This is a genomic window from Vibrio sp. 10N.222.55.C6, from assembly GCF_041473395.1.
Taxonomy (GTDB): Bacteria; Pseudomonadota; Gammaproteobacteria; order Enterobacterales; family Vibrionaceae; genus Vibrio; species Vibrio crassostreae_C.
In genome coordinates, this window is the sequence record NZ_JBFRSD010000001.1 from 1 (window position 1) to 175,071 (window position 175,071).

144 protein-coding genes, 4 pseudogenes and 1 riboswitch are annotated in these 175,071 nt (G+C 44.0%); of the genes and pseudogenes, 62 read left to right on the forward strand and 86 right to left on the reverse strand.

The features are described from left to right. From AB4486_RS00005 to AB4486_RS00045, 9 genes and pseudogenes are all read right to left on the reverse strand, one after another. Positions 1-114, reverse strand: a pseudogene (locus tag AB4486_RS00005) (IS5/IS1182 family transposase); the annotation flags it as partial. Between the two features lie 207 nt (positions 115-321). Continuing rightward, complete coding sequence (locus AB4486_RS00010) at positions 322-2,895, reverse strand: Ig-like domain-containing protein (protein WP_102332841.1); 2,574 nt, start codon at positions 2,893-2,895, stop codon at positions 322-324. Positions 2,896-3,097: 202 nt separating this feature from the next. Next, a complete protein-coding gene (locus AB4486_RS00015; RefSeq protein ID WP_065583727.1) occupies positions 3,098-3,817 on the reverse strand; it encodes a hypothetical protein in 720 nt (239 codons plus the stop codon). Between the two features lie 394 nt (positions 3,818-4,211). Then, complete coding sequence (locus tag AB4486_RS00020; protein ID WP_102332842.1) at positions 4,212-5,009, reverse strand: outer membrane beta-barrel protein; 798 nt, start codon at positions 5,007-5,009, stop codon at positions 4,212-4,214. Between the two features lies 1 nt (position 5,010). Then, a complete protein-coding gene (locus AB4486_RS00025) occupies positions 5,011-6,042 on the reverse strand; it encodes a hypothetical protein (RefSeq protein ID WP_065583729.1) in 1,032 nt (343 codons plus the stop codon). Beyond that, positions 6,042-6,764, reverse strand: a complete 723-nt coding sequence (locus tag AB4486_RS00030; protein WP_102321099.1) for a hypothetical protein — start codon at positions 6,762-6,764, stop codon at positions 6,042-6,044. The genes AB4486_RS00025 and AB4486_RS00030 overlap by 1 nt, the downstream gene beginning before the upstream one ends. 10 nt (positions 6,765-6,774) lie before the next feature. After that, positions 6,775-9,231 carry a TcfC E-set like domain-containing protein gene (locus AB4486_RS00035; RefSeq protein WP_372116079.1) on the reverse strand — a complete coding sequence of 819 codons (2,457 nt, stop codon included), beginning with the start codon at positions 9,229-9,231 and terminating at the stop codon, positions 6,775-6,777. A 293-nt stretch (positions 9,232-9,524) separates the two neighbouring features. Beyond that, the gene (locus tag AB4486_RS00040) at positions 9,525-10,040 is read right to left on the reverse strand and encodes a hypothetical protein (RefSeq protein ID WP_065583732.1); all 516 of its coding nucleotides are present in this window, start codon (positions 10,038-10,040) and stop codon (positions 9,525-9,527) included. Positions 10,041-10,110: 70 nt separating this feature from the next. Next, entirely contained in the window at positions 10,111-10,623 is a 513-nt protein-coding gene (locus AB4486_RS00045; RefSeq protein ID WP_372116082.1) for a hypothetical protein, read from the reverse strand. A gap of 326 nt (positions 10,624-10,949) precedes the next feature. Here AB4486_RS00045 and AB4486_RS00050 point away from each other — a divergent pair, with 326 nt between their 5' ends. The 6 genes from AB4486_RS00050 (at position 10,950) to AB4486_RS00075 (ending at position 18,427) form a co-directional block, all read left to right on the forward strand. Further along, positions 10,950-11,078, forward strand: a complete 129-nt coding sequence (locus tag AB4486_RS00050; RefSeq protein WP_372116085.1) for a hypothetical protein — start codon at positions 10,950-10,952, stop codon at positions 11,076-11,078. A 393-nt stretch (positions 11,079-11,471) separates the two neighbouring features. Then, positions 11,472-13,607, forward strand: a complete 2,136-nt coding sequence (locus tag AB4486_RS00055; RefSeq protein WP_372116086.1) for an LruC domain-containing protein — start codon at positions 11,472-11,474, stop codon at positions 13,605-13,607. Positions 13,608-13,618: 11 nt separating this feature from the next. Further along, on the forward strand, positions 13,619-14,254 hold the full coding sequence (locus AB4486_RS00060) for a hypothetical protein (RefSeq protein ID WP_017064433.1): 636 nt from the start codon (positions 13,619-13,621) through the stop codon (positions 14,252-14,254). Between the two features lie 206 nt (positions 14,255-14,460). Next, a complete protein-coding gene (locus AB4486_RS00065; RefSeq protein ID WP_017061706.1) occupies positions 14,461-14,775 on the forward strand; it encodes a hypothetical protein in 315 nt (104 codons plus the stop codon). Between the two features lie 123 nt (positions 14,776-14,898). Further along, the gene (locus tag AB4486_RS00070) at positions 14,899-15,747 is read left to right on the forward strand and encodes a sulfurtransferase (protein WP_017061707.1); all 849 of its coding nucleotides are present in this window, start codon (positions 14,899-14,901) and stop codon (positions 15,745-15,747) included. 385 nt (positions 15,748-16,132) lie between these two features. Next, entirely contained in the window at positions 16,133-18,427 is a 2,295-nt protein-coding gene (locus AB4486_RS00075) for a bifunctional diguanylate cyclase/phosphodiesterase (RefSeq protein ID WP_136978767.1), read from the forward strand. Between the two features lie 91 nt (positions 18,428-18,518). Here the strand turns inward: AB4486_RS00075 and AB4486_RS00080 are convergent, their stop codons facing one another. After that, positions 18,519-19,889, reverse strand: coding sequence for a glycoside hydrolase family 18 protein (locus AB4486_RS00080; RefSeq protein ID WP_229647318.1), 1,371 nt, complete (start codon positions 19,887-19,889; stop codon positions 18,519-18,521). 172 nt (positions 19,890-20,061) lie between these two features. Next, positions 20,062-21,066: a sugar-binding transcriptional regulator gene (locus AB4486_RS00085; RefSeq protein ID WP_017065721.1), complete on the reverse strand. Its 1,005-nt coding sequence runs from the start codon at positions 21,064-21,066 to the stop codon at positions 20,062-20,064. Between the two features lie 459 nt (positions 21,067-21,525). Between AB4486_RS00085 and tal the strand changes: the two genes are divergently transcribed. Both tal and tkt read left to right on the forward strand, forming a co-directional pair. Continuing rightward, positions 21,526-22,476: a transaldolase gene (gene tal / locus AB4486_RS00090; RefSeq protein WP_009845571.1), complete on the forward strand. Its 951-nt coding sequence runs from the start codon at positions 21,526-21,528 to the stop codon at positions 22,474-22,476. Positions 22,477-22,563: 87 nt separating this feature from the next. Beyond that, the gene (tkt, locus tag AB4486_RS00095) at positions 22,564-24,555 is read left to right on the forward strand and encodes a transketolase (protein WP_009845572.1); all 1,992 of its coding nucleotides are present in this window, start codon (positions 22,564-22,566) and stop codon (positions 24,553-24,555) included. A 108-nt stretch (positions 24,556-24,663) separates the two neighbouring features. Here the strand turns inward: tkt and AB4486_RS00100 are convergent, their stop codons facing one another. Both AB4486_RS00100 and AB4486_RS00105 read right to left on the reverse strand, forming a co-directional pair. Further along, positions 24,664-26,226 (reverse strand): PAS domain-containing methyl-accepting chemotaxis protein, encoded by a 1,563-nt coding sequence (locus AB4486_RS00100; RefSeq protein ID WP_017071362.1) that lies wholly within the window; start codon positions 26,224-26,226, stop codon positions 24,664-24,666. 165 nt (positions 26,227-26,391) lie between these two features. Further along, positions 26,392-26,796, reverse strand: a pseudogene (locus AB4486_RS00105) (Lrp/AsnC family transcriptional regulator); the annotation flags it as partial. 409 nt (positions 26,797-27,205) lie between these two features. On the opposite strand from AB4486_RS00105, the gene AB4486_RS00110 reads away from it, so the two are divergent. Beyond that, positions 27,206-27,532 (forward strand): hypothetical protein, encoded by a 327-nt coding sequence (locus AB4486_RS00110; RefSeq protein WP_372116089.1) that lies wholly within the window; start codon positions 27,206-27,208, stop codon positions 27,530-27,532. 47 nt (positions 27,533-27,579) lie between these two features. After that, the gene (locus tag AB4486_RS00115; protein WP_372116090.1) at positions 27,580-30,336 is read left to right on the forward strand and encodes an immune inhibitor A domain-containing protein; all 2,757 of its coding nucleotides are present in this window, start codon (positions 27,580-27,582) and stop codon (positions 30,334-30,336) included. A gap of 213 nt (positions 30,337-30,549) precedes the next feature. Here the strand turns inward: AB4486_RS00115 and AB4486_RS00120 are convergent, their stop codons facing one another. After that, positions 30,550-31,725, reverse strand: a complete 1,176-nt coding sequence (locus AB4486_RS00120; protein WP_372116093.1) for an MFS transporter — start codon at positions 31,723-31,725, stop codon at positions 30,550-30,552. A gap of 243 nt (positions 31,726-31,968) precedes the next feature. On the opposite strand from AB4486_RS00120, the gene AB4486_RS00125 reads away from it, so the two are divergent. Further along, positions 31,969-32,859 carry a LysR family transcriptional regulator gene (locus AB4486_RS00125; RefSeq protein WP_017061891.1) on the forward strand — a complete coding sequence of 297 codons (891 nt, stop codon included), beginning with the start codon at positions 31,969-31,971 and terminating at the stop codon, positions 32,857-32,859. A 94-nt stretch (positions 32,860-32,953) separates the two neighbouring features. On the opposite strand, the gene AB4486_RS00130 is transcribed toward AB4486_RS00125, so the two are convergent. The 6 genes from AB4486_RS00130 to AB4486_RS00155 form a co-directional block, all read right to left on the reverse strand. Beyond that, entirely contained in the window at positions 32,954-37,921 is a 4,968-nt protein-coding gene (locus AB4486_RS00130) for an ATP-binding protein (RefSeq protein ID WP_372116095.1), read from the reverse strand. Next, positions 37,914-38,939 (reverse strand): HD-GYP domain-containing protein, encoded by a 1,026-nt coding sequence (locus AB4486_RS00135; protein WP_372116097.1) that lies wholly within the window; start codon positions 38,937-38,939, stop codon positions 37,914-37,916. The genes AB4486_RS00130 and AB4486_RS00135 overlap by 8 nt, the downstream gene beginning before the upstream one ends. A gap of 309 nt (positions 38,940-39,248) precedes the next feature. Continuing rightward, positions 39,249-40,013, reverse strand: a complete 765-nt coding sequence (locus AB4486_RS00140) for an ABC transporter ATP-binding protein (protein ID WP_108093149.1) — start codon at positions 40,011-40,013, stop codon at positions 39,249-39,251. Between the two features lie 12 nt (positions 40,014-40,025). Then, entirely contained in the window at positions 40,026-40,976 is a 951-nt protein-coding gene (locus tag AB4486_RS00145) for an iron chelate uptake ABC transporter family permease subunit (protein WP_017077496.1), read from the reverse strand. Further along, complete coding sequence (locus AB4486_RS00150; protein WP_017081474.1) at positions 40,969-41,922, reverse strand: ABC transporter permease; 954 nt, start codon at positions 41,920-41,922, stop codon at positions 40,969-40,971. Before AB4486_RS00150 ends, AB4486_RS00145 begins: the two co-directional genes overlap by 8 nt. A gap of 99 nt (positions 41,923-42,021) precedes the next feature. Continuing rightward, positions 42,022-42,954: a siderophore ABC transporter substrate-binding protein gene (locus AB4486_RS00155; protein ID WP_372116099.1), complete on the reverse strand. Its 933-nt coding sequence runs from the start codon at positions 42,952-42,954 to the stop codon at positions 42,022-42,024. A gap of 928 nt (positions 42,955-43,882) precedes the next feature. Between AB4486_RS00155 and AB4486_RS00160 the strand changes: the two genes are divergently transcribed. Further along, complete coding sequence (locus AB4486_RS00160; RefSeq protein ID WP_004731601.1) at positions 43,883-44,092, forward strand: hypothetical protein; 210 nt, start codon at positions 43,883-43,885, stop codon at positions 44,090-44,092. A gap of 229 nt (positions 44,093-44,321) precedes the next feature. Here the strand turns inward: AB4486_RS00160 and AB4486_RS00165 are convergent, their stop codons facing one another. The 6 genes and pseudogenes from AB4486_RS00165 to AB4486_RS00190 form a co-directional block, all read right to left on the reverse strand. After that, complete coding sequence (locus AB4486_RS00165; RefSeq protein ID WP_372116102.1) at positions 44,322-44,915, reverse strand: hypothetical protein; 594 nt, start codon at positions 44,913-44,915, stop codon at positions 44,322-44,324. Positions 44,916-45,168: 253 nt separating this feature from the next. Continuing rightward, the gene (locus AB4486_RS00170) at positions 45,169-45,825 is read right to left on the reverse strand and encodes a potassium channel family protein (protein ID WP_372116103.1); all 657 of its coding nucleotides are present in this window, start codon (positions 45,823-45,825) and stop codon (positions 45,169-45,171) included. Then, positions 45,826-46,926 (reverse strand): AI-2E family transporter, encoded by a 1,101-nt coding sequence (locus AB4486_RS00175; RefSeq protein ID WP_017061901.1) that lies wholly within the window; start codon positions 46,924-46,926, stop codon positions 45,826-45,828. A 22-nt stretch (positions 46,927-46,948) separates the two neighbouring features. Further along, a pseudogene (locus AB4486_RS00180) lies at positions 46,949-47,515 on the reverse strand (hypothetical protein); the annotation flags it as partial. Further along, positions 47,510-48,190: pseudogene (locus AB4486_RS00185) on the reverse strand (PAS domain S-box protein); the annotation flags it as partial. The pseudogenes AB4486_RS00180 and AB4486_RS00185, both read right to left, overlap by 6 nt. A 274-nt stretch (positions 48,191-48,464) precedes the next feature. Next, the gene (locus tag AB4486_RS00190; RefSeq protein ID WP_102428989.1) at positions 48,465-48,893 is read right to left on the reverse strand and encodes a PACE efflux transporter; all 429 of its coding nucleotides are present in this window, start codon (positions 48,891-48,893) and stop codon (positions 48,465-48,467) included. A 138-nt stretch (positions 48,894-49,031) separates the two neighbouring features. Between AB4486_RS00190 and AB4486_RS00195 the strand changes: the two genes are divergently transcribed. Both AB4486_RS00195 and AB4486_RS00200 read left to right on the forward strand, forming a co-directional pair. Continuing rightward, positions 49,032-49,934, forward strand: coding sequence for a LysR family transcriptional regulator (locus tag AB4486_RS00195; protein WP_102393602.1), 903 nt, complete (start codon positions 49,032-49,034; stop codon positions 49,932-49,934). Positions 49,935-50,355: 421 nt separating this feature from the next. Further along, positions 50,356-50,700: a thiamine-phosphate diphosphorylase gene (locus AB4486_RS00200; RefSeq protein ID WP_102429004.1), complete on the forward strand. Its 345-nt coding sequence runs from the start codon at positions 50,356-50,358 to the stop codon at positions 50,698-50,700. 128 nt (positions 50,701-50,828) lie between these two features. Here AB4486_RS00200 and thiE read toward each other — a convergent pair whose 3' ends face one another. Further along, a complete protein-coding gene (gene thiE, locus AB4486_RS00205; protein ID WP_372116106.1) occupies positions 50,829-51,446 on the reverse strand; it encodes a thiamine phosphate synthase in 618 nt (205 codons plus the stop codon). A gap of 261 nt (positions 51,447-51,707) precedes the next feature. On the opposite strand from thiE, the gene AB4486_RS00210 reads away from it, so the two are divergent. Then, complete coding sequence (locus AB4486_RS00210) at positions 51,708-53,651, forward strand: methyl-accepting chemotaxis protein (protein WP_102428987.1); 1,944 nt, start codon at positions 51,708-51,710, stop codon at positions 53,649-53,651. Positions 53,652-53,780: 129 nt separating this feature from the next. Here AB4486_RS00210 and thiM read toward each other — a convergent pair whose 3' ends face one another. The 10 genes from thiM to AB4486_RS00260 form a co-directional block, all read right to left on the reverse strand. Then, positions 53,781-54,566, reverse strand: a complete 786-nt coding sequence (gene thiM, locus AB4486_RS00215) for a hydroxyethylthiazole kinase (RefSeq protein ID WP_372116108.1) — start codon at positions 54,564-54,566, stop codon at positions 53,781-53,783. A 28-nt stretch (positions 54,567-54,594) separates the two neighbouring features. Next, positions 54,595-55,275, reverse strand: coding sequence for a thiaminase II (gene tenA, locus AB4486_RS00220; protein WP_102483227.1), 681 nt, complete (start codon positions 55,273-55,275; stop codon positions 54,595-54,597). An 8-nt stretch (positions 55,276-55,283) separates the two neighbouring features. Further along, on the reverse strand, positions 55,284-56,240 hold the full coding sequence (locus AB4486_RS00225) for an ABC transporter substrate-binding protein (RefSeq protein WP_372116111.1): 957 nt from the start codon (positions 56,238-56,240) through the stop codon (positions 55,284-55,286). A 120-nt stretch (positions 56,241-56,360) separates the two neighbouring features. After that, on the reverse strand, positions 56,361-57,176 hold the full coding sequence (locus AB4486_RS00230; protein ID WP_372116113.1) for an ABC transporter permease: 816 nt from the start codon (positions 57,174-57,176) through the stop codon (positions 56,361-56,363). Then, entirely contained in the window at positions 57,169-57,927 is a 759-nt protein-coding gene (locus tag AB4486_RS00235) for an ABC transporter ATP-binding protein (protein WP_102428984.1), read from the reverse strand. The genes AB4486_RS00230 and AB4486_RS00235 overlap by 8 nt, the downstream gene beginning before the upstream one ends. After that, positions 57,917-58,801: a bifunctional hydroxymethylpyrimidine kinase/phosphomethylpyrimidine kinase gene (gene thiD, locus AB4486_RS00240; protein WP_017064402.1), complete on the reverse strand. Its 885-nt coding sequence runs from the start codon at positions 58,799-58,801 to the stop codon at positions 57,917-57,919. The genes AB4486_RS00235 and thiD overlap by 11 nt, the downstream gene beginning before the upstream one ends. Positions 58,802-58,899: 98 nt before the next feature. Then, a riboswitch (TPP riboswitch) is annotated at positions 58,900-59,011 on the reverse strand. A 98-nt stretch (positions 59,012-59,109) separates the two neighbouring features. Then, positions 59,110-60,027 (reverse strand): DMT family transporter, encoded by a 918-nt coding sequence (locus AB4486_RS00245; protein WP_017064401.1) that lies wholly within the window; start codon positions 60,025-60,027, stop codon positions 59,110-59,112. A gap of 77 nt (positions 60,028-60,104) precedes the next feature. Further along, positions 60,105-60,845, reverse strand: a complete 741-nt coding sequence (locus AB4486_RS00250) for an AraC family transcriptional regulator (protein ID WP_017061918.1) — start codon at positions 60,843-60,845, stop codon at positions 60,105-60,107. A gap of 245 nt (positions 60,846-61,090) precedes the next feature. After that, on the reverse strand, positions 61,091-61,342 hold the full coding sequence (locus AB4486_RS00255) for a DUF2999 family protein (RefSeq protein ID WP_372116116.1): 252 nt from the start codon (positions 61,340-61,342) through the stop codon (positions 61,091-61,093). A gap of 107 nt (positions 61,343-61,449) precedes the next feature. Next, positions 61,450-62,547 carry an ElyC/SanA/YdcF family protein gene (locus AB4486_RS00260; protein WP_371724983.1) on the reverse strand — a complete coding sequence of 366 codons (1,098 nt, stop codon included), beginning with the start codon at positions 62,545-62,547 and terminating at the stop codon, positions 61,450-61,452. A gap of 497 nt (positions 62,548-63,044) precedes the next feature. Here AB4486_RS00260 and AB4486_RS00265 point away from each other — a divergent pair, with 497 nt between their 5' ends. Then, the gene (locus AB4486_RS00265; RefSeq protein WP_372116119.1) at positions 63,045-63,719 is read left to right on the forward strand and encodes a glutathione S-transferase family protein; all 675 of its coding nucleotides are present in this window, start codon (positions 63,045-63,047) and stop codon (positions 63,717-63,719) included. 103 nt (positions 63,720-63,822) lie between these two features. Here the strand turns inward: AB4486_RS00265 and AB4486_RS00270 are convergent, their stop codons facing one another. From AB4486_RS00270 to AB4486_RS00290, 5 genes are all read right to left on the reverse strand, one after another. Continuing rightward, positions 63,823-64,866, reverse strand: a complete 1,044-nt coding sequence (locus tag AB4486_RS00270; protein ID WP_065584791.1) for a GMP reductase — start codon at positions 64,864-64,866, stop codon at positions 63,823-63,825. Positions 64,867-65,643: 777 nt separating this feature from the next. Next, positions 65,644-66,084 (reverse strand): PAS domain-containing protein, encoded by a 441-nt coding sequence (locus AB4486_RS00275; RefSeq protein WP_017062430.1) that lies wholly within the window; start codon positions 66,082-66,084, stop codon positions 65,644-65,646. A 1-nt stretch (position 66,085) separates the two neighbouring features. Beyond that, entirely contained in the window at positions 66,086-67,090 is a 1,005-nt protein-coding gene (locus tag AB4486_RS00280) for a response regulator (RefSeq protein WP_029236531.1), read from the reverse strand. 319 nt (positions 67,091-67,409) lie between these two features. Beyond that, positions 67,410-67,655 carry a hypothetical protein gene (locus tag AB4486_RS00285; RefSeq protein ID WP_010430578.1) on the reverse strand — a complete coding sequence of 82 codons (246 nt, stop codon included), beginning with the start codon at positions 67,653-67,655 and terminating at the stop codon, positions 67,410-67,412. Positions 67,656-67,855: 200 nt separating this feature from the next. Continuing rightward, positions 67,856-69,208 carry an MATE family efflux transporter gene (locus AB4486_RS00290; RefSeq protein ID WP_171733294.1) on the reverse strand — a complete coding sequence of 451 codons (1,353 nt, stop codon included), beginning with the start codon at positions 69,206-69,208 and terminating at the stop codon, positions 67,856-67,858. 100 nt (positions 69,209-69,308) lie between these two features. Between AB4486_RS00290 and AB4486_RS00295 the strand changes: the two genes are divergently transcribed. After that, on the forward strand, positions 69,309-70,283 hold the full coding sequence (locus tag AB4486_RS00295) for a LysR family transcriptional regulator (protein WP_017068435.1): 975 nt from the start codon (positions 69,309-69,311) through the stop codon (positions 70,281-70,283). Between the two features lie 42 nt (positions 70,284-70,325). Next, complete coding sequence (locus AB4486_RS00300) at positions 70,326-71,225, forward strand: DMT family transporter (RefSeq protein ID WP_102333930.1); 900 nt, start codon at positions 70,326-70,328, stop codon at positions 71,223-71,225. A 158-nt stretch (positions 71,226-71,383) separates the two neighbouring features. Here AB4486_RS00300 and AB4486_RS00305 read toward each other — a convergent pair whose 3' ends face one another. Then, positions 71,384-71,803: a VOC family protein gene (locus tag AB4486_RS00305; protein WP_017072063.1), complete on the reverse strand. Its 420-nt coding sequence runs from the start codon at positions 71,801-71,803 to the stop codon at positions 71,384-71,386. Positions 71,804-72,201: 398 nt separating this feature from the next. Between AB4486_RS00305 and AB4486_RS00310 the strand changes: the two genes are divergently transcribed. Then, on the forward strand, positions 72,202-72,822 hold the full coding sequence (locus AB4486_RS00310; protein ID WP_017062436.1) for a heme-binding beta-barrel domain-containing protein: 621 nt from the start codon (positions 72,202-72,204) through the stop codon (positions 72,820-72,822). A gap of 71 nt (positions 72,823-72,893) precedes the next feature. Here AB4486_RS00310 and AB4486_RS00315 read toward each other — a convergent pair whose 3' ends face one another. Next, positions 72,894-73,874, reverse strand: coding sequence for a bile acid:sodium symporter family protein (locus AB4486_RS00315; protein WP_032545880.1), 981 nt, complete (start codon positions 73,872-73,874; stop codon positions 72,894-72,896). Positions 73,875-74,219: 345 nt separating this feature from the next. On the opposite strand from AB4486_RS00315, the gene AB4486_RS00320 reads away from it, so the two are divergent. Next, positions 74,220-74,486 carry a DUF3081 domain-containing protein gene (locus AB4486_RS00320; RefSeq protein WP_017068432.1) on the forward strand — a complete coding sequence of 89 codons (267 nt, stop codon included), beginning with the start codon at positions 74,220-74,222 and terminating at the stop codon, positions 74,484-74,486. 41 nt (positions 74,487-74,527) lie between these two features. Next, a complete protein-coding gene (locus AB4486_RS00325) occupies positions 74,528-75,139 on the forward strand; it encodes a CIA30 family protein (protein ID WP_372116123.1) in 612 nt (203 codons plus the stop codon). Between the two features lie 112 nt (positions 75,140-75,251). Here the strand turns inward: AB4486_RS00325 and AB4486_RS00330 are convergent, their stop codons facing one another. Next, positions 75,252-76,277: a zinc-binding alcohol dehydrogenase family protein gene (locus AB4486_RS00330; RefSeq protein WP_371722172.1), complete on the reverse strand. Its 1,026-nt coding sequence runs from the start codon at positions 76,275-76,277 to the stop codon at positions 75,252-75,254. Positions 76,278-76,476: 199 nt separating this feature from the next. Here AB4486_RS00330 and AB4486_RS00335 point away from each other — a divergent pair, with 199 nt between their 5' ends. Beyond that, positions 76,477-77,409, forward strand: coding sequence for a LysR family transcriptional regulator (locus AB4486_RS00335; protein WP_059017350.1), 933 nt, complete (start codon positions 76,477-76,479; stop codon positions 77,407-77,409). 147 nt (positions 77,410-77,556) lie between these two features. Here AB4486_RS00335 and AB4486_RS00340 read toward each other — a convergent pair whose 3' ends face one another. Continuing rightward, on the reverse strand, positions 77,557-77,943 hold the full coding sequence (locus tag AB4486_RS00340; protein WP_102333936.1) for a hypothetical protein: 387 nt from the start codon (positions 77,941-77,943) through the stop codon (positions 77,557-77,559). A 431-nt stretch (positions 77,944-78,374) separates the two neighbouring features. On the opposite strand from AB4486_RS00340, the gene AB4486_RS00345 reads away from it, so the two are divergent. After that, positions 78,375-79,358, forward strand: a complete 984-nt coding sequence (locus AB4486_RS00345; protein WP_102333937.1) for a hypothetical protein — start codon at positions 78,375-78,377, stop codon at positions 79,356-79,358. Positions 79,359-79,471: 113 nt separating this feature from the next. Here AB4486_RS00345 and AB4486_RS00350 read toward each other — a convergent pair whose 3' ends face one another. Further along, positions 79,472-80,665, reverse strand: a complete 1,194-nt coding sequence (locus AB4486_RS00350) for a benzoate/H(+) symporter BenE family transporter (protein WP_102333938.1) — start codon at positions 80,663-80,665, stop codon at positions 79,472-79,474. Between the two features lie 99 nt (positions 80,666-80,764). Here AB4486_RS00350 and AB4486_RS00355 point away from each other — a divergent pair, with 99 nt between their 5' ends. Then, on the forward strand, positions 80,765-81,331 hold the full coding sequence (locus AB4486_RS00355; RefSeq protein ID WP_017070515.1) for a helix-turn-helix domain-containing protein: 567 nt from the start codon (positions 80,765-80,767) through the stop codon (positions 81,329-81,331). A 96-nt stretch (positions 81,332-81,427) separates the two neighbouring features. Here the strand turns inward: AB4486_RS00355 and AB4486_RS00360 are convergent, their stop codons facing one another. After that, complete coding sequence (locus AB4486_RS00360; protein WP_372116126.1) at positions 81,428-82,477, reverse strand: cysteine synthase A; 1,050 nt, start codon at positions 82,475-82,477, stop codon at positions 81,428-81,430. A gap of 217 nt (positions 82,478-82,694) precedes the next feature. Between AB4486_RS00360 and AB4486_RS00365 the strand changes: the two genes are divergently transcribed. Next, positions 82,695-82,862 (forward strand): hypothetical protein, encoded by a 168-nt coding sequence (locus tag AB4486_RS00365; RefSeq protein ID WP_017062447.1) that lies wholly within the window; start codon positions 82,695-82,697, stop codon positions 82,860-82,862. A gap of 181 nt (positions 82,863-83,043) precedes the next feature. Here the strand turns inward: AB4486_RS00365 and AB4486_RS00370 are convergent, their stop codons facing one another. Next, a complete protein-coding gene (locus tag AB4486_RS00370) occupies positions 83,044-84,237 on the reverse strand; it encodes an acetate/propionate family kinase (RefSeq protein WP_017064366.1) in 1,194 nt (397 codons plus the stop codon). A gap of 743 nt (positions 84,238-84,980) precedes the next feature. Beyond that, positions 84,981-87,050: a DEAD/DEAH box helicase gene (locus AB4486_RS00375; protein ID WP_080582207.1), complete on the reverse strand. Its 2,070-nt coding sequence runs from the start codon at positions 87,048-87,050 to the stop codon at positions 84,981-84,983. A gap of 309 nt (positions 87,051-87,359) precedes the next feature. Here AB4486_RS00375 and rnb point away from each other — a divergent pair, with 309 nt between their 5' ends. Together rnb and AB4486_RS00385 are read left to right on the forward strand one after the other, a co-directional pair. Next, on the forward strand, positions 87,360-89,366 hold the full coding sequence (gene rnb, locus AB4486_RS00380; RefSeq protein ID WP_372116127.1) for an exoribonuclease II: 2,007 nt from the start codon (positions 87,360-87,362) through the stop codon (positions 89,364-89,366). A 173-nt stretch (positions 89,367-89,539) separates the two neighbouring features. Then, positions 89,540-90,370: a helix-turn-helix domain-containing protein gene (locus tag AB4486_RS00385; RefSeq protein ID WP_372116129.1), complete on the forward strand. Its 831-nt coding sequence runs from the start codon at positions 89,540-89,542 to the stop codon at positions 90,368-90,370. 184 nt (positions 90,371-90,554) lie between these two features. Here AB4486_RS00385 and AB4486_RS00390 read toward each other — a convergent pair whose 3' ends face one another. Then, positions 90,555-90,917, reverse strand: a complete 363-nt coding sequence (locus AB4486_RS00390; RefSeq protein ID WP_017059495.1) for a DUF3024 domain-containing protein — start codon at positions 90,915-90,917, stop codon at positions 90,555-90,557. Positions 90,918-91,170: 253 nt separating this feature from the next. On the opposite strand from AB4486_RS00390, the gene AB4486_RS00395 reads away from it, so the two are divergent. Continuing rightward, positions 91,171-91,986, forward strand: a complete 816-nt coding sequence (locus AB4486_RS00395) for a phosphate ABC transporter substrate-binding protein (RefSeq protein WP_017068410.1) — start codon at positions 91,171-91,173, stop codon at positions 91,984-91,986. A gap of 91 nt (positions 91,987-92,077) precedes the next feature. On the opposite strand, the gene AB4486_RS00400 is transcribed toward AB4486_RS00395, so the two are convergent. From AB4486_RS00400 to AB4486_RS00410, 3 genes are all read right to left on the reverse strand, one after another. Further along, positions 92,078-92,764, reverse strand: coding sequence for a MaoC family dehydratase (locus AB4486_RS00400; protein WP_017059493.1), 687 nt, complete (start codon positions 92,762-92,764; stop codon positions 92,078-92,080). A 334-nt stretch (positions 92,765-93,098) separates the two neighbouring features. Then, the gene (locus tag AB4486_RS00405; protein WP_017064360.1) at positions 93,099-96,251 is read right to left on the reverse strand and encodes an efflux RND transporter permease subunit; all 3,153 of its coding nucleotides are present in this window, start codon (positions 96,249-96,251) and stop codon (positions 93,099-93,101) included. Between the two features lie 11 nt (positions 96,252-96,262). After that, positions 96,263-97,399, reverse strand: a complete 1,137-nt coding sequence (locus AB4486_RS00410) for an efflux RND transporter periplasmic adaptor subunit (protein WP_065584750.1) — start codon at positions 97,397-97,399, stop codon at positions 96,263-96,265. 259 nt (positions 97,400-97,658) lie between these two features. Here AB4486_RS00410 and AB4486_RS00415 point away from each other — a divergent pair, with 259 nt between their 5' ends. After that, positions 97,659-98,102 carry a dCMP deaminase family protein gene (locus AB4486_RS00415; RefSeq protein ID WP_017059490.1) on the forward strand — a complete coding sequence of 148 codons (444 nt, stop codon included), beginning with the start codon at positions 97,659-97,661 and terminating at the stop codon, positions 98,100-98,102. 86 nt (positions 98,103-98,188) lie between these two features. On the opposite strand, the gene AB4486_RS00420 is transcribed toward AB4486_RS00415, so the two are convergent. The 3 genes from AB4486_RS00420 to pepT all read right to left on the reverse strand — a co-directional run bounded on the left by AB4486_RS00420 (position 98,189) and on the right by pepT (position 100,928). After that, on the reverse strand, positions 98,189-99,031 hold the full coding sequence (locus AB4486_RS00420) for a mechanosensitive ion channel family protein (RefSeq protein ID WP_372116132.1): 843 nt from the start codon (positions 99,029-99,031) through the stop codon (positions 98,189-98,191). Between the two features lie 119 nt (positions 99,032-99,150). Further along, positions 99,151-99,618: a DM13 domain-containing protein gene (locus AB4486_RS00425; RefSeq protein ID WP_372052339.1), complete on the reverse strand. Its 468-nt coding sequence runs from the start codon at positions 99,616-99,618 to the stop codon at positions 99,151-99,153. Positions 99,619-99,695: 77 nt separating this feature from the next. Then, positions 99,696-100,928, reverse strand: coding sequence for a peptidase T (gene pepT, locus AB4486_RS00430; RefSeq protein ID WP_372058160.1), 1,233 nt, complete (start codon positions 100,926-100,928; stop codon positions 99,696-99,698). A gap of 348 nt (positions 100,929-101,276) precedes the next feature. On the opposite strand from pepT, the gene AB4486_RS00435 reads away from it, so the two are divergent. From AB4486_RS00435 to AB4486_RS00445, 3 genes are all read left to right on the forward strand, one after another. Then, positions 101,277-101,423 (forward strand): hypothetical protein, encoded by a 147-nt coding sequence (locus AB4486_RS00435; RefSeq protein WP_017059486.1) that lies wholly within the window; start codon positions 101,277-101,279, stop codon positions 101,421-101,423. Positions 101,424-101,795: 372 nt separating this feature from the next. Further along, entirely contained in the window at positions 101,796-102,848 is a 1,053-nt protein-coding gene (locus AB4486_RS00440) for an aldo/keto reductase (protein WP_032545660.1), read from the forward strand. A 175-nt stretch (positions 102,849-103,023) separates the two neighbouring features. Beyond that, the gene (locus tag AB4486_RS00445; RefSeq protein WP_372116135.1) at positions 103,024-103,758 is read left to right on the forward strand and encodes an RNA methyltransferase; all 735 of its coding nucleotides are present in this window, start codon (positions 103,024-103,026) and stop codon (positions 103,756-103,758) included. A gap of 96 nt (positions 103,759-103,854) precedes the next feature. On the opposite strand, the gene fdxA is transcribed toward AB4486_RS00445, so the two are convergent. Beyond that, positions 103,855-104,178, reverse strand: coding sequence for a ferredoxin FdxA (gene fdxA / locus AB4486_RS00450; protein WP_017631334.1), 324 nt, complete (start codon positions 104,176-104,178; stop codon positions 103,855-103,857). 253 nt (positions 104,179-104,431) lie between these two features. Here fdxA and AB4486_RS00455 point away from each other — a divergent pair, with 253 nt between their 5' ends. From AB4486_RS00455 to AB4486_RS00470, 4 genes are all read left to right on the forward strand, one after another. Then, positions 104,432-106,063, forward strand: a complete 1,632-nt coding sequence (locus AB4486_RS00455; protein ID WP_048606003.1) for an NAD(P)/FAD-dependent oxidoreductase — start codon at positions 104,432-104,434, stop codon at positions 106,061-106,063. A 196-nt stretch (positions 106,064-106,259) separates the two neighbouring features. Continuing rightward, positions 106,260-107,456 carry a DEAD/DEAH box helicase gene (locus AB4486_RS00460; protein ID WP_017064352.1) on the forward strand — a complete coding sequence of 399 codons (1,197 nt, stop codon included), beginning with the start codon at positions 106,260-106,262 and terminating at the stop codon, positions 107,454-107,456. A gap of 133 nt (positions 107,457-107,589) precedes the next feature. After that, positions 107,590-107,991: a PPC domain-containing DNA-binding protein gene (locus AB4486_RS00465; protein WP_372116139.1), complete on the forward strand. Its 402-nt coding sequence runs from the start codon at positions 107,590-107,592 to the stop codon at positions 107,989-107,991. A gap of 70 nt (positions 107,992-108,061) precedes the next feature. Then, the gene (locus tag AB4486_RS00470; protein WP_372116140.1) at positions 108,062-108,685 is read left to right on the forward strand and encodes a PolC-type DNA polymerase III; all 624 of its coding nucleotides are present in this window, start codon (positions 108,062-108,064) and stop codon (positions 108,683-108,685) included. Positions 108,686-108,750: 65 nt separating this feature from the next. On the opposite strand, the gene AB4486_RS00475 is transcribed toward AB4486_RS00470, so the two are convergent. Continuing rightward, positions 108,751-109,587 (reverse strand): DUF6279 family lipoprotein, encoded by an 837-nt coding sequence (locus AB4486_RS00475; RefSeq protein ID WP_372116142.1) that lies wholly within the window; start codon positions 109,585-109,587, stop codon positions 108,751-108,753. Between the two features lie 303 nt (positions 109,588-109,890). Between AB4486_RS00475 and AB4486_RS00480 the strand changes: the two genes are divergently transcribed. Then, on the forward strand, positions 109,891-110,064 hold the full coding sequence (locus AB4486_RS00480; RefSeq protein ID WP_017064349.1) for a hypothetical protein: 174 nt from the start codon (positions 109,891-109,893) through the stop codon (positions 110,062-110,064). A gap of 124 nt (positions 110,065-110,188) precedes the next feature. On the opposite strand, the gene dbpA is transcribed toward AB4486_RS00480, so the two are convergent. The 10 genes from dbpA to AB4486_RS00530 all read right to left on the reverse strand — a co-directional run bounded on the left by dbpA (position 110,189) and on the right by AB4486_RS00530 (position 131,374). Beyond that, positions 110,189-111,568 (reverse strand): ATP-dependent RNA helicase DbpA, encoded by a 1,380-nt coding sequence (dbpA, locus tag AB4486_RS00485; protein ID WP_017064348.1) that lies wholly within the window; start codon positions 111,566-111,568, stop codon positions 110,189-110,191. Positions 111,569-111,716: 148 nt separating this feature from the next. Continuing rightward, a complete protein-coding gene (locus AB4486_RS00490) occupies positions 111,717-112,625 on the reverse strand; it encodes an aldo/keto reductase family oxidoreductase (RefSeq protein WP_372116145.1) in 909 nt (302 codons plus the stop codon). Positions 112,626-112,842: 217 nt separating this feature from the next. Then, positions 112,843-113,430, reverse strand: coding sequence for a hypothetical protein (locus AB4486_RS00495; RefSeq protein ID WP_372116147.1), 588 nt, complete (start codon positions 113,428-113,430; stop codon positions 112,843-112,845). 210 nt (positions 113,431-113,640) lie between these two features. Further along, the gene (locus AB4486_RS00500; protein WP_372116148.1) at positions 113,641-114,585 is read right to left on the reverse strand and encodes a PstS family phosphate ABC transporter substrate-binding protein; all 945 of its coding nucleotides are present in this window, start codon (positions 114,583-114,585) and stop codon (positions 113,641-113,643) included. Continuing rightward, on the reverse strand, positions 114,585-115,223 hold the full coding sequence (locus AB4486_RS00505) for an OmpA family protein (RefSeq protein WP_372116149.1): 639 nt from the start codon (positions 115,221-115,223) through the stop codon (positions 114,585-114,587). Before AB4486_RS00505 ends, AB4486_RS00500 begins: the two co-directional genes overlap by 1 nt. Further along, positions 115,223-116,536, reverse strand: a complete 1,314-nt coding sequence (locus tag AB4486_RS00510; protein ID WP_017059472.1) for a TolC family outer membrane protein — start codon at positions 116,534-116,536, stop codon at positions 115,223-115,225. Before AB4486_RS00510 ends, AB4486_RS00505 begins: the two co-directional genes overlap by 1 nt. A gap of 34 nt (positions 116,537-116,570) precedes the next feature. Next, complete coding sequence (locus tag AB4486_RS00515) at positions 116,571-117,896, reverse strand: HlyD family type I secretion periplasmic adaptor subunit (protein ID WP_372116151.1); 1,326 nt, start codon at positions 117,894-117,896, stop codon at positions 116,571-116,573. Continuing rightward, the gene (locus AB4486_RS00520) at positions 117,889-120,048 is read right to left on the reverse strand and encodes a type I secretion system permease/ATPase (RefSeq protein WP_372116154.1); all 2,160 of its coding nucleotides are present in this window, start codon (positions 120,046-120,048) and stop codon (positions 117,889-117,891) included. Before AB4486_RS00520 ends, AB4486_RS00515 begins: the two co-directional genes overlap by 8 nt. A 33-nt stretch (positions 120,049-120,081) precedes the next feature. Beyond that, positions 120,082-124,752 carry a type I secretion C-terminal target domain-containing protein gene (locus tag AB4486_RS00525; protein WP_372116156.1) on the reverse strand — a complete coding sequence of 1,557 codons (4,671 nt, stop codon included), beginning with the start codon at positions 124,750-124,752 and terminating at the stop codon, positions 120,082-120,084. Further along, positions 124,742-131,374, reverse strand: a complete 6,633-nt coding sequence (locus tag AB4486_RS00530; protein ID WP_372116159.1) for an Ig-like domain-containing protein — start codon at positions 131,372-131,374, stop codon at positions 124,742-124,744. The genes AB4486_RS00525 and AB4486_RS00530 overlap by 11 nt, the downstream gene beginning before the upstream one ends. 279 nt (positions 131,375-131,653) lie before the next feature. Between AB4486_RS00530 and AB4486_RS00535 the strand changes: the two genes are divergently transcribed. The 3 genes from AB4486_RS00535 (at position 131,654) to AB4486_RS00545 (ending at position 135,161) form a co-directional block, all read left to right on the forward strand. Further along, entirely contained in the window at positions 131,654-133,501 is a 1,848-nt protein-coding gene (locus tag AB4486_RS00535; RefSeq protein ID WP_372058165.1) for a M3 family metallopeptidase, read from the forward strand. A gap of 401 nt (positions 133,502-133,902) precedes the next feature. Further along, positions 133,903-134,466 carry a hypothetical protein gene (locus AB4486_RS00540; RefSeq protein WP_372116161.1) on the forward strand — a complete coding sequence of 188 codons (564 nt, stop codon included), beginning with the start codon at positions 133,903-133,905 and terminating at the stop codon, positions 134,464-134,466. A gap of 83 nt (positions 134,467-134,549) precedes the next feature. Then, on the forward strand, positions 134,550-135,161 hold the full coding sequence (locus AB4486_RS00545) for a hypothetical protein (RefSeq protein WP_372116164.1): 612 nt from the start codon (positions 134,550-134,552) through the stop codon (positions 135,159-135,161). Between the two features lie 164 nt (positions 135,162-135,325). Here AB4486_RS00545 and AB4486_RS00550 read toward each other — a convergent pair whose 3' ends face one another. Both AB4486_RS00550 and AB4486_RS00555 read right to left on the reverse strand, forming a co-directional pair. Further along, positions 135,326-136,159 carry a regulatory protein RecX gene (locus AB4486_RS00550; protein WP_102393314.1) on the reverse strand — a complete coding sequence of 278 codons (834 nt, stop codon included), beginning with the start codon at positions 136,157-136,159 and terminating at the stop codon, positions 135,326-135,328. Between the two features lie 220 nt (positions 136,160-136,379). Further along, positions 136,380-137,984: a mechanosensitive ion channel family protein gene (locus tag AB4486_RS00555; protein ID WP_102393315.1), complete on the reverse strand. Its 1,605-nt coding sequence runs from the start codon at positions 137,982-137,984 to the stop codon at positions 136,380-136,382. Between the two features lie 251 nt (positions 137,985-138,235). Here AB4486_RS00555 and AB4486_RS00560 point away from each other — a divergent pair, with 251 nt between their 5' ends. From AB4486_RS00560 to AB4486_RS00575, 4 genes are all read left to right on the forward strand, one after another. Continuing rightward, positions 138,236-138,484: a hypothetical protein gene (locus AB4486_RS00560; RefSeq protein WP_017062732.1), complete on the forward strand. Its 249-nt coding sequence runs from the start codon at positions 138,236-138,238 to the stop codon at positions 138,482-138,484. Between the two features lie 921 nt (positions 138,485-139,405). After that, positions 139,406-141,469 carry a protein-disulfide reductase DsbD gene (locus AB4486_RS00565; RefSeq protein ID WP_136974700.1) on the forward strand — a complete coding sequence of 688 codons (2,064 nt, stop codon included), beginning with the start codon at positions 139,406-139,408 and terminating at the stop codon, positions 141,467-141,469. Positions 141,470-141,472: 3 nt separating this feature from the next. Continuing rightward, a complete protein-coding gene (locus AB4486_RS00570; protein ID WP_229647366.1) occupies positions 141,473-142,042 on the forward strand; it encodes a protein disulfide oxidoreductase in 570 nt (189 codons plus the stop codon). Positions 142,043-142,169: 127 nt separating this feature from the next. Next, on the forward strand, positions 142,170-142,889 hold the full coding sequence (locus tag AB4486_RS00575) for a DsbA family protein (protein ID WP_372099828.1): 720 nt from the start codon (positions 142,170-142,172) through the stop codon (positions 142,887-142,889). 314 nt (positions 142,890-143,203) lie between these two features. On the opposite strand, the gene AB4486_RS00580 is transcribed toward AB4486_RS00575, so the two are convergent. Further along, positions 143,204-144,217 (reverse strand): succinylglutamate desuccinylase/aspartoacylase family protein, encoded by a 1,014-nt coding sequence (locus AB4486_RS00580; RefSeq protein ID WP_372116168.1) that lies wholly within the window; start codon positions 144,215-144,217, stop codon positions 143,204-143,206. A gap of 376 nt (positions 144,218-144,593) precedes the next feature. Between AB4486_RS00580 and AB4486_RS00585 the strand changes: the two genes are divergently transcribed. The 3 genes from AB4486_RS00585 to AB4486_RS00595 all read left to right on the forward strand — a co-directional run bounded on the left by AB4486_RS00585 (position 144,594) and on the right by AB4486_RS00595 (position 147,299). Then, on the forward strand, positions 144,594-145,568 hold the full coding sequence (locus AB4486_RS00585; protein ID WP_017064330.1) for a porin: 975 nt from the start codon (positions 144,594-144,596) through the stop codon (positions 145,566-145,568). Between the two features lie 154 nt (positions 145,569-145,722). Further along, entirely contained in the window at positions 145,723-146,613 is an 891-nt protein-coding gene (locus AB4486_RS00590; protein WP_017062738.1) for a DMT family transporter, read from the forward strand. A gap of 68 nt (positions 146,614-146,681) precedes the next feature. Beyond that, positions 146,682-147,299, forward strand: coding sequence for a glutaredoxin domain-containing protein (locus AB4486_RS00595; protein WP_017064328.1), 618 nt, complete (start codon positions 146,682-146,684; stop codon positions 147,297-147,299). A gap of 153 nt (positions 147,300-147,452) precedes the next feature. Here the strand turns inward: AB4486_RS00595 and AB4486_RS00600 are convergent, their stop codons facing one another. The 3 genes from AB4486_RS00600 to AB4486_RS00610 all read right to left on the reverse strand — a co-directional run bounded on the left by AB4486_RS00600 (position 147,453) and on the right by AB4486_RS00610 (position 149,529). Then, entirely contained in the window at positions 147,453-147,587 is a 135-nt protein-coding gene (locus AB4486_RS00600; RefSeq protein WP_010431176.1) for a hypothetical protein, read from the reverse strand. A gap of 285 nt (positions 147,588-147,872) precedes the next feature. Next, a complete protein-coding gene (locus AB4486_RS00605) occupies positions 147,873-148,223 on the reverse strand; it encodes a hypothetical protein (protein WP_017057980.1) in 351 nt (116 codons plus the stop codon). A gap of 100 nt (positions 148,224-148,323) precedes the next feature. Further along, positions 148,324-149,529, reverse strand: a complete 1,206-nt coding sequence (locus tag AB4486_RS00610; protein ID WP_102427990.1) for a multidrug effflux MFS transporter — start codon at positions 149,527-149,529, stop codon at positions 148,324-148,326. A gap of 108 nt (positions 149,530-149,637) precedes the next feature. On the opposite strand from AB4486_RS00610, the gene AB4486_RS00615 reads away from it, so the two are divergent. After that, positions 149,638-150,534, forward strand: coding sequence for a LysR family transcriptional regulator (locus tag AB4486_RS00615; protein ID WP_017068382.1), 897 nt, complete (start codon positions 149,638-149,640; stop codon positions 150,532-150,534). 142 nt (positions 150,535-150,676) lie between these two features. Continuing rightward, on the forward strand, positions 150,677-152,521 hold the full coding sequence (locus tag AB4486_RS00620) for a putative bifunctional diguanylate cyclase/phosphodiesterase (protein ID WP_372116170.1): 1,845 nt from the start codon (positions 150,677-150,679) through the stop codon (positions 152,519-152,521). A 106-nt stretch (positions 152,522-152,627) separates the two neighbouring features. Here the strand turns inward: AB4486_RS00620 and AB4486_RS00625 are convergent, their stop codons facing one another. From AB4486_RS00625 to AB4486_RS00635, 3 genes are all read right to left on the reverse strand, one after another. After that, positions 152,628-153,938 (reverse strand): peptidoglycan DD-metalloendopeptidase family protein, encoded by a 1,311-nt coding sequence (locus AB4486_RS00625; RefSeq protein ID WP_372116172.1) that lies wholly within the window; start codon positions 153,936-153,938, stop codon positions 152,628-152,630. 276 nt (positions 153,939-154,214) lie between these two features. Next, a complete protein-coding gene (locus AB4486_RS00630; RefSeq protein WP_009845720.1) occupies positions 154,215-154,514 on the reverse strand; it encodes an isoamylase early set domain-containing protein in 300 nt (99 codons plus the stop codon). A 124-nt stretch (positions 154,515-154,638) separates the two neighbouring features. Next, positions 154,639-155,292 (reverse strand): hypothetical protein, encoded by a 654-nt coding sequence (locus AB4486_RS00635; protein ID WP_017064322.1) that lies wholly within the window; start codon positions 155,290-155,292, stop codon positions 154,639-154,641. A gap of 32 nt (positions 155,293-155,324) precedes the next feature. Here AB4486_RS00635 and AB4486_RS00640 point away from each other — a divergent pair, with 32 nt between their 5' ends. The 4 genes from AB4486_RS00640 to AB4486_RS00655 all read left to right on the forward strand — a co-directional run bounded on the left by AB4486_RS00640 (position 155,325) and on the right by AB4486_RS00655 (position 160,562). Further along, positions 155,325-155,807, forward strand: a complete 483-nt coding sequence (locus tag AB4486_RS00640) for a GFA family protein (protein WP_170791798.1) — start codon at positions 155,325-155,327, stop codon at positions 155,805-155,807. 175 nt (positions 155,808-155,982) lie between these two features. Then, positions 155,983-156,657 carry a YoaK family protein gene (locus tag AB4486_RS00645; protein WP_372098513.1) on the forward strand — a complete coding sequence of 225 codons (675 nt, stop codon included), beginning with the start codon at positions 155,983-155,985 and terminating at the stop codon, positions 156,655-156,657. Between the two features lie 227 nt (positions 156,658-156,884). After that, the gene (locus tag AB4486_RS00650; protein ID WP_017067418.1) at positions 156,885-158,255 is read left to right on the forward strand and encodes a YjiH family protein; all 1,371 of its coding nucleotides are present in this window, start codon (positions 156,885-156,887) and stop codon (positions 158,253-158,255) included. Between the two features lie 435 nt (positions 158,256-158,690). Continuing rightward, positions 158,691-160,562, forward strand: coding sequence for a methyl-accepting chemotaxis protein (locus tag AB4486_RS00655; RefSeq protein WP_372116174.1), 1,872 nt, complete (start codon positions 158,691-158,693; stop codon positions 160,560-160,562). 128 nt (positions 160,563-160,690) lie between these two features. Here AB4486_RS00655 and AB4486_RS00660 read toward each other — a convergent pair whose 3' ends face one another. Both AB4486_RS00660 and ppiC read right to left on the reverse strand, forming a co-directional pair. Then, positions 160,691-162,097, reverse strand: a complete 1,407-nt coding sequence (locus tag AB4486_RS00660) for an alpha-amylase family glycosyl hydrolase (protein WP_372098512.1) — start codon at positions 162,095-162,097, stop codon at positions 160,691-160,693. A 283-nt stretch (positions 162,098-162,380) separates the two neighbouring features. Continuing rightward, on the reverse strand, positions 162,381-162,662 hold the full coding sequence (gene ppiC / locus AB4486_RS00665; protein WP_258185064.1) for a peptidylprolyl isomerase PpiC: 282 nt from the start codon (positions 162,660-162,662) through the stop codon (positions 162,381-162,383). 280 nt (positions 162,663-162,942) lie between these two features. Between ppiC and AB4486_RS00670 the strand changes: the two genes are divergently transcribed. Continuing rightward, positions 162,943-163,857 carry a chemotaxis protein gene (locus tag AB4486_RS00670; RefSeq protein WP_017062751.1) on the forward strand — a complete coding sequence of 305 codons (915 nt, stop codon included), beginning with the start codon at positions 162,943-162,945 and terminating at the stop codon, positions 163,855-163,857. A gap of 94 nt (positions 163,858-163,951) precedes the next feature. On the opposite strand, the gene AB4486_RS00675 is transcribed toward AB4486_RS00670, so the two are convergent. From AB4486_RS00675 to hutW, 4 genes are all read right to left on the reverse strand, one after another. Continuing rightward, complete coding sequence (locus AB4486_RS00675) at positions 163,952-164,512, reverse strand: ATP:cob(I)alamin adenosyltransferase (RefSeq protein ID WP_017062752.1); 561 nt, start codon at positions 164,510-164,512, stop codon at positions 163,952-163,954. Positions 164,513-164,625: 113 nt separating this feature from the next. After that, entirely contained in the window at positions 164,626-165,156 is a 531-nt protein-coding gene (hutZ, locus tag AB4486_RS00680; protein ID WP_004731858.1) for a heme utilization protein HutZ, read from the reverse strand. 155 nt (positions 165,157-165,311) lie between these two features. After that, on the reverse strand, positions 165,312-165,833 hold the full coding sequence (gene hutX, locus AB4486_RS00685) for a heme utilization cystosolic carrier protein HutX (protein WP_136974678.1): 522 nt from the start codon (positions 165,831-165,833) through the stop codon (positions 165,312-165,314). Positions 165,834-165,881: 48 nt separating this feature from the next. Continuing rightward, positions 165,882-167,291, reverse strand: a complete 1,410-nt coding sequence (gene hutW, locus AB4486_RS00690; RefSeq protein ID WP_372116177.1) for a heme anaerobic degradation radical SAM methyltransferase ChuW/HutW — start codon at positions 167,289-167,291, stop codon at positions 165,882-165,884. Between the two features lie 160 nt (positions 167,292-167,451). Between hutW and AB4486_RS00695 the strand changes: the two genes are divergently transcribed. The 6 genes from AB4486_RS00695 to AB4486_RS00720 all read left to right on the forward strand — a co-directional run bounded on the left by AB4486_RS00695 (position 167,452) and on the right by AB4486_RS00720 (position 172,333). Then, positions 167,452-168,243, forward strand: coding sequence for an energy transducer TonB (locus AB4486_RS00695; protein ID WP_017062754.1), 792 nt, complete (start codon positions 167,452-167,454; stop codon positions 168,241-168,243). Positions 168,244-168,245: 2 nt separating this feature from the next. Then, positions 168,246-168,947, forward strand: coding sequence for a MotA/TolQ/ExbB proton channel family protein (locus AB4486_RS00700; RefSeq protein ID WP_017064315.1), 702 nt, complete (start codon positions 168,246-168,248; stop codon positions 168,945-168,947). Next, complete coding sequence (locus AB4486_RS00705; RefSeq protein WP_017064314.1) at positions 168,944-169,357, forward strand: biopolymer transporter ExbD; 414 nt, start codon at positions 168,944-168,946, stop codon at positions 169,355-169,357. Before AB4486_RS00700 ends, AB4486_RS00705 begins: the two co-directional genes overlap by 4 nt. Positions 169,358-169,522: 165 nt before the next feature. Then, positions 169,523-170,410, forward strand: coding sequence for a hemin ABC transporter substrate-binding protein (locus AB4486_RS00710; RefSeq protein ID WP_017064313.1), 888 nt, complete (start codon positions 169,523-169,525; stop codon positions 170,408-170,410). 103 nt (positions 170,411-170,513) lie between these two features. After that, a complete protein-coding gene (locus AB4486_RS00715) occupies positions 170,514-171,551 on the forward strand; it encodes an iron ABC transporter permease (protein ID WP_017064312.1) in 1,038 nt (345 codons plus the stop codon). After that, positions 171,551-172,333: a heme ABC transporter ATP-binding protein gene (locus tag AB4486_RS00720; protein ID WP_017062759.1), complete on the forward strand. Its 783-nt coding sequence runs from the start codon at positions 171,551-171,553 to the stop codon at positions 172,331-172,333. Before AB4486_RS00715 ends, AB4486_RS00720 begins: the two co-directional genes overlap by 1 nt. Positions 172,334-172,717: 384 nt before the next feature. Here the strand turns inward: AB4486_RS00720 and AB4486_RS00725 are convergent, their stop codons facing one another. After that, on the reverse strand, positions 172,718-173,179 hold the full coding sequence (locus tag AB4486_RS00725; protein ID WP_004731875.1) for a TetR/AcrR family transcriptional regulator: 462 nt from the start codon (positions 173,177-173,179) through the stop codon (positions 172,718-172,720). 530 nt (positions 173,180-173,709) lie between these two features. Between AB4486_RS00725 and AB4486_RS00730 the strand changes: the two genes are divergently transcribed. After that, positions 173,710-174,009: a YfcZ/YiiS family protein gene (locus AB4486_RS00730; protein WP_017062761.1), complete on the forward strand. Its 300-nt coding sequence runs from the start codon at positions 173,710-173,712 to the stop codon at positions 174,007-174,009. Between the two features lie 36 nt (positions 174,010-174,045). On the opposite strand, the gene AB4486_RS00735 is transcribed toward AB4486_RS00730, so the two are convergent. Next, the gene (locus tag AB4486_RS00735; RefSeq protein WP_017067955.1) at positions 174,046-174,342 is read right to left on the reverse strand and encodes a YnjH family protein; all 297 of its coding nucleotides are present in this window, start codon (positions 174,340-174,342) and stop codon (positions 174,046-174,048) included. Between the two features lie 103 nt (positions 174,343-174,445). On the opposite strand from AB4486_RS00735, the gene AB4486_RS00740 reads away from it, so the two are divergent. Beyond that, positions 174,446-175,045, forward strand: coding sequence for a hypothetical protein (locus AB4486_RS00740; RefSeq protein WP_017062763.1), 600 nt, complete (start codon positions 174,446-174,448; stop codon positions 175,043-175,045). The last annotated feature ends 26 nt before the right edge of the window (positions 175,046-175,071 follow it).

A 175,071-nucleotide genomic window follows, 5' to 3' on the forward strand; every position in this document is an offset into this window, starting at 1 on the left:
TTGCTTCCACTGTTGAATCGCTTCCTCATCAATCCAGAATGTCAGTGAACCACGATTGATTAGGGCTTGGTTATATTGTTTCCAGTTAGTTGTTCTGTAGCGAGGCTTTGGCATTGCTCTAAGTATGTGAGTGAACTTAGATGATCTGATCGTAGCTTTAAGCATTAGTTCCCTGATTTAGGAAACAAAGCCTTGTTGCTGACTAAGCTTGAGTTTTGTTTCAATATCCATATTAATCCTTACTGAGTTTAGAAAATAAACCGCTACCCTCTATAAAAAGAAAAAACGGCCCTGCGGGCCGCAAACTCTGAACGTTGAACCCTAAGAACCTGATACGCACGAGACGTAGAACAGATTGGATGGGCCGCTGCTGCTGACGGTGCCAGAGCGGAGGTTCACGCGGTAGTAGACGGAACCACTAGCCGTCGACGACCAGTAGAAGCTGCCGGTCGCCCAACCCTTCGCGGTGTACATGTGACCAAAGTTATTAGAAAGACTCATCAACTCATCCATATTTGCTAAAGCCCAATCATCTCTCCCGTTAAGCTCAAGTGTATTATAATGTTCACAAAGGCTATGTGCTTCAGTAAAACTAAACATTGCAAACGATCCTGAAGGACCATCATCAGGGCTAATTTCAACATGACTACCGTTGTAATTACTATAGCCAACAGCGTTTAAAAAGCTCTCACTTGGAGTACCGGTAAACAACTTTCCATCGCTTTCCGCAATTTTAACACAGGCACCCGCGGCGTTTTGTTGATCATCATCCCCAACTTGGCCACCACACAATAAGGCATGAAAGGTAACTTGGCTAATCGCATTAGTCTGTGTATTGGTTGTTGTGGTGTAAGATGACGCCACATCAAAGGTCATGGTCGTTGTTGGGGTTTGATAGTTTGTATCCCACTTTACCCGCACTTTTTGCTCACCTGATTCATCGGTTTGAGTCGTTTCCGCTTCAAGGATAGGAGTAACCATTTCTGCGGTGTCTGGGTGCTGTTCTGTACTTACCACTGAAATGACTGAGTAACCTTCTACTGGGTTGCTATTTTGATCGGTCAAGGTCGCAGTAACCTGGCCACCTTCCACTGACGTATAAGGTACCGTGTCAATCGTTGCTTCTGATGACACTGCAGCCGTCTTTTCATCACCAATAAACTTAACTTCATAGTCTTGAGTAATGCCACCCACATCAAGGGTTAATGTGACGGTTTCCGCTTTTAAACTGGTTAAGCGAAACTCGGCAATACCATAGCTGTCTGTGGTAACGTTATCGCTGTCCAATGTCACATTTGGGCTAGAGACAGAAGCCGTCACAAGGGTATCTGGTCTTACTTCTTGACCGAGTTTTAACTCAACAAATACAGAACCAACATCAACTCCATCCGCGACAACTTCCGTGCTTGAGGTAGGCAATACAGTAATTAAACCTTGCTTAACACATGTCACATAATAAGCCGATGTTGGATCGACATCGCCTGTAAGGGTGCTGCCATCTTTAAGATCCACCCACTTAACCAGATCTGCTCCGTCATCATAAGCGAGGTATTGCGCTTTAACAGGCCAGTTATGTAACGCCTGAACATCGGTATCAGTGGCCATCAGCTTAAGTTGATCAAACGTCGGCACTGAACCACCGATGGTGTCGCAGTATGCTACGGCCGACGGATAACGAAAACCAGCCATATCAATCGCTGGGCTGTAGCCATCATCGTTCAGTTTTATATCATAAGGCGAGCCTTGCCCGGCTGCATCAAGTGCGGTGGGTGGTCCAATATAGAGATCCAACAAATGAGAAATGTCGTCCCATTTTGATGACTGATTAGGATCGGTCACTTCAACACGAATCAAACCCATGTCATACACTCCATTATGATCACTAACCGCAAAACTAATATAGTGGTAACCTGGTTGTGACGCTTGAAAGACGATCGTTTTATTCTGAGTGTCCAGTGGATCTTTAGGTACCGCTTTTGCGTTAAACGATTCAACATACACCAATTGATAATCATCACTATCGTCCGAGGAAACAAAGCCGCTGATGTCGATTTCTTCATCGGTCAATACGTAGACAACAACTGGATATACAATATTATCGTCAATCGTAAAACCTTGGTTAGCTTCGTAGCCCACCGCAACATCTAAAACCCCCATCAGCACAAGGCCATTAACCGAGTCTTCTAACGTATAAAGAACACGGTCAATGCCGGTAAAACCTGACGGCGGGGTATAATCCATAGTCTGGTCATCTGTACTATTTATTTGAACTGAGCTCGAGCGACCGTACGGTAGTGTAAGCTCCGTTAATACAAACTCGTCACCTAACGTAAAGCCGACTTTCTCCAATTCGTCCTTCAGTAAAACACTCACATCTTCATTAATCAGTGTTGTTGCACTTACTGGAACCAGTTCGGTTGAGCTAGGATTACTACTTACCGCAATGCGCGTAACCGCAGAACTCGAACCTTCTGAGCTACTACTATCACTCATTGGCGCTTCAGCCATACGGCTCATTGGCGACAATGTTTTAGGAGTCACATGATATCGATAGTCACACACCTTGGTATCAAAGGCCTGAATTACAAACCCTGTTTCCGTCATACTTTCTACTTGGCAGCTATCATCATTAGACAAGACCTCGACTTCACTCAGCGCAAAGCCACCACCCGTTGATGAAAATACCTTTGACGACAGGTCAACCTCGAACGATTCAGCATAGCCAGTCGAGTAGGTAGCATTTTGAGCGGAAAGCGTCGCGCTTTGAGTATTAGGGGAAACACTTGCTGAGCTTCCTTCACTGCCCTCTCCACCACACCCAAAAAGGGTAAGCGTAGTAGCGACGACAAAACCCAGGGGAATGCTTCCTCCTGGCTTATTGCTTAAAAGGTTCATATTACTTCTCTTTACTTTTTATTGATTTCAAAATTGATTTTATGATTTGTATTTAATGTTGTATTGGGCATTTACACTTTGCTGATAACAGTGATGCCATGTAGGCTAAAATTAGCACTGAACATGGGTAATGAATGCTGATCGTCCTTGATTAGCATTAATCATTGAAGGCCTATAATTATGTCTATTTTCAGCGTTCCTATTACTGAATAGGCAGTTGCATCTCTTTAGAGTATTTTTTATCGTAAGATGTTACGGTTACATTAAGTTGTTCACTTTGCGTATATTCCGCAAGAGAAAACGTTTTATCCCGACCAGATACAACAGTGAACTTTTGTTTGCATTGCGTATTTTTTTCTGTTGTACATGAGTTAACATAAACATCAATTAGCGTATTACTATTATTATCGATGCGTAAATTCTCGCCCTGATTGTAAATCTTATAATCAAAACTTGGCTTTGTCGTAGGCAGAATATAAACCGGTGAAAAACCATAGTTTATCTCGACACCGTGAATTTTCTCTCCCTCTTCTTTATAACGACTAGGAGTAAATGGCAGCATAAACATCAAATCTTTGCTGTTATCGCAAGACGTGTTGTGACATAAGCTACGAACACCCACGTCTTTCTCTTCACCAGGTCTTAAAACTAATCTTGGGTGCGTAAGAGATATTTTCCAATCATCTAGATTGTTTCTTGTATAACTATTACGAACGATTTTGTCGCCATCAATAAACTGAATTTCTTGTACTTTTCCATTAACAAAAATCGGGTGAGACTCATCATTAATAAGTGTCACGACACCATTGCCCTTTTTATCCGCGACGACAATCATCTTGTCGACATTAAAAGCATTGGCAGCAGTAGAAGTCATTGCTGAACAAATTGCGAATACTGTTAATAGATTATATTTAATTTTCATATTTCTCTCTACTAAAAATAATAAATTTTAGGATACTACTCGTCTATTTTGCTCAGCGCGTATATAACACCAAGCGCGAAAAGAATGAGTACATACATGTTTAAAATATTTGGTCCGATCATTACTCCGCTCTCTTATATTTGACCTTCATGCATATAATTGAGGTATTAGTTTTCATATTTACGAGCCCAAACGATAAAGGTGAGTAGCTCGATTGGTGAACAGTATCGCGCGTTCAGGTTTGAAGGTATTGGGCACTCTTGAATTTCAAAAACGCAAGATGCGAGATAGCTAAACAAGTGTAGATATCATTTACATTGGCGAGATACTCTCTGCTACAAACAAAGAAACACTGCCAAAAAATTGGCAGTGTTTCTGTTTCAAGGAAGGCAATTTAATCTAAACAGCTAACTTTCGGGTAAAGTATTTTCTCTTCAGGGTAAATCAAATTCAAATCACGATTATTAAGATTTGGATTTGCTTCGACTAATTCATCAAGTGAGCTATCAAATGCTCTTGCAATTCGGAGCAAATAGTCGCCAGGAACCACTCGGTATTCAACTAAACGCTGCTGACACGATGGCGCCTTCTTAATTGGGACAATAGACGCCAATTGGGTTTTCGGCCTTGATACTTGGGTCGACTCTTCAACAAGCTGGTCAACATTGGGCCTTGGGTTAATATCTGAAAGGCCTTCTGCGGCTTCATTGCTTGAAAAACGATAAACCAACAGTGCATTAAATGCGTATAGATCGTCTTGTTGACGAGCTAAATCAAAGACGCCTTGGTAACCAAGGTCGGCGCTCCAATTTTTACTCAATTGGTATTTAAGACCAAGCGATGCCGTAAAATTGGTGTCGTCACTAGAAAACGCGCCCCCGACTCCTGCATACAAGGAGGCAAATTCACTGACGGGTAGCAATAAGTCGGTTTCAACCATTACCGCACGTAAACTATCTATTTCCGAATCAGAAAAAGCAGAATAATCAGCATAGCCAAGTTCAAATAGTACGTTTTCACTAATGTTATATCCAACCGCCGCCTTATAACCAAGTGCTTCAGTCTGTCCCATGTTGTCATCAAATGCAGAAAACGTCATGCCACCACTCATCTGGATAGGCAGCTCCTCTGCTGATACACTTATGGATAAGAACACAGCGATAATCGATGACATTAAGTTCATTTTTTTCATCTTAAATACCAGGCTCCAACATGATCGTTACTTCATCAAAATAATCTCCGGAAACAGCAGAACTGCCCTCAATATCGTAATCAAAGTCTAAAGTAAAGTTAATACTTGTTTGCACTCCAGCTCCTTCTGAAATAGCCGTTGTTTGATACATTAATTGTCCTTCATCAACTAAGTTACCAGAGCTGCACTGATCGCAATGAATGCTGTAAGGAATAACCACACCAGGGTTACTTGAATTAACCAATTCGTATGACTGTAAGGGCATTGTTAAAACAATTCCGTCATTAAAATAGCCGTTCGCTGTAATATCAAATGACGTTGTCGATGTTATTCTTTTGCCAATTGTGTCGTAGACTGGCGTCATGACACCATCTCCACTTACAAAAACACTGTCGAGTTGAACAGGCTGATAATCAAATGAAAACAACATCACTTCATTGATGTTGCGATAAGTCATAATGCCGTCATTTTCATAGTAGTAACGAATATTTACCGGCACTGAAGCTGAATATTGCCCCTCTGGTAGCCCACTTAATGCCGACACTATTTCACTTTCGTTAATATCGAAAATAGGTCTCAGGAAAATAAATGGGCTCGATTTTTGTTTATTAATTAATCGAACAGACGAAACACAGTTTGGACCTTCAACAGTCACAATCGGTAGTGACACTTCATCAAATGAGCACCCACCACCTACCGTATTCGCTGACTGGGCAAATTCAATTCCAGTAGTATTGTATTGAACGCCCGATATATCGATCGATATTGACGGTGAAGTATTCCCATTTCCCCCAATTAAAGTCATCTCTGTTGGAGGTGTACCCGAAAATGTCGCGGCCGCCCAAGCTTCTGAAGCCTGCAACATAGGAGGAGTTTCCCACGTACTTGGCAGCATTTTGCCATTGTAACGTGTCACATTGTCCCAACGAACACCACCAGCCTTCACTTCCGCGCGAACTTCAAACGCAGCTTGAGCCATGCTTGTCGTCATTAATGCAATAAACGCTACAATATATAGGATAGGTCTAGGCATTATATTTTACCTCTCGTCACCATTTCTTTCTTTGAATAGCTTCTGTCGTGAGATGTCACGGTAATGGTCAACTCGTTATTTCGCATAGTTTCGGTTAAAGGGAACGTCTTATTCCTTCCCGATACAACCGTAAATTTTTGTTTGCATTGGGCTTTGTTTTCAGCAACACATGCATCTACAAAAAAATTGAGCATGGTATTACTTTTATTTTCGACTCTAAGGCTATCACCGTTGTTGGTTAATTCGTAAGAATAATTCGGTTGTGTTGTAGGAATAATATAAACAGGTGCGAATCCGTAATTAATTTCCACACCACTCACTACTTCACCAGGTCTGTATTTACTTGGAGAAAAAGACAGCATAAACATCAAATCTTTTGAATTATCGCATGCAGCGTTGTGGCATAAACTACGTATGCCAATGTCTTTCTCTTCACCAGGGTTCAAAACTACCTTCTGGTGCGTTAATGACACCTTCCAATCGTTTAAGTTGTCTCTTGTATATTGTTTTTTTTCTACCTGTTCTCCATCAATAATATTTATTTCATCCACCTTTGCTTGGATAAAAATTGGGTGAGACTCGTCGTTGGTTAACGTAACGATACCGTTCCCTTTATCATCAGAGACAATAACCATTTTATCTACCGTAAAAGCTTGTACACTTATAGATAACAATATAGCGGTGAGTGATACTAAATTTAGTAGAACTTTATTGGATTTCATTTCCCACTCCTTAATTAACTTGTGCGACTGGGTATGTAATGGCGTTGGTGCGATAAAGTCGTTTTGCCAACAGTTTTAACTGATCGATATCTCTTTTATGAAGCGCTATTGTTTCCGCCATGTTTATAGATTCATGCGCTATATAAATTGCCTTAAACGAACCCACTTCTTTCTGAATAATTCGATAACCGTGTAATTCGAGCTTTTTAAGCGCTTTATTCAGTTCAATCGAGCTTTCGTATGCACCTAAATACATCGCTTGTAGTCGTCCACCTGCATCAATCAAATCTATCTGCTTTTCTTGAGCTATTGGCAAACAATAGTTTTGACCAAAGTTCATCTGATTTGTTGAAGTAAATTCATAAGGCAGTAAGCATTGGCTTTCTTTCGCTGACAATTCAAAGTTCATGCCTTCCAATACGGTTACTCTATAAACACCGTCGGCCATTTCATTGACTTCAATACAACCTTCTCCATGACACTTCACTTCTGTAATCGGCTGTTCTGATATGTCATTAAAGGCGCTAACAAACGAAACGACGCGACTAACTCTTGGCTCAATAGAAGCAACCGTACCTGGGTGTGTAAACACGGTTACGTTACTATCACCAGAGTTGTAAAGATCAACGCTCTCTGAATCAAATTTCGCACGATATTGACTATAGTCTTCCAAAGGCACAACGGTTTCATCGTTATATACGATGAACTTACTGTTGTTTCGCCCTTCTTTTTTAAGAGAGAAGTAACCTTTTTCATCAAACGTCTGCTCTGTATTCTGCGACTGATGAATATCGACAAGCGTATAAGACGTTGCCGCTTTATCGGTAATATAAACGCCGTCTGTCGTCACGATTTGAGTGCTAGACAAGCCAGCATTGATACCACTCGTGCCATTGGTGGACGTATGGGCGGAGGCATTCATTCGAGCGTATTTAGTCGTGCCACTGGTCGCCAATAACGCATCTTGATACATATCATCCTGTTGTCGATCGTAGGTGTTACTCACCTCAAGCGACGTATTAAAGGAGTCTGAGTCAATTAACTGATTTCGTCTTACTGTTGTTTTAAATTGATTAATGTCATCACTATCACTCGTCAGGCCCACGATAGTTTCTACTGTGTCTGACAACGGGACACTCCATAACAAATTAACTGATATGTCGTCCGTCGCCTCAGAGTAATCGACGTTAATATTAACTCGAGAATCTAAAACTGTGGGCGTGCTGTAACCAACGGAAATAAACTGCTGTTCCTGTTCATCCGAGTTACCTAAATTGTCTAACTGCTTGTCGTTATTAAGCGAGTAAACCGCATACATAGATTGTCCACCGCGGAAGCTGTACGAAGAATTCAACGATAGACGTGAATAATCGGCATATCCGTACATATAAGAAGCAACTGGATCACCAAGTTCATTATCGAGAGACTCATAAGATAGACTTAAATAAGGGATACCGATATTAGCATTAAAGTGAGATGCGTCTTCGAATTGGCTGTACACAGCTTCAGTACTCAAATCCCAATCAATCAGATTGTATGCACCACCAACGGTGTACATAGTGCCACTGTCCGTGACCAAGCCGCCCAAGCCTACTTGCAACGAACGGGTGAGTTGGTAGTTAGCTAATGCCTTGCCATAAACATCGTCTTCAATATTTTTAATGCCATGTTCCGTGTAGTCGTAATGGCTTCCTGAAAACATACCCGCAGTGGCAACGAAATCCACTTCCCCCTGAGTCAGAGAGTCACCTTTGGTGTTATATACTTGATAAGTCTGGGTATTAACAACTTGCCCACCACTTGTCACCTCAAGTACAGCTTCATAGCGACCAGATGGTAACTTGCTGTAAGGAATTGAGTTCTGCCCTTCTGGTACGTTATCTTGAAAAATCAATCGACCATCACGAAGAACTTGTACACCGCCACTTGTTGGCGCATAAAAGCTCAATACTTTGTCGTTATTATGTCCGCCTACGAGCAACTTTTTAGAGGTACCTACCGTGAGCGAGTTTTGAGCAACTCGAGCGGTGTTATTCAGGAAGTCAGTTGAGTTAACCTCTGGCTCAAATTCAAAATGACCCGCTTTTATTGAGTAAGAATCGATATCTAAATGATATGCCGCTTCATACAATTCAGAACCGTTATCACTGTTGTTGGCATTGAAATCAGTTTTGAGGTATCCGTAAGGTAGCCCCAGTGTCGTTTCATTATTTAAAGAAACGATTGAGTCTTGATCTTGATATTCACTCACGTACAGATCAAATGAATTGATTAACCCATTGTGTTGACTCAGAGACGAGTGGTATACCAGTTCTTTATCGAGATTCGAGTATGACAACACCTGTGGAGATACAAAAAGATAGACTTCTTGATCGTTATAGTTATGAACGATCTCAAACGTTTCTGGGTACAACTCACACTCATCGAGCTTACCTAAACACTCAGACTGATCTTGTATGCCAACCATTAATTGATCTATGATCTTCTGCTGGTACTCAGCCGACACTGTATTATCATTTAAATAGTCAGATACCTGTGCGATCGCTTTTTTATTATTCGAGTCTAATTTTAACGTGTTAAACGACGTTAAAAATGGGATCGGTGAAGTAAGGGAACCATCTAAGTTACGTATACGGACTGTTGACTCTTTCAATTCAAACAGTTCTTCAAAACCTTCAAGAACATTTTGACTATAACTTGAATACGAATACACAGGCAATAACACTAAAATTGCCATTGTTATGAGTTTGAACCTGAACATTATATATCTACCTCTATATTGAACTCTATCTCACCATTACACCTCTCCGCTTGGCCCGCTGTGATGATATCTTTAAATGACTGAAAACTTAATATAATGTCATGCTCACTATACTTATTGTCGCCATCATTTAAATTGAAATTTGAAAAAGAGACGGATTCACCCTCTGACAAACTTATCCCGTCAATCGTTAATGTAACGAAATCATCCTGAACATTGCTCACTCCAGAGTAGTCCGTACAAATTGACGTATTTTTTGTTAACGTTGAAATATAAGGAATATCCGAAGACTCAAAAGGTATATCTGTTTCAATTCTTAATGTGGTATTAACATCATCAAATTTTGTTTTGTCTTGATTTGACGTCAACTCCAGAACTGCCGGAATAAATTCAACAGAATTAATTGAATTTGTATAAAGTTTGCCTACATCGAGGCTCGTAGTAATGTAAAGCACTTTGAAATCGGCGTTGGCATTCATACTCATGAAAGCCAATAGTATTAAAACTTTTTTCATATTGACTACCATCGTAGAGAAATAAGGCTCGTAATTACTACGAGCCTTTGAATCGGGAATTTTCTACAAATTAAACAAGGTCAGCCATAACCGTTACTGATGCTTGAACAGTAGTTCCACCTACTTCAGATTCAGGTAATACAGCAGTCTGCTTAACTTTAGTTGAAATAGTTTCTTCACCAGAAACAACATCACCAACGGCTACTGGTGCACCATTTACATTAATCTCAACAGCTTGAGATGGGTTTGCCACACCGTCAAAAGCTACTGATGCATCAACTAGAGTCCAGTTAGCTGAAGCTAATGCACCAACAACAGGAGTAACAGCATCACCATCATTTAAGTGAGACTCAAGTACGATAGTATCTGATTCAAACACACCGTCTGTGCTTGGAGTGATAGTACCGTTAAGCGCTGTTGTATCACCTCCTAGGCCAGTGATGATAAGTGCATCTGATGCGTTAGTTACTGGAACAGTGCCACTCCATATAACAGTAGCATTTGAAGATGCGTTAGCACCTGCACTTACTGCCATACCCATAAGAAGAACTGATGCTAGTGCGCTTTTTTTGAAGTTAAACATTTTACTTTCCTTTAAAGATTAAATATTTCATAAATTAGTAATCCCGCTCCTGCGTTTAAATTTGTTAACGCTCATCGGTGACAGGACGAAATAAATTATGCGGAACACTGGAAAAGAAATATTGGGCATTTGAAAATTCCATTTGCCGAAAATGCCGATTCGATAAAACCATCAACAGTAAAGCTAGTAATACCTACCTTCGTTTTATCTACATCTATAATAAAAACCTGCCCGATAAGCTATAGTTTAAATTCTAATAAAAGAAGATTGAATTACATAAGCAATCGAACAATACTTACCATAATAGAGATTATCGAGGACAAAGAATGCCACTCACGTTTGCACACTTCTTAGAACAAGCCAGAAAGGAGCGAGGTTTAACACAGCAGGAGATGCTTGAGTTACTGCTTGAGGCCGACCCGACATGGCTTTGCCCTGGGGTATTCCCTTTATGAATCAAACTCAGATTGTGAATTGATTAACAAAGGAAAGAGTTTACCGTTTGGAGGAGTAAAGGTTTATGGCAAGCATTTTCGATATGTCAGAATAAAAGCTAACGCTGAAAGCATTTTAGCATCCAAAGTGGTCTCAGATATTGTTCCATTCACGAGTGAATACATACAGAGCCTATTAGACAATCACTCGTAATTACCGCCTAAGCTCTTGTATCCTTAGCTCTAATCAAATAGAAATATAAAGGCCTTTGGCTATTTGGATGGCACACTTTCATATTGACACTCAAATTGGAAACTGAACTCGATAAATAATAAAAACCCATTAAATCAAACACTTAAAACTGGCACGTAACTTGATTGAATATCTAGACCTTCCATCACAAGGATGTAGATATGAGAATTACAACGTTAAGTTTGCTATTAAGTGCCCCTCTAGTCGCCAACGCAGCGCCATTCGATACCTGCCCTAGTCAAGCATACCTCTTTCAGTCGAAACCCGTTGAAGTTTGGGGGGTAAACCTTGTAACAGGTTCAACCACTCTGTTGGAAGACGATACGGGTATGAATGCCAATATCAATGGTGTCGGTTTCGACTTTCAAGACAGATATATTTATGGCTATGACACCACCAACAAACGTTTAGTGCGTCTTGGTCAAGACTTCCAAGCAGAAGTTATCAATACCAGTGGCTTACCAACCGATCACACTTTCTATGTCGGCGACGTCTATGACCATGTTTACTACTTGTATCGTACAGGTAAGGGACTATTTACTGTTGACCTCTCTCCTTTAGACTCTGATCCGAATGCGACCGTCACGGTCAACAAAATCGCAGGCAGCCCTGCAACTGTAAAACTGACTGATTTTGCTTTCCATCCAAGTGATGGCTCTTTATATGGTATCGACAATAACTCGGGTGGCTTGTACAGCTTCAACCCAACTACAGGTGCAGAAACCTATATTGGTGATACCGGAGAAACAGGGACGTTTGGCGCAGGTTATTTTGATGTAAACGGCTACTATTACGTATCTCGAAATCAAGACGGTAAGATCTACCGTATCAACCTATCCCCAGATAACGCTGCAAACATCGCTGCAGGTGTCGTTCCTGCTGTAGAGTTCGTATCGAATGGCCCAGCTTCTGGTCAAAACGATGGTGCTCGTTGTGCTAATGCACCTGTTGTTGATGAAGACTCAAACATCGACTTCGGTGATGCTCCAGACAGCTACCTAACGTTACTGGCGAGCAATGGCCCTCGACATGAACTCGATGGCATCACATGGTTAGGTACAACTCCTCCAGATGCGGATCTAGATGGTTATGTCACACCTCAATCAGATGAAACTGTCGGGGTGGATGATGAATGGGCCAACGGTGGTATCGGTTTTGTTACCGCACTTGAAGCCGGACTTGATTCAAAAGTTGTGATTGAAGCTTCAACAACCGGTTACCTTTCAGCTTGGATAGACTGGAACCAAGATGGCAGCTTCGATGGCGCCAACGAGCAAGTGTTTACAGATTACGCGCTCGATGCTGGTGAGAACGATCTGTTCCTTAATGTTGATATCAACGCACTGACCGGTACTACCTGGGCTCGATTTAGATTCAGCCAACAAACCAACCTGAGCTACTTTGGCGGTTCTACCTCTGGTGAGGTGGTCGATATTCAAGTCGATGTTCTTAACGATGGTGCCACTGCTCGTTACTTCCCAAGTGCTTCTGGTTACGCAACGCTCGCGTACGAAGATAACTGGCCTTATAAAGCTGACTACGACATGAACGATGCTGTTCTTATGTATCGTATTACTGAAATCCTTAAAGATGGAAAAGTCGTTAAATCAACTATCGACGGCCGCCTAGCTGCTGTCGGGGCATCGTACAGAAATGGTTTTGCTGTTCGACTTCCTAACCTCGACCCGAGCTTGGTGAGTAGTGGTAGCTCTTACATGAAACACAACGGCGTATTCACTGACCTTGACCTAGAAGATGGACGTAGCGAAGCAATCTTTGTTATCGCCAATGACCTGACAGAAAAAATCAGCACTGGCTGTACCTTCTACCGCACCAGTAATGGATGTAAAGAAGATGAGCAGTTCTCGTTCCAAATTGGTATTACTTTAGCCGGTGACGGTGTGAGTACTGGCAGCTGGACCGATATGCCTTACGACCCGTTCATCTTCGCAACGCCTGGGTATTATCATGGTGAAAACCTACCTCTACATCCAGGACGCAGCTGGGAGGTTCACTTGCCAGACCAAGCTCCAACCGAAGCATTTGATACCACTAACCTCTTTGAAGCTGGTTTAGGCGTCGATGACAGTAATCCATCAACAGGTAAATACTTCAAAACAGTAGAAAACCACCCTTGGGCACTAATAGTGACTTCGGATGACGAATGGGAGTGGCCTTTAGAGTACGTCGATATTGTTACCGCTTACCCAGGGTTTAAAGAATACGCAGAATCCGGCGGTGAAACGAACCAAACATGGTACCAATCACCTGCAGACAACCAACGTTACGAACCATAAGGAGAGACGTTATGACTATTCACACTAAACAATATCGAGACAATCATTGCGTTGATTCAAGTCGCAATCTCTTTGAGGAAAAACGTATGTCTGTACAAAGCACTTGGAACATCAAGAAGTCACTAGCCGTTATTTTAGCTGCAGCGCCATTAGTATTAGCCGGCTGTGGAGGCGGCGGCGGTGGGGGCGGAAGTACATCTACGGCATCACCATCTACACCCTCGACACCTGCAACTCCGTCGAATCCGGTAACAGCAACGACTCCGGTAACAGCAACGCCTTCGCCGTCTCCCGCGACAAGTGCGGTAGCAGCGCAGAGCTATACGATGAGTGATTTGGTGGTACCTGATGGATTTGACTACAACTCTGTTGAACAGTTTGATCTCAACATTGACATCAGCAGCATTTCGACAGACCGTTCTTTTGTGACCGTTTATAGCCGCTTTAGTACAAGAGATGACTCAACCTTGAAGCCGGATTACTCCAGCAAGGTCATTGCGGGCCCACTAGATAACGGTGTGTTCGCCTCCAACTTTGCAGCACCAGTAAACCATGACGCACTCTTGATAGAGATTTGGTTTTACGATGGTCAACCTCCATTACAACAAGTGGTTTCTAGCGGCGACTCTCAGATTGTCTGGCAGTAAATTGTTTAACAGCAGGTAACTTGTCGTTAGCGAGATCTCTGACGAAACAGAGTCAAAATGGATTGTTTGTAAGTAGGAAGTGAGCAGAAATGCTCACTTTTTTATTTTCGTCGAAGAGCAGTTAATTCAGCTTTCTTAGCGAGTAGCATTCACTTTACCACCAACCTCACTTATATTTTCAACATAACCTTCAAAGACTTACTCTCATGAAACAGTTAAAAATAGGTCTATTTATCTTAATGTGTGGCGTAGGCGTGTTAGTTGCCCTTGCCTATTTCCCGCTAACATCAGAGACGGGGCAACGTATTCAAGCCAAAGTAATTTCGAACACGCTTACTCAATCCTTAGATGGGCACAGGCGTTATCTGACGGTTCAGACAAAAGATAATGACGTATTTCGGCTCTCTATTGCTCCTACCACAGACTGCCCTATTGATTCTGTGGTCGCGCTTGATACATTAAACAATCAAATAACCGGACAAAGCAGTTATCAGTTCATCCACTGTCGAGCTGCACAGTAGCCATCGATGCAACAACGGTATTCGTAAAGCAACTGTATTCGCAAAAGCAACAGTAATCGCTCTACCACTGTATTCGCTAAAACAGTAAGAATCGCTAAAACAACAAGAATGGATATAACAATAATGAATCAGCCACTCATCTCACCACAACAACTTCAACAACGTTTGCTAGCAGAAGACAATATCATCATCCTCGACGCCAGCATCGAGTTTCAAATTCCAAGCGAGTCAGAAAAGATCAAAGGACAAATGATTCCTGGTGCTATTCGTTTTGACTACGACAAAGACTTTTGTAACAAGCACACTCTGCTTCCTCACATGTTTCCGAGCGAAAAACACTTCAACACTCGCACAAAAGAAATTGGCATCAATCAAGACAGTACGATTGTGGTTTACGATAACTCCGGAACCTTCGCTTCTCCTCGTGCGTGGTGGATGTTTATGGCAATGGGACACAACGACGTATTCATCTTAGATGGCGGTTTGCCAGCTTGGATCGAAGCCGGTTACGCGACCGAGACTGACTATCGCACCGAAGTAAAAGCGGGCAATTTTGAAGGCCATATTCAAGACAACTACTTTGTCAGTGCTCAGCAGATTGAAGGTTACTCAACTGACAAGAGCGCAAACATTGTAGATGCTCGTTCTCAAGCTCGTTTCGATTCAGAAGTTCCTGAACCACGTGAAGGCTTGCGTAGTGGCCATATACCGAATTCTATTTGCCTACCATTTGCCCAAGTACTCAAAAACGGCAAGTTAAAGTCCCAAGAAGAGCTTATTGATATCTTTTCAACGCTAGAATTAACGCCTTCTCAACCTATGTTCTTTAGCTGTGGCTCTGGCGTAACAGCTTGCATCATATTATTAGCCGCTAAACTCGCTGGCTATAACGGTGAAATGGGTGTTTACGATGGTTCATGGACGGAATGGGGTGCTAACGACAAACTCCCTATCGCCGTGACTAAAAAGTAATTCAACTTCGCTTAATGCAACTATTAGAATATACTGCGCATGCATAAAGAGCTTACTGATAATGATGGCTCCACGTCTCATGAAGTAAGCCTCTATGTCGCAGTTAACGCTATGTTCATTTGAGACCAAGACTCGATTCACGCCGTTTGATTTGTAACCCACATCAACTTGCTAACCATAATTCGTGATTAATCATAAACTAATCGTTATCGACGTTATGAATACTAATTTTTCACTCAAGAATCTCTGCTCGTAGTCGTTACACTATTTAACCATTAATACTTTCATCATTGATGTTTGTATTTTTCGTTGCATGAATCGCGCTGACAACCCAATAGTTTGTCACTTGCAGTCTGTTAAAAGTAGTAACCAACAAAGGCATCTCATGGCTCTATTTAAGCAAAATATCTGGTCGCTGTACGCGTTTGTCGTACTACTGACCCTGATACTTTTCGCCGCGTTGGGAATAACAAACTGGAAAGCAAACAGAGACGACTTCATAGAGCAGCAACACATTCAGGTTGAGCTTTTTTCTAGCTCCGTCAACTCGCTGCTGACCAGTCAAGAAGCCTTGTTAGAAGTGGTTGGCCATCAACTGGCTCAACAGTCTGATTTCACACGTACTGCATCTATCCAGATTAGGCCAATATTAGACAAGCTACTTGAGACCCACCCTGCGATAGCAGCGTTTGGCTTGTTGAACACCGACGGTGATTACCTCTCGATTAGCTCAAATCTCGAACTTGCGAATCAAAGGAACTTGCTGCAATACGCGCCAACCAGAGGCTCCTTCCTAGACGCCCTATCAAGCAGTAGCATGGTGCTTGGCCGTACCTATTTTCAAGATTCGTTGAATAGCTTAGTCATCCCGCTGAGAAAATCCATTTCAATCGATGGCAAGAAAACCGATGCAGTAATGACCGCAGGGCTACGATTAGACGCAACGATCGTATTTGAAAATAATGCTCACGCCGGAAGTTTCAATACACTAAGCCTGATCAGAAAAGACAGCTATCGCCAGTTTTATTCAAGTGATATTGAATCTGAGAGTGCCTATTCCTCTCCAGTCGGCAAAGATGTCATACAGCGTATTGCAAGTATCTTTACCGACCACTTCGGAATTAGCGTACAAGAAGCGATGAATGGGCAAGAAACCTATTCTTTTGTCGTCGACGATGAAGAGTACCACTCTTTGATGAGCGCGAAATACATCCCAAACTACAAATTATGGGTGGTAGGACGTACGGATCTAACTCACGTCGATAGTATATTCATACAAGAGTTCAGCATTCTTTTCGTTGCCTTTATTTTTCTTCAGTTTGGTTTCTACTTTTTGGTTAAGTCGATTGCCAAGAATGAACAACGGACTCGTAGCCAACTCATTTATCAGGCGAACCATGACCCTTTAACCTCTCTGCCAAACCGTTTGTACATGCGTAGAAACATTGGTAAATGGATTGACGATGAGTCAGAGCCGTTTTCGCTGTTGTTTATCGATATCGATAACTTTAAATGCGTCAATGACACCCACGGGCATGACTTTGGAGATAAGGTTCTCAAACAGATCGCTTTGCGTTTGATGAGGTTCCGATCTCGCCTCAGCCTATTGGTACGTGAATCCAGTGATGAGTTTTTGTTCTTGACGCCCTTGTCGAATGAAGCTGAAATTAAACGACTCGCCAAGCGCATTATTGAAGTGCTTTCTCAACCTTATGAAGTTGAAAGCGCTCAGTTTTTGTTAGGTTGCAGCATCGGCGTAGCGCGTTTCCCAGAACACGGAAAAGATCTGGATAGCCTGTTACGTTCTGCCGATATTTCAATGTACAAAGCGAAACAGCAGCAAAACTCGTACAGTATTTTCACAACGGAAATGCAAGATGCTCATCTCTACAAAATGAAAGTAGAACAAAGGCTACGCATCGCTATCGAGAAACAAACGCTGTTCATGGTTTTCCAACCGCTGGTTCGTGCAAATGAAAGTATTCATGGTGTAGAAGCACTCGTGCGCTGGATTGATGAGGAATTGGGTTTTGTTCCGCCAGATGTCTTTATACCGATAGCAGAGAACACGGGTTTAATGCAAAAACTGGGGACTTTTATTATTGAGTCCAGCATTATGCAGATCGCCCACTTGCACCGAACAACAGAACAAAAGATCGGGCTGTCGATCAACATATCAGTGCGTCAGTTTTCTCATCAATCCTTCTCTGAGCACTTGTTCGCGACACTAGAAAAGTATCAACTCTCTCCTAGCTGTTTAACGCTAGAAATTACCGAGAGCTTGTTCATTGAAGATGTGACTTTGGTGAAACCGACTTTTGAAGCCCTCAAAGAGAAGAATATAAAGATCTCTTTAGATGATTTCGGGACAGGTTATTCATCACTAAGTATGTTGAAAGCACTGCCTATCGATGAACTTAAAATCGATAAGAGCTTTATTGAGAACATTGCTGTCGATCAGCAGTCACTCACCATGGTGCAAAACATCATCGCAATCGGTAAGAACTTCGGCATGGTGGTATTAGCAGAAGGCGTAGAATCAAACGAACACTTCGCAATTCTAAAGGCATGTGGATGTGACTTAATGCAAGGCTATTACTTCTCTCGCCCTATTCCTTATTATGAGCTGGCTACTCACCTAAACAAGAAAGTGACCGAGCACGCGGAATGTTCTGTTTAAGAACGCGAGTTAAATAGACGAGCTAAATAAGGTAGGCAGATAAACACCTACCTTATTTTCTAGATATTTTCTGTTCGGTTATTTATTCATTTCACTTTTTATTCATTTCACTATGCATAACATCGATCAACTGTCCGGAAGGATCTCCTGATAATTCCCAAGTAAAAATGCCGCCTAGGTCTGATTTCTTCGCCCATTCTGCCTTTGCTTTAATAGAACGCTGATCTTCAAAAGATATGAATACTTTTTTATCTGGGTTCCACAAATAAGGTGCTTGAGCTTGCTCATCATACTTATACTCATAACCTTGTTTACTGCTGTAGTTATTCATAAGATCCCAAAACATGAAGTAACCGTTTTCACCGGTACCAAACTGCGCCCCTTGTTCAGAAACTAGGTCACCTTTAGGCAGCTCTCCAGCAAAGTCTTTTGTCCCTTGCCAACCTCGACCATAAAAAGCCGCCCCGATCACGAGCTTCTCGCTAGGAATACCTTGCTCTATCATCTGATTAATGAAGACATCAGCTCCCATTCCCCACCAACTACGCTCGGTGGCATGTAAGTTTGTTGTGTGACCTGTTTGAGTTCCCCAGCCTCCGAGGAAGTCATACGTCATCGCAAACATGTTCGTCAGATATGGGCTAGCTGCGTTCCAGTCAATTTGAGCTGCCTTAGCACCAACACCGACAGCCGTTGAAAGCTCGTAATCTCTTTGAGTCGTCTTTGATAGAGCGTCCAAATCACTTCTGATTGTTTTTACTAAAAGAGTAAAAGCTTCACGCTCTAGCGCTTTTTGCTCATCCGTTAGTTTCGTCTCTGGGTTCCAAGGCGAAGTGGTTAAGCCGCCGCCTCCTGGGTATTCCCAATCAAGATCAATACCATCAAAGAAGTCGTATTTTTGGATCAATTCAACAGCAGTTTTTGAAAAGTGCGCAATGGCTTGAGGATCTTTCGCCATCGCATGGAAAGGTTCAGACATTGTCCACCCTCCAAATGAGGGCAAAATTTTGATATTTTGATTGTCGGCCTTCAGTTGAGCTAACTGGGCAAAGTGACCTTTATAGGCGACATCAACACCCACGTCTCCGAAATCGACTTCTAACGCAGCTTCTTTATCCACAATAATCGCGGTATATGGTTGTTTGTCTGCACATTGCTGCTGAATTTGTTTTTGGACGGGCTCACCAGCACCGCTATGAGGACCACACATGCTCAAGAAGGCGTAAATAATATGTGAGAGCTTGTCTGCAGGTATGTCGTCAACGGTATAAGGGTTGTCTTTATTCAGATATTGCCAATCCGCAAAATACCCTGCGACGACTTTATCATCGGCATGTACTGTAGGTGTGAGCATACAAACCGTGGCTATTGAGCTAAGCCCAAAGATAGAAATAGATTTAAAGATAGAACTTGATTGGTCACTGTTGCTAGAAATAGCGTGTGTGATAAATGACAGTTTCATAATTATCTCCTTTAGTGTGGCTTAACATTAAAGAGTGATAATTCTTTCAACCGCTGAACAAATTCACTATTCGAGTCATGTCTAATAGTTATCCCCCTTATTGCACTGGTTTCATTAGGGGGAATTTCCATGATTACTCAAATAGTGAATTCAACGAAGCATAAATATCTTACTATTCACTGCCGTTTGGTTTATTCACGCTAAGTTGTTCGTCCAAGTTAAGTACCGTCAAAGCATTACTTACGCTGGTCGCTATCACATCGACCACACCGGTCCTTAGTGCGCCTAATAGAGCTAATGGCTTACTGTTCTCGGCTGCAATGGCAATGACTTCTGCAATTGGGCGGAATTCTTCCAAGGCCAAACCAATCACACGGTCACTCATTACTGTGTTTGCTGTTTTACCGTGAACATCGAAAAAGTCATAACCCGCAAAGTCACCGACGACTCCTTGCAATAAACGAGATTGAACGACCTCACCTGCGGTAAACCAACCTAAGTCGACCATATAGCTGTTTTCACTCATATCACCGATACCGACTAATGCAACATCGGCTTTTCGAGCGAGATCGAGTGTCTGCTTAACGGTGCTGTTTTCCATAAATGCGGTTTTTTGCGCTTTATTCTCGGCATAAGCCGGCGCGTATAAGGTTTCAGAAGATCCACCGTACTTTTTGGCTAGCTGCCTGCATATATGGTCGGCATTAAACATACCGCCTCTTGGGTGAATACCGCCGATACCACACACGAATTTGCAGTCTCGTGGCGTAATTACGCCAGTGTGGTGAGCAACAGACGATACGTTTCGCCCTTGTCCTACTGTCACCACCATACCGTTTTTCAGTGTACTGGTAAGATAATTAGACACTAAACCAGCAACCTGTAATCGCTGCTTCTCTTCATTTGGTTGGTCTAGTGCCACAAGAGCACGCTTTACACCAAATCGTTCGATCAAACGTTGCTCGATCTTCGCACTAAAGACGGGGTGATATTTCACGGTGATCTCAACAATGCCCTCATCTCGGGCTTGCTTGAGCATTCGACCAACCTTTGCACGGGAGATAGAGTACTTTTTAGATATCTCTTCTTGCGTGGCACCATCTTGATAATAAGCAACCGCTACTTCAGTGAGGAGATCAGTGTTTTCTTCGGAAACATCTTGGATATTCTTACTCATATACCACTCAACCAATATTTAACAATTATTTTACCTGCTTGAAGAACAAATGTTCGATGCTTAAGCAAGTGATACACAAGTTTACACCCTGAACATATGTAACAGCAAGGTACATTTGCTCATAGTCATAACCATGGTTTTGTTGTTGATTAATTCACCTCACTTTGCTCGTTAAACGTTTGCTTGCATAGCCCATGATTACTAGAGCGAAATATATTTGACTGAAGTCACCATACAGTACTATTTACCGTTGACTTTGGGGCTAGATCGGATAAATATGGCTACATCATTTACTCATCGAGCGATCAAATGTTCTGTGCAAATGTTCGTTCGGAGAAAAATTTAAATTAATGTAAGTTTGGCTCACTGGTACAACCATTGAGAACTTCATTAGTTAGCTTGCAAATGCCCACACCTCTCCCATTAATGAGGTGTTATGCGATACATAGGATGATCAAAATGAGCAATAAATTAGAGCAACTTCGTAAACTAACAACTGTTGTAGCTGACACTGGCGATATCGAAGCTATCAGCAAGTACACTCCTGAAGATGCAACAACTAACCCATCTCTAATTCTTAAAGCTGCTCAAATTGCTGAGTACGCTCCTCTAATCGATGCTTCTATCGAATACGCAAAAGCGCAAAGCGGTGATAAAGCACAGCAAGTTCAAGATACTTGCGACATGCTTAACGTGAACATCGGTAAAGAAATCCTAAAAGTTGTACCTGGCCGTATCTCTACTGAAGTCGATGCTCGTCTTTCTTACGACATGGAAGGCAGCGTTGCTAAAGCTCGTCAACTTATCAAAATGTACAACGACGCTGGTATCACTAATGACCGCATCCTTATCAAACTGGCTTCTACTTGGGAAGGCATCCGTGCTGCTGAAATCCTAGAGAAAGAAGGCATCAACTGTAACCTAACGCTTCTATTCTCTTTCGCTCAAGCTCGTGCTTGTGCTGAAGCTGGCGTATTCCTAATCTCTCCTTTCGTTGGTCGCATCATGGACTGGTACAAAGCGAAAGAAGGTCGTGATTTCGAAGCTTCAGAAGATCCAGGCGTAATCTCTGTTTCAGATATCTACAACTACTACAAAGACCACGGCTACAAAACTGTTGTTATGGGCGCAAGCTTCCGCAACATCGGCGAGATCCTTGAACTTGCTGGTTGTGACCGTCTAACTATCGCTCCTCAACTTCTAGCAGACCTAGAAGCAGCAGAAGGCGAAGTAGTAGAGAAGCTTATCGACTCTAACGGTACTAAAGAGCGTCCAGCAGCGATGACTCACGCTGAGTTCCTATGGGACCACAACCAAGATGCAATGGCTGTTGAGAAACTGGCTGAAGGCATCCGCAACTTCGCCGTTGACCAAGGCAAACTAGAAGACATGATCGCAGCTAAGCTGTAATCACTCTTACCAAATTCAAATAGGGGAACGTTCAGTTCCCCTACTTTTATCAATTTTGTTTTTCTTAATTTTTATTCGGAAGTTCTTATGAATCGCAAACATCTAGCTAACGCTATTCGTGCTCTAAGCATGGACGGCGTACAACAAGCAAACTCTGGTCACCCAGGCGCACCTATGGGTATGGCAGACATCGCTGAAGTACTTTGGCGCTCTCACCTAAACCATAACCCAGCAAACCCAGAGTGGGCTGACCGCGACCGTTTTATCCTGTCTAACGGCCACGGCTCAATGCTGATTTACTCTCTGCTTCACCTAGCAGGTTACGAGCTTTCAATTGAAGATCTTAAAAACTTCCGTCAACTGCATTCTAAGACTCCAGGTCACCCAGAGTACGGCTACGCACCAGGCATCGAAACAACGACTGGTCCTCTAGGTCAAGGCATCACTAACGCTGTTGGTATGGCTATGGCAGAGAAAGCGCTAGCTGCTCAGTTCAACAAAGAAGGCCACGACATCGTAGACCACTACACTTATGCATTCATGGGTGATGGCTGTCTGATGGAAGGTATTTCTCACGAAGCATGTTCTCTAGCAGGTACGCTTGGTCTTGGTAAGCTGGTTGCTTTCTGGGATGACAACGGTATCTCTATCGATGGCGAAGTTGAAGGTTGGTTCTCTGACGATACACCTAAGCGTTTCGAAGCTTACGGCTGGCACGTAATCCCAGCGGTAGATGGTCACGATTCTGACGCTATCAACGCAGCGATTGAAGCGGCTAAAGCAGACCCTCGCCCTACTCTAATCTGCACTAAAACAGTGATTGGCTTTGGTTCTCCAAACAAAGCAGGTACGCACGACTGTCACGGTGCTCCACTAGGCGCTGAAGAAATTGCAGCAACACGTAAAGAATTAGGTTGGGAGCACGGTCCTTTTGAAATTCCGTCGGAAGTTTACTCAGAGTGGGATGCGAAAGAAGCAGGCGCAGCTAAGGAAGCAGCGTGGAACGAGAAACTTGCAGCTTATGAAGCAGCATACCCTGAGCTGGCAGCTGAATTCAAACGCCGCGTAAACGGTGACCTACCAGCTGAGTGGGAAGAGAAAGCATCGGCAATCATCGCTGATCTTCAAGCTAACCCAGCAAACATCGCATCACGTAAAGCATCTCAAAATGCTCTAGAAGCGTTCGGTGCTATGCTACCAGAATTCATGGGCGGCTCTGCTGACCTTGCGCCTTCTAACCTAACTATGTGGTCTGGTTCTAAGTCTCTTGAAGCGAACGACTTCTCTGGTAACTACATCCATTACGGTGTACGTGAATTCGGTATGACGGCTATCATGAACGGTATCGCTCTACACGGTGGTTTCGTACCATACGGCGCAACGTTCCTAATGTTCATGGAATACGCGCGTAACGCTATGCGTATGGCTGCTCTGATGAAAACTCAGAACATCCAAGTTTACACGCATGACTCTATCGGTCTTGGCGAAGATGGTCCAACTCACCAACCAGTTGAGCAAATCGCTTCTCTACGTCTAACTCCAAACATGAGCACATGGCGCCCATGTGACCAAGTTGAGTCTGCTGTTGCTTGGAAACTAGCAATCGAGCGTAAAGATGGTCCTTCTGCACTTATCTTCTCTCGTCAAAACCTTGCACAACAAGATCGTGACGCTGAGCAAGTAGCAAACATCGCTAAGGGTGGTTACATCCTGAAAGATTGTGAAGGCAAGCCAGAGCTTATCCTTATCGCAACGGGTTCTGAAGTTGAGCTAGCGGTTAACGCTGCTGCTGAGCTAACGGCTGAAGGTAAGAAAGTACGCGTAGTTTCTATGCCTGCTACTGATGCGTTCGACAAACAAGACGCGCAGTACCGTGAGTCTGTACTTCCATCTGACGTAACGGCACGTATCGCTGTAGAAGCTGGCATCGCTGACTTCTGGTACAAGTACGTTGGTTTCGGTGGCAAGATCATCGGTATGACAACGTTCGGCGAGTCTGCACCTGCAGGTGAGCTATTCAAGATGTTCGGTTTCACTACTGAAAACGTAGTAAACACAGCGAAAGAGCTTCTAGCTTAATCTTGAATACATTGTCTCGCCCTTCAATGGGTTGATGCATACAGAAAGCCCCGCATGAAAATACGGGGCTTTTTTTGTCTTTTCTCTCATTCGGATTAAATCTAACGGCTATTTTTCTTCGAAACGCTTTGCCAGTTGGTAGAACTCATTGACTCGTTCTTTTAGCTCTGTGGAGTGGTCTTTCACAGAATGCGTTGCCACTAAGTTTTGTTCTGCGGTCGAGGCGATAGACTGCATATGCAGATTGACTTCACTCGACAGCTCACGTTGCTTATGAGCAGAACTTTCAACAGACTGCATGAGTTCATTCATGGATTGCATTAGGTTTTCGACTTCCGACAAGCGCTCTGCACTCACCTTCGCAACATCACCACATGCGTCCGTTTGCTTACGGTTCGCCAGAATATCTTTTTGCCACCCTTCAATCGTCGTTAGCATGGTATCGATGCTCTCTTTGATCTGAACCGTAGCCTTTGAGGTTCGACCCGACAATGCACGGACTTCGTCGGCAACAACGGCAAAGCCTCGTCCTTGCTCGCCCGCTCTCGCCGCTTCAATCGCAGCGTTCAGGGCCAACAAGTTGGTTTGTTCGGCGATTCCACCAATCTCTTCCATTATCTTGCTTACGCTCTGCGCTTGATCGCTCAGTTGGTAAGTCGTTTGAGTCGCCTTTTCAGCCTGAGAAGCTAGGCTCTCTAAGTTTTGATGAGTTTGATTAATGCTTTCTTTAGCGCCAGCACAGGTTTGCAAAGTCACATCAACAATCTGGTGCGCTTCTTCTGTGCGAGAAGAGACCTCATTGGCGGTGACTTCAACCTCTTCAGTCGCCTCTCGTACTTGAAGAATGTCTTTTGTTTGTTGATCTAAGGCTTCTGATACTTCAAATGACGTCGCATTTAGGTTGTCAGCCAAATCTTGTAACGGCTTGGCTGAGTCTGTCATGCGACCTAATACGGTGTGGATTCTTGCAGACAATAGTTTTAAGTGAAAATCGGCAATAGAGAACTGACTATTACCTGAATAAACAAGACGACTAACACTATCGAATTTAGATTGCAGCTTTTTCAACTGCAGTGGAGTATCAATCAGCTCTTGTCGGAAAAGCAGTGCTAATGCTGAAACAGGAAGTAGGCTCAACAACCATTGTGATACTTGCCCTACTTCAATGAGATTTGAAATTAACGGCGCAGCCAAAGAGCCTAGCAACACGGCGTAACGAACACTGTCACTGATCTTTAATGACCATTGGCGACCCGACTTTTCAGCCTTCAAGAGGCCTTGGTAAGCCTTATCTGCAACTTGTATCCATTCATTCTTTGGCTTAACACGAACAGATTGGTAGCCACTCACCTTACCATTGTCGTAAATTGGAGTTACATAAGCATCGACCCAGTAAAACCCACCAGATTTGGTTTTGTTTTTTACGATGCCACGCCAAGCTTTACCTTGCTTTAGGTTAACCCACATATCAGCAAAAGCGGCTTTCGGCATATCGTTATGCCTTACGATATTGTGGTGTTGCCCTAGCAATTCTTGTTGGCTGTATTCCGCTATGCGACAAAAAGCATCATTACTGTACGTAATCACGCCTTTTAAATCAGTGGTAGAGACAAGTTGTTCGTTTTCGCTGAGAAGCGTTTCACGAGATTGAGTAGATGAGCTGACAGTCATTATATTAACTTAGGTTAATTATTATTTTAGGCGAGCAATATATACAATTATTAAAGTTATGACAAAATGTGAACATCACATTTTGTGTAAATGCCTGCTATTTATACAAATATTAGCTAAGTACCTCACAAAGCTAATAACTTCACTATCTTCTCATGCCAACAGTCACGACTCATCTAAGTTTACGGCAGTGGTAAATTTCACGGTTCTCATTGAGACAGAGGTATGGAATTTACGAATATTCAGATCTTTGCGTAGTACTCGCTCCACAAAGTCTTCGTAGGCTTGAATGTCTTTGACCGTCACAATCAGCATGAAATCAAAGCTGCCTGATATCTGATAGCACTGCGTGACCTCTTCTGCCTTTGAAATAGAATGGCGAAAGATTTGGTAAATATCCCCTCGATCACGCTCCATTTCCACGGACACAACCAAAGTCATCTTACTGCCGGTCAGTTCTGGATTAATGATGGACACACCACCGACAATCACGCCCTCTTCTCTCAGCCGTTTCACTCGCTTTAAGCAAGCAGGCGGTGACAACCCGACCAGCTCTGCTATTGTTAAATTTCACGTCATTTAAACACTGAAAGTTACTCTCAATACCCTAATTATTGATATTTTGAGTAAAAATAATTTGAGCATGGGTATTTACTAATGACTCAGTTATTACATGCGTATTTTAAAACACCGATAATAAAAAATCATCTTATTAGTTAGAACCCAACGCCTTGTATAAAGCGCCCTCCAGAATAATAACCATGACCTAATCAATGTTATTAAACATCCAAACTATCAACTATTCATTCAACAAAACCCATTAAATAACTGACAATAGAATAAATAACACTCCTTATTTTATATTAACTCTAAATGTTGAAACCGGAACGAATAATTAATTGTAATAATTATCCATTTGATTGGTAAATTTTATAAATATATTTTGTTACATAATCAGAACTGATGGCTTGATATAATAATGTCACACAAAACAATGGCTTTAATGGTTCTAATTTTTTCCTCACTGTCACAGGCTTCCACTATTGAGAACGACGAACTATTACTGAAGTCATTGATTAAACGAGGTGTTATCTGTTCAGGCTTAACCTATGAGGTAAATCAAGAAGCTTTGCGTATCTATCTCAACGCTAAAAAAGTGAAGAGCACCCCGTTTGATTCAAAAAATAGAAAAGAGACAACCAATACAAAAGAGATAGAAGGTAAAAAACATACAACAAACACACGTCAGTTAAATAAGACACCACAAGAGTGTATTAGGCCAAACTCGGACAACAGATCCGAATAAGGCAAGTTGATACTGATATCGACATGGAAATATAAAAAGGAAATATAATGAAAATGATGAGAAGAACATTGTTGGCTTCAGCAATGCTTACTCTATTTAGCGTCAGTGGTTATGCAAAAACACCTATTGATTTAGGCGTAGTTAATGAAGACAAACTCATTGAAATGCTAGTTAGACAAGGCTTAGTCGACCAAGATGCAACCGATGTGGCAAAGCAGGATGCGCTTGACCGTTACTTGAAAAATAAAATCAATTCCGGTTTCAAAGGCGATGCTCAATTCGGAAAAAAAGCACTTGAGCAACGCGCAAAAATACTCAAAGCCATAGAAAAAGGGTCTGGCGTTAAAAAAGCGAGTGTCTTTGCTTTAGAAGTCGGCACCAAGCGCACCGATAAAGTACTCGCTCTATTGGTCGATTTCCCTGATTTGAACTGGGATGACAACAAGTTGACCGAAGAGCACACGCAGATGCTCTACGAGAGCTACAACCCTGAACATTATCAAGAGTTGTTGTTTTCAAATTCTGGCTACACAGGGCCAAATGGCGAAAACCTAATCTCGATGCGCCAATATTACCAAAGCGAATCAGGCGACAGTTACAGCGTTTCAGGTCAAGCGGCAGGTTGGTATCGCGCCTCTAAGCCTGCGTCATTCTATGGTGGCAACTCCCCTACCACCGACAACGACCTAAACGCCCAAGAACTGGTTCGTGAAGCGCTGAATCAACTGGCTCAAGATCCGAGTATCAACCTTGCCGATTACGACATCGAAGATCGTTACGATTACGACGGTGACGGAAATTTCCGCGAACCCGATGGTGTGATTGACCACCTGATGGTGTTTCATGCATCGGTAGGCGAAGAAGCCGGTGGTGGCGTGTTAGGCCCTGATGCGATTTGGTCTCACCGATTCAACCTTGGTCGCACTCATGTACTGGAAGGTACTTCTAGCTCGCTTCCAGATCGATTTGGTGGCCAATACGCGGCGTTCGATTACACCATTCAACCGATTGATGCGGCTGCAGGTGTTTGTGCCCACGAATATGGCCATGATTTAGGCTTACCAGACGAGTATGACACGCAATACACAGGCAGAGGCGAACCGGTTTCTTACTGGTCAATCATGTCTTCGGGCAGTTGGGCTGGTCAAATTGGTGGTACACAACCAACGGCATTCAGCTCTTGGGCAAAACACTTCCTACAGAAATCGATTGGCGGACGTTGGGTTAACGATGATCAGCTCTCGATTGATGACCTAGAAGACAATCCACAAGTGTATACGCTGTTCCAAACAACGGATAACAGTCGTCCTAACATGATCAAAGTGGATCTTCCTGAAAAGCAGATTGAAAGTCTGAAACCCTTTGAGGGCGAGTATTCATTCCACTCTCAAAAAGGCGATGATCTGAAAAACAGTATGACTCGCAAGTTGATGATCCCAGCGGGTGATTCTGCACTGCTGTCTTTCAAAACTTGGTATGAGATTGAAAAAGACTACGACTTTGCGCGCGTGCTAATCAACGGACAAGCCATTGCAGGAAACATTACCTCAATGGACGATCCATACAACACGGGCCTCGTTCCTGCTATTGGCGGCGAATCTGGCGGATGGGTCGACGCTGAGTTCGACGTTTCACAATGGGCAGGCCAAGAAGTGGAACTGTCTTTTGAATACATCACCGATGGCGGCTTAGCAATGGAAGGCTTCTATTTAGATAACCTTGCTGTTGTTGTCGATGGTGAAGTGACCTCAATAGACGATGGTGAAAGCAACTCCACCTTCTCCCTTAATGGTTACAAGCTGAGTAATGGATTCCATCAAGCGCAGCACTACTATCTATTGCAATGGCGCAGCCACATGGATGTTGATGAAGGCCTAGCGAACATCAAACGCATGGGACAACTGATGTCATTCGACCCTGGCTTGATCATTTGGTACGTCGACGAATCACTCACCGACAACTGGGTAGGTAAACACCCTGGTGAAGGTTGGTTAGGCGTGGTCGATGCAGACCAAAATGCCATGCTGTGGGCAAACTCTGGTGAAGCGGCTCAAACACGCTACCAAGTTCGAGACGCAGCGTTTTCACTCAAAGATCATACTCCAATGCGTCTTGTAAACAGCGACAACGATGTACTCGAAGATACCAGTTTGGTTGGCAATGCTAGCTTCTCGGATGACCAAGATTACACATCGCCTCAAGCACCAGATTCAGGACGCATCCTGACGGAGTTTGGTTTAGCGGTCGATATTGTGAATCAGAGTGATAACAACGAATACGGTGTGGTTCGCTTATCTAAAGTAAGCCAACACAACATCGTTCCTACTGCGAACTTCGAGCTTAATGTGACTGGTCTGACTGTTTCTGCAAACAACTTCAGCTCAGACCAAGACGGTGAGATCGCCCGTTACCTATGGGACTTTGGCAACGGCACAACAAGTAACGAAGTGGCACCAACTTGGTCTTACGAGCAAGCGGGCGAATACACGGTGAACTTGACTGTTGTCGACGACAAAGGCGCTACCGCTTCATTTAGCTCCGTAGTGAGTGTTGAATCTCCAAACGCCCTTCCAGAAGCGAGCGCGAAGTACATTCACTTGGGCCGCTGGGTAACCATGTGGTCTACAAGTTCAGACAGCGATGGTCGTATTGTTGATACCGAGTGGACACTTCCAAACGGAAAGGTGAAACGAGGTCGCACATTCACGTCAATCTTCCCTTCATACGGAAAGCACGAGGTGACACTGAAGATAATCGATGACCAAGGTGGGATTACCACTAAGACAATTTTGGTCGACCTGTAAATCATCGCTGGCTCTGTCATGCGTATTTACAACACAAGCTTAAGTACTGTTGTCACAGGATATAAGCCACGACAGCAGTTTTAAGAAAACGTTATTATTTAAGCCGTAAGCAAAGGCCCTACCGATTTGGTAGGGCTTTTTATTGGTCGCAGTTCGAGATACTAGGGTTTTAATCACAGTAACAAATTTACTGAACCACCATTCGATGAGCCATTACACAGGCTGCTTTTGAATACGCGATTTACGAGCACTGAATGCGAACAGCAAGATAACAGCTAACACGAATGGTAATACGTAGATATTGAGGTTCTGCCACCCTGCTGTCGATTCTAGCCAGCCAGAGAGCATGGCGGTAATCGTCACACAGCCAAAGACAATAAATTCATTAAACGCTTGTGCCTTAGCTTTATTCTGCGATTGGTAGGACTGACTAAACAAACCTGTTGCCGCGATAAACATAAAGTTCCAACCGACACCAAGCACAACTAGAGCCGCTCTGAAGTGCCAGATAGATTCGCCATGAATGTTAATCGCGATACAGACGACGAACAGAACCCCGCCTGCCAAGATCATCATTCTTGAGCCAAACTTCTCGATAAGTGAACCAGTAAAGAATGCAGGAACAAACATCCCCAATACGTGCCACTCAATGACGCCCGCTGCTTTGGTAAAGTCAAAGCCACAACCAATCATTGCCAATGGCGTTGCTGTCATCAGGATATTCATCACCGCATAAGCGACCATGGCAGCAAACACTGCGCCAATAAAGTTAGGCGCTTTTACTATCACACTGAGAGGATCGGATTTAGGTGCCTGACTATTAAAAGAGACTTTTGGAAACTGAATTGTTTGTAAGATGAGTAACGCAAGAATGTTCAATCCAATCAAAGAAGCAAAAGCACCAATATACAAGCCATCTGCTGACCATTGTTGAGACATAATCGCCAAGTTTGGCCCCAATACTGCTGCTAAAACGCCACCAGCCATCGATATAGAGATCGCTCGATGACGGGCATTTTCATCACACACCTCGATTGCAGCAAAGCGATAAAGCGTGCCAAAACCTATGCCTATCCCAAGTAAGAACGTGGCGAAACAAAACAGATAGAAATTTTGCTGAGACAGTGCGTAAGTGGCAAGGCTAGCCCCTGTAATGCCAACCACATTACCAATGCTAAATCCTCGCTTTCTCCCTAACTTACCTGAAATTAGAGACGCAGGAATAGTGGCTGCCATTAAACCCAAAAACTGCAGTGCAACCGGCAAGGTAATCATGCTGACACTGGGCGCAATCTGCTTGCCGATCAAGCCAATCACAGAGATCAGTAATATGTTACCCGTCATCAACAAGGCCTGACACAGTGAGAGCAGCCAAACATTTCTATTCATCTTCGTTCCTAAATATGAGCACAGTTGGTCAATAGACCAAATAATCAACAAAGTCGCAACACTTTGTTACTCATAGCAACTCTACAAAGCGACCAATAGACCAATAGACCAATAGACCAATATAAAGTGCTACCACCACATGACTTTGATTAGCGTTACTTAAGACGCTAGAGTTGAAATTATCATTACTTAAGATAATAATAATTTTCTGTTATTTATAGGCTTTAGTATTTGAAGGTGAGTATGATTAATCCACTTTGGCTCAATACGTTTAAGACTCTGGTTGAAGTTGGCCATTTCACCCAAACGGCAGAAAAGTTGTATATGACACAACCTGGAGTCAGCCAACACATCAAGAAGCTTGAACAAGCTTGTAATTGTGACCTGCTATCTCGAGAAAACAAGAGCTTCGAACTGACCGAACAGGGTCGGATTATGTATCGCTATGCGATCAAACTAGAGAAAGACCAAGAAGATCTTTTTGAGTCTCTGAGTTTTGATAACCCTTATGCTGGGCAATGTCACTTGTCTTGCTCTGGCTCACTCTCTTTGCGTCTGTATCCCAAGCTTCTTGAACTTCAACAGCAACACCAAGAGCTCAGCATTAACTTAGAAGCCGCTCCAAACAAAAAGATATTGAATGACCTAAGCGAAGGCACTACCGATATCGGCATTGTTAGGCATTCCCCGAACGACAGCTACTACCAAAGCCAAGTCATCGGCAAAGAAGCACTGTGTCTTATTGTTCACCACAGCCTTGCTGATTTAGAGATAACGCCGCAAGTATTGAATGACATTGGCCTGATTGCCCACCCAGATTCTGCACACTATCTGTCTTTGTATTTCGACCTTTGCGGAGATAAAGACTTAGCGAACATCAACGTTAATGAGATACCAAGATCTGGCTACATCAATCAGCTTCACCAGATCTTGCTACCCGTATCAAAAGGATTAGGTTTTACCGTGTTACCGGCTGGCGCGGTTGAACACTTCCCAGATAGAGACAAGCTACACGTTGTGCCGCCAAAGGTAGAAGTAGAGGAAACGCTGTATCTGGTTCAAAAACGAAACCGAAAACTGCCGCACCGATACGATACGGTTGTTGAGCTAATCAAACAGAACGTGAGTCGTTAGTTCGGTATAGATAGATTTAAAGCCTTTAGCTAGCTCGGTATTTCGCTATAAGAGCTAAAGGCTTTAATGTTGAAGTGATATTTATAAAAGACAACTACTCAGAAGCGCCAAGCCCCTCTTTTGCTCGTTCAAAGTCATAATTATCTAACGCACTTCGAACATCTTTGAGAACAACAGAATGTGGATACTGTGCCAGTAACTCAGTCACATATTGAGTTGCATCGTTATCATACGCATCCAGCAGTGATAGCAACTGAGCATGCTGTTCTGACGTGATGCTCGGTGAGTCAGAGGTATCAGCAAGACTCACATCGGCTACTTCAGAACTTGTCGTATTAGATCCTTTGGCACCAGGCACATCAAAGCTGATCTCAACTGCTTTAATCAGTTCAATTAACCCAAGCTCACCTTGTTTAAGATCCTCTTCATCACACGCCTTGTTATGAGCTTTGCTTTCTAAATCACTGAGTAACTCTGCCAATCGCAACCCACCAATCGAAGCTGCCATGCTTTTTAAGGTATGTAGATTACGCTCTAACGTCTCCCATTCGCCTTGTACTAAGCTATCAAAAGCATCCGACATCATGTCTGGTGATCCTTTGCAGAACCTATCAAGCATTTTGGCTTGCAGTTTCACATCATGATAAGTCAGTTGCTCAAACCTCGACTGAGAGAAAACAGGCGGTTTTATGTGAGTATCAGAGTGTAATTCCGCACTCTCATCAGAATCACCTGTCTGTATCGCATCTGAATGCGTTCTACCTTCAACTAATACCTCAGGAACAATGTATCGAGTAATCAGAGACATCGCTTTATCAATAACAATAGGCTTATCCAAGAAGTCCGTGATGCCCGACGCCCTCGCTCGTTGTTTCGCATCATCAAAAACACTGGCTGACATTGCAATAATCGGTACATCTATATCGAATTCACGAATCAAACGGGTAGCTTCAAAGCCGTCCATAATCGGCATTTGAAGATCCATGAAGATTATTTCGTAGTCGTTGTTTTTAGCTAACTCCAGCGCTTCCTTTCCGTTTTCAGCAAGATCGGCATTTAATTTAGAGCGACTGAAAAATGCTAAGGCGAGATCTTGGTTCAGCTCATTGTCTTCAACCAATAGCACTCTTTGCCCTTTGAACTCTATCTGATAATCCAGTTGCAACTCTTGAGCTTTGAAGTCGGCTAACGCATCCGAGCTTGAGCGTGGCAATGTCAGTACAAAGGAGAACTCACTGCCTTGCCCGTAAACACTCTCTACCGTAATTTGACTGCCCATCGCATGAACTAATTTCTGGCTAATGTTGAGCCCAAGCCCTGTACCGCCAAACCGACGTGTCGTTGTGGTATCCGCTTGGCTAAAGGCTTCAAACAGCTTGTGACGGTTCTCATCCGAAATGCCTATCCCGGTATCCATCACACTCACTCTCATGGTTAGGCTGCTGTCGTTCGAGTCAACATGCTCCACCGTTAACGCTACGCTGCCTTTTTCCGTAAACTTAATCGCGTTACCCACAAGGTTGAGTATGACTTGGAACAACCTCAATGGATCGCCTTGCAATGGCGTGTCTAACTCAGAGTCTATGACCATCGACAAATTGAGCTGCTTCTCAGCCGCTTTCGACTCCATCAGCTCAATCACATCTTTAAAGGTCGTTACGGGATCAAACGGGACGTTATCAATAACAAGTTGTCCAGCTTCTATCTTTGAGAAATCAAGGATGTCATTGATGATACCGAGTAACGAATGGCCAGAACGGTGCACTTTCTCAATATAATTTCGAGCGACAGGATTAGATATTTCGCCAATCGCCAGATAAGACAAGCCAATAATGGCATTCATTGGGGTTCTTATCTCATGGCTCATATTAGCTAAAAATTCCGATTTAGCTTGGCTCGCCAAATCGGCTCTCTGTTTTTCTTCTTCCAATTGTTCGTTAAGGCGCTTCATTTCTGAAATATCGAATGCCCAAAATAGTGTGGCGACTTCCCCATCAATCTCAAAAAGATAGTAACTGACCAAAGCAACAAATCGGGTTCCATCAGACTTTCTGAGTACCAACTCCCTATTTTCAACTTTACCGTTAAGGTCGAGCTCTTTATGCACGCCATCACGAACGCTCAGCGAGTCATGGATAGCAGCGACGTCGATAGAAGACAACGCCTGATTATCCACGCCAAACAAACGTTTCGCCGTATCATTCGCGTAACGAACCTCTTCTTCAAATACCACGCTGGCTGCAATTGGAGAGCTATTTAGCATGTTGTAGAGTTGGTTCTGCGCCTTTTCCAGAGCTTCGGTCGCTTCCTTAGCAATACTGATCTGCTTCGCTAATTTACGATTCCAGAAAATAATAAGAAGAAGGATCACCAGAGAAAAAACCGAAATGGTGTAAACCAATTGATAATCAACTCTTTCTATCGCTTTGGGTGCAGCCCATTTTGCAGAGATCTTCTGGTGTTCTTCAGCTGAGATACTGCCTATCGCTTTGTTCACAATAGACAACAGCAAAGGTTCAGATTTGATGACATGCAGAGTTGGCGACAGGAAGAAGTCTAACCGACCGATGATGCCAATTCCTCGATAGCCAAATGAGTCGATTAAGTAATTTAAGACGTCAACGGTATCAATCATCGCATCAAACTCACCCGATTCGACGAGCTCTAATCCATCATTAGTCGATGACACCATCGACCAATTGATCTCAGGGTAACTATCCACAATAGCTTCTGTGTTGGCTCCCCCTTCTAAAATACCTATTTTCCAACCTGCAGCTTCTTCTAAGACAAGGCTGTTCACATCTCGTCTTGAGGCAATAGCCAAACGACTAGAAAATAACGGCTTACCCGCCTTCACGCCCTCGCCAAGCGAACGATTCTCCACAGCGGCCGACACAAGGTGCACTTTTCTATGGTCAACGAGTCGTCGAGTCTCCTGCCAACTGCCGACATCAACATGTTCCAAGCGTAAACCTGTTTTCTGCTCGATCAGCTTTAGGTAATCATCGATCATGCCGATGTATTCCCCTTTGCTCGATACGGCTTCATAAGGCAAAGAGTTAGGATCAATACCGATTTTCAATACTGGATGAGATTTTATCCACTGACGTTCATTTTGACTAAGATTAAGAAGTTCACCGGCTAAACTGTTCGATTGATAAACATCTGAAATATAACGTTTTGCACCATCTCCGAATGAATCAAACTGCTCAATGGCAGGGAAATAAACATAACTTCCTTCCACGGAATCCACATCGAAATAGAACGTCATAAACCCAGCATTGGTGCTGCCCGTCTGCGTTTTATAGCCAACGCCTTTCGTTACGGATGACAATTTAGAGGTGTTTTTCTTGTCCAATGATGGCGTTGATACATCTCCTAGGAACCAAGATTCAAGCGGTCGCTTATTATTATCAGCCAGTGCCGAAATAACCATGAAAGTATTATCTGCATCAAATATGTCAAAAATCTTAGGCAATTCGTCAAAGCGATCATTAACAATAAAGTACGCTGAGATTTGAGCAATAATATCGGCCTTCTTCAGAACCGGAGTCAGGTCGTTCTTAATTTGTCTTCTAAGAATTGGCTCAAACTCCCCGTCTTCCCTTTTCAGGTTTGCCAATGCGGCATTGAAGCGGTCTCTTAGCTCAGCCCCCCTGAAATCCACGTAGATGGGATAACTGACTTTATAATCTTCATGGATCTGAATCTCGCGCATTTCAATAAACCGGGTATTGGTGACAAACCAGGTTAATACGCGCCTTTCTACCATCAGGAGATCAACATTTTGAGCTCTCAGTTGGGAAAACGCCGACTCTAAGCTGTCGAGATCATCTATCCGATCAATGCTCAATTGGCTTTCCAACACTTCTACGGAGTTTTTAATCGGCGATGTTTCATCGAACAACAATGCACCTAAGGACAAATTTTTTGCCGACTTCAAATCCAGCTTACGCCTCTTTAATGACACTGGCACAAAATCAACATCCATCACCTTGTCACTGACAAAGTGCAATGAAGAGTCATCAAGTTGAACGCCAGAAACAAATGATATTGAGTTGTTGTTATCGATAGCTTGACGAGCTGCAGTACGAGGCAAAGTGACAACGTCACCCAATCGATACCCCATATCGTTCAATGCCCTTTGCATAATGTCATGCTCTAAGCCAACAGAAGTACTGTCTGGATACATGTAAGGCGGGTTGCCGAATCCAAATACACCTTTAATGGGAGAGCGATAAGGCGAGTCATCTAACCATTTAGATAAAATGCGGTTCTTTTTACTGATATCAAACGTTGCAATCTGTTGATTCAATAAGTTAAGCAGCTCATTGTCGTTTGAACGAATAACCATGGCTGCTTTGATGTTCTTCCAGCGATCAAGTACATGGTTGACCGCTAAATTCTCGACTCCGCTTTTATGAGCAAGATCCATGGTGGTTACAGGTTCAGCCAGTAAGCCATCAACCGACCCATCTTCTAATGCACGAATAGCATCAATGGCCGTATCGAATTCAACTCTCTCAATCGAACTAAGCTGCACGCCAGATCGCTTTAGGTCGATGCTTTCTCGAACCATGGCAATTCGCCTTTTGGCCTCTTGCTCTATTTTATTATTGAGATGATCTTCGGTAGGAAGAATGACGGCAATTTGGTACGAGATATAAGGATCAGTTTGAAGGAAACGTCCTCCTTCGCTGGGATCAAACTGTTGAAACGGAAACACATCGCCTTTCCCGTCTAACAAAGCTTGCTTTGCTTCAGCATGAGAATCTACGCTGATGAAGTTGGTTTTTACGTTGAAACGCTCTTCAAGATCGTAAGCCCAATCTCGAATAATCCCGTCGACTTTTCCGTCATCACCAATAAATGAGTAAGGATAATGACTGGATAGTGTAACAAACGTGATTTCACGATCAGGATCTTGCCATAGGTTTGGTTGTTGATCCGGAGCAGCCTCAGCGTTAACGCTAGCGGCACGAACAACGAATACAACAAACAAAATTATGGCGATGACATAACGCTTACCCCACTTACCCCACATCTGCCAGAGGTCACTCATCTTTGAACTTCTCTTTAATCTCTAGAATCTCTGGCAATTTAATGAAAAACAGATCAACGATAGTCGGGTCAAAATGCTTACCTTTCTGCCCAGTGATTAAAGCCAAAGCATCTTCGACACTCCAAGCTTTTTTATAAGGGCGTTCTGCCGTTAGAGCATCAAACACATCAGCAACAGCCGCAATTCTTCCAACCAATGGGATACCTTCACCAGCTATCTGGTTTGGATAACCACTGCCATCCCATTTTTCGTGATGATATTGCGCCACCTGAATAGCCATACGCATCAGTTTGGAATCACTCTGCCTACCAAGTATATCAACACCATATTCGACATGCTTTTGCATAATTGTCCACTCGTCGGCGTCCAATTTACCCGGCTTGAGTAATACGCTATCAGGAATACCGATCTTGCCAATATCATGCATTGGTGCTGCATCACGCAACGTCTCGGCATCTTCGTCAGTCATTCCCAAGGCTTTAGCTAGCACTTCACAGTAGTGACTCATACGCTTAACGTGCATGCCTGTTTCATTGTCTTTAAATTCAGCAGCTCTACCCAGTATGTTCAGTGTTTCTAGCTTACCGAGATTGATCTCTTGAGTTTTCTCTTTTACCTGACTAAACAACGCGCGTTGTTGGTCATAAAGTGCGATATGCGTTTTCACACGCTGGAGTGCAATTGCAGGGGTTATCGGCTTGGTTAGGTAATCGACAGCCCCCAAGGAGAGCCCTTTTACTTCGGCTTCTGGACCAATTGTGGCGGTCACGAAAATGATAGGAATGTGAGCCGTATTCGGCTGAGCTTTAAGTTGGCGGCACACCTCGTAACCATCGATGTCAGGCATCATGATATCAAGGAGGATAAGGTCTGGCTGCGGCACCATCTTCGCAATTTTGATACCAATTGTGCCGTTAATCGCTACTTTCACTTGATAAGTATCTTTGAGTATTGCCGTTAACACATCCAAGTTACTTGGGGTGTCATCCACGACTAACACTATGGGTTTCCGACTCATTGATACCTCTTATACAAATCAAACAGTTATAACCCTAGTGTAGAACGGTTTTTAGAGGTTAAGCAGAAAAAAAGCAATTGATTTTCAAAAATGAAGAGTAGATCTGTGAGTGACTTCAAACTGGCGTTATTAGAAGTACGACCAGTCAATATTACGTCAGTTAAGTTATTATTATACAAGGGGAATCACCTTTGCATTGCAACATTTCACTAACAACACAGATACTATCCGAAAACAAAAAGAGCTCCTCATATGGGAGCTCTTTTCGTTCAACGGCTAGAAAGCAAAACAACCGAGTTATTCAGTAATCTAACGACCAGAATAATACATACAGATTCGAACACCATCGAACTCACGAATCTCAAATGGGATCTCGTAGATTGACTCCATTACTGATTTTTCAACCACTTCCGAAACCTTACCCGACTTAACCACTTTACCTTTCTTCATCGCCACAATGTTATCTGAGTAACAAGAAGCAAAGTTGATGTCGTGAATCACGATCACCACCGCTTTATTAAACTCATGCGCTAGGCGACGCAGCGTCTGCATGATTTCAACCGAGTGTTTAATATCTAGGTTATTCAGAGGCTCATCTAAGAACACGTAATCTGTATCTTGCGCCACAACCATCGCGATAAACGCCATTTGACGCTGACCGCCACTCAACTCATCAAGATATTTGTTTTGAATGTCGGTAATGCCAAGGTGCTCCAATGCTGTGTCGACGATCTGATGATCTTCGTCTTTCAAGCGACCTTGAGAATGTGGGAAACGACCAAAACAGACCAACTCACGAATCGTAAATCGCATATTGATGTTGTTTGACTGTCTTAAGACGGCAAGGTGCTTGGCTAGCTCTTTGGTATCCCACTCAGCCAGTAACTTATCGCCAATGACTACTTCACCGGCGTCACTGTCTGTTAAGCGACTCGCCATAGAAAGCAGCGTACTTTTACCCGCACCATTTGGGCCAATGATAGAAGTCACTTCGCCTTTCGGGAACATAGCACTGGCATCATCAACCACGAGTGACTTGCCATACTTCTTACTTAAACCTGTTAATTTAATCACAACTTACTACCTTTACTGAATTCTGGTGCGTAACAACAAGAACATAAAATACAAACCGCCGACCAAGTTAATGATCACACTCACAGTGGTTTCAAACGCCATCACTTTTTCGATAAACCATTGGCCAGAAACCAATAAAACGATCGCTAACAAGCTGCTTGCGATGATAAGCACACGATGCTGATAAGATCGGAATATCTGGCGAGCTAAGCTCACGGTGATTAAACCAAAGAACAGCACTGGGCCAACCAAAGCCGTCGATACCGCGACCATCACTGACACAATCACCAAAGTAATCTGAGTCAGTCGTTTTGTGTTCACACCCAAGCTTGTTGCGTTATCAACACCAAGCCAAAGTACATCAAGCTTAGGCGCTAACAACCACAGGCCAAGCAAGCTCAAACCTAATGGAATAAGGCTAAGGTAAACCAGTTCGCCTTTCACGTTATTGAAGCTTGCGAACATCACATTCTGCAGCACCGCGAATTCATTGGGATCAATCAACATCGCAAGGAAGTTCGCTAAACTCGAGAATACGCTGCCACACACGATGCCTATTAAAAGCAGTGTGAAAACGTTATTTCGCTTGCTCTTAAAGTAGAAATGGAACAGAGCAAACGAGAACAAGATCATCACAGTTACAGACATCGAAAAGTTTGCGATTGAATCAATCACCCAGAAGCTAGCACTGCCAAACACAAACAGAAGTACCGTTTGAACCAGCATATACAAACTATCAAAGCCCAAGATGGATGGGGTTAGAATTCGATTATTAGTAATAGTTTGGAACACCAATGACGATGCAGAAATCGCCACCGCCGCCAACACAATTGACAGTAGTTTAGGTAGTCGCAGAGACAAGAAGAACTCATAGTTATCCCACGTAAGTCCCTGCCCCACAAATACAGCCGCCATACACAAAGACGCGATGGCCAGAATCGCAATTTTTACTGAATCACGCATTCGACTTGTCTCTCATGATTAGGTAGATAAAAATCAAGCCACCAAAGATGCTGATTACCATCGAGATTGGAATCTCATAAGGGAAGATGACGATTCGAGCTAACAAGTCACAAACCAATACCAAGATCACGCCCCAATAGGCTGTCCAAGGCAGAATCTTCTTCATGTTATCGCCCATCATCAACGACACGATATTCGGCACGATAAGGCCAAGAAATGGGATAACACCGACGATCATCACTACAGAAGAGGCACAGATAGCGACCAATGCAACACCAATGAAGACGATCTTCTGGTAATTCAAGCCGATGTTTTTCGCAAAGCTCTCGCCAATACTCGCCGCACTGAACTGACTCGCGAAGTAGTAAGCCAACACACAAGCAGGCACTGCGAGGTAAAGAATTTCATAGCTGCCTTGCAACACACTCGCAAAGTTCGCCATTGTCCATGCCGACAAGGTTTGTACTAAGTCGTACTTATAAGCAATAAAGGTTGTTAGAGACGAAACAACGTTGCCATACATAATGCCAATCAAAGGCACCAACACCGCATTCTTGAACTTCAGGTGTTGTAGAAAACGGACCAATAGCATGGTGCCAAACACTGCAAACGCGAAGATAAAGCCTAAGTAGCTCCATTGCGCTGCATTGCCCAGAACCAGAATACCGACTATGTACCCAAGCATGGCGCAGTCAATGGTGCCCATCGTCGAAGGCGCGGCAAACTTGTTCTGCACGATCTGTTGCATGATCAAGCCAGCGACACTCAAGCCCGCACCGGCAAGTACAATCGCGAACAGTCGAGGGATTCGACTAACAACATAAATAGAGTTGGCGTGTTGGTTGCCATTGAAGAAGTCGCTAAAACTGATCTCAGCGACTCCAATCATCAATGAAATAACGCATAACACAACAAGAAATACAGCAGCTGCAATGGGTTTCAACATAGAAATAATACTAAAGGTAGGGCTCTTTGAGTCCGTATGAAAAGTGAAAAAGGGCTTATAAGAACGCTCTTATAAGCCCCAAAATATGATGATTGATGACTATTGAATCGTTCGTTCAATATCACCCAACATTCTGTGAATCGCTGTCACGCCACCACCAGCCAAATACCAAGCACTTGAATCAAGGTAAACGATGTTGCCTTGCTGCGCTGCAGGTGTCGCCGCAACTAATGGGTTATCAAACAGCTGTTGTGCGCGACCTTCTGATTTACCGATCGCTTTTTCGCGGTCAAGAACGTAAAGCACTTCAGGTTTTGCGTCAGCAATGTATTCGAACGAGATTAGGTTGCCGTGAGTCCCTTTAATTGGAGCCACTGTCGCACTCTTTGACTCCTCGAAACCAAAATCATCAAAAATGATCGAGAAGCGACTGCCCTTATTGAACATCGCAATGTTGTTGCCGTTGTTCATCAGCATCATTGCTGAAGTTTCGTCAGACGCGACTTTGTCGTTTACCGCAGTGATAGACCCTTGAGTCTCTTTGATGATCGCTTCTACTTCAGCTTGCTTACCAAAGATGTCACCTAGCGCGCGCCAGTTTTGCTGAGCATCAGCCCAGTATTTATCACCTTCAATAGAGAACATGACCGTTGGAGCGATTTGTGCCAGCTTGTCGTAAACCTTAAGCATGCGGTTTTCCGCGATAATGATGTCAGGCTTCAACATGTAGATAGCTTCAAAATCAGGTTCACTCAATGATCCTGTATTTGCTGTCGTTTCTTTGTACGAAGCTAGGTAATCGGGCAGCAAGCTATGAGGCGCACCAACTGGCTGTACACCAATTTGATCAAGCACATCCAAGCTACCAAAGCCAAGTACCACAACGCGCTGTGGTACTTCAGTAAACTGCACCGTGCCCTTTACGTGTTCAATGGTCACGGTTTTCGCTTGAGCGGTCATCAGTAATGATGATGCAAGAACGATGGCAAGCCCGCTTAACAACTGGCGAACTGAATTGATTGTTTTCTTCATGTTTCTTCCTTTGCCATTGATACTAACCACCACTCATGACAATGAAAGTCACATTACTCATAGACGAGCATGGGGCGTACACAACTGCTAAATAACGATAATTTAAAGTCTGTCATTGGATTGACAACAAACTTGTAACGCAAGTGAGAACTATTATCAATTATATTTGCACTAAATTGGCGATACAACAACTTTATTATTCAGAAATGTAAAAGTGAGTATTCATATTTTGCGTAGTCAGGAGAGGTATTAGGAATCAGAAATATCAAAAAGACGCGAAGAGGAAAATACTCATCAACCTGAAGAAAAAAAACAGATGGGGAAAGCACCCAAAAACCCTGTAATTACAACGCTGAACCCCAAAATCATGGATTGTAATTTACAATGTAAAGATCATATACAACAGAGACTTAATCATCACCAAATTAGCTGATCAATTAAACCCACTAATGACAACGAATACGAACAGCTGAAAAGCCAAGACTCAGTCAGATATCATGGTCAAATCCCTGACCTTCGCTCATTTAACCTTCAGTAACCGATGGTAAATCACCCAAAAATATTTTTGAATTTAATTGAAATAGGGTTGTAATTTTGAAAACTAGGCGTATAGTTCGCCACCTGGCTCTAATCTATAGAGCTGTTAATGCTAAAGTAAGTCCAAGTTCCACATAGACAGTTCTCGATTCCCTCGTTACACCATCTCTGCGTCAGCTTTCACCCAGATAGTCATTCAATAGCTTTTAAATTCGATCCTACTACCGATCTATCGTCATTTGCTCTTTTGTCAGCGAAGTCAGAATAGATCGAGCACTTAAATACAAATGTAATAAACACAAGGCACAGTTATGTCACGCAGAACAACACGACAAACCCATTGGTACCAACTATCACGCGAAAAAACAGTCAATAAACTAAAAGGTAATAAATGCTCAAGATTAAAATAGATTTACACAAAGAAGAGATTTCATGGGTCACCGAGATTCGACAGCTCAATAGCGATATACTCCACCGCCACATATTGCCCAAGCTACAACATCACAGCTATCTCATCGACTTTGAATTTAATGAACGAGAAAGCATCGGAACTATCGTTTCAGGCAACGGAAACACCCTAGGACATTTCACACTCCTATAGCATTTCCCAAAGGCTACAAAAGAAACACCATCTAGTCCCAAAGATGTAAAAGATGTCACCCTCAATTCGCTCTAGCAGAACAAAATAGAGTAGAAGTAAAACAGATCTGAAACCTAGCCTTTTTGCATTTCACACGCGGCTAACGCTAGCTAGGTTATCGTACTTCTATTGAAACCAACTTATATCAAACTCTGAATCACCATTGAGTCATTATCAGTGCATTCATGGACTAATAAGTTAACGGCATCGACCTTAACTTCTGATCAAGAGTATATAAGTGTTCTGCAGCTTGCATGTGTTGAGGGTAATCACTGAACTTCTCACGATTCTCCTCATTCATCTTACATGTCTCATCCACCAGCATTAACTTCCAATACAGCTTCGTTGTATGCAACATCGCCAGTAACGGTTTGAACACCTCTTGCTCATAAGCTTGAATCAACTCTTCAATCAACTCGTCACGTTCGTCTTCGCTTGCGATTGAACCCTCGGTTGCCGACAACACTTTTTGATACTTCAGGTTTTGTTGCAGCTTATCCATAACCGTTTGGTTTTCTTCCGCTAACTCAACAAGCTTCGACTTAATGATATTTACCCAATTCGCTTGGCTCAGTACTGTGTCATCAACGCTGGTAAAGTCTTCTCGTATTTGTCGTTCAACGTCTTTTTGAGCTTTCTTTAAAACCGCACGCACCTTTTGGAAAGGCAACTGATACTCCTTACTTAGCTCGATAATCAGTTTATGAAAACCACCGTTTGGAAGGTGTAAGTTTTCCTTAAACGTCGCCATTGCAGCTTCTTGCTGTTCGGTAAGGTGAGTCATTCTGTTTCCTATTCTTTATCACTTATGGTGCTGAGCCCGCGATCATACCACTATATAACCTCGTTTTTTCGGTAACTTGATAGGTTATATCTAGGTGCGTACTTAAATTCTCTCAATACGTTATCTTTTGGTTACTTATTAATCCATATGGCGTTAAATGGTAAAACTGATCATCGATTAAAATCCATACTACACCTGTTCCAACAAAACAGACTTCTAACTTATACAGGTACTTAAATGAAAAAGATTGCACTTAAGATTGAGACTGTGCAAGTCGAATGCTCACCAAACTCGCCACCATGATAGCTAAGTAAAAACTGCCGATAATGGATTCCATAAACACGAAGAATTGAGCAATAGGTAGAGCTGGTGATATGTCGCCGTAACCAACTGTGGTCAAGGTGATGAAGCTAAAGTACATCGCATTGAACAAGTTCGTTAACCAGACTTGCTCTTCTAACCCGTTAAAGGCATTCAGAAAGATCTCTAAAATTAACAAGTAGATGGTCGACCAAGCAAACCCTAACAACAAGTAGATACAGATTGAGCCGATGATGTGATTGGGTGTCACCGTTTTGGCTTTCATCACCTGCTTCAACGCCGAGTAAATGTGTGAAAACAAGAACACAGCCAACGCCGATAGCGTCACTATCGACAGGTTATAGCCTTCCAAAAATGAAAACACGCCAGACACGAGCGCCGTAATCAATAACAGCCCGTACCAAGAGCGATACAAGGCTCGCTCTTTATGAATACCGGCAATTGAACTCGCCAACGTAATAATGATAAGAAATAGGATTGTTTTCTGGCCTTGCGGATAAAACTGCTGCATCACCGCGCAACCAAAAAACAACACCAACAGCGCATAGAATAAGAAGTAGAAGTTGTCGTCTTTAGAGACTGGCTTCATCTATTTTCCCTCGACCTCTGCAGGTTTTTTCTCAGTTTCTTGTTGATTTTTCTCTTCAAGTCCAAGCCACGCCATCATCAGCTCATAACTTAAACTCAGTATCACAGCACCGACAAACAGACCGACGATGCCTGACATCGCCATTCCGCCCAGCGCACCCAATAGAATTACCAACATTGGAATGTGAGAGCCACGGCTCAGCAGTACTGGCTTCAAGATAGCGTCACTGCCGCTCACTAAAATACACCACACTAAGAACAAGCTCGCCGCCAGTGTCGATTCAACGCTGAACATGTAGATGATCGCAGGTAATAGAGCAAGAATCGGTGGCAGTTGGATTATCGCAATGAGCAGCACAGCTAGCGCCCAAAACGCAGCCGCAGGAACGCCTGCAATCACCAAACCGATTGCCGACATCATGGATTGAATCACAGCCACACCAATCACACCTTGCACAACGCTTCGCACGGTCGATTTAGAAAGCTCTACCAATTCTTCACCTTTACCGCCCGTTAAACGCGCCACTAAGTGAGTCACACCAGTTTTGCATTTATCCGCATTGCTCATGAATGCACCAGCAATGATGGTAGAGATAATGAACTGAATGAAGCCACCACCTAACGAGCCAAGAACAGAAGCGGCTTTCGTCGCGAACTGTTTAACTTCGTCTGCATACTTTATGAAAGTGCCTTCAATATTGTTCGAGGCGGCAACCAAGGTTGAATAAACCTTTTCCCCTATTAATGGAATATCTTGTAAGGACTCTTTCGGTTTAGGCAATGACAATGTGCCATCTTGAAGGCCTGTCATCAGGTCAGTCGCGCTGGTGTAGATACCAGAAGAAAGCGCCGCCAAAGGAATAAATAGAAGAATCACACCAATAAAGCTCAGCAATGCACTGGCTTTACCTTTCGACATCCCGGTTTTATTTGAAATGGCGACCGCCACTGGATACAACGCAGTCGCAATGATCGCACCCCATATCACCAAAAGAATGAATGGGCGCAAAATCGAAAAACACCAATACACGAGCATGGCAATCGCTGCGATCTTGATGGCAGCGTCTATCGCCTGTTTTGAAAAATCATCGGTTAACTTCATGAGACGTCCTTGTTAGACAAAATTAAGGCTGATTTTGTAGGAACTTCCAATTCCGTGTTTCTAGGAATAGAGAAGCCAAAATCATATATATGCCAATTAACACTAATTGGAATATGCGTATAAGGGTGTTGCTATCGATATCACCGGAGCTCATCAATGTGCTACCAACAAGTACGAGCAACGTACTAAATGCAGTGGCGAAAATAGGTGCTTTTTCGGGAACCGTGTAGATCTTGGTAGCCATAAGAATGGCAATAAGTCCTATAAACAAAGAATAGAAGACAATGTTGGGTACTATAGAAAGAATTGAAAAAGCAGCAATCGCCAGCAATCCCCCGATACCGTTACTTATCACCAGAAAAGCGCTCAACTTTATCGACTTCTCTGACGTAATCATCAACGATAACAACGCAATGAACATCATTGTCAGCAAAGCTTCAGATATTTGAAAAATAAAGAAAAAACACACCACTGGATAGGAGATAATCATCGCTCTAAAGGCCGCATACCAACGCTGTTTCTTTTCGAGTGGCGCAGCAGCGAAGCCAGAGAACGCCGATTTAGGCTCAGGGAAAAACACATGCACTAACGCCAAACAGGAATGTGTGTAACCATAACGCTCTGCCAGGTTAGAATAATGTTTTAAGTCGTTATCAAAGCGGCGTCGATTCCAGCACCCTGTCAGTGAATCCGTTTCCACCAGCATTCTTAATCGACGCTCCAATATCTTGCGTCGGCTAATATCCGTAAAGGTCACCACGTACTTGTTATTGTGCGGCAGAATTTCAGTTAGCTTTTCCACCACAACGTTTACGGTAAACTGCTCACCAAGTCGACTGACGCCACTCAACTCACCTTTCCATCTCTGGTTTTCCTTCAGTGAGCGAGTAATGGTCGTGATTAGGCTGCTGTTATTCATAAAACAGAGATCAGAAATCGGACGAGATTCGACTTGGTCAAAGGCATAACCTGAAACCCGAGAGAATTGTTGATTCACTTGTATGACCCTCAATTGACTATCGAGGACAATAAAACCTGCGACACCATCAATGATCGCTTCCGACAAGTTATTCTTGCTTTGAGCCATTTCATGTCGATAAAGGCGTGCGGTAATAAGAGTGCTAAGTAAAAACAACGCACACACCGAAAAAAACATGGCTGGCGTAGAAGCAATACTCAGCAACCACAAGCTAAATGCCATATTGAGGACAAGTGCAGACACCACGTATAGCGGCATTTTTCGGTCATAACTTAACTTGTTCATAGTTTGCTCTGGTGATGGGCGAATGACTATGATGGCTAAGTTTTAATTAAGATATTTACCATTTTACGACACATACAAATTCAAATTACATATCGAACAATAAGTGCATAGGGTTACACTAACTATTAAGCGGAAGAGATTGAAAAGATTCGAGACCGCCACTTTGAATGCCAACCAGTGCCGGGTTACCTAGGCCTACTAACCGAATATCTCCGTCAAAATAACGAATAAACAAACGGTTAGTGGCCAAGCTCGTGTTTACTGACTTGGTAGATTACTGAACGGCTAGCTCCCCTCTGCGTACCCAGAATGCTCGAACATGGTCATAAATCAGATTAAACACAAACGCGTAAATGGTAATAAAAATGGTCACGCCGATGTCCATCAAAAATGCCTGCCATAACCCCACGTTAAGTAAGTATGCCATCACAGGGATTGTCGCCACCAGCAAGCCTGCCTCAAATAGCACAACATGAAAAACACGTAACTTGAGTGAACGCTTAGATTTTTCACCCGTGAAGTAGCGATCAAAAATGCGGTTGAAACAGTAGTTCCAAATCATCGCGATGGTCGCAACAACTATCATGGTTCCTGATAAGGCATTCACATCATGATCAGTAAATATCGCTAAGCCTATAATTGATAGTGTTACGGCCAGTACTTCAAATAACACAGAGTGGAACACTCTTTCTAACGTACTCATACATTCCTCTAAATAATCTATTACGTGTTGGATTGGTCGAGATTATGTCACCTGAAATAATAAGAGAAAGTTAACAGCCATCACGAATAGTGATAGCCTAGGAGTTATTACCCCCTTTGGTATTGAGCGAGAGATAACATGTACAGTTTTGAGCAACTAAAAGTCTTCGTCACGGTGTGTGAAAGTGGCTCTTTCTCTGCCGCCGCTCGCAAACTGAAACGAGCTCAGTCTGGGGTAAGCCAATCGATAGCCAACCTCGAAATTGCCATTGACCAAGAGCTGTTTAACCGAGAGAAAAACATCCCCGTTTTAACCAGCAAAGGTAAAGCGTTATTGCCTGTGGCTAAGTCCATTCTTGACCAGCAAAAGTACTTCGATCAAAAAGTAGAATCGCTGACCCAAGAAGATGAGCACGAACTGATCATTGCGGTTGATGAAAGCATCATAGATAAGAACTTCATTAAGATAATCAGCTCACTCGCCGATCAATTTCCAATCACACACTTCGATATCATTACCACCTCAACCTTTGATGTTGAAGACCTAGTAAGACGAGGAAATGCACAGATTGGCATCATCTACGCGGATGGCGAACTGAAGGTCGATATGGATTTCTTTTTGCTGGGCCAAGCGCGTTTCCTAACTGTTAGCTCTGCCACTCACGAACTGAGTCGCATGTCCGTTGTACAAGACTCAGACCTAAAGCGCTATCGCCAATGTGTGCATCGCAGCTCAAAGCAGCGCGAACTGTGGTTCACCTATGGTATTAGCTCGATGCGTTGGTATGCGAACAACCACAAGAACATTGTTGATCTCGTTGAACAAAACGTGGGTTGGGCAAATGTGCCCGAGATGATGGTGATGGAAGGCATTCAAAAAGGCGATATTGTGGCGTTGCCTGTTTCGCACGAGCATGGTGGTTGGATTACTCCAGTGGGATGTTTGGTGTCTCGCAGCCACATCAACGGCCCAGTTCTCACCAGCCTTATTGAGCAGCTTAAGGGGCACTCACTGCAGTACAATCAATGGCAAGCCAACTAGCCTCCCCTGTTTACAAAACATCTCCATTTTCAAAACATCGTCAATTGAGATTCAATATCGGCATGGAACACACCACCGCTACCTCATTTCTGCTTATCTTGCCGATAAATATCTTTGTCGTGTGGATAAAACACCCTAGTTGATGTCCCAAAGTGACATAACTACACTGCGATCCCAACGGGTTTGTCTTTTCAAACGAATATAGACAGGCCCAAATCGCTCTTTAACACCACTGACCCAACTTCAAATCTCCCAGATAAGCGCTCAGCCTTGCCGTTGCTTATATCGGTTTCAAATAGATCACTTTTTGAATATTAATTCGCACCCAGTTTATGAGCGCTCTTTGAGTGCTTTTTTATATCTAAATGAACCTTTTGGAAAATTTGTCGTGAACGTTTTAAGAAATATTTGCCCTGAGAAAGTGGGTAAAGAGCGTAACAAACGAGAGTATGATTTACGCGTACTTAATTGTGTCAGTGAAAGCGAATATGAATCGCGTATGGCAGTTTGGAATAGCTTAACTTTGGTTGCTACTCCGTCTGCTTCGGAAACAAAGGGCTTCATCGATGAGTCTTTCAACAAGCTTCAACAAGACCTAAAAGAAGCTAGCCGTGAGTTATCGATTAACTACACGGACTTCATCGCAATGGCGCATGAAGAGATCAACTACATTAAGGTGTTTGTGGCTGATAAAACAGCACAATACGGTTGGTACGCTGCGATCGTTCTTATGGTCATCGGCACGGTTGCGCTTTGCATTCAATAGACCAAACGATGTGTTAGATAGAGCAGCTTAGATACCCTATCGATAAGCACATCTAGCACGACTCCGTGCTTGTGCTTTCACTAGAAAACAGATGACCAACCTCATTTGTTTTCTAGTTCTACTCCCCTTCACTCTCCCATCAGAGATAGCAGTTCCTGCGTCGCTTGTTTTGGGCTTTCAGCGTGACATATCGCTGAGACCAAGGCTAATCCATGAATACCTGTGTTAACCAACTGCGGAATGTTCGACTCGTTGATTCCACCGATACCCACAATCGGCAACTTCGTTGTTTCCAAAGCCATTTGAATGCCTTCATAACCCCAATGTTTCTTTAGATTCGTCTTGGTCGGTGTGGCAAAAATCGCACTGAGACCAATGTAATCGATCGGCAAACTATCTGCTTGTTTTAGCTGCTGTTCAGTTTCAATTGATAACCCAAGAATCTTATCCGGACCAATCAACTGACGTGCTAACTCCGCAGGCATATCCGATTGCCCCAGATGCAAACCATCGGCATCAACGGCTAATGCCACATCGACTCGATCATTAATGATCAGCGGCACACCTGAGCCAGCCAGAATCGACTTAACCGCTTGTGCTCGTTCAATGAAGGCTCTTACGTCCCCATGTTTTTCTCTTACTTGAACCATAGTGACGCCACCAGCAACCGCTTGTTCAACCACGAATTTAAGCGTTTCTAGATCTTGTTGGTCGTCAGTCACCAGATAAAGTTTATAAGGGTTCATCGCGTACCTTTGAAGTCGATTTCTAAAATTGGTTTTCTACCATTTTACCGACAAATCACATCCTATGCATGGAAGTTAGCACTTAATTCCTTAAGTTAGGCGGTTGAATTCAAATACGCAACTCGTTGAAAGCATGTCGAAAAACCCGATTTTTCTAACAAAAGCGTTACTTATTACACAAACTATTCGCTTTAGCATGCCCAGAATGCTGTTTTATGAAATACTCCCCTATGAAGGAATCAGGTAAATATAGGGATAGTTATGCGCCACCTTTCTATAGCGCTCAAGATCAAGCTGGGTTATGCCATCTGCTTGCTCTTTTTCGTCATTTCAGGCCTTGTGAGTTACAAAGGTATTCAAACCTTGTCGAACGGCTTTAGCCAGTACAGTGAACTCAGCCACAAGGCGACATTGTCAGGCAACATTCAAGTGCACTTTCTTCAGATGCGTTTAGCTTCTGAACGTTACTTAGAGTCATTGGATGATCAATACGAAGCGAATTATCAATCGAGCAAACTTGCGATTGATGAACTGCTGAACAACTTAATCCAAACCACCACCAATACTGATAGCTTGTCGAGCCTGCAATTAGTGCAAGACAGCGTTGCAGCTTTTGATGCGGCTTATGGATCAATGAAACAGAGCCAACTGCTCATTGACCAACTGGTCAACGTTGAGATGGTCACACGAGAAACTAACGCACTAAAAGCCGCGCAGAGCTTGTTGTATGAGTCTTACAACAACAACGATCCAAACGCGAGCTTATATGCGGGCATGTTGATGGAGAACTTCCTCGCCGCCAAGATCACTGTACTGAGTTACTCGAACAACAACGACCTCAAAACCTACGAAGCCGGTAAAGACATCTTTGAATATGCTCTGCCAGGTATCGAGGGCGATATTGAGTCTCTTAAATCATCTCCTTATCAAAGTGAATTGATTGAAGATTTCTCTAACCAACGGGAAGCGTACGCGAAGGGCTTTGAGCAAGTTCATCAACAGATGATTGAGAACACGCAAAGAACCGCTACCCTCGCCTCTATTGGTGACAGCTTAGCGATTTCGGTAGCTGATGCTCAGAGCATTCTAGAACAACAGAAACAAGCATTAACACCAGAACTGCAAGCCAGCGAAAAGCGCTCGATTCAAATCATCATATTGCTGACGGGTGTGGCTTTAGTTATTGGCATGACGAGCGCCGTGTTGGTGACTCGCTCTATTACTAAAGGCATCGCACAAGTTAAACAGATCACCAACGAGCTTTCTCAGGGCAACCTGAATGTGGAAGTGAACATTGAGAGCAAAAATGAGATTGGCGAACTGCTGACTAATATGGAGATCACCATTGAATCTCTGCGCGATATTGTTGGCCAAGTGAACCGTTCTAGCGTGCGTATTGGTGAGATGTCGGAGTCACTCAATCAAGTGACCAATAACAGCTCGACCAACGCAACACAATTGAATAGCGAGATGATAAATATCTCTTCTGCCGTTGATCAATTGGCTTCCAGCACATCAGAAATTGCTGCAAGTGCTAACCACGCGTCTCAAGTTGCTAACCAAGCAACCGAGAATGTGGCGATGGGACTCAAAGAAGTAGACAAAACACTGCATGAAATTGGCAGCGCCGATGAAAGCATGCAGGTCAGCAGCCAGAAAGTGACTGACCTACACAAAGAGTCGATGAACATTGGTGCCATTCTTGAAGTAATCAAAGGCGTTTCTGAGCAGACCAACCTGTTGGCATTGAATGCGGCTATTGAAGCTGCGCGCGCAGGTGAACAAGGTCGCGGATTTGCAGTAGTAGCCGATGAAGTAAGAACGCTCGCTAAACGTACCCAAGACTCTGCTAGCCAGATTGATGAGCTCATCACCTCACTACAACGTGGCGCTAAAGATGCGTTAGAGTCTATCAAAGAGAGCCACAGCACGGTTTCAGACGCTTCAACGCAGGCGCAGCAAGCTTCTCAGAATTTACATGTGATTAATCAACACATCCAAGACCTGAACCAAGCCAACAGCCAAATCGCAGTGTCAGTTGATGAGCAGGATCGTCTCACTAAATCACTCGGTGAGAACGCGCAAGGTGCAAACACCATCGCGCAAAGTAACCAAGAATCAGTCAGCAGCATTTCAGGTGCAGCCAGCGACTTAACTGAGGTTGCTCACCACCTAGAGAGCCAAGTGAATCGATTTAGAACCTAGCCAGCTAGTCCATACACAGCTGGCACAGTTCCAAAGCAATAATAAAAAGCCCCCAGCACATAAGTGTCGGGGGCTTTTCTTTATCTAAAGAGATTTAAGTTAGGCTTGTGGCTTAGAGTTCGGTTAACCCTACTGAATCTTCAATCGTTGAATCAGAGTCTCTTCATCTAACTGGTACAACTCATCAAGCAAGTTAATTTGCAAGCTACCTGGGCCGCGAGAGTTTTCAGCCGCGATTTCACCAACCACGCCTAATACCGCTGCTGCAGCTAAACCACTATCATCACCAACAGCCGCGAAAGCACCCGTCAATGCAGTTAAAGTACACCCCATACCCGTCACATACGGCATCATTTGGTGTCCATTGTTTAACGTCACCACGCTGTCTTTGGTGACAACGTAATCTGTCTCACCAGATATCACCACATTTGCACCGTATTCAGCCACTAAGCACTGTGCAGCACCTAACGCAGCATCACTGCTATCAAGCGCATCAACGCCTTTGCTCTGTGCTTGCTCACCCGCTAGCGCGATAATCTCAGACGCATTACCACGAATGATTAGCTTATCGGCTAAACGTGCAATTTCACGAGAAGTCTCAGTACGCAGCGTACTTGCACCGCAACCCACAGGGTCAAGAACCACAACCTTATTGTTCGCGTTAGCTTGTTCGACCGCGAAGCGCATTCTTGGCGTCCAAACACTGTCTAATGTGCCAATGTTAATCACAAGCGCGCCAGAGAATGACATCATCTCAGCCAGTTCTTGTTGTGAGTGCGCCATGATAGGCGAAGCGCCAATCGCCAATAACGCGTTGGCCGTGTTGTTCATCACTACATAGTTAGTGATGTTCACAACCAGTGGTTTTTGCTCTCGTACTGCGCGCAGCGATTGGATGATTTGTTCAGTTAGCATGGATAAATCCTTATTCGTGAAAGTCGCTTTAAGCCGCGGTTGAGTCATTAAGTGCATTCAGACCTTGCTGCCAAAAAGCCACTTCCATACGCGTTGCCGTTTTGAAGATATGAACGATGTTCTGACCGCGCTCGCTGTTGATATCAATTTCAGCAAGCAGCTGGTTGAAGTATTCCGCGCCCGTTGCCACGCCAGATTGGAACTCTTCTCCGCCGTATAGTTGCAGCCAGCTTGCGTATGGATTACCTTCCAAAACAGTGTCACTGCTTTCTAACAGCGCTTTACCAATCACAGCATAACCAATTGAACACGGAGCCAGTGCCGCATAAAGATCAACAAGATCACCCGTCATACCCGCGTCTAAAACGTAGCGCGTATAAGCCACTGTGCCGAAATCTTCAGGTTCGTTTTCTAAATCAGATTCCGTTAAACCCCACTGACCACAGTAAGTCACGTGGTGAGAGATTTCAGAATCCAATAGAGCATGAACACTTGGCAGAGCACGGCGCATATCAGCTAGTGTTTTTGCCTTATAAATCGCCAATGCATAAGCACGGGCATACTGTTTCAAGAACAGAAAATCTTGTTTCAAGTAATGCAGAAAACACGGCTGAGCAAGAGTGCCGTTTGCCAGCATTTTAACAAAATCATGCTCGGTGTAGTCTTGCCAATCTTGCTGACAGGCTTGGATTAAGTCTTGGTATTTCATGAGATTCCTTAGTCAAAAGTCGGTACGTAATCAGCGGCTTTTGGTAGTGATTTAATAATGCCTTTGTCGAACATGAACTGCGCGTAATCATCGTAACGCTTCATATCTACTGCAGAAGGGCGAAGTGCAAAACGAGTCAATGTGTCGTTCCATGCTCGTTGGTTTAGCTCGTTGTTTAACGTATCTGGCGAGTACGCCACAAACTCACTCCAAGAGTCTTGCGGGTGGTTCACAATGTAAGTCGTTGCTTGCTCGAGTGCTTTGTTGAATGCTTTGATTGCTTCGTCGTCGTGTTTCTTTGCGTTCGCCACAAAGATCAACTCGTCGTAAGCTGGCACACCGTGCTCTTCTGGGAAGAATGCTTTGGCTTTAAAGCCTTCAAGGGCTAGTTGGTTCGTTTCGAAGTTACGTAAGCCACCCCAAATTGCATCTACCTTGCCCGATGCCAGTGAAGACGAAAGAGCCCAACCAACATTGATGGTTTGCACATCTGTAAACGCAACGTTTTCCTGAGCCAGCATGGTACCGATCGTCGCTTCTTCATTACCCGCAATCGCGATACCGATCTTCTTGCCTTTCAGATCCGCTAACGAATCGTTCTGGCCGTTATCCAGCACCATTAGTGTGTTCAGCGGTGTTGCAATAAGGGTTGATGCACGAACGAGAGGTAAGCCTGCCGCCACATCCATGGTTAAACTTGGTTGGTAAGTGACTGCGAGATCGACCTTACCTGCTGCAACGAGTTTTGCAGGTGTGCTTGGGTCAGCGGGTTCTTGGATTTCAATCTCTAGGCCCTGATCTGCAAAGTAACCGCGCTCTTGAGCAATCACAATTGGACCATGGTTCGGGTTTACAAACCAATCCAACATCAATGTCAGTTTCTTTTGTTCAGAGTCCGCTAGAGCATGACCTGAAACCAATGAAGCAAGCAGTGCCACTGCACCTATCAATTTTGTATTTTTCACGGTTAACCTTTCCTTTTGAATATTATTATTGTGTTTATAGAGCTAATTTTTAACGAAGTTTTGTTTAGATAAATAGCGTTGAGCGAAGCCTTATTAAACAAAGTGTTATTGAGCAAGCCATTACTGGTTCTCCCAAGGGATAGCTTTTTTGAGTAATTTATCTGTAACGAAGTAGAGCGAGATAGACAGCACCGCCAAGATGAACAAGGCAGCAAACATCTCATCTATGATCATTCGCGCGTTGGCCTGTAGCATTAGGTAACCCAGCCCCTCACTCGAACCAACCCACTCCCCGACGACCGCGCCAATTGGGGCAATAACCACCGCCACACGAATGCCAGACGCCAGTGTTGGCAGCGCAGCAGGCAGTTGGATATAACGCAGCAATTGCCATTTCGATGCGCCCATCGTTTTGGCAAGATCGAGATAGCCTGTCGGTGTATTACGTAAGCCGTCATAACAACAAGTCGTCACAGGGAAGAAGATAATGATCGCCGCCATCACCACTTTTGAGGCGATGCCATAACCAAGCCACAGCATCAGTACTGGCGCGATCGCAAATACAGGAATCGCTTGGCTAGCAATCAAGATAGGCAACAGCCAACGTTTCAACGGATCAAACATCAACATCTGCAAGGCGAAAAACAGCCCCATAGACAAACCTAGCAATAGCCCAAGTAAGATCTCTTGTGCGGTCACCCAAGTGTGTTTGAGTAACACATCGTAGCGTTCAATCAGCTTGAGAAAGACTTCTGCGGGAGCCGGAAGAATGAAGCTCGGCATTTCGAAAACAACGACCACAAGTTGCCATAGGCCAAGAATCACAACACTGCTGATAAGCAAACGCATAACGGGATTCATCTGACTTGAACGTTCAGTGCTAGACTGCACGTTCGTTGACTGAGTGACAGCTTCACTTCGCGTTAGATCATTCATAATCACGCTCCAACTGATCTAAGATCGCTTGTTGCAACTCAGCACATTCACCATCTAACACTCTTGGTGTGGCAGTGAGAGGCACAGATAAAGACTGAGCATTCGCAGGTGTGCCTTGCAACACATACAAATTGTCCGCCAAACGCACCGCTTCTTGTGGATCATGGGTGATCAACACAACGGTTTTATCTCTCAACAGCTCACATGCTAAGCTCTGTAGTTTGTGTCTCGTTACCGCATCCAGCGCAGAGAACGGCTCATCCATCAGCACCACTGGCTTGTCTTGCATTAAAGTTCGAGCCAAAGCGACACGTTGACGCATACCACCAGACAACTGATCCGGCATCGCATTCGCATAATCAGCCAAACCAACCGCAGCGAGCAACTCGAGTGCTTGATTGGTTTGCAGTGCTTTGTCAGAAGCTGAATTTTGAAAACGATGACTCAGACATACATTGTCGATAACCGACAGCCACGGCAGTAACAAATCCTGCTGCGCCATGTAAGCGATGCGATCCGTTAAAGGCAATTCATCAGAGGTTGTCAATGTTCCCTGCCACTCCACCTTGTCGTCCAACAAGCCTGCCAGATAACGCAATACCGTGGTTTTCCCGCAGCCACTTCGACCTAACAATACCGTCCACTTACCTGCGTTTAAGCTAAGCGACAATCCCGATAAGGTTGCGTGCTCACTGTCGTTATAACGTAAAGAGGCATTGCTGAGCTGAACACCCACCGTATTAACGGACATTCCCGTGCCCAGCGAAGAAGTGATTTACGGGCCCATGACCTTGGCCGACTTGCAACTCATCAGCATGAGCAATCGCGCGCGAAATGTATTGTTTGCCTAGCTCAACAGCCTCTGACAGCGTGTTGCCTTGCGCTAAGAAAGAAGCAATAGCAGATGAAAGCGTACAACCCGTACCGTGGGTGTTTTTGGTAGGAAAACGCTTCGCACTAATCAAAGCAGACGTGGTTGGCAGAATCAGTAAGTCGTTACTGTTCTCATCCTTCTCTAAATGACCGCCTTTGAGAAGAACGGCTTTAGCACCTAGTGCACGCAGGTCTTCAATCATATCCTGCATTTCGGCTTCGCTTTCAGGCACAGCTTTGCCCGTTAGTGCTGCGCCTTCCGGCAAGTTAGGCGTAATGATGTCTGCGAGCGGAATCAGTTCTTGTTTTAGCGTGGTGATCGCCGAGTTTTCTAAAAGAAGGTCGCCACTTGTCGCCACCATGACAGGGTCAATCACTAGGTGTTTAGGTTGGTATTGTTTGATTTTGTCCGCGACGACTTTGATGATTTGCGAATCCGCCAACATGCCGACTTTTACCGCCACGATATTCAAATCGGTAAACACTGCATCTAACTGACTAGCGACATGCTCTAGTGGGATTGGAAATATAGCGGACACGCCTTGGGTGTTCTGAGATGTAATCGCGGTAATTACCGAACAAGCGAAGCTACCCGTTGCAGACATGGCTTTAATATCAGCTTGAATGCCCGCGCCACCACCACTGTCAGAACCCGCAATGGTCAAAACAATCGGAGTATTGATCGAAGAAGATTGGTTTTCTGGTGTTTGAGTGCTGTTAGGTGATACTTGAGAATTGGAATGCTGTGTCATGGTCGCTCCTACTGTCTAAAAGACGTAAGAGAACCGAACTTTGGCCGCAAAGAGAGTGTGGAGGTGAAAGCAATGAGAGATCATTGTTGAACCACGTAGGCAAAGTAATCATAGTTCCCTACGCCAGTGTTAACTGAATCAGGTTCAACGGGTCTCGAATAACGATCTCAGCAAACACCAACTAAGGTATATGCCCCCCGACTATTGATAACGATAGTAACAGCACTCTCGCAACTGAGATACTCATTTTATTCAATTATAAGAATCACGCATGAATTTAATTCAATTAATCCCGTTTTAACAAATACTTATAATGGCTTTTTAGTTGGCTGAGATTGGATGAATAAACACATCACTATCAAGAACATACCTAGCCATCCAACCAATGGAATAAGCTCACCCACAATACACACGGCCAACACGGCGGCAACGACTGGCTCAAGTAAGGTAATCAAGTTGGCGCTACTCGCTGTGACATGGCGTAGCCCAAAACTGAAAGCGATATAGCCTAAACATTGAGGAAGTAACACCAAGTAACTCACCACCAATATATTGGTATTCGATGCGAACAAGTTATCCCCCGTAAACCAAAGCGTTGGCAGTAGCAACATCGCTCCTAGCCCAAATATGCTGCCCATCGCTGCTTGCGACTTAATGCCTTCGTCTATCAGAGCTTTTGTCGCCCATGAATAAATGGCGTAACACAACCCAGCAATCACCCCTAATCCAATGCCCAAAAGCTTCAGATCGTCACCAGAATCATTCGCTGATGATGATTCTGAAAATACCAGTAGCCCAATACCAACCACGCCAATGGCAAAGCTCGTTAACCAACGTTTGTTGATATTATTCTTTTTGCTAATAAGACACTCTAAAAGTGCAGAAAAGAAAGGAGCAGTAGCTATCGACACCACTGTGCCCATTGCGACACCCGATAACTTCATCGAAGAGTAAAAAGCCAGAGGATAGATCGCCAAAGCCAGCGCACTCGCCGCTAACAACTTTTTGTTGAGCAAAAGCTTATCAAGTGAAGATAAGATCTTTCGATACGCCAAGACTGCTTGCATTAAGCCGCCGACGCCCATTGAAAAAGCACCAATCGCTAATGGGCTGAGATCAGGCGCAAAGCTTGCGGCGGTGCCTGTCGTGCCCCATAAAACAGAAGCAAACACGATGGCTAAAGTGCCCGTTTGGAATTCGTTAACGCGATTGATGGCAAGATTCATTTCTATTACCTAGTCTATTTTCATTTCTGAAATAGATAATAGTGAACATATACTAAGTTGAGTTTGCCAAAAGGACGCTATTCTTGTTTTGGAAGACTCTCTTTCATCGAGCCCAAAAACGCCCTTGGAGACATGCCAAAGTGCTGAGAGAAGCGTCGACTGAATGCAGACAAGTCACTATAACCCACATTTTCTGCGACCAATTGAACGGGTAAATCGGTATGGCTAAGCAAGGCTTGAGCTTTCTCCATACGATAGCGAGTGATGTACTTAAGCGCACTGATTCCAATGCACTCTTTAAAGCGCTTCTTAAATTGAGTGGGGCTCAAGCAAGCCGTTTCTGCAAGCTGAGAAATAGAGAGAGGCTGGGCGTAATTATCCGCAATGAGCCTTTGGACCGCTCGAATACGAGGGTCGATGCTCTTGCTGACTTTTTGTTGCTCTAATAACAGTGAAAACACATCCAAGATGGATGATTCAATGCCACTGTCCACTTGGTATTCCAACTGCTTTTCAACAAACAGCAAGAAGCTCATTAAGGGTGGCGTGATAGTAAACACCGAGAGCTCATGCTCTAACAAGTGCTGCGGTAACTCTGCCATATCTGCGACAATAAACCGCGCTGCTTCATCCGCCTTAAACGCATGCGCTGTGGTTACCGGAATCACCACGCATTCGCCCACGGCCACCTTGCCGACATATCCCACCATTTCAATACTAATACTCCCTTGAATAGGCAGCACGAGTTGATGGTAGCCATCATGGGCATGAGTATTAAATTGCTTGGTGTAAGATCGAATGCTTAGGCTAGATTTCATGAGCAACGCCGGAATTCAGTTTATTGAAACATGAGTGTTAAAAAGAAATTACATGATTTAAGCGAGGGAGTCACATCGGACTAGTATTTTTGTCGTATCTCTTTCTAGCCTTTCTAAGTCGGATCAAAAAAGCCGTTTAAGTATTGATACTCAAACGGCTTTTTACTCAAGTCTAATTCGCAATCTCAAGAACAGTTAACCGAATCGGCTATCACTTCCTAACAAAATCGTTCATTCAGACTCTATTATTTTTGAAGTTGCTCTTTAGCGGCTTCAACCTTAGAAAAATCTAGGCCAAGCTCTTCAACTGCTTCTTTGATTAGCGCAGGGTTTTGCATTACCTGGCCCACCAGCATTTGAAGTTTATCTTGTGGTAAGCCAAGTTGGCTGATCGTCGCCATTGCTGCAAGAGGGTTCTCGGTCAACGTCTTGAATAGCTCGCTGATCTGCTCGTCGCTAATATTGTTCTCTTTCAACATTGCTAAAATCGGGTTCATTTTTTTGCCTTTGAAACACTAAATTAAGTAGGAGCACAGCATACCATCTAGCTGTGCTCGATTGTACTAGCAACTTATACTTTGCCTACTGTGAAGTAACCCTAAGCCTAGCGAGACTCTAATGGGTAAGAGCGGTAGCTCCACATACCATAGGTTCTAAGCGCATCTCGGTAGATACCTAGTAGCTCACCATCACTCGCCTTCTTAAGATCTGCGAGTGGCTTGTCTGGGTAAGAAACCGTATCAAAAGTAATGCCCTGAGGGCCGGTTTGCCAGCTAGCGATTTCAAACAGAGTTTGACCACGACGAACATGGCTTGCCGAGCTAATAATGGTCGCGTGCTTAATATCATGGCGAGCAAGTGCGTAGCTACTGAATAAGGCATTGCCTACCGTGCTGGTCGCGTAATTCTCTTCGATGATGCGATCTTTGCTTACCCCTTTCTCGATAAGCCAATCCGCCATTAACTTACCTTCAGTCTTATGATTCTTTGGCACTCCGCCCGTCAACACGATCATCGCATCAGGGTTAGCTTTCGACATTGCTAATGTGGTTTCAAGACGTTCAATCAAGATTTCATGCATAGAGCCATCAGGGTTAAGCGCGTAGCCCAAAGTGACGATGGCACCGTGATCGCTCAACAGTCCCTTATCTGCAGACTCTTTAAGAGGTGTTTCTAACACGCGGTCAACCGTTGCAAAAATACGTTTGATGTCTTCAGCCTTGCCTTTATTCAGGCTTTCCAGTTTATCCATGTGCTTGTTGGATTCACTTTCATTGCCTTCAAATCTTTGCCAAACCGCAAGATACGCATGCAAGTCGACATCGTCTGGCGCAACCGTCAGTGCTTGTTCAAACAACTCAATAGCGCGTTCTGCGTTCTTGTTGTAGATCTGAGCGTTCGCCGCCGAAATCAACAAGTCAGTACGGTAAGGTTCTAGCTGGTACGCTTCTAACAATCGGTTAGTCACAATTTCCATGTTGCTTGGCATTTTAGCCGTGAAGCCCGCGTGAGAAATTCTTGCCGGAGACTTAAACGCCTGCAACGCATCAAGAAGTAGTTGATCGACAACTTGTCGCTTAGTCACCAACTGCGCGTAATCCGCAGAAGCCTGTACAGCACCATCGTTAGCAGCAAAAGAGTAAGGTGTTGCGCCAAAAGCGAGCATGCCACCAAGAGCGAGGGCGATAATGTTCTTTTTCATGAAAAGATCCTGTGTCGTTAAGTGTTCACATCAGATTTGCTCACCAATGTAAGTCCCTAAGATTAAAAAACCGTGAAGCACACCTTAATCTCTAACGTTTATATTCATTTGTTGCATAAGGTGTGGCAGCAGATCACGATTTTGAACTTACCAATAAGCCTGTGCATCCAGATAATTCTGGTTTGAACCAGTGCTCAACGTTTTTGTTGGAATATCTGACTGCGGATTTCATACGCCCTATCCCGCCAAAAACCACCCATCACAAATCCGAACTCCGCATAAAGCAACGAATCAAAAAAACCACTTTAAGCTCATTTTTTCAACAACTTAAAATCCAACACACTGAATCGCGCGATTTTACCCCTCGCTCAAATAACGAGGTCTTCAACACATAGAGTTGGAATGCGAGTCAGAAGATCTTCAAATAATTCAAAATCAACCATTGAACGATCGTTCAAGTGGTGCTTTAATAAATGACCAATACAAGGAGTTACCCCATGCTTAAGTTCTATTTTCACCAAACACCAAACCCAATGAAGATCGCTCTGTTTTTGGAAGAGACAGGCCTAGATTTTGAACTCGTTCCTGTTGATACCTTAAAGGGCGAGCAACACACACCGGAATATCGTTTGATTAACCCGAACGGGAAAACACCTGCGATTGAAGACGAAGGACAACGCGTATTCGATTCTAACGCCATCCTTCTGTACCTATCAGAGAAGACTGGCGAGCTTGGGGGACAACCAGAAGACAGAGCTGAACTACTCTCTTGGATGATGTTTATCGCGAGCGGTCTTGGTCCTTATTCAGGTCAATCGGTACACTTTCGCCATGCAGCGCCAGCAGGCCTAGATTACGCTGTGAACCGATACCTACGTGAAGCACAACGTCACTACGAAGTGTTAGAGAAGCATATGGAAGGTCGTGAGTTTATCGTCGGAAATGAGTACACGATTGTCGATGTCGCTGCATGGGGCTGGATTGATAAAGCACCTGTCGTGCTTGGTGAAGAAGGCTTAGAACCTTACCCGAACTTGAAGCGCTGGTTTAACGCAATCAACACTCGCCCTGCTGCACTGCGTGCTCGCGAAATCGGCAAAGGCATTGAATTTAAAACTGAACGTGATGAAGAAGCGAAACGAGCACTGTTTCCTTCGAATTATGCGAAGTAGAAAAATTGAGAGTTAATGCTCTACTGAGTGATAGCTAAAACTCAAACATAAAGAGCCGCTAAAAAGCGGCTCTTGATCTTCAAACTATTCGAACTCGTTCAGATTACTCTTTACCGAATACGTTGTTCTCTTGCTCTTGTACACGGATAAAAGTCGTACGCTTAGTTAGCTCTTTAAGCTTTGCTGCGCCTACGTATGTACAAGTTGAACGTACACCACCAAGGATGTCAGAAATCGTGTTGTGAACAGAACCACGGTATGGAAGTAAAACAGTTTTACCTTCTGCAGCACGGTACTTAGCAACACCACCTGAGTGCTTGTCCATAGCCGACTGTGAAGACATTCCATAGAACTTCATGAATTGCTTACCGTCTTGCTCTACAACTTCGCCGCCTGACTCAGAGTGACCTGCTAGCATGCCGCCTAGCATTACGAAGTCAGCACCGCCGCCGAACGCTTTAGATACGTCACCCGCACATGAACAGCCACCGTCACCGATGATCATGCCGCCAAGGCCGTGTGCTGCGTCGCCACACTCGATGATTGCAGAAAGTTGAGGGTAACCTACGCCTGTTTTAACACGTGTAGTACAAACAGAACCAGGGCCGATACCAACCTTAACGATGTCTGCGCCAGCTAGGATTAGCTCTTCAACCATGTCACCCGTTACAACGTTACCAGCAGAGATAACTTTAGTCGGGAATTCAGCACGTACTTTTTGTACATACTCAACTAGGTGCTCTGAGTAGCCGTTAGCGATATCAATACAGATAAATACGAATTCGTCGCTAAGCGCCATAATTTGCTTAGTTTTCTCAAACTCAGCTTCAGAAGTACCTGTTGAAACAAATACGTTGTTCAGCGTTTTCTTGTCTGCTGTTTTTGCGAACTCAGCCCACTGCTCTACTGTGTAGTGCTTGTGTACTGCAGTCATAACACCGTGCTCTGCTAGAGCAGCTGCCATTTCAAAGCTTGCTACCGAATCCATGTTCGCTGCAATTACTGGAGTACCAGACCATTGACGACCGCTATGCTTGAATGTAAAATCGCGGGTTAATTCAACTTGAGAACGGCTTTTAAGGGTAGAACGCTTCGGACGGAAGAGTACATCTTTGAAACCTAACTTAAGTTCTTGTTCGATACGCATGATAATTTGTCCTGTAATCATATTACGTGTCGTGCGTTTTCGGTAAGCGTTGGCAGACGCTTTACTGAGTTTCGGACACAAAAAAACCGGAGCGTTGGCAGACGCTCCGGTTTTCAGCATTATAGGCTGTGATTTACTAACAGCAAGTCTGATATTTCATTTTTTTTTGTGCTATCCTCTCAAAGATTCCATATCTGGTAAAAGCTTCCCGCCCGTCATTTCCTACTAAATTCATAGTAATTAATAACTTAACAACATATTCACGCAAACGCTGTCGGTTTATTGCGCAAACGTTTCCCTTGCAAATTCGGCGAAAAAATCTTCGATAAGGCAAATTTGTGAAAAAAGTGCCCTTTAATCACATAAAAATCACACTTTTCTTGAATCAAAAAATGCGTTTTTTCTTAAATAATTTCATTTTTTTCTGACTTTTTCGCTTCGAGTGCCGATCTCAGCCCTCTTTCATTAGCCCTGAAATTTATAAAGTACAAAGGCAAGATCGATTAGCACGTTCGAAACTTGGATGAGCGGGGTAAAGTCCACAAAATATGGCAGGTTAGATGCGCTTATTTATGAGAACCCAGCGGATACAAGCCGCTGTTGATAGAGCCTAACAACAACTCGACTAAAGTTAACGAACACGGAACGCCTTTCTTTAGTTCGAACTCATTACTACAGGATCAGATACAAAAATGGCCAAGGGGATTAACCTTGGCCATTTTTATTTGGTTTTCAGAGTACTCTTATAAGGCGATTCAATTTTCACCTTAAGGTACGTCAAGCCTTTTTCTGAGACATCAGAGCTTCAGCAGTCGCATCTTGAATCGACAAGAACAAGGATGTCACTTGCCCAGTTGGAGAACGCATCGGGTTAAGCGTGACGTTCTGATACATAAAGTCGGCTTGCTGAGTTACTGGCCTCACGTTGCGGCACTTAAACAGATAAGGCCTTTGTTGCCACGTTATGAAGCTACGGCAGCCTAGGTCATAAACCGGTTTTGTTTTAAGCCTAAACCACTCTTCAGGAATTTCAGGGAATAACTCAAAGATCGACTTACCGATCGCATCATGCGATTGCTTACCGCTATGGTGCGTCATGAAGCCATTCCAAACTTGTACCTGAAAGTCACGGTTAATGACCACCAGCCCCATATCGACGTTTTGAACCATGTCTACCATCCAGTGGAACTGTTCAAATTCAGCAGGAAGATTCAACATATTAAAACTCCTCCATTAGGTAGGCCAATTTGTTATCTAGAAGAGGCAGAGACTCATCAACAAACATAAATAGAAGGTCACAACGGATGGACGTGCCGTCGATGTTGTAGCTGACTTCGAACGTCATGGTCTTTTTAAATGAGCCGCTGGTATTTTCAATCACCGAATCAATCGAGATGTGTTGACCTAGCAGCACAGGAGAGCTCTGAAAGAAACGAACTTCTGATTGCTCCCCTAACCCATTCAAGAAAGAGCCGACTAAGATGTTCGATACATCCATCAACAACTCTAATTCTTCTAGCTGCTCGCTTTCTGTTGGCACCTTCATGAGCTTCTTAAGATCGCTCACACTGGAATCACTCAACAAAACTAGCGCTTCACCTGCAATGCCTTCTCCACTAAAGCCTTGGCAAACACCCGACACTTGGTCGTTATCCGCTAGGTCACGAAGTGCCATGTGCAATTCACTCACTTCGAAGATGTTAACGTTCGGCAGCGGTAGGTGAACAAACACATTAAAGTGACGAGCCAGTGCATCAGCGGCACGGCCTATCGCTACGTTCGCGACTTCCATATAGATATCGCGTCTGCGAAGTATTGGCAGTTCTAAAGCGGTTGGGGTAATGATTTGAGGTTGTTTTGGCGGCTCGACATGCTCACGTAAAATGGCTTTTAGCGCTTCTTTATCGATCGGCTTTTGCAAAAATGCTTTGGCGCCAAGATCCAGCACCTTCTGTTGTGCTTTTGGTTGTATGTCACCAGAAACAACGACAACTGGCGTGGTATCGCCTAAACGTTGCATCTCTTCCAATGTGCCATAGCCGTCTAATTCCGGCATGGTTAGGTCGAGGAACATCAATTTGAATTGGTTTTTAGCGAGCTCTTCAAGTGCATTAAGCCCATGAACAGCAAAAGTTATATCTGCATTTAGAGAACTAGGCAGTGACCGAGCCATCTGCTTCCTTGCTAACGCAGAATCATCACATATAAGAACTGGGAACGACATAAATGCACCACTGACAAATTAAAGCTAATTCGACCGAGTGTAACAGAACATTATGGTATCAGGTACGGGGTGAATGGATTTATGTGCAGATTATTAGTAAGAATGATGAAACAGGTGGGTAAGCTATTATTTCGCATTATTCTTCATGAAAAACAATATGCTACAAAGGTAATAGCCAATCCTTGCTGTTGAGTAATAGCACTATTATATTTGACAGCAGCCTTAACAAGCGGGTTTATTAAGGCTCGACTGACTCATTCATTGAACGGCTTTATGTAGCCATGATAGAGAGCTATCCAACAAAGCTAATGCAAGAGAACTAGAACTGATATGAAGGCCATAAAATCAGTAATGCGAAACGTATGATCACAGCAAATACCAATAACGCGATCCCCAGGCGATACCATTTGTATTCGGCGATGTTCATTGGGATACGCTTGTAGAACATCGTAATCACGCCTTTCCAATCGCTACTGCGTCTTCCGTACTGCATCATGCTCGTCAAAACAAACAGTGCGCCAAGCACTAACATTCCTTTTTCAGCCCAGAACAATCCAACTTCCATTTGTGTATTCCTTGATAAAACGGTGAGCAACTCAAATCATTCTAGTCACCTTTTAGCTCGGTTTCTGTAAGACCAAGGTCTAAATTACGAAGTACGCAATTCAGGGCTTATAGGTCATTGTTGGTAATTGATAGTTCTCGGTCAGCAATACAACGTTTATCGTTCAAGGTTCCATGGTAAAGGCGAGCATCACAAGCAAATCACGTATAAGCATGATTCGACAAATCTGGAGATTGGTTGTTCTTTTGAATGACACGCATCAATTGGATAAGCAGCAGAATACCTGTCACGCCTAAGCCAACACCGATTCCGCCCCAAATCCCTGCCAATTCGAACTTAGGCATCAAATACCAAGCCGCAGGCAAACCAAATACCCAGTAACCGATGGCAGTCATCACGGTTGGCATAGAGACAATCTTCATGCCTCTTAGCAGGTTAATCGCCAGTAGCTGCCAAGCATCAACAATAAAGCACAAAGCAACGACCCAAATCACAGAAGCCAGTAGTGAAGTCATAGCACCCGTGCCATCGTCTAACTTGAAGATAGAAGCGATCATCTCAGGCCATATAATGAACACGGCCGACAACGCCACACTCAACACCGACACCAATATGAAGCTTTGAATCGAGGTTCTTTTTATTCCTTCGTAGTTACCCGCGCCAAAATCACGGCCTACTAAAATTGCGGCAGCTTGCGAGAAACCGAAGTTGAAGTTCCACGTAAAGCTTAAGCATTGCAGCAAGATTTGGTGCAGCGCTAGAGAAGCAATACTGATCGTCCCTGCCATCAAAGTGCCGCCGTAAATAAGGCCATGCTCAAGTAATGCTGCCAAGCCGATAGGTAAACCCATCATTAAAAGCGGGCTCATCAACTTGATTGAATACTCTTCTGTGTTTAACCAAGGGGCGAACTGCTTAAACTCGTCACGCTTAAATACCCAAACCGTATATCCAACCATCACGATAAATGCCGCGATAGCCGTACCTAGCCCTAAACCTGTTAAACCCATGTCTAATTGGAAGGTTAAGAAGTAGCTGACTGGCACATTCAGAATTACGGTGATAATAGACATCACCAGAATAGAACGCACATTGCCAAACGCGCTAGTTAAGCCGCGAAGCACCAATAAGATAAGCGAAGGCAACATCACCCACTTCAAAGCATGGACATATTCCATAGCTAAAGTGATCACTTCTGGCGGCTGTTTGGCTGCTTCTAATACCAACGGAGCAAACCAGAAGCTGGCCATTAAGGTCACACTGAGCACGAATGCCAACATGGTTGCGCCTTTCACAGCCAATCTGATTTGAGTATTACCAAACTCAGGGCGAGCTACGCGCTGACCATAAGCAATCGCAATCAAGTTCGCGACACAACCCACGGTGCTGCTCGCAATAATGAAGATGAAAAAGTAGATTGAGGCACCTAAGCCACCAGCCGCAAGGGCTGACACACTGATACGCGACATCATCCAAACATCAGTAAGGACTAAAGCCATAGAGATCAGCTGTGAAATGATCAAAGGGAATGCAAGAGTGAGTATTTTTTTCATGAGCGCCTCAGTTAATTTCGCCCAAAATACGATCGATGAGGCTGGCGTTCAATTGATAAATTTGCGACTCTAACATTCCATAAACTCATGCGAACGAATTATGACCCCATATCCTAGCTTGCCATCATCACATAATGGCTTAAAAGCCTTTGAAGCTGCCGCAAGGCTGATGAGCTTTACTCTGGCTGCCGAAGAGCTGCATGTGACACAAAGTGCGATCAGCCGACAGATCAAACAGCTTGAAGATGAGTTAAACGCATCACTGGTTATTCGGAAGCATCGAGCCATAGAATTAACGGTACAAGGTCATGATTTGTATGTCGCTTTGCGAGAAAGCTACGGTAATATCGAAGCTGTTATCGCCTCTTGGAGTGAGCCCAAGCAGAAGCGTATCGTGATCAAAGCGACTCTGAGTTTCGCGACGCGAGTATTGATCTCCAAAGTTCGGGAATTAAACGAGCGTTATCAAGATCATGAGATAGTCATTGTTCCTGTGATTGAGGAAGACGAATCGATTAATAGTAGTGAGTATGATCTACTGATCTTCCACACGCGTTTCAAAAAACGCTATGACAAGGCACCTGACATTACCTTCTTGCGTGAAGAGTTCATGGCGCCGGTTTGCTCTACTAGTTTAACCACCAAAGACACCGACCTTGATTCAATCTTAACCTTGCCAAGGCTGCATCCAACCTTAGATCATCACGACTGGAAAGTGTGGCTGGCCGATGTTGAATTCCCACCAAAGAAACCTGTCAGAAATACCAGCTTCTTGTCTTTAGATATGGCGCTCAGTGCCTGTCTATCCGGTGAAGGGGTTACGGTCACGGATCTGTTGTTAGTTCAACAAGATCTCCAACGAGGCTTCTTGTACTGCCCTAGAAATGCAAAAATCCAACACAGTGCTTGGACTTACTTCATGCACCAGCGTAGTCACACGCCTATCATCAACGACCTTATTGAATGGCTTAGAGAAGAGACAACAAAAGAGATCGAGTTGCTGAAAGTACTCGCACAGCAATATCAATGGTTTGGTGTAATAGAACAGGACAAAGACTTTGGTCGGCTCTTCTAAACTAAGTTATGATTCCTGTTCCCTCAACCGATTGATATTTTTATGTCTTCTTTCTCTTTTTCACAAATCCCTGTTGGGGTTCGATTCATGATCCTCTCCGCTTTTGGATTCGCACTGATGTCAGCTTGTGTGAAATACATCAGCAATTATGGCATTCCTGTATTCGAAATTGTTGCAGCAAGGGCTTTGGTGTCTTTGATCATCAGTTATATCGACGTTAAGCGAAAAGGCATTTCGATCTGGGGAAATAACAAACCTTTGTTGTTTGTTCGAGGCGCAGTTGGTACAGCAGCCTTGATGTGTGTTTACTACGCTGTGACCACTTTGCCATTAGCCGAAGCGACCATTCTACAATACGTTCATCCTGTATTTACCGCCCTACTTGGCGTGTTATTTCTGAAAGAACGCGTCCAAAAATCGACCATGATCTGCATTGCGTTCTGCCTAGCTGGGCTATTAGTGATGGTACAACCAAGTATGAACAGTGGCGCGAGCAGCGAGTTACCGCTATTTAGCATTATGGTGGCGTTATGTGGCGCATTTGGTAGCTCAATTGCTTATGTGATTGTGAGAAAACTTAGCCAAACGGAAGATAGCTCAGTCATCATCTTCTACTTCCCATTGGTTGCGCTACCAATCTCAACAGCTCTTATCTGGAACGACTTTGTATGGCCTAGCCTATTCCTAACCATGATGCTTGTGCTCGTCGGGATTTTCACACAAATAGGACAATACGGTTTAACCAAAGCGATGCAGACTCAAGCGGCGGGTAAAGCTTCGGCTTACTCATACGTCCAGATTGTCTTCTCGGCACTGTTAGGCGTGTGGATCTTTAATGAAATTCCATCGGTTTGGACTTATCTAGGCGGTGGCCTGATTGTGACTGGCGCGCTGATTAATGTGTTTGGCAAACAACTGTTGGTGCCTTTTAAGGCTAAATAAACAACCCAACAACTGAGCTAAACATCAGCTAAATAATCAGCTATTGCATAGACATAAAAAGGGCATTGCGGATTATTCCACAATGCCCTTTTCTATAAATGCTCTCTAGCGCGCTTTCATTCAGCTAACCAACTTTAACAAAGCGGCGTATTACGTAACTAACTCGTGGCATTTCGTAACTTAGGATCATCACTCAAATACTCAACAAACTCGATCTCAAAGCCTGCAGGATCCACAAAGTAGACATTTTTTCGATAAGGTTCTTCGGCACCGGGTTTGGCAATTGGAAAGCCCGCATCAACAAGGCGTTGAGTGACACTTTCGATATTATTGGTCACATAAGCGAAGTGTGCGAGACCAACAGAATGCCCAGCCAAATCTCTATTTTCACCTTCACCGTGATCACTTATTGCTATGTATTGGTACTCGTCGCCAAAATGCAGCCAGTTACGTGGCTTACCTGACCACTCCCCTTTTCCCTCATCACGGACATACCAATGAGGGAACGCCGCTTTATAGAAAGCCAGCATTTCTGGGATATCTTTTACCACTAAATTCACATGTTCAAGTTGGATCATTCTTCTCTCCTTAAAGTATTCTCGTAAGCAACGTTGCATATCCTAATACCTCAAGTTAAGTTGAGGTAAAGCACTAATTTGCATTTATTTCGAGAACGTCTTTAGAGCCCAAATTGTCGTATTTGATGCGATATAAGCTTTAAGTTTAGACGACCTAATCCAATGTGACTCAACTCAACCACAAGAGTTAGCAAACCCATGGTGTATCACTGAGATAAGACGACCCAACAACTGCTTCTTGCTCAATATATACACACATTAATATCCCCTTACTGACTGATACATCAAGTTACAATTCGATTTCATATTAGCCAACAACACTGATCTGGGTTAATAAACTAGTTTCACAATAACCTTATTTTTATTGGGGTCAGATAATTAATAAAAAGGAAGTTAAAGTGAAAAAATTATTAGCACTTGGTATCGCAGCGGTAATCTCGGCTCCAGCAGTAGCCGACCACAACACAATCAATGGTATGGATTTTGGTCCACTCGCAAAGTTAGTCGGCACATGGAAATCAGTCGAAACTGGCGGCGTTGATATTTCTCCAGGCCAAGAAGGCACAGAAGTGGGTGCAGGTGGTCCCGCGGTTACACCATTCTATGAAGTAATGACGTTTGAGGTTGCGGCAGATGCAACCAATGCCAGCGATCAATATCTGGTTGCTCTGTACTACAAACAAGAAGTATTCAGAAAGGCCGACGACTCTAAGTTCCACGATCAACGTGGCTACTTCATCTACGACCAAAAAAATCAGGTCGTCTACAACTCTTACTGCGTACCACGCACCACATGTGTCACCGCAGAAGGCCCTGCTGGCGATACAATGACGTTAGTTGCGTCTAAGCGTGGCATCGCTGAGTCCGAATACATGACGGACAACGCAACCACCACGGGCTTCACGATGAACATTAGCATTTCAGACGATACGCTGACGTACTCTCAAACAACAGGCTTAGAGATCTACGACAACGCATTTGCTCATACAGATTCAAGCACTCTAATTAAAGTGAAGTAGATTCAAATACAAACGCCTTTCACAGCGAAGTGAAAGGCGTTTTTCTGTTGTACTTGTAACAACAAACAAGTTTAACTAGATTGTGTATCAACCTTGGCGTAACGGTTGGCTAGCACTGCACAGTAAAAGATCTGAATCGGGTGATAAAGCATGATTGGCAGTAATATCATCCCTAGATTAGGGTTGTGAGCAAAGATCACCTTAGCCATAGGAATACCTGCCGCTAAGGTCTTCTTAGTACCACAGAATACTGCCGCGACTTCATCTTGATGATTGAATCCAACCTTTCGGGCACTCCATTGAATGCCGTGTACCATCACCATCAATACCACTAAACAAATCACCGCTGACAGCAACAACAGCATTGGTGAAAAGTCGCTCCAAATACCGTGTTCAATAGAGTCACAGAAAGCACTGTAGACAATCAGAAGTATCACGTATTTATCTAACTTATTGACCACTGACTTGTGTTTCTGAGTCCATTCAAACAGTAACGGGCGCATCAACTGGCCGACAATCATTGGCAATAGCAGCATTTTAGATATAGAGATCACCGATTCCATCAGGTTTAGCTCTGCACCTTCCAATCCCATAAAGAGCTGGATCAGTAGAGGCGTAATGAACACGCCTAAAATACTAGAAAGTGATGCATTGAATATCGCACCCGGTAGGTTTCCTTTTCCAATCACCGTCATCGCGACCGAAGACGAAATCGTACTCGGTAATACGAAGAGGTAACAGAAACCAAAGGCCAGAGCTGCTGGCATATAAGCGACAAAGCCTTGCCCGAATATCACCCAAAGCAGTGGGTAAACTAAGAATGTCGCGCTTTGTACAAAAACATGCAGCTTCCAATTCGAAAGCCCCTCAAGAATGGCTTTGGGAGACAAACCCAAACCGTGTAAGAAAAACACCAAAGCGATGCCGAGAACAGTCACCGTATCGAGATGAAGTACCCCACCCGATTTGCCCCAATCCGGCGTAAAAACAGCAACGACCATAGCCACCACCATCCCTACAAGAAACCATTCCTTTTTCAGTTTTTCTATCATGTTGACACGCACTTTCTGTAGATTCCATTTCAGCCAATAACAAGGCTCCGATGCTATTTATCCTATCGACTCTAATTTTAATTAACCACCATAAACGCAAATTAAGCTCGTCTTTATCTTGAGGGTTAACGTTGTTATTCGAGTTTGTTACGCACGCTTCGCTCTGGATTGAACAGATGTATGGAATGATGATGAAATATTAGAAAACAGCGGTTTATCGAGAAGGTAAGACCCTTTCAGTGATCGGGGCACAGAGGTAAGCCGTAAGGATATGAAAGAAAGACGTAGGCAATCTAAACACCAAAGATCAGCCTATTCTCAAAGATGACGCAGCGGGAGTAACACATGGACAACAGAATCACCATTATTGAATTTCTCAGAGTATTTGAGTTTATTCGCTCTTCCGGTGAGCAACGGGACAACAAATATCTAGTTGGCGAAATGACGGCTTGGCATGATTACGACGGTTACACCTGTTGGCTAAGCTATAAAGACGTCACGGTGACGCTGATGTTTCACGGTTCGCTAAAAATTGAGTACGACAACGCTTCAAATTACTCTGAATTTATTGAGCATTGTATGGGTATGCTTGCCACTGAACCTTCTCCATAAAACGCGAACAGACTAACGGCTAACGGCTAACGGAGACAATCATGAACGAAACGGCTTCATTGCTTAAGCGAAGACACCCTTTTTGGCTAGTACTCAGCCTCTCCTTTTTATGGTCTCAAGTATCTGTAGCAGGCATAGGTATGATTGATTTTATACAACCGAACGAACACAAGAATTGGACAGCGACCAACGACGATGTAATGGGTGGCATCTCAACGGGCGGGCTCATTTATCTTGATGATATGAGCCGATTTAGGGGCGAGCTATCGTTAGAAAACAATGGTGGTTTCAGTTCTGTAAAGCGCTCCATTGAATCACCAGCCCATGAAATAGATAGCGCAGAGCTAGTTTTCGTTGGTGATGGTCGCACCTACCAACTGAGGCTCACAACATCGAAAGATGGTAATCGAGTTCAATACAAACACGATTTCGTTACGATAAAGGGAGTGCGGCTTAACAAGGTGTTCCACTTCAATGATTTTCAAGCGGTGTTCAGAGGTCGGCTACTGAGCGATGCGCCGGAACTTAAGGCACGAGACATCAAACAAATAGTTTTTTTGATTGCGGACAAACAGCCCTCGCCTTTTGAGCTAGACCTAATACAGCTTCACTTCAGAACATCGAAACCTATCACATCACCAGAAGCTGACTAAACTGAAAACAAACAAAAGCCCTGAAACCTTTTGACTAGCAATCAGATATCAGGGGCTTCTTCTATTTAAACCGTCAACAATTCAAAACAACGGCGGATTAAAACATCAGCAATTAGTATTTGATAGCTGTTTTACCAATCGAGGCACTGCTTTCAATACGTTGGTGTGCATCTTTAAGTGTTTCCACACTAAAGCCATTTAGGGTCGAGGTTAGCGTCGATTTAATACGGCCCGCATCAATCAGATTCGCGGCTTGGAATAGGATGTCTTGCTGCTTCTGGATATCTTCGGTGTTAAACAGTGAACGTGTAAACATCAGCTCCCAAACAAAGCCTGCTGATTTGCCTTGCAGCGCTGACAAGTCAATGCCACCATCAAATTCAACAATCGAACTGATCATGCCTTGCGGTGCGATCAATTCAACCATCGCATCCCAGTGCCCTTTTGTGTCTGCAACATTGAAAATGTAGTCGACATGTTGAATGCCTTGCTCTCGCACAGACTCGACAAGGTTACGGTGGTTCACCACATAATCCGCCCCCATATCCCTTACCCACTGTTCAGTTTCGGGTCTTGAAGCTGTTGCGATAACATTTAGGTTGGTCAGTTGCTTAGCCAGTTGAATCGTAATTGAACCAACACCGCCTGCTCCACCAATGATCAGGATAGACTTTTTCTCTTCAGGACGAACACGCAAGCGGTCAAACAATGCTTCCCAAGCCGTAAGCGTTGCTAGTGGCATAACGGCTGCAGCTTCATCAGAAAGGCTCTTCGGCGCTTTAGCGGTAATACGGTAGTCCACAGCTTGGTATTCGGCATTAGCGCCCATACGAGTTACGTCACCTGCATAGTACACACGGTCACCGACTTCGAAGCCTTCAACGTCAGCACCTTTGCCAACAACTTCACCGACTGCGTCATAGCCCAACACTTTTGGTTGTTCGAGTGTTTTGTCTTTGGCACTACGAATACGAATTTTTGCGTCAGCAGGGTTAATAGAAGTCGCGCTCACTTTTACCAGCAAGTCATTATTTTTTAGTTCGGGAAGACTCGTTTCAAACTCAAATAAACTGTCTTGTTCTGTAATCGCAAGTGATTGAGTAAATCCGATTGCTTTCATTGTTAATGGTAATGACATGATACTTCTCCTTAAATTCGATAATTGAATCTTAGAGAATTCTCGCTTTAGATAAACAGCCTAATATTTGAATTATTATCAAATGATTTTTGATAATAAGATGTATATGCGCAGGAAAAATACTAAGATTAGCAATTTGAAAATGCCTAATTTATGGGTAACCGAACAACCGATTCAAGGTTCAGAACAGGGAAACGAAATGCTTCTTGAAGACTTACAGGTCATTTTGAAAGTGGCGGAGTTTCGCAGTATCACCGCTGCAGCCACCAACCTCGATATGCGTACTGCCACAGCAAGTGCAGCGGTAAAACGTGTTGAAGCGGCACTCGGTGCGGAGTTATTTGTAAGAACCACGCGCCACCTAAGGCTCTCTTCAGCTGGCGAGCGTTATTTACCGGAATGCGAACAAGCCTTAAAGATGTTGGAGCAAGCGAAGCTCAACATGCGCGAAGAGCTCGGGATTCTTGATGGTGAAATTCGAATTGCGCTTTCATCGGATCTAGGACGCAACCTAATCACACCTTGGTTAGATGAGTTCTTGCTTGAATACCCAAAGGCGACGCTTCGTACTAGCATCAGCGATAGCAATATCGACTTCTACCGAGATTCCGTCGATATGGCGCTGCGTTACGGCTCTCCGACCGATGCGAACATGTATGGTTTCAAGATATGCGATGTGCCGAGGATATTGTGTGCGGCTCCTGAATACTTGGCTGAAATGGGCACACCAAAACACCCGAGTGACTTAGCTCAGCACAATGGTTTGCTTTACCAACTCCATGACATGTTGCAAGACGAGTGGGTGTTTAACGATGGTACTCAAGATCATAAAGTGAAACTAAAAGGAAATCGCGCTTCGAACGACGCAGACCTTGTAAGACGTTGGTGTATCGCGGGTAAAGGAGTGGCAATAAAATCTTGTTTAGACATGTCACCTCATCTGCTTTCAGGCGAAGTGGTTAAAGTTATGCCTGAGTTTAAGCCGACCCCTACCGAGCTGTGGTTAGTGTGTCCAAGTCGTCAATCCATCACCCCGACTGTGCGTCTACTGAGAGATTTATTCAGAGAGAAGACCGCTGAGATCCTTTCGCAACTGAGCAAACAAGGCATCATAGAAAGCACAACATCTTAAGATTGAATGCCGCTTAAAGATAAGAAACAGAGAGACAAAAAAGGCGTTAGCGAACTCAATTCGCTAACGCCTTTCATCATTAGAACATCATAGCTTCATGATGAACCTTAATAAGAGTACTTAGTTTAATACTCTTAATACAAGAGCTTAGTTTGACTCGTCTTCAACATCGCAGTCTGCACAGCACTGAAGAGCAATCTCATGTTCGAAGGTGATGGTGTCTTTACCTTCTTCTACTAGCTCTGCGATTTCGTCTACCACTTCTTTTTCATCATCCGCTTCGATTCCGCTTGCTAGCTCTTCTTCTGAATAACCGAAGAAGTTCAGTAGTAAATACTCACGCGCTTCATCTTTCGTACAAACCACGTCCGCTGAAAGATCAGGAGTGACCTCGCCTTGGGCAAGTGTTGCTGTCACTTGTGCGATAGCATCGTCTTTCATCGCAGGCGTTAACCAACCAAGATCAGTACTTACTGTCGTTTTTTTACAGTCGAAGCAAGGCAGTTGGTGAAAGTAGTATTGAAAGGTAGTCATAGGTAAATTCTTCTTTAAATGTTGTATAGCGAGATTATGCGCGTTTTGTAGCAAAATACTATCTCAATCACAACCTGAAACCGCTTCGTTCTAAGTATTTTTTCAAGCTCCGCGCAAGCTGATGTGATCATCCTATAAAAGCGCTGTTTTGCGCATGCTTACTCAGCTTTACGCTTGTTTACATTTGTACGGGTAATATATGCCTCATCAAATAATAAGCGTGGTACCTCACAATTGCTTTGGCTCTTGCTTAGTTTCGTCGTTCCAGCTATCAGCTATGAGTTCACGGCTTACTTAACTACTTAGCTACTTAGCTACTTAGCTACTTAGCTCGGATTTGTTTGAAATAGCTTTGTTTTCAATTAACTTACTTGCACTTGGCTTATTTTGAACCACGCTTATTTAAATCACCCATTTAGGATACCCAATCAATGATCATCAAAAAATATCAAGCCCTTGCCCTTTCATCGGTTGCTTTGCTCGCTACAGGCTGCTCACCATCATCAGATACGCCTTCGGTCAGCAACATCAGTGATTACCAAGGCTCAGCGAGTATTACTCAAGGTGTGGCGACCACTGTTGAATCGAATCTCTTTGAGTGTGCAAACGGACGTAGCCGAGTGGCGGGCGTCGGGGAAATTATGGACTCAGAAGGAAAGGTTTGGACGGTTCCAGCCAAGAACAACTTTGCGACAGGGCCGAAAGCCTTTGATCTTTATGAAGAGTGCTCAAACACCACGCCAAGCAGCCTAGCCGAAGTCGATCAAAGCTCTGTACCGGTAGCTGTTGTGGATCAAGACGGTGAGGAAATAACAGGTTATATTTTTGCCGATAACTATTTCGAACTTTATATCAACGGCAAGTTAATCGCGGTAGACACCGTTCCTTTCACACCGTTTAACTCAAACATCGTCAAATTTAAGGTGAAGAAGCCTTACACGATTGCGGTGAAAGTGATTGATTGGGAAGAAAACCTAGGTCTTGGCAGCGAAGATAACCGCGGAAAGGCATACCACGCTGGTGATGGTGGCTTTATCGCGAGCTTTAGTGACGGAACCGTGACAGGTCCAGACTGGCAAGCACAAACCTTTTATACCTCACCGATTTATGACCTGACTTGTTTGAGTGAAGTGGACGGGAAGCGTCTTTCTGAAAGCTGCACCACGGAAGGAACTGACCACGGTCAAGATGCCTACGCCGCTCATTGGGAAACACCAACCAACTGGATGAACCAAGAGTTCGATTCAACATCTTGGCCTCTAGCATCGGTATATTCAGAAGACGATATTGGCGTGAACAATAAAAAAGCGTACATGAACTTTATCGAAAAATTCAGTGGTGCTGGCGCAAGCTTTATCTGGTCGACAAATGTCGTTCTCGATAATGAAGTGCTACTGAGATACGAAGTTAAGTAGCTTTATTCCTTTGTAAGCAAGCCCAGTCACGAGTATGACTGGGCTTACTACTCAAACAACTTGCTGATGTTTCTAATTCACAGCGAACCTGATCCTAATCTTGGGTCGCTTGATTACGACGAAGTTTGCGAAGTCTTGTTTGCTCCACGCGACTTAGCTTTGTAATTATGTAACCAGCAACAAAACAACCCGATGCACAAACCCCAAAATGCGCTACCGATTCCCAGTAAATTGGTGCCAGAAGCGGTGAATAAGAAAGTAAGCAGTGCGGGTTCTCTGTAGTGACTGTCTGCCATTGATACCGCAAGGCAATTCATCAAGGTGGGCATCACCGCTAAGCCAGCAACCGCAATGACAATCTCGGAGGGTACGGCGCTAAACAGCGACACAAATGACATCCCCATCACACCAGCTAACAAGTAAAACCCGCCCATACAGATCCCAGCCATATAACGTGTCTTGGGGTTACTATCCGCATTCGGGCCCATACAAATAGCGCCCGTAATCGCTGCAAGGTTATACGCAAAGCCACCAAACGGTGCGAAGATCAAACCTGTTACCCCGGTGGTGGTAATGATCTTCGATGAATCAACTTGGTATCCATTCGCTTTTAGAACCGCAAATCCCGGTAAGTTCTGTGAAGCCATCGTCACTATAAACAATGGGATACCAACACTAAACAACGAAAAGAACTCAAAATCGGGCGAAATGAACACTGGGGTCGTTAATCCCATAGTCACCTGACTAACATCGAGTTTGCCAAAACCCACACACATGACCAATGCGATGATGAAAATGCTTGGGATCAGTAAATTTCCTAACCGCGCTTTCGCCAGAATAAATACAGCGAGCATGACCGCTACGACTTGTGCCTCTTCCATTAGCGACGTGAACAAACCCAAACCGAATTGCAATAGAATCCCCGCGAGCATCGCTGAGGCAATCGATGTTGGGATCTGTTTTAGGACTTTCTCAAATATCCCCACCAATCCAACCAACGTGATCAACATCGAACTGAACAAAAACACGGCTACTGCCTGATTCATTGTCAGCCCTTCAAGAGATGTGATTAACAACGCCGCTCCAGGCGTCGACCACGCTGTAACCACAGGCTTCTTGTAATGAAACGAGAGCAGTATTGTGGTTACGCCCATGCCAACCCCCAACGCCCAAAACCATGACGCCACTTGTTCTTCGGTTGCTCCAGCACTCATTGCCGCTTGGAAAATAATCGCCGCGGCGCTCGCATAACCAATGAAAACAGCGATAAAGCCGGTACTGACGTGAGAAAATTTTAGCTTAGTCATGTTAATTTATTCCTGTGTGCGTTATAACGTCCATAGACTGAACTTAGCACCCGTGCGCTATAACGCACAACTAATTTTTGAAAAACTTGTAGAGAAAATATGCAAACAGAAATTAAAGTCGGCGTTAACTTGAAACGCCTTCGCCAAGAAAAAGGCTGGAGCTTAGACAAAACAGCGAAAGCAACAGGCGTGAGTAAAGCAATGTTAGGACAAATTGAACGTGGAGAATCCAGCCCGACAGTCGCTAAGCTCTGGCAGATAGCTTCTGGATTTGAGGTGTCACTTTCGAGCTTTATCGCGGCTAGCCCAAACAGTGAACTGACGAGTTTATTCAGAGATGCAAACGAACTAAGACATGAGGAATACAACATTGGCTTTTTCGTCAGTTTGTTGTTTCCTTTTGAGGAAGCACTAGGATTTGAAATATTCGAACTCACCCTAGCACCCGATTACCAGCATGAATCCGCCCCACATAACGCAGGCGTCACTGAGCACATCTTATGCATTTCAGGAGAGATGGCCGTGATGTTTGATGATGAGTGGCATACGTTACGCGCAGGACAAGCCGTTCGCTTCAATGCCAACCAGACCCATGCCTACAAAAATATCGGTGAAGGAAACGCCGTATTTCATAATGTGATTCACTACCCTAATAACAAGCAATAGTGCCGGATTTGGTGCTAACGGATGTTTAGCTCTAACCGGATGTTCAGCGCTAACGAAAGAGCTGGCAGACCACTGGCTGTTACTAACTTAAAGCGACTATACGTTGACGACCATGCTGCCATCTTCGGCTTGATAACGAGCCCATAGTTGAGAGAGGTTTTCTTTATTAAGCTGTATCTCTTTTTCTTTCAGAAACGTTTCGTTGTGCAGCTTCGAATACGAGCGCTCAGCAAGGTCACAGCTAAATGTAACGATGGTTTTCCCTTTCCCCATTCTAGCCGCAGCGTATAGCGCACCTGCTACGTTCAACGACGAACTGCTTCCTAGAAGAATACCGTCATGTTCCGCAACAAGGCGGGATATCGTCACCAAATCCTGATCGGGAAGCGTGATGGCACGATTGATTTTTGCCTGCCTGAAATTTTCAACCGTTCGCATGATCCCTATGCCTTCCGTGAACGAACTTCCCGTTGATTGATAGTGTCCATTACGTAGAAACGAATAAATGCCGGACCCATTTGGGTCAACTAAACAAGTTTCGAGATTGGGTTGCTGCTCAGATAGATAGTGTGAGTTTCCGGCAATGGTTCCACCCGTCCCCACCACTGAAACTAGAGCATCAATATTCCCCTGTGTTTGCTGCCAGATCTCAGGTCCAGTATTTAAATAGTGCGCTCGATAATTACTGAGATTTTCAAACTGATCTGCCCACCAATAACTCTCATTTTCGACACCAATCCGCTTAGCCGTGTGGTAAAAATGTTCAGGGTTTGCAAAAGGACAAGGGTCGACCAATAACAGTTCAGCATTATAAAGCGAGATCATGCGCTCTTTCTCTTGTGCCTGCCCTTTTGGCATCACCACCAACATTTTGTAACCAAGGGATTTAGCGACCAGAGCAAGTCCTATTCCCGTATTACCAGCAGTACCTTCAACGATTGTCATTCCCGGCTTAAGCTTACCGGCTTCTATTGCATCCATAACCAACTGAAGTGCCGCTCTATCTTTAATCGAACCACCCGGGTTCTGGTGTTCGCACTTAATAAGAATCTCACAACCTGATATCTCTGAAAGACTGTTGATTCTAACAAGATCGGTATCGCCAATCAGTTCACTGAGATTGTTTGCAATATGGGCAGATGACATCGCGACTCCATTTATTTGTTGAGGATAAGTTTGTTCATCGATTGGGTTGTCGATGATCATAAGCGTAGCTCTGGGGTCTGCTTAGTCAAGAAGTGCCGGAATTGAAAAGACTCTCATTTTCCAAATAGCAATTATAATTTGGGGTGACCGATTAGATTGAGGGCAAAAAAATGTTTCTAAAAGAGAAAAAACCGGTGACCTCGTTGATGTAACTGAAATGACCAAATTAACCAACTTATTTCAAGACAGTATCGAAGGTCGGTTTCAAGCAGGCGAAGAACAGCAAGACCCTGAGATGTTTAAAAAGTCCGAACTGATGTTTATGTCAGGGGAAGAGTTACCTCGATGCTGGACAGATCCAAACTACCGCTCAGGGACTAAATAACCTTAGCGCTTCCAGATCACCCGATGAGTCGCAATTTAAGCTCTGTTCTAAAACTGTTTCACGATCGCCTTGTAGGCTATCCCCCTGTTAAAACATTCAGACGCATCTTTACTAGACACAAAAAGCGAGCCACTTGGGCTCGCTTTTGATTGTCTTTTTCTTGCTTAGACTTCAGTTCAGATTACAGAAGTTCTACCGACTGTTGAGCAATCACGAATTCTTCGTTGGTTGGGATAACCATTGCTACTGCGTCTAACATTTCAGACTTAGCGATGATCCCTTCAGCACCAAAGCGAGCAGATTCGTTACCTGCTACATCTTCAACGAAACCTAGAATCTTAAGGTTGTTTAAGATCTCACGACGAATTGGTAGAGAGTTCTCACCGATACCACCAGTGAAGATGATACCGTCTAAAGAATCTAGCGTTGCTAGGTAAGAAGCAACGTATTTCGCTACGCGGTAAGTAAACACCTCAAACGCAAGCTTAGCGCCTTCGTGGCCCTCTTCCATTGCTTCTAAGATGCCACGAGCATCGCTCGTAAGACCAGACACGCCAAGGAAGCCAGACTCCTTGTTTAGAGAGTTAAATACTTGCTCTTGTGACCAGCCTTTCTTAAGTAGGTATTCGATGATGCCTGGGTCTAGGTCACCACAACGTGTGCCCATCATTAGGCCTGAAAGTGGTGTGAAGCCCATAGAAGTATCAACACTGTTACCATCTTTAATAGCACATACAGATGCGCCGTTACCTAGGTGAACAGAGATGAAGCTCGATTTTTCGATTGGCTTGTTAACCATCTTCGCAGCTTCACGGCTAACGAAGTAGTGGCTAGTGCCGTGGAAACCGTAGCGACGTACGCCGAAGTCTGTGTATAGCTCTTTTGCGATTGCACCAGTGAATGCACGTTGAGGCATTGTTTGGTGGAAAGCAGTATCAAATACAGCGAACTGAGGTAGAGAAGGGAAAGCTTCAATTGCAGCACGGATACCGATAGCACCTGCTGGGTTATGAAGTGGAGCTAGGTCAGATAGGCTTTCAATTTCGTTCGTTACTTCTTCAGTAATGCGAACCGTTTGAGTGAACTTCTCACCGCCGTGAACGATACGGTGACCGATAGCCACGATATCAGCCGTGAAGCCTAGGTCTTCCATCAGGCCAACCAATTTGCCAATGGCAATTTTGTGGTGGTTATCTTCACCTTGAATGGCAATTTCAGTTTTCTCGCCTTGGAATTTCCAGCTCATACGAGCATCTTCAAGACCAAAACACTCCCCTAGGCCACTTAATACTGCTTCACCAGAAACAGAATCGATTACAGCAAATTTTAGGGATGAACTACCCGAGTTAATAACCAGAACAAACGAATTAGACATTGGATATGGATCCTGTTTCAGTACGAATTGGATGAAGTGTTTACTTCAATTTTAGTTAAGTCCATTATTCAATAATTTTTGAATCTTTCAACTTTTGTTTTGAAAAAATCACTAAATGAACACAATTAAGTTGATCTTGGTCATTAAATTATTTATTTCGAGAGCGGAATTAAAAAATAGTTGAATAAGAAAATTAATGAACAGGTGACGCAAACGAGTGCTCACGTTATTTTTAACTTGATTCAGTTAATTAAAGCGACTCGAACAAATGCAGGTGATCCGCTTGAAAAACAACCACCCTTTCCTTTCGTCTGCTTATCATTACCGATAACTTTTTGCTCGATTTCTCAATTGCTCAGTGTTTGCATCAAAAAGCTCACTGAAGTTGAGAATAGTGATCTGATCTTATTTTGATTGCCTTCGAGCACAACTCTACGAATAGATGCACTGTAACGACGCTTAGATAGCCTTCACTCTTTGTTTCAGCATCTTGTAGCACGTTCTTTTGGTATAGACTTAGAACGCGATACAGCTAAGTTTTGCCACTAACATTCGTTCTAGGCGCGATGCTTAGTTTCATGGACGAAGCATAGTTACAGGAACGAAGCTTGATTAAAGTAAGTTAGCTACGAATATCGAGCCAACCAAAGCTTAAGTTCAAATAGCAGGCACAAAAAAGCCGAGCATTACGCTCGGCTTTTAAATTCAGTGTCTAGACCTAAAGCGTCTAAGCGACAGGTTGATTAACCTTCGTTGCGCTCTGGACGACGACCACGGTTACCACCGCCATTGCCGTTACCATGGCCACGTTCGCCACGGAAGTTACCACGGTGATCGCCACCACGGTTACGGTCGAAACGACGTTCGCCATCACGTCCGCCAGCAGAGTTACCATCGCGAGCACCATCACGGTTGCCACGGTATCCACCACGACCGCCTTCACGGTTACCACCTTCGCGGTTGCCGCCTTCACGGTTACCACGGTAGCCGCCACCATCACGACCGCCACGGTTGCCACCACGGTTGCCATCACGACCGCCGCCGCCACGACGAGGCTCACGGAAGTCATTGAAATCAACAACTACAGCGCCAGCTTCTTTTTGACGAATGCGAAGTTTGCTTAGCTTACCAGCAGTTTCAGAGTTCATTGCTTTTGGCAGTTGAACGTAAGTAGAACCTTGGTCTAGCTTGATAGCACCGATAGAACCTTTAGTTAGGCCAAGTTCGTTTGCTAGTGCGCCAACGATGTCTTTAACCTGAACGCCTTGCTCACGGCCAACTTGTAGTTGGTAAGTATCCCAATCTTGAGTATTGAAGTTGCGACCACCACCGTCACGGCCGTTGTCACGATCTTCACGACGCTCTTTGCGACGGTTCTTATCACGCTCAATAGCAGCGATCATTGGGTCTTCGCCAACGTAGAATAGTGGGCTCTTACCTTGCTGACGCTTAAGAAGCATTGCAGCTAGAGTAGCAGCATCAACTTCTAGAGACTCTTGAAGAGTAGAGATAAGACCTGCAAAGTTTTCTAGTGCTTTGCTTTCTTTCTCAGTTTCAAGTTCAGCGCCAAGCTTAGCAACACGTGCAGCAGCAACTTGGTCACGTAGAGGAAGTTGAATTTCTTCCATTTGAGACTTAGTTACGCGCTCGATTGTGCGAAGCATGCGAATTTGGTTAGTGCGAACTAGTAGGATCGCTTTACCTTTACGTCCAGCACGGCCAGTACGACCAATACGGTGGATGTAAGATTCAACATCGAATGGGATGTCGTAGTTGAATACGTGAGTGATACGTGGAACATCAAGACCACGAGCTACAACGTCAGTTGCAACTAGGATGTCGATAACACCTTGTTTGATGTGATCAACAGTACGCTCACGTAGAGACTGAGGAATATCACCGTGCAGTGCAGCAGCTTTGAAGCCACGTGCAGATAGCCAATCAGCTAGACGCTCAGTGTCTTGACGAGTACGTACGAATACGATTGACGCGTCAGTTTCTTCAGTTTCTAGAAGACGAGACATTGCTTCGTCTTTTTCTACGCCTTTAACAACCCAGAAGTTCTGCGCTACTTTATCAACTGTGTGGTTAGTACCAGCAACGTCAACTTTAGCCGGGTTACGTAGGTAACGGTCAACAATAGTCTTAACCATTGGAGGCATAGTTGCAGAGAAAAGTACACGTTGTGCAGATTCTGGAGCTTGCTCTAGGATCCAAGTAACGTCATCTACGAAGCCCATTTTCAGCATTTCATCTGCTTCATCAAGAACAAATGTGTGTGCTTCATCTAGGTGTAGACGGTCACGAGTTAGTAAGTCTTTAACACGACCTGGAGTACCAACAACAATGTGAGCACCGCGGCTTAGAGCTCGCATTTGGTCAACAATTGAAGCACCACCGTAGATTTCAATAACTTTAAGACCTTTGATATCACGGCCAAGGTTTTTGATTTCCGCAGCAACTTGAATCGCTAGCTCACGAGTAGGAGCCATGATGATTGCTTGTGGTTTGTGTTGGTTCAGGTTGATTTTGTTAAGTAAAGGCAGAGAGAATGCTGCTGTTTTACCAGTACCAGTCTGTGCTTTACCTAGTGCGTCACGGCCTTCAAGAAGAAGAGGAATAGCTGCTGCTTGGATTGGAGTCGGAGAAACGAAACCCATGCTATCAAGAGCTGAAAGAATGTTATCGTTTAGGGCTAATTCATTAAATTGAATTACAGATTCGGACATTGGGATCCCACTATATATAAGTAAACAAAAGGTCCCGGGAGCTCTATCAATTCCAATACTGATCCAATCAGATACTGATTCCATTCAGAGTTACGAAGCAGTAATAAAACACTTCAAGCCATTAGGGACGTCTAAGGGAGGCGGATTATTCCCTAAATGCATAAAAAAATCCAGAAAAAATTGAAATACATCACATATTTTTCGCTTTTACATCAATACTGGTTATCATATCGTCAAAACTTGATGAATATCTCGTCACAGCACCCATCTCCTAGCAAATTGACCTAGTTAAATAAGAGGGCAATTAATTAACGCTCACTTCGCCTTTAAGTAGTAATCAAGCCTCGCAATGATTATAGTGTGCTCAATTGTCCTCGATAGATAAAAGTCAAAATGTTTCAAGATAATCCTCTACTCGCTCAGCTCAAGCAGCAAATCCAAGAAACCCTCCCTAAAAAGGAAGGTACCATCAAAGCCACTGAAAAAGGTTTTGGTTTTCTCGAAGTTGATAGCAAAACAAGCTTCTTTATCCCGCCTCCGTACATGAAGAAATGTGTGCACGGTGACAAGGTGATTGCCATCATTCGCACAGAGAAAGAGCGCGAAGTAGCAGAGCCTGAGGAATTGGTTGAACAAGGTCTTACTCGCTTTATTGCACGAGTTAAGCTTTTCAAAGGCCGATTGAACGTTGTTCCTGATCACCCGCAGCTCAAAAAACTGCAACTTAAAGCGAAAGCAATGAAGGGTCTAAACCCTGAAACGCTTAAAGAAGGTGACTGGGTTGTTGCTCATATCGTTCAACACCCATTAAAAGGTGACAATGGTTTCTTGGCTCAGATCTCTGAGAAAATCACAGACGCTGACGACAAGATTGCACCTTGGTGGGTAACGCTGGCACAAAACGATCTACCAAACAGCGAGCCTGAAGGCATCGACAACTGGCTAATCAACGATGACGCCGATCTTGAACGTGTAGACATGACGCACGTCCCTTTTGTGACTATCGATGGCGAAAGCACAAAAGATATGGATGACGCGCTTTACGCGAAGAAGAAAGAGAACGGTGATTTTGAACTGACTATCGCAATTGCTGATCCAACGGCTTACATCTCTCCAGATGATGCGATGGATAAAGTGGCACGCGAGCGCGGTTTCACTATCTACCTTCCTGGTCGCAACATCCCAATGTTGCCTCGTGATCTTGCTGACAACCTATGTTCACTGATCGAGAACGAAGTTCGTCCTGCACTTTGCTGCACAGTAACGGTATCTAAAGGTGGCGTTATCGGTGATGACATTAACTTCTTCGCTGCAAACATCAAATCTCATGCTCGTCTTGCTTACGACAACGTATCAGACTGGCTAGAAACAGGTGCATCAGAGAAATGGCAACCATCAGAAGAGATTGCTGCAATTGTTTCTGATCTTCACCAATTTGCTCAAGCACGTTCAGCATGGCGCTCAGCAAACGCTGTTGTGTTCCCAGATCGCCCTGACTACCGCTTTGAACTGAGCGAAGATAACGATGTTGTCGCTATCCACGCTGACATGCGTCGTAGCGCAAACAAGCTGGTTGAAGAATCAATGATCAGCGCGAACATCTGTGCGGGCCGAGTACTAAAAGAGAGCTTCAACCAAGGTGTGTTTAACTGCCATTCTGGTTTCAAGGCTGAGAAAATCTCCGACGTTCTTGAACTGGTAAACCCGCAAGCGGAAACGCCGTTCACTGAAGAGCAAATCATTTCTCTAGAAGGTTTTGCTACTCTACGTCGTTGGTTAGGTTCTTTAGATAACAGCTACTACGACAACCGTATTCGTAAATTCCAAGCGTATAGCGAGATCAGCAATGAGCCTGCACCGCACTACGCGATGGGATTAGATATTTACGCAACTTGGACTTCTCCAATTCGTAAATATGGCGACATGATTAACCACCGTATGCTTAAAGCACACATCTTAGGTAAAGCGCCAATTCAAACACCAGATGAAACTATCGGTGATGAACTTGCCCTGCACCGCCGTCACCACGGCATGGCTGAGCGTAATGTTGGCGATTGGTTGTATGCTCGCACTCTAGCCAATGCTCCAGCAGAAGAAACTCGTTTCCAAGCTGAGATTTTCGATATTAACCGTGCAGGTATGCGTGTACGTATACTTGAAAATGGTGCTGCTGCATTTATCCCTGGATCTCTCATTCTTAATAATAAAGAAAGAATAGAGTGCAACGGTGATATGGGTACTGTATCTATCGATAAAGAAATGGTATACAAACTGGGAGACGTTTTAGAAGTAGTTCTCTCTGAAGTTAATCAGGAAAACCGTAACTTAGTAGCAAAACCTACTCAAGTATTTGCGGACTTGCCTAGCGAGCCTGAAACGACAAACGAAACCGAAGCTTAAAGGCTTTAACAGCTACAGCTTTCAAGGTCAAAGCTATCAAGGTCAAAAGCTTCAAAGGTTCACTTCTAAAGGCGCTAATTATTAGCGCCTTTTTTGTAAATGTCTCATGCTTAAACAATACTTAAAAAAAACAATCAATAAGCAATCAATTTACAACGTCAAAGAAGCTCACTATGTCATCAATCACAGTTACTCAGTTCAGAAACTTCATTCCCAGGAGACGAGAACGTTATCCTGCCTCTAAAAACGGTATCTTTATAGTGTCGAAAGGCAGCATTTCTTTTGTGTTGCCCAATGGTACTCAAGCCTCGTTGCAAGCGGGAGATTTCACCCTTTACAATTCTGGTCAGATTAAAGACATCAAGGTTAACACTGAAAATGGCGAATTCAGCGCAACCTGCTTAGATTTTGATTTGGCTATCTTTCAAAAGTTCATTAATCAGTTCAGCGATTTAGAGTCCGCTCGAATCCCAGACAAGTACATTAAGTTCAATCAAACGGATACTGAGCTCTGTCAGTTGAAAGATCTCATCATGTCACTGGCCAACTCTTCTTCTCAGAATGACTACGCACTCACTCAATTAGGCTTAAGTTTGCTGTCTTTGATGGTGGAACAGTACCCAGCTCTATTGGCTATTATTGCTCGAGCTTCAAGGTTAACCGTGACCCAAAGAGTCATTCATTACATCGAGCAAAACATTGAAAACAATATCTCTTTGGATACGCTCGCCAGTTACATGGGAATGTCACCGGCTACGCTTAAACGTCGCTTATCGGCTGAAGATCTGTCGTTCTCAAACTTATTAAAGATAAAACGTATTGCTCATGCAGCCACTCAGCTAAGAACATCGGATAAGTCGATCACTCAAATCGCGTATGAGTCAGGCTTTAAAAGTGCCGCTCACTTCAGCACGGCCTTTAAAACGTATCACGGAAAAACACCAAAAGACTTCCGATCGCTAGTGGCACAAGCACAACTGCAGAGCGTAAAGCCGCAAGTTTAAAGAAACAAAGCGATAGATTGATGTGGACGTCTTAGTTGGGAACTGGTGTAAACCAAGTGGCTTCAATATTAAGCCACTTGGGTGTGGGATGAGATGATTTGGCTTTGGGATTCAGTGGTTGAGTTTTGATACTCATTGATTCAGCTTTGCGAGCAGGCCACCAGCAAACGTGAAAACAGAGTGACTATGACCAGAAGTACGATTTAGGGTCTTTTTCTATTTCCGCCAAAATAGCATCAAGATCCTTCGATTTAGGAAGGTACGGATACGGCCCCCAATTCACAGAGTCGGTTTCGACATCCCCTTCAAGCGGCACCATCACTAACCAACAAGACAGCGACTCATCAAAAGTCACGCAGACGATCTCGTTTGTATAATCACTGTGAGATGAGTCGAGTAGATAATGCGCCTGAGAAAACAGCACACCACCCTCACACTCTTCATATAGGGATTTGCCTAGCTCGACAGGTAAACTTCGATTTCGAGATGTACAGAGCCTCTCGGCCCCAATTAAAAGACGATTCAGCTCGATATGAATGACGGACATAACACCCCTTGTAACTTCATAGAAACTTCTAAGTAGTGAATTCCTCTACTTAGCTTAGGACTCAACAAACATTTTAGCGAACAAGCGTAATCAAAATACCGGCCCTGCTCCCAGAAACGAATCTTGCTTTCGGAAACCCAGAAAGCTACGACTCATCAAGCGAACAGCTATACATCGAGAGTATGGAATTTCACAAAAGTGTCATATAACCGACCTATCATATGCGACAAATGTTATTAACTAGGAGTTGTTTATGTTACGAGTCGCGCTTGCCTCTCTTTTATCCTTAGCCCTGTCTTCTCATGCTGCTTTAGCACAAGAAACCACTATTTCGGGCTCCACTTCAGTATCACGAGTGATGGATGTATTAGCTGAGGAGTACAACAAGACTCACCCTGATAACTATATTGCGGTTCAGGGCATTGGTTCTACAGCAGGTATTACCATGGTTAATAAAGGTGTCTCTGACATCGGTATGAGCTCGCGTTATTTAACCGACCGCGAACAAGACGAGAAGTTGAAGGTATTTCCAATTGCCTTTGACGGCCTAGCTGTAGTAACTAACCGCTCAAACGCTGTAAGCAACGTTACACGTGAGCAGCTGTTCGATATCTACAAAGGCAAAATCACGAACTGGAAAGCTGTGGGTGGCGCAGATCAGCCTATCGCAGTTGTCACTCGCGAAGCGTCTTCTGGCTCACGCTATAGCTTCGAAAGCTTGCTTGGTTTAACGAAGATCATTAATGACCGTCTAGTGTCTGACATCAACCCAAATAACTTGGTTGTAAACAGCAACAGCATGGTTAAAACGATTGTTAACCATAACCCACACGCGATTGGTTTTATCTCTGTTGGTTCAATCGACCGTTCGATTAAAGCAATTACATTTGAAGGCGTAGAGCCAACATCTAAGAACATTGCTAACCACAGCTATGAATTGGCTCGCCCATTCTTGTTGCTGCACAAGACAGACTCAGTTTCTGACGAGAGCAAAGACTTCATCAAGTTCGTGAAGTCAAAGCAAGGGCAAGAACTTATCGAAGAGTACGGCTACACTCGCATTAAATAAGTGGGATAGTTTTATCTAATGTAAACAAAAAGAGAGAGCACTATGCTCTCTCTTTTTTTGAATCTTTATAAATCGCTTCTTTACAAACCACTTAGAAGTGAAGTTGAATCACTGAAACGATCACAGCGCCAGGACGACGAATACCTTCGATTTCGACGCGAATTTCGCGTTCAATCTCTAGGCCTTTCTTAATTGGCGTTACTTTTGTTAGCGTACTTTTAGCACGAACATTACTGCCCGATTTAACAGGGTATGGGAAACGTACTTGGTTAAGACCAATGTTTACGACCATCTTCGCTGTTGGGAATTGAGACTTGTCAGGGTCAACACTGTCAGTCAATCGAGGAAGCAGAGATAAAGTTAAAAAACCATGTGCGATGGTTGTTTTGAACGGAGAGTCTGTTTCCGCTTTTTCAGGCTCAGTGTGAATCCACTGCATATCTTCAGTAACAAGGCCGAACTGGTTAATACGGTCTTGACTTACATTGATCCAGTCGCCAGTATGGATGACTTCACCGATCTGTTGATTAAGCTCATCAAACACAAGTTGTGCTTCTGGCTTAAGTACGATCGGCTGTTCCACCGGCATCTCTGGTGCATCTTCATTGACAGCAGGTTTGTGGTGATCACGAACCCACGCAAAGAAATGGCTATTTTGCGTACGATTAAGAAAGTCGCCCCAGTAATCTCTAAGAGCTGGAGACATCCATTGCATAAACTCTGAGTGTTGCGAAGACATGCTATCGCCTCGGTGTTTAAATAAATCAATGACTTTCATAAGAACCTCAATGCACAAAAAATTTCAATATAACTTCGTAATTTTGAAACACTTCACACTATTGTGCAAATGTTTTCGAGCATACAACCGTTAGCTGAACCTTGTTAAAATCATATTAAACATATACTTACCAATAAAACATCATTTTATTACAAAACCCAAATTAGAGTGTTAGCTCTACCACATGACAAACATTTGTTTATATAAAAGGCGTTTTTATTCATAAGTGGAATAAAAAAAGGCTTAGCGCAATGCTAAACCTTAGTTTTTACAAGGAATTAGTTTTCCGAGGGTTGGTCTTGTAAGAGACGAATCTTACAAGACACTCAATCCCCTATTCGTCATCAAGCGGAACCAGCTTGGTATTACCACCGTGTGCTTTCTCACGCTTACGTTGCACGAATGCGTAGAAGCCAGGGATTAGGAACGTACCCGCCAGTAACACACATAACAGGCCGCCGATCAGTGAAATACCCAAAGAGTTCTGACTCACGTGACCTGCGCCCGCAGCAAAGATAAGCGGGAAGATACCTAAGATGAACGACCAAGACGTCATGTTCACAGCACGGAAACGTAAAGTACCGCCCTTCACCGCCGCATCTTCAATCGGTGCGTCTTTCTCTTCACGCTCTACCTTTGCGAATTCCACAATCAAGATTGCGTTCTTCGCGGCCAAGGCTATCAAGAGAACCAAACCTATTTGTGCATAAAGGTTCAGCGGAGTGCCCGTTAGATTCAATGCCAAGAAGGAGCCTAAGGTTGCGACAGGTACCACGAGGATAATCGCAATCGGAATTGTCCAACTCTCGTATTGAGCCACCATAAACAGGTAGATGAAGATCAGAGCCAGTGCGAAAGCAAAGATCGCTTGGTTACCTGCTAGTACTTCTTGGTAAGCCATGCCTGTCCATTCGTACTGATACCCCTGAGGCAATACTTCTGCAGCTACGCGTTCCATTGCCGCAATCGCATCACCACTTGAGTAACCTTCTGCAGGTTGACCTTGAATCACGGCACTGCGGTACATGTTGTAACGCCATGCTACATCTGGTTCAAAGATCTGGTCGTAAGTCACCAATGTGCTTAACGGGATCATCTCGCCATTAGACGAACGAACGTGGAATCGTTGTAGGTCGTCCATGCTGCTACGGTGTTCACTGTCAGCTTGCATGGTTACGCGGAAGTTCTTACCAAACATGGTGAAGTCGTTCACGTACAACGAACCAAGGTTACCTTGTAGTGTTTGGAAAATTTCCGACAACGGAATACCTAATTGCTGCGCTTTCTCACGGTCAATATCGACATAGTAGTGAGGTACGTTCGCACGGAAAGTACTGAATGTGTGTGAAATCTCAGGCTGTTTGCTCGCCTCAGCTATCACGTCATTCATCACCATCGCTAGATCAGTTCGGCTACGACCTAATGTATCTTCAAGAACGAATTCAAAACCAGACGCTGCACCCATACCCGGTACTGCAGGAGGCCCCATCGCAAACACGACAGCTTGAGGAAGTTCAGTCGCAGCACGACCATTAATACGCTGTGAGATAGCCTGAGCAGAGTGTTGACCATCCAGTGCATTACGCATGTCCCAATCGTGAAGCTTGATGAACATTGACGCACCATTCGACGCAGAAGCGCCCGTCATAAATGCGTAGCCGTTAACCAGTGTTACGCCATCAACACCCGGCTCTTGTTCAACCATTTCAAGCAGCTGCTTAGTCACTTCTTCGGTTCGAGACAAGGATGCCGCGTCAGGAAGCTGAACGTTAACCAGCAAAATGCCTTTATCTTCTTGAGGTACAAACGCCGTAGACGTTGTCTTCGCAAAATAAGTCACAGCCGCCAAAGCCACAAAGAAGAAAGTGAACAGCAGAACGCCTTTCTTAACTAAGAAGCCAGCCACTTGACCGTATTTGTTAGTAACAGACTCTAGACCACGGTTAAATGCTTGGTACCAACGCGCCGTGTTACCACCACCCTGCTTAAGAACCAGTGAACACAATGCAGGTGATAGCGTTAATGCGTTAATTGAAGAGATAACAACCGCGATACAGATAGTCAGAGCGAACTGACGGTACATGATGCCAGTAATACCAGGAAGCATTGCAACAGGGATGAATACCGCAAGTAGAACCAAGGTCGACGTAATGATCGGCCCCGTTACTTCTTTCATCGCAATAAGCGTGGCTTTACGCGGTGAAATGGTTGGGTCTTTAGCCATTGTGGTATCAACGTTCTCGATAACCAAGATCGCATCATCTACTACGATACCAATCGCTAGTATCAAACCAAACAGGGTTACCGTGTTGATGGTGAAACCCGTCATCTGCATGATGGCAAACGTACCAATCAAAGATACCGGAATCGCAACTACAGGAATCAAGGTTGCACGCGCACTACCCAAGAACAGGTACGTTACCGCAATAACCAGCAAGATGGCTTCGATTAAGGTCTTTACTACCCCTTTGATCGACTCAGCAACAAACAGTGTAGTGTCGTAACTTGCTTCATACGCCACGCCTTCTGGGAAGTTCTTGCTTAAGTTTTCCAGCATCGCCATCACAGCTTTGCCACTTTCCAGCGCGTTAGCGTCTGATTGAAGTGACAGCGTTACGATCGACGCATCTTGACCACGGTATTTACCATTACCGTCGTAGAACTTTTTACCAAGCTCAACACGTGCAATGTCTTTTAAGTAAACCGTTGAACCGTCTTGAGTTGCACGAAGAACAACATTTTCAAACTCATCAGCTGTTTCTAATCGGCCTTTTGTTACCAAGTTGAACTGCACTTCTTGTGCGTTGTTATAAGGTGCAGCACCAATACGGCCTGCAGCAACTTGAACGTTCTGCTCTGCCAACGCGCGATTCACGTCTGAAGTGGTGATATTGAGGTTAGCCATTTTCTCAGGATCTAACCAAACACGCATCGCGTATTCACCACCACCCAACACGTTAACTTCACTGATGCCCTTCACACGAGCCAGTTGGTCTTTAATGTTTAGGTTAACGTAGTTGATCAAGAATTGATCGTCGTACTCACCGTTTGGCGAATAGAAGTTCAATACCATCAAAAGGTCTGGTGAACGCTTTTTAACGGTGACACCCACCATTCGAACTTCTTGCGGAAGCTTCGATTCGATTTGAGCAACTCGGTTCTGAACGTTGACCTGAGCCATATCTGGGTCAGTACCAACATCAAAGGTCACATTAAGGTTGTATGAACCATCGTTAGCGCTTTTAGAAGACATGTAGATCATATCTTCAACGCCGTTAACCGACGTTTCTATGGGGTCGGCTATCGCCTGTTCCACCACTTCAGCACTTGCGCCCGTGTAGAATGCCGACACACTGACCGACGGTGGACTAATTTTTGGATATTCAGCCACTGGCAAGATAGCGAGAGAAATCGCACCCGCCAGCGTTAAGATTATGGATATAACAAGGGCGAACTTAGGCCTTTGAATAAAGAAACGACTTAACATAAATAGTCCCCTTACTCAGCTTGTTCAGCAGAAGCTTGAATACGAACAGACATACCATTACGTACACGCTGTAGGCCTTGAGTGATGACTGCGTCGTTTTTCTCTAATCCAGAATGAACAATCACACCACCTTCAACCTGACGACCCATTTCGATGTTTCTGCGCTCAGCAACGGGTTCGGCTTCTCCTTCAACTAATACCATCACGAAGTCGCCTTCGAGGTCGGTTTGCACTGCACGACGAGGAATAGTCACAACATCAATAGGTTGTTTTTCACGTAGATCAACGCGAACGTGTTGGCCTGGAAGTAGTTGCTGATTCGGGTTATCAGCAATCGCACGCATCGCGATCGTACCAGTATTAAGGTTGATACGGTTGCCCAAGAAGTCAAGCTGACCTAGATGTTCGAACGCTTCACCGTTCTCAAGCATGATCTGAACTTCAACACCTGCAGAGTCGCTGCTGCCATCGCCTTCGATGCGGTCCATACCCAGCTCAATACGCTCACGCTCACTGATGCTGAACGATGCATGGATTGGGTCTAGGCTAACCAAAGTTGTCAGAACACCTGAAGACGGTGAAACTAGGTCACCTTTACTTACTTTAGTGTCACTGATTCTTCCAGAGAAAGGCGCGATAATTTTGGTGTGAGAAAGTTGGACATTCGCGGCGTTTAACTGAGCTTGGCTTGCTTCTAACTGTGCTTGAGAACCTAATAGGTTTGCCGTTAATGCATCAAATTCAGATTGAGAAATACTGCCCTTAGGAAGTAGGTTCTTACCACGATTGAAATCAAGTTCGGCTTTTTTAAGGTTGGCATTCGCTTGAGCAACAGCCGCTTTCGCGCTTGCTACTTCTGCTTCAAATGATGAAGGCTCAATTGAGTAAAGCAATTGCCCCTTCTCGACCATTTGGCCTTCTTTGAAATGGCGGCTTTGCAGGTAGCCAGAAACTTGTGCAGTAATTGCCGTGTCTTCAACGGCTTCAATACGACCGATGTACGACTTACTTTGTTGGTGAGAAACGACGCTAACATCCTGTACAGCTACGAGAGGTAAAGGCGCTTGCTTGGCATTCTGAGCATCTTGCCCACATCCAGCAAGAATAAGAGAGCTTGCAAGAGCAGTAAGGATCAACTTTTTACGCATGGTTATACCGTCACTTATTAGTATTTGAACAGCATAAAATTTACGTAACACCTCTGTTACCATTGTCCGAGGAATATCAATTATAACTGGCCAAAGTGTATCAATATGTTAATTGAAACCAAGTGCTTATAAAGTGATTACAAACACGCTACAATTCCTAAGTAAATCAATCTCTCAGCTTTTGTTCTCTATGGATATTGTCTAACATAATGTATTGTCAGACAGATAAGCATTCACATTTAATTGTTAAGGAATTCTCATGATTTCAAAATGGGCTAAACGTTTCTATCAAATGGCGGAATTGGTCGGTTCTTGGAGTAAAGATCCTTCAACTCAAGTCGGCGCCGTAATCACTAAGCACAACCGCATTGTTTCTGTTGGTTTTAATGGCTACCCACATGGCGTGTCTGATAGTGCGGATACTGATGACAGAGAGATGAAGTACCTCAAGACACTTCACGCTGAAGAAAATGCGATCTTATTCGCCAAGCGTGATTTGGACAGCTGTGAAATCTGGGTGACTCACTTCCCTTGCCCAAACTGCGCAGCGAAAATCATCCAAACCGGTATTTCTGCGGTTCACTGCCCAGAGCAAAGTGAAGACTTTCTTTCTCGCTGGGGAGACAAAATCAAAGTGAGCCAAGATATGTTTGAACAAGCAGGCGTAAAAGTCGATTGGTTGCCACTGGCTGACCTAGATTAAACGAACAGATAGTTAGAACAAAAAAGCCGAGAGTCGATATTATCGCTCTCGGCTTTCTTTTGTTTGGGGCTCAGCGGACTGCAGGATTAAGCACTGACAGGAAATGCTTCAGCGTATGCTTCCATGAAATCTTTACGAATCTCTTGCTCTAGATGAACCGCCTTCTCGGTTGGACAGAAAATCATAAAATGGACTTCTTGCTCACCTGTCGAACTGCTTGTGATATGGATGTGAGGCTCAGAACCCGGAAGGTCAACACCAGCGTGCTTTTCGATCACACCGTTGTAACGGCGAGCAACATCGATAAACTCTTCGCAATGCTCTTCAATTTTCACAATAAGACCCGGCACCATAGGGTATAGGTTTACAAAGTCTTTCACCGTCACAAAAAAGTTATGATAAACATAGCGCTTCATAAAGTTGAGGTTCTTTACCGGATAGGTGAAGAACATACTATTAGGCAGCGTGGCTGTCTTACCAGTGAAGTGATATTGCCCATGATACAAATCGATTTCTTGAATCACAGTCGCCATCAAATTGTGCTCAATCACCTCACCGCTTATTTTGCCCACTTCGATCCAGTCGCCGATTCTAAATGAGCGAGAACTCGCACGCTGAATAGAACCGGTGAAACACAAAATGATCTCTTTTGAAGCCACTACTATCGCAACAGCAATGGCCGTGACAGATAGCGCAAACTCGCTGATTTCGGATTTCCACAACACAAATAACGTTACAACAATAATCGCGAATGTGCCGTTTTTGGTTCGTGACATCCAGTTACGTTGGTCTTCACTAAGCAAAGCAACATCACCTCTTATTTGAGATAAGGTGATTCGGCGAATGATTAAAATAATAGTGATAATCAACGCACTAAAAATAAACTTATGAGCGAGTAGAAAATCAATTACTTGCCACACTTTTTCCATTACTTATTCCTTAGCATTACAACGACGAGCTTTACAACGATTAGCGGAGACTTCGCTATGAAAAAGCGCTCAACTCCTGAGCGCTCGTTTACAATCTGGTATTAGCCTAGCTAAGGCTATCATTTTATCTTGGCAGAAGTAATAAATTGACCAAAAGTTTCACACCAAATCACAACCGTATTAAATCGATTAAGATCAGTACCTTCGGGAAGCTCAACCATAAAACGGTCGAATGTTTTCACATCTCCGACTCTCAGTAACTCGCTCTTGCTGTCATTGAAAGCTTGCTCGGTTTCAATGAACTTAGGTGAGAGGTAGACCTTGTAATCAGGCCCCGGCGCCAATTCACCTTCAAAAGCGATCGCACTTTCAGACACAGAAACGATACCTTCTCCCCAGTGCAAGAAGTCACTGTCTTGTCGATCTTTAGTGAACTCACCCGTGTAGATAGCCTGCTCACTGATCGCTTCAACAGAACTTGAGGAAGGAGAATCAGGCTCAATCAAGATAGGTAATGCGTAAACACCCAGCCCAAAACCAAAAGCACCCACGGCTAAGTGGGTGCAAAGTAAAACTAACTTTTTCATTGCGTACTCCCTTATGCTTAAAGAGAGTATTATTGAATACTCTCAAAAAAAACAAAGAGATATCGTGCTAAAGGCCGCTATTTTTGGTAGTGAACGGCTGTGCGTTGTGACAGTTCAACAATCACTTTAACCGCCTGTTCCATGCCTTGAATGGTAATGAACTCATGAATACCGTGGAAGTTGTAGCCACCAGTAAAGATATTCGGACATGGTAGCCCCATGAAAGATAAACGAGCACCATCTGTACCACCTCGGATTGGTTTAACCATTGGCTCGACATTGCACTCAATCATCGCCTGCTTGGCCAATTCAATAATATGTTGATGCGGTTCAACCATCTCTTTCATGTTGAAGTAGCTATCGGTTAGCACCAGCTCAACACGGCCTTTCTCAAGGCGCTCATTCAGCTCATCGACTTTCTGCTGCATGAATGCTTTACGCGCTTCTACACCCTCACGTTCAAAATCACGGATGATGTATCCCAGTTCAGAGCGAGCCACACCCATTTCCGCCGATTTCAGGTGGTAGAAGCCTTCATAACCTTCTGTGCACTCTGGTGTTTCTTGCGCAGGCATCATCAATTGGAATTGCGCTGCAATGTTCATCGAGTTCACCATTTTATCTTTTGCGGTGCCCGGGTGAACGTTCACGCCATGACAGATAACATCGGCGCTCGTGGCATTGAAGTTCTCAAATTCCAACTCCCCTACTGGGCCACCATCGATGGTGTACGCCCACTCGGCGCCAAATTTTTCAACGTCAAACAGGTTCGCACCGCGACCAATCTCTTCATCCGGCGTGAAACCAATGCAGATGTCGCCGTGTTTGATGTCTGGATTCGCTTTCAGGTAAGCAATTGCACTGATGATTTCAGCGATGCCCGCTTTGTTGTCGGCACCAAGCAGAGTTGTGCCGTCAGTCGTAATCAGGTCGTGACCATGTAAAGAATCAAGATCTGGATACTGGCTTGGGTTCAAACTCTCGCCACTTTCCCCTAATTCAATCGTTCCACCTCGGTAATCTTTAATCACTTGTGGTTTCACGTTGGCGCCTGATGCGTCAGGAGCGGTATCCATGTGCGCCACAAAGCCAATCGCAGGCACATCGTAATCGACATTCGACGGCAGTTTCGCCATCAAGTATCCATTGTCATCTAAAGACACATCAACTAAGTCTAATGCCACCAATTCTAACTTTAAGGCTTCAGCAAAGGTAATTTGACCCGGTGAACTTGGGCATTGCTGATTAGAAGGATCGGATTTGGTATCAAAAGTAACGTAATTCAGAAAACGTTCTACAAGCTTTTCCATAATTCATCTCACCATGGATTAAGTAATTGATTTACTGACTTAATTATTATGTCGATAAGTGATACATCGTTAAATAAATACGAGCACAGAGTCAGTAGCGAGGGTTTTCATCTTACGCCCCTGACCATGTATGTAATTGCTCTAAATCATTATTGTGCGAAATTAGATGCGCTTCCTATACTTGAAAACAGAGGGTTTCGTCAGTTCAACATTGCATACGGATGATAAGAGATCGCTTTGTACGCATTCTACGCCCTCCGCTCTCAGCCTAACAAAAGTACAAAGTGGATGATGATCACAATTTATCCTTGATGCAGAATCTGTCATACGTTACACGGAGACACAGTTATGACGATTAATAAATATTTCATTTTCTCTCCTCAAGCCTCTGAGGAAACGCTTCGACCAGTATTAACTGAGAAAGAAGTTCAAAGGCAGGAAGCTCTAAGACAGGCGCAAATCCAGGGTGGATTAGACACAAACGCGACCTCGTAACTCAATGAATACCTAGCACTATTAAGACCCCTATAAAAAAGCTCTACGCTCTATCCGGTAGAGCTTTTTTTATTTTTGATCTGTTCTCCTCTCCCCCACTCCCAAACAAGCTGAACATTAAACCTTCGCTCATTGCTTGTTGTTCTTCACTTCTCGATCACCAATTGGCTCATAGTTTCTCGCGAATGTATTTTCACGCATTGCACACACTAGCTTGCAGCGCTGAGAAATGACTCACTAAACTCCCCGATGCCATACCTTGTCGTGTCATTTTGTGCTAATAATTCATATTCGTTTTCATTCCTCACTCGCCCTCTTTTCAAAACTATAATGCGAGTACCAGAGAACCTAACCACAGGAACCCCGAATTCAATGGAATATTCAAAGCTAGGAAGTAGTCAAATTCCCGTTTCCCGTATCTGTCTTGGCAGCATGACTTGGGGGCTACAAAATACGCAGCAGCAAGCCGACCAACAGATCGAATACGCATTAAGCCAAGGTATTAACTTTATCGATACTGCAGAGATGTACGCGGTTCCACCTTCTCCAGATACCTACGGAAAAACAGAAGCGATCATTGGTAACTGGTTATCGCGTAACCCACAGCGTCGACAAGAGTTGATCATTGCGAGCAAAATTGCCGGGCCAGGGCTTCCTTGGGTTCGAGATGGCGGCCCGATAACGGGTGAAGCGGTGATCGCAGCCGTTGACGCATCATTAAAACGCCTACAAACAGACTATATCGACCTTTACCAACTTCATTGGCCAAATCGTACAACGCCTCACTTTGGTAAGCATTTCCCGAATCACATTCGATTCAGTGATATTGACCGAAAGCAGCATGAAGCTGAGATGTTGGAAATCCTACAAGCACTGGCAAGCTGCATTAAGGCGGGGAAAATTCGCCATGTCGGGCTTTCAGATGATTCTACTTGGGGCATTAACACATACCTCAAGCTGAGCGAGAAACACGATTTGCCACGTATGGTTTCGATTCAGAATGAATTTAGCTTGCTGCACGCAAAAGACTGGCCATATCTGATTGAGAACTGTGTGCATGAAGATGTCGCTTACCTGCCATGGTCACCTTTAGCTGCAGGCATGTTGAGTGGAAAGTACATCGATGGCGCAAGACCGGAAGGCAGCCGTTGGACTTACATGCAACGTAAAGGCATTTTTCGTGATACTGAATCTGCAAATGAAGCGGTTAAAGGCTATGTTGAAGTGGCGAATGCTCACGGGTTCACTCCAAGCCAACTGGCATTGGCTTGGTGTAATCAAGTTGATGGGGTGACGTCCACTATCATTGGTGCAACGACCATGGAGCAGCTAAAAGAGAACGTAGCCGCTTTCAGTAAACCGTTATCAGAAGAGATCCTGACTGATATCAACACAGTCTTTAAGCGCTACCCTGCTCCGTATTAGGCTGTCAGTTCAGCTTAACTTAAGTAAGTAAATCCCATAAGAGCGCGCTATTTAGTGCGCTTTTCTTTTTTAAGTGGATCGCTTTTGCTTTTTATATGGATCGCATTGAGCTATCACGCTTTTGGTTCGCTAACCTTTGCTCTATAATGCGCGGGCTTATATCTAGGATAAAAACATGATTTCAAAAAACCAATTAAAACTCCTTCGTGCTTTGGGCCAAAAGAAACAACGTAAAGCCCACGGCCTGTTTCTAGTTCAAGGTGAAAAGAACGTTCTTGAGCTGTTCAATAGTGACTTAGTCGTGAAGAACGTCTTTGCTACCGCTGATTTCTTATCTGAAAATCATGCTTCACTGATTGAGTTTGGTTGTGTTGAAGCCTCGCTGGATGATCTAACCAAAGCGAGCACTTTGGTCAGTAACAACGCAGCGATTGCGGTTGTTGAGATCCCAACGTTTGAACTACCAGAAGCAACAGGACTGATGATTGCGCTTGATGGCGTTTCAGACCCTGGCAACCTAGGTACGATTATTCGCGTAGCAGACTGGTATGGCATCAAGCATATCGTTGCGAGCAGTGATTGCGCAGACCCATACAACCCTAAAACTATCAGCGCGACTATGGGCAGCTTTGGCCGCGTACACGTAAGCCAAACAGACTTACCAGCTTACTTAGAGCAAGCGAATCTACCGGTTTACGGTGCATTTTTGGAAGGCGAAAGTGTTCATAAGACTGACTTCACTGCAAATGGCATTTTGCTGATGGGCAGCGAGTCTCACGGTATTCGTGAACACGCCGCTAAATACGTGACAGATAAGATTACGATTCCAGCATTCGGCGGCGCAGAGTCTTTGAACGTGGCAATGGCGACAGGCATTATTCTCGACAACATGCGTCGTCAGCATAGCTAGACCTCTAAGCTAACTAGCCAATCGACAGTGTTCAGATATTAAAAAAGGCGTATTGATTAAATCAGTACGCCTTTTTATTTGAGTTCTTTTCAACAATTACTTTTCTAGCATTGCCAACTTATCAGACACACCATTCCACTTTTCAGCGTCATCCATTGGTGCTTTTACTTCCGTTTGCACAGGCCAGATTTCGGCAAGCTCTGCGTTCACTTCGATAAAGATTTTTTGATCTTCTGGTAGCTCATCTTCTTGGAAGATCGCTTGAGCATCACATTCAGGTACACATAAACCACAATCAATACATTCGATTGGGTTGATTACCATGAAATTTGGGCCTTCATGGAACGCATCTGCGGGGCACACTGCCACACAGTCTGTGTATTTACATTGAATACAATTATCGCCTACGACAAATGCCATGATGCTCTGCTCTATAAGTTAGTCAAAATTGAAGAATGGGGATAATACTCATCCCAAAGCAAAATTCAACATCATACGGCTCTAATATCGTGTCTATTTGCTCCATGTTTCCAAATTAGTATGACAGATAAATCAATTTCTCGTAAAATGCGCGCCATTGTGAGCTTATCGCTTCTTTGAACATCAGCGTTTCCATCAAACTCTGTATTAAGAAACGATCTAGCTAAGACACCTATAAAAACGAGACATCGAAATGATACGTTTAACCGAAATTAAACTCCCACTAGACCATGAAGAGTCTGCTATTCAAGACGCTATTGAAGCGAAACTTGGTATTAACTCTGATCAGGTACTCTCTTTTAATATCTTTAAACGTGGCTACGATGCTCGTAAGAAATCAAAGATCTTACTTATCTACACGCTTGACGTTCTCGTTGAAAACGAAGCTGAGTTGTTAGAACAATTCATTAGCGACCCGCACGTAAAAGTGACTCCTGATATGGAGTACAAGTTTGTTGCTAAAGCGGTTGAGAACCAAACTGAGCGCCCTGTGGTTATCGGTTTTGGCCCATGTGGTCTATTCGCTGGCCTAGTGCTTGCTCAAATGGGTTTCAACCCAATCATCGTTGAGCGTGGTAAAGAAGTTCGTGAGCGTACGAAAGATACCTTTGGTTTCTGGCGTAAGCGTACGCTGAACACAGAATCAAACGTACAGTTTGGTGAAGGCGGCGCAGGTACTTTCTCTGACGGTAAGCTGTACAGCCAAGTTAAAGATCCAAAGCACTACGGCCGTAAAGTAATTGAAGAGTTCGTTGCTGCGGGTGCACCAGAAGAAATTCTATACGTAAGTAAGCCGCACATCGGTACCTTTAAACTGGTTACCATGATCGAAAAGATGCGCGCTTCTATCATTGAACTTGGTGGCGAAATCCGTTTCAGCACTCGTGTTGACGACGTTCATATGGAAGATGGTCAAATCACTGGCCTAACGCTTTCTAACGGTGAAGAGATCAAATCTCGTCACGTGGTATTGGCTGTTGGCCACAGTGCTCGTGACACGTTTGAAATGCTGTACGATCGTGGCGTTTACATGGAAGCGAAGCCTTTCTCTGTTGGTTTCCGTATCGAACACAAGCAATCAATGATTGATGAAGCTCGCTTCGGTAAGAACGCAGGCAACCCAATCCTAGGTGCTGCGGACTACAAACTCGTTCACCACTGTAAGAATGGCCGCACTGTATACAGCTTCTGTATGTGCCCAGGTGGTACTGTGGTTGCTGCAACGTCTGAAGAAGGCCGCGTAGTAACGAACGGCATGAGCCAATACTCTCGTGCAGAACGTAACGCAAACAGCGCGATCGTTGTAGGTATCGACCCAGAGCGTGATTACCCAGGTGACGCACTGGCTGGTATCCGTTTACAACGTGAACTAGAAAGCGGCGCTTATGTTCTTGGTGGTGAAAACTACGATGCACCAGCTCAAAAAATCGGTGACTTCTTGAAAGGTCGCGATCCAAGTGCAATCGGTGAAGTACAACCGTCATTCACGCCGGGTATCCACCTGACTGATATTTCAAAAGCGCTGCCTGATTTTGCTATCGAAGCGATTCGTGAAGCAATCCCAGCGTTCGAGAAGAAGATCAAAGGTTTCTCTACGCCAGACGGCCTACTTACCGGTGTTGAGACACGTACGTCTTCTCCTGTATGCATCAAACGTGGCAAAGACTTCCAAAGCATCAACCTTAAGGGCTTCTTCCCGGCTGGTGAAGGTGCAGGATACGCAGGCGGTATCCTGTCTGCTGGTATCGACGGCATTAAGGCCGCAGAAGCGCTAGCACTATCAATGGTAGAGCAGAACCAAGCTGAGAAGATTGAGATCGCTTAAGCGCTTTCGATAAAGCAAAGCTAGATCGCGATCAACCAAAACTAAAAATCCAGTGCCTTGTCGACACTGGATTTTTTTATGTGCATGTGACTAGCGGTGAGCAAGCAACATGGTAGAATGCCGCCATTAATCTTATCCTTGTATAAGATTGTTAAACCTTTCCATCGCTATTTAGCCAAATCATACCGAGAAACTTATGCCATTTTCCAAGCTTGGATTAAGCTCACCTATTGTTAAAGCCGTTGCAAAACAAGGCTATGAAAAGCCAACCTCTATTCAAGAAAAAGCAATTCCGATTGTTCTTTCTGGTAAGAACCTTATTGCTGCAGCACAAACAGGTACAGGTAAAACTGCGAGCTTTGTTCTCCCTATCTTAGAAATGCTAAGCAAAGGTGAAACGCAGCGTAAAAAACGTATCCGCGCAGTTATCCTGACACCAACGCGTGAGCTGGCAGTTCAGGTTGAACAGAACATCACTAAGTACGCGAAGTTCCTAAACCTAACATCACTAGCGATGTACGGTGGCGTGTCTTACCAACACCAGAAAGATCGTCTTATTGAAGGCGTGGATATTCTTGTGGCAACACCAGGTCGTTTGATCGACATGTACGGACAACGTGCCGTTCACTTTGATGAAGTGGAAGTACTGGTTCTAGATGAAGCTGACCGCATGCTAGACATGGGTTTCATTGAAGACATCAACAAGATCATCGCGCGTCTACCACAAGACATCCAAAACCTGCTGTTCTCGGCAACGCTTTCAACGCCAGTGCGTGCACTAGCGAAAAGTGCAATCAGTGAAGCGGAAGAGATTTCGATTGCCAAGACTGATGCGTCTAAAGCGAACATTGAGCAATGGTTGGTAACGGTAGATAAAGACCGTAAGTCAGCACTATTGAGCCACATGATTACCGAAGGTAACTGGGACCAAGCGCTTATCTTTATCGAAACCAAGCACGGCGCGGCTAAGTTGGTTGCTCAACTTGAGAAACGTGGTATTCAAGCGGAAGCTTTCCACAGTGGACGTAGCCAAGCGATTCGTGAAAAAATCTTGGCTGACTTTAAGAAAGGTCGCCTAAAATACTTAGTCGCGACGGGTGTTGCTGCTCGTGGTATCGATATCGACAACCTAAGCCGCGTAGTGAACTACGACATGCCATTCCCAGCAGATGATTATGTTCACCGTATTGGTCGTACAGGCCGTGCTGATGCATCTGGCGAAGCGATCTCTTTCCTATCAAAAGATAACTTCAAAAACCTGTGCATTATTGAAAAGCGTCTTGGTCACTTGATTGAACGTCGCGTTGTTGAAGGTTTCGAACCACGCAAAGAAGTACCCATTTCAGTATTGAACTTCGTTCCTAAGAAGAAAAGAGAACAGCAACAAGACTAAGTAATTTCAGCGACAGAAAATGCAAAGTTGCATTAACCAAAAGAAAAGTCGCGTTAGCCAAAATGAAAATAAAACGAAGCCCTATGTGGCTTCGTTTTGTTCTTTGAAATACATATAACGTTGAGGCAATAAGATGATCACTCCTATCGCAACGAGATTAACCCGCGGCCAAGACCTAAAGCTAGAGATCCAAAGGTTAGTGACCACACACAACATCTCGGCAGGCTCTATCGCTTCTTGTGTCGGTTGTGTCTCTCAACTCAATATTCGTTTAGCTAATGCGAACAACACCAAGCTAATCACAGCTCCGTTCGAAATTGTGTCTCTTATGGCGACGCTAACCCCAAACCACCAGCATATTCATATCTCCGTTGCTGATGAGAATGGCAACGTGATTGGTGGGCATTTGCTTGAAGGGACGATTATCGCAACCACCACTGAACTTATCGTTCACCGCTACGATACTTTGACCTTCAGCAGAGAGCACGACGATTCGACGGGTTACACTGAACTTACTATCGGCACTAGCAAATAACTGATTGACCCATAGCAACACCAAACGCCCCATATAAAGCGATACTACCAAACAGCAATTAGGAAACACGATGGCTTCAAACTCCGCAGATTCCGTTATCGTTCTCGATTTCGAAACCACAGGCTTATCACCAAACATGGGTGACCGAGCGATTGAGATCGGTGCGGTTAAACTCGTTAGCGGCAAAGTCGTCGACACCTTCCAGCAGCTCATGAACCCGGGATTTCGTGTGAGTGGATTCATTGAAGGTTATACCGGAATCAGTAACCGTATGTTAAGCACAGCGGCCAGTTGTAGTGAAGTGATGGATGAGTTTGCAGACTTCATTCAAGACAGCCAACTTGTCGCTCACAATGCCTCATTTGATAAGCGCTTTCTTGATGCGGAATTAGATAATATTGGTCGCGATTACAATGGACAGTTCGCTTGCTCAATGTTGATAGCTCGTCGTCTAATCCAAGACGCACCAACTCATAAGCTAGGCGACCTTGTGCGTTTCAAAAATATCGACAACGACGGTACTTTCCACAGAGCGTTAGCCGATTCAGAAATGACAGCACGGTTGTGGTTATTGATGATTGATGAATTGCAAAGTGATCACGGCATTCAACAGCCAAGCTTTCAACTGATGCAGAAAATATCTAGGACAGCCAAAGGTTCGATTCCAAAACTACTGATGAGCAACAGAGGTTAGGTTCCGAAATTCAGTTTGATGAAAGGCTAGCTCGATAATGACCGCTAGCCTTTAAAAAGAACGCTCTACTCTTGCAATGACTCCAACGTTCCTTTGAGGCTTTCTAACTCATTCATAAAATACGCCCACTGCTTGTTACTGCTGGTCGCGGCCATATCTACTAAAAACTTGGCTGATGTTTCCATATTTTGGTTAAGCTGCGGCTCAAGTTCAGCAGGATAATAAGCTTCATTGTTTAAAAGCAACTTCATAATAATTGGCTGAGCAATATGTAGGTCGCTCTTCTTTGCCATCAGCGTCGTTAGCTCTTCATAGATGTTGTTTTGATATTGTCGCCAACTGCTATTGGTATTTACCCACTCTTTAGACCAAGCCAAAATAATCTGTTTTTGTTCTTTCGATACTGAACCTAACCACCGTTCTGCACGCTCTTCTATTCTGCTTCGGTATCGCTCTCTCGAATCGGCATCGTTCAACGACAACCTTTCTTCATAATAGTCTTGCTGCTTTTCACGAAAGTTCTTTAAAAACTCCCTGTCTTGCTTAGGGCTAAGCTGCATACTCAAGGCGTAAATATCTGGAGCGAACTTATTGACGATTGTGCGAATATGCTCTTTCGTTTGTTCACTTTGGCCCACAATAAAAGCGGGATTCATATCCGACCGATCTACGTTTTGAATCGCTTCTAATTGCGAGATGTACAGAGGTAGCTGAGTTTCTTTATGCCATTTTTGTAATATATCTAATCGCTCTTCAAGCTCTGATTCTTGGCTATTTGAGAGGGAAACAAAATCTTCTATATAGCTAACGACAAACCAACCTATATTGTTATAGGCGAACTTGGTCCCGCACCCAGTAAATAGAAAACAGATCACTAGAACTAACCACCGGCACTTTCTCATTCTACCCTCTCACGACATTCAACAAAGCCACAAACCGATTAACTCATCCCTTTAAGGTTAGCCCAGTTTTTATAACGCTAATTCTAGCTCTTATAAAAGTAGTCTTAATAAACAGTGGTCGTAAAAACTTTGAGATAAATTGAGATCCAAACTTGCTAATCTAGCTATTTAGGCAAATGATTAAACTAAAAATAATTAATGGCAGTGATGTAACTTGATTTTATTACTCATTTGACGTGATACGAGCCCTATAAATGAGTTGGGTTGACGCATTTAAAATGATTGATATTTGGGAGGGAAGCTATGGCCGCTATTCCTGATCATCCAAGCGATTTAGAATATGAGCTTTGTTATTTTGATGATGGTTCAATAACCACAATCACGATATTGGTTCACAATCGACAGGAAGCGATGACTTGGTATCTTAGCGAAGGAAAACATATCAACGATCTTTATTCGATAAGACCCGATGAATAATGCTTTGGTATAGAGGACTAGGTCGATAAACCTAAGAGAAGAAACTTGAGTGGCATTTTGTGGAACACCCTTTACTGCAATGTCGTTAATTAGACATATCGCAGCAAAGGGATTCAGTCTCGAATTACTTCAGGATTCGGGCGCGGAATTGACGGCCCTTCATTTTACCTGATTCGATTTTGTTCAGTGCTTTCTTAGCCACAGATCTTTCTACCGCTACGTAAGCACGCATTGCGAACAGATTGATCTTACCTACTGACTTACCATCAATGCCGCCTTGGCCCGTCAATGCGCCAAGAATATCGCCAGCACGAAGCTTAGCTTTCTTACCGCCATCAATCTGGATGGTAACCATGTTTGAGTAGTACGGTTTGGCAATTGGTTTTGCTGGCAGTTCAGATGGCTCGATTGGCATGTCCATGTACTCATCGATTTGAGCAACACGGTACATCTCTTTTTCGCTAAAGAAGCTGATCGCTACGCCTTTGCTTCCTGCACGGCCAGTACGACCAATGCGGTGAACGTGAACTTCAGGGTCGCGAGACAATTCAAAGTTGAACACAGCATCTAGGTTATCAACATCAAGACCACGAGCCGCAACGTCTGTCGCCACTAGAATCGAGATGGTTTTGTTTGAGAACTGAACCAAAGCTTGGTCACGTTCACGCTGTTCCATGTCACCATGAAGTTCGATAACACTGAAACCGCGATGGCTTAGCTCATCGTTTACGTTCTGCACTTCTTTCTTAGTGTTACAGAACACAACCGCAGATTCCGGTTGGTGATGAAGTAACAGCAACTCTAGAGCGTCATCACGAGCTTCAGAACCTTCTAACTTGTAGAAGTGTTGTTGGATGCTTGAGTGATCGTGTGTTGATTCAACCTTCACCATTTCTGGGTTACGCATGATGCGGTCTGCAACAGATTTGATCTGTTTAGGGAAAGTCGCACTGAATAGTAGAGTTTGGCGTTCTTTTGGCGCTGCTTCAATCACAGCATCCAAAGCGTCTTGGAAACCCATCTCTAGCATGCGGTCAGCTTCATCTAACACAAGTGTGTTCAGCTCAGACAGATCAATACGGCCTTTCTCTAGGTGATCCAAAATACGACCAGGTGTGCCTACAAGAATGTGTGCGCCATGCTCTAGTGAACCAATCTGTGGGCCCATTGGCATACCGCCACATAGTGTCAGCACTTTAATGTTGTGGATACCACGAGCAAGAGTACGAATCTCTTTTGCTACTTGGTCTGCAAGCTCACGAGTCGGACATAACACTAAAGACTGAACACGGAAACGCTTAACGCGTAGGTTCTGCAGCACGCCTAAACCGAAAGCAGCTGTTTTACCTGAACCCGTTTTACCCTGACCGATAACGTCCTTGCCATTTAGGATAGTAGGAAGACTTAACGCTTGGATCGGCGTCATTTCAGTATAACCAAGAGAATCTAACGTATTTAGAAGCTCTGGTTTAAGGGCGATTGAAGAGAATTTTGAAGTGCTCAATGGAAATATCCAACTGGTGAAAAACAGAGTGCATTATGAGTGTTTTTGAAAATTATTCCACCTTAATCACAGTTTTGGAGAAACATGTTAGGCGAACACAAAAAAGCCAGCTTACTTAGCTGGCTTTGACTTCTATACGAATTGCTTTCTATGGCACACCGTGACCTTTAGATGCCACCCATACGCGATACCACTGTTCGCGCGTCAGCTCGATTTTCAGTGCATCAACGGCCGTCTTCACACGCTCAATCTTACCAGAACCAATAATTGCAATTGGACTAGATGGTAAACGACGAACCCAAGCGTAAATCACTTGATCAATGCTGTCTGCACCGACTTCTTGACGAATCGCCTCTAGCTCATCACGAACGCGAACCGCTTGCGCTGAATCACCACTGAAGATGCTACCACCACCGAGACAAGACCACGCCATCGGGTGAATGCGGTTCATCTGCAGTTGATCTAGCGTGCCATCATGAGCCACTTCGAAGTTCAATGGGTTGATTTCAACTTGGTTGGTCACTAACGGCTTACCGAGTCGAGATTGAAGCAGTTCGAACTGACGCGGTGAAAAGTTAGAAACACCGAAGTGCTTAACTTTACCTACTTTGTGTAGCTCTGCGAACGCTTCTGCTACTTCATCGGCATCCATTAACACGTCAGGGCGGTGAATCAACAATACATCGATATCGTTAACACCTAAGTGCACTAATGAGTTATTTACTGATTGGTAAATATGCTGCGCGCTGGTGTCATAGTGATTGATCTTACGATCTGGAGTGTGGTCACCACATAGGTTGATATCGCACTTGGTGACGATTTGAATATCATCACGAAGGCTTGGTTCAAGCGCTAACGCCTCACCAAACAACTTTTCACATTGGTAGTTACCGTAAATATCCGCGTGATCAACAGTTGTGATGCCAAGATCAATATGTTGCTTCAGGAAAGTCAGGCGTTGTTGCGGGGTCATGCCCCACTCTGCTGTACGCCAGTATCCTTGCACCAGCTCAGAAAGTTCTGGGCCTTGTGGCGCTATCGTTACTCTTGCAACCATGGGTTGTCTCCTTTATCAATACTGAACGTATCCTAAGCTCGTTTTACCGAAGGCTCAACGTATAACAAATGGCAAAGCTAAACGCTTATTAAAAATGTGAGAGCAGCAGAAAAACGAACACTTAAATGAATTATAACTTGCTGTCTGCCCGCGAGCCGTTCTCCTGAAAGGCTTGTTTAGCCTAATAAATAACGAAACTATCTATAAATTTGAGCAATTAAAAACGATTAAGTTCAACCGTTAAGTTGTCACCATCACTCTGTAACTGAATCCAAGGAGAAGTAGAGCTAGAAGAAGATAAGCTAGGCACATTCCACACACTCAGTTGCTCTGCTGAACCGTGAGGCGAGTTGATGAATTCGACCAGCTGTTTATCCACCTTATCGAAACCAACACCTTCATTTCGAGCTTGTTCGAGTTGAGCTGTAACATCGAATTCATCTTCACCAATACGAATTGAACTGAGAGCAAAGCCATCTTGGCGAAGGTATGCCTGAAGCTTTGTGTAACTTAGGTCCGAATATGGCAGGTTTAAGCGAACTGTTTCAACGCTTGAGTCGCCCAGTTCCAGTTCAACATACACATCCAGATCGTAATATTGGGTTAAGTCACTGCATAACAGCGTATCTTCGATCTCACCACAATCCATCAACTCGATGTCGTTAATATAGTTTTGAGAATTCGGCTGACTTGGGCTGCTGTTAAATACTGTTCTTAGCCACCAGCTTTCGGTTGCTTGCGCTGAAAATGAAATAGCAACGAGGGACAACATTAGAGGCAAGATTAGAACTTGAAAGATTTTCATCGACTGGGCTTATTTAGCGCTATATGAAGTGTCCATTATACGTGACCAATCGACAAACAACCGCTCGAGTCGCAAATTTTAGGCGAAAAAAAACGGGCATACATGCCCGCTAGATAATTTCATCACCGAATAACGTAATCCGTCACGTTGAGAACCATTACGAAAGAGAGAATATCACTCTCCCACAACAGTTACAACATAACATACCCATTACTTGTAGCCACCTTCAATAGCAGGCTCTTCAAGCGACAATCTGACTTTGTTACGTTGAATAGCTTCTGGCGGCAAGCTGATGAAGCCGTATTGGTTCAAAACGACTTGATGATCTTGTGACAAGGTAAGCCCAACAAAAAACTCCTCTTGTTCCGTAAAGCCTTTGCGATGCGCTGGAATATTCAAGTACATGTAATAAACCGTTGCTAACGGGTAACGACCAGAGAGGATCGTTTCTTTGTTTAGGTCGTAGTTCACACCTAGGTTATCAACCACGCTCAACCATTTCACATCAGAGATCTGATCTGAGTAAACGGTGTAACCAATGGCGGCATCTTCGTCTTCAATCTTATTAATCAGATCAGGTAAATCCGCTAAGAACTGAGTATGGGCATATTCTCCTTCTGTTCCACATTCGACCCAACTTGAAAAGGTAGTATGGCCTTTCAGGTTGTGATCAATGGCAAAGGGCAACATATGAGTATCTAGGCTTTCACCGTTACGAATATCACTACTTGCTGACCATTTTGGATGTTTAGGATCGTTAGAACAACCAAACACATCAATTAATTCAGCGACGGTGATTGATGTCGCAGGGTTATTTTCATTGGCTAGAATCGCAATCACGTCAGCGGTAAACATCAGCTCTGTTGGCCTATAACCGTAACGCATATCAAACCTTGCCATCTCTTTGTCAGTCCACTTTTTGGAAGTGATACCAACACGCGAGCGCTGCATGATCATCTGTTCTGGGACGCTGTCACTCAACAAGATTTCTAAGTCGATCTCTTGCCTCTTAAGCAGATCTTCTACAAGCCCCTGCATATTCGGCTCAATCGCGACCAAACCAATGTCACTGGCATCATTCGCGAACGTCGATGCAGAGAACAACATAGGTACAGCAGCAAGCAGTAAGCCCGATTTATTCGATAGACGTTTCATTACTGGCCTCCTACTGGATCAATCGACGTTTTAGACTCAACATCGCTATTACTATCGAGCTGCATTTCTGAAGTGAAGATGTTCCAAGATGGATTCACTTCCATGCTTTCTGTCTTAATCACCGCAATCGTTCTGCGCTTACGCTTGTGAAGGTGCTGAGTTAAGCTGGTTATCTGAGTAAACTCTTGTTCGAAGATACGCTCACCATTGATGCCTCTATCAATCAATGCATCTCGAATCACGCCAGTTCTTTTCTTGGCCAATGCTTTGTTATAAACGTTTGTACCTTCAGCACTGGTATCTCCGACCAAGGTAACCGAAGCATCAGGCTGCTCTCCTAGTAAACGCACCAACTCATTTAATACAGCGGTATGATCAGGTTTAAGGTCATACTTATCAAAATCAAATGCCACACTTAATACTTCAACATCTTCGACAATTTTCCAATTGGCACAGCCTTTAATGTCGACCGTCACCCCTTCAGGTGTATCAGCACACAGATCGCGTTGGTTAATCACACCGTCACGGTCATCATCCGCGAGATCATCAATTTGGTGGCGTGTCATTGTCGTATCAGGCGTTTCTGCACATCCCATTAGCAAGATAGAGCTAAGTAGCGCTAGTTTAAAATATCTCATTACTTATTCTCCCCTTGCCACTCTTCTGGATGTTCAATCCTCAACGCATACGTCAACATACCCATCGCATTTAACACTCGATAAGCCGCTAACGTTTGATCATATTCAGTGCTGATGAAGTTTCTTCGAGCCAAAAACACTTCTACTTTTGCATCCAGTACATCAAGAAGGCTTCGTCTGCCAACATTGAATTGCTGGATATAGCCAAGCTCTGCAATTTTCGCTGCATCAACATTCTGTTGAAGTAAGGATTTTTGCTGCTCAAGCATTTTGTAAGCGTTCCAAGCCAGTTGTGTACCTTCTCGAACCTCACGCTCTGTTCGTAATCGGATCGCCCTTGCCTCTTCCACTCGCCAAGCTGACGATTCAACCCTGGAGTCGGTAGAGAAGCCATTAAACAGGTCATAATCCATCGTCAACATGATACGTGCATCTTCATCGACACCGCCTGGCGGGTTAGATACGTTGTCATTCTTATTGGCATGAAGCTCAAGTTTTAGTTCTGGGTAGTAATCCCCTTTCTCGCGGCGCATCTCTTTACGAGCCGCGTCGATATCAAGCAAAGAGGCTTTGATTTCAGGGTGATTCTCGACAGCTTGTTCAAGTGCGACCTGTGCTGAGCTTGGTAATAGAGCGTAATCAAACCGGGGGTAAACCAAGTTCACCGCAGGTTTGCCAACCAAGCGTAGATACTGAGTTTGCAAATCAAACAGGTTGTTCTGAGCGGCGATAAGTGAAGACTGCGCGGTCGCGACACGGGCGGAGATTTGAGCCAGATCCGAGTTGCTACTCAAGCCTTTGCTCTTTTTATCTTGGATATCTTGATAGATCTCTTGGTGCTCTTTTACATTACGCTTAGACAATTCAAGTAGCGTCTCTGCTTTTAGGATATCGAGGTAATTTCTCACCACATCTAACGATACGTTTTCAGCTCGCGAAATCAGAGTTAGACGCTCAGCTTCTGCTTCGAACGTCAGTCGATCGACATTCGATGTGGTTTTAAAACCATCAAATAGTAACTGGGATACTTTAACGCCAATTTCCGTTCTCGTTAGGCCTCGATCATCGGTATCAAGTTTGCTACCACTGTTGTAGCGCGTTTCTTCATAACCTGCTGCCGCGTACAAGTTCACTTGCGGCATATACAAACCACTCGCCGCGTCTCCGTCTCTGACCACCGATTGGTATCGGGAGTATTGCGCCAATATCTCTGGGCTATAGTCGATGGCAAAGGCCACGGACTCTTCTAATGACGCAGCTTGAGACAGCCCACTCATTAGCAAGCAAGAAGAGAGTAAGAATTTTGAATGCATTACACTTCCTTTTATATTTATGCTTTAACCCACTTCATCGTTCACGAAGTGAGTTTTCCTTAGCTCGTAAAATAGGTTTTAACCAATAACTCAATACTGTTTTCTCTCCGGTCAATATATCAACCGCGACTTGCATCCCTGGGATAATGCTAAAAGCAGAGTTTTGTTGCTGGTCTTCGTTTAACTGAATATGGGCGCGATAATAGGCGTTTCCGTCTTCCGTTTGTAAGGCGTCGGCACTGACATAAATCACTTCGCCTTTAAGTCCGCCATAAATGACAAAATCATAGGCCGTGAATTTGACTGTTGCCCCCAGTCCCGTGTGAACAAACGCGATATCTTGCGGAGAGATTCTCGCTTCAACAATCAGGTCACTGTTTGATGGGATGATCTCAATGATCGGTTCGCCGGGACGAACAACTCCGCCAATGGTACGCACAAAGACCTCTTTTACTGTGCCATCAACAGGCGCTAAGATTTGTGTTCGTTTCAGTTGGTCGGCGATCGCCTGTTGGCTTTCATTCAATTGCGCTATTTTGCTGGCAACTTCGTTCAGTTGGCCTTGTACTTTGGCACGAAAATCTAACGCGATGCTGCGGTGGTCGGCTATCGACTCTGAGTAAGCCGCTATCTGTTTCTGAGCCGCCACTTTCGAGCTGGCAATATCACCTTTCAGCTTGACCACATCACGGTTCAGTTTAAGCAGCTCTACTTCTGCAACCGCACCGCTGGCAACCACATCTTTCAACATGTTGCGTTCTCGAATCACGATATCTAGGCTGCTCTCTAAAGTTTGAATATTATTGAGCGTATCGACACGTGCTTGGTCTTGTTGCTCGATACGAAGTGCCGCCTCTTCCAGTTCAGACTTCAACTGTCCTAAACGTTCTCGGTAGTTCGCCTTGGCATTCATTAACGCAGGGTGGCTTGATACATCAACCGCAATATCTTGAGGCACCAAGACCACTCGCTCATACCACTCTTTCGCATCGTTATTTAAAACGACCGTCGACAGCTCAGCCTTTAATCTTAATTGCTGAGCAAGCAAGGTATCCGCTTGTTGAGCCGACTCTAAAAACGCCGCCTTAAAACGTGTGTCTTCTAACTTAGCTAGAGGTTGCCCCTTCACTACAGATTGGCCTTGTCGCACCATGATCTCTTGAACCAGTCCACCTTCTAAGCTCTGAATGGTTTGCACCGAAAGACTTGGAACGACTTTACCTTCACCGATCACGACTTCTTCTAATGTTGCCCACGTAGCCCAACCGATAATTGATACAATGAGTAGAGCACTCAACCAAATCAGCTTTCGAGAGCGGAATGCTAAGTGGTTGTTGGTCCATTGAATATCATTACTCATGACGACCTCCCTTCACCACAGATACCGTCTTAAACCGGCTCGTACCTTTAGGTACACTTTTCTTCTGTAAAGAGAGAATTTCTTTAGGTTCACCTTCTGCCACGATTTGACCTTTATCCAATACAATCACTCGATCACACATCATCAAGAATGAAGACTTATGGGAGCTGATTAGCATTGAGGTTTCTCTCGGCATACTTTGCAGCGCATTGAAGAATTGAATCTCAGCTTGACTATCTAATGCACTGGTTGGCTCATCCATAATCAACAACTTTGGACAACGATACAGAGCTCTCGCGATGGCAACGGCTTGGCGCTGACCACCAGAAAGTAACCGACCACCCTCACCGACAGGTGTTTCAAGGCCATTGCTTAAGCGCCCCATGTAACCATTCAAACCCGACTGTTGAAGCGCTTGTCTTAGCTTTTCTTCATCAACGTTGATCGCACCCAAAGTAACGTTGTCGTAAACACTGCCAAAGATCAAATTAGTGGTTTGCCCTACCCAACCCATTCCGCTACGTAAGACACTGGTTGGCCATAACTGCCCATCAATCTCTTGATAGAAGGCTTGCCCTGTTGTAGGCAAATACTGTCGAGCAACAATCGATAAAAGCGTAGTTTTTCCTGCACCAGCGGCACCAACAAGGCCAACTCGCTCACCCGGCTTAATATCAAGAGAAATCTCTTTCAACGCAGGGCTTTGAGTATCAGGATAGGTAAACGTGACCTCATCTAATCTGACTCCACCAGCAAAATCACCCTTGTCGATCACTTGGTGCTTAGATTCTTCTTGCGGTAAGTCCATGATCTGGTTGAGACCTTCAACGGCAGAGCGTGTTTGTTGGAATCTCAGCATTAAAAGAGAAAGTTGGTTTACTGAGCTCGCAGCACGTCCACTCAACATCACCACCGCTATCAAGCCACCCATACTCAATAAGCCTTCAGAGATCTGATACACGCCGAATATGATCAGAGTGATGGTGACGATCTGCTGACTCGACTGAATAGAATGAGTCACAATATTAGAGTAGTGACGAGATTGAGTCTGCCATTGAGAGAGTGATGAAATCGTCTGCTCCCAACGTTTCTGAGTGATTCCCTCAGCATTATTTTGCTTGATATCCGGAAGGGTTGTTAAGCAATCAAACAGCTGTGCTTGTCTTTGTGTCGAGAGACGTGCGGTTTCATCGAATGTTTTCTCAACTTTGCCTTTCATCGCAATGCTCAGCACGATCAAGACCAACATGATCGCGACAGGGATGAACATCATCGCGCCACCAAGCCAGCCGATAAGCAGTAGGAATAACAAAGTGAATGGCAGATCGACTAAAGTGACTAACGAGATAGAAGTGAAGAAATCTTTCACGCTATCGAAGTCTTGAAGCTGTCTGGCAAATGCGCCTACCGACTGAGGTCGATTTTCCAGCTTCATACCAAGGACTTTAGAGAACAGTTGAGAAGACAACTTGTTATCAATATAGCGCCCAGCCATGTCAGTCACAGAGCTTCGTGAGCTTCTCAACACCCAATCAAAAATAACGACAATACCAACGCCTGCCGCCAACACCCAAAGCGTGTTAAACGCTTGGTTTGGTACAACACGGTCGTACACATTCATGGTAAAAAGAGGAACTACTAGCGCGAGCAAGTTGATCAAGAATGAAGCGATAAACAGGTCTCGATACCAAGGTTTCACTTCCTTGACGACACGCCATAACCAACGGGTGTTGGACTTATTCTCGCTACGTTCATGGGATTGAACACGCGCATCATCAAGCGCTTGAGCACCCACTTGCCAAACAAATGCATCCACTTTAATGACTAAGTCTTTAAGGAGAATTTGTTGGCTTAAGTTGGATTCACAATCCAATACTTGAAAGTCGCCACCGGAGCCTTGAGTGACGACAAAGGGACTCCCTGTCGCGGAATTAACAGCAACAACGGGGAACTGACATTGAGTCAGTAATTCTTTTTTAACGTGGCTCAGCGTTAACCCCGATTTCTCAATGGCTCTTGGGAAAAGGGGTTCATTGAGCCTTCCTTCATTTAAAGGTAGGCCAGACACTATTTTGGAAGGATGGCTGCGAACATTAAAATGCTCACATAACCATTCAACACAACCTAGCCAGCTGTCTTTTTGTTCTACCAATCTAAACTTCCTTTTATAGACTGTACATCCAACTTACAGCGTTAAATTATTGTCTTCTATCATTTTTTGTAAAATTTGTGCTTCTAATGCACTGCTACTGTCACCTTGATACAGATCGTCGTACGTGACATCGGCTATTAAGATGTTTTGTTGAACGTCTTCGTCGCCATTAGGTTTAATAGAAATGGTCACGCCTTCACCAGATTCTTCTAAATCTAGATATTGTGTTGCCCCTAGCCCTGTATTAAGCCCTAGGCTTCCCAAAATACCCGAGAGGTCAATTGCATCAGTATCTGGAGACGCATCAAAATCTTGAATCACATCGTAGCTTGGTGCTTCTGCACTCCCTAAGCCTGAAGAGGCGAACACAAAATTATCTGAGCCCGTCCCGCCAATCAGCAGGTCGTTATCATCTGTCGCGGTAATCGTAGAATCCCCTTCAACAACAAATTCAACCGATACCGTTTGAGGTAATCCTACCGCTTGGTTGTTGCCTATTTCAGCAGAAGGTTCGATGGTAATTTCAAATGGGTCAACGCCATCATAGCCACCCGTAATCGCTAGATTCGGTACATCTGCCAAGTCCACCACATATTGACCATCGACCATAGAGCCATGTGAGAACGTCAAACCTGCGGGAATATCATAAATTGTAATGAAGCCCACTTCTGAATCAGCAGGGTTTACAAGAGAAAGGTCTAAACCAAGAGGAATCGTGCCACTTGCTTCTGCCACGATCGAAGAGTATTCAACGCTCAATAACGGTGCATCAGGCTCTGGTGTGATAATAAGCGTCATGTCTTGTGAGCTCGGGTCACCCGTGTCGACCACTAACTCACCGAGTACCGTATTTTGATCAACCGTTCGGCCGGTAATCGTAATATCGAGGTTACCAAACGCATCGCCCGCAAAGAATTCAAGCTCATCAACAGAACTTGCTTTAACGAGAATCGTCGCCTGTATGATGCCACCAACACTGGTGAAAGAACTGGTTTCTGATCCAATTCGAATTCGGTCTAACCCAACTAACCCTGATGGGTCCGAAGTTCCATTCACTGTTACCGTAATTGCTAAAAACTCATCACTGTTAGTTTCAAAGCTATTGGCATCAAGAGGAATCACGATGCCATCATCTTCACTTCCAGTGAGCTGTTCAGGTAAATCGAAGAACTCAACTTTATCACCAATAGGATTCACACCGACGGTAAATTCAGATTCGGTATAGCGGATTTCTGTGGTGCCGATTTCTTGAGTAATGGCTTCTAGAGACAGATTAATATCGCCACTAAAGTCTCGCGGCGGTAGAATTACAAGGTTGGCAAGCTGGCTTGGATCGAGCTGCCACTCGTAAGTAGGGTTACCATCAAAGGTACCGCCATCGACGCCATTGTTTGGAACCAACTCATAGTTGTCTCCGATTTTGATAGCGACAACTGCGCCTTCAGGAACTCCCTTTAACGAAAGCGACATGTTTTCAGAACCATCTTGGTCAATCAGCTCTGCGCTAAGTGATGACAACGAAATGTAATTATCTTCATCTCCGATAATATCCTCTGTTATCAAGTTCGCCGCATCAGCGACTGGCTCAACAGTAATAGTCACGACCGTCGTTTTATCTTGCGTATCCGTTTCTGTCACGCAATCCGCTTCATCGGTAATATTTGCTGTCACAGTGAGGGTAATTTCACCACTGTAATGCTCAGGTGGCGTAACTAACACATCACTCAAACGGCTAGGATCGGTTACGGTCCAAGTACCATCGCCGTTATCAACCAACAAGCCAGTATCAGCAGGACTCTCCGATAGCGTACCGCCATTTGATACCGTAATCGTCAGAGAGTTAACGGTTTCTTTACCAGTAGCGCTATTACCTTCACCCGTAATTAACTGACCATCTTCAACGCTATCGCCAAGAACGAGTTCGAGATTAAGGTCTGTCGCGATATCTTCTTGGATTGTTGTCGAATCTGTAGCCACGGTAATGTCATCCACGACTGGTAACACCTGAATGCTAATCGTCTGTTGTGTTGTTACGGTGTCGCCGTTACACGGTGAGGTTTCAATCGTCTCTATCGTGAAATCAATACATCCAGCGAAATCCTCATCCAATCCAGTTAACGTTAGCTTCGAGAGACCATCGGCAGTAATCGAGTAACCAACAACTTCGCCAGACGCGTCATATTCAGCAATAACGCCATCTCCAGAAATCTCAACGCCCTCAGGAAGCGAATCAGCAGGGATGTAGAAAGAAATCGAGTTATCTGGATCACTGGCGACATTAGTATTGAGCAAGCCAGTAAGGTCGATATCTTCCCCTTCTGGTGTCTTAATCTCACCATCCGGTTGAATCGGGCTTGGTGGACCTACAGGGTCACAAGTACCGCCACCGCCGTCATGGCCAGTGATCTGAATTTGGAATGAAGTATCTATATACTTTGAATCTTCTCCATCGATAACACGAGCACGCACCACAATATCTAAAACAGGTGTATCGCTTGGGCTAGAGATCGTCATACCGCTCAAGATCTCTTGCGCCAACTCTTGAATAGAGTCACTCGTCAGGCCATTGGCAGAGATAATCCAGTTTCCTGAAACATCTTGAGCGGCTCCGTTGGGGTGATCGACAATCAGCGAATAGCCATCAGGCACATCGATCAAGATATAATCTAAGTACTCTGAGCCATCCATATCTGCGTCAACAAAAGTAACCGCATCCGACACGTTGACTGGAGAACCGTCATCACTGAGGTATAGCTGACCAGAGCTTTCTAAACGAGTATCTGACTCAACCCTCGCATCAACAGTGACACTGATTGAACCAGAGATATCTTTTACATCAGTCGCGCCTGTTGGCGATGTATCGGTAACTTCATAGGTAATTGGGATCGAAAATGTACCGCTCAAATCTTCAGTAGCGGTGACGGATAGTCTTCCGCTACTTAAAAGCTCGGACAGTGTTGGCGTCGTAGAGTCTAATAAACTTTCTAAATCTAACCCTGAAAGCGGCACATCAATAACACTACCATCAAAATAAAGAGTCAGATCAGCAGGAAGACTGTCAATCACATACCCCGTTAAAGACTCACTCCCATCCACATCTTGATTCACTGATGGCTCTAGATTCAATCCAATTTGACTGTCTTCAATACCTTGAGTGCTGACTGTTTGACCATCTTCTTGATCAACAACGGGCGCTAACTCTACTTTCAACGTCATCGGGAACTCACCCGAATCACCATCAGGCTCTGTTGAAATAGCAATAACAGTTAGCTCTAACTCGCCACTGAAATCAGTAACAGGCTTGAGGTATAGGTCATTCAGTTGAGCATTAGAGACTTGGAATACTGGCCCTGTTACATCATCAACATACGCGATCGTTAGTGACACTGGCTCACCCAATGAATCCACTAGCAAGGTGCCATCAGGAATATTGGTCAGGAGTATATTGATCTCTTCTGAAACGTCGTCATCAGAAGTTTGAACCACAAAATCAAGTCGAATCAAACCATCTTCATTGAGAACAGATTGATTGCTGATGACTTTAGTATCACTGTCATATTCCCAGTGAGCATTACCACCATCGACAACGATCGGCTCATCGACGACACCCTTCAGGAAAATATTGATGGTTTGGGTGTCGCTAAGTGCGGTGATATTAACAGGGTCAAGTGAATCAACCGTCGATTCTGTGGCTACCGCAGTTACCTTGATAAACAGATCTTCAGTAAACGAACTGATGTCTTCTTTTGGTAGCAGATAAGCCACACCATTCTCGATGGCCTCCGCAGATACTAAATAAGTGTTAGGGCCAATTAGGTCAAACAATCCGCCTTGAATAGACCAACCATCTTGCACTTCGATTTGGTAGCTTAGAGATTCAGAACCGTCGGTATCAGTTAGCGATCCATCAATCACGTTATTGAGGAAGATGGTTTCATCTTCTAGGCCTTTGTAGTCCTTAACAGATACATGTGGAGTATCAGCATCCGGCGAAATCTCGACAACGACGGTATTAACAATATCGGCCGTTTTATCATCGGGGTCAGCGAAGGTGTTTCCCGCTTCGGTTGCAATCGCAGTGATATCAAACTCGAATCGACCCGCAAGGTTTTCATCGGCTCTAATTTCCATCTTATCGATTTGAGCTTGGGTATACTCTTTGCCCTCTTTAACCGCGTTACCGTTCAAGGTGATATTAAGCCCATCTGGAATGCCACTAATGGTGTAAGACAATTCTTCAGATGTGTCTTGGTCAACCAACTGAGCGGTGATATCCAATTTAATTGGGTCTGCGTCATCTTCTACGGATTGGTAGGTAAATACAGAATCTGACCAATCCGGCGCATCTGCCACGGGTAAAACAGAAACAGCAACGTCAGCGGTCAACTCTTTTGGAACCGTATCAGTACTAATGATCGCGTTGATCGCTAGAATAACCGTTGAGGTCGTATTCGATTCATGAAGTGCTGGTCGATAAGTCAACTGGCCATTCGGGCCGGTAAACTGACTGTCAATCGCTGTTAACTGATTGCCTGAAAGCGTCACCTTGCCATCAACCACTTGAAGCAATACGCCATCTAAATACAGGCTACCGCCTTGCAAAGAATCTTCTGAGAATTCAATAGCAGCAACAGTTTCGCTTTGGTCCACGTCTCCAGTAGAAACACTCACAACAATAATGGCGTCGTTATCTTCAATCTTCATAACGAATAAAGCCTTCGTTATCATCCAGTATGAGCTCCGCGTTACTTACCACTTCATCGCCGTCGGCATCTCGCACCAAATAATCAATATCATCGACGATCTTAGGATCGGCAGGATTGGTCGTTACATTGGGATTCGTGGTTAGTTGATAGCTACCATCAGGTGAAAGGGTAAATTGGCCGTATACGCTACCACTGTCAAAATCGTTGATTAGATCAATGGTTATTGGAGTATCAGCATCCACAAAGGTGTAGGTAGTACCGCGATAATCGAAACTTACAATAGTTGCTCCATCGGCACCTGCGAACTCTTCGGTTAGGAACTGTCCATTGAGGTCATCACCCTCAACCATTTCAATAGAACCGCTTCGTGAAGTTGGAATGGCATCCGTGACATTAACTATATAAATGGCAGGATCAGAACTGTCTCCATCCGCATCGTTGACTGTCAGTTCGAAATTGAGGGCTAGATTATTCTCTCCATCAGCATTTGCATGATCAAGAGGTGCATATAGGTTGAACTCTGTTGTGCCATCGTTGTTAAAACGAATTCGGAAGATATCGTTACCCGACGAATCTTGAGCGTAATACCAACCATCGGCATTCACTTCTTGCAAGGATATCGCTCGCCCACCACTGCTATAACCAAGCGCATCAAAAGCAGCGGTATTAATTGACACTGATGCTATATCATCTGAGCCTTGGATAATTGATATCGATGGACTCGGCTCTTCAGTACCAGGTTGTTCATTGTCACCAATGAGGCCGTCTTCATCGACAGATATACTACCTACAATTGAGAATGCAGGGTCCTTACCGTCGTATATTTTGATGTCGGATTCTTGAGTTGAACGCGAACCATCAGAATCAATAACAACCACTGTGGTCGGTATATTTAATTCAGTATCTTTTAGCCCTGTACCGTGGTCAATGGAGCGATATAGATCAATCTCAACAGCAACCGTTCCGGAGGCATTGGCTTCGAGGAAATAATCAGAAGGTAGGCGAATCTGAAGAATGACATCGCCATTACTCAATATCGCATCAAAACTACCATTGCCGTTATCTCTCCAGGATAAAGCCTCACCATTGTGCGTAACCGCTTCACCATCACCATCTAAAACAGCCTGACCGTTTGTCACATCAATACCAAGATAGACGATCGGGTCATGAGAAGCTGTTATATCTAAGTTCACCACTGCACTTTGTTTTACGCCGTCAGGAGTGGTATTTGCGATAGGGTTTTCGGACAATTCAACCGTGCCACTCCCAATAGAAGGCTCACCACCATCGGTAATAGTGACATCAAGATCTAGTTTGGTTTTATCATTATCGGAATCACGAGCAGTGACAGTAAAAGGAAGCGAATCCGTACCATTGGTTTGATCTAAGCCTTTATAAAGAGTGAATACATAATCCACGCTATTGTCTACATCACCAGAAACGGGGGCAGTGAAACTCACTGTAAATGCCACATCTCCACCCACTACTGGCCCTGCATAGCCAGTCAAAACGGTGCCGTCATCAGAGACAGTGTAATAAATCTGTTCACCGCCGCTGAAGAGCTGAGGTTGATCTGCTAAATCAAAGTACACACTGTCTAGGTAGTCACTACCAATCCCAACACTGAAGGAGCCCGTGCTGCTCACTTCACCGACAGGAGTATTACTTAAATCCGATTCGGTGACAGCCGCATTCGAATCAAGAACTAAGCTCGGATCGTCACCGTCTTCGATTACCCATGAAATCTGGCCGCTTTCTAAAGCAGTACCATCGGTATCAGTACCAACAATATTTAATGGAATAGTCAGTAAGTCGCTAGTGAGTACATGATCTAACGGACGCTCAATAACCAATACAATATCGGCAAGTACATTATTCCCGTCGACGGTTGTCGTCATTGAAAACGAGAACACATCATCATCACCTTGCTTAGCTGTAATAGTACGACCATCTGCGCTTAACGTATAAGTAAGTGCCGTGGAGTCACCACCTGAAGTAATACCTAACGCTTCTAGTTGCGCTACGGTCTCTGCGCTGAATGTTATAGAGTCGGGGTCAGGGTTATCCGAACCGCCTAATACAGTAAATTGAGCATTGATAGTTTGTGCGCCAGATGTAACGTCAACTTCTACCACTGTTTTAGAGCTATCTGTTATCTGCCCTGCTGCGCCGTCCGTAATATCAATGGTCGCCGTCGCAGAACCAAAATCACCACTAGAGTCAGCGGCAACGTAATTGAAGGTAACGGTATGTTCTTGGTTATGATCTAGATTTCGATTTGCTTCAAAGGTCCACTGTCCATTGGCAAATACGGTCAATACCCCATCCCCGGTATTAAACACCGCAGGAGTTGCACCTGAAATGTCTTTACTGATTCCCCCTACTTCGACGCTACTAATCGTCAGTGCGGTATCAAGGTCAATGTCATTACTGAGAACGTTGCCTGACGATGTTTCACCTTCAACCATCGAGTATGACTCGCCGAACAACAAAGGCTCGGAATCTAAAATCGTAATTGGTAGTTCACCTAAAACTAGCTCAGTAGTTCCATCATCATCTATTTGAAGTCCTTCGATAACAATCGAAGTTTGAAGTAACTCTTCACCAGCCTGTTGGTCAACCGCTTGGTAAAAGGAGATCTCAACGGTATCTCCAACAATCTTAGCTTCGAAAACCAGTGTTCCATCGGTTCGTGTTGCTTTGAGCACTTGGCCGTCAGACTCTAATGCAATAGCGATAGATTGACCTTGAGACGTCACTCCCTCGGCAGAGACTTGGTTTGCACTAAAAGCGAACTCGTCAGCAAACTGAATATTGATGTCAGCGACTTGGGTTTGATCTCCGAAAATCCCGACCGTGCTTTCAGAAAATGAGACTGAACCTGGCAGTATAATACTTGGCATGTCATCGCTGACTTCATTACCAATCGAGTTAACAACTCTCGCATCTATAATCCATTCAGTAGATGGATCTAAGCTAGAGACATCAATATTCTCGACTAGCCAGCCACCTGACGCATCCACGACTCCAACAAAAGTCAGTATTTGAGTACCGTCATTGATCTCGATGTAAACAGGTAAGCCTTCGGAGACATCGGTTGTCCCCTGCATGATGGTTAAGTCACCACTACGGAAATCCAAGATGCTGAAACCAGACAAGGTATCAATATCAATAACAGGCGGTACGGTATTAATTTGCGCTGTGTTGTCAGTCCCCTTAGCTTCATTACCCGCAATATCAACGGTAACCGCCTCTACGGTAATGCTACCATCAGCAAATGCAGACAGGTCAACATCATCGATGCTCCAAGCACCCGCAATAACTGCTGTTTGTAACGTTATAGATTGATTATTGCTATCCGTAACTGTGACGGTAATAGGCTGTCCATTTTCTACATTTTGAACCACACCCTGAAGACGAACAGATTTCACTTCTTCAGTATTGAGTATGTTATCGGCATCATCAAATTCTGCGGTGATGCTAGCCAGCGTATCCTTAACGATCGTATCGCTAGAAGTGACCGTATTTCCCGCAACATCCGTAACACTTGCTTCAACGGTCAAAATACCTTCTGCAAAATCCGAATAGTCTTGGCCTGTCAGTGTCCAGTTTCCGCCAGCTACTGTGGTCGTATAAACTTGGGAGACATTAAGGCTATCGGTGATAGTAATAGTGATCGTTTGACCATCTTCAACGTCTGCGACCGTTCCAACCAAGGCACCATTAGTAATTTCGGCTAAGTTGTAGTATTCATCATCTGATGCAGAGAAATCGACATCGATACTGATAAGCGTATCTTTGACTATGGTGTCACTTGAGGTTGCAGTATTGCCCGCAACGTCCGTAACTGTGGCTTCAACCGTCAAAGTGCCTTCCGCGAAATCAGAATAGTCCTGATCTGTTAGAGTCCAATTCCCCCCCGAAACCGTGGTTGAATATTCTACTGACGTACCAGCACTATCTGTGATGGTAATTGAAATCGTTTGACCATCTTCAACATTGGTCACCGTACCAACTAATGCGCCATTACTGACCTCGGCGGAGTTATAATACTCGTCACCAAAACCATCGAAATTGACACTGATGTCCGCCAACGTATCTTTGACAACTGTGTCACTGGAGGTCGCTGTATTGCCCGCAATGTCTGTAACCGTGGCTTCTACCGTTAAAGTGCCTTCAGCGAAGGCTGAATAATCTTGACTTGTGAGAGTCCATTCGCCACCAGTGACTGTCGCGGTATAATTTTCTGACTTGCCATCAACATCGGTGATGGTGATAGTAACTTCTTGACCATCTTCAACATTGGTAACCGTGCCGACCAATGCGCCATTACTGACCTCGGCAGAGTTGTAATACTCATCACCAAAACCATCAAAATCCACACTGATGTCCGCCAACGTATCTTTGACGATAGTATCGCTAGAAGTAGCAGTATTGCCTGCAACGTCCTTAACTGTAGCCTCTACAGTCAAGATACCTTCTGCAAAACCCGAATAGTCTTGGCCGACTAATGTCCATTCACCACCAGAAACTATCGCGGTATAATTTTCTGATTTACCATCAACATCAGTGATAGTGATTGAAGCTTCTTGGCCATCTTCAACATTGGTCACCGTGCCAACTAATGCGCCATTACTGACCTCGGCAGAGTTGTAATACTCATCACCAAAACCATCAAAATCCACACTGATGTCCGCCAACGTATCTTTGACGATGGTATCGCTAGAAGTGGCGGTATTGCCTGCAACGTCCGTAACGCTTGCTTCTACCGTTAGCGTACCTTCCGCAAAGGCTGAATAATCTTGACCAGTGAGAGTCCAAGTACCACCAGACACAACCGTGGAATAATCAACCGAGGTGCCAGCACTATCCGTAATAGTAATGAAAATGGTTTGCCCATCTTCAACATTTAGTACCGTTCCAACCAATGCGCCATTGCTCACTTCTGCTGAGTTGTAATACTCATCATCCGATGCAGAGAAATCGACGCCAATACTAACTAGTGTATCTTTGACGATGGTATCGCTAGATGTTGCTGTATTGCCCGCAACGTCCGTAACGCTTGCTTCAACCGTTAGCTCACCTTCAGCAAAACCTGAATAGTCTTGGCCAGTCAGAGTCCAAGTACCTCCAGACACAACCGTGGAATAATCAACCGATTTGCCACTAACATCGGTGATCGTAATGGATATAGTTTGACCATCTTCCACATTTGCCACAGTACCAACCAAGGCTCCATTAGAGACTTCAGCTTGGTTATAAAACTCATCATCAGAGGCAGAAAAATCAACACCAATGTTCACTAACGTGTCTTTGATAATTGTATCGGTAGAAGAAATAGTATTGCCTGCAACATCAGTCGTGCTAGCAACAACCGTCAACTCACCTTCGGCAAAGCCAGAATAATCTTGGTCTTTCAGGCTCCAAAAATTACCAGAAACAACTGTGGTATAGTCAACAGATAAACCATTGCTATCTGTAATCTTAATATCAATAGCTTGGCCGTCTTCGACATTGAAGATCGCTCCAATCAGAGCACCTTTGCCAACTTCATTTTCGTTATAATAGTTATCACCAAATCCATCAAATCGAACGAGAATCCGGTCAATCGTATCTTTTTCTATGGTATCCGTTGCTGTGGTAGGGTTTCCGGCAATATCTATGGTGCTTGCAACAACAGTGAGTTCACCTTCGGCGAAATTGGAATAATCTTGGTTTTCGAGCGTCCAGCTATTTCCTGAGACTACCGTTGAGTAACTCACAGATAAGCCGTTACTGTCTGTAATCGTTATTGAAATAGTCTGTCCATCTTCAACATTGACTACAGTACCAACTAATGCGCCATTCTCTACTTCAAACTTGTTATAAAACTCATCACCAAAGCCATCGAAGTCAACCTCAATGTTGGCTAATGTGTCTTTGATTGTGGAATCGTTAGCTGTAATGCTATTGCCAAAATCATCAGCAATGACAGCGTCGACTTGGAGATCACCCTCTTCCAATGAAGAAAGGTCGACCCCATTGACGACATACGTTTCATCGCTTGTGATGGCTGTGGTGGTTACTGTGTTTCCGTTAACATCAGTGATGGTCAGAACAACGGTACGCCCGTCTCGAACATCCACTGCCGTGCCCGTAATCGTGACACTTGGTACTTCAAACTGATTTTCGTAACCGTCTCCACCATCCAAAATATCAACGGTTAATAGTGCACTAGGTAACAGAATATCAAGGTTACCCTCATTCGAGGTTGTATCTTCGTCGGCATATTCTGCAGGACGCGTATCAAAACCCGCCTCAGCGAGCGTTTCATCTAAGGTGGAACGAACATAAACAATAAATGAGGCGCTGGAACTAGGTTGGTCATTTACTGAGTTAGGCTGTTGAGGTGCGCTTTCAATGTTGTTGACGAGTTCGGTGACCACCTTTTCCAACTGTTGTTCAACTGCGGCGATTTGTGGTGCAGTTAAGGGCTGAGCCTCTTGTAAGTTCTGAGGTTCAATGCTGACGACTTGCACGCCTTCAACTTTTGGCTGCGTAGCAGGTAATTGAAGCCAAGTACCATCAGGGAATACTTGCCAAACAACACCACCAACTTCGATATATAAAATAGGATCCATCCTAAACCTCTTCCTTACAAAAACGCTGACCTTGAGTACATCAATTTACTCAATAAAAGGCTGGATAAATCAGCGAACTATTTCTAATTAATACTAGCAAACAACAAATCATTAACAGTTAATTAATTATAAATCATTAACAGTTAATTAATTATCACTAATACGCTGTAAAGTAAACCGATAGGCTGTGACTTGCATTCAGTTATATCTATCATCACAAAATACATTCAATGAATGTGTCATAATGTTGAAATTACTGGTTAATTTTCAAGGAATGTCATGACTGCAACGAACTATCTCAACCAATTGAATCAAAAGTATCTTGCGACTCATAAAGCGAAAGAAGACTTCTTTTGGGATACATATATGGGGATCAGTGACGACCACGATGGTTCGACACTCGCGCAGACTCAGTGGACGGAATTTCTTAGCTCTGCCGAACAGATTACTGCTATCGAAACGCAACTCGCTGTTATCGATGAAATTCAAGATCCCCTCGAAAAAGAGAGTACACTGACAGGCTTGAATGGTTGGTTAGCGACCTTTAGATCTCACGCTATTGAGTCTGAACAGTCACAGAAGCTTAAAGCCGAACTCATAAAGTTTGAGGCTGAACTGTTTGAGAAAAAACAGAATCACGTGATGACTTACGTAAATGAAACAGGCGATGAAACAGAAGGGTCACTGCCCGTTTTAGGTTCAGCCGTTAGAAGTAATGGTAATGAACAAGTTAGGCTTTCTGCACATCAAGCACTATTAGATTTAGAGCAATGGCTGCTGGCTAACGGCTTTATTGAACTGATCAAAAAACGTAACCAATTTGCTCAATCACTGGGTTTTAAAACCTTCTTTGATTACTCGGTGGTAAAAACCGAACAGATGACGACAGAACAACTGTTTACGATTCTGGATGACTTCGAAGCACGCACGCGTGATAGCCATCAGCAAAGCCTAGCCAATTTGGCTGAGCAGAAAGGCGAGAATGCACTTCAAGCCCATAACTTTACCTACTCTTTTGCAGGTGACGTTATGAATGATCTTGATCCTTATGTTCCATTCTCAAAGTCACTTCGACGCTGGATCGAATCATTTGGTCGCCTAAACATCGAATACTCTCAAGCGACATTAAAATTGGATCTGCTTGATCGCAAAGGTAAGTACCCTAATGGCTTCTGCCATGGCCCTATCCCTTCTTTCTACGATCAAGACACTTGGGTTGCGGCTCAAGTTAACTTCACGAGCAACGCCAAGCCCGACCAAATCGGCAGCGGTTATGATGGTATCAACACGCTATTTCACGAGGGCGGCCACGCAGCGCATTTCGCCAACGTTAAGATGAACGCGCCTTGTTTCTCTCAAGAATTTGCACCAACCTCGATGGCTTATGCCGAAACTCAATCCATGTTCTGCGACAGCTTGTTGAATGACGCCGATTGGCTCAAACAATACGCGCTTAATGCAGATGGCCAAGCAGTACCTGACGAGTTAATCAAAGCAATCATCGATAACAAACAACCCTTCAGAGCCTATCAAGAACGCAGCATTTTAGTGGTTCCGTATTTCGAGCGAGCACTTTACGAATTGGCGGATGAAGATCTGACACCTGAAAAGATCACCGCTCTTGCTCGTAGCAGTGAGAAAACGATTCTTGGATTAGCTTGTAGCCCTCGCCCATTAATGGCGATCCCGCATCTATTGTCGGATGAAGCCTCTTGCGCATATCAAGGTTACCTGCTGGCTCATATGGCGGTGTATCAAACTCGTGCGTATTTCACCGATAAGTTTGGCTACCTAACGGATAACCCAGAGATCGGCCCTTTGTTAGCTAAGCACTATTGGCACCAAGGCAATAGCGTGAATCATAATGGGACAATCGAAAGCCTGACTGGGGAAGGTTTTAATGCAAAATACCTCGCTGACGAGTGCAACTTATTGCCAGAAGAAGCTTGGGCGATTGAGGAGCAAAAAATCAAACAGCTGTCGACAAGAGAACGTGCACCAGTCGCGGATTTGAATGCGAAGATATCGATCGTTGATGGTGCAACTGAATTAGCGAATAATGCAAAGTCGAATGACCAAATGTGTGATGATTTTGAGCACTTTATTATTGAGCAATACGGTCGATAGATTGAGTTTTAATGCTAATGAAAAAGGCAAAAATGAGTAGTGACATAACTCATTTTTGCCACTTTGTTGGATAGACCTTTTAATCATTCACCCCCTGTTCATGGGATTTTGCCCTACTAAAAGTTATCCATTCTTCTAATGCTGTTCGTCGTGAATTCCCATGTTGTATCACGGGGGTAAATTCGACCTATCTATCAGCACTTACAGACCCCTATTTTAGTTGCAAGCTTGCGCGCTAGTTTTTTCTTGAGCTATAAAATAATCTTATATTTTCGTTTTAGTCATCTCATTTATAACGATAAGCCATTGTTAGTAGTGTGGAATTCTGAGTAAAATCGCATTAACAAAAAACTAGATAGAAACCTTCTTTTTAGTACCTGTTATGAAACTTCGAGGGTGGCATGGATTTTAAAGAGGAATTTTCAACAATATTGGTAGCTGTCATGGGGAGTACTGCATTAATTGGCTTTCTTGCTAAGTTATTTGCAAACTCTCTGGCTTCTGCCGCCATCAAAAGATTTGAGTTGATAAATGCTAAGGCGCTTGAGAAGCAAAAATTAGAACACGAAAAGCAACTCGAAGATATTAAGTCACAACTAACCAAGCTCCAAAAAGAGCACGAAGTTGTATTTGCTAATCTTTATGTGAAGCGTGAGAAAGCTGTTATAACGTTGTACAAACAGATGAATGAACTTGCGCTTTTAGCTGATAATAAGCTCCGGGATTCAAGCATAGAAATTGATGACAAATGTAGGGCGCTGATTGAGCACTTTGAATTGAGTCGCCTTTATTTTCCTAGGGATATAGCTAGTGAAATTAACAACGTAATCAATACTGTTTACCACCTGACTAGCTACGAGAATCAAACTCAATATGAACAGCTGGTTTTTCAGTTGAAAATCCAAGTTTTTGACCAAATGGAATCAACATTTAGAAAGCTTCTAAAAATCGAAGATTACAGATAGACCTTTCCATACAAACGATTAATACATAACTTTAAATAATCACGGCACTTGTGCCCTGCCTGATTAGATCACAAGGAGGTATAATGAAATTTAAATATCCGAATAATTGGGGATACTTTGATGGTTATGTTCAAGTCCATCAACAAGCTCCGAATGGATTTAAAAATGACATTTCGTTGATTAACCGATTTGCCGCAAGATATCGTGTCGCGGCATCTTTTAACGGCTTAAACCTAGACAATTTTTCCGAATCAACAGAAGCTGGTTACTCTGGATTGTGTCGAGTTTTTTTAGCTTGGTCTGCATACGAAGTTTTTTTGAAAATAATTGAGCTAAAAGCGTCTAAAACTGAAAGTTTACTGAGTCGTTATGATTCGGGGTCTGTAGCTCGTCAAATTCGGGCAATGGATACAGGAGACAAGTTCTATAATTTTATTTACGAAAGAGTGAATAAAGCCCATCAAACTGAATTAGCTAAGTATTTCCAAGTAGACGAATGTAATCCTCAGTATTTAGCTTCGGCAGTTAGACATATTTTTGCTCATGGTACTCTTAGCGCTAACGCGAACGAGGTTTCTCCAAAAACTGTCGAACTAATTTGCGATCTTCTCGCCGATTTCCTTTTAAAAGTAATGGATCATGAGTTTTCAAACATAATAGAGAAACATAAGGCGTTTGAAGGAATTGGATATTAACAATGTGATCTGTTCCAGTCAGACTGGACACTGAACTTAAGTGAATTTTCCATACTTGAAGTTATTCGTGTTTTGCTAATTTAAGTAAAAGCTCTAAGTAACTTCTGTCCAATAGTTACTTAGGACAAACCAACATACTACAATAGGAAATTTTTCCGGCTTAGTTATTCGTTATCTTCACTCAATGCAAATTTGATCTCGTCAGAAGAGAACCCCTTTCGACTTAGCATCGCGTAAGCCTTAGAGCGTTCTTTATGATCGTTTAGGTCATAAGACTTCTTCTGCAACTGTTCTAAACAAGAAGAATAGAAATCTAGCTGCTCTTCATTAATCAATCGGTCGATGAGCGATGACAGCTCACTGGTGTCGATTTGTCGTTGTCTCAGTTCTTGCTGTATGGCAGTCAGTCCCTTGCCTTTACGAGCATACTTGAGCACCTCTTTTTCCAAATCGGCTTTCTCGGCCTTAATTTGAATATTACTTTTCAGTTGATGCGCTTGTGGGTGCTGGTCAATCGCTACCTTAACTTGTTGATAGCTAAAACCACGCTTTTGCAGTGTCGCAACCAGCTTTTCACGGCTCATGGTAAAGCTTGAGTAGTAGTGGTTGATTCGGTCTATCAAGATGGTTTGTTCATCAATAGACTTTTCGAAGGACACTTTATGGATTGCATCAGAAATCACTGAATCGGTCAGGCCCTTCTTCTTCAATTTTTCGACAATATATCGAGAACCGAATTCACCAGAAAAAGCTTGTTCCACGAATTGTTCTGCAAACACTTGGTCAGACTTGATATACCCGAAGCCTTTCAGTGTCCCTAGAGTTTCATCGATCCATTCTTGATTGTCGGTTTTCACTTTGAGCTTCGCAACCAACTCGCTTTCCGTCATATCTCTCTGGGTTAGGTGCCACATTGCAGAGTTCATGACGCTTTCAATTCGTGTTGCTTTTCTTACCGTTGTATTTCTACTATTCGTTTTTTGCTGTGAATCATCCATTCGCTTTCAACTGTCCAAACTAAGCCTACCCCATCATAACGTAATTCTAAGGCGGTTGAGTGACATAAAAGAATGAAGCTCAATATAAACGGAAGCCAATAAAAATGGACGCTTATTCAGCGTCCATTTGATATCACATTAAGAATGATGGCTCTAAGCCATGCTTAGCTTTTTTCGTAATAGCTCTTTTCGAAATCGCTTCGCGCACTAGCTCATTCGCTTAACTCTCTTCGTGATTGTAAATATGTACATCTCGTTGAGGGAATGGAATCGTGATGCCTTCTTCATCGAAGCGTTTCTTCACGGTTTCCGTTACATCCCAGTACACATCCCAATAGTCATCAGTCTTAACCCAAGGTCGAACTACGAAATCAACAGAAGACGTATTCAAGGTATGAAGCTTGATCATATGCTCTGGTTTTTTCAACACTAGAGGGTGTGCAAGAATGATGTCGTTCAATACCGCTTTCGCTTTATCGATATCATCTGAATAACCAATACCGAAAACCATATCAACACGTCTTACACGTTCTGCCGTGATGTTGTTGATCACGTCACCCCAAATCTTGTTGTTTGGGATCACCAAGCGTTGGTTATCAATGGTTTGAACAGTCGTCGATACTAAGCTCATGTCTTTTACCGTGCCTTGCACGCCTGCCACTTTAACCATGTCACCGACGTCATAAGGACGGTAGATCAAGATCATCAAACCCGATGCAAAGTTAGATAGTGTGTCTTGCAATGCGAAACCAATGATGACACCGGCTACACCGAAACCAGTAAGAAGAGGTGCTAGCTCTATCCCTATTTGAGACAGTGCGATAAGCAAACCAATAAACACGACCGCTTTAGATGCGATGGATACAAAGAAGTCCTGCATCAATACACTGAAGTCCATTTTAGAGTGCGAAACACTCTTACGAACGGTTTTGCGAGCCACGTTAGCAATAAGGCGAGTTACATACAAAATACCGAGAAACAGAGCAAGTTTAACGATAAAAGAAGGGGTATTTTCAAAAGCCCATGAACTGAACGAACGAAGCCAACCATCCAACAGCTCCAGTGCAACATCAACATCCAACACATCGGCGTTAATGTCACCTGTCGTCGCTAGCAAAACACGTTTGTACGAAGTCACATCCACGCCAAACGGTTCCATTAGCGTGATGGTTTCTTCTAAGCTCGCGACCATAACGCTAGTTCGCTCACTGAAGCGTTCAAGCTCAGTTTTAATCGTCGCTTTCTCTTCTTCACTTACATAAGATAACCGGCGTTCTAAATCTTGACGTTGTGTATCCGTGTATAGAATTGCATTAGTAAGATATTGAGAACGAGAAACAAGTGCCGTTTTGAGCTCACCTTCAGGAACCGCAACATCAACATCACGCTCTTTCGACCAATCTAATGTCTTAGCAAGCTGCTGATAATAGACATCCATCATTCCGATTCGTTTTTGAATGCGTAATTCAAGGCGTTTTTTAGCATCACCTTCAGCGGAACGGTTTTCTTTGCTCATTGAAACGATTTTAACTTCATTCAATGACAGCAATTTTTGCAGTAGTTCGACCTGCTGAGCAAGAGTGACATCCAGCCCCTCTTTTTTATCTGACGATAGCTGTGAAAAAATCTCTTCGCGTAGGCCCTGATTCTTACGCCTTAAGATATCTTCAAGAAAGGGCTTCTCAGCATCATGCGCCGTTTCTAATGTTGCTAGATCGAGCATTAACTGATCTTGTACTTCTGCGATTTTCTCAACGCTCTGCGCATAACTTCCAAATGCGACAAACGCCAACATTAACAATAGACAACGCCAAACCTTCATCATATTAATTCCTATCACTGTCTAAATTGACCCTATAAATAGTAGTAAAAAGAATATGGATAACAAGCATTTAAACGTATGTTATGTTAAAAATTCGCAAATTATCAGCCTGCTTCTAATATTTGAGAGTTCCAATCCCCTCTTATGACCTGTAGAGTACGCATCCAACAAAGAACAACAGCCAATATCTTCATTCGAGCACAGCACTAAAGCGCCCTAAATACGATGTTGGCTCACAGCAAGAGAGCATAAAAATGAACAACGAACTTGATATTATTGAGTCTCTAGAAGAACTAGAGCAATTCCTAATTTCAGTGGAAGCTGGCGGTTTAGGCCTTGAAGGCGTTGAAGGTGTAGGCATGGCAACCAATAATTCAGATGGTCGTCACTTCGTTGCTGTATTCAATAGCAGCCATAAAGTTCTGCTTGCTCGCTGGATCACCAAAGAGGTGTTTGATAACGGTAAAGACTTGGTACGTAACGGCCCTCGCCGCACTCACTAAGTCTTTCCAATAGCACAAATGATTAAAGCCCAACACGTTCACTGACGATCTGTTGGGCTTTTTTGTATCGCCTGTCCCGTCCTGATAGTTAATAAACCACTCAATACAGAATAATTAGCGATAACTTTCAGTTGTTGTGAACTTTAGCTAGAACTCAAGGTCGTATTCGCGTGAATTGGTGTTTATGCGTCGTTTATCGTGTACCTGCCGTTTTCCGCGTTTATACATAGTTTCACTTTAACCATTTTATGACTTGTGGCGCGAAGAGAACTTATCTAAGCTAGCCACAATTCAATGAGCTGGCTTTAACTAATATCAAATTTGATTACTGACTAATTTGCTGAACACATCACTACTTTTCTTATCCACAAAGAACCGCCGACAAAAGCATTCGCTTTGGGCGCTCTTCCTTACCGGACTGGTTATCGTAACTTGTCTGGCGAGCACTCTGGCCGTCAAGAAAGTATCGTTATCTGCATCCGCTAATGGCCAATCAGTCCTAGTTGGCACACAAACTCATACAGAAACCAGTAATCCCCAAACCAACATCGCTTCTTCAGAAAAAATGGCTGCTCTATACGCCAGCGTTTTCGGCTTAGAAGCCTCAAAAATGTTAACGTCCCCCAATTCAAATTCATGCAGCCTAAGTTCGAAAATGCTGACCTTTGCCGCCCCAAAAACCGGCTGGCTGATCCCATTCGTACTTATTATTGCTGTTGCGTTTAACTTACCTCCTCACATCTCGAGATTATCTAGAGACAATCATCGCTCTACTCGACCGACAAAACACCGATTGCATCTAAAGCACTGTATATTTAGAGAGTAAATAACCGGGCTACTACACCCTTTTATTTATTTTTTGGAGATACATTTGTGTACAACACACTACTAACTAAGTTTGTCGATTCATTGGCATTCTCTATGCGTACATGCGCGAAAACCTTAGTCACTGCCCTTTTGGTTATGACGTCATTTACCGCCTTGGCACAGACAACGGGCTGGCTTAGTGTGCCTGAGCATCCGCCTGTTAAAATGCGAATGATGTCGACGGGTGAACAGTCGGATGACGGCTCTAAGATCCAAACCGTGCTCGATGTCGTGCTCGACGGCGACTGGAAAACCTATTGGCGCAGCCCAGGCGAAGGTGGCATTCCGCCAAGCTGGGACTGGTCTGGTTCAACAAACATTGAGTCAGTAGAGTGGCACTGGCCGATACCTAAATACTACGAGCAGCTTGACGTCATGACGTTAGGCTACAAAAAACATGTCAGCTTTCCTGTCACTTTATCCCTGAAAGACAACACGAAGCCTGCGATATTCAGGGCATCGTTTACCTTTCCGTCGTGTACCAATATCTGTGTGTTAACCGATTACGATATCGAACTGCCGATTGACCCACAAACTTTAGCGCTCGATGAAGAAGCGATGTTCTTGTTCAACCAAGGCATGAGCCAATCTCCACGAGAAGCTAATCGCACTTCAGTCAATGGTCTATTTTGGGACAAGAGCAAGCAGCAACTGGTTACTCAGCTGACAAGTAAAAATGGCTGGGATAAGCCGATGGTGTTGATTGACGGGCAAGAAGTGATTGATGACTTCTTCTCTCAACCAAGCGTCCACATCACAGACAATACAATGACGGCCGTATTTGATGTGAGCAACTGGATAGGTGAAGTCGACTTAACGGACCGTAACGTGAGTGTCACCGTTTCAGACACTAATTTCGCCGAAGAGATGACGGCCAAAGTTGGCTCAGAACCGATCGCTTACCAAACAAGCAACAACGGCTTTTTGGCGATGATAGGCTTCGCTTTAATTGGTGGTTTGATCCTCAACATCATGCCATGTGTGTTGCCAGTCTTAGGAATGAAATTAAACAGCATCATTCAAAACCAAGGTGCATCTAATCGTCATATTCGACTCTCATTCTTAGCTTCTGCTTCAGGTGTCATTACATCATTTGCGCTGTTAGCCCTAGGTATGACCGCTCTAAAAATGGGTGGTAATGCAATTGGCTGGGGAATCCAGTTCCAAAATGTTTGGTTCATCGGGTTCATGCTGATCATCACTTTGCTGTTTTCGATTAACCTGCTTGGGTTATTCGAATTCAGACTACCATCAGGTTTAAACACCTGGATGGCAACCAAAGGCGATGACTCACATTCAGGCCACTTTGTTCAAGGCATGTTTGCAACGCTGTTAGCAACGCCGTGTAGCGCGCCATTCCTAGGAACCGCTGTCGCGTATGCACTTGGAGCAAGCTACCAAGAGTTATGGGCTATCTTCATCACGCTTGGTATCGGTATGAGTGCGCCTTGGTTGATCTTTGCGCTATTCCCAAGCCTAACCAAATTGCTTCCAAAGCCTGGGGCGTGGATGTTCAAAGTTAAGCTGGTATTTGGCTTAATGATGTTCATTACCAGCCTATGGCTAACAAGCCTCCTTAGCCCATTCATTGGTAAATTCCCAACTATCCTGCTGTCGCTATTTATCGTGATTTCAGTATTGATTTGGATTGGCCGTAAGTTGGGTCGCAAGGTGCTTATTCCTATCGTCGCAACCACAACCTTGGTGTTTGGTGCTGCATTGATCGTCGGTAGTGTCACCGCTGATAACTGGGCGACTCCGATTGTTGACGATCTCGCTTGGCAAAAGCTGGATGCGAAGCAAATCCCTCAGCTCGTTGATGAAGGCAAAACGGTGTTTGTTGATGTGACTGCTGATTGGTGTATCACTTGTAAAGCCAACAAGATCGGCGTCATCCTTCAAGACCCTGTCTACAGTCACCTACAGCAAGAAGACATTGTTTTGATGAAAGGTGATTGGACAACACCAAGTGAAAGTGTCACTCAATACTTACAAAGTAATGGGCGATTTGGTGTGCCATTTAATATCGTCTACGGCCCGAGCTATAAAAGCGGTATTCCACTGCCTGTCATTCTCAACAGTGACACTGTCGTTCAAGCCATCGACGCTGCGAGATAACTGATGAAGACTCCCAACAATGAAGATAAATCTAGCACGATTGAAGACGACGCTGTAAAGGGTGAGGCCAAAAAGCCAAGTCGTCTTAAGAAGTGGGGAAAGGAACTGGTTTCAATGATATTGATCGTTGGCGTGGTTTCATTTGCCATGGACTTTTATCACAGCAGAAGCATGCCTCAGGGCGATGCGATTCCAATTGTGGGTCAATCGCTCCAAGGCGAAGATATTGATGTTATCGAGCTAAGCAAAAATGGTAAGCCAGTCATTGTCTATTTTTGGGCGACTTGGTGTGGTGCCTGCAAATTTGTAAGCCCGACGGTTAATAGCTTCAGTGATTCCCATCAGGTGGTTTCGGTCGCTCTATCGTCTGGTCCAGACGAACGTGTCCAGCGCTACTTAGAGGCGAAAGAGTATGACTTCCCTGTGATCAATGATCTCTCTGGATCGATCAGCAGAAGTTGGGGAGTCAATGTCACGCCAAGTATTGTCATCATCAAAGATGGAAAGATTAGCAGTATCGCAACCGGCGTTACATCCCCTATCGGCCTGTGGTTAAGAACCTACTTTGCCTAAATCGCTCACAAAGAAAAACAGAGCAAAGCTAAGTGAATAAACCGACTCAGCCAGTTTAACAAACAATATTAATGTAAGCGCAACCTAATAAGCGCTCACGATTATCACGAATTTGAGAAAAGACAATATGAAAAAGCATCTGATAAGCGCACTGATTATAGGCTCATTAATGAGTACTAATGCCTTCGCAGAATTAAACAAAGAACAAACTCAACAACTTGAAGAAATTAATCAATTCCTGAAGGAAAATCCATCGACGATCTCTGGATTGCATACCAGTTTAGAGCAGTACGTAGCAGGTCAAGAGCAAACGAAAAAAGCCCAAGCGGAAAGCCATGATTGGTTATACAACAATGACGCCCACCCAATCACGGGCAATCCGGATGGCAAATCGGTCATCATTAACTTTACCGACTATAACTGCCCTTACTGTAAGCGCTTGGAAAAAGGCTTGGTTCAATTAGCCTCTGAAAACAGCGACATTAAAGTGATCAACGTGTACTTATCGTTTAAGCAGCAACAGGTTTCGGGGCTAGACACCAACGCGGCGCTATACGCGATGAAAGTATGGAAAGATAACCCAGAAGCATTCCCTGAAGTTGATAGATTGCTGATGGCGAAAAGCGGTATTCACTCGAAAAGCTCACTAGAAGCCGTTGCCAACAAGACGGGAACAGAGGCGGAACTAAAAACAACTCAAGAACAAAACCAGGTTCTAACCACTAACCATCAAACGTTCAGTGCACTCGGCTTAACGGGCACTCCAACCATGATGATGAACGGAAATGTTTTACCAGGATATGTGCCTTACGACCGATTAAAAGAGGTCGTGGATGACGCTTTTTAATCGAGTGTAGATAGAGATAAAGATTCAAAAGAGAAGTAATAAAAAGCCGACTCGCGTAACTCGCAGTCGGGTTTTTGATGAGTTTAAGATAATGTTTTCAATATTATTTTTGAAATAGAAAAGCAGTCGAAGTGTCACTATCTTGCAATGGATTCTTAATCTAGCCTCGCTACTCTAAAAGCAGTTCTCTCGATGAGTCCAAGACGTGCTTACTCAAGACAACTGTCCTTTGACCGAGCCCTGCTCGGTCTTTTTTTTGCGTGTTTTAATGGCGACACAGTGCATTAACACGGAAACGTCCAACCGACTGAGCCTTAACTTAGCAAGCGACAAACAAGCGCGCCCGGCTCCCTTAATGCATCCACGTTATAGCTGAGTACACGACCAGAAGATGGTGCGTGATAACGACGACATTCATTACCGAACGCATCATATTGGATGGCGAGCAGATCATCTTGTTCGACACTTTGCAAAAGCTCGACCTGAGTCAACACAAAGCCACCTATGTCGGCGCGTATAGACACGACGTTGTTGCCTTCTATCCAGTCCATACTTGGCAGCTGCTTTGCCTCAAACGGTTCTTCACCATCAAGCATCTCGTAGTAAGACAGCATATTAAAAACACCGTCCACGGCTCGTTGAATCATATCAGGCTGAGTAAACTTACCCATCCCCACTTCCACCGTAATGCTAGGAATTCCACTTCGATTCCAAACCGTTTCGAGAATACCTGGGTCGCCCGGATCATTGAGAACACAATCTGGCGTCATCAACCTTGCCATTTCAAGGCATTGTTCAATTCGGTAGTCAGCAAAAACATAAAGTGGGTAGACCGCGCCACGAGTTTGGGTATGTAGGTCAACGGCGAATGTCGCATTGTGTTTGAGTAAGCGATCCCACAAAGACGCAACAAAGCGCTCTGCCGCTAAGCCATTCGCATCACCCGGAAAGAGTCGATTAAGGTTGGCAGGGCAAGAGCCCGGATCCGAAGAGATAAAATCGCGGCTGTGGTTAAGCAAACCCGACAAGTTCACAGTAGGCACTATCGTGACCGTGCCTTTGAGAGTTTTACCGACTAAGTCTCTGATAATTTGCTGAGCAGCCAACACACCGTTGAGCTCATCACCGTGAATACCAGCGGTGATCATCAACTTAGGACCTGCTTGACTGCCTTTGAAAACAGAAACCGGCATGTTCTTGGGTTGCCCTAGCCCATCACTGGTTACTTGAAACCAAAACTGGTGCTCTCCAACGGGTAGGTCTTCAACATTCAAGGAGCCAATAACCTGCCTACCTTGTAAAACATCGCCTAAGTACTCTGTTTTCATCCAACGTCTCCATCTTGTTGAGCAAAATCTATTCTCTTCTAAGTTTTTGCATCATAGAGGATATCTTAATCAGTACAAACAGTTAATAAGATGAACAAGCTCTGACTTTCCCATAATACTCACGCATATCATCATCACTTCCCCTAAATAAAAGCTTGTGAAAGTCTGCACTTAAGAACCGATAAGTTATATAACCATTCACAAACCACTCAGTCTATTGAAATGAAAGTGCAATAAAATCAACACTTAAAAAGTTCCCTATTCACGAAAATGTAATTTTATAGAAATGAAAGCTTAATTTAGCTGCTCTAAATTAGCTTCATATCGAAACGGAGAGCACATTGCTCACGGATTTTAAAATACAAGGTAAGTGATTATGAAAAAGGCAGTTCTAGCTTCTGCAGTGGTAGCAGCACTAGTTTCAGGTTCTTCTCTAGCAGCAACAGTTTACAGCTCTGATGGTACAGAACTTAAAATTGGCGGTCGTGCGGAGGCTCGTTTCAACGTATCTGACAACAACGAAAGCGCATCTGACAGTTCTTTCAAAGACAAGTCACGAGCTCGTGTGAATATTTCAGGTAAATCTGAACTTTCTGACGGTTTATATGGATTCGGTAAGTATGAAGCAGAGTTCACTAGCGCATCAACAACAGAGTTCGAAGACGGAAGTGGCAATACTGTAAAAATTGAAAATGAATCTCTTACCAATCGCTACTACTACGCAGGTTTAGGAACCAAATTCGGTGAGTTCTCATACGGTAAGCAAGATTCTTCACAGGTAATGCTGACTGACATTACAGATACAATGGCAACATTTGGTGCAGATGCTGCTGATGCCGTTGATGGCAACAAAGATAAGCGTGAGAATAACTTCCTTTACTCTGGCGAGTTTGACGCGTTGACGGTACAAGCTAACTACATCGCTGCAAATGAAAAAGATGCAGATAGTTTTGGCCTTGCTGCTATGTATAACCTAGGCGCTTTTGACCTTGGTGCGGGTTATGTTTCTCAAAAGAATGGTAACTTCGATGACGATCAAATCAACCTTGTAGCTCAATTTTCTATGGATGCGTTTACGGTTGGTGGTCTATACACAATGGCTTCAGTTGCAGATAAAGATTACACAGGCTACGAGCTTTCAGCTATCTTCAAAGCAACTAAACAGCTATCACTAATTGGCGTATACAACTACGGCGAGTTCGATAAAGCGGCTGACGAAGAAGCAAATAACTTTGCTATTGAAGCGGTGTACAAGTTTAACGGCCACATTCGCACATATGCTGGTTACAAGTTTGAACAGCGAGACAATAAAGATGACCAACTACAAGCGGGCATCCGTTACGACTTCTAATCTAAATCGACTTTAGATACAGACTAAAAGGTTGGGCAATAGCTCAACCTTTTTTCATATTCAAATATTCTGACTGACTTCATCAATGCTTTTTCTGGTTAAGTGGTGCTAAATCCGTATCATAGGTGTACCACATCAAATAATTAGAAGCATCATGTCACAACACCATCCGATCCAAGGCGCTAGCTGGATGCTAACCGCAGGCCTAGCCTTTGCCGTTATTAACAGCCTAACTCAAATTGCTAGCATTCATTTCGGACTTACTTCTACCACCGTTGCCGTCATTCAATACGCCATCGCGTTGTTCGCTATTCTTCCTTATCTGAAAACGCTGGGCATTCGTCGCGCACTAAAAACCGACAACCTCAAATTGCACGTATTCCGTGTCTTCTTGTCTGTTATTGGTATTCAACTTTGGATATGGGCACTGGCTTACCCAGTACCAATTTGGCAAGGCATTGCCCTTCTCATGACATCGCCATTGTTTGCAACCATTGGTTCAGGGCTTTTCTTAAAAGAGAAAGTTGGGGCTGCTCGCTGGGGCGCGACCTTAGCAGGCTTCGTGGGTGCGATGGTGATTCTAGAGCCGTGGGCTGAAGATTTTAACTGGGCAACGTTATTACCAGTCGGTGCCGCTTTCTTCTGGGCATGCTACTCACTGATGGTGAAAAAACTCTCTTCGCAAGACAGTCCTTCAACCATGGTGGTCTATCTTCTACTATTAATCACACCATTTAACATCCTGCTTGCTGCGCCAGATTGGCAAACGCCAAGCGGCGGTACAATCTGGGCTATATTGATTGTTATCGGTGTTATGACGGCACTCGCTCAATGGGCGATAGTAAAAGCCTACTCGGTCGCTGATGCTTCGTTTGTGCAACCTTTTGACCACGCCAAATTACCGCTAAATGTTTTAGCAGGTTGGATTGTATTTAGTTGGGTTCCACCGGGTCGTTTATGGCTAGGGGCTGCTATTATTATTGCGTCAGTTGCATTTATAACGCACTGGGAAACTAAAAAACCTTCAAAAGTGAAGAAAGTTTAAGGTTGGTGAAATAAATAGTTCGACAGTCCGTTCTATATGGATAAGAGAATTCAAACGAGGCCGTAACCATGAAGAAACCAGTCAAGATTACACTATACCGTTGGGCAGGCAGTTGGGGTCCATTTAAAGTTAATATCCCATGTGGGGAATGTACCCTTACCAAAGACATTCTTAAGGATACTTTTGAGAATGAGTTATCAGATGTCGATGTCGAACTGGAAGTGAAAGATTGGTTGTCTCACTGGTGGGAGCCTCTAAAACTTGGCTCTTGGCACGCCCCAATCCTTGTTGTTGAAGGCAAGGTTGTCAGCCAAGGTGAAGCGCTTAATCGCGGTGTGTTAATCCAATCCGTGATCAAAGAGTGGACCAAACGAGACAGCTTAAAAGGCAACATCGTTTATGGTAAGGCGACCTGCCCATTCTGTGTTAAAGCAAAGAAAATGTTGGATGAAGCGGGTGTTGAATACCAATACCACGATGTCGTAAAAGATAGCGCCGCTTTGTACCGTATGATTCCAGAGGTAAAAGCACACATTGGTGAGAAAACACCGGTCACCGTCCCGCAGATCTGGCTTGATGGTAAGTACATCGGTGGTGCCGATAACTTAGAAGCGTGGATGAAAGAGAATGGCTTAGATAGCATCCCTAATAATGTGGTCGACTTATCCAATCAATCTGCTGGCTGAGTTCATTAAAAGCCATTAGTCAGAAGCTTAATTAGTGTTTTTTGTGTCCATCCACAACAAAACAAAGCGATAACTTTCACCAATCGCTAAAACGAAAAAGGCCTTAAACTTCATCGAGTTTAAGGCCTTTTAAAATTCCGTTTTTGAAAATGCTTATTTAGCCATTTTCTTCATCATTCGCTTAAAGAACGATGGTTTCTTTGGCTTTGAAGTGCCGTACAATGCTTCGTGCATCATGTTTTTTGCTGCCATTTGACCAAGGTATGCGTGGCCTAGTTCGTAATTCATGCTTATCTCCGCACATAATCAACTTTCTTTAGCGCGGATTTTACACTTAAAACGCCCAAAAACAAGATCTAAATCACACTTTAATGCAATATTAAGCATCCACTTGCAATTAGCCTAATTTTGTCTCTGTGCTAATCAGCATTGTTTTTGTATATCAATGAGTTAACCTAAATTCTGGTTTGAGCTTAATGCTCCATTCCTAATAACAACCCAAGACATTGATTTAGACACTGATAAAAAAAGCAGCTCAATAGAGCTGCTTTCTAAAATGCTTTACTGAGAAACCTAGCTGCGCTTTGGCTGTCTGTAAGTTTTACCGGCAATTTGGTATGTGTCTTTTTGCTTCAATTCAAACATCGTTTCAAAGAACCAAGCTGCAAATTTGATTAAGTCATCGCCTTCATTCATAACATGTTCGATGTACTCTTGCTCTTCGCCTTGTTCATTTTCTTGAAGCGTCACGTGGTAAATACGCTTTTCGCCTTCCACTTCAGCAAGTGCAAATTGACCAGTCAGTGATGCAGCAGCCTCAGCGACTTCTGTATCCTCATTGGATTTCAATAGCTCAAGCGCTTGAGGCAGGCCATCTAGTGCGCAGATAGCTTTTACCAGTACTTCAAATTCATTTTGCTGCATTTTGTTTTTACCTATTCAATGGACCGAAGCATTGTAGAAAACCATCAGCACAAATACAACGTATTAACGATGGTGCGTTAAACGATAGTGAATTTGGCATTTAGCTATATTCCACTTCAACAGTATCGCCTTTCTTGTTCATTTTGGTTGAAGACCAAAGCACTCCGCCCATGGCTGCACCAATAATGAGGTAGAACACGCCTAATTGAAGATGAGTCGTGACCCAACTCTCTACAAGATACCCACCCAATAAACCCGCTAAACACATCTGAATTGAACCAGACAATGCCGACACTGCTCCCGCTTGTTTCTTATGAGGTTCTAATAACATGCTGATTGATAATGGGAACGAGATGCCTTGTGCTATCGCCAACCAAGTAAACGCCCAAACTAAGTTAAAGATGGATAACTCATGAGTAAGAAGCCAAGTTCCCGATGCCAAGATAATCAAAATAGCTAGGCTCATCAGTTGGGGCGTACTAAACCTACGATTGAGTAAGTTTAAAGCGACGCTACCTATCAGTAAGCCTGCCGAAGGGACAATCATCAATGAACCATACTCAGCGGCGGTCAGCCCCAATTGCTCTTGCATTAAGAATGGAAACAGCGATAAAGATACCAAACTCGCCATGTAGCTCATCCAGTTGTAACTGGCACTGGTCAACACTTGGCGATTGGTCAACAAGCGTCCGTAGTTCTTCACCACTTGGCACGCATCAAAGCGGCTCTTTCCGTATGGCAAAGTTTCATGCAGAACAAAGTAACCCAGTGTGAATATCGCTAGTAGATACAATAAAACGAACAGGAACACCGCCTGCCAACCGAGGTGAAATGAAATCCAACCACCGAATACCGGCGCAATGATCGGCATGATCGAAGCGGTGATAGAGATATAAGACAACGCTTTGGTAAGCTGTGAACCATCATAGCTGTCACGAAGCACACTTCGCCCAAGAACCGAGGCACTACCCGCCCCTAAACCTTGCAGCAAGCGACCAACTTCTAGCGCCGTCATATTGTCAGAAAACACAACACAAACGACTGTACCAATCAAATAAACACCCTGACCTAACAAGAAGATAGGTCTTCTTCCCACCGCATCGGACATCGGTCCGTAAAATAGCTGAGACAAGCCAAAACCCACCAGAAACAGCGTGACGAGAAGCTGTACATCTACTTGAGTAGCACTTAAATCAGAAGCAATTAACGGTAATGCTGGCAAGTAGATGCTCACACCCACCTGCCCCGTAGCAATAATCATCATTGCTAAGAGTAACGGTGTTTTTTTAAAGGTCGATTGGCTCAAAAAATTCCCTATTCGTTTGATATTTGTTCATTAGACGAGTTTACATTCAAAACCAATAATTGATAATTAGCTAAATTGGAATTTTATTAAGTCCCAACAGGAAATAATATGGATTGGATTCTTAACGTAAAAAGCTACGTCAGAGTAGTCGAAGAAGGCAGCTTCAATGGTGCTGCTCGAAAGCTGAACACCACCAGCTCGGCGATCAGTAAAAGAGTGAACTGGTTAGAAGAGCGCATCGGCACCCAACTGTTAAAGCGAACGACTCGCTCGATTAGCCAAACCGAAGCAGGTGCGCTCTTTTACCTGCGAGCCAAGGATCAGCTCGACAATTGGCAGTCCATTATTGATGAGACTCGCTCGGTTAACCAAACCCCAGCAGGCCTATTAAAGATTGGCGCTACGATTGCGGTTGGCTCTAAGTTTCTGGTGCAATACATGGACGACTTCTTAGAAAAATACCCTGATATTAAGGTGCAGCTGATCACGACCACGCCAGGCCAATTACCTGAACTGGGCTTAGATCTGGTGATCAGTCGTGAACTAGAACAACTCAACTCATTAAGCTTCAAGAAAACACCGCTGTTTGAACACAGAGCCAGCTTCTATGCAGCACCAAGCTATCTTGCCAAACACGGCTACCCCACTTGCGAGCAAGATTTGGAGCAACACAACTCGTTAATTTGGGGAGAGCGTCCGACCCGTGAAGTAGCACTCACCAAAGGGCAGCGAATAACGTTAAACGGTAACTTTGCGACCACTAATCCAGAGGCTTTGTTTCATGCTGCGAAGCGAGGAATGGGCGTACTGTTAACCATCAAAGCGATGATCAAAGAGGATCTAAAGCAAGGGACATTAGTTCCAGTATTGCCAAATATTACCGCCGACGAAGTGATGGTTTACGCGTACTACCCTAAGCTTGATTACTCGCACACGCGAACCAAGCTCTTTTTGGACCATCTGAAAGACAGGCTAGACAAAGAGCGTAGCACGCAAGCTCTGTGAAATAAGTCACGTTTTAATTTGAAAAGTTATACAACACGGTCAATAATAAACTTGACGCATATAGATTATACAAGTTCGCACATATACAAGATAATACGTATACCGCTTACACAGTGAATCTGGTTAACTAGGGGTGGTGGCTATGACTCAACATACGCACAATAGCATGATAGACACAGAGCGCATTAGCCGTTTGCTGAAATTGGAAGGTATCGACCTTTTAGAGTCAGCTGTGCTTACTTTACATCAGACCTTTGATACTCAATACACCAGCATCATTGAGAAGAAGTACTTCCCTGACCAAACCGTTCCTTTGGTGATCGCCCATTCTGATCATGTATTGCATGACAAAATCAATGCGCGCCATGGTCACATCTACCAACAAGCCGTCAACCAAAGACACCCAGATTGCTCGTTTGCTCAGTACGTCGTCCAGTCATTGCCAACATCCGCATTTAGGCAGGAAATCACCTCACAAAACTCCATCGCGATCCCGACTCGAACTCAAAGTGGCGAAGTGATGGGCGTGCTGTTTTCAACGTTCACCTCGCCTCTTAGCCCTGATCAGCAACAAGACGTGATAAAGCACCATCAATTGTTCGCCGACATCATCATCCACACCTTGCGTGAAATGTGGTTTAACGATCGTTCCGAACAACTTGTAAATCAGCTTAGTTATGAGGTGTCACACGACAGCCTAACCGGGTTACTCAACCGAAGCTGTCTATCAGATACCTTAGAGTCGATTACTCAACAGAGCGTCACTCCATTTACATTGGCTTTACTCGATATCAATAGCTTCAAAGCCATCAATGACATGCACGGCAATTATATTGGCGATAAAGTCCTCCAATTTGTCGCAGAAACATTGCGGAGAACCTTACCCGAGAGCAACCTGACTTTCCGGACTGCAGGCAACGAGTTCGCCTTCATCACCTACCATTCTGATCCGATAGCCGTGTGCGAACAAATACTGGCCAAAATTAAGCAGGGCTACAGTAGCGTTGATATCAAGATAGATTTCGACGTCAGCATCGGTATTGCCAGTTCGGATGGAGACAACAAAGACGTTGAGCAAATCATCTTCAATACCAGCTTGGCGCTTAAAGAGTGTAAACACAGCCAAGATACTCATATTCAATGTTATGACACTCACTTAAGAGTTCGTTACCAAAGAAAAACCGAGCTAGTCGCAGCGCTACGAAGTGAGCTGGAAAACCCAATTTCACAAAGCTATATCCCCGACAGCAATGGAATGTACGTAGTGGTACAGCCGATTGTGGGTCAAGGTGAAACGCAATGGGAATATTTCGAGGTACTGACTCGCTGGAAAACCGCCAGACATGGAGACATCTCACCCGTAGAGTTTATTCAAGTGGCAGAAGAGTCAGGGCTGATTGTCGAATTAGGTGAACGCATTATTGAATTGGTGTGCCGCGCTAAAACCACACTAGAGCAAGGCTTGGGCTACAAGGTTAAACTTGGAATCAACTGCTCTGCGCACGAGCTTACTGATTCGAAACGTTATATATCCTACCTGACTCGAACCATTGAACAGCACCATTTTAAGGCGAATGAGTTTGTTATCGAGTTAACCGAAACCGTTCTGTTATCGCCAACACAAGAGACAAAATCCGCGCTTAACTTTCTGAGAGGACAAGGCTTCACGATTGCACTCGACGACTTTGGTACAGGCTACTCCAGTTTGAACTACATCCACAGCTACCCTATCGATTGCATTAAAATTGATGCGACCTTTATTCGAGACTTGTTAACTAGTTCGACCTCAGAGAGCGTAGTATGGCTGATTGTTCAACTGGCCCATAGACTCGATGTATCTTTGGTTGCGGAAGGTGTTGAGAAGCGTGAGCAATTAGAAAAGCTGCACGCGATGGGATGTGACAAGATCCAAGGTTACCTCTACTCACCTCCAATGCGACCTGAAGCTATCGTTAGCTATGTCGCGCACTCAGAGCCTTTAGTTTAAACCCTTACCGAACCTTCTATTGAGAACTAAAAAGCCGCAAGAGCATCACTTAACACTGACTGTGCTTTGTGATGCTCTTGCGGCTTTAAAACAGTTTAATGGCTAGCTACTTACTAGCATTATTAACCATTGCTAGATTGCGCGTTTCTAACGCTGCCTTCAATAGCTTGTCGGCTTCATCTCTCGCGGCTGTGAATGTCGCTTTTTCCTTTTTAGGCACAGAATCGGCCATTGGGATATTCGCTTTCATCGCATCAACAGGGCGACCACGTTCGATCAGTTCATAGTGCAAGTGAGCACCTGTCACTCGACCCGTTTTACCCGATAGGCCAATACGTTGACCACGAGATACCGTTTGTCCTTTACGAACAAGGATCTTGCTTAAGTGCAAGTAGCGCGTTTTATAAGTGCTACCGTGTTGAATCACCACATAGTTACCCGCATAAGGGTGTTTACGCGTCATGATCACTTTGCCATCACCCGTCGCTTGAACTGGCGTACCAATTGGCGTCGCGAAATCTGTACCGTTGTGCGGTGAGACTCGGCCTGTTACAGGGTGTAAGCGCTTAGGGTTAAACTGAGAACTCTGACGCCATCCACTGCTCACTGGGTAACGTTGGAAAGCACGTTGTAAGCTATCGCCATTGGCATCGTAATATTGCCCATCAGTGTGTAAGTACGCAGAAACAACACGATTGCGATTCATGATCTTAATCGCTTCGATTTCACGCTTTCCGGTTGCGACACCATCAACAAATTGTGCTTTCTGAAGCACTTCAAACTGATCGCCAGCGCGCAGGTCGCGGCTAAAGTTCAACTTATCTTTAAGAAGCGTCACAATATGGTCAATCTCAAGACTATTCAGGCCAACCTTGTTCGCCGACATAGAGAAACTGCCGTGAATATCACCCACTAAAGGCTTTTGTTTCCATTCACCAGGAATAGAGATGTCTTCGAATTCGTAGCTGCCGTCATCAAGTAATCGGTAAACCACTTTGTCCGCGACGCTAAATTGAAGTTCCATTTTAGAAAGGTCGCCGGTCGCTTCATCACGCCAAAAGCGTAATGTATTACCCGGACGAAGCGTATCTAAAGCAAGGAAGTTCAAATCAGTTTCCATCACGCTCATCATCGATTTGTAAGAAAATCCAAGCTGAGTGAAGATGCTACTCAAGTTATCGCCAGATTGAATTTGATACTCAAATGTCGGCGGCTCAATAACGGTAACAGAAGATGGTGACAGAATTGACTCAATAACGGTTGAGTCGGGCAAATCAAGATCGATCGTTTTCGTCAGATCCGATTGTGACGATTGCAAAGCAACACCAATCGCAGCAATAAGTGGCAGTCCCAAAATAGCTACTTTTTTTACAGGTGAAAGCTCAGCAAACGGAGAGGGAAATATTTTTGAATACACGGTAAACAGGTCTTTCTACGATATAAAGGCATAGGATATGCTTTTCAAACGCATAAATCATCAATGCATTGTCATAATATGATGTGAATCTTCCCAACTTAGCCTAAGTCATTGAGTTGCCGTAGATGAAGAGCCACTAGATAAGAAATAAAATTAACCGCTAAATTTAAAAATAAAAAAGCAGAAACGGCTAGTTTCTGCTTTCTATTGGTTGACGTTATTCCGTTTCGAATAATTAATAAACGAAGCGAATTAGTCGCTGGCTTTAAGAAAAGATTATGCGTTTACCGTCGACACTAGGCAGTTGTCTTCACCAAATTCATTTGGGATGTAACGATCGGCATTCGCATCGTTCACCCATTGTTGGTCATCAACTAGGTAGCGGAATTGAAACTCGCCATCTTTAGGTAGACGAGTTTTAAACTTGTAAACCTTCCCTTTGGCCAGTTTTTTCATTGGGGTGGCTTTCCAATCAAGAAAGTCAGCAACGATGGATACAGAGTTCGCTTCCTGAGCTTCTAGCTCGAAGGTCACTTCAACTTCATCTTTCGTCTTAAAAAAACGTTTATTAATCATTCGCAAGCTCCATTTGTAAAAATAAGCGGACACAAAGCTAAGTGTGTCTAAATTTCATTCATCTAACTAAGATAATATGTAATTTGACTCACATAAACAACAGATCCTTACATTCACGAAAACGTTATTGCTTACCAATTGATTGCGTATCAAAAGAAAAACTCATTAACACCTTTTCAGAAGGGGGTTCTGCAAATGATTGTTCCGCAGAATGCTGAGTAAAGCCGATAAAACCTTCCCCAGTAAGTTTATTCTGTGATTGCGAACCTGGCTGCTGAGCTACCTCCAATGTCTGAATTTGTATACGATCACCCAGTAAAAGTTGGTCGACTAACACCACACGGCTTCGTTGCTGGTCATGCTTAAACAGGCCTAGATAATAGAAAACACCGCTGCCTTGGTTAGATATCCACATCGGCGCGACAAAGAAACTCGCCTTGCCCAACGTGGCGGCTGAAAGATTATTGGTGTCTACCGTTACCACACCGCGCTCAACACCTGAGTCATAGCGTCCAAACGCGATGGCTCTAGGCTCATCAACTTCATTGATAAAAGCGTAGGCGTTAGTCTCAGGAACTTTAATTGTCCATGGATTGGTCGTCTTCAAATCAAAAACGGTTTCTACGACTGGGTCATAACTCACTTGAGAAGAAGGAAACTTCGCCAAGATCTCTTCATCACTTAAGCTAAAGCGATAAATACCCGCTACTATCACCACAACCAGCATGACAATTGGAATCAGTAGAATCAGAGGGATAGGTAAGATTTTCTTTTTCATGGGCAATTATATTCTTTTGTTTTCATCCAGTTGTGCAGACCATAAAGGGCTTTAGTATAATTATCAATACAGGGTTAACCAGAAGTGGAGCATGGATGGATATCAATCATATTAAAGATAGAAATATCAGAAGTTGCGAATGCCGCTGTGGAGCAGTCAACCTAGTATGCCGAGGTGAACCTCAACGTACATCTGTCTGCCATTGCTATGAGTGTCAGAAACGCACCGGAAGTGTGTTCGGCATTCAGGCTCGGTTCCCAATAGAACAAGTTACACTCAGCGGTGAAGTGACCTCTTTTTCACGCATCAGCGATACGGGTAATGAAGTCACCTATCAGTTTTGTCCCAAGTGTGGCACCACCATGCTTTTGCAGTCGGTTGCCGCCGCTGATTTTTATATCGTCCCGCTCGGATTATTTAAAGAGCAAGACTTCCCACTGCCGAGCTTTTCGGTTTATGAAGAACGCAAACACGGTTGGGTTAAGTTCGACCACCAAATGAGCCATTACAACTAGTTCGTCATTGAGCGTTATCTTTATCTCGTTATTGACCGTTATCTTTATATAGCAACAGTATTAAAACAAACTGCAATACTGTTGCCTAAGATCAAATATCACCGCTTCACAGCGCTAGCGTATCTTTTGTCTAGCGTTATAATCTTGCTCCTCTATTTAACCCAGGGTGAACCACATGATTTCTAAGTTACCTCGCTGGGTTGAATACGGCGCCCTTTTGTTAGCTGGTCTTGCTGGCAGTGTTAATGCTATCGGCTTACTTGGCTTCCAACATCAAGCTATCTCCCATATCTCCGGCACCATGTCTTTGCTAGGCAGTAGCCTGCTTACACCGACCTCGGCTTCTGTTCACCTCCTATTGGTGATCATGAGCTTCATGTTAGGTGCGGCGTTCAGCGGGTTCTTTATTGAAAACCAAGCATTGAAGTTAGGACGCCGTTACGGTGTTGCACTATGTATTGAGGGTGGATTGCTGTTTTTGGCGCTGTGGACACTGTTGCAAGGCTATACTTCAGGTCAGTATTTCGCTTCAGCCGCGTGTGGTTTGCAGAACGCGATGATCACCACTTACAGCGGGGCAATCATTCGAACAACACACATGAGCGGGATCATTACCGATCTTGGGATCATGATTGGCGCTCGCTTAAAGGGGATGCCTTTTGACTGCCGTAAAGCCAAACTGCTAATTTTCATTGTGGTTGGCTTCCTGTTTGGCGGCTTAATTGGCGCTTGTCTGTTCCAACGCTTCGAAATCTTGGCATTGGCTTTCCCAGCCTCTTTTGCTTTCATTATTGCGTTTAGCTACTGGTTATACTTGACCTATCGAACTGAAATCCCAGTCAATTTATAAATATCTGGCAATATAACCTCAAACTACGTAACATCCGCAACACTTTATTCTAAACTCTTAATACGTTGCAGAATAACCAGTATGAATATTTAGCGATATTTGATGAATAGTATTGCAAGCGATATTAATACTGGGTAATCTTGCACCCAATGAGAAAATACGGACGTTTAGTGAATAAAAATGCCAAGGATGTGGCTTTTTACGTGTAGAAATTCGAGAACAATAACATGTCTAACAACAAGAATACTGCTCAAACAGAGAAATCTAAAGGCAGTTTCTGGGTTTTCTTAATCCCATCATTGATTGGTTTATTCCTTTTCATGGCGCCAATCAGCTATCAAGGTGATCTAACCATCCCTGTAGCTATCTTAGCCAAATCAATTCAAGCGGTTTTCGGTGAATATCTAGTCCCTATCATCACTGCGATCGTTGCTTTCATGTCTGTAGCTTCAGTTTTAAGCACCATTTTTAAGCCTACATTCATTACATCAAATTCATTTTTAAACGGCCTTTTCAACCCATCTCCACTGTGGTTGCTGGTTCGTTTAATTGGTGGTGCTGCAGCCGTTATGGCTTTCTTCCAAGTTGGCCCTGAGGTTATTTGGGAAGAAAATACTGGTGGTCTGGTTCTAGAAGGCCTGCTTCCGACACTGTTCTCAGTATTCATCTTTGCTGGTTTGCTACTTCCGCTTCTACTTAACTTTGGTCTACTAGAGCTGTTTGGCACGCTACTAAGTAAAATCATGCGTCCAATCTTCAACCTACCAGGCCGCAGTGCTATTGACTGTATGGCTTCTTGGTTGGGTGACGGCAGTGTTGGTATCCTGCTTACAAGCAAACAGTACGAGAAGAAATTCTACACTCAGCGTGAAGCTGCGGTTGTTGGTACGACTTTCTCAGCAGTCTCTATCACATTCAGTCTTGTGGTTATTGCTCAGGTAGAACTAGAGCACCTGTTCCTACCTTTCTACGCAGCAATCTGTTTAGCGGGTATTGTGGCAGCGGTGATCATCCCTCGCCTTCCACCACTAAGCATGAAGAAAGATACTTTCATTGATGGCAGCAAGCCGCACAAAGACGCTGACGCGATCCCAGCAGGTCACTCAACATTCTCTTGGGGTCTTGAGCTAGCGGTAAATAAAGCATCTCAAGTAAAGTCGGCTAAATCTGTATTTGGCGAAGGCGTTCGTAACGCCGTAGATATGGTATTTGGCGTACTGCCTGTTGTTATGGGTTTAGGTACAATGGCACTGGTTATTGCGGAATACACGTCTGTGTTCTCAATCCTAGGTCAGCCTTTCATTCCATTCCTAGAGCTACTTGGTGTTCCTGAAGCGGTTGCAGCATCTGAAACGATTGTTGTTGGTTTTGCGGACATGTTTATCCCAGCAATCCTTGCGGCTTCTATCGACAACGAGATGACTCGCTTTGTTATTGCAGCAATGTCGGTAACTCAGCTGATCTACATGTCTGAGGTGGGCGCTCTACTTCTAGGCAGTAAGATTCCAGTGAACATCTTAGAACTGTTTATTATCTTTATTCTGCGTACGTTAATTACGCTTCCAGTTATCGCTGGTGTAGCGCATCTAATATTCTAAATTAGATACTACTTATGTAACTCAATAAAGATTCAGTTTATAAAGCCTCACTTTTGTGGGGCTTTTTATTTGCGAAAATATATACACAGTATTATTTGGAGTTCAATTAATTTATAAGCTCTGCATGTCATTTGATTTCATATCGTTTGTTCACCCCGCCTCTTTTTAATAGAAAACTGAACGCATAACTATCAAATTAATACATTCTTAATTCCTCCTTAAACTCCGTCTAGCCCCATTCCCCAACTCATTGAACCAAATACTAAAAGCAACAAATATGCGCTTTAGTGAATTTTGCATTGTTTAGGTTGTTGTATTTTTGTAGTCTATTTTGTGAAATTACATTCAAGTAAAATCCAATCTAGTCGATATATATAATTACAAAAACACGATTAACTTTAGTCTTCGCAAAGCCTGTGAGAAGGGGAAAACTCAATGAAATTTAGCCATAAGGTGGTTGCTGCATCATCAGCCTTGCTGCTAGTGACAGTATCATTGCTTTCAATACAACAACTTTACACCGTAAGAAGTGCAGTAGAAAACCACGTCAATGCGAGCCTGAAAGAGATGGTCTCGGGCGTGAAAAATACCGTCGTATCGGAGATGAACGCCAAGAAAGCGTTGGCTCAATCGACGACTGAAGTCATCGAGATCAACCCTGAAGATCGCGCTTACGTTAAAGAAATCTTAGAAAAGCCAAAGCTTAAAAACAGCTTCCTAGCGGTTGGTTTTGGTTATGAAGCAAACGGTTTCGTTATTGAAAATGATGATGGTTGGGATGCCGGTCCAGACTACGACCCACGAATTCGTCCTTGGTACATTGATGCTAAATCCAAAAACAGTTTAGTTGTTACCGCTCCTTATGTGGATGCATCAAGTAAGAAAGTCATCATATCAGTAGGTACTCCAGTTAAAGACAACGGCCGCTTTACTGCGGGTATGTTCTACGACCTAGAATTGACGAACCTTGCTACCTTGGTCAACCAAGTGAACTTGTTTGATGCGGGTTACCTGTTCCTAGTAACAGCCGACGGCACCACGATTGCTCACCCAAATGCGAAAAACAACGGTGAAACGCTATCAAGCTACATGCCACAAGCGACTATTCGTGAAGGCTCTCAAGAAATTGAAGTCGACAGCAAAATGTTCCTAGTTAATTTCACCCACATCCCTAGTGAAGATTGGTATATAGGTGCAATCCTCGATGAAGAGATCGCGTTCCAAACCGTTGAAGAATTGAAGAACAGCTCAATGATCTACTCGTTGATTGCAGTTATTCTCAGCATCATTGCACTGACTGTTCTGATTCGTGTGTTAATGCGTCCACTGGATGCGCTTAACCAAGCCATTCAAGATGTGGCGAGCGGTCAAGGTGATTTAACTAAGCGCCTAGATACCAACACAGACCAAGAGTTCTCTGACCTAGCGAAAGGTTTCAACACCTTTACTGAAAACCTGCAAAATCAGATCATTCAATCGAAAGCGATTGGTGTTGAAATTAAGCGTGGTACTGAAATCACGGTTAAAGGTGCAGGCGAATCAGCGAAAGCGATGAATACCCAACTGGAAGAGCTTGAACAGTTAGCGACTGCAATGAACGAGATGGCGGTTACTGCAACTGAAGTTGCAAACAATGCTCAAGGCGCAGCAGCGGCAGCCCGTGAAGCAGACGAAGCAACGCTAGACGGCACATCTGTCGTAAGTGACACCACTCAAGCGATTGATAACCTTTCAGCACGTATCGACCAAGCGGTTGCCGAAGTACAAGTACTTGAATCAGCAACAGCCAACATCGAAACAATTCTAAAAGTAATCAACGATATTGCAGACCAAACCAACCTACTGGCATTGAATGCGGCTATTGAAGCGGCGCGTGCTGGTGAATCAGGCCGTGGTTTCGCAGTCGTTGCCGATGAAGTTCGTACTCTGGCACAACGTACTCAAGAATCAACTACGGAAATCCGCAACATGATCGAGCAGCTCCAAGCGGGTGCAAGCTCAGTATCGAACGCGATGAACCAAAGTAAAGACACAGCCACTGACGCCGTTGAACGCGCTCAGCAAGCGAACTCTTCACTTGACCGTATCCGTGACGCGATTCAACGCATCTCAGATATGAACATCCAGATTGCTTCAGCGGCAGAAGAGCAGAGCTTAGTAGCGGAAGAGATCAATAACAACACTGTTAAGATCAAAGACCTTTCAACACAAGTATCAACAGCGGCCCAAGAAGCGAATACCGCAATGCAGCAGCAAACTGACAATGTTCGCCAACAAGACGAGCTATTGAATAAGTTTACGGTTTAACCAAGGTTTGGCTCAGTTGCCGTTTGGCTGAGTCGCCATTTGGTTTAGTTACCGAGCAATAGCTTAAAATAAAAAGCCCCGATTACTGATTGCCAGTAAGCGGGGCTTCTCTTTCAAGTCTATCCAAGTTAACTCGTGACAGGCTTCAATTCATTCGTCGTTAACATCATACATTGGTTCGATTCCACCTTGATGGTTAAATCCTTACCAACACATTCAAACACATCACCCGACAGTAAATCGGTTACCGCACCAGTCCAATTTAATGAGGCTGTTTTGCTTCGCTTCGACTTGTTGATCACCACAATGCCTTTATCGCCACGGACAAACACCAACAAATCATCATTCGCTTCAACCACACGCATCGCTTCGCCATGAACATGGTTATGGAATTGAATCATGCTTTTCATGTAAGGCGCTTGCCAGTCGTTAAGCCAACGAGGCTGACCGCTCTTGTCCAGAATACCGCTGGTGCTCAGTTCACTGTAAACAAGCGGCACACCGCCGTCTCGACCAAGAATGAAAGCATGAGCCAATCGCTCATCCACTTCATCCATCACATGCTCCAAAAACACCTCGTTATTGGGAATATCATGAGTGACCGCAAACGTGATCGCTCGCATATTCGACAGAGCCTGACCAAAACAGTATGGGTTAATCAAAGACTTAAAGCTGCCCTGCTCTTCAAATGCTTTGAAGATGGTGTTGAACAACGGGAAATCGTAAGCGCCTAAGCGAGTGTGTTTAAGATAAGGCTCAAGGAACAGCTCATACTCTTCTTCTGTCGCGCCGCCATCGGTAATGATCTCACCGAAGATGTGCATTTCTTCGCAGATGTCATCCGTCCACACCTTGCGTAGGTGTGCCAGTGTCATATGCTTTGCCGCATCAATGCGAAATCCTTTCACACCAATCTCTTTCAGTGCTTTTAGGTAGGCTCTTTGTTGTGCCACCACATTATCGTTATCGAGTAGCGTTGGCAGGCCAGGATCGCTGGCGCCACCGGTAATACGCCCGTTTTGCACTTCCCACGTGTCTTTCCAGTTCTTGATACCAAACGCTTCCACGAAGTCGTTCTCATCAAAAAGAGGCTCAGAAAGGTCACCAAACAAACGTATGGATTCATAATAGTCAGCATCTTTTTGATAAGACGCCATGTCTTGCTGATTGGGATACGTTAGATCACCGCGGATACCCGATTCGTTGGCCATGTGGTTAAACACCACATCCACATAAGTACGAAGCCCATGTCGCTTTAACGTGTCGACCATCGCTTTAAAATCTTGTGTGTCACCCAACTGATTATCGATCACACGATAGTCTTGGGGCTGATAGCGTTGCCACCATTGAGTACCAGAATTTCGATCGCAACCTTTAGGGCCGCGCAGCGATTTCATCGCCGGTGATACTAAAACAGATTTATAACCCAACTCTTGGATCAGTGGGGCGTTCTTCATTACGTCAGCGTAGCACCAGTCAAAGGCATGCAATATGACATCTGTCGCTGGATTGCTTAACATAGCTGAACTCTCCATGTTGTTCTCCTACCAAACTCGTTTACAGCTTTCTAGATAAATACAAAGGCTAAAAGGCAAAGCTGCATAAATTTCCTTAAGGATGGTATTTATTATATGAGTTACTCATTAAAAACCCTCCTCCTCCTACCAATTACTCACGGTGGATGGTTGAGGGCGTAGCACCAATTATCGCATAACGTCTGGGATGAACACTCAACCGTAGTGCTTTAAAACGCGCACAAAAGTCACAAAAAAGGAGCGTATATACGCTCCTTTTATTCAATCTAACACATATTTATGACTAAGTTCTGTAAAGAACCTTCACCACATGCCAACCGAATTTTGTTTTCACAAGGTGTGGTACAAGCGTCTCGCCAGAGAAACAAACCTTATCAAACTGAGGCACCATTTGACCTTTTTTGAACTCACCTAGGTCGCCGCCCTTCTTACCAGATGGACAGGTTGAATGTTTCTTCGCTAGCGTTTGAAATTTAGCGCCCTTTTTAAGCTGCGTCATGATGTCTTCTGCTAGTTCTTTATGCTTCACCAAAATATGAAGCGCTGCTGCTGTTCTTGCCATGATAATTCTCAGTTTGTTGCTGCCAGTTTACTTACGACGATTGCTTAGAACATCGTGAATGAACTGATTGTTGTAAATCTGTTTGCCGCTAACGGCTTATCGACATAAATTCATCGACAGCCAGCGTTTAGCGTGATTTTAACCCAAGAACCGCTATTCTTCACTCTATAACCGAAAACAACTGCCTTAAAGGTCATTAAAACCGCATCGCGACTTGCTGCGGCTTCCATTTCCCTTTAAATTAATCCTTATAAATTAAGCGCGTATTAAGTAGGAGCCACTTATGGCCAAACCGATCAGTAAAGCGAGTCAGTCACAGGGAATGTTGATGTTCAAGTTATCCCTCACTCAAAGTTTTGCGATTGGCACGCTTAAGGTCAGAGAAATCGTCCCTTTTCAGCCGATGACTCAGATCCCCTACTCCCATCATCACGTGATTGGTACAGTGACTATCCGCGACCTTACAGTTCCTGTGATTGATATGTCCGCTGCGATTGGCTTCCGTCCGATAACACCCGCTGAATACCAAGATTGTGTACTCATCGTCACCGACTGTTTAAGAACAGTTGTGGCGTTCTTGGTTCGTTCGATTGATAAAATTATTGAATGCGACTGGAAGAGTATTGAATCTCCACCCACCAGTGTGGGTCGCAATGTGTTTGTTACCGGTATTACACGTTTCGAAGACCGTATTGTGCAAATGCTCGATGTGGAACTGCTGCTTTCTAAGATCTACCCAGCTTATGAGAATGCTCATATCCCGATGCTGACCGATGTAGAAAGGGAACGCCTCAAAGCATTGAACATCTTATTAGTGGATGACTCTTTGATTGCACGTAAACAGTTATCTGATGCCTTAGACAGCATCAACATCCCTTACAGCATATGTAACAACGGCTTAGATGCCATCGACCTAATGCGACGCCAAGCCAGCGCTGGCAATGCCATTGATCTTCTGGTGAGTGATATCGAGATGCCGGGATTAGATGGTTATGAGCTTGCATTTGAAGTGCAAAACGACAGCGCTTTAAGTCACGCTTACTGTATTTTGCATACCTCACTGTCCAGTGAGATCTGTGTCGACCGTGCTAATCAGGTGGGGGCGCATGAAGCGCTTGAGAAGTTCAACGCGGGTGAATTAATCGAAGCTATGCTACGCGGCGCAAAAGTCTTAAACGGCGCCTCTACGGCTGCTTAGGCTCTGTTATAGAAGCTAAACCTGGCATAGTGCTCAATGGTTTAGCTTCTTAGTCTCTTCTTTCTTCAAATCTTAATAAGAATAGAGCTAACCGTTAGTCTTTGTTTTCTGGCATAGACTTTTTCGGCATAGAGTAGCTCTTACTCACAAATTCCACTTCCTCGACTTCATTCACATGATTGGTAAAAGAGGCCAATGCATAGAGAGTGTTCGCGACTAGGTTGGCGTATTTAAAAAGAATCGGGTCTGGCGACTTTTTGCTTTCATGATGTTCAATACTCACCAAAGCTCGCACAACTTTCTTAGCCTGACAACGACACAAGTGAAGTTCACTAGACACTCGGTGTCCACCGGGTAAGACAAAGCCTTTAACCCCCCCTTCTAACTGCTCACGGATACGATGATAATCTTGCTTGAGCTCGACCAATTCAGACTCGGTGATGGCAAGCTTACCGCGCACAGAGCCATTCAAATGGTAGATGTTTGGCTGCAAGCGTTGCAGGATCTCACGAACCTGAGGCTCTAGCTCTAAAGACAACACCAATCCAACTCGGCAACAAAGTTCATCCGACAAAATCTCAAAATCACAGATAGGACTGTCTTCATAAATAAACGGGTAACAGAACTCGTCCCAATCTCGACTTACTGGTTTCACGTACCGATCCTTACATATAAATAGTCATCAAACGCCAATATACCAAACTCTTTGATTTAGACATAAAAAAGCCCTCACATTGGAGGGCTCCTAAAGAAATCGATTAAACGAGATTACTCGTTAGATACTTTTTTGTGACCTTCTTGTAGGTGAACGAAATCCACCAGATCGTCGCCTGACACTTGGTATGCCTGACCAAAGCCTTTAACGAACAGGCCGTTCTCAGCTTTAAGGTTAAACAGAGAGAAGTCTTGAAGTTGGCTCAAACCATCAATGATTTCACCAAAACGCTCTTGCATCTGGCCAATCACTTGAGTCCAAAGTTCCGTTTCACGCTCCACAACACTTGCTTGAGCATCAAACGTTAAACGTTTACGTGCGTAAAGTTGCTTCGAGCTCTCTTCGTCTTCAATCATCATCAAAGAGACCTGAGGGTTCGCTTTCAAGTTGCGAGCATGACGAGCAATATCAGAAATTAGAACAAAGTAACCTTCTTGGTTCTGAACGAAAGGTGCGTAACTTACGTTCGGGCGACCTTCTTCATCAACCGTTGCAAGTTGAAGGGTACGGCGCTCTTGGCGAAACTCTTTAATTTCTGGACCTAGGCGACCTTGTAGACGTTCTTGTTTTACTTGCTGTTCCATGGGTAATTCCTTTCTTCACTTTCTCTGATTTATTATTTTTGCCCGAGGTTGAGCGATCATTAGCGAACTAAACGATCCTCGAGCATTGATGTCTTGTTTAAGCCAGTTGGCAACCCTATGTCAGATTACTGCTGATTATTTACTATTGACTGTACTTAAGCTTGTTCTTTTAACGCTTTGAAGCGTTCTACTTGGTCGGCAATAAGCTCACGCTTTTCGTTGCGGCCTAGGTAAATCTTAAAAATGTTCTCACCGGTTTCACTGAAGAAGCCGAAGTAATGACTTTCACGACCCATGAACGCCTTGCTCACCAAACCGATATGTTTAACGTTATCAAGTTTAAGGTGACCATGAAGCTCGCCCTCTTTGCCCATTAGGTTGTAGTAACCACGCGCTACCTTACCTTTCGGGAATGGCGCTTTTACTTCAAAGATAGAACCAAATGAATGCACGATAGTGGTCACAGGCCCCCAACCCACTAAACCTTCTAGAATCTCTTGAGCACGTCTGCCATCTAGCATTACTGCCATGTCGTTTGGAAAAGCAGCAACCACTTCAACCTCTGAAACACCTAGCTTCTCAGCAATTGCTGTTGGCAGTAGTTTTGGCTCTTCTTCTAAAATTCGAGCTACGCGTTGTTCTAGAGTTTCTGTCATTTCTAATGTTGTATCTGTCATTGAATATGTTCCGTATAAACGAGTAAGTTATAAACTAAAAATTCGATATTAAGCGGGCTTCAAACTTGCATGCGGGTGTACGCTCGAACCTGACGCTTTAGGCGCTGGGTGCATAGCTTGGTATTCAGCGTTAAGCACTTGAATCACACTCTGCGCTAGGCTTACCGCCCAAAAGCTGCCAGCAATAGTCAGGCTCAGATAATCTTCCGAAAGCTCAACTAAACCGTTATTTTCCCAATGTGCGAACAAAGGTTTTAGGTAGTCGAACGTATCTTGCCCCATAAAGGTCGGTAATGTGCTTCTTCTAACAACACCAGAATCAAAACCTGCCTTCAATGAAGAGAAGCTTGGCTCTAATGAGCTTTGCTTGGTCATCATGGCTATAGGCAATTGACCTTGCTTTATAGACTCCATGTAGCTGTCTAAAGTTCGATGCTGCATCACACCATGACCACCAATGTTGCCACCAGCGCCACAACCAATCGGCAAAACTTCGGCATAGGTTTTCGCTAAGCTGTTGTAAATGCTGCGTTCTCGATTATCACGAGTCCAGTGATTCACGCTCAGTTGCTTCACTTTATTTTTTGCCATGAACTCAACACCCGCCAAATACATACTCGCCTTATCTGGCGTATTGGCCGGTGGTGGGATTTTTCCTTTCTCAACGAGATTCAGCATAGGAGCATTGCCCGAAACGATCAGTTGGTAGAGGTCAATGCCGTGTGCGCCAGTAGACATGTAGTCTTCTAAATCTTGTTGGAACACTTCCATAGATTGGTGCGGTAATCCGTATAACAAATCAAGAACGATCGGAGCTTGTTCAGTGCGGCTCAAAGCACTGATACGTTCCAACACCACTTCTCGGTCATCCAAGCGCTTAGCACTGCGTCGAACTTGAGTATTGAAACTTTGAATACCGAATGAGAAACGATTGAAGCCACCTTCAAGCGTACGATCAAACATCTCGTCGCCAAAGCGATTGATTCGCCCTTCCAATGTCATCTCAACATCGTTCGCTAGTGGGAAATATTGGCGAATAGCCTTGCCTAACTGCTCTACTTGTTGAGGAGACAAATCGGTAGGTGTTCCGCCACCAATATAGACGGCGTGAAATAGTCCAGACTGAGCCCATGGCGTTTTGGCTTTTTGCTTTAGCTCAACCATCAGCGCATCGAAATACTCATCGACTAATTTACGGCTGGCGGCATTTTGGAAGAAATTGCAGAACGTACAACGCACACGACAAAAAGGAATATGGATATACAAGCAACGTTTATCCTGTTTTTGCCCTTCACTTAACATCAGTTCATCAAAGAGCTCCAACTTCTTGCTCGGGTCGACCGGAATTGAACTTCCTCCGGCATGGGCAGAATGCTTTTTAGCAAACGCAAAACGAAGCGGATCAGGGCTAGAAATACCCAAGACTGATTCGTCATACTTATAGATATTAAGACTCATATAATCTCTCTAAACACTTACATAGCAAAGTCTGGAAGACTATTCGCTAAAACTGAAATAATCATAAATAGACGCAAATGGTAATGCAATTGATAATTGATCTTATTTAGATTCTAAGCAATAATCCGATACAGATTTTGGATTTGGTAAAGGATTGAGTGTGAACGTTCCTAGATATGTTATTGCAGGCGGTGCATCGTTAGTGATTCATGCCGCGTTGTTGTTTGTCGCTCAAGAATCCAAAGTATTTGCGATGCCTGCAGGTAGCCAATCGAACACGGTATCGATCAACTTCACTCCTAAGAGCGTTCCTTCACAAGCTCAGCAAAAAACAATCACAGAGCCAGTTAAACCTGAGCCAATAAAAGAAACCGTCTCACAAGCCGAACCAAAAACGGTTGAGCCAAAGCAAGCTAAGCCAACCCCAAAGAAAAAAGCGATCACCAATAAACCTCAACCAAAGAAAGTTGAGAAAAAAGTGATTGAGCAAAAGGTTGTCGAGAAGAAGCCGGTTCAAAAGAAACCAGTAACTGAGAAAAAGGTAGTTAAGAAAGAACGCCCAAAACCAGCCACTCAACCAGAGAAACTGGCCGACAAGAAAGTCGATAAGAATATGGACGAGTCTGCCAACCAGCCTCAGGAAGTAAATCAAGGCGTATCAAACCAAGAGCCGGTTTTAGTCACTAAGCCTTCGTTCTCTGCGCGTCCTACCCCACCGAATTACCCTCGCCAAGCAAGACGTCGTGGCGTTGAAGGTGTCGCGACTTATGAGATCTGGCTAGACGCTGAAGGCAAACAAATTAAACAAGCATTAGTAAATTCATCAGGCGCGCTAATGCTCGATAACGCCGCATTAGATGCCATTAAACAATGGAAATTCTCACCTCACACTGTCAATGGTCGAGCGATTGCTCACCGAGTACAAATACCTGTTCGTTTTAGGTTGGATTAATCATGCAACAAATCAGTTACTTACAAGATCAACTTGGCTTAATGACTTGGCCTCTTCTTATCTGCTCAGCATTAACAGCAATGATCATCGCTGAACGTGTCTTCCAAGTCATGCTCAGCATTGGTGTGGGCAAACGTGCTATTCGTCGTGAGCTTAACCAAATTTCACCAACCAACAGCAAAGAGATTGAAGCGCTTGCTCAGTCGATTTCAGGTAAACGCCCGCTCTTGTACAAGGGCGTGTCAATGTTGCTTGCTCACCACTCTTTCTCAAAAGGGTTACGTGAAGATGCCGCTGGGATCTGGCTACAAGAAAAACGCCACCAGCTTCATGCAGGTTTAAGACTGCTTGGTTTGATCGGCGTGATCAGCCCACTCATCGGCTTGCTTGGTACGGTACTTGGTCTTATTGAGATGTTTAAAGGCGTTGCCGCGACAACAGGCAGCATCACGCCTAATGATTTGGCAGACGGTCTTGGATTAGCAATGCGAACCACAGCAGCAGGTTTGATGATTGCGCTTCCTGCTATTTCTGGTGCTCAGCTACTAGGGCTATGGGCCGATCGAGTGCTGGCTCAATTGGAGCATACATTGAACTATGTGAATGTGTGGCTAGAAGGCATGTCGATTCAAACCAATCAGTCTGATGATACTCAAGGTAAGCCTATCAACAAAACCTCTATCGGTGATGTGAGTCAAGCATGATTAAAACGCCCCACTCATCTCACACACAGAGCCTAGCGCCAGACTTAACACCGCTGCTCGACATCATTTTTATCGTGATGGTTTTTCTACTGCTTACGGCATCGGTAAAGCTGGAATCGCTAGAAGTTGAGCTACCAAGCTCGGATGTTAAAAACGTTTCTGAAGTCCACAAAGACTCGATTAGCGTCAACATCCTAGACCATGCCCCCTACTGGGCGATTAACGGCCAAGAGTATATCAACTGGGAAAACTTCAAGATTGCCTTGTTAGAAGAGACAGGCTCAACGGATAAAAAACCGATCATCATTGGCGCGGATAAAGCCGCCAATGTTGAAAACCTAGTGAAGTTGCTTTCATTCCTTCAAGAGAACGGAATACCAGCGACTCAACTGCTCACGGACGATGGCTAGAACAACACTCAATTTTTATGAGGCCTAGCGTTTATAAAATTTGGCTCCTGATAGCTAAGACCAAATAGACAGAACTAAGCCTCTCTATCGATTCGAACTCACAATGCGAACGGACTGCTCACTGAGTATCTTCGCGATACAAAAAGAAAATATAAAGAACTTATTATGAACAACTTAAACGTGCTCAATAAATTAAAGACCAAGACACATCTCCTTTCAGTTGCCGCTATGAGCCTGGCACTTAGCGCACCCGCAATGGCCAACGACGCTGAACAACCTCGAATCATCAGTGCCGGTAGTGCCGTTACTGAATTGGTTTTGGCATTAGGTGCTGAAGAGCAGCTAGTCGCGATTGATGTGACCAGCCACTTTCCTCAAGCAGAAAACCTGCCAAAGATTGGTTATCACCGAAACCTGTCTGCTGAAGGTCTACTCGCCCTAGAGCCAACCACATTGATTGGCTCGGATGAAATGGGACCAGACAACGCTATCTCTCAATTAAAATCGGCAGGCGTCGATGTAGAGATTGTTAACACTGAAGCAAACGTGGAAGGGCTATTAAAGCGTATCGACCAAATCGCAAAGATCACCCATACCGAAGACCACTCGCAGCAAGTGAAAACCGATGTGAATCAAAAGATCGCAGCACTGAAAGCGAACCAAGTACCAAGCAACGAAGCGAAGAAAGTTCTATTCCTGTTGCTGCATGAAGGTCGCCCTGCCAACGTTGCTGGCGGTGAAACATCACCAAACGCAATCATCGAGTTAGCTGGCGGTATCAACCCTGCCGCTCAGAGCTTAACGTCTTACAAGCCACTTTCAATGGAATCACTCGTTGAGATGCAACCTGATGTCATTTTAGTAAGCGGCCGTAGTTATCAAAAAATGGGCGGCGCAGATGCCATCCTGAAATCACTGCCTATGCTAGCGGCAACGCCTGCAGGTATGAACAAGCAAATCATTACCGTAAATGGCAGTGCTTTGGTTGGCGGGCTTGGCCTAGAAAGCCTCTCTGAAGCAAAGCGTCTAAACGCACTTATCTACCCGCTATAACTCAACCACCCTATTTCTGCTATCGCTAATTCGCTTCCCTCACCAACTGACTCACGCTGTTGTTGAAGGAGGTCGAAGTTAGCGATAGATATTGAGGCCCTTTATGTTGTTACGCTCCGTCCCACTGAAAACGTCGATGTTAGCTCTAGGTGCAACCCTAGCTTTTGTCGCGCTGTACTCGATCACTGTTGGGCCAATGAACATTAGCTTAGCGGACAGCGCCACAAGCTTAATTAAACCAAACAATGACTTAGCACCTCACATCAACTTAGTGATTCAAGAGATCCGCTTACCTAGAACCATCTTGTGCATGCTGATTGGTGCGATCCTCGCCTTGTGTGGTGCAGTGATGCAGGGTTTGTTTCGAAACCCACTTGCAGAACCTGGCATCATAGGTGTGTCTGCGGGCGCAGCATTAGGTGCTGCACTGGCTATCGTTTTGTTCTCTGAGCTATCGCTTCAATACCCTGCTTTCATGAACTTTGCTGCGGTTCCTGTGTTCGCTTTTCTTGGCGGCGCTTTAACCACGCTGCTGGTGTATAAGCTGGGTACAGGTAAATTCGGCACCTCTGTCACCATCATGTTGTTGGCGGGTGTGGCGATCAGTGCGCTCTCTGGCGCAGGTATTGGCTTCTTGAATTTCATTGCTGATGACCAAATGCTGCGCGATCTTTCATTGTGGTCGATGGGTTCATTGGCGGGCGCTAAGTGGTCAGGAATTTTGCTGGCAGCTGTCACGCTCGTTGGCTTGTTTGTTGTTTTCTACCGCCAAGCGATGTCTCTAAATGCTCTATTACTGGGCGAGTCAGAAGCGCAACACCTTGGTATCCCAGTTCAAAAGCTGAAACGAAAGCTGATTCTACTGACGGCTGCGGGCGTTGGTATCACAGTTAGCCTGTCTGGCATGATTGGTTTTATTGGATTGGTTATCCCACATTTAGGTCGCATGTTGGCAGGCCCTGACCACCGAGTTCTGTTGCCACTATCAGCGGTACTAGGCGCACTGCTGCTAACCGCCGCAGACATGTTCTCACGTGTGGTACTTGCTCCGGCAGAGCTACCTGTAGGTATTGTCACTGCGATTATCGGTGCCCCATTCTTCTTATATCTACTATTTCAACAGAAAGGGAGAATCCTTTAATGTTTCCTTCAGCTTTAAAAGCGACCGATATCGAAGTGAAGTTCGGCAGTAAAGTGATATTAGATGGCGTTTCTATTGAGATTGAAGCGGGAAAGGTAACTACACTGCTTGGGCCAAATGGCGCAGGTAAAAGCACGCTGCTTAAAGCTTTATGCCAAGAGATATCAAGCAACGGCGATATTCAATACTTTGGACACAGCAAAGACAAGTGGCCTTCTCAAAAGTTAGCTAAGCACCTTGCTATGCTTCCTCAACACAGCACCTTGACCTTCCCATTCTTGGCACATGAAGTTGTCGAGCTTGGTGGGATTCCTCTGCAAGAATCCAACAAAAAACTAACTAGCATTGCTAGCCAAAAAATGGATGTTGCTGATGTGACTCACCTGAGTGAAAGGCTTTACCCTTCACTATCAGGCGGTGAAAAGCAGCGAGTGCACTTGGCTCGAGTATTAACTCAGCTTCACCACTCTGGTGACCAATGTATTTTGATGCTTGATGAACCAACCTCTGCACTGGATCTTGCCCACCAGCACAACACCTTAAAGATTGCGAGAGAATTAGCCGATAACCACAATGCCGCGGTTATCGTGGTTTTGCATGATCTCAACTTAGCCGCGCAGTATTCCGATCGATTGGTGGTATTGAAAGATGGCAATTTGGTGTGTGATGGCAAGCCTTGGGATGCACTGAAACCTTCGATGATAGAAGATGTGTATGGTTACAAAAGTATCGTAGAAAAACACCCAACCATGAGCTTCCCTCAGGTTCACCCCGCACAATAAGTCCGATTAAGGAGCGACTCGTTTTGAGTATTCGTTCTTGATAACAATGACGTAATCCTAAGCCTCGATTTGTTCGGGGCTTTTTATTGGCTCACAGCCACTCTCTCAGCTTAAACTCAATTTTATTAATAACCACAACAGCAAGCACCAAAACGACTCACCTTGAACATTTGAGGCTCTAGAAATGAACTCTACTTGTTAGGGTTACTTAGCTTTTAACACTGAAGAGAAAAACAAGCCGCGGGCGTAAGCATATAAAAAGAAAAGAAATAACATCATTCAGCAAACAGCAACATCGGTGTGGGATTGAGAGAAAAACGCACAAGAAGTGAAACGGCAGGCACAAAAAAAGCCCCCGCAGGAGCTTCTTTTATTGAGTGCTGATTATTGGCTCATACGAATCAATGATTTACCAATCAACCACTCTAGTTCTTTACCGCTAGTATCGCCAAACTGAGTTTCAGTCAGCTTGTATAGACGATCAATACCGTTTGCAGCGAACTCATGTGCGCTCTCAGCAGTAACGATATGATGGAAAAGTAAACGTAAGATTGCTAGGAACTCAGCGTCTTCAAGTGCTGCAACCCAGCTAGCTGAAAATGCGTCAAGGCCATTTTCGAAGTCAATGTGTTCCATGAACATCTTGAAAATACGACCGTCTAGAGCAGCAGTAAAATCCGTTTTCTTTGGAAAGTGATGACTTATACCTGTACGAGAAACACCCGTTTGTTGACTCAACGTCGTGTATGACATCTTGTCGTAACCCAATCTTAGTAGCTGGTCTACAACGGCATCCATGATTTTCTGGATCGTGATTTCTGTATCTTCTTTACTACGCTTTGGCATATTCAGGCTCTTCTCTTTGTAAATCCATCTAACTCAATCAAATGAAGTCAGAATGAAAATCGTTATCAGCATTATGTGAGCAAGGTATTTTTTCGCAAGTATTTATAACTAAATTCACACAAATACTATGTACGAACAATTTTACAGTGATGCCTCTTTGGACACTTTGTCTAATTATTCTTCGAAAATCACCTTACAATCCTAAGTCGATAAGTTTAAATAACGACTTAGAATATGAAATACCCAACGAAAAATTCATTGTATAAATACCTATCAAGCGATAGATAGTCTTATAAAATCATTTCTGGCGCAACTAAGTGAATGATATTCTGACATATTAATAACATTCCTTTTCAACAAAACGTGAGGTAAATCACATACATATTTGGCGGCGCGAATATAGATATTCATCAAACACCTTAACAAACAACATAGCATACCAGTATAAATTAGTTCAAAGGTTTTAATTTTTGTAGATACAGTTCAAATTGCTCGTTAGAATAACCTCAGACTTTGTAAGAGGATTATTTATGAGCCAAGATATTGGTAACAACGATGTATGTGAGGCTTGCGGCTGTGCAGGCGAAATCGGGTTCATCATTAAAGAAGGCGACGATGTTGCTGAAGTAACGGTTTACGGAAACTCAAAAGCACTGATTGAAGCTGAGTTTGCTAAGTATGTTGAACTTGCTAAACAAGTGTCTAGCAACGTTGAGTTCGAAGCATCAGAGATGACTGAAGAAAGCACAGAGTTGCACGCTCGCTTTAAATTTGAAGTTAGCGCTGAGAAGATTATTTTTGAACTTAAGACTCGCTCTCTAGCGCGTTAATATAAGCATTTATATGCTTATTAAAAGACGAGTGAATTACTCGTCTTTTTTTAATTGAACCCAAGCCAGTGACCCATTTTGCTCAAAATCGTTTTCTGCAGCGCACTGAATCACTACGCCCCCCACCTCTAACACAGCCCCAATGCTATAAGCCTTGTCATCGTAATAACAAACTCGTTGCTGTTGACCGCCTTGTGTCACCACCACCGCAGCTTTACCGGGCGTTGAAATTACTTTGTTGGCACTCGCAGACATTGAGCCAAACACTGAAGCGGCTATCAGAAAGACCTTAATAATTCGTATATTTACTCTAATCATTAATTTACCTATCATCTTTGCTCCATTCCTCGTTAATCTACCGCCAAATGGGTAAAACACTATGCGAGATTAATTTTTCCATTATAGTGTAAGCGTCTATCGTAATAAGAATCCTGTTATGCTCAGAATAATTGCACTTATTATTGGTTCCTTAACCATAACAAATGTCAGTGCTGAACCACTCGATCACTATCAAATATTGAACCATCTCGATAATTACGGAAACTTATATCTACGAAATAAGCCTTATACATCACTTCCAACTGGCTTGGTGGTAGATGGTAATCTCAATATAGAGAATACTGCGATCACACGCCTACCCAAAGGGTTAGAAGTGAACGGCAGCCTTAAAGGCTCTAACAGCCAACTCGCTCGAGTCCCGAGCGGGGTTAAGATAAAAGGTTACGTCGACTTGATTGGCAGCCAAATCACCAGCTGGCCAAGAGGTGTAAGAGTGGGCGGCTTTATCAACCTCACCGACACTCCACTGGAAAGGCTACCGAATGGCTTTAGAGTAAAAGGCGATCTGAGCGTGATCCGCACTCCTTTAACCGAGTTACCCAACGGGATCGTGATTGACGGCGACCTTTATATAGGCGGTTCTGGGATTACAACATTCCCCGAGACCATGACAGTCAAAGGCAACATCTATCTGGGCGGCAACACCGTAACCAAATGGCCAACCAATCTAGATCTCGGTGGTGCAGTCGCTCGCTAATTCAGGCTAATGCTCTAATGCTCTAA

Coding starts and splice junctions, on each gene's coding strand:
- AB4486_RS00125 (WP_017061891.1), top strand. CDS start 31,969: ATGATTAATCCACTTTGGCTCAATACGTTTAAGACTCTGGTTGAAGTT.
- AB4486_RS00605 (WP_017057980.1), bottom strand. CDS start 148,223: ATGCAGCAAAATGAATTTGAAGTACTGGTAAAAGCTATCTGCGCACTA.
- AB4486_RS00065 (WP_017061706.1), top strand. CDS start 14,461: ATGAAACAGTTAAAAATAGGTCTATTTATCTTAATGTGTGGCGTAGGC.
- AB4486_RS00175 (WP_017061901.1), bottom strand. CDS start 46,926: ATGAAGTTAACCGATGATTTTTCAAAACAGGCGATAGACGCTGCCATC.
- AB4486_RS00265 (WP_372116119.1), top strand. CDS start 63,045: ATGCTTAAGTTCTATTTTCACCAAACACCAAACCCAATGAAGATCGCT.
- AB4486_RS00085 (WP_017065721.1), bottom strand. CDS start 21,066: ATGAGTAAGAATATCCAAGATGTTTCCGAAGAAAACACTGATCTCCTC.
- AB4486_RS00655 (WP_372116174.1), top strand. CDS start 158,691: ATGAAATTTAGCCATAAGGTGGTTGCTGCATCATCAGCCTTGCTGCTA.
- AB4486_RS00315 (WP_032545880.1), bottom strand. CDS start 73,874: ATGATAGAAAAACTGAAAAAGGAATGGTTTCTTGTAGGGATGGTGGTG.
- thiD (WP_017064402.1), bottom strand. CDS start 58,801: ATGACACAGCATTCCAATTCTCAAGTATCACCTAACAGCACTCAAACA.
- AB4486_RS00395 (WP_017068410.1), top strand. CDS start 91,171: ATGTTACGAGTCGCGCTTGCCTCTCTTTTATCCTTAGCCCTGTCTTCT.
- AB4486_RS00045 (WP_372116082.1), bottom strand. CDS start 10,623: ATGTTTAACTTCAAAAAAAGCGCACTAGCATCAGTTCTTCTTATGGGT.
- AB4486_RS00620 (WP_372116170.1), top strand. CDS start 150,677: ATGACTCAACATACGCACAATAGCATGATAGACACAGAGCGCATTAGC.
- AB4486_RS00425 (WP_372052339.1), bottom strand. CDS start 99,618: ATGAAAAAGTTAGTTTTACTTTGCACCCACTTAGCCGTGGGTGCTTTT.
- AB4486_RS00550 (WP_102393314.1), bottom strand. CDS start 136,159: ATGGATGATTCACAGCAAAAAACGAATAGTAGAAATACAACGGTAAGA.
- AB4486_RS00050 (WP_372116085.1), top strand. CDS start 10,950: ATGCCACTCACGTTTGCACACTTCTTAGAACAAGCCAGAAAGGAGCGA.
- AB4486_RS00370 (WP_017064366.1), bottom strand. CDS start 84,237: ATGTCTAATTCGTTTGTTCTGGTTATTAACTCGGGTAGTTCATCCCTA.
- AB4486_RS00365 (WP_017062447.1), top strand. CDS start 82,695: ATGACCAAATTAACCAACTTATTTCAAGACAGTATCGAAGGTCGGTTT.
- AB4486_RS00010 (WP_102332841.1), bottom strand. CDS start 2,895: ATGAACCTTTTAAGCAATAAGCCAGGAGGAAGCATTCCCCTGGGTTTT.
- AB4486_RS00030 (WP_102321099.1), bottom strand. CDS start 6,764: ATGAAATCCAATAAAGTTCTACTAAATTTAGTATCACTCACCGCTATA.
- AB4486_RS00300 (WP_102333930.1), top strand. CDS start 70,326: ATGTCTTCTTTCTCTTTTTCACAAATCCCTGTTGGGGTTCGATTCATG.
- AB4486_RS00585 (WP_017064330.1), top strand. CDS start 144,594: ATGAAAAAGGCAGTTCTAGCTTCTGCAGTGGTAGCAGCACTAGTTTCA.
- AB4486_RS00325 (WP_372116123.1), top strand. CDS start 74,528: ATGAACGAAACGGCTTCATTGCTTAAGCGAAGACACCCTTTTTGGCTA.
- AB4486_RS00070 (WP_017061707.1), top strand. CDS start 14,899: ATGAATCAGCCACTCATCTCACCACAACAACTTCAACAACGTTTGCTA.
- AB4486_RS00160 (WP_004731601.1), top strand. CDS start 43,883: ATGCTCAAGATTAAAATAGATTTACACAAAGAAGAGATTTCATGGGTC.
- AB4486_RS00715 (WP_017064312.1), top strand. CDS start 170,514: ATGTTGTTACGCTCCGTCCCACTGAAAACGTCGATGTTAGCTCTAGGT.
- AB4486_RS00280 (WP_029236531.1), bottom strand. CDS start 67,090: ATGTCGTTCCCAGTTCTTATATGTGATGATTCTGCGTTAGCAAGGAAG.
- AB4486_RS00100 (WP_017071362.1), bottom strand. CDS start 26,226: ATGACTGTCAGCTCATCTACTCAATCTCGTGAAACGCTTCTCAGCGAA.
- AB4486_RS00195 (WP_102393602.1), top strand. CDS start 49,032: ATGTACAGTTTTGAGCAACTAAAAGTCTTCGTCACGGTGTGTGAAAGT.
- AB4486_RS00635 (WP_017064322.1), bottom strand. CDS start 155,292: ATGAAAAAGAAAATCTTACCTATCCCTCTGATTCTACTGATTCCAATT.
- AB4486_RS00330 (WP_371722172.1), bottom strand. CDS start 76,277: ATGTCATTACCATTAACAATGAAAGCAATCGGATTTACTCAATCACTT.
- AB4486_RS00235 (WP_102428984.1), bottom strand. CDS start 57,927: ATGTCCGTTAATACGGTGGGTGTTCAGCTCAGCAATGCCTCTTTACGT.
- AB4486_RS00705 (WP_017064314.1), top strand. CDS start 168,944: ATGATTAAAACGCCCCACTCATCTCACACACAGAGCCTAGCGCCAGAC.
- AB4486_RS00250 (WP_017061918.1), bottom strand. CDS start 60,845: ATGAAATCTAGCCTAAGCATTCGATCTTACACCAAGCAATTTAATACT.
- AB4486_RS00210 (WP_102428987.1), top strand. CDS start 51,708: ATGCGCCACCTTTCTATAGCGCTCAAGATCAAGCTGGGTTATGCCATC.
- AB4486_RS00515 (WP_372116151.1), bottom strand. CDS start 117,896: ATGAGTAATGATATTCAATGGACCAACAACCACTTAGCATTCCGCTCT.
- AB4486_RS00445 (WP_372116135.1), top strand. CDS start 103,024: ATGATTTCAAAAAACCAATTAAAACTCCTTCGTGCTTTGGGCCAAAAG.
- AB4486_RS00740 (WP_017062763.1), top strand. CDS start 174,446: ATGCTCAGAATAATTGCACTTATTATTGGTTCCTTAACCATAACAAAT.
- rnb (WP_372116127.1), top strand. CDS start 87,360: ATGTTTCAAGATAATCCTCTACTCGCTCAGCTCAAGCAGCAAATCCAA.
- AB4486_RS00595 (WP_017064328.1), top strand. CDS start 146,682: ATGAAGAAACCAGTCAAGATTACACTATACCGTTGGGCAGGCAGTTGG.
- AB4486_RS00725 (WP_004731875.1), bottom strand. CDS start 173,179: ATGCCAAAGCGTAGTAAAGAAGATACAGAAATCACGATCCAGAAAATC.
- AB4486_RS00560 (WP_017062732.1), top strand. CDS start 138,236: ATGAACAACGAACTTGATATTATTGAGTCTCTAGAAGAACTAGAGCAA.
- AB4486_RS00700 (WP_017064315.1), top strand. CDS start 168,246: ATGCAACAAATCAGTTACTTACAAGATCAACTTGGCTTAATGACTTGG.
- AB4486_RS00155 (WP_372116099.1), bottom strand. CDS start 42,954: ATGAAGAAAACAATCAATTCAGTTCGCCAGTTGTTAAGCGGGCTTGCC.
- AB4486_RS00495 (WP_372116147.1), bottom strand. CDS start 113,430: ATGAAAATCTTTCAAGTTCTAATCTTGCCTCTAATGTTGTCCCTCGTT.
- AB4486_RS00575 (WP_372099828.1), top strand. CDS start 142,170: ATGAAAAAGCATCTGATAAGCGCACTGATTATAGGCTCATTAATGAGT.
- AB4486_RS00025 (WP_065583729.1), bottom strand. CDS start 6,042: ATGCCTAGACCTATCCTATATATTGTAGCGTTTATTGCATTAATGACG.
- AB4486_RS00345 (WP_102333937.1), top strand. CDS start 78,375: ATGATCATCAAAAAATATCAAGCCCTTGCCCTTTCATCGGTTGCTTTG.
- AB4486_RS00615 (WP_017068382.1), top strand. CDS start 149,638: ATGGATTGGATTCTTAACGTAAAAAGCTACGTCAGAGTAGTCGAAGAA.
- AB4486_RS00530 (WP_372116159.1), bottom strand. CDS start 131,374: ATGGATCCTATTTTATATATCGAAGTTGGTGGTGTTGTTTGGCAAGTA.
- AB4486_RS00735 (WP_017067955.1), bottom strand. CDS start 174,342: ATGATAGGTAAATTAATGATTAGAGTAAATATACGAATTATTAAGGTC.
- AB4486_RS00645 (WP_372098513.1), top strand. CDS start 155,983: ATGATTTCTAAGTTACCTCGCTGGGTTGAATACGGCGCCCTTTTGTTA.
- AB4486_RS00470 (WP_372116140.1), top strand. CDS start 108,062: ATGGCTTCAAACTCCGCAGATTCCGTTATCGTTCTCGATTTCGAAACC.
- AB4486_RS00660 (WP_372098512.1), bottom strand. CDS start 162,097: ATGGAGAGTTCAGCTATGTTAAGCAATCCAGCGACAGATGTCATATTG.
- AB4486_RS00260 (WP_371724983.1), bottom strand. CDS start 62,547: ATGAAAAAGAACATTATCGCCCTCGCTCTTGGTGGCATGCTCGCTTTT.
- AB4486_RS00135 (WP_372116097.1), bottom strand. CDS start 38,939: ATGAGTCGGAAACCCATAGTGTTAGTCGTGGATGACACCCCAAGTAAC.
- AB4486_RS00510 (WP_017059472.1), bottom strand. CDS start 116,536: ATGCATTCAAAATTCTTACTCTCTTCTTGCTTGCTAATGAGTGGGCTG.
- AB4486_RS00270 (WP_065584791.1), bottom strand. CDS start 64,866: ATGCGTATCGAACAAGAACTTAAGTTAGGTTTCAAAGATGTACTCTTC.
- AB4486_RS00415 (WP_017059490.1), top strand. CDS start 97,659: ATGATTTCAAAATGGGCTAAACGTTTCTATCAAATGGCGGAATTGGTC.
- AB4486_RS00120 (WP_372116093.1), bottom strand. CDS start 31,725: ATGAATAGAAATGTTTGGCTGCTCTCACTGTGTCAGGCCTTGTTGATG.
- AB4486_RS00410 (WP_065584750.1), bottom strand. CDS start 97,399: ATGCGTAAAAAGTTGATCCTTACTGCTCTTGCAAGCTCTCTTATTCTT.
- AB4486_RS00505 (WP_372116149.1), bottom strand. CDS start 115,223: ATGAGATATTTTAAACTAGCGCTACTTAGCTCTATCTTGCTAATGGGA.
- AB4486_RS00255 (WP_372116116.1), bottom strand. CDS start 61,342: ATGAACCCGATTTTAGCAATGTTGAAAGAGAACAATATTAGCGACGAG.
- AB4486_RS00110 (WP_372116089.1), top strand. CDS start 27,206: ATGTCACACAAAACAATGGCTTTAATGGTTCTAATTTTTTCCTCACTG.
- AB4486_RS00420 (WP_372116132.1), bottom strand. CDS start 99,031: ATGGAAAAAGTGTGGCAAGTAATTGATTTTCTACTCGCTCATAAGTTT.
- AB4486_RS00170 (WP_372116103.1), bottom strand. CDS start 45,825: ATGAAGCCAGTCTCTAAAGACGACAACTTCTACTTCTTATTCTATGCG.
- thiE (WP_372116106.1), bottom strand. CDS start 51,446: ATGAACCCTTATAAACTTTATCTGGTGACTGACGACCAACAAGATCTA.
- AB4486_RS00375 (WP_080582207.1), bottom strand. CDS start 87,050: ATGGAATCAGTATCTGATTGGATCAGTATTGGAATTGATAGAGCTCCC.
- AB4486_RS00290 (WP_171733294.1), bottom strand. CDS start 69,208: ATGAAAAAAATACTCACTCTTGCATTCCCTTTGATCATTTCACAGCTG.
- tal (WP_009845571.1), top strand. CDS start 21,526: ATGAGCAATAAATTAGAGCAACTTCGTAAACTAACAACTGTTGTAGCT.
- hutX (WP_136974678.1), bottom strand. CDS start 165,833: ATGACAGATACAACATTAGAAATGACAGAAACTCTAGAACAACGCGTA.
- AB4486_RS00145 (WP_017077496.1), bottom strand. CDS start 40,976: ATGCGTGATTCAGTAAAAATTGCGATTCTGGCCATCGCGTCTTTGTGT.
- AB4486_RS00435 (WP_017059486.1), top strand. CDS start 101,277: ATGACGATTAATAAATATTTCATTTTCTCTCCTCAAGCCTCTGAGGAA.
- AB4486_RS00480 (WP_017064349.1), top strand. CDS start 109,891: ATGGCCGCTATTCCTGATCATCCAAGCGATTTAGAATATGAGCTTTGT.
- AB4486_RS00075 (WP_136978767.1), top strand. CDS start 16,133: ATGGCTCTATTTAAGCAAAATATCTGGTCGCTGTACGCGTTTGTCGTA.
- AB4486_RS00405 (WP_017064360.1), bottom strand. CDS start 96,251: ATGTTAAGTCGTTTCTTTATTCAAAGGCCTAAGTTCGCCCTTGTTATA.
- AB4486_RS00350 (WP_102333938.1), bottom strand. CDS start 80,665: ATGACTAAGCTAAAATTTTCTCACGTCAGTACCGGCTTTATCGCTGTT.
- AB4486_RS00565 (WP_136974700.1), top strand. CDS start 139,406: ATGCGTACATGCGCGAAAACCTTAGTCACTGCCCTTTTGGTTATGACG.
- AB4486_RS00540 (WP_372116161.1), top strand. CDS start 133,903: ATGGATTTTAAAGAGGAATTTTCAACAATATTGGTAGCTGTCATGGGG.
- AB4486_RS00275 (WP_017062430.1), bottom strand. CDS start 66,084: ATGTTGAATCTTCCTGCTGAATTTGAACAGTTCCACTGGATGGTAGAC.
- AB4486_RS00340 (WP_102333936.1), bottom strand. CDS start 77,943: ATGACTACCTTTCAATACTACTTTCACCAACTGCCTTGCTTCGACTGT.
- AB4486_RS00130 (WP_372116095.1), bottom strand. CDS start 37,921: ATGAGTGACCTCTGGCAGATGTGGGGTAAGTGGGGTAAGCGTTATGTC.
- AB4486_RS00535 (WP_372058165.1), top strand. CDS start 131,654: ATGACTGCAACGAACTATCTCAACCAATTGAATCAAAAGTATCTTGCG.
- AB4486_RS00385 (WP_372116129.1), top strand. CDS start 89,540: ATGTCATCAATCACAGTTACTCAGTTCAGAAACTTCATTCCCAGGAGA.
- tenA (WP_102483227.1), bottom strand. CDS start 55,275: ATGAAATACCAAGACTTAATCCAAGCCTGTCAGCAAGATTGGCAAGAC.
- AB4486_RS00490 (WP_372116145.1), bottom strand. CDS start 112,625: ATGGTTGCAAGAGTAACGATAGCGCCACAAGGCCCAGAACTTTCTGAG.
- AB4486_RS00650 (WP_017067418.1), top strand. CDS start 156,885: ATGTCTAACAACAAGAATACTGCTCAAACAGAGAAATCTAAAGGCAGT.
- AB4486_RS00115 (WP_372116090.1), top strand. CDS start 27,580: ATGAAAATGATGAGAAGAACATTGTTGGCTTCAGCAATGCTTACTCTA.
- tkt (WP_009845572.1), top strand. CDS start 22,564: ATGAATCGCAAACATCTAGCTAACGCTATTCGTGCTCTAAGCATGGAC.
- AB4486_RS00040 (WP_065583732.1), bottom strand. CDS start 10,040: ATGAAAAAAGTTTTAATACTATTGGCTTTCATGAGTATGAATGCCAAC.
- AB4486_RS00390 (WP_017059495.1), bottom strand. CDS start 90,917: ATGTCCGTCATTCATATCGAGCTGAATCGTCTTTTAATTGGGGCCGAG.
- AB4486_RS00465 (WP_372116139.1), top strand. CDS start 107,590: ATGATCACTCCTATCGCAACGAGATTAACCCGCGGCCAAGACCTAAAG.
- AB4486_RS00245 (WP_017064401.1), bottom strand. CDS start 60,027: ATGAATCTTGCCATCAATCGCGTTAACGAATTCCAAACGGGCACTTTA.
- AB4486_RS00015 (WP_065583727.1), bottom strand. CDS start 3,817: ATGAAAATTAAATATAATCTATTAACAGTATTCGCAATTTGTTCAGCA.
- AB4486_RS00355 (WP_017070515.1), top strand. CDS start 80,765: ATGCAAACAGAAATTAAAGTCGGCGTTAACTTGAAACGCCTTCGCCAA.
- AB4486_RS00360 (WP_372116126.1), bottom strand. CDS start 82,477: ATGTCATCTGCCCATATTGCAAACAATCTCAGTGAACTGATTGGCGAT.
- hutZ (WP_004731858.1), bottom strand. CDS start 165,156: ATGGAACAGCAAGTAAAACAAGAACGTCTACAAGGTCGCCTAGGTCCA.
- AB4486_RS00295 (WP_017068435.1), top strand. CDS start 69,309: ATGACCCCATATCCTAGCTTGCCATCATCACATAATGGCTTAAAAGCC.
- AB4486_RS00150 (WP_017081474.1), bottom strand. CDS start 41,922: ATGTTGAAACCCATTGCAGCTGCTGTATTTCTTGTTGTGTTATGCGTT.
- AB4486_RS00475 (WP_372116142.1), bottom strand. CDS start 109,587: ATGAGAAAGTGCCGGTGGTTAGTTCTAGTGATCTGTTTTCTATTTACT.
- AB4486_RS00525 (WP_372116156.1), bottom strand. CDS start 124,752: ATGAAGATTGAAGATAACGACGCCATTATTGTTGTGAGTGTTTCTACT.
- thiM (WP_372116108.1), bottom strand. CDS start 54,566: ATGCTAACTGAACAAATCATCCAATCGCTGCGCGCAGTACGAGAGCAA.
- AB4486_RS00190 (WP_102428989.1), bottom strand. CDS start 48,893: ATGAGTACGTTAGAAAGAGTGTTCCACTCTGTGTTATTTGAAGTACTG.
- AB4486_RS00400 (WP_017059493.1), bottom strand. CDS start 92,764: ATGAAAGTCATTGATTTATTTAAACACCGAGGCGATAGCATGTCTTCG.
- fdxA (WP_017631334.1), bottom strand. CDS start 104,178: ATGGCATTTGTCGTAGGCGATAATTGTATTCAATGTAAATACACAGAC.
- AB4486_RS00590 (WP_017062738.1), top strand. CDS start 145,723: ATGTCACAACACCATCCGATCCAAGGCGCTAGCTGGATGCTAACCGCA.
- AB4486_RS00020 (WP_102332842.1), bottom strand. CDS start 5,009: ATGAAAAAAATGAACTTAATGTCATCGATTATCGCTGTGTTCTTATCC.
- AB4486_RS00600 (WP_010431176.1), bottom strand. CDS start 147,587: ATGAATTACGAACTAGGCCACGCATACCTTGGTCAAATGGCAGCAAAA.
- AB4486_RS00230 (WP_372116113.1), bottom strand. CDS start 57,176: ATGAATGATCTAACGCGAAGTGAAGCTGTCACTCAGTCAACGAACGTG.
- AB4486_RS00320 (WP_017068432.1), top strand. CDS start 74,220: ATGGACAACAGAATCACCATTATTGAATTTCTCAGAGTATTTGAGTTT.
- AB4486_RS00720 (WP_017062759.1), top strand. CDS start 171,551: ATGTTTCCTTCAGCTTTAAAAGCGACCGATATCGAAGTGAAGTTCGGC.
- AB4486_RS00570 (WP_229647366.1), top strand. CDS start 141,473: ATGAAGACTCCCAACAATGAAGATAAATCTAGCACGATTGAAGACGAC.
- AB4486_RS00165 (WP_372116102.1), bottom strand. CDS start 44,915: ATGACTCACCTTACCGAACAGCAAGAAGCTGCAATGGCGACGTTTAAG.
- AB4486_RS00710 (WP_017064313.1), top strand. CDS start 169,523: ATGAACAACTTAAACGTGCTCAATAAATTAAAGACCAAGACACATCTC.
- AB4486_RS00440 (WP_032545660.1), top strand. CDS start 101,796: ATGGAATATTCAAAGCTAGGAAGTAGTCAAATTCCCGTTTCCCGTATC.
- AB4486_RS00555 (WP_102393315.1), bottom strand. CDS start 137,984: ATGATGAAGGTTTGGCGTTGTCTATTGTTAATGTTGGCGTTTGTCGCA.
- pepT (WP_372058160.1), bottom strand. CDS start 100,928: ATGGAAAAGCTTGTAGAACGTTTTCTGAATTACGTTACTTTTGATACC.
- AB4486_RS00335 (WP_059017350.1), top strand. CDS start 76,477: ATGCTTCTTGAAGACTTACAGGTCATTTTGAAAGTGGCGGAGTTTCGC.
- hutW (WP_372116177.1), bottom strand. CDS start 167,291: ATGAGTCTTAATATCTATAAGTATGACGAATCAGTCTTGGGTATTTCT.
- AB4486_RS00035 (WP_372116079.1), bottom strand. CDS start 9,231: ATGGTTGGCATACAAGATCAGTCTGAGTGTTTAGGTAAGCTCGATGAG.
- AB4486_RS00670 (WP_017062751.1), top strand. CDS start 162,943: ATGGCCAAACCGATCAGTAAAGCGAGTCAGTCACAGGGAATGTTGATG.
- AB4486_RS00500 (WP_372116148.1), bottom strand. CDS start 114,585: ATGAAACGTCTATCGAATAAATCGGGCTTACTGCTTGCTGCTGTACCT.
- AB4486_RS00455 (WP_048606003.1), top strand. CDS start 104,432: ATGATACGTTTAACCGAAATTAAACTCCCACTAGACCATGAAGAGTCT.
- AB4486_RS00060 (WP_017064433.1), top strand. CDS start 13,619: ATGACTATTCACACTAAACAATATCGAGACAATCATTGCGTTGATTCA.
- AB4486_RS00730 (WP_017062761.1), top strand. CDS start 173,710: ATGAGCCAAGATATTGGTAACAACGATGTATGTGAGGCTTGCGGCTGT.
- AB4486_RS00460 (WP_017064352.1), top strand. CDS start 106,260: ATGCCATTTTCCAAGCTTGGATTAAGCTCACCTATTGTTAAAGCCGTT.
- AB4486_RS00580 (WP_372116168.1), bottom strand. CDS start 144,217: ATGAAAACAGAGTACTTAGGCGATGTTTTACAAGGTAGGCAGGTTATT.
- AB4486_RS00285 (WP_010430578.1), bottom strand. CDS start 67,655: ATGGAAGTTGGATTGTTCTGGGCTGAAAAAGGAATGTTAGTGCTTGGC.
- AB4486_RS00055 (WP_372116086.1), top strand. CDS start 11,472: ATGAGAATTACAACGTTAAGTTTGCTATTAAGTGCCCCTCTAGTCGCC.
- AB4486_RS00080 (WP_229647318.1), bottom strand. CDS start 19,889: ATGAAACTGTCATTTATCACACACGCTATTTCTAGCAACAGTGACCAA.
- AB4486_RS00305 (WP_017072063.1), bottom strand. CDS start 71,803: ATGATCCAACTTGAACATGTGAATTTAGTGGTAAAAGATATCCCAGAA.
- AB4486_RS00630 (WP_009845720.1), bottom strand. CDS start 154,514: ATGATTAATAAACGTTTTTTTAAGACGAAAGATGAAGTTGAAGTGACC.
- AB4486_RS00545 (WP_372116164.1), top strand. CDS start 134,550: ATGAAATTTAAATATCCGAATAATTGGGGATACTTTGATGGTTATGTT.